Genomic DNA, 230,686 nt, shown 5'->3' on the forward strand with positions numbered 1-230,686 from the left:
TACCACGGTGATACTTTCGGGGCCATGGCCACCTGTGATCCAGTCACCGGAATGCATCATTTGTTTGCTGAACATCTGAACCAGCACCAGTTTGCACCCGCTCCGCAAACACCCTTTGGCAGTACCTGTAGTGACAATGATATCGCTGAACTGTGTCAGCAAGTGGAAGAGAACCGCGATCAGCTGGCCGCGATTATTTTAGAGCCCATCGTCCAGGGCGCTGGCGGCATGCGTTTTTATTCTGCCGATTATTTGCGCCGGGTGCGCGAACTCTGCGACGAGAATAACGTACTGCTTATCGCCGATGAAATCGCCACCGGCTTTGGCCGCAGCGGTAAAATGTTTGCCTGTGAGTACGCCGATATCACCCCCGACATTCTCACCCTGGGCAAAGCCCTCACCGGCGGCACTATGACCCTCGCCGCCGCCCTCTGTACCGATAAAGTAGCCGAAGGTATTTGCCAGGGAGAAGCCGGTGTATTTATGCACGGCCCCACTTTTATGGGTAACCCCCTGGCTTGTTCCGTCGCTAACGCCAGCATCCAATTGTTACTCAACAGCCCTTGGCAGGAGCGAGTAACTGCGATCGAACAGCAGCTGACCGAACAGCTAGCCCCATTAAAATCTGCACCGGGTGTCGCTGATGTTCGAGCCCTTGGAGCGATTGGCGTGGTGGAAATGCGCGAGCCGGTAAATACGGCCAAAGTGCAGGAAGCCCTAATCGAACGCGGAGTTTGGCTGCGCCCCTTCGGCAAACTGGTCTACGCCATGCCGCCCTATGTGATTACTAAAGAAGACCTCAGGAAATTAACCTCAGCGATGGTTGATGTACTGGGAGAGATTTCCTAGCTTCCGTACCAAGTAATTTGTGAAGCCGGTCTCAATAATACCGGGTTAACCGGCTCCTCCTATAAGTAACCTTCTCTTTGCTACCGCGAAGAGAGGGTTAATAGATCAAATTCCATAACTCGGGGGCGCCACTTCCGGGCTAAAAACCTCCGCTGCCCCCTTCCCTGCGCATTCTTTCCAGATTCAATTTTCTTATTCCTTACAAATTTCGATCAGCTTGATCGCAATTTTTGCCACAAATGTTTTGAGCACCTAAAAATTCCTGTATCATGAATGTTAATGATAGTTATCCTCATTTACGATAGCGATCAAAGTGGCCAGAATGATCACTGAAAAATGTTAGGCATTCACTTCGCCCGATCAATGCCTTATCAACCCTTAGCGTTTGGGCGTTAGAGAGGAAAAATGAGAACTTTAATTGCGTTACTTTTTGCTGTTACTTTTGCTACCACTGCTCAAGCTAGCCCCGCATCAGACGAAAAGCCCATCCAGCATCTCAAAGTAGCGGACGTTACTTCTATGAAGGATGCCAAGAAGATTTTCATTGAGAAAACAGCAGAAATTAAAAGCAAGCAAAAGCTGAATCCTGCTGAACTTCACCAGATTCATGTCATCACCTACACCCTCGAAAAAAGTGTTGAGTACTTCGCTGAGAACCTGAAAGGTGAAAGACAGAAGCTGGCAAAAGACATCGCCGTTGTTGTGGAGAACATCCACATTAACTCCGAAAACAACCGCCCAGAAAAAACCCGCAAGGATCTGAATCACTACTTTAAATTAGCAGAAAAGTTTGAAGCTGGATTTAAGCATAAACATCACTAATACAGATCACTTCCGAGCTTAACCTGTCTCTATCCGCAGCGAAAGGCTCAACTGAAAGCGCTAACTAACAGTAGTTAGCGCTTTCATAGCAACACCACCCCGATACAATCTCCATCAACTTCTCAACGATTCCCACTGACCAGATTTCCTTCCTGTCTGATCCGCACATAAATCTCCTCGCGGTGTACTGGCAGGGATTTTGGAGCAATTATTCCTATCTTTACCTGATTGCCCTTAACTTCTAATACTGTGATTGAGACATTCGCTCCAATCCATAAGTTTTCGCCTGTACGGCGCTTTAAAATCAACATATTGGTTTCCTACTGATACTCAAACCATGGATAGACCTTCCACAAAAGGAAAGCTTGAATAGAAATGTTTTGAGTAAATGCGAGGTGGTGCGCGAGAACGGTAGGCATAGAAAAAGAAAAGGCAGACGCAACGCCCCCAGGGCTTGAAGAATCTCTCCAAGCCGCTGATTGTGCTCCACTTTATTGAAGACGAGCGGGTTTCTAGCGTACTATGCATATAGCCATCTTGATAGGTGATTTATCAATTTGGTTAGCTGGCCCCAGGTGTTCCAGCACCTTGGGTCAGCGCCTTTTACTTATTCTTACTTCACGCTACCGTTCTCCTTTGAGGGGTTGGTTTTTAGAAGATTCTTGGGTTCTTGATTCTCTCGGCTCTTCGAACCGAGCTGCTTTGATTATTGCCTTTAGATCGCTTCTTAATCGCGGCCAAACTACCAATAAATATCTATCGATTTTACGTGGCTTTGACATTAAAACAATCCTAATAAAATCTAATAAGATTATTTTTGTGCCTATATTTTTTGTTGCTCACGCATTAAAAATTTCGATTGCATATAAAAATGGCCGATTAGCTTAATATACCCACCGCTCCCACGCTGGAGTTCAGACAACAATAAATCATCAATGCTTTGATTTAATACGTACTCCACATATCTACAGAAAAGATCTCTCCATAGACCAAAGTAACTTGCAGACTTTTAGGATATTACTGCGAGATTTAGGAGCCTCTGAATAACCCAGTGATGCCTCGACTTACAGAGTGGTTTAAATAAGAGCGCAGCTTCACAGGAATGACTAGACCTTAGAGGAAGTCTCAACACGGTGCATGAATCGTTATGGAAGCCCTCAGGCCAATCCTTGAAGGCCACATCTGCTGCATTGCAACGCTTGCAAAGGGCTACGTCCATTCGCGGCGAACTGCGCCTAACATCTTTAGCCTTCAAGATCCGCAGAGATATTACAGAGTGATTCAGAGGCACCCTGGATACCTTAATCACTCCCCAACTAATACCAGCCTGTAAAAGTTGGCAAGTGCTAGCTTAGGGATTTACGATCACATTGACCGTGATATTGGAGAACAAGAAGATAAACCCAAAAACAATCATGAAATCAATGGGTTACGGGATAGCGTAAAAAATTGGGATAGTAGTCAAAGTGATCGTTTTTCCAGTTTGTACGGACGTATCAGAATGCTTTAAGTCTATGGTTTTAAATAAAAATTTAGGCCTTGGCGCAGAAATTGATTCTGAAATAACAATCAGGATAATAGTGGTCAGAATGACTGCTAAATAGCTGTTAGCTGCTTCATCGAACGATTTCAAAATTTAGGAGTTTATATGGATAGTAAGATCAAAATAAAGATGGGACCCATCGAAATTGAGTATGAGGGGAGTGAAGCATTTTTGAAAGAAGAGCTGCCAGCCTTGCTTTCGGCGGTTTCAGATCTTTATAAGGAAAGCGGGGTAACTGAAACGACCGTTAACGCTGATCCAGCTCCGGCCCCCTCTCCAGCAAGTTCAGGGGGTACTGTAACTGAAAAAACAACAAGCTCTTTGCAAGCCACTACAGGCACTGTTGCAGCACGATTAGGGGTAAAATCTGGGCCAGAGCTTGTTTTGGCTGCAGCTGCAAGACTGACTTTATCGCTTGGAGTAGAGTCCTTTAGTCGAGCGCAATTGCAAGAAGAAATGAAATCTGCTTCTCCATATTACAAGCAGACCTATGCTAAAAACCTCACAGGCACATTAACTAGGTTGCTTAAAGATGGAAAGTTATTTGAGACAGCAAAGAATACTTATTCATTAAGTGCTTCTCAAAGATCAAGCATGGAGGCGAGGCTTGCTCAGTAATGAATCCGTAAAACAACATATATCTAACCCAGATATAAATCAAAAAGACAAAGTTCTTTTGTGCCTTGCCGTTGATGTTTCAACGCCAAAGCCCGTCAAGAATTTAACTCAAATTGGCATTCTTTGCGGATATCCAGCAATAAAGAAACTCAATGTTTCATCTATATTGTCTCGCCAAAAAGGGCTAGTTATTCGTAGCCCAGATGGATGGGAACTTACTGCCAAGGGAAAAGTACATGTAAAAAGCTTGATCGGTGGCCCTGTAGCCGTTTTATCAAGCTCACTTAGAGGCAGTTTAGCTAGCATAACGAATTGTGAAACTAAGGCTTTTGTCGAAGAGGCTGTACAGTGTTTTGAAACACACTTATACCGAGCTGCTGTAGTCTTATCTTGGGTTGGTGCGGTTTCTGTTTTATACAACCATGTGCTAACCAACCACAAGCAAGACTTTAATTCTGCAGCCGCCAAGAAAAATCCAAAGTGGAAAGCTGCCAATACAACAGATGACCTTACAAGAATGAAAGAGGCAGATTTCCTTGAGGTTTGTGAGTCAGCATCTGTTATAGGGAAAAGTGTAAAGCAAGAGCTTCAAACGGCACTCACGTTTCGAAACGGATGCGGCCATCCAAATAGCCTCAAGCTAGGTGAGCACCGCGTGTCTGCACATATCGAAAGTCTTATTCTAAATGTGTATTCTCAATTCTAGGCAGCTAACAAGTGGCTGTTGTCGGACGTGCCTACGCTCCGCTTCGGCACGCCGCAAAGCCAGGCGTTGGCATTGTAAGGTTGTATATGGATATTTCAGATTCACTTAAATACGCAGAAAATTCACTCAGGGATTTATTGAATTTCATTCTATCAAAACAGTTCGGAGCAGACTGGTTTTACTCGTGTGGAGTATCTGATAAACGCATAGAGCAGTGGGAAGAACGAAAAAATATTGATGAAAAAAAGTTTGGCTATAGTGATCCCCGTATCATCTATTATGCTGACTTTTATGATTTAAAGACAATTCTTAAAAAATGCTGGGATAAAGGGTTTTCAGATGTATTTGGGAAATGGAAAGAGATAGAAGTTCTACTCAATATATTGGAAGAGCTACGAAATCCAGATGCACACAGAAGAGATTTACTTCCTTACCAAAAGCACCTTGCTATTGGGATTAGTGGTAAAATTCGGGCAGAAATTACGGAGTACTTTAGCAACATGGAAACTGGTGAGTCATATTACCCTAGAATTGAAAGTGTTCAAGATAGCCTGGGAAACACATGGGCTATTGGTGAGCGAAATCCACATGATACTAGCTGTATTTTACGCCCTGGTGATCAGATTCAATTTAATGTGGCTGGCACTGATCCAAAAGGAGACTCGTTAGAATACACCGTACTGCCTAATGCTCTTCCTTATGAATTCGAATGGAAAAATAATGGCAACTTTGATTTAACTATACAAAACAAACATGTAGGTAAGAAGCTTTGGGTCGCAATAGCTATTAAAAGCCCTAGAGATTTTCATGCGACTTCTGTAGTCGGCCTTGGGAAGGTGGATGATGTTGTAAAATTTGGTTTCGAAGTTCTACCGCCAAGATAAAATGCTAACAAAACACTGCAAGGGACGCTACAAAGCTGCGCTCGTTCCTCGCTTCACTTTTTCACACCTATGAGTGCAGCGCTAGCCTTACAAGGAAGAATAATGGATAAAAAGGAAACACTCCTAATTGAATTTGAAAGGATAGAGATGAATGCAGCAACTTGTAAGTTTGCGCATTTTAAATCATCCAGCTCCAAACAAAATCTGACGCTAATTCTTGGAGTTCCGGTTGTTATAATAAATGTATTTATTGGCTCAACCTTGATTAAGTCTTTAGGCGATTATTCGGGCACAATAATCTCTGTGTTATCACTTCTGGCAGCAACTCTTGCAGGAGTTCAAACATACTTAAGCTACCAGAAAAAATCTATGCTACATATTGAAGTCGGTAATTTGTACTCTGATATTGAGAGAGAGTCCAGGATATCGAAAGGAAAAATCAAAGCAGATGTAATGAGCATAGAAGAAGGTTGGGTATCAGTTTCCACGTTAGAATCAAAATATAGCGAAGCAAATAAAAAGGCACAGGAATGCCCAATATCTGACTCAGCTTTGAGTGGCGCTAGAAATAAGTTTCACTCGCTAAAAAAGGCTAACAAGTCAAGCAAGCGGGACGCTGTAACCGGCGCCCCTTCTTGAGGCGTTAGGCAACAAGGGATAGTCGTAATTTATGAATTTAAATCAAGTCAGTTTGCCTGTAAGGGATATGAAAAGAGCAGTTGATTTTTATCTTACATTGGGGTTTTTACAAATTGTTGATACTCCACATTATGTTAGATTTCAATGCCCCGAAGGGAGTTCAACATTTTCTTTAGTGCTTGAAGAAAATGAGTGCTCAAATACTTCTGTTATATATTTTGAGCATGAACAACTTGATCAATTGGTTGATAGCCTTATTAAAAAAGGCATAATTTTTGAGCAGATGCCAACAGATCAGGGTTATCTTTGGCGTGAGGCAATTGTAAAAGATCCATCGGGTAATAAAATTAAATTGTATTGGGCTGGAGAGAATCGTTTAAATCCGCCTTGGAGAGTAAATATTCATGCCTAACAAACGCATCTTGTCGCCCTACGGGCTGAGACTGCTTGCGCTGCGCTTTAGCAGCCCCAAATGCGGGCATTAGGCTGTACCCATGAAGCAAGCGCTACTTCTATTAACAGTATTTTTCAGTCAACTGGTTGGGGCTGAAGAGGACGTATATTTAATTACAAGAGAAAGTGATTTCTGTGCGGGAAAAGCCTTAAATCCCGATCATTGCCAAGACAATGGAATGTGTTATCACTTCAAAAAAACGCCAATATATCCTTTGGATGCACTAAAGAAAGGAGTTGAGGGGTTTGCTAAAGTAAAATTTGATACAGACCCAAAAGGTTGCACTATTAATCACAAGGTTTATGCCTCTAGTCCTGCGGGTGTATTTGATCAAGCGGCAATTGATGCTATAAAAAATTACCAATATTCTGGCGGGGCCAAGGGTATTGTTGAAACAGTTACATTCAGTATTCAAAAATAAGCCTAACAAGGTGGTGTTGCCGCCTTCGACTGGGACCTTCGTTCCGCTGGCGCTCCACTCCGGCCCCAAACCACGGAGCAACACTAGGACACCCATAGATTGAAAGATAACATCGGAAATAGTATAGGCCTTCCACTTTGACGGCCATTTATCCTAGCCTGATGTAGGGCAAGGTGAAATACTGAAAAATTATGCTTGAGGTTTGAAAATTTCGTGTTTTTAGCCAAACCGGAAGGAATAGTATCGAAAGGTTGGGAAGGAATTAATGGGGCGTTGCAGAAAGGAAACGTTGGCAATCGCCTGTGCCATGTACCTAACGTTTATTGAGCTGAATACAGGCTTGCCGTACAGCCTCTGCTGATCCCACCAGGCCTTTAAAGCGGCTTTCGAAGTTCCGATTGAGATAGAGCCAGTGTTTTGCTGAGATGCCCAGCCGCTCAAGGATAGGGGGAGTATTTTGAGAAATGACACTGCGTTTTTTCGGGTCTAAATGCCGGCCACTCCAGTCTACTAACGCCAAATAGTGATCCAATTGAAAGGGCAACCCCTTCGGCATATTAAGGCGCTCGCCGCCCACAAACGGTAGTAGCTCTTTAGGCTGCTCATCTGAGATCACAGCGCGAACACGCTGCTGAATGGACGTGTGATCGGAGTCCTCCGGGGTTTTTGCAATATCGGCACGGATAGGATTGAGATCGACATAGGCCATGCAGGCAGCCAAGGCTCTTTCATCCAATAGCGCCTGAGACTTGAAACGGCCCTCCCAGAAGCGGCCTGCACAGCGGTCTTCTGCATTGGCCTGACGAGCAATAGATTCGTTTAGGCAGCGCATAAACCAGCTAATATCCATTAATCGCTCTCGCCACAGATCGATCAGCTCTTTAAGCTTGTTCTTTTCACTGCAATCCAGAGAGGCACCCTGAAGAAAGCGCTGAGCCAAATTAGAAGCTTTAAATAGCTCCTGCCAGCGGAAAATGACCTCAGTATCAGACCAAGTTCTGGCCGTTTTAGCATCAATATAGAGCACCACATGGTAGTGATTACTCATTACCGCATAGGCAGCGATATCCAGCGAAAAGATAGCAGCTAGCTTGTGCATCCCAGTCTCAATCCACTGGCGCCGGTGCTCATAATCCCTCCCCAATTGACCATCTCTTCCACAAAGAAACGCCCTGCGTACACAGCGGGAGACGCAGTGATAGTACGGAGTCGCATCAAGTGAGATCTGTGAGCGACGAGGCTGGGTCATAGGGTATGGATTTAACTGTTTTAATATCCAGTACTTTTATTGTGATTTCCGTATTGTGTCAATAGCTGTGACGCCTTAAGCTCTACCTTTGATGGGTGTCCAGAAACGGCCTTCTGGAAACAAAAACCTGTAAACTGAATTTGACCTGGCAGAGCACTCTCTGAAAACCTGGTGACTGTCAGATCAAGCCTGAACTACTAGAGCTTAACTTAGTGCCATCCTGATCTAACTGCATTTATTAATTAAATGCCAGCGAAGATCTGCTTCTATTGTTCTACATCGCAATTTTCCGAGGAAAAATTTTAAAGTGAAAATAAATGGTATCAAATTCAGAATCGCTAAACTTTTCTTACAACAATTTTTAGCATTGTCTTTTTTTCTCTGTCAACTATCTCACGGCAACGATTACATTGAATTCAGCGCTAAAAATGGTACAGGAACTCTGCTTCCAACCTTTGATACTTATATACGCGGTGGAGATTATGCTAGTGACACCTACTTCTCGGAACCTATTCTGATGGCAAAGTGGGCGCCATCTGATGGATTCAAAAGAGAAATATATTTAAAATTTAATTTTTCAGAGATTAATCACCCAGTAGAAAAAGCCGAACTTAAAGTATATGTTTCTAATTCAGGAACCGGCACTGAAAAATACATTGAACTCTACAAAAGCAACTTCGACAACCTAGACAAAACTTCAAACTGGGACAACCTGGAAAGAGAAAACTCCTATTTTCGCAACAGATTACATGTAGATAAAACAAAGAAGTGGTACTCATTTAATGTAACCGAAATAATAAATTGGCAAGTTGAAAACACCAAAACAAAAGAGGTTGTTCTTAAGCTGAAGTTAAACGAAATTAGTGGATCTACCGCGAACCACTGGCTGCATTTAGCCTCACTGGAAGCAGAAACGAGTGAACTAAAGCCTAAACTTGATATCAAATTAGGTGAAAACAATATAATTCATGAATTAGTGACCCGCGACCAATCCAACTTAAACTTTAAAGATGATTTAATTATACAAGACTTCTCATATTCCGGATATAAACAGGGATTAAATATCCCCAAAAGAAAAGTGGAAGATCTAGACTCAAACATTCTCAATGTCAACGACTATCATGGCATCGGCGATGAGCAAGACGATACAATAGCCATTCAAAAAGCGATTGATCATGCAATTATTCTAGCGCGTGCTACGGGTTATCCGCATTATGTCTACCTTCCTAGCAAGAGTAACGGAGAACCATATCAAGTAAGTCTTAAAGAGGCTCAAAAATACTTTGAAAATGCCAGGCACTTTTGGAATGAAAATACAGTTACTAACGATCCCTTCTGGGTAAGTCACTATGAAAATTCAGAAGGAGTGTCTTTAAATCAAGTGATTTGGATATGGGGCGATGACATTGTATTAAAAGGAGATGGGGTTAATAAAACTTACCTTTTGGGAACTCAATCAACTATTGGTAACCTAGAAGAAAAATACTCCATGAGAAAGAAAAGCATAATTGGAGTAAAGCCCAAAAATGGAGATCAGGACTGGGCAAAGCTTACAAGGACTAATCAACAGTTAGATGAAGAGGGGAATAGGTATTATGAGATAGTCGATACAAGGCCGATTCCACTAGCTTCGAGTGTTTATGGAGTAAAAAACACAATCGAACTTGAAGGTACATATAATTCAGGTGATGGCTCTCTAAATTATAATGGGAACTCCTTAAAAACTGGTGACTATATCGTTATTAGATCTTTTGCAACACGAAACTTTATTGACTCACATGCAGCTGCCTCTTGGTGGAGATTTTGGGGAGAGGAAGACGGCGTGGACTACACAAATTATCGCGCCATAATTAGTTTAAACCCACAAAGATCATACGAATATCATTATGGAGTTCAGGGTGTCGGGTTTTTAAGACGTATAGAAGGCATAAATGGAAACTCTATAACACTAGACAGCCCTATCCGTTATTCATTAGCTGTAAGTTCTGGCGCGATTGCATATAAAGCCAACACCCATATTAATAATATTGGAATTGAGGATCTATCAATTAGTAACATGCCATTACAAAACGATCATGGAGTCAGCTATATTTACCAACAAAATGAAGGGTTTAAAAATAGCGATTACAATACGAAGGGGAGTCCTGCTTATTATGTTCATAATTCAAGCTTAATTAACTTAAATTATTTGGTTGACGGCTGGATCAAGTCAGTAAGTACATTTGATCCAGTACACGACGGAGAGTCATTTAATTTTCTCTCAAATGGAATAGTCATCTCAAACTCTAAAAACATAACTATTGAGGATGTAAAAGTAAATAATTCTCAATATTTAGGGGAAGGTGGAAATGGCTATGCTTTCACTTTAATAAATGCTAATGACTGCTTGCTGAGTAGCGTAGAAGCTAAAAACCATCGACATGGTTATAGTATCTTGAAGAGTTTTAGTTCAGGCAATGTTATTTACAATAGCAACTTCGGAGCAGTAGCTAGCGGGAGTTATTATAGAAATGGGCTTGAGATGCACGATTTCCAATTGGGTAATGATTACCATATGTGGTTTAGCCAGTCCAATTTGATAGACTCTGTAAGTTTAACAAATGACTTTCTAATTTCGACCGCACGCTCTGCTTCGGGAGGAGCTGGTCGTGAAGCTGGAAGAACCTCCATACAATCAATCTTTTGGAATATTGAAGGTAAACAGTACAAACAGGCTGCTTTCTGGGCCCGTGAGACAAGTGAAGATCCATACCAAACACGCTGGACAAACTCACCTTGGATCGTACTTTCAGATTCTCTAAACGGTTTGGGTGCAATTGTAGGGACAAGAGGGGAGGGAGACATTGGCCGGTATAATAGTGAGATATATTTCGGTGATCACGAAATTAAAGACCTGATTCTCATGGAGAACATGGGAGATAAATTAGCAATAGATTCCTTGTACCAGTTTCAGCTTGAGAGAAGGCTTCACGATAATTAAAAAGCTTAGATGTGATTTATAACTCTAATTAACCTAGGGAGCCTCTGGCAAATTCGCCTTTGGCTCTGAGAAATCTGTCACATAGCGAATAAGGCTATATTTTAATCAAGTACTAAGAATTTATTCTCTTTCGATCAAGCTGCGTGTTACCGGTTCTATGGCTGTATATGCAGTTACAGCAACAATAGGACACCCATAGATTGAAAGATGACTCTGGAAATAGTACAGGCCTTCCACCTTGACGGCCATTTCTCCTGATCAGGTATATGGCAAAGTGAAATACTGAAAAATTATGCTTTAGGTTTGAAAATTGCGTGATTTTGACCAAACCGGAAGGGATAGTATCGAAAGATTGGGAGAGAATTGGTGGGGCTTTACAAAAAGGAAACGTTGGCAGTCGCCTATACCATGTGCCCAACGTTTATTGAGCCGAATACAGGCTTGCCGTACGGCCTCTGCTGATCCCACCAGGCCTTTAAAGCGGCTTTCAAAGTTCCGATTAAGATAGAGCCAGTGTTTTACTGAGGTGCCCAGCCGCTCAAGGATAGGGGGCGCGTTTTGAGAAATGGTACCGATCGGCTTGAGATCTACATAGGCTATAAAGTAGGCCTCCTGAATCGAGGCTAGCGGGTTGGGCCTAATTATGACTTAGCGGCCACGCAGACAGCAGCTAGCTAAACAGATCTCTCCAGATAAGAACGTGATCTTGCAATGCACGACTACATCATTAGCCCGGCCCACTAGCCACATAGCTGCAGTCTCCTTGGCCACCTCGCCTCCAGGCTAAGCCTTACAGGATGTTTCTGTTCGTCAGCTCCCAGTTTTGCTAACGACTTCCTCCCCACAAGACCTCGCGGTGTTGCAGTTGCCATTCACTAGTAGTTAGCATTTAATGGAACCCATTAAATGGTGATCTTCCTACAGGGGACTTTCACCCCATTAGTTCACGCCCATGCTGGGCGTACCAAGTTTGTCAACGATCGCCCTTCGGGCTGGACAGCTTTAAACGTGGCTTTGCTACAAAGCTGCCCATTACAAAGGCGTTATATTTTTACTGAACTATGGAGTAGTAAATGAAAAGACCTACATGGGCGACAATAATTGGAGTGTTGGCAATTATCTTCGGGATATTTGGGGTTCTTGGTGGCGCTCAGGAAATAGCCATGCCCTCGATGCTCGAAATGCAGAAAGAAATGATGACTGAATTCAGTAAAGGGAAGACTCCTGATGGAAAGGATATACCCCAATTGACACTAGAAATTGAAGAGGAAGGTGAACCCAAACGAATTGAGTTTTCTCAAATGATGGAGTCTATGCAAGAACAGTTTAAGGTCCCAGAGTGGTATGAATCTTGGTCAATTGTTTTTGGTATAGTATCTATGGTCGTAGCAGGTCTGTATCTTATATCTGGAATATTTCTAATGATGACCAAAGATTTCGCAATAAAAATTTTCTATATAGCTATCGCTGCGTCTGTTATTTGGGCCATTGTTCAAACAGTAATTAGCTCGCAGTCAGATAGTGGGTTCTTGATGGCTAAAATACCTGGCTCAATCACTAGTATTGTCATCGATATAATACTTCTTATTGTGGTTCTCGTTGGCAGTAAAGAGGCTTTTGTTCCTCAACAAGAAGAAATATAAATCGGGTGGCCGGTAGTTTCTAACTACCGGCCACCACACCACCCATCATGCGGGTCATGAATGCTAACCGGTTGGACCTACTTACCAGCCAATAGCCACGCTGGCAGAATCACTGAAAAAAAATTGCACAGATTTCCCAATATAAGAGTATAAAATTTCACAAATCAGCTGCATCATTAACCCTATCCACTAGATCACGTGGCTTCGGCACCCTTGGCCTCCAGACTAAGCCATATAGGATGTTTCTGTTCGCTAACTCATAGTTTTACTCGCGGCTTCCTCCCCACAAAACCTTATGGTATAGCTATTCGCTGGCAGTTAGAGGTCATTAAACGGTGATCTTCCTACTGGGGGTTTTCATATGTCAAGTGCGATTCTTATTGCCCCCATCCTTTACGCAGGCATTATAGGGCCCCATAATCGCTCTTTATCCATAAGCAAGATTAGATTTCTTGCCTCAAATACACATGGAAATATGTCAATAGCATATATGATTAATTGCCGAACACTCGAAGCTGGTATCTAGTGAAAACTCCCAAACGTCTACAGCCTCTCATCGATGATGGCTTAATCGATGAAGTTATCAGCCGCCTAATGAGCGGCAAAGAAGCCGATATATTTATTGTCCGTTGTCGTGACGAAATTCGTTGCGCCAAAGTCTATAAAGACGCAACTAAGCGTAGTTTTAAAAAGGCCGCACAATACCAAGAAGGGCGTAAAGTTCGCAGTGGTCGTCAAGCACGTGCCATGCAAAAACGGTCGAATTATGGCCGCCAACAGCAAGAAGAAATTTGGCAAAATGCCGAAGTTGATGCTTTATCCCGTTTAGCACGCGCTCATGTACGAGTTCCCAAGACTTTTGGTTGTGTTGACGGTGTATTATTGATGGAGTTAATCACTGACGAAGCAGGCAATGTCGCACCACGGCTTGGCGATGTGACAATGTCAGAAGAGCAAGCAATTCAAGATCATGCATTAATGATTCATTACATCATGCTCATGCTTTACGAGGGAATTGTACATGGTGATTTATCCGAATTTAACGTCCTAGTGGATGATTCCGGCCCCGTGATTATCGATTTGCCTCAAGCTGTTAATGCCGCTGCCAATAACAGTGCACAAGAAATGTTCACTCGCGATGTCGACAATATGCGTCGTTATTATGGCAGATTTGCCCCCTCTTTATTACAGACTCAATACGCCAAGGAAATGTGGGCACTGTTTGAAGAGGGTAACTTAACGACTAGCTCAACGCTCAGCGGCAAGTTTGATGATGACGATGACAGCGCCGATGTCGACGCCGTGCTAGAAGAAATCAAAGCGGTGATGCAAGAGGAACTGGAACGAAAAGAGCGCATACGTGAATCTTCAGAAGATGCATAAATTTAGATGAATGTACCCGGTTTAGTAACCTTATTGGTTGCTGCGGGTATTGCTTATTACCCTATTGCACAAATTAGTGCACACACACATTAGGACAGCCAAAGGCTGGAGGATGATGTGAACTGTAGAGCAAGCTCTCTTTCTGGGGGCGCTTACCCTTTGATTTATGGGTAAGAGAGATTAAGTTCTGGAAATTGATATGCAGATTTTTGGAAATGCTATTTTGGATAAAAGAGTGGTAATCGTGTTATAGAGTATTTGGGTAGAAGTAGATTAGCAGGGTGTGGCTGAGAGGAAACGCCGGCAATCCCTATTCCGTGTACCCAGCGTTTATCGAGTTGGATGCAAGCTTGCTTTACAGTCTCCACTGATCCCACCAAACCTTTAAAGCGGCTTTCAAAATTCCAACCGAGATAGAGCCTGTGTTTTGCCGAGATGCCCAGCCGCTCAAGGATAAAGGGTGCCTTTTGAGAAACGGCACCGCGCTTTTTGGGGGCTAAAGCCGGCCACTCCAGTCTACTAACGCCAAATAGTGATCCAGCTGAAAGGGCAACCCCTTCAGCATATTAAGGCCACTTTTCCACTAAGCCCCTCATTGAGCAATATCTTGTAAAAACACACCGGAGAATTGAAGTGTAAAGCCCTCGACTAAATAACGGCTGTCCTAGTAAGAACTCGGTCGCTAAGTAACTAACCCCAAAATACTAAGCGGCTAAATACTACCCTTAAACTTAACTAAAAATTAATGGTCTAGTAACTCCGCATTAGTCGGGTACTTTTCAAGGAGTTCAATAAGCTTTTTAGTGCCATCTACAGGCTTTAGGCTAGCAAGCGTTCTTCGTAAAGCTCTTATCGTTGCAATATCTTTCGAGTTAAACAGGATTTCTTCACGGCGAGTACTGCTTTTAGCAATATCCAAGGCAGGAAAAATTCGCTGTCTCGCAACTTCCTTTGACAATACTACCTCCATATTTCCCGTACCCTTAAACTCCTCAAATATCACCTGGTCCATTCGGCTTCCGGTATCCACGAGTATCGTTGCCAGAATCGTAAGTGAGCCACCACCTTCAATCTTCCTCGCAGCGCCAAACAGCTTTCTGGGTATCTCCATAGCCCTGGCATCTATCCCGCCAGACATTGTACGTCCCCTACCACTCTGCCGCGCATTATGTACCCGTGAAAGCCTTGTCAACGAGTCAACCACGATCATTACATCCTGGCCTTCACCGGCTTCCTTACAGGCCCTATCATGGAGTTCATTAGCTACTCTCACATGCTCTTCATAGCTATGATCAGAAGAGGACGCATAAACTTCGGCCGGTACACTTCGCTTAAAGTCAGTAACCTCCTCTGGCCTTTCATCAATAAGCAAAGCGTACAGCTTTATTTCGGGGTAAGCCTCCCCCACTGCTTGGCAGATATGTTTCAGAATAGTGGTTTTACCACAACCTGGTGGAGCCACAATCAAGCCACGCTGCCCCTTACCAATTGGCGTAATCAAATCCATCGCCCTTACCGTAAGTTGCTGAGAACCAGACTCAAGGCGAATAGGCTCAGATGGATTAATAGCTACTCCATTTAAGAACCGTTTCTTTGGATCAGTAGTGTCCTCTTGCTTTTTATCAGCCTTCTTAGGCTCCGTGTTTCTCTTTACCTTTAAGGATAATATTTTTCTGGACATAATATGCTCTTTATAAATCAATCGAGATCGGGGAGATTATTAATGATTGTCGATGGCTGGACAAAAGATTAGTACTCCCCCAAATTGGATACTATAGCCAGAACTTGCGACTAAGCGATTACCCTATCGAACCCAAGGCAGACAAATAGCCCTATTAAAACCCGAGAACACCGATTAACGTCAGCCGTAACCATCGAAACACCAATTAGAAGGTTGAAAAAAACGAAGAACCGCTACTGATTGAAGGTGCACACTAGGACACCCACAGATTGAAAGATGACAATGGAAATGATACAGGCTTTCCACGTTAACGGCCATTTCTCCTGGTCTGGCTCGGACGAAGTGAAATGCTGAAAAAATATACTTTAGGTTGGAAAATTGCGTGAATTAGCCAACCTAAAGGAATAGCATCGAAAAGCCGGGAGGAAATAGTGGCGTGTCACCAAAAGGAAGCATTGGTAGTCGCCTATGCCATGCACCCAGCGTTTATTGAACTGAATACAGGCTTGCCGTACAGCCTCTTCTGATCACAGCAGGCTTTAAAAGCGGCTTTCAAAGTTCAGATTGAGATAGAGTCAATGCCTGGGCGAAATGCCAAGCCGATCTAGGACAGTGGGCGTTTTTGTGCAATATAACCTCGTTTTCCGATGTCTAAATGTCGGCTACTCCAGTCCACTAGCTCCAAGTAGTGATCCAGCTGAAAAGGTAGCCCTTTCGGCATATTCAAATGTTCAGCGCCGACAACCGGGAGTAGATTTTGGGGCCGCTCATTTGAGGCTGCCGCACGGATACGCTGTCGAATTGAAGTGTAATCAGACTCTCAGGTGTCTTGGCGATATTGGCACGGATCGAGGAGGTCTACATAAGCCATAGAAGCAGCCTGGGCTCTTTCATCCAGTAAGGCTTGGGACTGAAACGGCCTTCCCGAAATCAGCCTGTACAAGTGTCTTCAGCATTAGCTTGGCGAGCGACAGATTCATTTAAATATCGCATAAACCAGCTGATATCCGTTAGGCGCTCCCGACATAGAGAGAGGATTTCTTTATTTCATCACTTCGCATCGGCGCCACTTAGTTAAGGAACAATTATTGGATCAAGTCAGACTAACTAAAGCGCCGCTGTAAATTATCGACTGCAATTGAAATTCGCCCACCCAAATTTAATTTCATCTCTTTTATTACATCAGAGTTAGAATCGAGAATGTCACTTCGAGAAAAGTACTTCAGGTTGAACCTGGTTGACTTCGGTGTTTCAGCATTAAACTCCATTAGCATGGCGGGTAATAGAGGGAGAAGATCACCCTCAGTGTAGAAATCTTGATTCAATCGGCTTTTCTTAACTTCTATAACAAGGGTTGCTTCTCCTTCAGGCATGACGATCACTTCTTGATATGTTTTTCCGGTCATGCCATGGGGAAGTTCGTTGTGAGAGGCAATAGAGGTTACTCCAGGGAACCATTCTCCGTAATTTTCCATGTTGGTGACGTACTCAAAGAACGTGTTAATCGGACGTTTAACCGTGATCGCGACTTCCGCTAATAAAATCATTATTTACTCCGGGTTCGTTATTTACGAGTCCACTATATTGTTCTTTTTGAATGACAAAAAGTGAACTATAATGCGATCGGAGTTTCCATTTTGGAAAGTGATATGTCGAAGTTTACCCAGTATGAGTCTTTTGTGGCTGTTGTTGACTCTGGTAGTATTCGGCTTGCTGCTGACAGTCTAAACAAGACGCCATCAGCGCTGAGTAAGCAGATTACAAACCTAGAGTATGATCTTGGTGTGCAGCTATTTGATCGCTCCAATAAGCAAATGGTACTTACAGAGCATGGCGCAAGCTTTTACAAAAGCAGTGCTGCAATACTAAGGCAAATCAGTGAATCAGAAAGGCGCATTCAGTATGATAACGAACGCGTCGAAGGGGACCTCAAAATAACGTTATCCCGGTCTTTGGTTGACTCAAGCTTGTCTTCTTGGTTAAGTGAGTTTTCTGAGCGTTATCCAAATGTTAGATATCGGCTGGAGTATTCCGAATCCATTATTAACTTTAGTGATTCTGATCTTGATTTTGCTTTTAGAATTGGTGAGATTGCGGACAGTACACGTTTAATCTCCCGCGAGCTATGTGAGGTTCGACCCACATTTTTTGCAACGACAGAATATCTCGCGACCCATGGTACACCTACTCAAATCTCTGAACTTACTTCCCATCGCGTTGCCATGCCACCTCTCGAGGACCTTTCACCAGAAGTAAGAAAGTGGTTAAAGAACAACAAGTTTAATAATCAGACGTATGCTCACCATAGAATAAATGATGTTCACGCCATTCAAACCATGGCGCTAAAGAATATCTGTATTGGGTTCCAGTTGCATCAGAGTATTATTAAGTTAATTGAATCGGGACTGGTAATACCTCTTTTCCAAAACAACAAGTTACCACCTAAGAAACTCAGCCTTGTATATCGTCAATCTCAATACAAAGCTAAGCAGATCGAAGTTTTTAAACGATTTATTTTCGAGAAATATAATAAAGAATAAGATGGCGGAGGGGCTAAATGATATTTCCTCTGCTCTAAATTCACACGATAATCGACATATACCAGCCCACAATGGGGCAACCAAAGACTGGGGGATGTTGCCAACAGTGTCTTATATTATGCTTCCATTCGTCAGATTGTAGCTTTGCTAGCGGCCCCTCCCCTCATGGATGGCTTTATCCTAGAGAGAGGCGTTGTGCAATTTTTTCTGGGTTCGATCAACTTTAGATGTATAACAAACACTGGTAGCTTTATTCGACCCCCTCAGGTCTCCGAAGGAGACCCAATATTATGCATGTTTATGTGGCTCCCTGTGGTCTCAGTTTCGTAAAAAAAGGGACAGGTAATATTTGGTTGCTCTGCCTCAGTGGCCATCAATCAAAACGCAGAAAATCTCTATTCTAGTTATTAATAAAAGATTTTTTAAACTTAAGTATTTTAATAAATCTTAAATTGTTAAGTGTAAGCTTGATTGATTTAAATGGGAATCTACCCACTATTACCTTAAAGCAATTATTATTCGATATCGCATAACGTTCTTCATCACCTTCCATACGCAAAAAAACACCATTGATACCCTTCAGTCTGCCTTAGGTTATGAGCCCTTGCTATTTTCATTAGCAAGCTTAGTAAGGATCTTAATTGCTTGATTAAGTAAAACTACAGAATATACTTCATGGGGTGGTTAATTTATGGAAAGGGGCTATAAAAATAATTTTTTAAACACAGCTAATAAGGCACTTATAAAGTGCTTCATTCTCACGTGTATGTGTTTGGCTCTAGGCTGCGATAATAGTGGTTCTGACAGCAATGACACACCCAAGGATACCACAACAGCAAGTGAATCGTTGCTGGCACAATTTGGCGATGCTCAGGGCCGCTTTAGCAAAGAAACAATGCAGGCGCTATTAGAATATGAGGATACGTCGAACACATTGGCTCTTGTGCAGCTTATCGCCGTGAGTGATACCTATGGATTTAGCAACTACGAGAGCTCGATTGAATCAGTATGGTCTAACGTAGGTGGAGGCACTGCTTTTGCGAGTACAGTAGCGGCAACTATGTTCGCTGAACGGGAATTTAGTGCGATTCGTATCGCCGAATTTCCGAACATTGATGCACTACTAGAAGCTATTAATTCAGACGATTTTACAACCGCTATAAATACGCTGTATGGAGCTTCAACTGATCAAACTTGGATATTAGGAATACCTGGGAATCTTCCGTTTGAACCTTCCGGTTCCTTCTCTGACCCAAGCCTGGATAATCTTGATGAAGACGAAGCCATTGAACTACTTCTCAATACAGGCGTATTGGATGATAGCGGCGATGCGGTATCGCTTTACACAAATATCGATGTCATGATCGATATGATTGTCAGCGACTCACCCTCCCCATTTTTTATGATGAACCTCATCGACTTTTATGAAACAGCACAATATTCTGACGGCCGAGAAACAGAATTAACCGGCGAAGAAGCTAATAGCATCTATGGTGAAACCATTGGGCTAATACTCTTTTCTTACAACAGCGGCCCTACCTATTCAATGGATGTTGATATTGTTTTGACTGAAGATACTATCGACTGGGAAAAGATTATGATTGTGCGCTACGCCAGTCGTGATGCCTTTTTAAATGCTTTCTTAAACCCTGCCGCACAGGAGGCTTTAGAACATAAAGAAGCTGGATTAGAGAATACTTTTGTTTACGTAACAGAGCTAGCTGAAACCGGCACGGAAAATTAGCTATCCTTTTCAAGGCAGTTAAAACCACAACAGGACAAGCTACTGGATACTTCGTAACAATACTTCCGGTGGGAAGCCTTCCTCCATTCAGTAGACGCCTACCATTTGAGCAGGCTACACACTGGGACACCCATTTATTGAAAGGTGACAGCGGAAACAGTACAGCGCTTCTGTCTTAACGACTATTTCTCCCAGCCTGGTGTAGGGCAAGGTAGAGTGCTGAAAAATTGTACTTTAGGTTTGAAAATTACTTAACTTTGGCCAAATAGGCCTTTGGATTGCTCACCTGAGGTGGCAGCACGAATACGCTGCTGAATGGAAATGTGATCAGAGTCCAGCGAGGTTTTTTCAATATCAGCTCGGATAGGATTGAGATCGACATAGCCTATGCAGGCGGCCAAGGCTCTTTCATCCAGTAACGCCTTAGACTTGAGCCAGGAGAAGCCTGTACAGTGATCTTCTATGTTGGCTTGGTGGACAATAGATTCGTTTAGGCAGTGCATGAACCAGCTGATATCCATTAATCACTTTCGCCATAGCTCAATCAACTCTTTAAGTTTGCTCTCTTCACAAGGGTCCAGAGAGGCACCATGAATGAAGCGCTGAGCCAAGTTAGATGCTTTAAATGGTTCCTGCCAGCGGGGAATGACCTCAGTATCAGACCAAGTATTGGCCGTTATAGCATCAATATAGAACACCACATGATAGTGATTGCTCATTACCGCATAGGCAGCGATATCTCCCGCAAAGATAACAGCCAGCCTTTGCATTTCAATCTCAATCCACTGACGTCGGTGCTCATAATCCCTCCCCCACCTCCATAAAGGAATGCTCTGCTTACACAGCGGGAGACTCAGTGACAGTTTGGAGTCGTATCAAGAGAGATCTGTGAGCGGCGAGGCTGGGTGATGGGGTATGGGCTTAACTCTTGATTTTCGTATTGTGTCAATGGTTGTGAAGCCTTAAGCTCTACCTTTGATAGGTGTAAAGAAACGGCCTTCTAAGATAACATAAACCGGCTCATTTCTGTGGCGGCTGAGTGAAACGTTACGTGAAATCGATATGAACAAAATAGAGCTTGCTCGAAAATATATGGACATATTCTATGAAACAAAGGACTTTGATTCATTAGACCTAATACTATATGAAAAGCTGGATTTTGAAGGGCCATTGTTTAAGTGTAAATCGGCCAAAGAATATATAGAATCTCTGAAAGCTTCGCCTCCAGTTGATGTATCGTATGAGATGGTAGAAGAGTTTCACAATCCGAATTCAACATGTTACATATATAAATTCACTAAAAATTGTAGAAGTACATTAATGGCTCAAACGTTTCATTATAAGGTGGGTTGTATTAGCAAAATTCGTCTTGTTTTTAATCCAGAGGAAATCTCATAAACCAGGTCGATAGTTTCTAGATAGCAGCCCCACATCATCCATCGGTTGGGCGGGTCCGCAATAGGCAGCTCCCTATCCGTAATGAATATCTTCCCATTGGATCACATAGCTCCGATGCCCCTGCCATCTCACCTCCGAGCTAAGCGTTATAAGAAGTTTCTGCTCATCAGCTCACAGTTTTTTGCTGGCGGCTTCTTCTCCACAAGACCTCTCGATGTTGCAGTTGCCATTCGCTAGTAGTTAGCATTTAATGGAGCCCATTAAACGGTGATCTCCCTACAGGGGACTTTCACCCCCTTAGTCCACGTCCATACTGGGCGTACCAAATAAAGGAATCTAATCGGCATAGAAACCACCGCTTTGGTTTTCAACTGGACCCTTCAAGCGCAATATCACAAATTGTTAATATTGAGGAAAAAAAATGGATTTAAGTTCTCTACCTTTATTTGTTGTCGCTTGCTTAGCAATCAATATGATACCTGGCCCAGACGTAATCTACATCGTATCGAATACAATGAAAGGTCAAATGGCAAGCGGTATAAAAGCTGCTATTGGGCTAGGTGTTGGATATTTTGTCCACACACTAGCAGCTTGTTTGGGTTTATCGGCAATAATCCTAAGTTCTGCCATGGCTTTTAGCATAGTGAAGTGGTTGGGTGCAGCCTACTTGGTATACTTGGGTGCCCAGTCTTTACTTTCCATGTGGCGAGGAAGTAATAAAATTGTTGTTGAAGAAAGTACTGATACAAATAAAAACATATTTATTCAAGGTCTCATTGTTAGCGTTTTGAACCCGAAAGTAGCATTGTTTTTTCTCTCATTCTTACCTCAGTTCATCGATACTTCGACCGATTTAGTATCGTTACAAATATTGATACTGGGTTTACTCTTTAGTACTTTAGCTACAGTATGTAATGTTCTATATGCTTCAGCTGGAACTTGGTTGTTTAGCAAATCAAATTCTAAGCAATTCTCTCGAGCACTCGAAGGCGTATCTGGAGCTCTACTCATCGGGCTGGCTGGAAAAATTGCCTTCACTGAACGTTAGTAGTATCAACTGGGTAACCGGTAGTTTCTAGCTACCAGCCCCTCCCACATAGTGCGGATCGGCATAGGACAGTTCAGCAGCTGTAGTAAATTTTTCACAACGTTAGTGTCAAACGGCTCATTTATTTGAATTGAATGACATGGCAGAAAACTACCTCAAATTAATAGCAGTATGCTAAACAGATCCCCCCAGATAAGGACCTAAACAATCACTACTCATTTACTCTATTTGTTAAATCATATCGTTCCGGTGCCCTTGAATGCCTACACACCAAAATAAACCTTACGTGATGATTCTGCGGTTTCTTCACCAAAAGAATACTGTGTTATAGTCACCATTCGCTAGTAGTTAGTATTTTATGGATCTCATTGATTGGTGAGCTTCCTACAGAGGGCTTTTACCCCATTCAGACAATACTCATACTGGATGTACCAAGTACCAGCAATCCGACATTTATCCTAACACTTGTTTTCTGTTCGCTGCACCTATAAGCCTCTTCCCTAGATGCTGTTGCGGTAAGAGTTAGAGAGCCCACGAATTTTAGACTAGGCTTAATATGATAATAAAACTTGACAATTTTAGCGAAGATATGGCAGGTCAGATTTTCACAATATTTCAACGCTCCTATAAGGTTGAAGCTCAATTGATAGGCGCCGCTGACTTTCCTCCACTATCGCGAAGTGCGCAAGATATAGAGAAATCCAAATCGCAATTTTATGGATTTATTGACAATAAATGTCTAGCCGCAACTATCGAGATTGCTATAGAAGATAGGCGATTAGAAATTAATAGTTTAACTGTTGACCCAGATTATTTTAGGAAAGGAATAGCAGGTAAATTGCTAAGCTACATTCTAGATGAATTTGAATTTATAGAAGCAATTGTAGAAACAGCTGCTGTAAATGAGCCCGCAATTAATTTATATAAAAAGTATGGTTTTGTTGAGTTTAAACAATGGATTCCGCCTCATGGCATTAAAAAGGTGGCATTGTCATTAAAAAATGCGCTCTAAAACGAGTAGCCGGTAGTTTCTAGTTACCGGCTACCCACACCATCCATCAAATATGGCAGAGTTGAGCTTGGTGTGTTTAAAGCTTCGTGCTGGCGCTGCAACATCCTTAGTGGGTACTCTCGGCACAGCAGCGAGAGGCGACCTTATACCCTTGATGGAGGCACTATGCGACGCTCCAGACTAAAGATTTCAGTCCAGTAAGCGCTTCCATCTAGTATCCTTCTTTCAAGGACAGCTGGTTGGTACGGATTCCCATGATCTTCCTGCCCTAGATATTTGAAAGTTGACCAGCCTACAGTGACCAGCTGCCGGTCTTTACTTTTGCCAAGTGTGTCGGTTTTTGTGCACTTTCTGTTTAAAAGTTTGGTGCCGCCAGCTCAAAATCATTTAAAAGTCATAAGTACTTCAGGTGTTTTCATGTCGAACTGATTAAATTGCCCGCAGTTCATTTATTCGTTGATGTAAAAACAAGGACAAACTGTGAAGCATTTTTGTAGTTCTATCATACTCCTGATCTCTCTTCTTGCGGTGAGTAGCCACGGTTGTAGCCAAGAAGCACTTCCCCTGCTGGAAGGCCCCTACCTTGGGCAAACACCACCGGGACTAACACCCAAAATATTCGCGCCGGGCTATGTCGCAACCCGGCATCGTGACTATAGCGGCTCTTTCACACCAGATATGACCGAGTTTTACTTTAGCCGAATGGATGTCGACACTGAAAAGTGGTTGCTCATTCGTTTCAAGCAGATAGGTAACCAGTGGCACGAATCCGTTGTTGGCCCAAGGGTCGGCCGCCCTCTACTTGCCCCAGATGGCAAAACCATGCACTTGGGGAAGAAGTACATGGTGCGTACCGAATCAGGCTGGTCAGATATTAAAAGTATGGGGACGATGTTCGACCGCAAAGATTGGGGCATCATGCGTCTGACATCATCAGCTGATGGCACCATAGTGTTTGACGACTACAAGAGCAATGACGTGCTACGTATATCAACCGTTAGCAACGGCAAGCGGCAACCACCTGTATTATTGGGGCCGCATATCAACTCTGGTAAGTGGACAGCCCATCCCTTCATTGCCGCCGATGGCTCTTACCTCATCTGGGACAGCGAAAAAGACGACGGTTACGGTGACAAAGATCTCTACATCAGTTTCCGCCAACAAGATGGTTCCTGGGGTAAGGCAATAAACCTAGGAGATACCATAAACACCGCCGGTAATGAGGCCAGCGCGTATGTGTCACCAGACGGTAAGTATCTGTTCTTCAATCACAACCCCATTAAGGGAAAAGACGGTGTCGATCCTGAGGGCGATATCTATTGGGTAGATGCGCAAATCATCGAAAAACACAGACCCAAATTCTAATCCGCGCAATACAAAGATACAGCCAGCCTAAATCGGGTAGCCGATAGTTTCAAACTACCGGCTCCAACACTACTCTCTTATGAGTCAGCGGCCACACTGATAGCTTTATAGTAGCTCGCTATATAAGAATATGAACTTTCATAATACAACCTCCGCATTCACGATCATGTAGTTTTGGTGTCCCTGACGACCTCACCTACAAGTCAAGCCTTATATCGTTTTCTGTTCGTCAGCTCGTAACTTTTCCAGGGTGTATTTCCCTCAGAATCTCGCTGTCTTGTAGTTGCCATTCGTTAGTAGTTGGCATTTAATGGAAGCCATAAACGGCGATCTTGCTATAGGGGCTTTCATTCCAGTAATCCAAGCTCAGCCAGGGGAAATTCCACTTCTATGCGGCCACTGCTGGCGGGTATTATTCCGTTCTGTGGAGTATCCGATTTTGAAGAGAAGATATTGCTTACTAGTTACCGCTGTATTGCTGATTATTGGTGTTAGATAGGCTTCTTTGGGGTGATGCCGAATGTGATGATCAAGAACCAAAGTGGAATATAGGTAGACTCGGCAGTTGTTCAGCTTCCAAGCAATAGACTTAGGTTTGGTGCTGTAGCACCAGATGAGTCCCGGACAATTTACCGGTCATTGAGCAAAATAATGGAAGCTACAAATACACAATTGCTTTGAACTCTGGTGTGGATTTGTCTGGGGAATATGGTTACTTCACTGCGAGTGAGTTTTTCACCAACTTCGTAATTGTTGTTGGGGAGGCAAACGATGTGTCCTGTTCAAGCTGAGCGGCATTACAATCAAATGAACCAGGCATTCGTTGCTACGGTCCTTACGGTGGCAGGTGCGATAAAGCTCTGGAGCCGCTGCACTTGCCCATTATATAGACATTATGCTTCATCATAATTGGAACTAATTTTTATGCTCTTTAAGGGATCGTGTAAATGTCACCGTTGGCATATTGAAGTTCAGTTAGCAAAGCCGCTCGAAGCTTTGAATCCGCGCATTTGCGATTGCAGTTATTGCCAAGCCAATCCTTACCCAATTATAAGTGACCCAACTATGTCTACGGTTTTCATTGGCGATGGAATTTCAACTAATCAAAATGGAGATCAGCTAGCAGTTTTCTACCATTGCAAAGGTTGTAATCAACTGCTAGCCGTAGGCTGCAATATAAATAACCAGCTTCGTGGAGCAGTAAATCTCAACTTATTGAAAGGTGTAGATCAACTTGGCGACCCTATTCAAGTTCAGCCGAGGCTATTGAGCGCTGATCAAAAGCTAGAACGCTGGGGTAAGTTGTGGGGTTTCCTTAGTGGGCTATAAAAACATAACACGTCTAAGTTTTCAGACACTTCGTCCCGCAGCTCAAGACGTTAAGTGCTAAGGTGATCACTTGCTAGTAACCGTTGCTAGATTCTCATTTCCATATGAAGCGCAGATTGCAAAAGCACGACTTGAGTCTGAAGGAATACACGCTTTCATTGCAGATGAGCACACAGTCAATATGCAGTGGCTATATTCCAATGCTATGGGTGGAGTCAGGCTTCAAGTGTCGGAAAGCGACCTAGATGAAGCCAATGAAATATTGAATCAAGACCGTTCCAATCTTGTAGACCAAGAATTAGGGCATGATGAAGAAAGGGTCTGCGAGTCCTGCTCATCACGAAATGTCGAGCCATTTACCAAGGGGAAAAAGCCCGCATTATTAGTTTTCCTACTTTTGGGGATGCCTTTATTTTTCTATCAACATGGAGTTAAGTGCAAGGATTGCGGTCACTTTCAAAAGCTTGACAAACAGAGGTCATAAAATATTGCCCCTTAAATATTGAATACGACGCCAATACCTCCACCCATACTCTTTGTTAAAAGCCTATTGATTTGAATATGTGTTTTAGACTAAACAAATAAGGTATATCCATTCACCCAAGCTGCTGGATTAAACCTTGGCTGCCTCATTTACAATCACCGCGAACAAGACAACGTCATTTTAAACACCCCAATCATTCTTATATGGCCAATCATCTGGAAAAATAGGGGGTCAAATGGATGTGATAGCCAGCCCTATCCGCAATATCCAAAATGAGTCATAAAGTATGGCAAGGATACCGAGGGCTATGGAATTGAAAACCTATGACTGTCAGTTCTCGTTTACGATAGATAGGCTTATTCGTGACATGCACATCTGAAATCTAAGATGTCTTGAGCAAAAGGCTATTACTCTGGTATCAACGACTTAATAGCCCTCTCTGATAAATGTGTTCATCGTAAATGACCGGTGAGTATCGCTAGGATTAATACCCCCAATGTATTTAATTTAACGGACGTATTAAGACTCTTAAGCGTAAAAGCCAATCCCACACCCAAGAGACAAAACTGAGACCCACTTTGATTAATGAAATAGATAATGCAACCACCACAGTAACATTACACTGACTTGTTTAACCCTCTCGGCATAGATTTCACTTATGTAGGTATCGGCCTACATAAGTAAACTCAATATAGCCTTATTAGGCTTTTCAGCTTAACTCATTATATGAATTGAAAACGTTGAAGTAGACTTAGTCATCACAGACTAATTCATAAGCTTAGTACAAATTAGCAAAGTCAACTTATTTTCTAGGTTATAGATATTGTTATGTTGCATATCAAATTATATGGCTTTGGCTTAAGTTAGAATATCTAACATATAGAGAAAATCATTATGTGTTTTTCAGCCACGGCATCGTTCGGATCAGCAGCTCTGCTTATTGTCGGTGGTGCTTTGTGTACAACACATGCTATAAAAAATGATAAAACCTATTTATTACTCGCAGTTACCCCTCTCTTGTTTGCGTTACAGCAAGCAAGTGAAGGGATGGTTTGGATTGGGTACAACGAAAATTTGATTTCACTAACGACAAAAGCTTCTATTTTGTATCTGTTTTTTGCTTTCTTTTTCTGGCTTACTTGGATACCTCTTGTAGCCTATATGCTTGAAACAAAAAAATGGAAAAGAAATTTTTATATCATATTAATAATTATAGGATTTATTTTTGGCTTATATCTCTGGGTGCCTATTCTATTGGAAACAGGACCAAGACACATAATAAAAACAAGTGTATGTGGACATAGTTTATGTTATGAGTTATCCGAAGGTGGTTTACTACCCGTCACAGTTCGAGAAAGCATTTATGCTTTACTAGGTGTTTTATTCTTGTTATCGAGCAATCATCTATTTAGAAAATTTTGGGCACTTGTCATGCTACTCGGTGTTATCACTTACTTTACTCAGAGTGAAACATGGGTATCAACCTGGTGTTTCTTTGCTGCGATATCAACGTTATGGATTTATTTCCTATTAATAAATGATTTTAAAGCAAAGATGAAAAAACAAGCTTCATGATCGCAGTATATTAGTATGTATAGATTGGCACTCTAAAGATGAGCTATAGAAAATTCGTAAAAACAGACAACAAATAATTTCCGGTCGAAGAAGCATTAGCGCTACTAATAGAATTGGGGGTATTTAATACTCAAATAAACATGCAAAAATCGGATTGTAGTCGTGACACGTCCAGCAATCCTGTTACGTCCTAGTCATTGGAGATCCCCGTTTAGTTAGTTCAACATGAATGACCGGAGAGTACCGACTAGAATAAATCCCCCAATTTAGTGGAAGCATCATCACTCTAGCATTCAACCAGTAACCCTTAACCCAAGGCTTATATAGGTGACCAATTTTGATAAGTGGAATAAAGAAAAGCAACTATCCAATTAGTATTACACTGGGCTTGTTACGCCCTATCAAAATAGGCTTTACTTCTGTAAGCATCAATATCCAAAGGCAAACTAAATGTATCTTTGCGAATTTTATAGACTTAACTCATAAGGTGAATTGAAAACGTTAAAGTAGACCTAGTCATCACAGACTAATTCATAAGCTTAGTACAAAATATCAAAATCAACTGATTTTCTACGCTAAGGATATTGTTATGTTGCATATCAAATTATATGGCTTTGGCTTAAGTTAGAATATCTTACATATAGAGAAAATCATTATGTGTTTTTCAGCCACGGCATCGTTCGGATCAGCGGCTCTGCTTATTGTCGGTGGTGCCTTGTGTACAACACATGCTATGAAAAATGATAAAACCTATTTATTACTCGCAGTTACCCCCCTCCTTTTTGCGTTACAGCAAGCAAGTGAAGGGCTAGTATGGATTGGATACAATGAAAATTTAGTGTCACTGACGGCAGCGTCTTCTATTTTTTACTTATTTTTTGCTCTATTTTTTTGGCTTGTCTGGATACCAATCGTTGCCTTTAGTCTTGAGACAAAAAAATGGAAAAGAATTTTCTTTATTATATTAACAATCATAGGTTTTATTTTTGGTTTATATCTTTGGATACCCATCCTACTAGAAACAGGACCAAGACACTTAATAAAAACGAGCGTGTGCGGCCATAGCTTATGCTATATCACATCCGATTACAGCTTATTCGCCATTACAACTGGACATATCATCTATTCTTTACTTGGATTTTTATTTTTATTATCGAGCAATCGAATTTTTATAAAATTTTGGGCACTTGTCATGACACTAGGTGTTATCGTTTATTTCACTCAGCGCGAAACATGGGTATCAACCTGGTGTTTCTTTGCTGCGATCTCGACGCTATGGATTTATTTTCTACTAATAAACCATCATAAAGCAAAGATAACAACATAACTCCCATGTTTGTAGTGGCAAAGTTAACTAGGCCACCCTGACAAGGGTGAGATTAATCACACAAATTTAGGAACTCTATAGATTAGGGCTTAAAAATCAGCTTAAGTTTTTGGTGCTGAGACCTCTTTGATAACACTCTTTGTCCAAAATAAAAAACAGCAGCAATTCGACCAAACATGCATCACATACCAATTTTCAGCTTACCGACCGAAGCTAATCTCTACAATCCTTAACTGCCTCACAGAGGTTGGCAAGGTCCGGTCTAATGGATTTTCAACCATTCTGGTCATTATTTTTTGTTAAGTCCGAGCTGGCAAAAATCTATGGTATTACAATTAGGTAGGGAGACTGTATAAAATTGGAATAATACTCAAAGTGACAACTTTAATATTTCTCGGCTTTAAGTATCAAATGGAATCCTTTTATACCGCAGGGAGATCATCTTACAGACCCAAAAATAACTTATCCGGTGGTCTTCCACCTCGACTAACTCTTGGTCTACTACTCAGGCAATCCATTACAAGTTTAATTTGCTCGTCTGTCACTTTATTAAAGTCAGCATCCTTTGGGAAATACTTTCGAATGCAACCATTATCATTTAAATTAGCCTCTCTCACAGGATGAATATAGATGTGCAAAAAATATCAGCCTCTAAACCTTCTTCAATCGTTTCATGATCAGCGAATTCAAGACCTTTATCGAATGGCAGTTTTTTTGATTTCTTCGTTAAAACTAAATATGTGACGAACCGCTGCTTGAGCCAATAGGGCTGATCATCTACCCATCAATCTGACGATGATGTTAAATCACGCCTTGCATTAAACCCTGGCCAGATAATTCCGCTGCGCCGATCATACTTACCGTAGCGTTTACGGCGGGGCTTTGATGCATCCCTAAAGTGCTTGTATAAGCCTCCACCATTTGCCTAATCCAAATAAATAATTGGTAGATCGTATGATCATGGAGTGATACACACTTATATTTTTTCAAATAGCTGACAGTCTTCTAAGAACTTAATTCTTCCCTAATTTAGATGTCTATTTATTGCTACACACCATCGGTCACTTCCGCACTTTATAAGCTTACTGGCGTCTTAGCTCCCAGAGCTTATGCGCTTAGATATTCTCGCACACCTGTATTCTGTCGCAGCTCTCGGCTAAACGTTAGGGGATGTATCCCTAAGAGTTTTACTATCGCTTTTTGAGAGTGTCCTGATTTTCTCAGGCTGTAAATCTAATATCGCTCGTTCTCGCTCAGCCAGTAATAGCTCATCAGTGCCTTTCTCTTGGTTGAGAGAAGCTCCTACTCTACCAACTTAGCCCTTATCAATTGTGCTTAATATCCGAAACCAAGATTTTAATCCCACCCATAGTTTGTTAATATGCACCACAATACATACTATTCTCAAGGCGTAACGATGAAATAGCTTAAGTTAAGCGTCTAGATTTAACAGGTATTAACATGGTTTCCACAAGTTAGCCTAAAACTCTATTTTGGATAAAAACAGTAAAGCCGGGAAAATCTTCAAGTATTGGGAAGCATGGTGAGTACATTACATAGAGACCAAAAAACTGTAAAATTATACTTATTCCAGACCTTATTTTGGTTCACCACTTTCACAATTAAATTTAAGTTCTACAAATATCGTTGCAGGGGCATTAAGCCCATATCAATATTAACTTAACAGCCAAGAGAAACACATGAAGAAACTGATACTCTTACCTGTACTTATTCTATTATCAACTTTTGCTCGAGCTGAGGAGGAAAAGCTAGTAAGTGGCATTGATATGTTTTCAATGATTCAGATAGAGCAAACAAAACCAATATTTGACTACTGCAAAGAAAACGTTCCAGATAAGAAGGTTGAGATTGAATCTTCTTTTTCGCACTTCTCTCAAATTTCCAGGGAAGCGATATTACTACTCATGGAAGAAGAACATTTTAATTCTGATGAGCTAAAAAAACCTAGCATCCCCGAAAGCCAAGCCTTACAAACCAGGGAAATGATATCTAAACTTGGCGAGAATATGCTGGTTCAAATTAAGGATAAGAATCCCGAGGTATTTTGCAGCAACATAGTGAAAATGATGCAAGGCCATACCGTAGAATCATACAAACTCAAGCTTCAGCCACAATTGAAGCAATATTTACATAGAATAGAGTTAAGTAAGACTGAAAATCCTATGGGAGTTCAGCATAAGGATTAATCATTGTAAATTTACAGTGAGTATTGAAGGAGACCCTGAACAACTCCGCAATGGCACTGCGAACCCTGAAGGCGGCAACGCAGCAGTTTTGCCCTTCGGGGTTTGCAGAGTTATTCAGAGGTTCCTTAGCTATATCTTCCCCTCTGGCACTGTTAAAATTAGCTTCTGATAACTCAAATTAGGTATTATCTGGTTACTGATTCCATCTTTAGCTCTGAAGATTATTTGAAGTGTCGAAAAAGCAAACTACCGGAAATCCCGTGCACCCCATACTCTCTATAGAAAATCTACAGTGCCGCTACGGTGAGCAGGTAGTTATCGAATCGGTCTCCTTTGCCTTAAAGGCGGGGGAAATTGCCTGTTTGTTGGGCCCTAGCGGCTGCGGTAAGACAACTCTGCTACATGCCATTGCCGGCTTCCAGCCAATCGCTGAGGGGAATATTCAGCTATCTGGAGAAGTAATCTCTTCTCCTGAATTACAGATTCCCGCAGAACAACGGAATATTGGGGTGGTATTTCAGGACTACGCCCTCTTCCCACACCTTACCGTTGAACAGAATATTGCCTTCGGTATCCAGTCAATGCCGAAAAGCAAGCGGCAATCCCGCACCCAGTCTTTGCTAAAGTTAGTGCGCTTGGAAGGTTTCGGGCAACAGTACCCACACCAGCTCTCTGGGGGTCAGCAGCAGCGTGTCGCTCTGGCTCGGGCACTGGCACCGCGCCCCAAGCTGTTACTCCTGGATGAACCCTTCTCCAACCTGGATACCGAGTTGCGCCGCAGTCTCGCCGCCGAAGTCCGCCATATACTGCGCGAAGAGAAGATCCCTGCAATTATTGTTACCCACGACCGCCATGAGGCTTTTATTGCCGGAGATAAGCTGGGAGTACTCAGCCAAGGCCAATTACAGCAGTGGGACAGCCCTCAAGACACTTATCAAACACCTAGAAACTTGGCAGTTGCAAGGATTGTTAGTGAAGGGAATATCATTTCCGGTACTGTTGTGGGCAATGGCCTGATCAGTACCCCTCTAGGGGAAGTGAAGGTGCCGACAGCCGCATACGAAAGTGGAGATCAGCTCGAACTGTTTGTGCGCAGTGAGGATATTGCCGCAGGCGAACATCCCGGTGCTGTGATGGCTCAGGTTGTGGAAAAGAATTTTCTCGGCAACCAGGTGAGCTATCGCTTTCAGCTAGCCGCAGGGGAAACTGTCGAGGCCGCTTTGAATGCAGATGTTCAAGCGGCTCCCGGTGATAAACTTCCCCTGCACCTTTCCTCTGCTCTGGTGTTTGACCAGGCCCGATAAAAGCTATCAGGACAGGGCGGGCGCTTCTGAGTCCGCCACGGCTGTGCGCTCCTCACCTCTGCGCCAACCAATGGAACGGCTTAGTAAAATCACCGGTATCAACCCCACCAGGACAATCAATAAAGCCCCCAGGGCCGAGCGTTCCAGCATCTCATCGGAAGCGAACTGGTAAACATAAGTCGCCAGGGTGTCAAAGCCGAAGGGGCGCAGTAGCAAAGTCGCCGGCAGTTCTTTCATACAATCCACAAAGACCACCAAGCCCCCCGTTAGTAGGCCTGTACGCACCAAAGGTAGATGTACAGCCCACAGGGTTTGCCAGCTATTGCGCCCCAGGGAGCGGGCAGCGCGATCCATTGAAGGGGTTACTTTCTCCAGGCTGGATTCTATGGCCCCTGTGGACACTGCCAGGAAGCGCACTGTGTAGGCAAAAATAATGGCGAAAATACTGCCGCTTAACAGCAGCCCTATGGAGATATCAAAGTGTTCACGTAAAAAACCATCCACCGCATTATCAAAAGCGGCCAGGGGAATCAGGACACCAATCGCCAGTACTGCCCCGGGCATTGCATAACCCAGCTTGGAAAAGCCGACCAAGACCCGTACGGATCTTTTGGGTTGCAGTCGCTTACCGTAAGCCAACAGCAGGCCCAGCAGTACAGAGACCAGTGCCGCTGCGATTGACAGTAACAAGCTATTGCTGGCGATCTGTATAAAATCTTCGCTCCAATAACTGGAGAAGTTGCTGAGTGCGTAACCTCCCAGAACCAGCAGGGGAATAATAAAACCGGCCACCAACAGTAACCCGCAGAACAATAGGGCTACACCGGATCGCCAGCCGCGCAAATCATAGCGTTCACGCTGGGAATTTGGCGATTGTACAAAGTGCTTCTGTCTCGCCCGCCCCATTCGCTCCAGCGTAATTAACAGAACAACAAAAATCAGAGTGCTACAGGCAATTTGCGCCGCGCCTCCTAAATTGCCGTGGCTCAACCAGGTATCGTAAATTCCGACACTCAAGGTGCGTACGGCAAAGAAGTCCACTGTGCCGAAATCATTCAGGGTTTCCATCAATACCAGTGATAAACCCACCGCAATTGCCGGGCGTGCCATTGGCAGGGATACGCGCAAGAAGCTCTGCCAGGGCGTACAGCCCAATGACCAGCTCGCGGCACGTATACTGCCGCACTGCTCGATAAAGGCTGCTCGCGCGAGCATATAGACATAAGGGAAGAGCACCAGTGACAGCATGGCAATCGCCCCACCCATGCTACGGATCTCCGGGAACCAGTAATCCCTGGCTGTCTGCCAACCAAACCAGGCGCGCAGGGACTTTTGCACAGGGCCCGCATATTCCAGCAAGTCCGTGTAAACGTAGGCAATCACATAGGCGGGAACAGCAAACGGCAATAACAGCCCCCACTCAAACAAACGACGCCCGGGGAACTGGCACATGCTCACCAGCCAGGCACTGCCCACGCCTGTTATCAGTGTTACCAAACCGACACCGCCCGCCAGAATCAATGTGGAGGACACATAGTGAAACAACACCGTGTCCACGAGGTGCGGCCAGATATTTTCTTCAGGGAAAAATGCCAACCAAAAAATGGATAGCACTGGCAGAGCTACCAGAAGGGAGATAGTAGCTACCAATAGCAGCCAGCGGGAAGCTGATAAGTTGGCTCGGTTTAGCATGGATTAAGGAATCAAAAGCTCATTATAAAAGAACGGCCCTGGTCTCTCGACAGGGCCGTTCGAATAAGGCTGAGATAGTGCTGTCAATTTACTCGGCAGCAATTCCCATTCAGTTAACCATTCTAAAAGTCAAAGCGTACTTCATCAACCATGCGGGAAGCCGCTGGAACGTAGGAGCCGATCTCCGTGAGACTCAGATCGTCTTCTTTAAACTCACCCATATACTCCTTAATCAATTCAGAGCGGGCAGTGCCAGGGCGTACCGGGAACTCAAAGTTTTTCTCAGCGTAAGAGTATTGAGCATCGGCGCCGCTGAGGAATTCCAGCAGCTTAACGGCATTTTCACGGTTGGGGGCGTGCTTGGTCAGCGCCGCACCGGAAATAAACATATGGGTACCGCGATCTTTCTGGTTAGGGAAGACCAGGTTTACAGACTTGGCCCAATCCACCTGCTCCGGCTGCTCCTTATTGGTAATCATTTTACCGAAGTAGTAGCTGTTACCCAGGGAAAGGTCGCAGACACCTTCGCTAATCGCTTTAACCTGAGCGCGGTCATTGCCCTGGGGCTTACGTGCCAGATTCGCTTTCACACCTTGCAGCCACTCTTTGGTTTCTGCTTCACCGTGATGGGCGATCATGGAGGCGATCAGGGACAGGGTGTAGGGATGCTTGCCGCTACGAGTACAGATTCGGCCCTTCCACTTAGGGTCTACCAACTCTTCGTAGCGAGTAATTTCACCGGGCTTAACGCGGTCTTTGGAGGCGTAGATCAAACGCGCCCGGGTGGTCAGGCCGAACCAGTTGCCGGCCTTGTCGCGAAATTGTGATGGGATATTGTCTTCCAGGATTTCACTGCTTACCGGTTGGGTCAGCTGCTTATTAAGCAGATCCATCAGGCTGCTGGTATTGGAAGTCAGGACCAGGTCAGCGGGGCTATTGCGCCCTTCCCTTTGCAAACGCTCGTTCAAGCCTTTGCTGGCGTAGACCACTTTGGCCTCAATACCGGTTTTTTCGGTGAACTCCTTTAAGATCGGCTCTATAAGGAAAGGCTGTCGGTAGGAGTAGATATTTACCTGCTCGGCCGCACTGGCACCCACAGCACCCAACAAGCCGGCTACAGCCAGCACTTTTTGAAATAGAGCTCTGGTAGACATTATCGTAGATCACCCTTGGATTAAACGAGAAACATTCTCATTTGATTTAATGGCAATGTCAATAAAAATACATATGACCTAAGGCGATAAGGCAAAGTCGTCAATTTCCTCCTATGCTTAGGCTTGATACCGCCACCCATAGAGGTCCTATGTACCGCTTTGGCCCTTTAATAGCACTGATCTTTGTCCTCTGCAGCTGTGGGGGCCCGAAGGACTCCAAGTCACCTGCAACCCCTCCTGCAGATGAGTCGGCTACCAGCGCCATGAAGGAGCCCATTGCTCCATCGGGCAATGGAGCGGAAGCGGAAAAGAAAGCTGCAGCTATATGCACCCCGGAATGGTTTGCCTGGGTTCAACAGCGAGTGCTTGCCCAGCAAAATGGCGATATGGCGAAACTATACCCATCCGGTATGCCAACTACCGGTAGTGAGGAGTGGTTCACAGCCATCACCCAGCTCAGCGGAGCCAATACCAACGGTCTCAAACCCGGAGGCATGGAGTGGTGCGAGGCTATCCAGAAGCATCTTACCGAGGGCAGTCCACAAAACCCGTTGTAAGTGCCTGAAGACCAAACGCAGACGCATCAATTTTTATTTTACAGTTTGGAAATACCGATCGCTCGGTTAAGGGAAGATTTGATTCATAGGATACTGCGATTTAGCAAATAGACAGCGAGGTAATAGCACCATGCAGCTTATCAGCAAGTTGTTGCTGGCCTTTATCGCCGCAACAGCACTACCCTATGCACTCGCCAAAGAAAAGCCCCCACCCGGCGCTATGGCCCTTTCCACCGTATTGACCAAATTGGAACAGCAGGGCTACACCCCAATTGTTGAGGTCGATCTGGACAAGGGTAAGTGGAAGATTGAGGCCTACAAGGGTGACCAGAAGTACGACTTGCACGTAGACCCCAACTCTGCGGAAGTTTTGTCGGAAAAACCGGACAACGATTAAGGATTACTGTCCTCATTCCGAGCTATCCTGCCAGGGCCGGCTGCCAAAGCCGGCCCTAACCTATTCTGCTTGAACATAGTGATGCAATCCGCGCCATAAATTGCGATGGCAAAACAAACTTGGCCATACCCCGGATAAAATTTGTTATCCGATCATCAAAGGAATTTACCGGATTGGTCAATCACTCCGCTTCAATTTCGTTTAGTCTTTCTGAGATCAACGCCACAGGATAATAAAATGACAACACAAACCCTGACCCGGCAGGATGCAGACAAAGCGGTACTGCAAAACTATCTGGACAAACAGCGCAGTGCCTACCTGGCCAACCCGGCTCCCAGCTATCAGCAACGTGTGCAGGATCTTAGAACCCTTGCCCAGCTCCTGCGTGAACAGCAGGAACCCATTATCCAGGCGATCAGTAACGACTACGGCAATCGAGCCCGGGAAGAGATACTGCTCTACGATATCTACCCAGCGCTCTCCGGCATTAAAGAGACTATCAAGCGCTTAAAGAAGTGGATGAAGCCCAGAGGGCGCCATACAGATTTTAAATCCTATCCCCTCTCTAAAAATCGTGTGGTCCCACAACCTCTGGGGGTAATTGGCGTCATAGTGCCGTGGAACTTCCCAATAAACTTGAGCTTTTCACCACTGACCAATATTTTCGCCGCAGGCAATCAGGCGATGGTCAAGATGTCCACCAATTCCAAGCATCTTGCAGAATTACTCAGTAAAGTCTGTGAACAATACTTCCCGGAAGAAAAGCTGGTTTTTATTCCCGATGCCGATGAAATAGGCCCGGTGTTTTCCAGCCTTAAATTCGATCACTTAATCTTTACTGGCTCCAGTAATACCGGTCGTGCAGTAATGCGCTCCGCCGCAGAAAACCTGACTCCAGTCACATTGGAGCTTGGAGGTAAATCACCGGCAATTGTTGGCCCGGATTACCCGGTTAAGAAAGCCGCCGAGCAACTAATTTACTGGAAGCTGGTAAACGCCGGGCAGATCTGTGTCAACGTGGATTATCTTTTCTTGCCGGAGGAGCATCTCGAAGAGTTTATCGAGCACGCAAAACATTATGTTCAGAAGCGCTACCCCGACTTAGATGGCCAGGATTACACTTCTATTATCGACGACACATCTTACCAGCGAATCTGGGCAACCCTGGATGACGCCAAGGCTAAGGGTGCTAATGCCATAGATTTAAGTGCTGGCAAATTGGATAGGGACAATAAACTGCGAAAATTTCCCCCACATATCCTGACCAACGTAGACGGCGAGATGCTGGCAATGCAGCGTGAGATTTTTGGCCCGCTATTGCCGATTATCACTTATTCCAAGCCAGAGGAAGTTATTGATTATATTAATGCTCGCCCCAGACCCCTGGCGATTTACCCTTACACTCACGACAAAACCTTACAAGATTTATATATCAACAAGGTAATGTCTGGAGGCGTGTCGGTAAATAATTGTGTACTGCACGTTGGTCAGCACGATATTCCATTTGGCGGCGTTGGTGAAAGCGGTATGGGCCACTACCATGGCTACGAGGGGTTTTTAACCTTCTCTAAACTTCGCCCCATCTTCTATCAGGGCCCAATCGATCTATTAAAATTACTGCGGCCTCCCTATGGCAAACTCTCAACTCGTGTTATCGATTTTATGCTAAAGCTTACACGCTAGGCTCCCTAGGTCCGGCAATATCTGTTGCCGGGCCATTCACTGCTATAATCGCACTCAGGTAAGACCGAAATCACTACAGCCCGCTGGCACTGCGATAATCCCTAGTCCAAACTAATACTATGGCTTGTTAGCAGTATGGAGCCGTAGATGATTTTTCTTACCGCCATAGCTTTGGTTGGCAATCTCACTAACCCAATCCCCCCCGGCCTCGATCCCAATAAACCCGCCCCCATCTACGACAGCCCCGACCTTTACGGAGCAGAACCTTCGGTCATTGCCTTGGACTTATCCACTATTAAAGCGAAACTGCATGGTCTAGGGTTCAACCCCATCACGCATATCGAATTTGTGGGCGGAAGATGGAAAATCCAGGCGGTCTACGGAGGAGAATTGAGGGCTCTGGAAGTGAATCCGGACAACGGAATAATTATTGCTGACCGACCAGCCAATTAATCGCTGTTTAAATGTTAAAACTAAGGAGCCTCTGAGTAACTCCGTAATGCACTGCGGGTCTTGAAGGCTGCAGATGTTAGGCGCAGCTCGCCGCGAATGGCCGTAGCCCTTTGCAAGAGCTGCAACGCAGCAGATGCGGCCTTCAAGGCCCGCCCTTCGGGGCTTGCAGAGCGATTCACACTCCGCGTTGCGACTTCTTGAAAGGTCTAGACATTCCTGCGAAGCCGCGCCTTGATTGTGAACCGCTCTGCATGCCATAGGTATCATGGAGTTATTCAGAGGCTCCCTAAACCTCTAGGTCCAAACGGGTCACAAAAATTTACAGTGATATGCAAACATTGGTATTTAACTAAGGGATCTATTCAGTGAATAGAGTCCCGGTATTGCAATGGTGTCATTCCTTTCCAGCCCCGGTAGGCCCGAATAAATGAATTGGGTTCTTTAAATCCCAGCATAAAAGAAATCTCACCCAAATGAAGGCTGGACTTGGCGAGGTAGTGATCAGCCAAACTTGATCTAACTCCCTGCAATACTGTCTGGAAGGATTGATTTTCCTCCCCCAGTTTCCGCTGCAAAGTCCTTTTACTGATAGCCAAGCGTTCAGACACCGCTTCGACAGAACTCTCACCGGCCGGTAGTAACTCCATCAATACTGAACCTACCCGCTCTCCCATTGTGGCTTCGCTATCCAGATCCTTGAGCTGTTGACTCAATTTACCTTCAAAGAAATCCCACATAGGGGCATTGGCAGTCAGAAATGGCTTTTGTGCATCTTGCGCTGAGAAACAAATTCTCACCCGGTCTGACTGCTTAATTGAACAACCAAAAAACTCCCGATAAGGCGTTTGATCTTCAGGCAGCTGCGGTAGTGCCAATTCCAATGGTTGAATTTCCTCCCGGGTTCCCAACCGAGCAAGGCGGATATAGAAAATTAATTCGCTCAGGCCCAAAGCTTCAGGGATATTTCCATCACTTCCATAGCACTCTAAATTGAGCTTGGTGTACTCATCAGTAATATCCAAGTGCAATTCCATGGGACCGATCAGTGGTTTGTATTGCTGTATCCGCAGTAGAGCTTGATTCAGATTTGCACTGCACAGGCTCGCAAATATGGGAGGGTCAAACGACTCAGCCGAAAGGTGCTCCGCCAGTAAAAGTGGTAATGGCCGATCCTTAGAGGCCCGATCAATACCACACCAAAAACGGAAATATTCCACCGGAGAGAGTGTCACAGCCTCCCGCTGTAACAGATCCGCAGGTAACCCGGCATAGGCAAGAGCCAGCGCTGTATCGATATTCATATCGTGTAATATCAACTTCCAGCTGGGAGGTACCAGGAATTTCGCTGCACGTTTGATCATTACCGGACCTGCCTGTAATTAAGACTTTTCCATCGTCTGACGGGAAAACTTCAGTACCATTTTACGGGGCAGTAAAGGCATTATCCAATTCAGAAACAACTTGAGCCGTGTCTCATTAAAAGCAACCAGATCTCCCCGCTCCATTGCCTGATAGCCACATCTGGCAACAGACTCAGCCGAACGGGCATTTTTCCAAATATCGACACCCTGAAGATCACCAGCGGCCACAAACCCTGTTGCAACAGCACCGGGGCACAAAGCCGTTACTGTTACACCTGTGCCTTTCAACTCTTCCGCCAGTGCCTGGCTAAATGAAGTTACATAGGCTTTAGTTGCGTAGTAAACCGCCTGTAAAGGGCCGGGAATAAAAGAGGCTGTAGATGAAACATTAAGAATATGTCCACTATTGCGGCCAACCATCCCCTTTAAATACAGGTGGGTGAGATTGGTAAGGGAAACCATATTCACCTGCATCATACCCTGCTCAGCTTCCAAATCCCTCTGATGGAAAAGACCATGACCACCAAAACCCGCATTGTTAATTAGAGTGCCAATCTCCACACCCTCACTTTGGGTTCGCTCAAAAATTCTCTGCGCGGACATGGGGTCAGAAAGGTCCTCGGCAATAACCATTGCCTGGATACCAAACTCCTTCTCTAGCTGCTGTTTGAGTGCTGAAAGCTTCCCTTCAGACCGGGCAACCAGAACCAAGTTGCCACCCTTAGATGCATGTATCCTGGCCAGTTCAAGGCCGATGCCACCAGAGGCCCCAGTAATAAGTGCCGTTTCCATCTATCTGTCTCCCAAGCGTTAATCTTGAAATCAGTATATGATCAGAAGGCGCCAACTAAGAATCCGATGATGCCAAGTGACTATCCAAGTATGCCAAAAACCATATTGGTAGTTCTTACATCAAGTGGGAAATTAATCAGTCCGCTTTGAGCCCATAAACGGGCTGGATAAAGTCAGCTCTGTTCCACACCAGTAACAATTGGCCCTTTGCTTTCTCACCTTATGGCCACAAGAAGGGCACTCTTTCAGGTTACCAGTGGATATTTTTCCATCGCGCTTACCATCTCGCAGATCAATCTGCCCCATTTTTTCAATAAGTTCGGCCTCGGTCACCCCTAATTTTTCTGATAAAAGCTCCCACATAGCCTGATTCGCCAACACTAATGTATCTATACGTCCCTGAATATCACCGACTTCCAGTTCCAGGTTAGCGGCCATCTGCTTTGCATTTTGAGCTCGATATCTCGCATCATCGATTTCTCGCTGCTGAAAATAATCCCAAATAGTGTCTAACATTTATTTTATTTCACTTCACTTAACAAATCAGAATAAAAAATGGATCAATTCTGCATTTACGATTTTCATTTAATCAAAATTATTAACAGATATATCAAACCAAATAGTGTCCCAAACGGAAAAGAGCCAATCCAAATCAGTGAGAGTATTAAAGAATACCAGAACAACCACTTAGCTCGAAAAGACGATAAAAACAAAGCAGTACAGGAAATCAACAAGCCTGGAGCAGATAATAGACCTCCTATAACAAAATTAGAGAGGGATTGGCTCATCATGCCTGCCATTACTTCAGGGGATGTATCAAGTGATTGGGCGATCTGAGAAGTTTCCCAAAAACTCAACATCCCCAAATAAAAGAACACAATAATCGGGGTTTGAAGAGCAGCACCCAATATAGAAAGAACGCTCCCCAACCTAACCCGCTTATTTCCCTCCGGGCAAAGCTCACTTTCCGGGGAGCTATATATGCCTTGTTCAAAACTCATTTTTACCTCAGAAAACATCACATCCTTCATCAAGGATTTATAAATTTTGTCCCTTTATTAAAGCGGTAGCGGTTGCCCTAGCAATTAGTTTCCCCTCTTGAAGAAGCTCTCCTTCCAGAAAGCAGACAGTTCCACCTCTAGATACAACTCTGCCAATACCCTCAACTGGCCCCACTTTAGCTGGGCGAACAAATTGAGTCTTTAGCTCTAATGTCGGAGCAAACTGACCAATATTCAGTGAAAATACAAGTGCAGGACCCATTACGTCGTCGAGCATTGCACATAGAAACCCACCCTGTATTGTTCCCGCAGGGTTTAAGAATGACTCACTGGCAAAAAATCGGGCTTTGATCTCCATTTTTTCACGTGAATAGCTTATTAACTCAAATCCCAGAGTTTTCGCACACTCAGGTACTGTCAGATCTCCTGACTCGACCATTTCGTAGATATCCATATCCCCTCACAAAGTCTATTCTACGTTTGCTATTTTAAATCCAATCAAGTTCACCACCGACTGCCAGTCTTGCTCTACTTGATCTCGACAACTTAGCCGCTTGTAAAGTAAATCTAATTAGCGAACCTCAAAAATATATAATTTCTTAGGCTCCCCATCTATTGGGGTCCAGGTCTCTTTAACCCCTTTTAAGTCCAATATTAAGTTAGCCTCAGCGATGAAATTCATGTCGAATACGATACAGCCACCTCTCCAACCACTTTCTTCAGAATAAGTGTATGGAGGCATTTCATTTAGAGAAGAAACAGCTGGTACGTTTATCTCTGGTTTACTAAAACCCAGATCGTACCCCTCAAATCCAGCATTTGAATAAACGATATTTTCATCAAGAGTGATCGAAGGTACCCGCTCTACCCTAGAAAACTCTTGCCCCACACAACTCCCCAAAACTAGCGACATCAGTATCACTATATACTTCATTTCAATATCCTCACGAAACTACAATCGAGTTAAGTGGCAACATCTCAAGTAGTCTACTCAAGCCATCAGAACTTCTTACCTAAATCCACCCCTGTAAACCCTGTTCCAGCAGCTAAGTGTCCTCAACCACACCACTAGCTCCCTGGAGAAAGCTATATGCCAACTCAAAGCTGCCTCTAGTAAACCACTTTTCACAAGGCAAAAAAAAGCCCCGCAATTGCGGGGCTTTTTAGATAGGCTTAAGGCCGACTTACATCATGCCGCCCATACCGCCCATGCCACCCATACCGCTCATGTCAGGAGCAGCCGGCTTGTCTTCCGGAATTTCTGCAACCATGGCTTCGGTGGTGATCATCAGGCCAGCGATAGAAGCTGCCGCTTGCAGAGCAGAGCGGGTTACTTTAGCTGGGTCCAGGATACCCATTTCCAGCATATCGCCGTACTCACCAGTAGCAGCGTTGTAACCGAAGTTGCCTTCGCCTTGCTTGATCTTGTCAACAACTACGGAAGCTTCGTCACCAGCGTTGGAAACGATTTGACGCAGAGGCATTTCCATAGCGCGCAGGGCTGCAGCGATGCCGTGGTTCTGGTCTTCGTTGTCGCCAGTTACAGAGATAACCTGGGTAGCGCGAACCAGTGCGGTACCACCGCCAGGTACTACGCCTTCCTCTACTGCGGCGCGGGTAGCGTGCAGCGCGTCTTCAACGCGGGCTTTCTTCTCTTTCATTTCCACTTCAGTAGCGGCGCCTACTTTGATTACCGCAACACCGCCAGCCAGCTTGGCTACGCGCTCTTGCAGCTTCTCTTTGTCGTAGTCGGAAGAGGACTCTTCGATCTGTGCACGGATCTGGCTAACGCGAGCTTCGATGTCTTTAACATTGCCAGCGCCGTCAACGATTACAGTGTTTTCTTTGGACAGGGTTACGCGCTTAGCAGTACCCAGGTGCTCCAGAGTGGTACCTTCCAGCTCCAGGCCAACTTCTTCAGAAATCACGGTACCGCCAGTCAGGATAGCGATGTCCTGCAGCATGGCTTTACGACGGTCGCCGAAACCAGGTGCTTTAACAGCAGCAACTTTAACGATGCCGCGCATGCTGTTTACAACCAGAGTTGCCAGTGCTTCGCCTTCTACGTCTTCAGCGATGATCAGCAGCGGCTTGGAAGCTTTAGCTACTTGCTCCAGCAGGGGCAGCAGGTCGCGGATGTTGGAGATTTTCTTGTCTACCAGCAGGATGAACGGATTGTCCAGCTCGGCAGTCATGTTCTCTTGGTTGGTGATGAAGTAAGGAGACAGGTAGCCGCGGTCGAACTGCATACCTTCTACTACGTCCAGCTCGTTTTCCAGGCCGGAACCTTCTTCAACAGTGATAACGCCTTCTTTGCCAACTTTTTCCATGGCTTCAGCGATGATGGTACCAACGCTCTCGTCGCTGTTAGCGGAGATAGTACCTACCTGAGCAATAGACTTGGTATCAGCACAAGGAGTGGACAGGCCAGCAATGTGGTCAACAGCTGCGGTTACCGCTTTGTCGATACCGCGCTTCAGGTCCATTGGGTTGAAGCCAGCGGCTACGGATTTCAGGCCTTCAGTTACGATAGCCTGGGCCAGAACGGTAGCGGTGGTGGTGCCGTCACCAGCGGTGTCAGAAGCTTTGGAAGCAACTTCTTTAACCATCTGTGCGCCCATGTTTTCGAACTTGTCGCTCAGCTCGATTTCTTTCGCTACGGAAACACCGTCTTTGGTTACGGTAGGAGCGCCGAAGGACTTGTCCAGAACTACGTTGCGGCCTTTAGGACCCAGGGTAGTTTTTACAGCGTCTGCCAGGATGTTTACGCCTTTCAGCATTTTCTGACGAGCGTCGTCACCAAAAATTACGTCTTTAGCTGCCATGATTCTTATTCCTCAAATTCTTTTTGCGAGTAAAGTTAAAGGCTGGCCTTAGCCTTCCAACACGCCGTAGATGTCACCTTCGCTCATGATGATCAGCTCTTCGCCTTCCACCTTGAGGGTATTGCTGTCGGCATAGCGACCGAAAACAACAGTGTCACCTACCTTCACAGACAGTGCGCGAACGTCGCCATTGTCCAGCTGCTTGCCCTCACCCACGGCTACCACTTCACCTTGGTTCGGCTTTTCTTTGGCAGCGCCTGGCAGCACGATACCGCCAGCTGACATCGCTTCTTCTTCCTTACGGCGTACTACGACGCGGTCGTGTAAAGGACGAATTTTCATGGATAAGTTCTCCATTGAGTCGTTTTAATGGTTTCCAACATGGGCGGCACTGGCCCTTTGGGCCGGTAACCTCACCCCTCTCTGATCCCCAGAGGCGGGGCTTAATTCTCAGTTGAACCCTATCTATGGGCGGGAATAAGGATTTCAACACCATCAGGTGAAAAAACTGCAAAGCAAATTCTCATCACTGACATTTTGTATATTTTTTAACCCAATCAGGACTTGGGGCGCTTATCTTCAACGGAGTGTTGATTCTCTCCGGGGCGCTTCTCATCTTTTGAATACTCCCCCTCGATAATGTCGTCACCACGCTTGTGATTTGGCGACTGGTTAAAATTCTGCGGGGGAACCACCTTGACGTGGCGAAGGATAAAACCGAGCAACAGGTTCCTGAGCCCCGGAATCAGGCAGATAAAGCCGAAGAAATCAGTGATAAAGCCCGGGGTGAGCAACAGCACACCACCTACCGCGAGGAATATCCCTTCAACCATCTCTTTGGCGGGAATATTTCCAGCCTGCATCTTCTCCTGGGCCCGCATCAGGGTAGAGATCCCCTGGCGGCGAAGCAGTGTCACTCCTACCACTGCGGTCAAAATGACCAGGCCGATCGTTGGCAGGGCGCCAATTTCACTCCCTACGGCAATCAACACCCACATTTCGAGTACAGGTAGGGCTATAAATAGAAGTAATAATGGGCGCATTGCGGAAATTCCTAGTTAACCAGCTTCGCTGAGAGCCGGGACGATCACGGTTTTTTCAATATGCTGTAGTAAATGGAGTGGGGAGGCAAATTATTCAAGGGCGCCTTATTCCACCCCAAAGTAACTGGAGAGAGGAAGGATTGAATGGCAAGCGAGCAACAGGATGCTATAGAAGTGCCAGCCATCGGACGCAGTCGCCACTTAGTGGACGATATATTGGCGAAAGCGGACATTCAAATTAACGGGGAAAGACCCTGGGACCTGCAACTCCACCGGGAAGCAGCCCTTGATGAGGTCATCGCCCGTCACAGCTTAGGCCTGGGTGAGACCTATATGCGCGGCGATTGGGATGTCCAAGACCTGGATCAGTTCTTCCACCGGCTACTCAGTGCTGAGATTCATCACAGTATCAAGAACTGGCGCTACTTTTGGCGCGCCACACGCAGCTATCTGGTGAATCTACAAAGCAAAAACCGCTCGTTTAATGTGGGAGAGCAACACTACGACCTGGGCAACGAATTCTATAGTGCCATGCTCGACAATCGGCTTACGTACAGCTGCGGCTATTGGAAAGAGGCTGAAACCCTCGACCAAGCCCAGGAAGCCAAGCTGGACCTGATTTGCCGCAAGCTGGAATTGAAACCCGGGATGCGCTTGCTGGATATTGGCTGTGGCTGGGGCAGTCTGGTTAGCTATGCCGCGCAAAAGTATCAAGTGGAGTGTGTTGGAATTACGATTTCCCGAGAGCAAAAAGCCTATGTGACAGAGCGCTATGGTGAACTGCCAATTACTGTCCGCCTTCAGGACTATCGAGAACTCAAAGAACCTTTTGACCGCATTGCCAGCGTAGGGATGTTTGAGCATGTCGGCCGCAAGAACTACCGAACATTTATGGAAACAGCAGCGCGCTGTCTGAACAAAGATGGGTTGATGATGTTACATACGATCGGTAACAACCAGCGCACCGCATCTACGGACTTGTGGACAGAAAAATATATATTCCCAGGTGGTGAGCTACCTTCCGTAGGACAGCTGGGCGACGCGACCGATCGCTTGCTAGTGTGCGAAGACCTGCACAACTTTGGATACTACTACGATAAAACCCTGATGGCCTGGCATGAGAACTTTGAGAAAAACTGGCCGCGCTTTGCCGATCGCTACGGCCAGCGCTTCTACAGGATGTGGCGCTACTATCTACTATCTTACGCCGGTGCATTCCGGGGGCGCACACTTCAGCTATGGCAGCTAATGTATTCGAAGTTCCGCGCCGATGGTGTTACGCGTTTGAGTTAAAGCACTATTCGCTGTAGATCCAGAAACTAATTACAGAATCAAAAAAGGGTGAACTCAGCTCACCCTTTTTTATGCTGGGGAAGAGGGAAGCTTACAAGCGCGCTCCGCCATCAATATCTATCACTCGACCGGTGACGTAGTCGTTCTCCAGGATAAACGCTACTGTCGAGGCGATCTCATCCTGCTCACCCAACCTGCGCAGGGGCACTTGCTTTACCAGACTCTCAAGAATCTCAGGGCGCATTTGCGCAACCATATCGGTGCCGATAAAACCCGGGGCAATCCCGGCAACACGCACGCCGTAGCGCGCCAGTTCGCGTGCCCAGGATACCGTCATCGCTGCAACACCCGCTTTACTGGCGGAGTAGTTGGTCTGTCCCATATTGCCCGCACGGGACAAACTGGAGATATTGACCATCACCCCACCCTTACCGCTCTCCGCCATAATGCCCGCTGCAGCACGGCCACAAAGGAATACACCGGTAAGGTTCACATCGATCACAGACTGCCACTGTGCCAGGGACATGCGATCTGTCACTTTGCCGTCTTTACACTTGAGCAACATGCCATCGCGCATAATGCCGGCGTTATTAACCAGAACCTGGAGTCCGCCAAAGTCTGCTGCGATTTTCGCAAAACCGGAGTCCACCGCTTCCTCATCGGCAACATTGATCAAGTAGCTGCGAGCCTCTGCACCGAGCTTTTCACAAGCTGCAACGCTGTCTTTCAGGCCTTCCTCATTAACATCGATCAGGGCCAGGCGGGCGCCTCGCGCAGCCAGATACTCGGCCATGGCTCGGCCCAACCCCTGGCCCGCACCGGTAATCGCAACAATACTGTCAGCGATTTGCATATTGAACTCCTCGTCGTCGCTCGTTTTTTAGATTTATCGTTTATGACTGCCTTCGAACCTGCCCTATGCAGGTTCGAGGGGGAATTACCATTCGTAACCGACACCAACGGTCACTTTGGTATCTTCTTTTTCACTTTCCAGGGAGGGCGTATTGTCGTACTGCCACTCGTAACCGATCTCCATCAGCACGCCTTCAACCAGCGGTGTGCGCACCCCCAGCTTGGCGTTAGCTTCGTAGTCGTTACTGTGATCAAAGGATTGTAAGGTTTCCTGGTCGAAATAAATTTCCGGCCCAAGGGAAAACTTGTAGCGGTAGTTAAGTGCAATTCGGCCGGCGACATAGCGCTCATCCTGGTCTTCACTCAACTCTTCGTCGATAAAACTCTCGTGCAGGCTACTCACACCACCTTCGAGGGAAAAAGTGGTTTTACTGGTGTCGTAAAACAGATAACCCATACCGAGACCGAGCGTAGTTCCCAGGTCTAAGTTCTGAGCCTCTTCCCTTTCCAACTCACTGTTAGCCGCGGCAAACCATTTCTCAGCAAAGATCCAGCGGAGATCATAGTTGAGCTGGTATTTTTCCAGGTCACCGTCTTCTTCACTTTCCTGGTTCTGGTAAACCGCCCCCATCAGGTGGTTAAAATCTCCATGGCGGATATCCAAGTTAATATTGGCATCGAGGTCTTCACGCTCACGGTTACCGCTCTCGAATACGCCCCCGGCGGTAACATTACCGCTGAATAACACCGGACTGGTGGTAAATGTGCTGTAGGGTTCTGCCCGCTCAATACCGGGGAAGTCGATCAGCCAACCGCGCCCTTCAGCACAGTACACTTCCCAACGCTCCTGGCGGTGGCCAGCCAAGGTACAGGGTTCATCCCTGCCGGCAATTTTGATATCGGTATCGACATCCATCGACACAACTTTGGATTTGTCGACTTTAACTTCACCAAAAGTCTCTGACTTCCAAGTGACCTGATCCTTCTCTACCAGCACCAACTCGCCCTGAATACGATCGCCATTTTCCAGGGTCAGCACACCGGCATGGGCCTGGAATGGCACAAGAAACAAGAGAGTTCGAGCAAAGAGCTTGGGAAGTCGTGTCGATAAAACCACTAAGAAACCTTGGACTTTTTAGGTGTATGAACGGTGCAAACAGCCTCAACAATCGCACCATGATGCCATAACTAGAATCATGTGGCACGCCGTCACAGCGGAGGCTTTCGCGCCCTGGGGACTGTGACCTTGCGAGCTGGTAAAGTATCCATAAATGGCGAATAAAAATCTCATTTTCAGGAGATTACAAAGTAAAAAATTGCGCCCAGTTGGCGTAATTCGCCGATATTTAGAGCTTTTTATGGAAAAACAGAACTCCCTGGAAAGAATATGTCAGGCCTTGGCGGCGATCCCCAAAGGGCGGGTTGTCACCTACGGGGACCTGGCTGAGATGGCCGGCTACCCACGCGCTGCGAGACTTGCAGGTCAGACCCTGCGTAAATTACCCCGGGGTACCAAGCTACCCTGGCACCGGGTGATCAACGCCCAGGGGCGCATCTCCCTGCCGGAACCCGGCGCCAGCCGCCAGCGTGAAAGACTGGAAAGAGAGGGGGTCATACTGCTGAAAGGGCGAGTGGATATGGGCAAATACCGCTGGAAACCTTAGCCCCAATCGCATATAGAAAACTACGCTACCTCATCAGCCCCCCAGGGCGCGACCCAAAATAACAGGATCATTCCAGGCACCGCCAGAACGGCACACAGGAGAAAGAAATGTGTCCACCCCATTCCCTCCACCAAATAGCCGGTGGAGGCATTGGCGAAGGTGCGCGGGAGCGAAGTCAACGCTGTAAACAAGGCAAATTGAGTCGCGGTGTGCAACTTGCTGGTAGTTCGGGCGATAAATGCAATAAACACCGCTGTCCCCAACCCCACCCCGAGATACTCAAAGGCAATTACTATCGCCAATAGCCAGAGGCTCGGATTGAAATCTGGAGTACCCACCAGCTCGCCATTCACTTCAGACAAAATCATAAATCCGAAAATTGAAACCAGCTGTACCACCCCGAAAATCCATAGGCACTTATTAATCCCGATTTTTACAATTAATAAGCCGCCAAAGAAACCGCCAATTACCGCAGGCCACAAACCGGCATTCTTTGCCACTATGCCGATATCCGTATTGGAATATCCCATATCCAGGTAATAGGGCGTCGCCAGTGCCGTAGCCATGCTATCGCCAAGCTTGTACAAAAACATAAAGGCCAGTACGAGCACCGCCTGTTTTACGCCATTGCGATTAAAGAATTCGACGAAGGGTAAAACAATGGCCTCGCGCAAAGATTTAGGACGACCTGCTGGATGGTCTGGCTCAGCGACCATCAAGGTCATAAAGACGGCGATCAACATAAAGGCCGCAGTAATCATAAACACCTGGTCCCAGGCCAGGTGATCCGACAGGATCAAGCTGAGGGATCCCGGAATCAAGCCGGAAATACGATAGGCGTTGGCGTGAAAGGAATTGCCCAGACCCAACTCCTGGTCCGGCAGAATCTCGCGTCGGAAAGCATCCAGGACTATATCCTGGCTGGCGCTGAAAAAAGCCACGGCAAAGCAAATTGCGGCAATTGACCAGATATCAAACTGGGGACTGAACATCCCCAGGACGCCAATGGAAACAATCAGTAACAGCTGCATTACCAGCATCCAGCCCCGCCGACGGCCGAGCATCGGGAATGCGTAGCGCTCCATCAACGGAGACCAGATAAATTTCCACGTATAGGGCAATCCGAGCAATGCAAAAATACCGATAGTGGCCAGATCCACGCCTTCGGTACGCAGCCAAGCGGGCACCAACTGTATCAATACAAAAAGAGGCATCCCCGAAGAGAAACCGGTGCCAATACAAATCAGCATACGCCGATTAAACACCGCCTCCCGGATGGTTTCGTGGGCCATAGTTTGTCGCTTTTATTCGCTGAGCATCGTCTACCAGTGATACCCAACCCGACAGGCAACAGACACACAATCAAACATAAGGGCGAGTCTATGGAGGGGTGGGTTTCACCTTTACAACCACCATAGACACAAGCCGGGCAGAATGCCCGGCGAAGAGTTTTGATATGACATAGGGATTTAGAAAAGAGCTGAATTCGGGGTGTACTCTTAGAGAGGAAATAGCATCCCTGTAAACCTTAGGTAGTGCCCGCCCCCGGCTGCACTTCTTCTCCCGGCCAGTCGCGCTGCTCGCGGCGCCAAAAATAAATGGACAGCAGAATGGCTGGAATTCCCATAAGCGCTGCATAAATAAAGAAGTAGGCATATCCCTGAGCATCCACCACTATGCCGGAAAAACCACTGATAAATTTCCCCGGCAAGGTCATCAGGGAGCTGAACAAAGCATATTGAGTGGCGGTATAAGCTTTATTAGCAAGACTGGAGAGAAACGCGATCAGTATCGCATTGGCAATTCCTCCACTGATGTTGTCCGCACTAATTACCAGCGCCAACCAGGCTTTATCGGGACCGATCACAGCGAGCTGGGCAAATAACAGGTTGGTACAGGCGACCATAACCGAACCCAGTATCAGCGGACGCACAACACCGTATCGCACCACTAACAGCCCACCTAGAAAGGAACCGATAATGGTACAGAAGAAGCCAAACAGCTTACTGATTTCAGCGATTTCCGTTTTGGTAAAGCCCAGATCCAAATAGAAGGGATTGGCCATCACCCCCATCGCAATATCACTTAAACGGAAGATACCGATAAATAGCAACAGAATGATTGCAAAGCGGCCATTGCGCTGAAAAAACTCGATAAAGGGGCAGGCCACGGCGCGAATAAACCACTGCTTCAGGCGACCATGCTCCCCCTTGCCCAACAGGCGCTGGGCCCACTCGCTTTGCAGCTCATCGGCTTCTTTGTTTACCTTGCTGTGATCGGGCTCGGCAATAATCAAGGTGGTAATCAGGCCCACGCCCATCAATCCAGCCATCGCAAGATAAGCACCAGACCAGCTAAAGATATCCGCAATAAACAGGGCGCCCGCTCCAGCTATCAGCATTGCCACCCGATAGCCAAATACATAATTGGCAGCCATAGCGCCCTGATAGTCATCGTCCATCGCCTCAATTCGATAGGCATCAATCGCCACATCTTGAGAGGCTGAACAGAAAGCGACCCACAGGGCCAGTAGGGCTACGTGCATCAGGGAGAGCTGGGGATTTACACTGGCCATACCTATCAGGCCAATCGCTATCCCGATTTGGGATACCAGCATCCAGCCCCGACGCTTGCCCAATTTATCCGTGAAAAAAGGCAGACGCAGCTGATCGACAATAGGGGCCCAGAGAACCTTGATCGAAAAGGTGATCCCCACCCAGGCAAAAAACCCGATGGCGGTACGGCTGACACCGTAGTCCCGCAGCCAGGCAGTCAAAGTAGAGAAAACCAGCAGTAATGGGAGGCCGGCGGAAAAGCCGAGGAAAAACATGGTGAGTACACGGGGCTTCAAATAAGCGGCCAGCGCTTGCCCCCATGTCATTTGTTTTTGTAAGTTGGTCAAGCGCGGGCCTCCAGAGCCTCAGCCGCTGCAACAGGTGTTCCTGCACAGCGGAGTATTAAATTAGTTTATTTACTCAGTGGCCCCACAAAACTTCCAGCTCCGCTTCGGCCAACTTATTGGCATTGATATTGAAGCCAACTTTAGCAGGAGAAGTGTTTTCATCCAGCGGCAGGGATTCCACTTTCAAGGCATAGACACGAAAACGATAGCGATGATCCCCATGCCCTTTGGGCGGGCAGGCACCACCGTAACCGGAATTACCATAATCATTGCGCCCCTGCACTGCTTCTGGAATCAGGCCGTTTTTCAGATCACCGGCCCCTTCCGGAAGATTGGTAGTATCCACTGGGATATTAAATACCACCCAGTGCCACCAACCACTGCCGGTGGGCGCGTCGGGATCGTAAGCGGTAATAGCAAAACTCTTTGTGCCCTCCGGTGCCCCACTCCAGCTCAATTGGGGAGACAGGTTCTCACCGCCGCAGCTGCCATAAACATGAGCCATGGGCATTTTCTTTCCAGCTTGTAGGGAGCTGGATGACAGTGTCAGCTTCTCAGCAATCGCGTTGGTTCCAGTCAGTGACAGCGCAGCAGCACAAAGTAGCCCGGCCAGACCCCGGCCGCCCTTTTTCAATAAATGGCTCATATCCCAGTTCCCCTTTTAGTTTTCTTCACTGGACAGCAGTGGGCCCACTTTGTCCAGATCCATATTTCCGCCGGTCAGAACAACCACGACATTCTTATTGCGAAAGCGCGCGCTGTGCTCAATGATCGCAGCGAGACCCACCGCAGCCGACGGTTCTACCAGCTGCTTGGTTCGCGTCCACAATAGCCGCATCGCATTGACGATACCAGCTTCGCTGACTGTCACAATATCCCGCACCGTGCGCTCAATAACGGCGTAATTTTTGCCGCCCAATGTTGTGCGCAGACCATCGGCGATCGTATCGGGTTGTTGTGTGGTGATATGAACGCCACCGCGCAGTGAACGCTGGGCATCATCCGCTCCGGCGGGTTCCGCACCAATCACCAGGATATCGGGGGCAAGCGCAGCCATAGCCAATCCCACGCCGGACAAAAGTCCACCGCCTCCCACTGGCGCCACAATAACGTCTGGAGCAAAGCCCTGTTCGCGGCTCTGCTTGAGCACCTCCATGGCTACGGTGCCCTGCCCAGCAATAATGCGCTTATCGTCATAGGGCGGGACTTCGTGCGCACCGGTTTCCTCAAGTACCTTTGCCAAAGTGGATTCGCGATCAGCCAGGCTGGGGCCCGAAGTCACCACTTTGGCACCGTACCCCTCAACCGCCATGCGTTTTGTCTTGGGAGCCGTTTCTGGCATCACCACCGTGCAGGCCAATCCCCGCTGGGCTGCTGCCCAGGCGAGCGCCGCACCGTGATTACCGGACGAATGGGTGGCAACTTCCTCGACCCCGACTGGGAGCAGCGAAAGCGCATTAGCCGCGCCCCGCGCTTTAAAGGCACCCACTTTCTGCAAGTGCTCACACTTAAACCACAAATTGGCGCCCGTCAGCTCGTTCAGCTGCCGAGAGCTGAGCAGAGGGGTCTCGTGTACCATGCCTGCAATATTTTGTGCGGCACTAAATACATCCTCACTGGCAGGTATCTCGTTGCGATCCAGGGGCATAACACTGTGTATCCTTTTCGACTACATGGGAATAATCCAGCTTATCCACCGCCGATAACATCCAGTGTTCTACGGAGCAGGCACAGTGGAAAACCATGCCTGTCGATAAGGAATTATTTGCTGAGCATACGCAGGAATTTCATTTTCCTGTCGTTGAAGGGTGCATATCGTATATCGATATCGAGGATATTTCTGCGCCGCATTACGGCCTTGTAATGACTGAAAGTGCGGAAGCCATGCTCTCCATGGTAGGACCCCATACCGCTGGCACCGACGCCTCCAAAAGGCAGGTCCTGGGCCAGCATAAACATCATGCAGTCATTCACGCAGGCGTTGCCGGAGCTGCAACGGGATAGAATCCGATCCGCCAATGCTTCATCCTGGGTAAATACATACAGGGCCAGGGGCTTCTCTCGCTCATTGACAAACTCCTCCGCTTTGGAGAAATCATCCAGTTCAATAATGGGGAGTATCGGGCCAAAGATCTCCTCCTGCATAACTCCCGCAGAGAGATTGACGTTGCGCATTATGGTGGGCGCCATATAGCAGTCATCCACATCGACTTCACCGCCAAATACCACCTCTCCATCCCCCAGGTAATCCGACAGGCGAAGGGTGTGCTGGCTGTTAATAATGCGCCCATAGTCGGCAGATTCTCGCGGATGCTCCCCATACATTTCCCAGAGCACCCGCTGCAACATGGGGGTGAGCCGATCGGCTGTCCGCCGACTACAGAGAACATAATCCGGGGCGATACAAGTCTGCCCCGCATTGGTAAATTTACCCCAGGCAATTCGCCGTGCAGCCACTTCCAGGTTGGCATCATCGGCAACAATACAAGGGCTTTTTCCGCCGAGTTCCAGGGTTACCGGAGTCAGGTATTTAGCCGCCGCACTCATTATGATTTTGCCGACCCGGCCACCGCCGGTGTACATAATATGATCCCAGCGCTGCTCCAGCAGCGCCGTGGTTTCCGCCACACCACCTTCGACACACGCAAAGGCATCGTTGTCGAGATAACGCGGTAATAATTCTGCGATTAACCGGGAGGTTGCGGGCGATAATTCAGAGGGCTTTACCACCGCGCAATTGCCGGCGGCAATCGCCGGTACCAGCGGCGATAACAATAATTGCAGCGGATAATTCCAGGCACCGATAATCAGCACTACACCCAGCGGCTCCGGTTGCACATAGCTCTTGGCCGGCTGGGTCATCATCGGAGATTGGACCTTGCGCGGGCGCACCCATTTCTTCAGGGACTTCAGGGTGTGATCGATATCGTTGTAGAGAAATGAAATTTCAGTGAGGTAGCTTTCCTGGGGAGCTTTGCGCAAATCATCGTGAAGGGCTTGGACAAAATGTGCCTCGTTCTCGGAGATCATCTTGCGTAGCTGAGACAGTTGCTTGCGCCGCCAACTCAATTCAGTGGTGCTGCCGCTGCGAAAATAGGTTCGCAAGCCCGCCACCAATGTGGCTGCGTTCCAATCGTTTGCCCTAGCCAGATCTGACAACATTTGCGGTTCCAATACCGAAACTTCCAAACCCTACTTCCTCCAATGAGTATAAGCCGTCGCAGGCAATGACTAGCTTCGCTTTATTGATATGGCAAAGCGCCGAAGTCCGGCCGCTGGGGCGCGCAATTTCGTAGGAAGGGGGGGATAAGTCAAGATAGGAAGGAAAGAAAATTTTGAAAATGGCGACAAATTCACCAATCGCCCCAGCAGACAAAAGTAGCTCTGGGGCGATGGTACAGGCATTGTGGGCTTATTCAGAGGCTCCTTAGATAAACAGAACCAGAAGGGCCAAACCAGTGATCCACAGAAGCAAGGTTCTGGATAGCAGCGCTTGCAGCCCCTCAATCTCCGCACCACTTTGGCGCTGCATCTGAGACAGATCGGAACCACCACTGCACTCACTGGCGTCAATACCGCCGAGAGCCCCCTCCAGGTAAGCTTCGAGAACCTGATCGGTATGGCTCTCACGACACATCAACACCCGGCGCCAGGCGCGGTAACAGCCGGCAAAGTTACCCACAATGGCAAAGCTCAGCCCCATCACACGGACCGGCAGCCATTCCAGCAACCACAACCAACGCGCCGCCGTCGCCTCTTCGGAGGAGCCCCGGGTATTTTCTGCGTACAAAGCACTCAAGCGGAAGAGTACTGCCCCGGGAATACCCAGCAAAATAAACCAGAACAGCACCGCGAAGAGTCTCTCAAAGGCGCAGTAGGCAGCGCCGCGAAATACCTGCTCATGCAGACAAGTGTCATCGGAGGGCGCTTCGTGTAACTCGCGCAAAATGGGCGCCGCCGCTTTGGTAGCACCTTCCAGGTCTCCGCTATACCAGTGGCGCAGGTAATTTGCGACGATATCGTTGAAGTTGCCGCGACCGAGACAATAGAGCAGCAGTGGCACCCCCAACAGCAAGTAGCCCAGACCGCCCGCTGCGCCCTCTGCCAGCGTCATCGCAATCGCAGAGATCAATACTGGAACCAGGATAGTGACACCAAGCAGCAGACCACTATTGCCATTAATGCTGGGCAACGCCTGTAAATACTCGCCCCAGCGACTGAACCAACCATCGCGATGTAACGGAGCCCCTGAGCCCCAGATTTGCACTAGGGCAACGGTGATCAGAACAATTAACAGAGTCATAAATAATCCGAGACTGTTTCAGTTATCAAAATCGTGCTACGGCTCCTGATACAGAAACCCTTCCCGCTTTTAAGGACCGCTACTGGATATCAGACGATTTCTTTCAGCTTGTTGAGGTAGCGCTCCCAGTCAAACCCCGGACCCGGGTCCAATTTCCTTCCGGGAGCAATATCCGAATGACTGGCAATTCTATCGATATCAATAGCGGGATAAGCTTGCATAATCGCAGCGCTCACCTCGGCAAGTGCGTGATATTGGGAGTCGGTGTAAATATCGGTATCCAAACCTTCCAGCTCAATACCAATGGAAAAATCATTGCAGTTAGTGCGACCTTTAAATTCGGACTTGCCCGCGTGCCAGGCACGACGATCAAGGGGCACGTATTGAGTTACCAGGCCATCGCGGTCGATCAAAATATGCGCAGACACCTGTAACGCAGCAATATCGGCAAAATAGGGGTGCGCGTCGATATCCAACTGCCCCAGGAAAAAGGCATCAATGTAGGGGCCGCCATATTGTCCGGGCGGCAAGCTGATACTGTGAATCACCAATAGATCCACCGCACAGCCTTCCGGGCGGCTATTGCAATGAGGACTCGGAACCCGGCGCGCGCCCGCCAACCAGCCAGACTCCACTTGATATTTCAATCTGCGATCTCCGCTGCAACCTATTGATAGCCCCGGTATCGCCCGAAGCTTCAGCAGTTACCATTCTATGGAAGCGTTGATCGATATGCCAATCTGATCGGAGCAGTATCGCGACATAACTTGCGGAAAACCACTGGCCACTGAGTATCCCTGCTAAATACTCAACGTCCGCTCGTTAAATTCCTGAAAATTAGCGCTGCTCACTGCGCTTCTTGCGCACATTGCCAATTACGGACTGCAGCGCCCGCTCAAACAACATGCCGTCATCCAGCGGCAGCAGTTGTGCCGAACGCAGCGCATGGGCCAGCTCTAGTCGGGCGAATTCAGCGACTTTGGCGCCATTGCGATTAACGAAGATAAACTGGTCGATATCGCGAATTACCGCCGCCAGACGACAACGGAACTGCTCGTCCTCAGAGCGCTTCAGCTCGAACCAACTACCCTGTGCCAGGCGGAAGGTCATCTGCCAGTGGGGATCATCTTCGTCAAGGGGGGCCAGTCCATCCTGCTCCGGTGCAGCCACCTCTGCTTCAGCAACTGCCTGCTCGAGCTCTTCCATCTGCGGCACGGCCACTTCCTGGGGCTCGGCTTGGACAGCTTCAACAGTAACTTCAGCTGGCTCATCTGGAAGTTGATCTTCGGCAGTGTCTGAAATCACTTCCCGGGTAACCACAGCTTCAGCGATTACCGCTTCAGTCACTGCAATTTCATCAACCGTAGCTTCAGTAACATCAGCGGGTCCGGCATCAGCAGCAGTTTCCTGCTCCACGACAGGGGCAACAGGCTTGTCAGCAACATTATCAGCAACAACAGGCGCAGGCTCAGCAGATTTCGCTGCGCGCACTTCGCGGGCAACCTGCTCTGCCACTTCACGTTCACGCTGCTCCGCCAATTGCTGGGCCAGGGCAAAGCGCTCGCGATAAACTTCTTTGAGGCCGGTGAAAAGGGTACGCGCTTCGAAAGCGTTATAGGAAAGCGCCTCAATTCCCTCGCGCAATCTCTCCTGCAAAACAGGCAGTAAGCTCAATAACTGTTTGCGGGAATCCGGCATTGGGGCCTGCACACTCCACACGAGATCTCTCGCTGTGCGCACGTCGCGGTTCCAGGCGTCGCTCTCTGTCCCCTCTTTGACACAGGTCAGGAACAGCACGTTGTTCCAAACTTTGTTCAACCAATCCTGCACCACCTGTGGCAGATCCCGCTCTGCAACCAAGGCATCCATTACTGCGGCAACCCGTGCGCGGGCAGCTTGGGTTTTAGCCCGACCATCCGCCTCATCGACAACGCGGCGCTCCAACATCTCGGCACGCTTGCGCTCGCGGACGATAAATTCGCGCAGGGATTCCAGCAAAACGGCAAAGATATTGATATCCCGATCAAACTCATTAAGCACGCGCTCAACAATTTCGGATATCTCTTTGTACAGGGGATCGGATTCGTAGTTATCCCCCGCCTGCCATCCGGTAGCGGCATCGGCCAACTCGTTCAGCAATTTGCGCGCAGGATGGCCGCCTTTACTGAAAAATGACTTGTCTGCAATGGCTACTTTCAACAGCGGCAGTTGCAGGCGGCCCAGAAGTGATTTGATTTGGGTGGCAAGGCTGCGGTCCTCCAGAATAAAGGAAAACAACATCTCTACCAGCTTGATCACATCGCTATCGACTTTTGCCAGCGAGGCGGCCTGATTGGAATCCACCAAGCGCTGCTGTAGCAATTCGCCCACATTCAAAAGCTGTACCGCACTTCCACCTTGATAGTGGCTGCCACTTTGCAGTGCACCCAAGTGGGAAAGCAGATCCCCTGCAGGCATTGGAGTAACACCTGCGGCTGCGGGCACTAACCCTGGGGGGAAGTGCCCTGTCGCTGCGACTCCACCTTGTACTGGCTGGCTGCCAGCCTCTACACCACCGGCACTACCAGTGGGGGCACTGGCGGCGTGGGGAGCACCGTTGTAGGCCGAGCGCTGCCTGGCTACTCGCTGCTGCTCACGCAGAGATGGCAGTACGCCCTGCTCTACAAGTAATTGGTTACAGAATTCATAGAAGTCCCGCAGCTGCAGCATGACCACCTGCTCGAACTTTTTCAGCAGGGTGAGGCGAGCGCGGATAAATAGGTCCAGATCCTGAATCGCCTCTACAAAGGCGTCACAGATTACGTCTGGCCCCAGAGGGTTGTTCTTGTCGTACACCTTGACGGAGTAGAGCGTATCGAGCCTCATGCACAGCTCGGTAAGGGGCTCGGCGAAATCGCGCTTGGCATTGGCCACCATGGTATCGGCAGCGACCAACTGCTCCAGGTCATCATTGTGAACCAGCGACAGGTTATCTGAGGCGAAACTGCTTTCCGTCTTTTCTTCCTGGCGGACCTGAAAAGCGCGCGAGACGTTCTGGATAAAGTGCTCGGCAATATTGCGGCGCTCAACGCGCAGCAGGCGCAGTGCCTGGAAAAGCCCATCCTGCTCCTCCTGGCCATGAGCTCGCTCGGCCATTGCAAACAGGGAATCATCCACCTTGCCAAACAGCGCTTTAATCCGCTCCAGCAGCTGTGCCGTCGCTTTGTCCTTCAGCATTGTTACTGCGGCGGGCAGAACAGGGGGCTTACCTGATGCAGAAATATTTCGCGCTCCACTTTTCTCTGAGAGGGAAACTACCTTTCTGGATTCACTCATTTCCAAGAGGTCCTTCGAATGCCGTCCGACTTGTAGCGCTGAGGCCAAAAGCAAAAATTAGTGAATGGAAAAGTGGTCTCCCTAGCGGAAACGGGGGCTTTCTGTTCCCCGTTAACCACATTCCCAAACTGTTGAAATCCCGCCGCGATCATGCGCGAAAAATCTGCCGAAGTTCTTGATTTCACTCAAGTTTTGACCGCGAGAGAACAGCGTTTACCGGCCCTGCTCTGAAACAATTCAGGCTGCGATCAAGCCTAACTCTTCGGTCATTCTACTCGCGTTATAGGACTGTTTTACACAGTTCTGCGACATATTTGAGACACTTGTCACAGCTATTCGTAGAGCCAACTGCTACTTGCCAGAGACTGAGTTGAGCAGTCAAAACCCCGAGTGTTTTGGTAAACTGCGCCGGCGTTAATTTCGAGGTTTCCCAATGCGACCACAAGACACGGCTATTCCCAATATCACTACCGACCTGCAACGCTCAGTTCAGGTGGCCCTGGAAGAAGATATTGGTAGTGGCGATATCACCGCCCAGCTGATCCCAGAGGACCGCAATGCGCGGGCCCGGGTAATCACCCGCGAAGATTGCACTCTGAGTGGTCGCGCCTGGGTAGAGGCTGTATTCCACGCCCTGGACCCGGAGCTCGTCCTCACCTGGCACTTCGAGGACGGCGACCGTATCAGCGCCAATGCCGTTATTTTTGAGCTGGAAGGCAATGCCCGCGCCATCCTCACCGGCGAGCGGGCCGCACTGAATTTCCTGCAAACCTTATCCGGTACTGCCACAACCGCTGCGGAGTTCGCCGCGCGAGCTGAAGGCACTGAGGTGAAGATTCTCGATACCCGCAAGACCATTCCCGGTCTGCGCAGCGCACAGAAGTACGCCGTACTTTGCGGTGGCTGCCACAATCACCGCATCGGTCTTTACGACGCCTTCCTGATCAAAGAGAACCATATCTTCGCCGCCGGTGGCATTGAACACGCCGTCGCCCAAGCGCGAGTGATCAAGCCTGAAGCCTTGATTGAAGTCGAAGTGGAAAATATTGAAGAGCTGGAGCAGGCGCTCGCCGTCGGTGTGGACGTTATTATGCTCGACGAATTCAATGATGAAGACACTAGAACGGCCCTGAAACTGGCCAAAGGCAAAGCCAAAATTGAGCTTTCCGGCAGTGTCGACCGGGATCGCATCGCTCAGTTAGCTGAACTGGAAGTGGACTATATCTCTTCCGGTAGCCTGACCAAGCACCTGCGCGCTATCGACCTATCCCTGCGGATCGATCTCTAGCGCCCACAAGACCCATCATCACTGCGCTTAGTGATGGTGATGATGGTGCCCCTGCTCTTCTTTGTCTTCGGCGGGGGCTTCCATCCCGCTCATCTGCCCGTGGTTGGCGTGGTCTCCGTGTCCACCGTGGCCCATAGCCCCCCAAATGGTCCAGATACCAAACAGCAAAATCGCTGCGGCGAAACCATAGCGAACCCCCGGCTTTTGCACTATGCCGCGCACCTGCGCCGCCGCAGCACCAGTAGCCAGCATGGCGGGCACGGTGCCCAAACCAAAAGCAAACATCGCCAAGGCAGACCGCTCGGCACTGCCCTGGGCCAGGGCGAACGTCAGCGCGCTATAAACCAAACCACAGGGCAACCAGCCCCACAGGGAGCCCAGTGCCAATGCCTGCCCCGCAGAGCGCACCGGTAATAATTTGGCCGATAGTGGCTGCACATAGCGCCAAAGGTAACGGCCCCCTTTTTCAATCCAAGCCAATCCCTGCCAGATACCGCCGATGTACAGCGCCATCAGGATCAACATGATCCCGGCAGCAAATCGCAGCGGAGTTAGTGCCGGCAGTATCGCCGCACCGAGGGCACCGGCGAGCGCTCCCATCAGCGCATAGCTACCCAGGCGACCCAATTGGTAAGAGCCCAGCTGCACCCAAGCAGTCTTTTTGCCCGGTACCGCCATACCCAGCGCTCCGGAGATTCCCCCACACATACCGATGCAGTGACTGCTACCCAAAAAACCGATAGCCAGAGCCGCCGCTAAAAAACCCCAGTCCCCCACTTACTTCTCCTGCTTCCTTTCCGCGTCAGATTTGTCCTGCTGAACATCATCGTCATCAAACAAAATGCGACGACCTTCCGTTTCCAGGTCATCGTACTGTCCGTTATTCACGGCCCAGAAAAAGAGCTTCACCGCAAAGCCAACCAAAATCACCGCAATGGGAATCAGGAAATACAGACTTTCCATCAGTTACACCTCCTCTCTTTCTGTGAGCACGGGATTAAGCCGCGGCGCCCACAGGGTTTTCGTCGACTTCCTGTCCACGGGACAGACGCAACGCATTTAGCACTACGATCAGAGAACTCAGGGACATACCGATTGCCGCAGCCCAGGGCGGCACCAGACCGCAAAATGCCAGCGGCAGGGCAATCACGTTGTAGCCCAGAGCCCATGCCAGGTTTTGCCGCACAATTCGGCGGCACTTGTGCGCCAGCTCTATAGCTTTGGGCAGCACTTCGAGATCTCCGTTCAGCAAAATGGCATCGGCGCGGGACTGGGCCAGATCCGCCGCAGACATCATCGCCACAGAGGCATCGGCACCAGAGAGCACTGGCACATCATTGATGCCATCCCCTACCATTAACACCTTCTCACCATCGCTTTGCAGCTGCTTCATATGGCTGAGCTTGTCCTCTGGCGAGGCACCGGCGCGGTAGTTGTCGATACCCGCTCGCCCTGCCAGCCGTTCAACTTCCGCAGACTGGTCACCACTGAGCAGTTCCACTGAAAGACCTTGCTCAGTCAAACCCTCAACAGCGGTGGTTGCCGAGTCCCGTAACTTATCCCCCAACGCAATCCAGGCAATAGGGCCCAGGGAGTCGCCGAGCAGTAGCCACTGCCCCTCCCCTTCAGGCGTGGAAACTTCCTCACTGGAGACAAAGCTCGCCTTACCCAACCGGTAACTGTCCCCCTCGATCTGCCCTTCCAGGCCGGCTCCGGTATGGACTTTCAGTTCATTAGCGGTGAGATTGCCACGCCAGGCGCGGAAGGCCCTGGCCAGAGGGTGATTGGTCTGGGATTCCAGGGCGGCAGCAACGTCCTTAACCCGCTGCTCAGTCCAGTTGGCCCGCAGCAAATCAATATGCAGGATTCTCGGCTCACCGCGTGTCAGGGTACCGGTCTTGTCGAACAGCACCCGGCCGATACGCGGCAGCGTTTCCAGTAGGCTGCCTCCAGCCACAAGAAGCCCCAACTGCTGTAAACGCAGGGTGGCGGAAGCCAGGGCAGCAGGGGTTGCCAGCGACAGTGCGCAGGGGCAAGTCACCACCAAAACAGATAGGGACACCCAAAAAGCGCGACTGGGATCGATTTGCCACCAGACAACAAACGCCGCCAGTGCCGCGAATAGAACAACACCGACAAAAATACCCGCAACCCGATCTGCCAGGGCCACTTGGTTGGGTTTATCTAATTGCGCCCGCTCTACCAAGCGCTCAATGGCGGACAGGCGAGTCGACTGCCCCGCTGCCGTAATTCGAATAGTCAGGGTGGAATCGCCGTTGACACTACCGGCATAAACCGGGCTGCCTGCAGACTTCTGTTGCAGTGCCGATTCACCGCTGAGCAGGGATTCATCCACACCACTTACGCCCTCCAGCACCTCCCCATCGGCGGGGATAGTGTCTCCCGGGCGCAACAAAACTTTATCCCCAGCGACCAATGCGGCCACCGGTACATGGACAATATCGTCCCCTTGGTATTTGGCCGCCGTCATCGGCAGCAACTGAGCCAGACCACCGCTGGCTAAGCCCGCCCGGTGGCGGGCGCGCATTTCCACCGTCCGTCCCAACAACAGGAAGAAGGTGAACATGGAGATAGATTCGAAGTACACCTCACCGGTGCCAAATACCGTGGCGTAAAAGCTGGCGACATAGGCCATACCAATCGCCAGGGACACCGGCACATCCATACTCAGGTGTCGAGCGCGCAGACTGCGCAAAGCGGCACTGAAAAATGGACGCGCCGCATAGAAAACCACTGGCGTTGCCACCAGCAGAGAAACCCAGCGGAAGTAGCGCTCAAACTCGCCGACGCCCTCTTCCGCTGCAGCACCAAAATACAGGGCGATGGCAAACATCATCACCTGCATGGTGCCGAGTCCAGCGACACCCAGGCGGCGCAGGGCGGCGCGGTGCTCGCTCTGGATCACACTTTCCTGGTTGGCCGCAGTAGCCGGGGCCGGCCGGTAGCCAATCCGTTCCAGTTCGCCAAACAGCTCACTGGGTTTGATCTTGTCGGGATTAAAACCGATCTGGGCACGCTGGGTACTGGCGTTGACAGAGACCTTCTCAATCCCGTCCAACTGCCCCAGGTGCTTTTCTATCAGCCACACACAGGCTGCACAGGTAATACCGCTAATCAACAGCGAGGCAATCTTGTTGCCGTTATCCCAATCGTGGACAAACTGCTGCTGCACTTCCGGCAAATCGTATGCCGCCCAGCGGTCCTGGGGTTGAGCTTCCTCCGGCCTGTCGCTCTCCTTCTCCCGGAAGCGATAAAAGCCATCCAGACCACCGGAAACGATAGCGCTGGCTACCGCCTCACAACCTGGACAACACATATCCCGGGCGGCCCCGTCGATCACCACCGAGTGGTTGCTGCCGGGAGGGACTGGGAGTCCGCAGTGATAACAGGAGGAGGAAGACGAAGTCATTGAGTTACTGCGTTCAGTGGCGCGGCATTGCCGAGATCGAAGTTGATTTCACCTTTCAGGCGCCAGTTGGCGTCCTGATGCGCATCGGGATCGAGTTCCGGCATCAAGCGCAGATACCAGCGATTCCCAACGCCTTCAGGCAAAGTGCCCTGGTAGCGGCCCACGGAGAGCTGGGAGAGCTCGATATGCTTATCCAGGTCAGACTCCACTGGGTGGCTCAATGTGAGCAGTAGGGCCTTGGGGTAGTCGAGGTCGCCATTCAGCTCCACGACAACCGATTTTTCAGACGGCTGAAACTGGACCAAAGCGGCCAAACCCAGCTCTTTCGCACGCAAGTCCTGCTCGGCGCTGAAGTGATACATGCGGCTGTCTTTGTAGTAAGTATCACTGACTTTATCGTCAGCAAAGCGCACCGCTATCGAGACTGTAATTGTGGAGACAACCACCACTGTAATCAGTGGGGCCAGTACCATCCACGCCCAAGGTTCCCGGTACCAGGGTTTTGGGGTTGATTCATTCATCGCGTTACCAAAAAGTTACCGTTTGTGCACAAAAGTCGAGCCCGCCTGGGCGGGCCCGTACTTTGCAACGGGATTGGCGTCCCGTCTACTGCTTTGGACCAATAAACACCGTTCGGTGCTTATCAACCAGCTCAGGATTGTCGACTGCTTGGACAACAATCTCGATATCGTGCTTGGTATCCTTCAGCTGGTCTCTGGGAACGCTTACCCGAATGGGAACGGAGAACATCTCTCCAGGCACCAGGTAAATCGTCTTCGGCTTGCGAATGGAGTAATCGTATTCAGGCTTACCTTCCACCTTTATGGTGAATTCGTGGGGAGCCTGATCCATATTGTTGATTTTTACCGTGTAGACATTTTGCACCTGTCCCTGGGACTCACGGAACATACGAGCACCGCGGTCGCGAGTGATTTCTGCCTCGATTGGGCTTCGAGTCATCACTTGCTGTGCAAACAGGCCGGTCATCGCAACCAGTATCAACGCGTAGCCAAATAGGCGCGGGCGCAGGAAGCGGGTCTTTCCACCCTGCAATTCGTCCTCAGAGGTGAAGCGAATCAAGCCCTGCTCATAGCCCATCTTGTCCATCACGCTATTACACGCATCGACACAGAGGCCACAGTTGATACATTCGTACTGCATGCCGTCGCGGATATCGATATCCACCGGACACACCTGAACACACCAGTAGCAGTCGATACAGTCGCCCATACCTTCCGCCTTGTAATCCACGTTCTTTTTGCGCGGACCACGGGTCTCACCCCGCTTGGCATCGTAGTAAACCGCCAGCGTATCCTCATCGTACATCACCGACTGGAAACGGGCATAGGGGCACATGTATTTACACACCTGCTCACGCAGGAAGCCGGCGTTCATATAGGTGGCAAAAGTGAAGAAAGCGACCCAGAAAACACCCTGCGGGTGCGCGTTAAACGTCGCCAGATCCACCACCAGCTCGCGCACACCGTAGAAATAACCCACAAATGCCAGTGCAGTTGCCAGCGAGATCAACAGCCAAATGGTGTGTGTGCCACCCTTGCGCAGAACCTTTTCCAGGTTCCAGGGGGCCTTATCGAGCTTCATTCGCTTGTTGCGATCGCCTTCACAAACCCTTTCTGCCCAGATAAACATCATGGTCCAGACGGTCTGCGGACAGGTGAAGCCACACCACACCCTGCCCAGCAAAGTGGTGACCGCAAACAGCGCGAAGGCGGCAATGATCAGCAGCCAACCTAGAAGGAAGCCGTCTTGGGGGCCGAAAGTAGTCCAGAAAATATGGAATTGGCGGGTGGGGAGATCAAAGAAGACCGACTGGCGCCCGTCGATATTGATCCAAGGTAGGAAGAAGAAAGCCAGCAGCAAAGGCAGGCCGGTATATTTGCGAACACGGGTGAAAACACCCTTGATATGTCGGATGTAGACTTTGTCTTCCGACTCATACAGCATGCGATAGCGAACTTCGCCATCACCTTCCTGTTCCTCACGGGTTGGAATTAAATCACTCACACAAACCTCACTCTCGCACGGGCACATCTTGTACGTGGGCCAGGTAGCCCCTTATGTTGAGGCTTTTTTCTCCGTCCCTGCAGCGCCCGGAGTCCCTTGATAAAACAAGGCCCAGCAAATGCCGGGCCTCAATAGTTAATTACTGCTTTTCTTCTTCCTGCTGCGACAGGCTGTAGACATAGGCCGCTACGAGGCGGATTTTGTCTTCACGCAGTTTATCTTTTTGCGCGGGCATCATATTTGTACGACCACCGCGAATAGTGTGTTGGATCTGTTCGCGATTGCTACCGTACAGCCAGATGTCGTCGGTCAGGTTCGGCGCACCCAGCATTTGGTTGCCTTTGGCATCCATACCGTGACAAGCCATACACACGGTGTTGAATACCTTCTGACCTTCGGCTGCCATGGCGGTGTCGTGCTCCAGGCCGTTCAGGGAGAGAACATACTCTGTCGCATTTCTAACACCTTCTTCACCGATCACCGGACCCTGAGGAGGCATCATGCCCTGACGACCGTTGTACAGGGTTTCCAGGATTTTCTCCGGGGTGCCGCCGTACAGCCAGGCGTTATCGGTCAGGTTCGGGAAGCCAAAGTTACCGCCGGCATCTGCACCGTGACATACCGCACAGTTGTTAGCGAAGATCCGGGAACCCATCTTGAGGGCTTCGGGGCTCTGCGCAATCTGCTCGATCGGCATATTTTCGTACTTACCGAAGGTCTCGTGGAATCGCTCCTGAGCCTTGGCCTGGGAAGCTTCCAATGCACCGACAGAAGTCCAGTTGCCGACACCTTTGAAGTTACCCAGACCCGGGTAAACCACCAGATATCCCGCAGAGAACACCAGGGTGGCAATGAACAACATGAACCACCACTTGGGCAGCGGGTTGTCGTATTCCTCGATGCCATCGTAAACGTGGCCCGTGGTTTTGTTTTCCGGTTCAGCCTGGTCATCCACTGCCACCTTTCGGTTGGCGAACAGCACCCAGGTAATCAACGCCAGATTGGCGAGGGTGAGCACAATTACCCACACACTCCAGAATGTACTCATTACTTATCCTGCCCCTGTTTTCGATTGGCTCCGGGTTTATCCCCGGAATTGGATTCGTCCTGCTGAGCGGCCGACTTGTCCTTGTCGGCTTGTCGCTCTTCATCGGCAAATGGCAAATTGGCATCTTCTTCGAAGCGCTTCTTGCGCTTCGGAGAGAAGGCCCACCAGCAGATAGCCAGAAAAGCCACAGAGCCCAGAACCAGACCGATTTCCCGCAAAGTTTCAATAGTCACGAGTTTCCTTCCTCGCTATTAGCGTTTTTGGGTAACCAGGGTACCCAGCTGTTGCAAGTAAGCGACCAGCGCGTCAATTTCCTTGACCTTGCCACCTTTGAAGGGCTCAGCGGCGTTGGCGATGTCGTCATCGGTGTAGGGCACACCGACGAAGCGCAGCGCTTCCATCTTACGTGCGGTGTATTCGCCAGTTACCACATTGTCGAACAACCAGGGGTAAGCAGGCATGATTGACTCAGGCACAACGCTACGCGGGTTGTACAAGTGCGCGCGCTGCCATTCATCAGAGTAGCGTCCACCTACGCGCGCCAGGTCTGGACCGGTACGCTTGGAGCCCCACAGGAAGGGGTGCTCGTAAATGGATTCCTGAGCCATGGAGTAGTGGCCGTAACGCTCAACTTCCGCACGCAGAGGACGAATCATCTGAGTGTGGCAAACGTGGCAGCCTTCGCGAATGTAGATATCGCGACCTTCCAGCTCCATTGCTGTCAGCGGCTTCTGCCCCGGCAGCGGCGTGTAGTTATCCTTGGTAAAGAACTGCGGAACGATCTCAACCAGGGCGCCGAAACTGATGGCGATAATGGTGAAAAAGATCATCCAGCCGATGTTTTTTTCTACGAGGTCATGATTCTTCACGATCTAAACTCCTATGCCGCAGGCACTGCTCGAACGGTGTTATCGGCTTCGGCATCGTTTACCTTCTCGGTAATCGTGCGGTAAACGTTGTAAGCCATCAGCAGCATACCCACCAGGAACATGGCGCCGCCCAACCAGCGAACTACATAGCCCGGATGGCTGGCTACAACACTCTCTACGAAGCTGTAAGTCAGGGTGCCGTCGGCGTTAAATGCACGCCACATCAGGCCCTGGGTAATACCGTTAACCCACATAGCGGCGATGTACAGAACAGTACCTACAGTGGCCAGCCAGAAGTGCGCGTTGATCAGCTTGGAGCTGTACATTTCGCGGCGTTTCCACAGAACCGGAACTAGGTGATACAGAGCACCGATAGAGATCATTGCAACCCAGCCCAAAGCGCCGGAGTGTACGTGGCCAACGGTCCAGTCAGTGTTGTGAGACAGAGCGTTTACAGTCTTGATGGACATCATCGGACCTTCGAAGGTAGACATACCGTAGAAGGACAGGGATACCACCAGGAAGCGCAGGGTCGGGTCGGTGCGCAGCTTATGCCATGCGCCGGACAGGGTCATGATGCCGTTGATCATACCGCCCCAGGAAGGTGCCAGCAGAATCAGGGACATAACCATCGCCAGGCTCTGAGCCCAGTCGGGCAGCGCTGAGTAGTGCAGGTGGTGACCACCAGCCCATACGTACAGGGAGATCAGTGCCCAGAAGTGAACGATAGACAGCTGGTAGGAATAAACCGGACGACCAGCTTGCTTAGGTACGAAGTAGTACATGATGCCGAGGAAGGCTGCAGTCAGGAAGAACCCTACTGCGTTGTGGCCATACCACCACTGGATCATTGCGTCCTTAGTGCCCGAATAGATAGAGTAGGACTTGAACGGGCCAACAGGAATCTCCAGGTTATTAACGATATGGAGAACAGCAATAGTTACGATGTAAGCACCGAAGAACCAGTTCGCCACGTAGATGTGAGAAGTCTTACGCTTCATGATGGTGCCGAAGAACACCAGCGCGTAAGCAACCCAAACCAGGGCAATCAGGATATCGATAGGCCACTCGAGCTCAGCGTATTCCTTGGTGGAAGTGAAGCCCATCGGCAGAGTAATTGCCGCGGCGACGATAACGGCCTGCCATCCCCAGAAGGTGAAGGGGATCAGCCAGCCACCCCAAAGGCGGACCTGACAGGTACGCTGTACCACATAGTAAGAAGTGGCAAAGAGAACACTACCACCAAAGGCGAAAATTACCGCGTTGGTGTGCAGGGGCCTCAAGCGCCCGAAGTGCGAGAAGGGCTGCCAAAAGTCGTTGAGTTCAGGCCAGGCTAGCTGGGCTGCGATCAATACGCCCATGCCCATACCAAAAATGCCCCAGACCACGGACATGATGGTGAACTGGCGCACGATATTGTAGTCATAGTCCGGCACAGGGCCGGTCTTTGCCACCGTTGTCGTCATGTTTTTACTTCCGTTGCTTTTAAGATTCGGTTCCACTGTGCGGGACTGGCCCACCACAGAAGGTGTGTAACCACAATGTGTGAGGCACTGTGGTTACTATTGGCCGGATAAGGATTTAAGCGCATCCTTGCCCGGTGATTGCTGATCTAAATCAACTAAATCAATTTTCTTCCTTTACCTGCGGCAATGCGCAGACGCAGGGCGTTGAGCTTGATAAAGCCCTCCGCATCCTTCTGGTCGTAAGCGCCAGCATCGTCTTCGAAGGTAGCGATACGCTCATCGAAGAGGCTGTCCGCAGAGCGACGGCCCACAGCACTCACGCTGCCTTTGTACAGTTTCAGGCGAACTTCGCCATTAACCACATCCTGGGACTCATCGATCGCAGCCTGCAGCATGCTGCGCTCCGGGGACCACCAGTAACCGTTGTAAACCAGCTCGGCGTAGCGCGGCATCAGGGAATCCTTCATGTGCGCAACTTCGCGATCCAGGGTAATGGACTCAATGGCGCGGTGCGCCTTCATCAAAATGGTGCCGCCCGGTGTTTCGTAGCAGCCGCGGGACTTCATTCCCACGTAGCGGTTTTCCACGATATCCAGACGACCGATACCGTTGGCTCCGCCCAACTTGTTCAGCTTCTCAAGCAAAGTAGCAGGGCTTAAGCGCTCGCCGTCGATAGAAACGGGATCGCCCTTCTCAAAACCCAAAGTAATGTAGGTGGGTTCTTCCGGAGCCGCCTCGGGGCTCACACTCCAGCGCCACATATCCTCTTCGGCTTCCGCCCAGGGATCTTCGAGGTTGCCGCCCTCGTAAGAGATGTGCAGCAGGTTGGCATCCATCGAGTAAGGGGATTTCTTCTTGCTGGAAGAGAAGTCCACCGGAATATTGTGCTGCTCGCAGTACTGCATCAGCTTTTCGCGGGAGTTCAGGTCCCACTCGCGCCAGGGAGCGATTACCTGGATGCCCGGCTTCAGCGCGTAGGCGCCCAGCTCGAAGCGCACCTGGTCATTACCTTTACCGGTAGCACCGTGGGAAATGGCATCGGCGCCAGTCTCGTTGGCAATCTCAATCAGGCGCTTGGCAATTAGCGGGCGCGCAATAGAGGTACCCAGCAGGTACTCCCCTTCATAAATCGCATTGGCGCGGAACATCGGGAAAACGAAATCGCGCACATACTCTTCGCGCAGATCGTCGATATAAATCTCTTTAACCCCGAGGGCCTCGGCCTTGGCACGGGCCGGTTCCACCTCTTCACCCTGGCCGATATCAGCGGTGAAAGTCACCACTTCACAACCGTAAGTCTCCTGCAACCATCGCACGATTACTGACGTATCCAATCCACCGGAGTATGCCAGTACCACCTTTTCGATTTTGCTCATTGCTGTCCTCTGCTGCCGGAAATACGCCGCCACGACTAAACCGCGGAGACGGGGAATGCCACTACGCGAAACTAGTGTCGGTCTGGGGGAGTTATTCTTGGAGATATGCCCAGGATCGGTAAATTGCGGGCACAACAATACCCACACTCTTTGTCGGGGCGCGATTGTAGCGCCTAAGCTCGCGATCGACTAGCGCCAAGGCGCGAGTAAGCACAATTGATTGATTTTTAACCTTTTCGTGCATCGCAATTTTGTACAGCTTCGGGTAGCATTCGCGCCGCACAACGACTCACTACGCTAAGAAGCTTTACGGAGTACCATGACGGAGCAAATTACCCTTCGCGCCCCCGACGACTGGCACATTCACCTGCGCGACGGCGCCGCTCTCGGGCGCACCGTGCCCGATGCCGCAAAACAATTCCGCCGCGTGATTGTAATGCCCAACCTGGTACCCCCTGTGACCGATGCCGAAAGTGCAGTGGCTTATAAGGAACGTATTGACGCTAATGTTCCCGCCGACACCCCTTTCGAACCCTTGATGGTGATCTACCTCACCGACAAGACCGACGCTGCCGTTATTCGCAAGGCTCATGAAGCCGGTGTTATCGCCGCCAAACTGTACCCAGCGGGCGCGACCACCAACTCCGATTCCGGCGTTACCGATATCGCCAACATCTACCCGGCCCTGGAAGAGATGCAGGCCTGCGGTATGAAGCTGCTGGTACACGGTGAAGTGACCACCAGCGATATCGATATCTTCGACCGCGAGCAGGCTTTTATCGAGAAAACCCTGTCCCGCCTGGTAGATGATTTCCCCACGCTGAAAGTGGTGTTTGAACATATCACCACCGCCCAAGCAGTAGAGTTTGTACAAGGCGCCCGCGAAGGCGTTGCCGCAACCATCACCGCGCACCACCTACTGTACAACCGCAACCATATGCTGGTTGGTGGTATCCAGCCGCACTTTTACTGCCTGCCGATCCTCAAGCGCGGCTACCATCAAAATGCATTGATCGAAGCGGCCACCAGCGGTAACCCGAAGTTTTTCCTCGGCACCGACTCAGCCCCCCACGCCCACCACAAGAAAGAACACTCCTGTGGTTGCGCCGGCTGCTATACCGCCTACTCCGCTATTGAGCTATACGCCGAAGTATTCGAGCGCGCGGGCAAACTGGACAAGCTGGAAGGCTTTGCCAGTGAGTTCGGCCCCGACTTCTACGAGCTGCCGCGCAACGAGGGCACCATCACCCTGGTCAAGAGCCCCTGGACCCTGCCGGAAAAACTGGATATGGGTGGTGAAAATCTGATTCCCCTCGCAGCCGGTGAAACCTTAAACTGGCAACTTGCGTAATCGGCGAGTGCCCTGATTACAGCGCCTGCAGGGAGAACACTCCCGGCAGGCGCCGCAATTCGAATACAATACCCTGCCCCACCAGCGCCAAATGCTGCTGGCCTGAAGACAAGATTTACAAGGAACCACCGTGACACCCGCCGAAGAACCCACAGGACCAAAAAGCTCTCTCGCCCAGCGATTCCGAGGCTTTCTGCCCGTGGTCATCGACCTTGAAACCGGCGGCTTTAACGCCCGTACCGATGCACTGCTGGAAATTTCTGCGGTTATCCTCGACATGGATGACTCCGGCAACCTCTTCCCGCTGGAGACCCACAGTTTCCACCTGGAGCCTTTTGAGGGCGCCAATGTTGAGCAATCCGCTCTCGACTTTATTGGCATCGACCTGGAATCCCCGGACCGCGACGCCTGGCCGGAAGAAATCGCCATCCCCGAGCTGTTCCGCAAGATTCGCAGCGCGGTGAAAAAGCACAGCTGCACCCGCGCCATCGTGGTTGCCCACAATGCCCACTTCGACCTGGGCTTCGTCAATGCAGCCGTCGAGCGCACCGGCATCAAGCGCAACCCATTCCACCCGTTCTCCTGCTTCGACACCGCTAGCCTCGCCGGCCTCGCCTACGGCCAGACCGTATTAGCCAAAGCTTGCCAGGTTGCTGGAATCGAGTTTGATAACAACTGCGCCCACTCCGCCGAGTACGACGCAGAAAAAACCGCAACCCTGTTTTGCGGCATCGTGAACAAGTGGAAAGAGATGGGCGGTTGGCCGCTGGAAACTGAAGAGACCACAGAAGAAGCCGAATAACGCACTATCTTCCGGGCTGCCTCAAAGCGGCCCGATTTATCCAAAAACGACAAAATTATTCGAAAGCTGTCGACAAAACACCCGCTATGTGCAGAGTCTGGCCACTTGGGTGATTTTTTGTGCAAGCCGTGCTAATATGGCCCGCTTACACATAAAAACCGGATAGCGCCGTGGCCAAGAAACCTTCCTCTTCCTCCAATCGCAAACAAGCCGCTCCCCTCGAGACCAGCGAAAGCATCGAGGAGCAGGTAAAGGCGTTCCTCGCCGGTGGCGGTGAGATCGAGCAGGTGCCCAAAGGGGTAAGCGGCCAGACCAACACTTCCGGCCCCAAGCACATCACCCTCGGCAAAAAGCCCAGAGCCTAACCTCCGCGCAATAAAAAACCCCGACGGCGCTCCGCTGACCAGCAGCAAAGCGCGGCCGGGGCCGCTCGAATATGGCCGCGTCAACGCAGCCACTTCTCATTCACATCAGGGCATTTCTTCCAGTTCCGCACCCTCTTTCACCGGCGGCATCAGATCTTCTTTGTTGATATTCAAAGCCATCAGCACGTTGGCAGCTACGTAAACAGAGGAGTAAGTACCCACAACCACACCCACGATCAAGGCCAGGGAGAAGTTGTGGATCAATTCGCCACCGAAGAACTGCAGCGCCCACAGCACCAGCAAGGTGGTGAAGGACGTCATAAAGGTACGACCCAGGGTCTGGCTGATAGAGATATTGATAATTTCCTCAGATTCAGCCTTTCGCACCTTGCGGAAGTTCTCACGGATACGGTCCGATACCACGATGGTATCGTTCAGGGAGTAACCGATCACCGCCAGTACTGCCGCCAGTACGGTTAAATCGAAGTCCAATCCCATCACCGCAAAGAAGCCCAGCACGATAATCACATCATGGCCCAGAGCCGCTACAGCGCCGAAAGAGAACTTGTACTGGAAGCGCAGGGCAACGTAGATCATCACCATGAACAGGGCCAGCATCATGCCCAGGCCGCCGTCGTCACGCAGCTCGGCACCTACCTGTGGGCCCACCATCTCGACACGGCGCAGCTCAACATCACCCTCACTGCCCTCTCGCAGGAGAGCCACAACCTTGTCACCGATCGGTGTCGTTGTTTCCTGATCGGTAGCGCTGATCTGGATTTCTTCCTCGGTCACCACAGGGGGCAACTTGATCAACAGGTCCTTCTCAGAACCAAAATTCACTACCGTGGCACCGTCGTAACCCGCTGCTTCCAGCTGATCGCGCACGTCGCTAATAAAAGGCGTTACCTCGTAGCCCACTTCAACCTGGGTACCACCGGTAAAGTCCAGGCCGAACTTCAGGCCGTTCATTGCCAGTGCGGCGATGGAGGAAAGTACCAGCACCACCGAGACAATCCCGGCGATCTTGCGCCAGCGCATAAAGTCGTAGACGCGCTTGCCCATGTACTCGGTAATTTTGCCGTTATCCACTTTGGTCTCACTCATGACTGACTCCCTTAAATCCAGAGCTTCTGCACACGGCGACCGCCGTAGAACAAGTTAACAATTGCTCGCGTACCCATGATGGCACTGAACATGGAGGTGAGAATACCGATAGACAGGGTTACCGCGAAGCCCTGTACCGGACCGGAACCGATGGCATACAGGATCACCGCCACAATCAGGGTGGTGATATTCGCATCCACAATGGTGCTGTAAGCATTGTCAAAACCGGCACTGATCGCTGTCTGGGGAGGCATCCCATTCCTGAGTTCCTCCCGTATTCGCGAGAAGATAAGCACGTTGGCATCCACCGCCATACCTACTGTCAATACGATACCGGCAATACCGGGCAGCGTGAGGGTTGCACCCAACAGCGACATAACCGCCACCAGCAGGATCATATTTACCGCCAGGGCCAGGTTTGCGGCCAAGCCAAATACGCGGTAGGAAATCAGCATACAGATAATCACAGCCAGCAGACCGATCTGTACGGACTGCACACCCACCTTGATGTTATCGGCACCCAGGGATGGGCCGATCACACGCTCTTCCACAAAGTACATGGGCGCAGCCAGGGCACCGGCACGCAGCAGCAGGGCCAATTCCTGGGCTTCAGCCGGGCTGTCCAGACCGGTGGTGCGGAACTGCTTGCCCAGGGCACTCTGTACCGTGGCCAGATTAATAATCTTCTTCTCTTCGGTGCGCTTCTGCACGGTAACTTCGTTACCGTTTTCGTCGATCTCGGTTACCGGCTCAAAGCGAGTCTCGATAAACAGGGTACCCATACGGCGACCGACATTCTTCCAGGTTGCGCGGTGCATCATCTCGCCGCCACGGGCGTCGAGGGTGATATTTACCTGCGGGAAACCGCTCTCGTCGTAACCGACGCGGGCATTGGTAACGCTGTCACCCTTGATAATGATCTGGCGCTCCAACCAGGCACCACCGTACATCTGCGCCTGGCGATCATCGCGGTACTCGAAGTATTCCTTGTTGGAAACCAGCTCATCCGGGCGAGCTTCCATACGGTATTCGAGGTTGGCAGTTTTACCGATAATACGCTTGGCCTCTGCGGTGTCCTGTACACCGGGCAGCTCCACAACGATACGGTTGCGGCCCTGGCGCTGTACGATCGGCTCGGCAACACCCAGCTCGTTCACCCGGTTGCGCAGGGTGGTGAGGTTCTGGGTTACGGCGTAATCTTCCAGCTGCTTGATTTCCTGATCGGTCAGGGTTGCGCGGATCTCCAGGTTTTCGCCGCTGCCGGACTCGCGCAGTTGAAGCTGCGGAAATTCCTTGCGCATAGTGGACATCGCCAAGCTGCGCAGCTCATCGTTGCGGAAGCGGGCAATAATCTCGCGATCATCCACCAGCTCCACATTGCGGTAACGGGCCTTGGCTTCGCGCAGTTTGCTTTTCACTTCCTGCTCGTAGCTTTCCATGTTGTTCTTGACGATGGTGTTGGTGTCGACTTCCATCAGGAAGTGCACACCACCCGCCAGGTCCAGACCGAGCTTCATCGGGCTAGCGCCGATATCTTTCATCCACTGGGGCGTAGTGGAAGCCAGGTTCAGGGCGACAACATAGTTGGTGGTACCAAGCGCTTTTTGAATCGCCTCTTTAGCCGGCAACTGCTCCTCCATGGAGTTCAAGCGGATCAGTACTGACTTGTCCCCAACTTCGCCGCCGAAGTGAGCAATACCCGCTTCATCCAGGGCTTTTTGTGCATTCGCAAGGACATCGGGGCCGATGGTGAGTGCACTGGATTGCCCGGAAATCTGCACGGCAGGGTCCGGCTTATAGAGATTGGGCGCGGCGTACATCAGGCCAAAGGCCACAACCGCGAGAATCAGAAAGTACTTCCAGATCGGGTAGCGATTCATGCTGTTCTCATTGTTCTAGTGTGACCCCGAGGGCCGGTAAATCTTGGCAATCTGCCTAAGCAATTTGCCTGGATATGCGGGCAGTATACGCAGAATGCAAGGTACACCGCCCCCAATAAAAGTGGGGGCTGATTATACGGGGATCGTGGGAACGGACAAATTACAGGGGTGCCGCAATGAGACGGGCAGCACCCCAGGCAGGGTAAAAGCGACGCCTGATCAGGCCTCCAGCGCTGGAACCTCGCGGCCCAGACCACGGTAGAACTCGGCGACATAAGCCTCCAACTCATTGGCGGCAATGGCATCGCGTAGCTTTTGCATCAGGCGCTGGTAGTGGCGCAAATTGTGAATCGTATTCAGCTGCGCACCGAGAATTTCACCGCAGCGATCCAGGTGGTGCAGGTAAGCGCGGGAGAAATTCTCACAGGTGTAACAATCGCACTCTTCCTCCAAGGGACCCGTATCGTGACGGTGCCTGGCGTTGCGGATTTTCACCACGCCTTCGAAGGTAAACAGGTGGCCGTTGCGCGCATTGCGAGTAGGCATAACGCAGTCGAACATATCCACACCGCGACGCACCGCCTCGACAATATCCTCCGGCTTGCCCACGCCCATCAGGTAGCGCGGCTTATCTTCCGGCATCTTGTGAGCCAGGTGATCCAAGACCTTGATCATCTCATCTTTAGGCTCACCCACAGACAGGCCACCAATGGCATAGCCATCGAAACCAATCTCAGTCAGGCCGCGCAGTGACACATCGCGCAACTCCGGGAACATACCGCCCTGCACAATTCCGAACAGCGCCGACGGGCTATCGCCATGAGCTTTCTTGGAGCGCTCAGCCCAACGCAGGGACAACTCCATAGATTTGCGCGCTTCATCGGTAGTGGCCGGATAAGGGGTGCACTCATCAAAGATCATGACGATATCGGAACCCAGGTCCCGCTGAACGCGCATGGACTCTTCTGGGTCCAGGAATACCGGGCTGCCATCGATAGGCGAGCGGAAAGAAACCCCCTCTTCCGTAATCTTGCGCAGCTCACCCAGGCTAAACACCTGGAAACCGCCGGAGTCGGTAAGGATCGGGCCAGACCACTGGGTGAAATCGTGCAGATCGCCGTGGGCCTTAACCACTTCGGTACCCGGGCGCAGCATCAGGTGGAAGGTATTGCCCAGAATAATCTGTGCACCAATCCCTTCGATATCCCTCGGCAACATACCTTTCACGGTGCCGTAAGTGCCCACCGGCATAAACGCCGGGGTTTCCACTACACCGCGAGGGAAACGCAAGCGGCCGCGACGGGCCTTGCCATCAGTGGTATCCACTTCAAACTGCATAAAACATTCGCGGCTCACTGGGTATCTCCTTTCGCTGGTGCTACTTCTTCTTTTTTGGCATTGGGATCGCGGGTAATAAACATGGCATCGCCGTAACTAAAGAAGCGATAGCGCTCCTCAACTGCGGCCTTATAAGCGGCCATCGTATGCTGGTACCCCGCGAAGGCACTCACCAGCATCAATAAGGTGGACTCCGGCAGATGGAAGTTGGTGATCAACTTATCCACAACCTGGAATTCATAACCGGGGTAAATAAAGATATCTGTCTCCCCCACCGTGGCCTGTAACTGGCCACTGCGCGCCGCACTTTCCAGCGCGCGCACACTGGTGGTACCCACCGCAATCACGCTGCCATTGCGAGCGCGGCAAGCAGTTACCGCATCCACCACATCCTGGGAGACGTCCAGCACTTCGCTGTGCATCTGGTGCTCATAAATATTGTCCACGCGCACCGGCTGGAAAGTACCGGCGCCCACATGCAGGGTAACGAAGACAACCTCGACACCTTTATCCCGCAATGCACCGATCATCTCATCATCAAAGTGCAGCCCCGCCGTCGGCGCCGCCACAGCACCGGCATTGCGGCCGTATACGGTTTGGTAGCGCTCGCGATCGCTGGCATCGTCTTCACGATCAATATAAGGAGGCAGCGGCATATGGCCGAGGCGATCCAGAATCGCCAGCACACCTTCTTCTTTAGGGAAGGACAATTCAAACAGTGCATCCTTGCGGCCGGTCACCTCTATACGGGTACCGTCTTCAAGGACGATGGTAGAGCCGGGCTTAGGCGACTTGCTGGAGCGCACATGGGCCCAGATATCCGTCTCGTTAAGCACCCGCTCCACCAGGATTTCCAACTTACCGCCGGTCTCCTTCTGCGCGAACAAACGCGCCGGGATCACCCGGGTATCGTTAAAGACTATCAGGTCACCAGCTTGGACCTGATCGAGAATATCTGGGAACTGCCGATGTGCAATGGCCCCGCTGGGCCCATCCAGACACAAAAGACGGCTGCCACGGCGCTCCTCAGTGGGCGCGCGGGCAATCAGCTCATCGGGCAGATGAAAGTCAAAGTCCTGACGCTGCATGGAATCCTGGAAATCTAGAAACTATGGAGAGGTCGCGAAGGTTATAGGAAATTTTAGGAGCTGTTAAGGAGCCTCTGAAAAACTCCGTGATACCTCTGGCATGCAGAGCAGTTCACAATCAAGGCGCGGCTTTGCAGGAATGTCTAGACCTTGCAAGAAGCCGCAACGCCGAGTGTGAATTGCTCTGCAAGCCCCAAAGGGTGGGCCTTGAGGGCTACAGCTGCCACGTTGCAGCTCTTGCAAAGGACTGTGCCATTCGCGGCGAGCTGCGCCTAACATCTGCAGCCCTCAAGACCCACAGAGGCATTACAGAGTTTCTCAGAGGCTCCTCAACTCGGACGACAGAAAATGCGCTAAGTTATTGAAATCACTGGTTGACCCAAGCGAAAGCATTGCTATAATCACGCCCTCTTCGCACCGACCCCAAGGTCGAGCAGCGAAAGTGCCAGAGTGGTGAAATTGGTAGACACAGGGGATTCAAAATCCCCCGCCCTTAAAAGCGTGCCGGTTCGAGTCCGGCCTCTGGTACCAAATCAAGATCCGAAGAAGTTCGGAATCGTTCAGAAAGCCCCGTAAATCGGGGCTTTCTGCTATCTGGAATGTACAAAGCCCTCCGCTCTCGTTCATTGTCATCCGGTGCTATCTGGTGCTACATTTGGTGCTACCTAGTTCAATTTAGAAACTGGTAGCACCAATGGCCCTTACAGATACCCAAATCAAACAGGCCAAACCAAGCGACAAGGATCAGTGGCTTACAGATGGGCAGGGATTACGCCTGCTAATCAAACCCACCGGCTCCAAGTATTGGCGGCTTAAGTACAGGTTCCAAGGACGGCAGAAAACGCTAGCCTTGGGAGTTTACCCTTCTGTTAGTCTCAAACAGGCACGAAATAAAGTAATTGAAGCAAAGCAATTACTAGAGAACGGGCAAGACCCTTCCATACAAAGAAAAATTGAAAAACATCAGCTTCGAGAAAACATAGACCGCAGCTTTGCTACTGTGGCTGAAGACTGGTGGAAACATCAGAAAGGAACCTGGACTGAAAATCACGCCCAGCGTGTATGGTCTAGGCTACGCGATAACGCCTTCCCCCGAATTGGGCAAAAACCTATTGCCGATATTCATCCCCAAGATGTAATTGCCATTGTTCGCGATGTTGAAGATCGGGATGCAATGGATGTTGCTCAGCGGGTTCTACAAGATATTCGCCGGGTTTGTCGTTATGCAGTGCAAATGGGCAAACTCACTCACAACCCCGCCAGTGAATTAACTGGCATTCTACGCGGCCGTAAAAGTAGTCATAGGGCCTCCCTTCCCCGCGAAGAATTACCCAGTTTCTTAAAAGAACTGGACTTTTATCAGGAACGCGGGCGGGCACTAACCAAGCTAGCTATACAGCTATTAATCCTTACCTTTGTTCGACCTGGCGAATTGCGTTGTGCGCGCTGGGAAGAATTCGACTTCGAGTCTGCTCTATGGCGTATCCCTGGCGAGCGTATGAAGATGGGAACGGATCATATAGTACCGCTATCTACTCAAGCCTGTGCTGTCTTGGAGGAATTAAAGCCCATCAGTGGCCAATATCCTCTGCTTTTCCCATCTGAGCGCGAAAGGGCCCGGCCCATGTCCGATAACACTATGCGTAAGGCAATTTTTAAAATGGGCTGGGATGGCTCCCAAGAAGGAAAAAGTAAAGCAAATCCCCATGGTTTCCGCGCTACAGCTTCCTCAATCCTGAATGAGACCGGCTTTAATCCTGACGCCATTGAAAGGCAGCTTTCCCACATGGAGAGGAATGGGGTAAGGGCTGCATATACCCATCATGCTCGTTATATGGATGAGCGAAAAGAGATGATGCAGTGGTGGGCAAATTACCTAGATGAGATGCGGGGAAGTGGAAAAGTAGTTTCGATATTTGCACAGAAAAATTAGAACTTTCCTTCGAAGGCTGAATATTAGGTTGAGGCAATTTTTAACGTAGCTCGCTCATTGTGGGTTCAGTAGGTATACAGTTATGGATGATTCACTACGAATTATTGAGACCGATAAGCTTGTAATGAGTATTGATGCAGCCCTGAAGCGGTTTGAAGGAAATACTCGGGCACCGGAAGAAAACTTGAAAGATTTCCTTGCCCAGCTTAGGAGTCAGATTTTCTCCTCTCTTCAAAGTGAGGGCTTAATTGCCAATGAGGAGAATATAAGCACTTTAGCCCCAAATTCATTTTTCGAGCTTGTTGATCAAGTCAAAAAGGACAATGCAGCGAACGAGATAGACTCGCCTCTTCGGGTGCTACATATACTTGCTACTGGGGCGTGTTTTGAAGCGGCCTTTAAGAATCGTGACTATGAGGAAGCAATACTCTATGCAATGGAGCTTGGGGCGAGTCTTACTCATAGGGCTCCTACTCACTCAAATCCAAAGTTAGGGCGGACTGATTTCGATCCTTTAGCCGGCCCATGGCCCAGATTAGAAGATATGTCCCCATCCTCAAAAGCAGGCCGGCTCGCTTCAATAATTCAGCAAGGAAGAAAAATCTGGGGGCAGACGGATAGCATCGAAGAGTGGAAAAAGGTACAGGCCCGTCAATTAAAACATTGTAGAGATGCTGTATTTCAACAGGCAGAACGCCTTGGAAATGAGTGGAAACCCGCTGCTTTTGCTACTGACGAAAGCCCTATGAACCTCTTAGAAAGCCAAATAGACCCGAAGTTTGTCTTACCTTTTGCTCGAAAGATTAGCCGGCCTTTCCCAATGCTGGATAAGCGGGTTACAGATGCTGAGATATATTCCCTCTATGCGATCATATGGGCTCACAAGGGCCTTGATTTGCTTGATGCTCTTGAATATGAGGCTCAGCCAATAATGCGAGAAGACAGGAAATGGATAGACCATTGTTTAGCCGAGGCTGAAGGTTTTATTCGCCAGGCCGTAGAATTTCAAGGTGAGCATAAAGCCGGACAGGTACTCAGCAATGATCAGCGGAGCCGAAGAGAAAAGCGCGATCGATGGACATTAAGTATTCGAAAGTGGCTATTTGATATTCGTGCAAAGCTTAATCATAGCTATGGAAGTGCGAGTAAACTTGCATATAAATACCTTCAAGAGGCTAAAGAGAGACGAACATCGGCTGATGGCTCTCTGTGGAAGGATGATGATGCCGCTAAGAAGTTTCTAGAGCAGGAAATCGGGAGAATCCGAAACAACAAGGAACCGTACTGCAACTGGTAATGCTTTCTACTTTATCTTTCTACCGGTAAAAAGATTCTTTGAACCGGTAGAAAGAGTCTTTAACCGGTAGAAAGAATCTTTAACCGGTAAGCGGATATCCTAACCTTCATTTCATTGATTCAATCTCCTCACCGCCACAGACGTTCACTGTGGTTTGTTAAAGGAGACAGAATATGCCCCTCTCAAATACTCATCCCCAAGTACCGGATGTTTTACCTAACCCGCCGAGCGACCCTATTTTGCGCCTACCAGAGGTAGAGCGTCAGACTGGGCTCAAGAAGACTTATATCTATGCCTTGGTAAAAAAGGGCGAATTCCCCACCCCTATCAAACTTGGTGAGCGCGCCAGTGGTTGGCTCTCTTCTGAGGTCTGCCAGTGGGTGCAAGATCGAGTTGCTATTTCTCGTGCGGGAGGCAAGTAATGACTTTTCGTGCTTCCTCTCCCTACACACACCAGCAAGTAGCTGAATTTGCTCGAAGCTATCGGAAAACAGAAAGCGCTGAGTTTGAGCAGAAAATACTTCTTTCGAATTCAAACCTGAGCCCTAAAGATCAGAAACTCTTCCTCAGCTCTGCCATGGAGACATTTGATAGAGGCTGTTCTATCCCTGGTTATGAGTTGCTTTTATTTCTATGGCCAACGGGTGAGGCAGCATTTCTTGCTGTAGGTTCTGACTCATTTAACCCTATTGTTGATCAGCAACATGGCCGTGCCCATTGGTATCTCTCCTCCCCTAATACAACAGTACTAGGCCTTCCTGATACTGAGGTGGTGAACCTTTACCGCCTTAGAGCAGGTCTCTCTCTGGGAGGTTGGTTAGTTTGGAATGGTATCCAACTCGAATACCACCCATCAGAAGAAGCTGATGCCCTAGCGCTTCGCAATGGAGGGCTTAGAAATGTCAGCTAATATACGTGCCCTCGCCATGCCATATTGCCTAGATTTGCAGCCATGCGGCCGCTACGCACTACTCAATCGAAACTACAAGCCAGTTGGTTTTAGCAGTAGATCATTTGTCTACTATGAAGAGTACCCTGTGCTTTTCAATGTCAGGATTACACCCAAAAGAGCAGCAGCAATCTCCCTGAAAGGAGATCCTGATCCGAGGCGAATTATTCTTTATAACGATGGTTGTATCCCTACCGCTGACTCGGAAACCTGGCTTTTTTATCAGGCTAAATTAGCGATCTTGGCAGGATTACATCATTACAGTGATGATGAATATCACGAACAGGACAAAGCAAAACGTATCCGTCTGGCCAACTTACGCGATGCAAAACGGTTTACGGAACCTAAGGGCGTAGCGGTTTCCCTACCGCCAAATTTATCACCACGGTAAATAAGACTATTGCCTCTATTCGGGGCGATCTTACCCCCTCTTTAAAAAAGGTGTTACAGGTGTACAGGTGTTACAGCATGGCTGAAAGCCCCGTATTCACTGGCTTTCCGCCGTCACACCTTTCTGTTACCCCAAAAAATGTTGCAGCAAAAAGGTGTAACAGGAGTGAGGCCCGCAGTTCTGCTGAAAGCCTTATGGGGCGGGGGTTAAAGCTAAATATAAGGAAAGCTAATGGCACGCTTTGATATTAAACGAGTGGCAGACCTCGCCATTGATCGGGCTGATGAAGTCTTGGCGCACTGGGCTCCAGATGGCTCATATCAGGGAGCTGAATATATTGCTCTTAACCCAACTCGATCTGATAGCAGCAAGGGGTCCTTCTCAGTAAATCGCAATACCGGTGCATGGGCGGATTTTGCAGCGGATGAAAAAGGTGGGGACCTCGTATCGCTGGTTGCCTATCTTGAGGGGGTAAACAATGGAGAGGCAGCACAAAGGCTTGCTGCATTTTTGGGGCTCTCAGAAGGGGAGTCTATACCACCTAGCTCAACCAATAAGTCGAAACCCAAAAAGCCAGCCGGTAACTCCTGGGAAGCCGTATTGCCGGTACCTTTAGAAGCAAAGCAGTCTTGCCCAACAACCCATCCCCATAACGGTAAACCCTCTAAAGTTTGGGAATACCGTGGGCAGTGCGGCTCACTGTTAATGAAGGTGATGCGTTTTGACATCCAGAAAGATGGTGCAAGATCAAAAGACTATCGGCCCTTAACCTATTGCCGGGATTCGAATGGTCGCAATTTTTGGAGATGGAAGCAGCCGGTAAAAAATCGGCCACTCTATAAGCTGGATCTATTGGCAAAACGCTCTAAAGCTCCGGTATTGCTAACCGAAGGTGAAAAGGCTGCGGATGCAGCTGCTAGCCTGCTGCCGGGTTATGTTTCCATGACCTGGCCCGGTGGCAGTAAAGCGCTGGGCAAAGCAGATTTTAAGCCCCTACATGAAAGGGAAGTACTTCTCTGGCCCGACAATGATGCAGCAGGTAAAGACTGTATGCTCAAGCTGGCTGCGATGCTGCACACTATGGAGTGTAAGGTTTCTATGGTGTGTTTAGAGTCCTTAGGGCCTAAGTGGCCAACAAAAGGCGATGCGGCTGATGCGGAAGCTGTCGGTATTACAAGAGAGCAGCTTGCAGCTTTGATTACAGAAGGAAAGTTTTTAACGCCCTATCAGCCTGTGGCAACGGAACATCAAGACCAAAATAAGGGAGTAAGTACTAAAGGGGCCGAGTCTGGGCAATTTGTAGTAAATGATCGTGGGGTTTTCTTCCCGGTTCAGGGGGCAGATGATGAGCCTTCACTAATGAGAATCTGTGATCGCCTGGATGTGCTTGCTTTAACTCGTGACCCCCAAGGAAGAAACTGGGGAACGTTGGTTCGCTTCCTTGACCCTGATGGCATTGTTAAAGAGTGGAATATACCTAGTGAGTACCTAGCGACTGAGGGCGGTGCGGAAGTACTCAAGCAGCTGTATAGCATGGGCCTTCGCGCTGAGGCGGGGCAGCAACCAAGACGCAGAATCATTCAGTACTTACAAACGGCAAAAAGCCCCAGTCGCTATGTCTTGGTGAATAAACTTGGCTGGCATGGCAATGCCTACTTACTACCGAATGAAACCCTGGGAACCCCTGTAGAGCCTCTGTATTTTTACTCCATCAGCCCGGACCTCAACAAGATAAAGTTTAGTGGTGAGCTTCAGCAATGGCGTGAGCATGTAGCGAGCTATTGTAAGAACAATACCCGGTTGTTATTTGCGGTTTCAGCAGCGTTTGCAGGGCCCCTACTAAATCTCATTGGCATGGAAACGACCGGCTTTCACTTCTTTGGTGATAGCTCCCAGGGAAAAACGACGTTACTTAAAGTGGCTGCCTCTGTTTATGGCGGGCCTGATTTTGTTCGTACCTGGCGTAGTACTGACAACGCGCTAGAAAGTATTGCTGCCTCCCACTCAGACGGCCTTTTAATTCTTGATGAGATCAGCCAATGCGATCCCCGTATTGTCGGAGATATTGCCTATATGCTGGGAAATGGCACTGGCAAGGCAAGGGCTAATGATCGTGGAGGTGTACGCGGGAATGCGTTTGAATGGAGGCTTGTTTTCCTATCAACAGGAGAGCGCACGCTTGATCAGCAGATGGCTGAAGCGGGCAAGAAAGCAAAAGCCGGGCAAGAGGTGCGGCTATTGGCTATTCCCTCAGATACAGGTAGTGGTGCCGGTATCTTTGATGAATTGCATGGGTTTGCCGGGGGTGCTGCGTTATCCCGCTATATGGTTGAGAAAGCATCCTTATTCCATGGAGTGGCCCTTTATACGTTTATCAGAGAGCTTTGCGCTAGCAACTTGGAAAAGCTGACAACCCAGATTCGCCGAGAGCTGGTGAACTTTGCTGCAGAGCTGTCTGATGATGTGAGTGGCCAAGTACGCAGGGCAGCAGAGAAGTTTGCCCTAGTTGGTTTTGCCGGGGAGCTGGCCTCCACTGCGGGAATTACAGATTGGCCAAAAGGCATGGCGATGGAAGCGGCTAAATCCTGCTTTAGCGCTTGGGTATCAGCCCGTGGCGGTATTGGAAACCTGGAGGACCGGCAGACCTTGTCAGCGCTGAGACTATTCTTTGACCTCTACGGAGAGTCCCACTTTACCCGTTGGGATCGAGAGGACTTCACGGCTGATGATCACACTGTTCGCACCCTGAAGCGCTGTGGCTACCGGAAAACGCTACAGGACAGTAATACCCTTGAAGGACAGGCTTGCTCTGAGACTGTTTACTACGTTTACCCGGCCACTTTCAAAGCAGAGGTTTGCAAAGGGCTTAGTGATCGAAAGGCAAAGCAACTACTGGCCGCCTGTGGTGCTTTGGAGCGTGATGGCAACGGGAAATTCTCGATACCAACGCGTTTACCGAACAGTGGGCGTAACCCTGAGCGGGTGCTAATCATTCGACCTCATTTGATTCCTGTTGAAGATGATGAAGAAAAGAGACTACTTAAGAAAAAGGCCGCGTAGTCCATACTGTATACTTTATCCAAACTAGCAGCCAGCCATATGGTAAACAGCTAGTTTGTAAGGGGAGAACTCAGAGCTTGCTTGTAGCTTAAATTGGTCAATTTCCACCATTCTCTATTTTCAGCTTTGCAGACCAGGCTATGTGCAATATTGTGGCCCGGTCTTTATTACCTTGCCCACATCGTACGAACACTTTGTTACCGCCAAAATAGATATCATTAACACCATGATTATCGTTCTGTACACCTGAACCCCATGTCATACATTATTTCGACTTGAAGGCAGTAGACAAGTTCATCTTTGAGCCGATGACTCACTATCTCTGGTTGCTATTCGAGTGAAATCTATTACCTAATATAATCAAAGGATTTTTTAGATAGCTTGAAGGGGCTACTTCAGAAATAGTAACCAAGTGGATAGTAAGCCGCACGCTGTTTAACAAGTCAGCTAGTTAATTGGTGGGGAAAGTATGGTATTTTCTCCTGCAAAACTATCGGACAGTAGTCAGCCAAAGTGTGGTGGGCAAAATACGAGTAGCCGCTTCCGAGTTCGCCAGTCATAACCACGCAGTGCAGCCGTTGGACAACTTTACTCACATTTTGCGAGGTCTATGTGCTCCCATTATTTCGCAAAACCTGGGCAAAGTCAGCGGTTTCTGATTGCGGCATTAGCGAGTCGAGATTATAAAAAGGATTGTTTTTTCGTGATATCTTCAAAAATTCAGCCATCACAACTACCACGCGTTGGATACACATACCAAGACTTTATGTGTATTCGCATGCTGATAGATTGGTTTCATGATCCAGAGAAATACCAATGGATGAGTATAGAGGGCAATCAAAGGCTTGATCACGTTAAAAGCCTTGATGATATCATCTGTTTTACAGCCAGTGGAGAATATGAACTCTACCAAGTCAAATTTACAATTGATTCTGAACGCGATGACTTGCGTTTAGATTTCGATTGGCTGCTCAAGAAAAAGAACAACGGCACATCTCTAATCGAAAAATGGTCATCTGATATTGATAAGTTCGGCTCTTCCGGCGAGATATCTATTGCCAAACTAATTACAAATAGAAAACCGGACAGTGTTTTATCAAATTGTCTAAAAGGCAACAAAATTGAATACGCACTCATTCCAACAGATATCAAGTCAAAGATACTTACTCAGCTTAGAAGCGAAGAAAAGGCTATAAATTTCTTCGATAATCTTATTTTTGAACATAGTCAAAGGGAAATTGACGATTTAGAGCTTCATTTACGTGATTCACTTGTACCAGACCATGCGAACAACGAAAACTGGCTACAGTTATTAAAGAGTGTTGAGCGCTGGGCTTCGCGAAAAAGTGAACCGGCACCAGATGGCAGAATTCACCTAAAACTCATACACGAAATTTTATCGCTCGGCTCTAAGAGAACTATTTCTCAGTTCTTTGAAATACCTGACGGCTACAAACCACCAACAGAGGAGTTCCAAAATGAAATCCTTAACATAACCTCCAAGCCTGGCTATCATGTTATCTCTGGATTGCCGGGAATGGGGAAAAGCACCTTTCTATCTTTTTTAACCGACCAGTTAATAGAAACAGAAACGCCTGTTATACGACATCATTATTATTTATCCCCTCAATTTATTGGTGATAGAATTGCTTTTAATAATGCGGCTCAGTCATTACAAAGTCAGATCAAAACCCTTTATCCCAATGACTTCCATAACGACAAACTTGATCCTCAATATCTAGATACGTGGATAAGCAAAGCGGCAGGCAAGGCCGAGGAAAATAACAAAACACTAGTTATCATAATTGATGGATTAGATCATGTTTATCGTGAAAGATCAGATATAAGCCAACTTGAACACTTAGTTAATCGGATTACTCCCTTAAAAAACAAGGTTTGTTTGCTGTTTGGAACGCAGCCCATAAGTGACGAGCATCTTCCCAATTCTCTGTTACGCTCAGCGCCAAGAGAACGTTCCTGGATCGATATCCCCCCTATGGATCTTGATGCCATCAAATCGAGACTAGACTTCATAGTATCGAGTGAAGAAATCAAAGTAGTGGGCAACGTTGACCACCAGCGTAGTGAAATAGTAGAAATCTCTCAGGCTCTACTCGATATTTCACATGGATATCCTCTTCATATCATTTACTCCCTAAATTATTTGCAGTTCGCTGATAATAATATCAGCAAATATGATGTGGAGAGACTCCCTATATGTCCAGATGGCGATATTCACGAATATTACGAGAATTTATGGGTATCACTATCTGAAGGAGCAAAAGAAATTCTTCTTCTTATAGCGAATGCGGATTTTTCATGGCCGGACAAAACGCATATAAGCTATTGTTTCAATGACAGCCTCACCTTCCAAAAAAGCTTTTCAGAAATCCAACACCTAATAGAGCAAAGGCTAAGCGGGATATCCCCATTTCATAGCAGTCTATTCGTATACATAAGACGCAAGGACATCTTCGTTCAGTCAAGAGATAAGCTAAATAGGATATCTAAAACTTGGATTAACACATATGCTCCGGAGTATTGGAAGTGGGGCTGGGAATGGATTATTGAAGCCAATCTTGGAAACACCAACCCTCTATTTCAAGGCATCAATAGGGGGTGGCTCGTTCAATCTCTCTGCAATGGTTATCCATTAGAGCATGTAGAACACATCTTCAACGTTGCCGAACATATAGCGTTTGACCAAAACCGGTATTCTGAGTTATTAAGACTACGAACTTTGAAAACAAGACTACTAAATGGTCCAGAGTTTCAAATACAGAATTTCAGCGATTTTCTAGACTGCTCATTGAGTATCTCACATGATAATTTTGGCCTTCTTTGGCGAGCGGATAATCTGAGAATTATCCCAGACAATGAAATTGTTATTATTGCAATACATTTTCAAGGAAGAGACGAAAAAATTGTCGACGCATGTGCCAGTGAGATCTATCGTAGAATTAGCTTTTATGCGCGATTAGAGGACTCTAATCACTCCGAAACATTAAGCCGTCTTATAGATGGCTATCTTCATACACTCGTTAGCTATAGCAATCCCGATTTAGACCTTATAAATGACTTCTATGGAAGACTTCGAGACAAAGCCTCGTATTTCACAAAAATCGTTAGACTGCTCATCCAATATGGTCATAGACATTTGCTATTTGATCTGTCCCGATTCGATATTCCAGATGACATTATTTCGGAAGTCTGCGACGAGGTTGTTTTGGCCGCAAGCATCGAAGATGTAGTACTCGAAGGGGAGAACCCCATATTTAGTAGCACTGATTCAAGTATTTATCTGCTTTATCAGCTTTTAGCCGGAAATGACATTGAGATAGAGCAACTTAAGGATATTGAGTGTCCCGTTGAGTATAAACACACATACCATCTTCCTTTTTATGAATATTTCTTTAGAACACTTATATCAAGCTTTAAAATATCAGATAAAATTGACAATCCACAACTAGCCGACCCCAAAGATATTCAGGAGTTTCTTAAGAATGTCTGGTTAACGTTCCATTTTGCCTCCTCAAAAATTGCAAAAGCACTTAAGGAAGGTGGTAAATTCGAGATGTCAGATTTGTATGACTCCTTTGCCATTCTCGAACAACCTGATAAGTACTTGATGGGTTATCAAATTGATACTATTTTATTCAACATTCGAGAATCTTTAGCTAAAATCGCTGTTCATCTAAATATCTTATGCAACTCAATTGATGTATTTTCAAATCTTGATAAAGATCATTTTGACACTCTTTCAAAGAGTACTTGGTGGGACTCCAGAGTATTTTTTGATATTGCCTCTCAAAATGCAATTTTTAACCTTCCTAAAGAGTCTATTGCTCAAGAATTCACTAAACTTTTTGACGCTGAAATACTACGGAGATATGATACAGCAACGCTAGCAAACGACAGCCTTGACTTAGCAAAGTTAGCAACCAATCTTGGCCTTCATTCCGAAGCCAGGAATTTTCTTGAGCGTACAACACTCAACATGGTCGGATATGGCCACAGAAAGGACATTACTTTACATGAGGTTTTTGAAGCCATTCAAGAATGCTCTGACTTCAACTGCCCTCAAGTGTCAGACTGGCTAGAACGAGTAGCAACTTTCACGACCGATGTCTTTGATTTTTCTGAGAGAGAAATTAGACATATTCCTGAGTGGTTCACAAAATTATTGTCAAAGCACAACCCAGAGCGCCTCGTAGATGAATTTGACTATCATCTATCGGAAGAAAATTGGGATAGAACACGCCGGATCCTCGAAAATTTCGTAAAGTCATTTCCACTTTCTACGAAGTCAGAACATTCTTTTCTGAGATGCATGACGACATTTGATGCGATGAGCGCATTAGATGAAAGAAGCAAAGACTGTGACACCCTGAAAGGTATTTACGAAGATCAGTGTAAAGTTATTGGAGGTATGCCCTCACCACCGAGAGAGTACTCCTCTACCGATGGAGATCTCAATACAGATTATCCTGATGTATCCACTCTGAATCCCAAAAATCTTACAAACCTTACTGAAGCTTTAGAATCAATTTCGTATGAGATTTATGAAAAATTTATTTCAGACTGGATTTCCTATTGGGTTGATCAAGGGCAAGCGAGAACCATCCTCACTTCATTCAGTGAGCACTACAACCAAGAAAAATCGGACTATGAACTGAATAAATGCTTGCATAACATTTTTTTGTTAAGCAAAAAAATCGAAGGAAAAAAAGCAGCTTATAAATGGGCTGTTAGAAATATAAAGCTAAATAATTGCTGGAATCCATATTTTTCCTCTGGATCAAAAGAGGCCTTGAGGGAGTACGGTGATACTTACAGAAAACACTGGGAAAACCTTCTCCGCGACACCATGGCTCCTGGCTCTTCCAGCCTACAGAAGGATGAGAATATAGTTGTTCCTTCTACTCAGCTTATAATTTATTTGGCATCGGCCGGACAGGTCGCCCTAGCGACCGAGATTACTGAAGTTATGATCACCAACCTCGAGGGTGATATAGCGCACCTTCCTTTGACCGAGCCATACTGGTATGACGATCCTATTTCATTCCAAAACATCCCGTTGCATCTAATTCTTCTACATTTCAAGTGGCCCGATAGGTACGCCAGACTCCTTACTGCAAAACAGATAGCAACCCTCTTACAGGACGACTCCAATATCGAATTTCGTTCTCTATATTTAGATTTTTTGGCAATGCAACCTTATGAGGTTGATATCATAGATTTTCTATCTGTGTTATCGCTTGTCGAAGCTTCCCCCTTTACCGAAGAAGACATTACTAAAAGAATTCACTTCTCTTCGCTTATTTCCGATGCACTTCTACTCTCGTTGGGTTTAGCAAGTGAAGAGCGACAGGACTTATCAACACTATATTCTGAATTTTCTGATGACTTAGTACCGAATAAGGCTAAATATAATAAGTATGCCAACGGTCTTGCATTGAGGTTTATAAGTGTTATCAAGGAGCTAGAAGAAGAGTATCAAATCCAACTGGTGAGACACTTTCTTCTTGAATGGGAGGGAATCCATGAAAGACATTCTTGTTATATTTTTAGACCTCACAGCTTTTCTAATGACCAGTTTTATCCTCAAGACAAGATTTGCTGTAGTTTTTCATGGCGAGCCGAAGTATCTATCTTATCTGCCTATGTCAGAGCATTAGCTTATGCCATGCACAGGCACTCCGTTCCCGCAGAGGTTTGCTTATCACATGCTCAAGAAGTATTACCATTCGTTTCTACTGCTGTAAATCTAACTCCTTCTGATCCGCCATACGGTTGGCCCAAATTGGATGATCTTAACAAAGATGATCCTTTACCTGGTCAGAAAGAGCTTGAGAAATATTTAGCAAATTTATCAGCTTGTACTGATAAGACATTGCTACATGCCAACGGACCTATTTTAAGAAATCATACTGGCGTATGCCTTGATCTAAATGTCATCCTAGTTGCTCTTCAGAACCCTGGAATCGACGACCCAAAAATGATATTTGATTCAGTAAATCATGTAGTTGGTTCTGAGCACGGCATATTCCCCTTAACCAGGCGGGCAGAGTTTTCCCCCTTTGGAAGGTGGGAGATTGACTGGTTGTCAAGAGGCTATTTTCAACCTACTTACTCCGTTGGAGATTCACCAATTAACTCCATAAGTCAAAGCGACTCTAGTGTAGAGTATTTCGGTGGTAGTATAAGTAATGGTGCCTGGAGATATTGGATCAACCAATGGTACCCTGTACATCACGGAGACATAGGCAACTCTCTAGGAACCTATTTTACAACTTCCATAGATTTTTTTGAAAAATTCAAAAAACACACGGGCAAAAAATTTTATCTTGTCGCTGAAATGACTTGTATTGATAGGCGTGATTTCATACATGATGTGAAGCCAACTAAAACATTTGCTATTTTGCCAGTTTAGATTAATGTATTTTGTTCGTATAACTTTTTCTCTAAAGCTGGCTCTCAACGTATGTCAAGCCAAAGACTAGCGCTAACAAAGCCAAGCAAGGCGACAGCTTTTTCATTGCAGCTGCGCCTTCACTACAATGCTGGGCATGTTGGAGGCGTTAAGTTTTCGGAAATACTATGGGTTTAAGCTGGAGCCTACCTCCTGAGTATCGAGACTCCTCTTTTAATGCGATCCATGACAACTTGGAAGGTTTTCGAATACCCTTAGAGCCCAACTGTGACAGATTCTCCAATAAGCAGGTATCCGTATAAGGTTTCCCCTGGCTGCCCCAATGTACTCTCACTGAGCAGCTAACAGCTTTTTATTATCACCTGAAAGTACGATAGGCAATCCAGACGCTAAATTTCAGCGAACAAAAGCAGTAGATTTAATTGAGCGATTTCAAATGTTTATCAGCAACATTTATTGAGAAGGTTCTATTGTTCATTATTGTATTTACACTGATAATTAGTGTATTGAGGTTCTATCTGTAGTTGAACCCATCTGTGAAAATTTGTAACACCAGAAAACTTAACGACTAGGCGGCGTCTGCTGGTGATTCAATTTTGATAATTGGCTCGTTTTCTTGTTAGATGTTTCCTATTGCCTTCCTGTACACATCTTCCACTTAGCATTGAGTCAGGGGGATTCACTTTCCTGTAGAGAGAGTTTAAGTGGAAAGAGTAGCCCTGGGAGGATGGCCTTTTCCTCCTGGATGATAGCCTTAAGGGCTGCTTCACGAGGTCCAGGTTGGGACCACTCCATGACTAACTCTCGGGCAAGGCAGAGTGCCTCCAACTCTTGTAATTGAGATAGAAACACTTGAGTGGGTACTTTTGAATAATTCGCTAGAAGGTTTCCCATATCTCCCCCTGAATTCACCTAAAGTAATAATTTTTGTTAACTTTATAATAGTATTGGTTGCATTTATTGTATTGTCAACAAAAATTATTAACTTGTTAACTTTTATTGTTACTATCTTGGAATCATGAGACAGGTGAATAAACAAGTGATTACGGGAATACAGGTACGGATGGCTAGAAGTGGCCTGAAATGGAGCGCCCAAGATCTGGCAGAGAAAAGTGGAGTGGGCCTTTCGACAGTTAACAAGATTGATCGAGAGGATGGAATCCCTTCTGTGCGTATTCAGAATCTTGTAGCTATTGAGCAGGCTCTACTTGCTACTGGTCGTGTTCGCTTTGAAGGGGAAACTGGTGTGTTTGTTAAGCCTTTTGAAGGCTGACATCTATTAGGAGGAGTAGTACTTTTCCTGCCAATACGGGCTTGCCGAATACATGAAATCACAAGATGACTCACTACCCAGCGTAAAGACCCGCTGAGTTGTATGGCAAGCTTGTGGTATGGTGGAAAAAAGGATTAACAGCTTCAAGGAGTGAGGTAACACAATGTCACTACCCTCAAGGATCGAGGCAGAGCAGCGCTATGAAAAGCTGCGCGCACTCGCTTTGGAAGTTACACAGAATTCACTAACGGGTAATTTGAAACTAACTCAAATTACCCCTCGGGCCCTAGAGGCTACCCAAATCTGGGGATCCTCAAGGCTTCGGCAGTACAACTGGGACTGGCCGCAAAACTACAGCTACTACAAGAAAAGCTACCCCAAGCGTTTTGAAATCGCCGTGTGGGAAAACAACATACTTACGGCTATCTCTTTAGGCCGTCCTACCTATCATGCTACAGGGTTGCGCTTGGATGTGGTGGAAGCCATGCCGCGTGACCTGGGTGAACGCTCCAATGTATTCGATACGATTATCCTAGCGTATGAAATCTATGCGCGGATGATCAATGCCAATCATATTAGGATTATGAATCCGGTTAATGAAACGGTGAAAGCCTTCTATGAGAGATACGGATATCAGTACATCGCCAAGGGCGACTACCTGACAAGAGATATATTGTGATGACTGATAAAGACAAAGTGAAACGCCTGGCTGAGCCCAGACAAAAGAAAGGCTGGACGCAAAACGAAATCGAAGAATTTGCCAAGCGCCGCAGCCGTGAACTAAAGAAAATTTCCGAGGATATTGAGGAGCCTGATCACCTCGCCTCTGGTACCCAAAAATCTATCGAGGAGATATGCAAGGATGACGACAAAGACGAATAAGCCACCGTCAGATAAGGAAAAACAGTTTGAACCGCAAAAGGGGGAGGTTCACCCAGTAGAGGCTAGAGTAAAGGCCACTATTTTTGCTGCTCAGATTAAGGCTCGAATGAAAAGTAAAGGTGCTCAGCTGAAATAACAAGTTTTCTAATCTTTTTGGTAGAATGGTTTTCCTTACATAAAGATTTGAAATGGGTTTTATATGGCTGAAGCTGAAATCAGCTATTAGAGCACCCTGGCGCTTGCTTTTTGCAGCGGCCCTCAATAAGAGTTTTCTTTGTCGCTCAATTATATAGGTGATTTATATTGTTAATTTAAAAAATTATTTTTCACATAAATTGTGATGACAAATGAATATAAGACCTCAAGTCTTTATATTTTTCAGAGAGTGTATATATTGGGTAAGCTTGCGGTTGGTTTATCGGAACGATGAATCCTGATCTTTGAAGACCGCAAACAATTGCTATAGCTCCTCCTTGAGATATTTTTAATGTTTCAGATATTTTTTCATAGAGTTCTCCGCATTTTTTTATAATAAGTCTTCCATCTTCTTCAGAACTATAAGTTAGAATTTCCCCGCACAAGGATAAAGTGAGCAGTTCACGCTCGGATAATGCAGATACAGAAATAATAACTTCATGAAAGATATCTGAATTATTTTTGATTGCTTGAGACTTTACACCGTTTACAAATATTTCAATCAAAATATCGATCTTTAGCCTTCCCGATGACTTCTGTATTGCGTCGCTAGCATTTATTAAGGCACTTACAAAATTGTCATCTTGAACGGCCTCATCATTAATAGATATTCCCCCTGATTTTAGAGCTTCTAGAAGTTTCTCTATCCTATTCCATCGAAAGCGCTCCAAGGCTTGGCTTATAAATGTTTTAATTCCTCCAGATGAGATAGTGGTGATTTCCATGCTTCCCCCTTAATTACTTGATTGACATTTCATAAATGGTTATTTCGTATTCGCTATGTTTTTCGATCTGTTAACGTTATTATTTTTCCTACTAATATAGCCATAAAAATATAACCTAAGAGCACCTCTACCATTGCCCATGGCATAGAATCTTCTGTTGGGGTTAGATCTCCATAACCAAGTGTCGTCCAAGTTACAATGCTAAAGTAAAGGGCTTGTGAAAAACTGGGCTTTTGACCCGCTGGTATAGCATCCCCATTCAGGCCAAAGATCATATAAATTAGGCTGAAATAAATTAGGGTAAATGCAAGCATTCCAATATACGCAATTAGTCCGTAAATACTTCTGTCTGAAGCATAGAACCTTTTTGCAAAATAAAATGCACATATTGATGTGATTGTGAATGAAACCCAGATTAAGTTTATCCCGGCTTTAGCTGAGATAACTAAAAAAATATAGGAGACTAGCATCCCCAATAGTGAGATATTTAACCGATCTTTAAGTCCCTTTGATAGATCATCATATAACTTACCCTTGGCCCGCTGCCATCGTTTTGAGATCGATTTTTGAAACTTCGACCTCGCTTTAACTTCCGAACTGGCATCCTCCATAAAGACTCCTTGCTTAAGACTGAATTCTAGATCGGCGGGATATCTATAAGCATATGTAGCCGACCTTTCCTTAAAGTATTTTGCTTCTTTTGGTTACGTTATTAAACCCTCTATCTAGCTATACAACTAATACGCTTGTTCCAATTGTGGGGCTGAACTGTTACACCTTTCTGCTGTGCCACTTTAGGGGTTACAAAAGGGTGTGACAGAGCAAAGCCAATAACCATGGGGCTTACAGCCATTCTGTAACACCTGTACACCTGTAACACCTTTATTCGAGAGGGGGAGAGGTTCGCCGTCCCCTTACCCCTTTGGCTGGGCTAAGACTGCGGAGTGGGGAAGCTATCAACTTGTGAGATTTGGGAACAATATATCTCAGCAGAATATTGAGAGGGCATTACTAAATAGTTTCATAGGCTCCATTCGAAGCTGTTTGGCTATGCTTACTTCTTGCACAGGGTACGCAGATTTTGCGTACCTCTGGCGGTAGGGGAGCGAATTTAATTTACTTTCATCTGTGGTAACTCCGGCTGTGAATATCTACCTGACGTAACGGCGTAGCTCCAATTTAAGGCTGAGTCTTTGGCGGGCCAGAGAATTCGATATCTCTACTTCTGGGGAAATGTGGAGATTAACTGCCAACTAGTTGGCTTCATGGCTATGGTTAAACGCTAAGCCAAGCTTAGGATTCAACGGGTCCTCCTAAGGGGGCCAGCACACGAGTGATTCGGGCGCGTGTTTTTAACAGATATCTGATTTTTCCTAGGGGGGTTATACCCTCCTCAGAGACAGTTAGGGGCAAACCCCTAATTCGGGGTTTGGTGTTCTGACCAGCTGAACCTACGGGGGTAGGTTGGATATCTGGCAGCCTTGTATCCGGTACGGCCGTCCTAGCTTAGATTTCACAATGGTTTAATTCAGGTAGGCGGGAGTAATAATTAGGTAGTTGTTCTGGGCGTTTCAAACCGACAAAGTGTCGGTTTTGGTCTGGCAGTGAAAACCGGTGATTTGCCGGTTTTGGTTTAACTCTCAAAACCGCCAATCCTGCGGTTTTGGAGGAGGTGAAGCATAGGCCACCTGGATATTGAAGTGATGTCGTACTTCGCTACTCCATCTCATGTGCTCTACTAGCCGCTCATGCTCAAGCCGGTCCCCTGTCGATTGCATGCCAAACCGCCAGATTAGCGGTTTGAGGTATATGTAAACAGGCTAAAGCTAAGGTCAAACTCAGGTGGTACGGCAAGATGTGTATAGAGGCTCTTTTTAGTGGTATGCCCTGTTGTTGAATGCCTTCAATTGAGGAGCAGGAATTCAAAGTGGTGCTACATTTGGTGCTACTTTTTCCGGGGTTCCACCCAGAGGTCCTGGAATCACTAGCTTTCCAGTCGTTTTTCGAGTCCGGCCTCTGACCATCTCTCAAACCCGCGTCAGCCCTAGCTCTCGCGGGTTTTTCATTTCTGCACAGGCAACTTTGTAAACGACTCTTTTGTTGGTTTTAACGCCAAAGTGTCAACAAAGTGTCAACGCAAAATCACGTTGACACTTTGCTACCCCGTAAGCCATCCGGCTGTGCAATATCCTTTCACTTCTCTTCGCAACTCTTCAAAGTGTGAAATCCAATTCTTACCCAAACCCCGCACCAGCTCAGGCCAGGGCCGCTAGTCTCATTTCATCAACCAAAACAGCGCCCAAAATCGGCAGGCGTGGGGAGGAGTGACCGACGCCCCTTTTTGCTGCACAATTATTGATCACAAATAATCAGAGGGAGCTGGTAATGCGAATTTTTACGGGGTTTTTAAGGGCTGGGGTGTGCTTGATAGCTTTGACTGGCTGCCAGGACGCAATGAAGGAAAATGAAATCCATCCAACGGCAGACAACCTGATAGAAGTTGATCCAAGCCGGCTAAAAATTGTAGAAATCAAGGAAGGCGATAATGGCATCCTGGTTGTTGTTGGTGAATCAACAAGCCGCCTTTGCGACATTAGAGTAAGTGAAGCAACGCTGAATCAACTCGTCGCCACCAACTCCATTGAAGAAAGAAGAATAAAAGCTAAATGTCTTTGGGATGGAGCCACTTACAGTCTCTACCCTTCACCTTTTTCTACAGCCGTATTACGCATTGACGAATCAACGGTCACGATTGACCTTCAACTGCTAGACCCTAAAAATAAAAAATATCTAGCATTTACAAAAATTGATAAAAATATTCACAAGTGAGGTAAGAGCTATGCTCGCTGAAATTATAACCTGGGTGCCATTACTACTAACTGCAATCTGCAGTGGTATCTCTGCTTATTGTGGGGCCTATCTTAAAGCGGCTGGAAAAATGCGTAAACTTAATGAGTCACTAGATGAAACCACTAAACAAATTAGATCGCACACCCAAGCAGCTGAAGAAGTAAGAAGCAAACTATCCAAAGAAATGTGGGTTGAACAACAAAAATGGGAGTTCAAAAGAGATTTATACCTTCCCATACTAGACATACTTGTTGAACTTCATGAAAAATGCCTCAAGGCGAACAAAATCATGAATGTGATTGGAAATCTTGATGATGAAGACTGGGATCGATATCAATCAGATAGAAATAGCATTATGAACGATACGAAGGAGTACATTTCAAGAGAGGTTGAACCTCTAGAAGAAAAACTATGGACACTTACCTTAAAAAAAGGCAACTTATTTTTAGATGATGAAATAACCCAGCACATCGAAAACCTTCGCAATGCAGAAAATATTCGTAGTCGAGAATCATTTAAACAATATCAAAATGATGTGAAAAACGGTCGAACTTCCTTTGATGATATTAATTCATATCATAGCGAAGAGATTTCAATATCGCACAAAGCTGAAGCCGTAAAAAAAGCCTACAGATTATTATTAGATTCAGCAAGGCGAGATCTTGCGTTAAACGCAAATCCCATCAACCCCACAGATAAAAAAAGTGAAACTTTAAGACCATCAGAAACACATACTGAAAGCTGCCCCGCGTAAACATTGGATCAACATGGTTATGTCTCCCTACCTAAAAGAAATAGATCTTGATAAATATATATACAGAATAATCTCTCTAGAAAGACTTCTGGAACTTTTTGCAACGAATGAAAACACACTTGTAAAACCTGAACTTTGGGATGACACATTCGAAAACTTCATACTAAAGAGAAAAGTTAAGCAAGAAACAGGCGAGATAAAAGAGTTTGATCTTCACAATTATATATTCGGGCAATGCTGGACTCTTGCTAGTTCATCTGACGCCATGTGGAGAATTTACTCCCCCAACAAGGACGGCATAAGAATTAGGGTGAAAGTTCGCGACTTAATAAGCAGCCTGCATGATGCACAGAGTAGTAAATGGCCAAAAGATATGACATGCTGCATTGGAAAAGTTGAATATTTAAGCGAAGATAAATTAATGGAAAGAGCAAACTCTACATTTTCCGGTAATGGAATAGAGGTCGGAAAAATATTTGGAAGTTTGCTCTTAAAGCGAAAAGCTTTCGAACACGAAAATGAAGTTAGACTTTTATACCAAAACTGGGAAACTGAAAAACCGGGGGAAATTTACAGGTACAAAATAAACCCTCACAATTTAATAAGCCAGATAATGATTGATCCCCGAAGAAAAGAGAGAGAGTTCAGCACCTTGAAAAAGATTATCATCAAAGCAACTGGATATAAGGGAGATATTAAAAGATCCTTACTATATAGGCTTCCAGAAGATACAATTCTTGATTACATGAAAGATCAAGCATAGTAATCGCACCAACTCATTGACGCCATTAAAATGTAGTGGTCTAATCCTTCCGGACACTTCGCTAAGATGGTAAAACTACCAAGCGAGGTGAAGTATGACAACAAAAGGTACACGTCGGCATTTCAAGCCGGAATTTAAGAAAGACGCCGTAGCGCTAGTCTCTGAGCAAGGGTATTCAATTTCTAAAGCAGCAGAGGCTGTAGGAACAACAGCCAATAACCTGCGACGCTGGATAAAGGAACAGAAGCAGGAAGAAGACGGTGTGAGGTTGGATGTAGGCGAGCGCGCAGAATTAGAGCGATTACGACGTGAAAATAAGCAGTTGCGGATGGAGAAAGAAATCCTAAAAAAGGCCAGCGCCTTCTTTGCGAAAGAAATGAAATAAAGTACAGCTTTATTGAAAAACAGCAAGGCAGCTTTCCTGTTAGGGTGCTCTGCCGGGTAATGCAGGTAAGTAAGACTAGTTATTACGATTGGTGTTGCCGTGGTAATAGCTCAATAGATGCTCAAACATGGCAACTATGCCATCGTTTGAAGGCCCTATTTGCAGAATCTAGACAGAGTCTCGGAAGTCGTCGGTTAATGAAGCTGTTACGTAAAGAAGGCTTTGAAGTCGGGCGCTATCGAGTCCGCAAGCTCATGAAAAAGCTAGGCTTGGCAGTAAAGCGCAAGAAGCGATTTACACTGACGACAGACAGTAAACATCACCTGCCTGTCGCAGAGAACCTTCTGAATAGGGAGTTCTCACCGAGTGCTAAAAATCAAGTTTGGACGACTGATATTACATATATTTGGACTTCGCAGGGCTGGCTGTACTTGGCGGTAGTGATTGATCTCTATTCGCGCCGGATTGTTGGTTGGCATCTAGATCGCAAGATGGAAACGGCCCTGGTAACTCGTGCGTTGATGATGGCTGTCAATTTGCGTACGCCCCCAAAAGGTCTCCTGCATCACTCTGATCGTGGCAGTCAGTATGCCAGCCATACCTACCAAATGTTATTGAGTCAGCAGGGGATGGTGTGTTCAATGAGCCGTAAGGGAAATTGTTGGGACAACGCACCGACTGAACGTTTCTTCAGCAGCCTGAAGCGGGAGTGGTTAACGGGAAACCTCTATCCGACAAGGGAGGATGCGGTAGCAGATGTAAGAGCCTATATTGCTTATTACAACTCACGCAGAATACATACAACACTGGGAGATCTAGCCCCTATCGAATTTGAGGAATGTGCTTAAAGAAGTGTCCGGCTGGAGTTGACCACAACAAAAATCACATAAAAATTTAGCAGAAGAAAGCTTTTATACTCCTAAGTTCAGCATAGAAATCCAGCGTAGACTGGATTTCTATCACGTCCATACTTATTCGCTGAGCGTGGCATCTTATTACTAGCACGTACGTTCTCTTTCCACCAATACCCCGCCCCTCTCAATCGAATACTCTGTAAACTTCCCTGTCACAATATCCAGAATTTGCAGCCAAGAATAAAACAGCGCTTTTTCAGATTTAGCAATTTTCTCTGCCAGCTCTTTTGCCACCTCTTGAGTTGGCGCAGAGTCTCTAAAGCTCTTAGCTCCGCCATTCATCAAGTGAACCCGCTCCGCGAAAATGGCGTACCTGTTTACTCTATTATTCATAACTTCTCTCCTTTTAAGTGTATAACCAGCTTAAGCCCGCACCGCGCTAAGCTGAGATTTCAAAGTATCCGCACTGCTTTTGTGCCCACTAATTGCCGCCTCTTGGGTTGGCTTTTGCCCACTCCCTGGGTGCGAGTGAGTCGCCAGGGTGGCGGCCAGTGCAGACACTACGCCTATTAAATCCTCTAGCACTTTCAGCACATTTAAAGATTCACTACCTAACCAAACCTTGCCACCATCTTTTACTTTGATGGTTTGGCGAACCTTGGCCACTGATTCGCGAATATTTCCGATTTGTTCCTTTAAGTCGCGGCCCGCTGAAATATTAATATCACTGGCTGTTGTAATATTTAGATTATCCAGCGCGGATAAGTTCAGGCCGCCAGCAGATAAGAAACGTAAAGCTCCAAGTGCTTCAATAATTTTTACGCCAGCAATTTCCTCTATCGAATGCTCTTTAACTTGTCGGTACTCGTTGTCACAGCTGCTTTGCAATTCCGCAGCCTGAATAGTCCTACATAGTGAATTTTCCCGAATATCCCCGTGAGTTTCCCGGCTCCACTCTGCGTGTGCGTCCACTCTCTGCCGTACTGAGTCACTTTGCTGCCATGCTAAATCCTCACGGTCGAGCGCTGGGAGTCCTACCCTGTGCGATAACACCGTGCAAATAAATGGCTTATACGCCATTGCCTGCATAGTGCAACGGTAACAGTATGAAAAATGGCAAGCGATCAAGTAACAAACCACTACCATCTCGTAACTTATATCGACAAAGAACTGATAAATAACTAGCCAAGCTATCAATATTTATGTTTACATCACTTAATTAGACTAGCATTTATAATTTAAACAAAAAATCTTATAGATGATAAAAAGGCATTCTTAATTTAGATTCTTATTTTTAAGTGAACATTTGCTTCTACAGGCCATTATATGAATAGCAAGAATAAAATCACTTCCGGTGGCTGCTTGTGTGGAGCTGTGCGATATGAGGTTAAAGGGCCACTACGCAACGTAGTTAACTGTCATTGTAGTATGTGTCAAAAACTACATGGAAGTTTCGGCCCGCATACCAAAGCTCGCAAGGTCAACATTAAAATAACAAAAGATGACGGGCTGGCGTGGTATAAAACATCAGAAGTAGCCCGCAGAGGCTTCTGCCAGCAATGTGGTTCAAGCCTATTCTGGGAACCATTTAATCTCGATGCAACTGGAATTATTGCAGGATCACTGGATGGCCCAACCGGGTTGAAAACTATGGGGCATATTTTCACCGGCGAAAAGTGTGATTTTTACGAAATCGATGACGAACACCCTCAATTCAAGGAGTCATCTGATGGGCAACTAGTCAATGACTACAAATAGGTTATTTTTTTGAGCCAGAGTGATAGGGGCATGTTTTCGGTAATGCGGCCTCGTTTTCAAGAGCTTAAATACCGCCTGCTCCAGCCCACCAGTTCCAAATAGTGATTCAGCTGGAAAAGCACCCCTTTCGGTATGTTCAAATACTCACCACCGTCAAATGGAACAGATTTTGGGATTATTACCTAAGACTACCGGACTGAATCGAAGTGTGGACAGGCTCCTCATGCGTCTTGACGATACTGCCACAGATTGAGCTGAGATCTGCATAAGCCATACAGGCACATCAAGTAAAGCTTAGGGCTTAAAACGCCCCCCCTCCAAAACGCCAGCACAGTAGTCTTAAGCATTAGCTTGGCGAGTGATAGATTCGTTTGAACAGCTCATAAACCAGCTGATATCTATTAAACGCTCCCGCCATAGGGAGATGACTTCTTGTAGCACTTTTACTTCACAGTGATCAAGGGTATTGCCTCGAGGCTAACACTGGGAAAAACTGGAAGCTTTAAATAGATTTTACCAGGAGTAATTACCCCTGAAGGAGATTGCCTATTTGCAGATTTGGTGTTCACATAAAGCGCTATATGGTAGTGACTACTCATTAAACTGCAGACACCTAAGTCCATTTGTTATCGGACTGGTTTACCTAATGAACCTCTAAGATTCTACCCGGATAGTTGAAACATTATCATATTAGAAAAATATTGATTTCCAGAAATTCATATGAAAGTGAATGTTATTGAATTATTTATAACATCACTAGATAATTCCAGCACCATTTGGTTTTTTAATTCCAAACCAGTAACATCAAGAGGGATGTATATGTCTATTTTCTGGGTGGTTGATACTAAAGTAAGAGTTTTACCACAAAGCTCGCTACCTCAAGATGGTAGTACCTTCTACTTTGGAAGATCTATAGTTCCAGACGAATCTAAAGAAAGTGCTGTAGCTAGATTAACCGCCGCACTTGAAGAGGACTTCATGCTAGTTGAGGAGGTTTCCAACGTGACTACATATGATAGTCAGCAGTGGGAAACCGAAGCCGATGAAGACTTTGAGACCAAGGAATCTTATGAGGAAGCCCTCCAAACGGGAGAGATCGCATTCGGTTGTTTTTCGTCAGAGCTATCAATGGAGGATTAATTGTGACAAAGGGAGCCATGACAATAGCCGAAGGAAGTCAGGACAAAAAATTTAAAACCGATGCAACACTTATTTTAAACGGAGTACAAGAACATCAATATGTTCTTCGTACTGCTTTTGATTCACTGTCAGTTTGGAAAACCAAATATGCAGTCAGTGTATCGCCATTCTATCCCCGCCTAAAGACCAGCATTAAAGAGGCAGCTTTAATTGACAATGAAATCTGGGTTTTTGGTATAGATGGCACTAATTCAAACCATATAATTGACGCAGTAACAGTAGCCTCCCAATTCTATATGATTGAGCCTAGGGATATTCTTAGTAATATATATGTGAAAAATCTGAATGCCGAAGGAGAAGCCGGTCTTGAACTCAACTTCTTGGTCCAGCTGAATAAAGATTTATATAGAGCAACAACTGAGGCTATCATGGAGGCCTGCAGGCACTTTGGTATAAATAGTGAAGTAAATCTCCATGTATATAGCTCCAATATAAACCCAAAAATTCCTCAGAAAGATTTACATCAAGCAATGAAAGATGGAGGAGCCTCTTCAGTTGTTACAGACCCTAGAAATATGAAGTATAAGTCAGGAAACAACCTTGGTAGTAAGGGCGCCAATATTAGAACCAATATGCATGTAGCAAAATTAGAGTTTTAACTATATCGACATAAAATATAAAGCCTGATCGATCTAGTTAGTAAATTATTTACAGCTAGTATATAAATTGGGTTACCAGGAACAATTTATGACCCCATAATTTGGAGTATGATCCAACTTAGGGAACTAGCTCCCCATCTGGTAACTCATTCTATTTGATTTACAAGTAAATGCTCTGAATTTATATTCATATCCTGAATAAAAGAGCGAGATTCAAACTACCGAAAGGAGTAGATCAGCCAGGCGCGGATTATAGGAAATATCGAACACCATGTACCCAGTATTTATTGAGCGGAGAATTAGCTCCGCTCTGCAGCCTCCACTTACCCCACTAATCTATAAAAAGAAACCTTTAAAATTTCAGTTGAAAAACATCCAGTTCATAGATGAGATGCCCAGCAATTCTATGGAGGTTTTAGATCTCTATTAGCAGATCAATTACGCCCACATAAAGGGATAAAACCCCCTTGTAAATAACAAGCACTGAATATTTCTTAGTGTTAAAAACACTGGGCTTTAAGATACTCTAGTATATTTGAATTCAAAGTCTCCCCCACCAAATACAACCAGTAGAATTCCGGCCCCAAGTATTGGTAAATGCCCTATCAATTCATGAATACCGAGAATCGATGCAGTTAATAGAAAGAAACTTAATACCGTAAGAGTTGCTAACCGCGTTGACCAGCCCAACAAGATAACCAACCCAAAGCAGAACTCAGCCATTCCAGCAGAAAAAACGAAGGTCAAATCGGAGAAAGAATGCCACCCCAGATTAGACATAAAGTTCCAATGATAGTGCTGCAGAAATTCAAGACCCAAGTGAGGGTTTAGCCACTTATTGTGAACTGCCAGAGTCATAAGCTGAAGGCCTAGCCCGCAGCGTAAAGCAAGCAGTCCAAGATCTGGCTTTTGGTACAATATAAATGCTAGTGAAAGCCCTAAAAATTCAAAGCCATAATCAATCCAGATTGAGAATGGATAAGTAGCCATTATTGAGAGCAAGAGCGCGAAGATTAGATACCCGGAGCTTCTCAGGCTGACATCTACAATTAGCGCTATACCAATTACTAATTGAAACTCATTAACAAGACTTTGCTCTGGAGAGAACTCCAGGTTAGGGGCCAGTAATACCCCCAAAAAATAATTAAAAACAAAGGTTAACCCAATCAGTGCAGACGTGATATGCCAAATTTTGTGACGACCAATGTCGGACCAGAGGTAGGGAAATTTATTAGATGCTCTGTGAACAGCTACTGTTTCAAGCGGCTGTAAGGATCTATTCACCATACAGTATAGAAAGCCCCCCAAAAGAACTAACGCATATATCCAACTCCACTCAAACTCAACTGAATTACTACCGTTTTCTACAAACCAGCGTACATGAGACCACGCAGGAGGCGAAGCAAAGTAGCCCATAAAAGCTAGCACTAATAGGCAACTGTAGGACTTCCCCTGTGTACACATAATTCTTACCTCATTGAATACTGCTTATAGCCCGCAGTGAACTCATGCAGGCAAATCTTGCACGAGATCATATATAGTTCACGTAATTAGAGTAAATGGGGTAACTTTCACATTGCTAGGTAATTAACAAATGTGAAAAAAATAGTATTTTTAGGGGATTCTTTGTCAACCAAAAAATTTCTTGAAGCAAGTTCACAAAGTGTGAAATCATTGCTCATTGGTAATGATCACCAATAGATCTTAGCTATCTTGCGCGCGTCTAGAATGAGCATATTATCCGTCAGACAAATTGGGGAGCAACTACATAAGTCTATTTTTTATTAATAGTTTTACTAAAACCAAAAAAGTGCTGGTTATTTATGATTGAATTTAAAAGATATGCTCACATTGAAGACTTAAGGAAGGGGTAAATAGCACTAGTGAAGCAGAAGAGTTTTCTCTCTTTATTTGGCGGGTTGTTGATTCTATTCATGATGACCAGGAAAACGAAATAGAGATAATGAGCAGCGCAGGCAATCTTGAAATGTTACCTGATCTCGAATATGAAATATCAGATTATATGCAATCAGTAGGCTTCTACGATGTATGGTGTAGAGTGAGTAAACAGGCTTAATAGTACCAATACTCATTATTTAAGAATTGAAAATAGAAGCTCTACAAACCAGCTTAGTGTTGAGCTGACTAGTACTACTACCATCTCAAGCCTTTATCCCAACAATTCTGGGCACCCACAAAAGTAGCAGCTTCAAAGACAATCCATATTGATACCGCATAAAACGCTGAATCAAACTCTGCATAAATGGCCAGCCAAATAGGGGGTAACCAATGCCTATTCCACGCAGCGCGCAAATCTCATGAGTGGCCACTGCACTTACTTGAGTACATAAAGATGGCAAAAATATGGGGCCGGGTAAAAGATATGGACATCGTCTCAATTGGGGCGGCAAAAGCCAGCTGGCAGATTTCTCAAGATGCAGCAACTTATACCACAACAAGCAATTACAAGCCTGCCGTCCTTTATCTCAATAAAAAGACCGCTTTGAGCTGTCCTCCATAGTCAAGGCTAGCCCTGACAAGCCAGGAGCAGACACCACAACTCACTTCAATGCCACACCACTCACAGGCTTAAACTGTTCGTTCGTCTACGAATATGTCGATTCGTCACTTTTTTAAACACCGAGATTACTGTCGCTATAAGCTAGGTCAAAACTCAATAGGAAAAAAACTCTTATGAAAGTTACAGCCATTGCCTCCTGTTTACTATTAGCCTCAAGTAATAGCTTCGCCCTCGAAACCAAAAAGAGTGACTACGATTTGAGAATCGACAATGTACAAATATTAACCAGCGGTGCGGAAGGTTTTAGCGAGAAAAGCCGTATTTACATTCAAGATGACCGCATAGCCAGAATCACTCCAATGACCAGGACAGCCCTACCTGCCGAGAATACCCACGACGCACAGGGTAAATATGCGATACCGGGTTTGATCGATTTACATGTGCACTTAAGTGCATCCGGGTCAACTTATAAGAATTATCAGCATCTGCCGCTAGAAACCAACTTAAACAATCAACTCTATTATGGCGTTACCGCTGTCACTGACCTTCTGATGTCGAGCGAGATGATGCAATCTATATCCCAGTTGAACGATTTGGCTCCACTAGTATTTGCCTCCGGACCCGCCTTCACCAACCCTAGAGGTCACGGTACCCAATTCGGAGTGAAAGTTCATGAGATTGACAGTATCGAGCAAATCAGTGCGAGCTGGGATGCACACTTAAGTTACCAGCCAAAATTGACCAAAGCCATCATAGAGACGAAGAATGGTACTGCCGTCCCGCTCTCAGATGATGTACTCAATGAGATTGGAAAACGCTCCCAAAGCGCCGACTTACCGTTTTTTGTTCATGTCACTACCCTGGAAGATGGGAAACGAGCAATCAAGGCCGGGGCTACTGCTTTAGCCCACGGTATTAATTTTGAACCAGTGGACAATGAATTTATAAAGCTCATGCTACAAAACGAGGTTACTTATATACCCACTCTATCGGTGCTTCATAATCAGGCTGACGAACATGAAAATCAATCTATCACTCAATTAGACTTGGCGCCTATACATCCGAAAATGAAAGCCTGCCTGTTTAATGAAGTCCAGGCACCAATCGGCAGCAGAAAACTAGCGTGGCAGAAAAAAGCTATCGCATATAATAATGTGGTCGAGCTTGCTAAAGCTGGCATTAAAATTGGCACCGGCTCTGATTCTGGGGTCCCTTACTCGCCCCACGGACTGGGTTTAATAAGCGAGATATTAGCCTTGCAAAAAGCGGGCCTATCCAACCAGCAAATCTTACTCGCCACAACACAGGTTGCTGCAAAAGCTTTGAATGCAAGTGACGATATAGGGTCAATATCCCCGGGAAAACGTGCTGATTTTATTCTGCTAAACAAAAATCCTATTGAGAACATACAAGCAATTACAAACCCAGAAAAGATCTATCTTGCAGGTGTGGCGGTAGAGAGAAAACAGCTTATCGAGAAGAGTTACGCCACTCCCCCTATCGGTTCCAGTTGTGAATCTTCTTCGGAGAAGAAAGACCATAGAATATAAAAAGACCTCACAGTGTCAGCACTCATTTAAATTGTAATTTATGGGTGCTGATACTCACCTTTAGATAATAAGAAAACATATCAAGCTGGGTTGAATTAAAACTATCTTATCTTATTTAATCCCAATATAATTGGCCAATCCTGAATAAGCTATGATAGCTAGTGCTCATCAATATTTTATGTCAATACTAAAAGATCTTAAGCATCCTTTCTTTGCGAAATCATTTGTCGTCGTTCTATTACTAGATATAGCTTGCGTATTTGTTTTTTTTGAATCAGGAGATATAAGCTCGGTTAGCAGTGCTCTCACTGGTGCTCCGATATGGTTTGTTTTCTTTTATTGGCTACCCACCTGGTCCACAGCTCTCATTGTATTGCGCCTTAGGCGCAGAGGGTATCATTCATTGTTAATCGAGTGGATGATCCTGGTAGTCCATATGACTATTGGCAATCAGTGCGTTAGCTGGTTTATAGAGTACGCCTTTAATGTCGAAGGCGGTTTGAATATGGGACTGGGCATTATCTTTAATGGGCTAATGTGGGCTACCTGTTTATACTGTTCTTACGCCATGCTGGAATACCGCCATAAAGCCTCTGAGCAAAAGCTCGCCATGCAGAAAGCAAAATTACAAACATTACGTTATCAGCTAAATCCACACTTTATGTTTAACAGTCTTAATACTATCTCCTCCTATATTCATAGCGATCCAAACCTTGCTGATGAAGTTTTACATAAACTGGCAGATATTTTGAGACATTCTCTCGACACTGGCGATCTAGAAGAAACTACAATCAAAGAAGAAATCGAACTGATTAATAAGTATTTAGAGATAGAAAAAGTACGTTTTGGTGATAATTTGAAAGTAGAGATTACGGTAGACCCAAGAGCCAGTGATATCTCTATCCCTCCCCTATTATTACAGCCAATTTTTGAGAATTGCTTCAAACATTGTCGTACAATAGAAAACTTACATATTCAATGTCGTATCTACTTAAAGAATGACAAGGTAATTATTGAAGTCGCAGATAACGGATATGGATTTCAGGAAAGCGTTCTTAGTTTTATCCACTCACAGGGAACTGGAATTCATAATTTGCGCCAGCGCATTGAGCTACGACCAAATGGAAAACTTACTCTAAGCAATAAAAGCGGTGCCCACGTTAAAGTTGAGATGCCTGTATGAATTTAAGGGTCATTATTGCCGAAGATGAAGCACCGGCAAGGAAGAAATTAAAAGCTCAGCTGGCAACTATTAACTCTATTGAATTGGTTGCAGAAGCAAAATCTGGACTGGAAGCATTAACATTGATTGAGGAGCATCAACCACAACTACTACTGATGGACATTGAAATGCCTCATCTTAGTGGATTGGATGTACTAGATGCCCTAACTTACCAACCCTATATTATTTTCACAACTGCGTATTCTAAATTTGCCATTGATGCTTTTAACCACGATACAATCGATTACTTGCTTAAACCCTTCCCATTGCAACGCTTAAAAGCTGCCATTGAAAAAGCGGAGAAGCGAATCAAACTTATTCATAACAGTACTCGGGTAGGGGGTGAATCGATAGCACTAAAGCGCCTCGTAAGTAAGTGCGATGATCGCATGACCTTTATTGATCTGAACGATATTTCTTATATTAAGTCTGAACAAGGTTCAATTATTGCTCATACAGTGAAAGGCATCAAACCCTTACAAATGGGCCTAGATCAACTGGAGCAAAAGCTTAACCCAGATCAATTTCTACGCCTACACCGTAGCTATCTGATTAACCTGGACAGAATTTCGGAAATTCAGCGTTATTTAAACGGAAAATTGGCGGTGATTATTGATGATGAACAGAAAACCACTTTAATATCTAGCCGATCCGGAGCCGATAGATTGAAAATGATATTCGAGCAGGGAAGCTAGAAATCGCCATTTATTTCTTTATTCTTACACGATTAGACTGTGTTTACACCTTAAATGGAAATCAGGCTGAGTTTTATATGGAATACTGGAAAGTACGTTTTTGATACCATCTCATAAGCATTATCAAGTAATCATCCCAACATCATAAATCATAAACCATATCGACAAAAATAAAGTGCTGAACCAATTCAATACATTGGGAAAGACACAGAAGCCTCTAAAACTAGCCCAGCATTTCTTTAAGTGGAAATAAGAGTTTCGACATTCAATTATTCAAGAGACTCTTCAAATTCCTTTTTGCTCTCTAAATCGTAATAAAGGATATCACTCCAATACAAACCCACTGGAGGCTCACTCTCAACGTTGTCAAATTTATCATTGAACTGGAGCCCATAAAATGGACTTAAAACAGATTCTGAATTGTTTTCTGCCGCACTCTTTACAATATCAGCCGACACCTCTGGGTCTTCAGGAAGTGCATCAATAGCTGCTCCAGCTTCACGGCAAGCGATAATTTCGGATTCAACGTAGCCACGCAGAACTGACTCTTCAGAGTCATCCATACAGTCCAGCTCGATAGTCTCAAGCAGTAGATGCCTATCCTTATGCTCTTGAAGGAATTCTAACGTTTCATTTAGCATTGAATCCGGCAGATCCGTAATGTCTTTGCTAATAACTCGCAGAACTTCAACAAATTTCTTTAACCGCTCAAATCCTGCCTCAAACTCACTACTAATAGCATAAAGTTGAGTTTTATCATCAGGTGAATCGTCCTCAAAGCCATCCGAGACCAATGACGCGCAAAGATTGGGATTCCCGGACATTAGTACACGGTAGGTGAAGGGAATACTATATGGCCATTCAGATAAGCCTGAGATAGTCTCGGGGCGGTCTGAATAGGATTTAGGTTGATTACTAAGGCTATAAAGATAAGAACGATTTGCCATTTTGAGGCTCCCTATAAATACTGCCAACGGCACAACTTTATCGCTGTCATGCCTTTTCTGCTTAAGAAAACTATTGGATTGAAACTTCCTGGGCTAAGAAAGTCGAGAGTGGAGTTAACTATGTGTGCTTACCATCCAGTTAGTTGCTAATAACCATCGGTTCATTCGTAAATTGAGTAGATGGATAAGTTAGGTACTGACCGCCAGCGTTCTATTTCTGTTAGAACTAGACTCTACCACTACTGAGCCTGATTATGTACAAAGGGGCTTTATTTTAATGATATTTTTCAGAAATTGATTTTAATCAATTTCAGATTGGAGTTTTTCTAACTGTGCCGTAGCCAGAGCCATTCAACTTTACCCCTGTAAATAGCTCTGGTCACTCGGTAGATTATCAAACCACAACCTGCCTTAACCTGAACTTTAAATCACTCACGCTATACATGTAACTATTACTTACTTTTTCCACCCTCTGTCTTCGTTCATTAAGTCTACCTTAGTTACCAGGCTCCTATTATTCGGGGCACTCCCTTTCTTCCAATACCCCACCCCTCTTGATTGAGTATTCTGTATAACTTCCGGTCATTATATCGAAAATTTGTAACCAGGAATAAAACAGCGCTTTTTCAGATTTAGCAATTTCTTCTGCCAGTTCCTTTGCGGATTCCTCTGTGGGTGCAGAATCCCTAAAGCTTTTTGCACCACCATTCATTAAATGAACCCGCTCTGCAAAAATTGCGAACCGATTGATTTTTCTTCCCATAATTTGCTCCTTATCCATAAAAACAGCTTAAGTCCTTACATTCCTAAGCTGATACTTCCATCCAATTTATACTTCGCTCAACTCCTCGCATTTGCGCCAGGGTCAGCTCTAACTCCTCGCGTAGATTCATCTCTACTGATACCGAAAAGCTGCGTACGTATTTTGTATAGTTAAGGATACAGATAGCGTACATTGGCCGGTTGTTATAACCCGATCGGTAACGGCAGATCCGGATCGGCTCCCCGTCAATAGTGATACTTCTGGCTCCCATTGCTACCTCCACTCAAGATACTGTACATGCATACAGTATACGGTAAGAGGTTCAGGAACTGTCAAGTCACTATTGCCGCCAGTCCAGAGCCCACTCCGCCCATATCGCCCTTCTGCACGCGAAATTACCAGTGTTATCAAGGAGTTTGGTACGAGGGTAATCACCGTTTACGCCATAGCCGCAGATATACACTTCCTGTGTATTGGCAACCCAGTCGTATAAGTGCTGGGACAAGCCAAAGACTGTATAAGAAACGATCAGCGATCTATTTTTTGATTAAAAAATGATTAACAAGGCTTAAGGTGAGGGAACACCGGTGAGTAGTACATAGGCTACACCGCTCAACTCAATGCAAGGGAGAAGCAGAGGGGTTGTCGTAGAACAATGTGTATCCTGCTAGCTACCAGGAGTATTTGGGGAATGCTTGGGTAGTCAGCCTTTAGGAGGGTTTTGCGGTACCTCTAAGCTCTCTAGGCTTTTAGCCAGCCAGTCTTCATACCAGTTAAGATAGCTACTAGACCAAGGCTGTGGCTCACGGTAACTCTGAGTAACCCATACCTCTCCCCTATGAGCACCGTTAATAACTAACATAAATTCAATACCACAGCCTATTTCTGCAATATCAATGGTGCCTGCTGACATCGGATATTCATCTTCGTCATCCTGGTAATAGTGCGGAAGACCCTCTACGTTAGCACCATAAGAATGCCCAGCCCCAAAACCAATCTCAAGAAGAAAGGCCCGAAACTCCTGCGGTAAAGAAATGTTGTATTTCTTCTCGATACCGTTAACTTCTTCCTCCGAAAACCGACGGAAGTTATAGTTCCAGCGCTCTGCACCAAAGAGAGAACAATCCTTATCCAAACCACTCAGCCGCTTAAGTTGTTGTTTGATGCCCAGAAGTCGACTTTCTATATCTTGCGTACTCATACCGTCTATATTTTAAATATTGATAAGTTTCAATTCTGTCTAGATTATAACTTTTAACTCAACAGCTGAAGTACCCACTCCACATCCTGCTGCACTGTAACCTAACGAAGAGTGAGATTACTTCACTTTGTGCCATTTCGTAAATCTAAATTCGCAGCCATAATTACTGCGATAAGAGCCCCGCAAATAAAATAGAAAAATACAAACCACCCTTGAACTAAGGCACCTACTTACTTACAAGAATCAAAAGAGATATTTGCGATGTATACCAGTAATTTAATTTAGCCAATTTAATCTAGATCAACTATGGGCCCAACAATATCAAACTCCAACAGCAGGTAGCATATTTTTAAAACCTTAAATACAGCTGAAAAGATAGGCGCCGAAATGATCTTATTAGAATTTATTCAGATTGTTTTCAGTAACAAAACTGCGTAAGGTAAGTGAATATTTCTCGATATTTTGATCGCTGCTGAGCAGCGCTATTTATGAGCAAGTCGAATTCAAAATACTGAAGAACTTTATAAAAAGCCTATTCCCTCAAAGGAGAACGGTAGCGTGACATAAAAGTAAGTAAAAGTCGCTGACCCAAGGTGCTACCAACACCAGGGGCCAGCTAACCAAATTGATAAGCAACCTATCAAGATGGCTGTATGGATGATACGCTAGAAACCCGCTCGTCTTCAATAAAGTGGAGCACATTCAGTAACTTGAGGCACTTTCTCAAGTTCTGGCAGCGTTGTGTCCGTCTTTTCTACTTTTATGCTTACCGTTCCCGTGCCCCACCCCGCATTCACTCTTCAACTTTCTTTCACAGCTTTCCCATTGCGGAAAGGCTACCCATGGTTTGAGTATCATTAGGGAATAATATATGTTGATTTTGACTCGCCGAATTGGCCAAAACCTCAGAATTGGGGCTAATGTCTCAATCACTGTATTGAACGTTAAAGGCAATCAAGTACAAGTAGGAATAAAGGCCCCCAAATCTTTAGCCGTCCACCGCGAAGAAATTTATAACCGTATCCAGAGAGAACAGAAGATAGGCAAGTAAAATCTGTAAGCGGAAAACCTGGACCAATTATTGGGGGCAGAGCCGAGTAAGCTAAGGAGTTACACTGCCACCAATTATTGGCCTTTCGCGGGAGCAATCATACTTACCGTCAAGAACCCAATCATTTTGAAACTTTGGAATTATCACGAATTGGAGATACGCCATCTTCGAAGACTATATGTCGTCTTCGAAACTTCTTATCCTGAAGGTATTCCGGCTGGCTAATTCGATCCATTCGAAAATGGCGAAAGTCATTGCGAGCAGGGTCCCAAGCTACCAGATACCATAAGGGTGGCAAGATCAACATAGCTTGCGGTTCAACAACACGGCTAGTTACTGCCCCTTTTGCATCACGATATTGGAAGCTCAGGTATAGTCGCTGAAGAAAAGCCGTTTCAAATGTAGGCAGTAGTAAGGGCGACATCTCTCCGACATTAGATACGTCTACCTCCGGCGAAAGCTTACCGATGTACAGGCAATCCATAAACCTGCGTAAATCACGCACCTTATCAACGGGTAAAGCCTTCTCTATTTTTGCCAGCCCGGCATCCGCAAGATCTGAAAAGGGCAAACTCCCTGCTGCACGCACGGATGCAACGCTAATAAGCAACGCAAAAATCTCAGCGACCGAGAGTCGAGCTGTAGTTTGAACCGATTGCGGATCAAGTTGCAGGCCGCCCCCAGGGCCAGGTTCAGAACGGATAACAAAACCCTCATCCCGCAACGAGCTGATATCACGCAGCACGGTGCGCCTGGATGCGCCAACTTCAGCGGCTAAATCGGCAATCGTCAAAGTGCCCTTTCGCCGAAGGCTTCGCACTATGGCGTCTTGTCGGAGACGTACATTCATTTTACACAGACATTAATAAATGGTGACAGTTTTTGGCACCATTAGATTCTAGCCTAAGCACTCACGATCCAGCAAAAGGATGTTGAAGTTGGAACAACCCTTAAGGATAGAAAGCGGAGCCTGCTGGTAAACAGCAGCTCTCAAGACCTCCCCAAAAAAGAGGAAGTAAATTGTCTAGAATACCCGATTTCCCCACACCTACTTTTATGTCAGTGAATGGCATAGAGCTGGAGGTCTTTGAAGCGGGCCAACAGAACACAGGAAACCCCGTTGTGCTTTGTCACGGATGGCCGGAACATGCCTTTTCCTGGCGCCACCAAATACCCGCTCTCGCCGCAGCGGGCTACCACATTATCGTTCCCAATCAGCGAGGCTATGGCAACTCATCCTGCCCAACGGAAGTAACCAGCTATGACATCGAACAATTAACCGGCGATCTAGCTGCACTTCTGGATCACTACGGATACCAAGATGCCACCTTCATCGGTCATGATTGGGGTGCAATGGTCGTTTGGGGAATAGCGCTATTACACCCAAATCGTGTTAATAAAATTATAAACCTCGCACTGCCCTATCAAGCCCGAACAGAAAAACCTTGGATCGAGTTTATGGAGGAACTCCTTGGGAGCGATTATTATTTTGTGCACTTCAACAGGCAGCCAGGTGTTGCGGACGCAGTGTTGGACAAGAACGCTTCCCAGTTCCTTCGTAATTTGCTCCGCAAAGACGCACCTCCTACACCGCCGGAGCCTGGTATGGTAATGATCAATCTCGCAAGAGCAGTATCACCGCTTGGTGCCCCCTTGCTGAATGATAATGAACTGGCTGTATTCGTTTCCGCATTTGAAAAAACGGGTTTTACAAGTAGCATAAATTGGTATAGAAACCTGGATCGCAATTGGCATATCTTGGCAGATGTAGACCCAGTTATCCAAAAGCCGACCCTTATGATTTACGGCGATCATGATTTGATACCTAGGTCTCCAGATATCAGAGATTTCGTCCCCAATGTAGATGAGGTGAACCTTAATTGCGGCCATTGGATTCAACAGGAAAGACCGGAAGAAACCAATCAAGTGATTTTAAACTGGCTGGAACAACAATCCGCTACTTAGTATCCATTTCTCTAGAAAATTCCCTTTCTGATTATCCACACAGAATCTCGCAAAGAAGGCGTTCACGGTAGGATACTCACTATAAAGTGGCCATCTGAGGACAGCATGTGCATATAAGCGAGACATGCTACTTCATAAGGCCACTGCCCAACACTATATATCTCGATACAACTCATCAACTACTGATAAATTGGCTTTGTTGCCGAGATGTTCCTCACCTCTAAATTTGGCTGACAATCATCGCTTAAGTATGTAAAACTAGTGGCTTAATGCATCCACCCTGGTGCATGCAGATCATAACTTCACTGTCAATTTCAGAATTTTATAATAACTGGATTCCCAAATGGAAAAGGTTGCCATATTTGTTGATGTGCAAAATGTTTATTACACATGTCGACAAATCTATAAACGAAACTTTGACTACAACAAGTTTTGGCGGGAGGTGACAGGGGGTAAAAAAGTTGTTAAAGCCATAGCTTACGCAATCGACCGTGGTGATAGAAAACAGTATGAATTTCAAAACATCTTAAGGTCGATTGGTTTTGAAGTGAAGTTAAAGCCCTTCACCCAAAGATCCGACGGCTCAGCCAAGGGCGACTGGGATGTGGGCATCACTATTGATGCTATGGAATATTCAAACTCGGTAGATACAGTGATTTTAGTGTCAGGAGATGGCGACTTTGACATTCTTGCCCATAAGCTCAGGTTAGATAGAGGCAAGAAAGTTGAAGTATATGGTGTTCCGGAATTGACGGCTGGAGCATTAATTAATGCGGCGAGCAAATTCACTCCAATTGAAGATAGGTTATTGCTGTAATAACTACCAAGGCGACTAACTGGTGTTCAGTGGCCTTAAAGAAATTTCGCTCAAAATAACCATCTAGTCACTTATGTGATTTTAGAACAAATACCTATGCTATTAGTCAACAGACAAGTCTATTATTGGCTTTTATACTATCTAATAACACCTTAGTAAGGCTCAAGGCGTCAACAAATGAAGAACTCATTAGTTATAATTTTGACCCTATTCTCTATGGCTTCTATAGCAAGAGGGGATGTAAATAATTGCCCTAAATTAAATCTCAACATTCCTGAATCTAAAGCCAACCCAGTAATAAAGGTCGCACCACTGCGTCCACTAGGCACTAACAGGAACTTACCCGTATGCGTAGTCGTGTCCTTTAGACTGGTGGAGAAAACGACGTCTGAAGGAGGAGGTCTTGTTCCTGGGGAAATAAAGATCGAAGGTTCATCTGATAAAGCATGGGATACCCCCGTTAAAGTCGCCGTATCAAGATGGCTTTACCTTTCAGAAGGTATCGACTATCGTGGGCGTCAGTATGTGATCTATAAGATTCCCTCACAATCCCCATAGTCAAAAACTAGAAAAGCTAAATGGTACCGTTTAGAGATTTTATGCGTATATTGGTACTCTTGATTACACTTATCCCCGCAGCAGTTTTTGCAGGAGGTATAAATTGTACTAGCGACGGAGACTCAGATCGCTATAAAAATCAGCTCAAAAAATTCAATGCTCAGCTACTATGCGGCCTAAGTCCTGAGTATGTTGCAGGATTTCGTATTGTTTTTGCTCCATCATTCGGACAAGCCAAGATAACAACGGTTTACCAACGCCATGACGGGACACTAGATGTAAATGGTAAATATCCTCTATCGTTATCCCAGTACAAGGACATGGTTTCCCAATTTAAGGATCTCAACCTCTTTGAATTAGAAAGTTATGATAGATTAATTGATTTGTACTGTGCCAAGCCTCCAAAATTATCAACGAAAATAGATTCCTCCGAACCTAATAAATGCCCTTTGGGGTTCGATGGGGAGACCGTTTATATTGAGGCTGCCTATGGAGGCCAAAAAAGGACCGTTCAGCGCTGGAATGGACTAAGTGTTGCTCCCGATGTGGAAAGGGACTTTAGTAAAACTGCAAATTTTCTCCTAAATATACTTGACTCTGAAATTAAGGACTAATTAATTTTTATATATACTCAATGAGAACACTTAAGATTCTATTATTTTACTTTAGGGAGTGGAAAGGATTTAGCCTAATAGTTCTCCTTCTATTACTGGTGTTACTTCATGTTATTAACCTTGCCAGTAACACCGAGAAGGTTGTAAAGCAAAATGGTACAATCAAATCAAAGTTTTATATCGGTCGCTCCAATGCTGCTCACATACCAAAATACCAATATCAAGTAGAGCTGAAGAATCGCAAGGTGATTGATGTGGGCAGCGATATGAACCTACACCCAGGTGATACGGTTTGTATTACAAGCATCACTTATAAAAATAGCTTGAGAGTCGCCCAATATACCATAGAGACTTCAAACGGCTGCACCGGTGCACAGTAATCGGCGTTGCGTAAGAATCTACTTTTGTATTCCTACTAATTTCACGACATTCTAGCCATTAAACTTTAGGCGTCAGCTCAGAGACCTACTAATTTCCATATCTATCAATCCTTATATAAGTTTCTTTACCCTAACCATATTAATAAACTCAGCATGGTGATAGATGCGCCTAACTTATTGATATTACGCGTTTTTTTGATGGTATCCAAGGTATATGAAGTATTACCCCTGTTACCAAATGCTATGTTTCTAGGGTCGCGTACAATCTACGGAACCAGAGGGCATCGGCGATGGCTATCAGAATCCTTTCTATCGATGGTGGAGGAATCCGGGGAATCTTGCCTGGCCAGATACTGGTGTCCCTTGAGCACAAGCTAAAGGTGAAATCAGGCAATCCTGACGCCAGGATAGGCGAGTACTTCGACCTGGTGGCCGGAACAAGTACCGGTGCAATATTAGGTGCCGCCTACATCTGTCCTAACAAGCAAGGAAAACCAAAATTTTCTGCCCAGGATGCTGTCAGCCTCTACCTTAAGGAAGGCGAGAAGGTATTTGGCTCAGGCTCATGGCCTTTTCTAGAAAAGTTAAAGTTATTGAAGGAGGAAAAGTACTGTTCCATGGAGTTGGACAGGGTTTTATCGCAATTCTTTGGAAAAATGAAACTTAGTAATCTATTAAAGCCCTGCTGCTTTGTTTCCTATGATATCAAAAAGCGGGAACAAATCATTTTTAGGCAACATTGTGCCATAGTAAAGAATGAAGACTTTCTGGTTAAAGACCTTCTACTGGGAAGCACCGCGGTACCAACCTACTTTGAGCCAGCACGCATCTTTTCACTACCTCCATCCAACAATAAATATGTCTTAATTGATGGCGGCATGGTAGCTAGTGATCCTGCTTTATGCGCCTACTCCGAAGCCATCAAATTCAGCGGGGTCTCTGGGATGAAGGATATGGTTATTGTATCTCTGGGTACTGGCAGGCAACTTTCAGGATACAAATACAAGGAGGTTAAAGATTGGGGGATACTCAATTGGGCAAGGCCCGCCATTGATATCGCCGTAAATGGAAGCGCGCAAATGGTTCATTACTATATGAAGCAAATTTCTTCTACCGTAGAGAATTCAAATTACTACCGGATACAACCGAAGCTTTACACTGCTGATTCAGCTATGGACAATTCGACACCAGAAAACCTGAAGAAGTTAAAAAAAGCGGGAGAGAGGAATGCAGAGTATTTTGATAAAGAGCTGGAAGAAATAGCTACTATATTAGTCAACAACCAAGGGAGCCATAGGTATCAGTAATGCTACTGATCGGGACCAGCGCTGACTTTATCAAATTTCAGCTATAGAAATTCATACTACTTATCAGAGCTTAGGTATTTTTCTCGAACCTGGTTAATCATACCTCCTGCTTCCAGCACTTCAATTTCGTCCTTAGCCAAATCACTCCGCAAGTTAATACATTCTCCAGATGATTTAATTATCAATTTAATTGAACTGCTAGACTTTATCTGTGCAATTGGGTTGTCAATTTCAAGAGCTACACCCTGCTCAAGCCGATCGTAATCATCAAATTCTTCAAATAGTAATGGCAGTACACCAAAGTTAATAAGATTACGCCGGTGTATACGGGCCATACTTTTTGCAATTATGCACCTTACCCCAAGAAAACGTGAAGATACTGCCGCATGCTCACGGCTAGAGCCTTGTCCATAATTCTCACCACCGACAACAAAACAGTCTCCATTGAGCTTCACTGCCCGATCATAAAACGATTCATCGATTCGTGAGAATGTATAACGGCTGATGGCAGGGATATTTGAGCGCAGCGGTAAGATTTCTGCTCCAGCAGGTAATATTTCATCAGTGGAAACATTATCCCCTGCTTTCAGCAATAATGGGCCAGTTAAAACTTCCGGTAGCTTTTCGAAATCAGGGAGGGGCTTGATATTTGGCCCTTTGATCAACTCAACTGCTACTGGGATTTCTTGAGGCGGCTGCAGTAACGGACGTATATCAGGAAGATACTCCGGCTCATGGAAGCTGGGGTAGTCCATATTTAGGTCTCGAGGGTCAGTGATCACTCCTCTTAACGCACTGGCAGTGGCCACTTCGGGGCTGCATAAATAGACTTGATCGTCTGCGGTGCCTGAGCGGCCTCGGAAGTTACGTGGGACCGTGCGCAAGCTTATACCACCACTGGCAGGGGCCTGCCCCATGCCGATACAACCACCACATCCGGTTTGATGCAAACGAGCTCCCGCTTGTAGCAATTTTGTCAGATCTCCACTCCGACTGAGCTCTTCGAGTAACTGACGTGAGGTTGGATTGATGTCAAAGGAAACGTCATCAGCTATTCGGCGACCTGAGACCATGCGTGCAGGTATCGCAAAGTCTCTCAACCCTGGGTTGGCAGAAGAGCCAATATAGCTCTGATAGATAGGACGGCCCTCCACTTCACGGACCGTCACAACTTTGTCTGGGCTTGATGGGCAAGCAATTAGCGGCTCGAGATTTGATAAATCAATAGTATCTTCTTCGTCATAACCCGCGCCTTCATCGGCCTTCATTTCGACAAAGTCGTTTTCACGATGCTGCTGCTTTAGGAAAGCCCTTACTGCTTCATCGGCAGGAAAAACGCTGGTGGTAGCGCCCATTTCCTGCCCCATATTGGCGATCACATGGCGATCCATCGCTGTCAATTTGGCCAGGCCGGGTCCGTAATACTCAACAATCTTGTTAACACAGCCCTTAACAGACTGCCTACGCAACATTTCCAGAATGATGTTCTTAGCGCTAATCCATGGCTGCAGCTCACCTTCGAGCTTCACACCGAGTATTTTGGGCATTTTCAGTGCAAAAGGGACGCCTGCGATGGCCATTGCTACCTGTAAGCCACCGGCTCCAATCGCCAGCATCCCCATAGAACCCGCTGCACAAGTATGGCTATCGGCGCCAAGTAATGTCTTACCAGGCACATCGAAACAAGCCATCTGTACTGGATGGCTGACACCATTACCGGGCCGCGAAAACCAAATTCCAAATTTACGACAGGCACTTTGTAAGAATATATGATCGTCGGCGTTTTTAAAATCCGTCTGTAACAGGTTATGGTCTACATATTGTGCTGAAAGCTCAGTCTTGATTTGAGACAAACCAAGTGCCTCAAGCTCCAACATAATAAGTGTTCCCGTCCCATCCTGAGCTAGCGTCTGATCGATCTTTATCTCTATTGGGCTGCCAGGCTCCATTGATCCACTCACGAGGTGGCTTTGGATAAGTTTCTGCGCAAGATTCATAGGCATAAAGGGATACCCGGTGAGTGAGCTGGAGCTTTCTAGTATTGATGTAACTAGATCTTGATCATTGTAGCTCTAGCTTCCTCGGCTGAAGCACCGTTGTAGTTGCAGGACTATGTAAGCGCCAAGGCTATACCCCCGGACTCTTAGTAGCTCTAACATACGCTAGAGCTACCTGAACCGCTTGCCTCCGTATTTCTGATTCTCTGACAAATGAATGAGTATATGCTGCTACATATACTCAATATGGGGGTAATTACTATTAGATAGGGGTTTAATTCAATCCAGAACTTCTATTTAATCAGTCAAAATAAAAAGCGTTCTTGGGAAAGACACAATTTTCAAAGATTGGCAATTGCTTATGGATTCAGCTCACACACAATTATATTAATTTTCTTCTCCACAAGCTGCCCTGTATTACTTTCTCCATACTCACTATGCTTCCCGCGGGATACAACTTTAAATCCAGCGTCAGACAATTGGGCACAAATATCACCTTCATCAAACAACCTGAATCCATATTGAGTGAATGGTAGATTTTGCATAAAAGATTTATCGCCAAAAGCCAGGCATAACTTTCCTTTAGTCGCTAGTACTCTGGAGATCTCTGCTAGATGAGTTTTGAGGGTGTCCCAAAAGTATATTGTGTGTACGGCTAGAACCTTATCGAACTGTTTATCGGCAAACGGCAGGCTTTCTGAGCTACCAACTAAAAAGTCCATTTGCCCCAACTCTATATATTCAAAATTTAGGCCTTTTGCGGTTGCAACCATATCGCTCGACCAATCAATACCGGTATAGTGGACACAAGATCCCTTACGAATTACGTCGACTGCAAATTTGCCATTGCCCGGACCAATTTCTAGAACAGAATCACCATCTACCACATTGAGAGCTGTTAAAGCGGCAAGATTTGTTGCTTCATTCGCTTTGTTCATTTGTTGCGCGGTTTCTGAGGCCAATGTACCAGATGGTTTTCTAAGCTGCTCAGCGACAAGCTTTGGATCTTTTGACATTACTATTCCTTCAGCGTCAAAAATAAAGTACTAACCAGATAATTTATTCTTTAAATTAACCAATCACTTCCTAGTTAACCGTTTTGTTTTGAATACAGATGTAAAATACAACTTATTCTACCTACTATATTGCCCAATATCTATATTGATTATGTTAGGCAAAAAATAGGTACAGGCAGAATACCTATTAAGATATTCTGCCTGCGTATCTCAGCATTTCCTGCAATACAAATTACTTCAATATAAAAATTTGTTTTTTAAGTATCCCTCTCCAAAATAGATTGCAAATTAAGCAAACTAGAACTTGTTATCTTTAATTTGGTTAGATTGTACTTAAAACGATATTTAAACATCCACAGTATGTGCCATGAGCTTGCAAGCAATTATCATAATGACAGCAGCCACAATTGTTGGGACCACTGTAGGGATAAATTCTGGATAAGATCCATCAATAAAATAGCCTACTAATCGGCCAACCAGAACCAACATCAATGCAATAAATCCAACCATAATATGGTCCACGTTAGATCTTATCGCTCCAAGAAGAACCATTGCCCAAATTGCGATTGTTGTCCCACCCCAAAGAGAGCGAATGCTCGATAGCCCACTCACAGAATCAATAGGTTCGATAAATGTGTGGGTCAGCATGACAGATGGACTGATCATAAGAACCAATCCAGTCCCCATAAAAAATAGCGCTAAGATACCTAAAATACACCGTCCAATAGTTGCCTTCGCCATATACCCAAAACCTCCAATCAATTTGTAATCATTCAATATCATCGAACGAGGTATAGGATATGGATAAATATGACACTTTATGGCATATTTTGATAACTATGCGCACATCTACCCTCTCACGAATAGATAGACTTGAAGTTATCACCGCCCGATTAAAGTCGGACGAACCCATCACGATTGGTGAAATTGCCAAGGAAGTGGGCGTTAGCATTCGGACGCTAAATCGAGATATAGAGGTGTTGAGAAGCCGAGGCTTGCCGATTGAAACGGATGTGGGGCGCGGTGGTGGAATCCGTTTGGATCAGCGCTGGGGCGTTGGTCGTGTCAACTTAAACTATACAGAGGCTGTTGACCTGATGATCAGTTTGGCTATTGCTAAACAGATGAAGTCCCCCCTCTTTATGGCACACCTAAGTAGCATCCGCCACAAGGTAATGGCTTCCTTTTCATCGTCCATGAAAAGTAAAGTGAATGGTATAAAGGCACGTATCATCATCGGAAAATCAGCTTCCGAGGTTGTGCTCTCAAATTTCTTAACTCCAAAGCGTAAAACTGTCGAGAAACTCCACCAGGCTTTCTTAATGCTTCAACGCATAAAGATCACCTATTGTGACGAAAGCGGAAAAGAAACGCTACGTACTATTGAACCCCACTACCTCTTTCTTAGTTATCCCGTATGGTACATCCTCGCCTGGGATAAGCTCCGTGAGGATATGCGGGTATTTCGTTGTGACAGAATTAGGAAAATTCAGGCTCTGAATGAAGACTTCAAGCTAATTCCACTAATTGAATTTAAAAATAAGAGAGATAAAATACCTCCATCTTAAGGTCATTTTGTTTAAACTTCATCGAAAACTACCTTAGAGCAGTATAAGTAATAAGCCTTATATTTAGCCAAGGGCAATAACAAATAAATTGTATACGTTACTATATGTACTGACGATACAAGTCCAAGAAACCCACAGAGTTGACCTATTAATTTGACTTGTAGCGAGATACATATTTGCATAGCTCTATAAGTATGGCTAGGATGGCTGCCAACCATTAACTCCATCGCCTAAAACAAAGAAGCCTCTTAATTTAGGTATAGGTACATGAGGATAGCCATTTGAATCCTAGGTCACTTTTCTTTTGGTTCTGCGGCTTATCGGCAATCATTATTCTTGGATTCACACCAAGTTATGTTATGGCTTACCGAAACCTATCCAAAATGCATCATATCCACGGAATAGTTTCCCTTCTATGGATTGGAATCATGTGCTTACAATCTTATTTAATGCTCAAAGGGAGCACATCTCTTCATAAATATCTAGGTTGGCTGTCAGTTGTCGTTGCCACAATATTTATAGGCACTTCATACTGGGCATTTTTCAGCACTATTGAATCAACCTTAGAGAAGAGTGAAATATTTAAACTTGTATATTGGGTTGACTTATTCTTATTACCGCTTTTTGTATTCTTTCTGTTATCTGGGTTCCAGTACCGAAAGTCTCCCCAAAAGCATATGCTCTGCATGATGCTGAGCTTGGTAGCTATACTACCGCCGGGACTAGGAAGGCTTATCTACGGTTTATTCCTATTTCCCTTCAATGCTCCTATTAGGTATTTTTACGAGCCTATGATGCTAACCACCATAGGAATACTAATATATTTAGGAATTCGTGAGCAATGGAGATTTGGTCAAATAAAGGTGGCTCTTGGGGTAACGACATGCTCATTTATCACTTCCTATTGGGTAGTCAATATGGGATTTTTTGAGAGTGGAGTAAGATGGATTTTGAGCACTTAATGTTGACTCCATTTTGTTCCACTAATTATTTATCTCATTAAATATTGGGTTATTAATGGCGGCATGCTACTTCTTAATTAGACGGATAATTAGCACGCTATTTCCAAAACTCCATCCTTTCGTATAGCAATAGAAAAGAACAAACCAAAAGAGCAATTACAAAGTTAGTAAAAATAGTCTTGGAACTATTAGGATGGTGATTTACTCTACCTATAAGACCTTTGGCCCAAAACTATTTTATACGCACTCAACAAGGAAGCAGAGATGCCAGGCAGTTATCCAAGTAAAATTAAGGAATTACCTCTCTACGATGGTCGCTTTGATGCTTACAAGCTTAAGGCAGAAAACAGTGATGTTCTTTTCGCATCATATCCAGCTGGAACGTCCATTCCACCCCATACACATGACACAGATAATCATGGCGTTATCACAAAGGGGGAACTAATACTCACCATGAATGGTGCCACCCAACGGATTGGCATTGGACAGTGGTACCATGTACCAGCACATGTAGAACACTCTGCGACATTTGATGTCGAAACCGATGAGATCGAATTTTGGTTTAAAGATAAATAGGATTAAATTTCTACTACAGATCAATTTACATGTATAAAACTATAAATCTTGAAAATTAAGCTATTAAACGGTAGATATAGTTTAATAGCTTAAAATATCGTTTTGGATAAAGATGTTACTTGGAGACGCGATGATGATCCTAGTACTATAGCCACCGGGGATCTTTATCCCGTCAACAGCCCTGAATCATTAGATAAGGGAATAATTTAAAATAACCTGTTAATTTATAGGCAATTACACTAAACAGCCTAGAAATATATGTGGAAATTCATACTTGATTTTATAAATGGTGCTCTTGGTATAAGTTCCATTGAAAGCGGCGTAAGAATATCCCCAGAGGAAGAGCGCTTTCCAACAGACGGAATTGTACGCGCACCCTCTTTTGATTCGATTCCACACAAACAAGAACCTTTGACGGGCTCAGTCCGCCCAAAAGAGCTTGGTGAGGTGGTAGAAGTCATGGTTGGTGTTGATTATCCAATTCGCGGCGGGCAAACGATACTCGTTGCCGATTTTGGAACTTACACAATTGAGCTACCCAGCCCTTGCAGCGGAATAATCGAAGAGATTCTTATTAAGCCCGGTAGCTTGATAGGTAGCGAAACGCCTCTATTTAGAATACGTAGACCAATATAAATTTTAAACAGATATAACAATAAAATTAAAAGCTTCCTAAAACCTAAAGGTCCTACCTAAAAAATTAACCACATTCAGATAGTTAATGAGTCATTTATCGTTCGAGTAGATATTACTCCACCAACCGGCTAGCAGAGATACGAATCATTTCTCTTTAGAGATACTGATAGCTATCCCCTAAACCCTACACTTCCTCGCCATCTCAGAAATTGCCCTGCAATTTTCAAAGGCAAATAGCAAGACTTCAATCTCGCCAAATCCAGTTCACTCAATGTATAGGCCAAGTTCTGAATAGTATTTGAAAAAATATTTTGTGACCAATTCTGGATATTCTAAAACTCCACAGCTTTTTTTGTTAATTCATGGTATCAGCTGAACGAGCTTCCCTATATAGTGGCGCCGCCTAACTTTGATTAAAGATAGGTTAGTTGTCATTGTTTTTTGAGATGTGGGAGAGATACCAAAGTGATTAAGGAAATTTTTTCGAAAAAAGATCTCAAGCTTCCAATCATTGGCGGCTTGATAGCGGCAGCAAGCTTGCTAACAACAACTGTATCGGCAACGGCCGAAGTTGATATAAATCAATTACGTCAACAATCAAAAATTATGTTCGGCACTCTCTCAGAAACTATGCCAGGCAGTGAGAATGACACCCCTGCGATGGTTGAGCTTGGAAGAACACTGTTCATGGACGAACGGCTTTCAGTCAATGATAGCCAGTCCTGTAACAGCTGCCATCAAGTAGGGAACTACAACGGCTCGGGTGTCGACAATGAAGCGACATCACCGGGAGCTTTACCTGGCACCAAGGGTGATCGAAACTCTCCAACGGTCTGGAATTCCGGATTTCAAGTGGCTCAATTTTGGGATGGTCGCGCAGAGGACCTGAAGGAACAGGCCAAAGGTCCAATTCTAAACCCTGTAGAGATGGGAATGCCTTCAGAAGAGGCTGTTGAGGCAAAGATTTCAAAAATTGCCGAATATCAAGAAAGTTTCAAACACGCCTTTGGTAAAGAGAATGCTATCTCTTACGACAATATTGCTGAGGCCATAGCTGCGTTTGAGCGCACACTGATTACAAATGATCGTTTTGATGATTTTATAAATGGTGATGATCAGGCTATGACAAAAAGTGAGTTAAAGGGCCTGCAAACCTTTATCAACACTGGTTGTTCAGCATGCCACAATGGTACAACCTTGGGTGGAAACATGTACCAGAAGATGGGGCTGGTCAACCAATATCCACACCAAGAAGATTTAGGTCGTTATAAAGTTACAGGCCTTGAGAATGATAAAATGATGTTTAAAGTTCCAATGTTACGCGACGTAAGCAGAAGCGCTCCTTACTTCCACGACGGGCGTGTAGAAACCATTGAGCAGGCAATTTACGATATGGCTTGGTACCAATTGGGACAGAAATTGAGCACACAACAGGTAAATGATATTGCAACTTTCCTAAACGCTCTAGAACATCAAGCTCATTAAGCTATTTCCCCACCCTTCGGGGTGGGCCCCTTTCGCTCTAATCAATTTTGGCTATGCTCGCGGGTTTCCAATCACTAGCTCATTGATAACTTGTAACCATTCACCCCTGCGGTTACTTTGTGTATAAGACACAGCAGTCAGTAGACTAAACGGTTTCCTGGTTACCGACCAACTTATGATGTCTAGCGCTCCACCAATACTTATATCAAGCCCGTAGAATAAAATTCGAAGGGAAATGTGCAGTCTTCAGCCGCCGACTTGAGAGAGTTCCATTAAATTACTGTTCAATACCTGGGCATTCAGTCATCAGATTACTTTATGTGCTTTTCGCTTTATAGATAGTGAAATTTTCCATAAGGAACTAATAGAATAGAAATTACGATTTTTTTCTCATTTGAATAAGAACCCCCAATAGCGCTTAATTTCTTATCACAATCCCAAAGCAAGATAAGAAAACAGCCTTAAGTAACTTTTAAATAACCCAAAGCAATAAAACTAATCTGATTTGCCACACTCACTGTATTAAGAGTTTAGCGTTCAGGAAGATCAATGAAAATTCGGCTAGCGTTAGCCCTCACCATGCTAGTTATCATAGCGTTTTTAGGCTTGGTGTACGTCTACAATTATCGACTGACCCAAAGTATTCAGTATGACGCCCACCCTGTTACTGAAGAGTTCATTAAGAGTAATGCTTCCCTTAAAGACAAAGATACTATCAACATCCTTATCATAGATGGCGGTGGAATACGTGGTTTAATACCACTCTATGTTATTCAACATATTGAAGAGCAGACTGGCAAACCTATTGATGAATTGTTTGATGTTTTTAGTGGAGTATCCACTGGCGCCATCATCGCTACTGGCCTCAATGTGACTCAAGAATCATTTGACGATAATCATCCAGGGATTGAAAACCTTAAATCCCAAAGTGATAAAATTATTGATATTTATAAACAAGATAGCCGATACGTATTCTCCGTACCCTGGTATCACAAATTGCTAACCTTTAATGGTTTTATCTCCCCTCGCTTTAGCGGTGAACGCTTAAGCGAAACCATGGAAAAGCATTACACTGACAAATTGAAGTTTACGAGCCTGAAGAACTACGTCATCATCCCCTCTCTCAATATTCATATGGGCCAGCTTCAACTATTCAAAAACCGTGGTGAAGCAGTCAGTAAACTGCCCACAGACACACTGTATCAACTTGTAACAGCGGCAGCTAGTGCGGAGACTCTATACCCACCTGTCGAGTTCGTAACTACTGGACGGGACATTCATCAGCGCTATTATGCCGACGCTGGTATATACGCAAATAATCCGGCTAGTATTGTTTTACGCGAAATTATTAGAGAGTTTCCTGAAAAAAACTACTATGTGCTAATTCTCGGGGCCGGAACGTCTCCACTGAGTACAATGGAAGCCAACTACAGAAACTTAAAAAACTGGGGAAGAATTAATTGGGTGAAAGACCTTATATCTAATGTACAGAGGTCCATGGATGACCAACAAGTATACACTTTGGAAATCGCACAATCCCTTAGCCCTAAAGGGCGAATAAAATATAACTACTTAAATGTAGAGCTTGTTAATCCATATGTTGACCCATTTGACTATAAAGCAAGTAAGAAGCTGAAAGTTCTAGCAGATAGGCTTCTTGAGGAAAATAAAACGGAGGTTGATCAGGTAGTAAACACCCTCACGGACAAAGGCTAACTATAACGCTGGAGAATACTTCACCTATTCAGTTGAGCTTGCCATTCAGCGTTGCCTTGGATGAGAAGCCATCAATGGATTGGCATGCATGAAAGCCCGAAGATTTGAGTTGAATCACACAGAATACAGATAGTGTGTTCAACTTAGGCAAGGTAAGATCATGCCCATACCTTCTTGGATTGACCATGGATATAGGTCGTTAGCAATGAACACACGCCTTCTTAATCTCGATGTACTACGGGGGCTGGCTGCAACTTTGGTTGTCTGGCAACACAGTAGTGAAGTATTTATCCGCACCCCATCCATCGCCCAGCACGGCTCGGCACTGGCTGAATTTATCAGTCAACTGGATTTTGGCAGGATAGGTGTACTTTGCTTTTTCCTAATATCCGGCTTTGTCATTCCCCACAGTCTTCTTGCATCTAATCATACTCTTAAGAGCTTTGCTATCCGCCGCTTCTTCCGCTTGTATCCTGCTTACTGGTTATCTCTGACTGCAATTATCGGACTTACATGGTTGCTCGCTGACCGAACATTCTCTGCATCTACCATTCTTGCCAATACCACAATGCTGCAAGGGCTTATGGGGTTTGAAAGTGTTCAGATTCTATATTGGACTCTCACTGCAGAGCTGCTTTTTTACTGTCTCTGCGCACTGATGTTCACTCTTCGACTACTAGGGAATCCCAGATATCTACTATTAGTGTGCTGGGGGGCACTATCGGTATTTGTCAGCATGCAACTTTTAGAGCAATCATCCACTCCAATTTCCCAGCTTCCCGCCACCACTACTTACCTCCCCTTTGCTATCGCAGTTATGTTCTGCGGAACCCTACTCAGGTATTGCTACGAAACAAGGCGCGGTTATCGTTATATGCTTTGGGGCCTGGTTTCGACTTTCTCGATACCACTACTCGTTTTGGCCATGCACTTATTAGGTAGGTCGATCAGCGAAACTCCCCTCCGCTTTGTATCATCTCATTTCATCGCTTTAGCTATCTTCCTCGTTTTTGTATTACTTCCACCTAAGCCAATACGACATTTAGCCGCTCTGGGGACTATCAGCTATTCCACTTACCTGTTTCATTTAATCGTTGTCTTTCTCGGCAGCTGGGCGATAAGCCAACCTTGGGGACAAGGGCTTACAAGTATTTCTCTATCCACGTTGCTTGTGGCAGTAACACTACTTAGCTTTGTTCTAGCTGCGGCCATTTATTGGTTGGTGGAGAGGCCTTGTATGCAATTTGGGCGCTATTTGAGTGATCGAAATAGTGGGCTAAACAGATCGGGGAAAATGGTCGGGGAGAGTTAGTGTAGAAAGCTATTGGGATAAGCATGGGGCAAGACTTGAAAATAGCTGCAGACTTATCAGTCTACAGCTATTTTTAGCAGCTGTTATCGGGCGTCTACTGCGCCCACAACAAGCTGATAGCAATAGTCCACATCATAATGCCCACCAGTACATCGAGTACCTGCCAGGTTCTGGGGTTCTTAAATAGCGGCTGCATCATACTGCCACCCACTGAAAGAAGGGTGAACCATAGCAGGGATGCACTACATGCCCCCAGCACAAAAAACCAGGTTCCATTGCCAGCATACTGCGCCCCTACTGAGCCAATCAGTACAACCGTGTCCACATACGCGTGTGGATTAAGCAGGGTTAAGGCTACCGCGGTAATCAATGCAGAGCGGCGGGATTTCATCCACTCTTTTTGCTCTCCAAGACCTTTATTAGTGAAGGCCGAACGGAAAGCCATAGCACCGTAGGAGAACAGGAAAGCAGCACCGAGCCAGGTCAACCAGATCATCCAGTCGCCACCCGCTTGTGCGAGGTTTGCAACCAGGAACACGCCCCCTGTGATCAAGGCAATATCCATCAGTACGCATAAAGCCGCGATACTAAAGTGATATTGTCGACGGATACTCTGCGTCAGCAGAAACGCATTCTGCGCTCCGATCGCCATAATCAAACTGATGGTAGTCAAAAAACCTTTTGCGAGCGGCGCCAGCAACAACCCTGAGAACACGATGCCTCCTGTGTTTCATTCTCTAATTTGGAAGTGCCCGCAGGGCTGCGGGCCTTAATAGTGGCGCGAGATTAAGAGTCAAACTAGAATAAGTAAACTTAATTATACTGATCCCTCATAAGAAATTCTTATGCTAGACCTAAAGCAACTCCAGGCCTTTGCCTTTGTCATAGAGGAGCGCAGTTTTGACAAGGCTGCCGCCCTACTCCATGTCAGCCAGTCTGCGATTTCCCAACGAATCAAAGCCTTAGAAAGCCAGGTTGGCCAAGCCCTATTGATACGCTCCAACCCTTTGCGACCCACTGAAGCTGGCCTCAAAGTGTTGGGGTACTACCAGCAAATGCACTTGTTACAGCAAGAGCTTCTCACTGATATCGATCCAGAGGGGGGCAAGAGTCGCTATAGCAACCAGAATAAGGTTCGGATCGCACTGAATGCAGATAGCTTGGATACCTGGTTCCTGGCTGCCATCACACCATTGATTCGATCCCAGCAGTTGCTCGTGGATCTAAAGGTTGACGATCAGGACGCTACCCATGAACTGCTGAAGAATGGTGAAGTCATTGGCTGTATCAGTTCAACAACCAGTAACCTCCAGGGCTGCCAATCAGTACTGCTCGGTCATATGGCCTATTACCCAGTATGCACTAAGGCCTTCAAAAAGAAGTTTTTTTCAGACCCGATTAAGGTTGAAGAGCTCCACTACGCTCCCACAGTGGAGTTCAACTATAAGGATCAATTGCAGAGTCGTTACCTTAAACAGTTTTGGGGAGTGGAGACTGGCCAGTACCCATCTCATGAAATCCCCTCTTCAAAGAGCTTCCTCAGTTTCTTAACTCTGGGGCTGGGTTGGGGAATGGCGCCAGATATTCAGATCGCCAGCCTGCTAAAAAGTGGAAAGTTGGTGAAACTCGCTGAAGACCAGTATTTGAAAATTCCTCTTTACTGGCATGTTTGGAACTTAAAATCGAAATTGATTAAAGAGATCACTATCAACCTCACAGAGCATGCTCGAAAAGCTCTAAACCAATAGTCGAATAGTTAGTGATGGTGCGACTGCCAGGATGGACAGTAACCCAACTGCAGTTCACCATTTTCCAGCTGTTTTAGGGTTGAAAGTGCTTGGCGATATATATACCGATTTTCCTTATGCCTAATATCCAGATTCTTGAAGTTCCGAAAAGCTTCCTGATAAATTTCTTTAGCATCGCCACTCAATAGGAAGCTAACAATATAGTCTCCATGTAGTAATTCATAATTAAAGTAAGCCCCATCCAGCTTCTCTTTCTGTAAAAGCTTCGATGGTTCTGAAGTTATACGGCGAGTGTAATAATTTCCCGGTTTATCTACGATACACTGAGAATGCTCATAGCCACAATTTTTGTCAAAACTTTGCTTAAGTCGTTCAATACTTTGACCATAGTCTGGATCAGTTTGCCCGTATACAACACCTGAAACGCCCAAAAAAATCATCATTCCGCTACACATCATACAGGGCTCTAAAGATGTGTAGATCGTAACATTGGCTTTGGTCAAATATTGACTTTTTTCTCCGAGACATTTCTCTGATAGACACTGCTGCATTAAACGCACTTCAGCGTGTTGAGTTTTGTCATCGCAACGCAAAACTGAATTTAGTTGGGCCCCGACTATTTTCTTGGCATCATTATCAAATAAAACCGCACCAATATTATGGCCTCTTTTATTTTTATCAGTAGGTCTGACCCAGTCCTGTAATACTATAGAGTAAGCCAACAACATCAGTATCTTATCTTGCTCATCTTTAACACTCTCGGCTTTAGCTATTCCCACAAGAGAAAATTGTGATAAAGCCAAAAATAACAGGAGGCGAAACAACCCGGTATTTTTACCAAAAATTTTCAGCTTTTTGATACTTAGGAGCCCGATTAAAGCCATTTCTCCATTTCACCAATAATAAACCTGACTCTGGCGGGTACAAGTTGAGTGCGCCTAAGCGCCAAATATAGTGTCTCACTAACAGGATTTTCAAGGCTATGTGCCTTAATCAATTTCGGCTTTCGAAATGCACTTACCGCATAGGCAGGTAAAACTGTGAAACCCAATCCCATACTAACGGGCTCCTGTATTAAACTGATCTGATTGGAAAACCCTTTTTGTTGAAAAGCTTCAAGACTTCTAAATTGCGGGAAGTTTGCTCCCAATAATAGACTCGCATGGTGTATACCGTCCGGGTGGCCTATGTAGCCCAGCGCTAAAAGCTTCTCCCAGTCAGGAGTTTTTACTTCAGCCGGCGTCACTAGCAACAACCTTTCACTGGCGATCGGCCGACTATCAAGCTCCTCTGCTTGTGGCGGGCTAGTCATTAATCCAATATCAGCGCCGTTTTCCGCAATGGCCTTCTCTACATCCAGGTTGGGAGCGAAACGGCAGCTCATCGATAAACCCTGATGGATTTTCTGCAGGGACAATAACTTGGGGTAGAGCTTCAGCCCCACGCTCCCGGGGCACATTACTCGTACATCCCCATGATGGGGAGGATCTTCACCAACAATTTGCCCCAGACTGGAAAGCTTCTGAATAATCCCCTGCCCTTCCCGGTAGAGCCGATCACCAGCATCCGTGAGCGTGAAGTGTTTACCCTGTCTAACTAACAGAGCGACACCTAAGTGCTCCTCTAACTTGCGTATATGCTGGCTGACCCCAGACTGAGTCATATGCAAGCGATCCGCCGTACGAGTGAAGTGCCCCTCTTCAGCTAAAGTACAGAAGCTTCTTAACCACACTGGATTTATCATTACGAATACTACTTAAAAATATTACAAATGATAATTATACGTAATGAATCAGAGGCTGTAACTTAACCGCATTCAACAAAGGAGACAGCTATGAGTAACGCATACCCGAGAACCTTTTCTCATATCGGTATTTCAGTGCCAAACCTTGAAGAAGCTGTGAAGTTTTACACCGAGGTACTTGGTTGGTACCTGATTATGAAGCCCACAGATATCACAGAGGACAAAAGCGCTATCGGTGAAATGTGCACCGACGTATTTGGCCCAAACTGGGGTAGTTTCCGCATTGCTCACTTATCGACAGGGGACCGGATTGGCGTAGAACTATTCCAGTTTAGCAATCAGGAAAACCCAGAAGATAATTTTGAATACTGGAAAACCGGGATCTTTCACTTCTGCGTACAAGACCCCAACCTGGAAGAACTGGCGGATAAGATTGTGGCGGCCGGTGGTAAAAAACGTATGCCGGAGCCCCGTTATTACTATCCCGGTGAAAAGCCTTATCGCATGATTTATATGGAAGATCCTTTTGGCAACATTCTGGAAATTTACAGCCACAGCTATGAGCTGATCTACAGTGCTGGTGCCTACTGATCTTAAGCACTCCAGAATTCACTCAGTATCACTCGAACGATGCTGAGTGAAATGCCAGCACAGAGTTATTCAGAGGCTCCCTAATTTATTTTGGTATTACTCAATCGCTCTGGTCTGCTGTGATGCTGACAACATTACGCAAAACCAACCAAGAAACCACAAAGGCCAAAATTCCACACACCGCAATTACCCCAGCAAGCGATTCTGGTGTTCCATTAAAAACCAAACTGGTTATCAGGATAGCTACAGCCCCGATTGACAACTGCATAGTACCAGCCAGGGCAGAAGCCGTTCCCGCTATAGGGCCATGTCTTTCCATGGAAAGAATAAATGCCGTTGGAAGAACCAAACCGAGAAACATATTACATACGATAAGCATGCATATCAGTAGTACGAGATGATCAAAACCGGCCTCTATCACTAAATACATAGTCACCGAGCTTATTACAAATCCAACTACCCCCCACTTCACCAGCTTCACCATCCCTAAACGGGCACCGAAATTTGCCGAAAATTGACTCGACAAGAAAAAACTAAGCGCATTTAGAGTAAAGGCGAGACTAAATTCGGTTGGGGTCAATCCGTAGTAATTCGTATATAAGAATGAAGCTGCCGCAAAAAAAGCAAGTACACTAGCGAAGCCAAACCCTCCTATACAAGTAAGCCCTATATAGATCGGGTCACGTAGTAATATCGAATAAGACTCAAGCAGCGCACCTATTTTAAATGGTATGCGCTTATTCACTGGTAAGGTTTCATGAAGGCTTGTAATAGCAAGTATCAGACTTAAAAAAGTAGCAATGGATATCCCCCAAAATATGCTGCGCCAACCAAACGAAATTAATAGCAGACTACCAATTAATGGCGCCAACATAGGAGAAATTGAAAGGACAAGAATTGCTGTGGTAAGAAGGCGAGTTGCTTGAGTACCCGTATAAGAATCTCGAATTATTGCCCGGGGAATCGACATTACCGAGGCGGCACCCACCCCTTGTAGGAAGCGAAAGGCAATCAACCACTCGATAGTGGTTGCCAGGGCACAACAAATAGATGCGAAAGTAAAAACCAGCAAACCAAAATAGAGCGGCGGTTTGCGGCCAAACATATCGGAAGCGGGGCCATAAAAAATCTGACACACCCCGAACGCAATAAAATAAGCCATCAGCGTATAAGACGCGACCTGGGTTGAGGTGTCGAGGGCCTTTGTCATCGCAGGTAATGCAGGCAGATACATATCAATGGCCATAGGACCAACAGAGCTCAAAAGCCCCAGGATCAACGCCATTTTTATAAAGCCTGAGTTCATCCACAGTCCCTATTGAACCAACTCCACCTTGGCACCTCTACAAGACACCTCTCACAATTACTAAAAAGGGAGAAGGAAAGAATACACCGCGCTTGGGACCCTTTGAGGCATGGATGCCGATTAGGAGCTTGCAGGGATGTATTCACAGCGTGTCTCGAGTGCGGTGTATTCTTTCCTTCCACCCCAGTAGTAAGTTTCCTCATCCTTTTCGGACTGGCAGGTCAAACCTTAACCTTCAATCGTAGCAACTTGACTTAGGACCATAAGATCAGGGGAGTTAATGGCCCATGACGCTTCTATACCGTCTGCAGACGGTATAAATAAAGGTATTCCAACCCTGACCTCCAAGCGTCCAGGGGGCTCCTGTGGTGCCCGGCACTTCATCAGCGCCCCCTGGTGGAAAAGCCCTGTCATTCTAGCAACTGTGGTAGCTCAGGAATTTTTGCCTGGCCTGCTGACTGCTACCAGCCACAAGCCCAAGCGGAACCCGCTTTCCCCACCAACAAGACAACGTCGCCGCCTCCCTTTAAGCTCCAGACGCCCAATTACCCCGCGCGGCCGCCGTCAGCGACCCTATATCGCCAATACCCCCTGTTGGATTATCACTCTGCAACCAAACAGTGATGACGTTGATCTATTACTCAGCGCCGGGAAAATGCAGCGACTGCATATCAACACGATTGAGGGGATTGATGGACGCTCAGGCATTCCGGAACTGGAAGATGATGAGCATATCGCGAGTAACGTCACCCGGTGGCGCCACTTGTGCGAACTCAAAAGCTCCGAAATTGGGTGCTATCTCGCCCACTTGAGAGCAATTCGCCGGGCATACCGCTCCGGCTTGGACCGGGTCTGTATTCTGGAAGATGATGTACAGCTAGAACCCTCATTTAGCCGCGTCTTAGCGGAATTAGAGCAACTCCCTGAAAATATCGAGATGATTCGACTGATGGGACTTAAGGTCCGCAAGAGAAAAGTCGTGCAAACCTTAAATGATGGTGTTCACCAGTTAGTGCGACCAGAGCGGGGATGGTGTGGAGCACAGGGATATTTGATTAACCGGCGCGGTATGGAGAAAGTCTTAAAATATGCCAGCCGTATTTTCGAACCTATCGACAAGGTATTCGATCACTTCTGGCAATTTGACCTAAAACTATATGGCGTTGAGCCCCACCTTTTGTGGGAAAACGAACACATCTCCAACATTGTTAAATCCAATATCCACCGCACGAAAGTCGCCCGGTGGCTCTATTGGCTGCACCCTTTCGGAAAACTTTGGCGCAGTGTGGGCAGGCACTTTTATTTAAGGATCCACTCAAAAGAGTTCTATCCAGCAGAAAAACCCACACAGCGCACAGGGCGTACGGCGCGGATTAAACCTTAAGAACCCTATGATCAATTCTCCCAATAACGCTGCATTTTTAAAAACATAAAAGAAGCGGTCCAGGTAATCATCACCAGTCCCGTAAGGGCTTCAAGGCCAGCAGTAAAACGCAGATGCCCCAGGGGCTCGATATCGCCGAAACCCAGTGAGGTATAAGTGGTGAATGAGAAATAGGCGCAGTCCAACAGGCTGCCATTAAAGTTGCCCACCAAAGTACCAAAATAAGGCGAATTCACCATAAAGTAGTAGCAGTAGGCAAACAGCCATATTTCAGCCACGTGGGCGATCAGAGCGCCAAACACCCCCAAGACAATCGCCAGGTTATGCTTGATCGGAATCCAGCGGCCAATCCGGGCAAGGGCACTCAATACTTCGTGGTGAATCAGGACGACGGTGGCGACAACTATCGAATTCACCACAAAAGCAAATGCCAGATCAGCGTCGATCATGAAAGAACTCGCGCACTAAATTGCTTGCCTCTTCCGCCATGACTCCCGACTCCACCGTAATCTTGTGATTGAAAAAGTTGGCTTGTGCCAATTCCAGCTGGCTCTCAACAACACCGGCCCGGGGTTCGGTAGCGCCGTATACCAGCCGCCCTACCCGCGCATGTACCATTGCGCCAAAGCACATAGTACAGGGCTCAATCGTCACATATAAAGTGGTGTTTGGCAGGCGGTAGTTCTGTTGTTTATCTGCCGCTTGCCGCAGGGCTACGATTTCCGCATGGGCACTGGGGTCACAATTCCCAATCGGGCGATTACTGCCCTCCCCTATGATTTTTCCATCCTGGACCAAAACCGCACCCACCGGTACTTCACCGCGCTCAGCAGCGAGTTGTGCAAGCTCCAGGGCTCGCCGCATAAATCCAAAGTCTCTGGGAGTCGCCATAAAGCTGCTCTATTACCTCTACCTTCTATCAAATGCCTGTTATTTATGTTTAATAAAACGACGAATAACAAAGTCCGCCTCCAGCTCCAGGCTGTCGCGCTCTTCGAGTTTCTGCCGTTCTTCACGGTTGCCCTTCCAGGCAAAAGGTGTCATAGCGAGAAAATCGGAAATGGCCTGCTTGCCCTTCAATACAAAAGGAAAACAGCAGCGCATATCGACTTCCGGGGTCAACTTCTCTATCACTTTTGGTGCGGGATGTTTACGCGGCTCTTTATAGAGGTACTTCTTTAGTGACCACAAGTGATCGGGGCCAGGGGATACATCTACCAAATGGCCACCGGTTTTGATTACCCGCTCCATTTCATGATCGGGGGCTGGGGCAAAGATCTTCAGCAGGTTATCCACCGACTCCGAGACCACCGGCAAATTTACATTGCTGGCAACCACAAACTGAGCGCCACTGTCGCGCTTGGCCGCCATTCGCACGCCGGATTTTGAAATGTCGATACCGGAAAGGCCGTGGCCATGCCAGCCAGCGGACTCAAGCTCCCGCAGGTAATACCCCTCACCGCAACCGATATCCAGTAAACGTCGGCCGGGCTTGTAGGGCAAGAGCGCCGAAATACTATCAACCAAAGGCCGATAGTAACCGGCGTGAAGAAAGCGCCGCCGCGCGTGAAGCATCTCCGAAGAGTCACCGGGATCTTTACGGCGCTTGCGATAAACGGGCAACAAATTGACGTAGCCCTCACGCGCGCGATCAAAACTATGTCGATTGGTACAGTGCCAAGTATCTTTTCCTAAAGTTAAGGGGGCAGCACAAAGCGGGCATTGCCAAATCATTCAACTTCCTGAGTGTGTCTATTCTCTTTTACAAACGAGCGCGAAGACCGCTGCATAATCAAATCTGCCGCCTTCTCCGCAATAGCGATCACAGGCGCATTGGTATTGCCACTGATCAGGGTGGGCATTATGGAGGCGTCCACAACCCTCAGTCCATCCACACCGTGTACTTTTAGCTCGCTGTCCACTACAGCCAATTCATCACTCCCCATTCGACAGGTACCTATCGGATGGTAGATGGATTCTGCATGCTGGCGAATATAGTGGATGATTGACTCTCTATCACTCAACTTCTGCTCTGGACGCAAGGACTTTTTCTTGTAGCGACTCAGTTCCTCCTGGGCGAGGATATCCTGTGCCATTTCAAATGCCTCCACCATTACCTGCAGATCCTCGGGCTCACTCAGGTAGTTGGGTTCAATTCTGGGCAGTTTGCGTGGATCGGTGGAGTCCAGAGTGATCTCACCGCGACTCTTAGGCCTCAGGGCACAGGCGTGAAGGGAGTAACCGTAGCAGGTGCGCTTATTAAACCCATGTTGGAAAGTCGGAACTGCCGTCATGTGGAACTGAATATCCGGATTGCCACCCGCCAGACTGGAACTGGCAAAGCCCCCCGCCTCGGCCACATTGCTGGTTAAGGGTCCTTTATTTAAAAAGATCAGTTCTGGCAGGCGCATTGCGGTAAGGAGCTTCGGCCATAGTGCCTCGGAAAAGCTAACCGCTTCAGAGGCTTCCACTACTTGTATGATATCCAGGTGGTCCTGTAGGTTTTTTCCAACACCGGGAAGATGCGCTTGCGAAGTCACTCCAGATTTACGCAATTGGTCCTGATCCCCAATACCAGACAGCATTAATAGCTGTGGCGACTGGATAGCACCGGCACTTAAAATCACTTCCTTGTTCGCCAGGATTTTAGTGCCATCAAGCAATTCGACGCCGGTCGCTTTCTCTCCCCTGAGAATAATCCTCGCCACCTGGCTGTTGGTACGAACATGTAGGTTAGAGCGGCTGGAAACTGGGTGCAGATAAGCTGTAGCCGCAGAGCAGCGGCGTCCGCGCCGTTGGGTTACTTGGTAAAAACCCACGCCATTTTGCTGGCTGCCATTGAAATCATTATTCGGCCGGTGTCCCAGGGACTCAGCTGCGCGTAAAAAAGCATGCCCCGATCGGGTTTTCCACTTTAAATCCGAGACCGACAGAGGGCCGTAGCCACTGTGGTGCGCATCAGTACCCCGTTCATTGCCTTCCGACATTAAGAAGTAAGGCAACAAACCTTTCCAGCCCCAACCGGGATTACCCTCTGCTTCCCAGGCATCGTAGTCGTCGCTATTGCCACGGATATAAACCATGGCATTTATAGAGCTACTACCCCCGAGGGTCCTACCCCTCGGCCAAAACAGTTTCCTGTCATTCAGGTGCTTTTGTGGCGTGGTATGGTGGTGTAGGTTATAGCGAGTACCCGGCAGTAACTCGCCAATACCCACAGGGATGGAGATCAAGGGGCTCCGATCTTTAGGACCCGCCTCCAGAAGACAAACTCGATTCTGCTCTTCGGCACTGAGCCGATTTGCTAAAACACAACCGGCGGAGCCGGCACCTACGATCACATAATCAAAAATCATTTGAGTGGACATGGGACCTCAGCACCTTTGTAGCTGGATGGTCCACTGACGGTACACTCAAGCTGTGAATAATGACAGGCTGGAGGTCACCCAAGCATGCCCAATTCCGAATTCAGTGATGATCAGGTACTCACCTGCTGGCATAAGAATGCTCATGAGTGGACTAAAGTAGTAGACAATGCCGCCATTCCCAGCCGCCGACTAGTTACTGATGCTGCCATTGTCAGCACAATCATGGCGTACCAACCTGCGAGCATTTTAGATATCGGTTGCGGTGAAGGCTGGCTCAGTAGAAAACTGGCGGAGCAAGGTATTCGAGTCTGTGGTGTCGATGGCGTTAAGGATTTAGTGGATATTGCCAGCGCTCGAGCAGGCGCCAATGAATCCTACCGGCGATTGCAGTACGAAGAAATTTGCGCCGAAAAACTGGAACAGCAGTTTGAACTTATCGTGTGCAACTTCTCCCTTATCGGAAAGGAATCTGTCGAGCAACTATTCAGCCATGCACGCGAGTTAATACTGCCCGGTGGGTATTTTGTCATCCAAACTCTTCACCCCCATCAAGCCTGCGGTAATGAGCCCTATCGAGATGGATGGCGCCCGGGATCTTGGGAAGGTATTGAGGGAGATTTTGAAGAGGCCGCTCCCTGGTATTTCCGCACCCTGGAAAGTTGGGTCCAGCTATTTCGTGACAACAGCTTTGCCATAGAAGCGATTCACGAACCCAGAGCCGATAGCCAACCAACCCCATCCTCACTGATTATTTGTGGGAGAATTTTGCGGTAGCGCATTTTGGAACTCTTTCCTGGCACCTAAGCCCCGATCCGGTGGAAAGAGGAGCTATTCAAGACAATTTTTTCATCAGCATTGGCACAGAAATACCAAAACAATAATAAAAAAACATTGGCGGGCTCCTGCTCACGCTCGCGACCACTTAGACAAAAATGAAAAAGTATCCATTTCATGCGGCCTCCAAGGAAAGAGATGACTTTTTCGGACTGTCCAGTAAGTGGAGTTGCATCAGCCGCCTAATTAATTCGAAAAAATGCTTTGTTAAGGGTGACCCATAATAAATTCAACGACCGCTTGCGGCCATCGAAATGAGAAGTTGACACCCAGGGGTAAACAGAATGCTACTCTGCAGTTTCCGATTCAGCGCCAATCAACTAGTGCCAAAAACCGTTGGCCTATTTCTTCTGCCCGCGTGCTGCGTCTGTTCTGCCGATGAGTTATTTATCCCGGATTCCCATGAAACCCTAAATATGGAATCCGGCAGTCTGTTTTTCTCCGACAGTGCATTTGCTATGGATAACGAAGCCCTGGTCCAGGCCGCCGAGTACTTGCGCACCAATAGCATGAGCAACGTACAGCGACGCCTGAATTACCAGTGGCTGCAGATGCACACCAATCCAGATAAGTTTAAGCCCCTGAAAGGTGGCAAGGCATTATCCAAAATCCTGCGAATGGGTCTAGAAACGTACAAAGCACAAAACTCCCGTGCCGCACGTACAGGCTTGCTCAGGTACACCAACAACGAGGGCAAGATTGGCAGCTCGGTGGACTACGGCATCTCTCTGTCCGACGACAAATTCAAGTTCTCTTTTGAGCTGGAGTTTTAGGGAGCCCCTGAACTCAGGCGCGCTACCTCTCCTTCCCCGTTTACAGGTTTGTTAGAATCTCCGCCACTTAAAACCGGCGGAGATAACCGTGAGTAGCTCGAACACCCCCAAATCCTTTCCTGAACTCCCTGTTGCCGGGGTGGGTCCACGCCTGGCCGCACTGCTCTACGACCTGCTGATACTGATGGGCCTACTGGTGGTTTACGGCTTTATCGCGCTGATGGTTGCCTCTACCGTGGTGGGCCTCAACTGCCAGCCCGAGGCAAATGACTACAACCCCTGTGTCAGCGGACCATTCTTCCAGCTAGGCGCTCTAGCGGTTATCGTAGGGTATTACTTCTGGTCCTGGAGGGCTGCGGGTCAAACTGTGGGGATGCGCGCCTGGCGGCTGCTGCTGGCAAGCCCAAACGGAGCCCAGCTCACTTGGCGCCAGTGCATCCTTCGCGCCATCGTAGCGCCGCTGTCTATTGCTTGTTTGGGACTCGGTTACTTCTCTGCCTGGGCCAGATCCGACAAGGCCACGTGGCATGACCTTATCTCCGAATCCGAGGTGCGCGTACTTCCCAAGAAGTCTAAAAAGTAGAAGGCTAGGGGCCCTAACGGGCCCGCTGCAGTAGATACCATCCCGCGCCAAAGCACAGCAATATCGGTAGTAACACCGCGAGGAAAGGCGGGAAACCAAATACCAGGGAAGATGGCCCCAGCATATCCTGGACAAACTGGAACACCAGGCCAACCACCAATCCGGTAAACACACGCAGTCCGGTGGTTACTTCCCGCAGAGGGCCAAAAATAAAGGAAATTGCTACCATCACCAGACTGGCAATAGTGAGAGGCTGCAATACCTTTTTCCAGAACTGCAACCAGTAGCGACTGGAGTCCTCGCCCTTGCGATCGAGGAATTTGCCGTAAGCCCACAGGTTGCGCGGTGACAGATCCGCTGGCAAAGGCACCACCAAGGCGAATAACTCTGGCGAAATCTCCGCCTTCCACTCGGTCGTAGGCAGCGCCTCACTCTCGGTATGCTCACCGGTGAAGATGGTCGTGCGGCTATTCTCCAACTCCCAGCGCTTGCCATCAAAATGGCCGCGCTCAGCAAACTCAACCTGCTCCAGCTCTCGATCGGCACCGAAGTGATAGCGGGTAACACCGTAAAGTTCACCATCCGGCAGTGCCGCGTTGAAGTGAACAAACTCGCCACTGTCTTTCAGCCACAGGCCACTTTCCAGACCGCTCGCCTCCAGCTCACCCAATGCCCGGGCTTTGTCACTCTCGGCAATCACATTGGTCTTGGGAATAACAAATTCCGCCAGGCCCAAGCCCAGTAAAATCAGCAGCATAATGGGCTTCATCACCGCCCAGGTAATCCGACCGATTGAGACGCCGGCAGACCGCATAACGGTCAGCTCACTGGTACCTGCCAATGAACCCAGCCCCACCAGACATCCAACCAGGGCAGAAAAGCCCAGCTGTTCATAGATACGCGCTGGCAATGTCCAACCCACATACTTCAGGGCATCGACAAAGCCGTAATCCTTCTTCAGCTCCCCCAACTGGTCCACTAATGCAAAGACCACAGTGAGGCCAAGAATAATCATCAGCGCGCCACCCACAGCAACAATAACGGTGCGGGCGATATATAAATCGAGCTTACTCACCTGGCGACTCCTTCACATCCTCGGGCAAACGCTTGGGCGGCGCCTTGCGCCAATTTCTTCCCGCTAACAGCAGCAAGCCGAGCAGTAAGAACGGCGGATGAACCAGCCAGATCATTGCCGGATTGGAAATCTTGCCGTCCTCAATCGCCCCCCTGACACCCTGCAGGATTACCAGGTAGGTGATATACAGCAGAATGGCCGGGATCATCTTCGCAAAACGCCCCTGGCGAGGGTTGGTACGGGATAATGGCACTGCGAGTACTGCAACCACCAATACCAATATCGGAAGGCTGAAGCGCCAGTAGAGGTAGGCCCTCTGTTGCGGATCATCGCCTTTAAGAAGATCCAGGGTTGATGCCGATTCCATCTGGTCCTGCAAGCGGCTGCGCTCGCGAGGCACCTCCAGAATCACGGCGTAACTGTCAAATTTCATCTGGCGGTATTCCCGCTCACCGGGAACACCCTCATAGCGATAACCGTCGCGCAGGACCAAATAGCGCAGGCCCGTCTCAGGATCTATCTCCTGTACACCTTCACGAGCCCGGGTTACAACCTGCAGATCCGCCTCAGTTTCCTCTTCCGCACCGCCCAACTCAGCCAGGAATACCCCCAACATGGTGGACTTGTCTTCGCTCAGCGCATCGGCGTAATAAACCGCGCGGCCGCCCTGGGAGGACACAAATCTTTTTGGTACCAGGTGATCAAATTCGTTGCGCGCCTTTTCTGCATTTAACAGGCTGGTGGAACGCTCCATACCTGCCGGAGAGAAATACAGGCTCATGGACGCCACCACCAGCGCCAGCATCAGTGCTGGAATCATGGTATAGCCCAGCAAACGCCAATCGCTAAAGCCACAGGCGTGCAGAACCGTCATTTCACTTTCTATATAAAGGCGGCCATAGGAGAGGAGAATCCCCACAAACAGGCCCAGCGGTAATACCAGTTCCAGGAATCCCGGCAAACGGAATCCCATCAGGGAGAACAGGATATTCGCCGAAATATCACCGGCGGCAGCTTCCGCCAGGTATTTCACGAATCGGCCGCTCATCACAATTAACAGCAAAATTGCGCTAACCGCTAGCGTGGCAAACAGCAGCTCGCGGCAGAGATAGCGAAAAATAATCACAGGGCGAACAAATTCCTTGGTGACAGCGGTGTGATGGTGTCTGAATCAAAAACGAGCAAGTTTCCCTCTAGGTACAGCAATCCATAGGCAGGCGGGTTAAACTTGTGCGACGCATTATCACTAAAAATTCTTGCTATGTCTCGGCCTAGAGACATGCAATCTATTGTCAGATTTTAAGGAAAGCGAAAAATGCAGTTCTCCGCCAAGGTTGCAGATATCAGTAAACAACGCAGTGCCTGCTCTATTATTTCAGCAGATGCCAAAAATAACCTCAGCGAAAGTGGAAAAAGCCTGGATAAATTGACCGGGGGAATGATTGCAAAAATCCTCAAGCGCGGGGACTTGGGGGCCAAATCCGGCAGCACCCAGCTGATCAATCTTATCGACGTTCCCAGCGAGCGCGTTCTGGTCGTACGCACCGGTAAAGGCACCATCAGCCAGGCGGAATTCCGCAAGCTGGCAGCCAGCAGTGCCAATGGGGTAAAGAACTTTAAAGAGGCCGCGAGCTACCTCTGCGAAGTAGAGGTTGAAGGTGCCGATAATCGCTGGAAAGCACAGCAAATCGCCATGGCCGCCGGCCTGGCAAGCTATCGCTACACCCTGTCCCGCACCGATGCAAAGCCCCTGCCCCTGGCGAAATTTACCATCCACGCTCCAGAGAAAAAGCAGCTGAAAGCTATTCAAGGCGGCATGGAAGTGGGTGCCGCTCAAGCACTGGGCAGCAATGTCGCCCGTGATTTGGGGGATCTCCCAGGCAATATTTGTACCCCCAACTACCTGGTTGCCCAGGCGAAGGCGCTGGCTAAAAAACATGCAAAGCTCACCACCAGCGTGCTGGACGAAAAGAAAATGAAAGCCCTGGGCATGGGTGCTTTCCTCAGCGTCTCCAAAGGCAGCGACGAGCCCCCCGCGCTGATTGCCATGAACTACAAAGGTGGCAAGGCCAGCGAAAAACCTGTGGTATTGGTCGGTAAAGGCATCACCTTCGATAGCGGCGGCATCAGCATCAAGCCGGGCCAGGCTATGGACGAAATGAAATACGACATGGGCGGTGCCGCCAGTGTCTTCGGCGTAATGAACGCCCTGGTTGAACTGCAGCCTTCTATCAACGTAGTAGGCCTGGTTGCCGCTGCTGAAAATATGCCCAGCGGCCGCGCCAGCAAGCCCGGTGATGTTGTGACTTCCATGTCCGGCAAAACCATCGAAATCCTCAACACCGATGCCGAAGGCCGCCTGGTTCTGTGCGATACGATCACCTACGCAGCCAAGTTCAAGCCCAGCGCAGTGATTGATATCGCCACCCTCACCGGTGCCTGTGTTATCGCCCTGGGCCATCACGCCACCGGTCTCTACGCCAATAACGAAGAACTGGCCAAGAGCCTTCTCCAGGCCGGCGAAACTACTGGCGACCGCGCATGGCAAATGCCGCTGTGGGACGAGTACCAGTCCTCCCTGGATTCCAATTTTGCCGATATCCAAAATATCGGTGGGCGCGAAGCCGGTTCAGTAACCGCTGCCTGCTTCCTGGCGCGTTTTGCCAAAGACTACAAGTGGGCACATATGGATATTGCCGGTAGTGCTTGGAAGTCCGGCGCACAGAAAGGTGCAACCGGCCGTCCGGTTCCCCTACTGGTTGAATATCTACTGGGCAAATAAGTAGCCAAAGCGCACAATAGCCGCCGGCACCATCGGTGCCCGGCGCGCCGGGCGGTCCATTGATTAATGGGCCGCTTTTGTTTTTGGCAGCGTATCAATATGGCCGGGATTATTTGACCAGTATCTGTAATGACTCGCATTGATTTCTATATTCTCTCTTCCGACCAACCGGAACACGCCGATGTTTTTGCCTGCCGCCTGGCTGAAAAAGCCTTCCGCGCGGGTATGCGGGTATTAATCGCGGTGGACGACTCGCAACGGGCGGAGCAGATGGATCAACTGCTGTGGACATTTCGCGAGGACAGTTTTCTGCCCCACGCCCCGCAAACTGAAAACCAACAGGCGCAAATAGAAATTAACAGTGGCGAAGACCCCGCAGATCACCACGGCTTACTGATCAACCTCTGCTCCAAAGTACCCAAGTGGTTTAGCCGCTTTGAACGCTTGGCAGAAGTTGTTATCCAACAACCGGAACCATTAAAACGGTCCCGATTGCGATTTGGTCACTTCCGCGATCGCGGATATCCGTTACAATCCCATAAGATCAATTAGAGCCTCTAACTACGTCCGAGAGTCATGTCCGGCAAAAAAAACAAACACAAGCACCGCGGACAGCAGCGCAAGCAGCCCAGTGAATTTCTGGATGAACTTAATTCACTGCACAACTTGCTTGTCACCGACGAGAACAATGAAGAAATCCCCGTGCTCAGCCAGGTGGCCAAGCAGGGTAATCCTGTAACCCCTGAGCCCCCCACACTTCCCACTATTACCGACATACCGAAACCCAGTGGGACACCGGCTACCAGTGAGTTTGAAGATATCGACACCTCACTGGAAGATATCGACTTGCCTATTTTATTTTCACCGGTTGAAGAAGAGATGCTGGCCCAACAATCCCTGTCGCTGGCAGAGTCTGACCTGGCTCTTTTGCGCCCGCTTCAAGATCTGGCTATAGAGGATGAGGAACCACAAGCTTCCGCAGAAACCGGGCAAATCGAAGAAAAGCCCGTTGAAGATAAACCGGTTGAAACACCGTTAGAGCAGATTTCCCGGGAAACCAAAGTTGAAGATTTCCCAGAGGCCGAACTGGAGAGAGAGCCCGAACCGCAGCCGGAGCCCCGGGCGGAAAACCCATTTCTGCCAAATCATATTCGCTCCCGCCTCACCGGTGGACGGCCCCTACCAGTTGAAGAAAATACCCAAGTAACCGAAACCCCAGTGCTCCCGGAAGTAGAAGCCCCAGCAACAGTGGCACCAGCCCCTGAAGTAAAGGAAGAAGCTGAACTTCCAAGCACTGAGGCCCAAGCCGCCGAAGAAGATCCGGCCGCAGACCCTGAGCCCTCCGCCAAAGAGCGCCAGCGCCAGGAATTGATCGAACAACTCGTCGCCCAACAGCTGCCCAAACTGGAGCGCCGCCTGCGCGCCCAAATAGAACACGTGGTCGACGAGCTCGGCGTTTGGGATTAAGAGACGGCCTAAGGGAGCCTCTGAATAACTCCCTAAGCTCAAATACCGCCTTTTGCCCACCAGACCCCAGCGGTATAATTCCCCCTTTTTCCGCGCAGCCCGAGCAAGCACCAGACTATCCTGAGCCAAAACGCTGTGCACGCAGTCAGTTAAACACAAGGTTTCCCGCCCGCATGGACAAAACATACCAGCCCAACGCCATCGAACAGCAGTGGTACAAAACCTGGGAGGAGAACGGCTACTTCAAGCCTTCCGGGGATACTGAGGCCAAGCCCTACAGCATTATGATCCCGCCGCCGAACGTCACCGGCAGCCTGCATATGGGCCACGGTTTCCAGGAGTCCATCATGGACGCCCTGATTCGCTACCACCGCATGCAGGGAGACAACACCCTGTGGCAAGTGGGCACCGACCATGCCGGTATCGCCACCCAGATGGTGGTAGAGCGCCTGCTCGGCGCCGAAGGCGTATCCCGCCACGACCTGGGCCGCGAAAAGTTCATCGAGAAAGTCTGGGAGTGGAAGGAAGAGTCCGGCGGCACCATTACCCGCCAGCTGCGCCGCCTGGGCGCCAGCCCCGACTGGTCTCGCGAACGCTTCACCATGGACGACGGCTTCTACAAAGCGGTGCAGGAAGTCTTTATCAAACTGTATGAAGACGGCCTGATTTATCGCGGCAAGCGCCTGGTGAACTGGGACCCGAAATTCCACACTGCGATCTCCGATCTGGAAGTATTAAACGAAGAGAAGCAGGGTCACCTGTGGCACTTCCGCTACCCACTCTCCGACGGCTCCGGTCACCTGGTAGTTGCCACTACCCGCCCGGAAACCATGCTCGGCGATACCGCCGTAGCCGTACACCCGGAAGACGAGCGCTACCAGCACCTGATTGGCAAGACCATCAAGTTGCCCCTGGCGGATCGCGAAATTCCGATTATTGCCGACGAATACGTCGACCGTGAATTCGGCACCGGCTGTGTAAAAATCACCCCGGCCCACGACTTCAACGACTACGAAATGGGCCAGCGCCACAACCTCGAGATGATCAACATCCTCGATGCCGATGCCCACCTGAACGACGCAGTGCCGGAAAAATACCGGGGCATGGAGCGCTTTGCCGCGCGCACCCAGATTGTCGACGACCTGGACGCCCTCGGCCTGCTGGAAAAAGTAGAGCCCCACACCCTCAAGGTACCTCACGGGGACCGCTCCGGCGCCGTGATTGAGCCCTGGCTCACCGATCAGTGGTACGTAAAAACCCAACCCCTGGCCGATGAAGCCATCGCCGCCGTTGAAGATGGCCGCGTTGAGTTCGTGCCGAAAAACTACGAAAACATGTACTTCTCCTGGATGCGCGATATCCAGGACTGGTGTATTTCCCGCCAGCTGTGGTGGGGCCACCGCATCCCCGCCTGGTACGACAACGAAGGCAATGTCTATGTTGGCCGCAGCGAAGAGGTAGTGCGCGAGAAGCACAACCTGGGCGCCGACATCAGCCTGCGCCAGGACGACGACGTACTCGACACCTGGTTCTCCTCTGGCCTATGGACCTTCGGCACCCTGGGCTGGCCAGAAGATACCGAAGAACTAAAAGCCTTCCACCCCAGCTCCGTACTGGTCACCGGCTTCGATATTATTTTCTTCTGGGTCGCGCGCATGATGATGCTGACCCTCTACTTCAAGAAGGAAGTGCCGTTTAACACCGTGTACGTGCACGGCCTCGTGCGCGACAACCACGGCCAGAAGATGTCCAAATCCAAGGGCAACGTAATCGATCCCATCGATTTGATCGACGGTATCGACCTGGAGACCCTGGTAGAGAAGCGTACCTCTGGTCTGATGCAACCGCACCTGCGCGAAAAGATCGAGAAGCAAACCCGCAAGGACTTCCCCGAAGGTTTCTCTGCTTTTGGTACCGATGCCCTGCGCTACACCTACTACTCACTGGCATCCACCGGCCGTGACATCAAGTTTGATGTGGGCCGTATCGAAGGCTTCCGCAATTTCTGTAACAAGATCTGGAACGCCTCCCGCTACGTGCTGCAAAACTGCGAAGGGCAGGACTGTGGCCAGGACAACAGCAGCGACTATGAACTGACCATTGCCGACCGCTGGATTATTTCCCAGCTGCAGCGCACCGAAATTACCGTACGCGAAGCGATGGATACCTACCGCTTCGACCTCGCCTCCCAGGCCCTGTACGACTTTGTCTGGAGCGAGTACTGCAGCTGGTACTTGGAACTGTCCAAGCCGGTCCTGTGGGACGACAACGCCTCCGACGCAGTAAAAAAAGGTACCCGCCGCACCCTGATCCGCGTACTGGAAACCATTTTGCGTCTGGCACACCCACTGATGCCGTTTATCACCGAAGAAATCTGGCAGCGTGTAAAAACCCTCGCCGGTTCCAACGGTGACACCATTATGCTGCAGCAGTACCCAGAGGCCGATAACAGCAAGATCGACGAAGAAGCGGAAGCGGCTGTTGCCTGGTTGAAGCAGGTTATTGAAGGCGTGCGTAATATTCGTGGCGAAATGAATATTTCCCCAGCGAAGAAAATCCCACTGATCCTGCGCGGCGGTTCCAGCCGTGACAAAGAACTGCTGGAGCAAGCCCACAGCCTGCTGATCAAACTGGCGAGCCTCGAAGAAATTACCTGGCTGGAAAGTGGAGAAGCTGCCCCCGCCTCTGCCACAGCCCTGGTAAGCGATATGGAATTGCTGGTACCCATGGCCGGCCTGATCGACGTTAAAGCCGAAAGCGCGCGTCTGCAAAAAGAGATTGATAAGCTTTCCAAAGAACTCGCACGAGTTGAAGGCAAACTCAACAATCCCAAGTTTGTGGACAAAGCCCCCGAAGCCGTTGTTGCCAAGGAAAAGGACAAGCTCGCGGAAATGAAAGGTGCTCACGAGCGTCTGCAACAGCAGCTTGAAGAAATCAGCAACCTGTAAGGGTTCTGGTAATCCGCTCCGATAAAAAACGGATCTGACTTAAAAAAGGGGGCTCTGCCCCCTTTTCTTTTTTTTGATATAAATCAAGCAACCCCTTCTTGAACTAGTGCCTTTCGATTTTCTATCAACTTCAGAACCCGAGTATGTGCTCAATGTACTTACATCATCTAAGGGTTTATCAGCTCCAAAACCAGCTTTACCAGAGTGGTATACGACCTAAAGCGAGGTGAAACGCTTCAGGCACCGCCCAATTTTTCAAACCTTCTAAGTACCTGATAAGAAATCAACATGATTTCCGATTGGTTCGACTGCTATTTTTTATAAAGATCCTGATAGATTGAAAGGTCTAGGGAGTTAGAGAAAGTCTATTCCGTGGGGATAGTGGGCAAAGTGATCTTTTTTACACTTGGGACAAGAGTTCAAGCTTGTGTGTGATTTATTAATTTCTCAAGATTTTACGCATTTCTTCGCTAGATTGATTCCAGGATGATAATCATGATAATAGTGGTCAGATTGATTACTATATAAATATTATGTGAAGGAAAAAGTATGAGCTTCCTTGAAGACTCCTGGAAAGAACGAGAAGAAACAATATACAGGGGAATATTTGGTGATCTAGGGCCCGGAATTTATACTTTATCAAACGAAACTTTTGATCGCATGAATGCTAAGGCTGTTGATCCTCGCTGGTTAACGCATGGAGTTTTCAAGAGTCAGCCATCCGAAACAAGGAATACCTGGGCTTATGTTACATCTGGTATGTCCAACCCTTGGGAGACTGAGGAACCAGAAGAGTTTTCTGGATTGGGCGTAGAGTTTGTCATGGAAACAGACGAAGAGGCGGATTGGGCAATTGGAGTTTTACAAACCTTAATGGCTTATAATTTACTTCTCATTTCTGGTCAGATGGGCAATTTTCCTCCCCTTTATTATGGGCACCGTGTTCCCCTTGCACTTTCTACTTCCATAAAAACGATGATGTTTACTCACCCTGTGAATTTCCCAGAAAACTTTGCCATTAAATCTGGAGCAGTCGATCTTATTCAGGTTGTGGGTATCACACCATCAGAATTAGAGGCTGCAAAAGAAACATCATCTGATGAGATAAGGCAAAAAATAATTAGTAACGCAGGTGGTTTGGTCACAAATAAGGAACGAGAAAGTGTGGCATAAATCATATAACGAGCTCAGCCATAAACGCCCATCCAGCTAGACTCGTCGCCGCGCTCCTCGCTTATGCTGAGGGCATTAACTACACAAGGAGAAGTAATGAGCATTCGAGGAGTATTAACCCGGTTCACTTTAACTTATATAACACTGATTTTCATCGTAGGATTTATACTTAACTATTTTGGCCTTAGCAGTAGTAGCGGCGTAAATATCGGAATATTATTGGGCACGATATTTTGGGTATGTTCTTCTTTTGCGAATAAGAATCGTCGCTATTTCACTAAAACTGAAAAAACCAGGGTAGTGATTGGCCTAATCGCAATTAACATGCTTATTCAAGCTATTTTCGGAGCTATCGCACTTTCCGAATCTGGTCATGAAGTAAGCGGTTCAGTTCTTTTGTTCTCAGTTGCGATTAACGGAGCTATTCATGCAGTCGCTATCTATTTCTTCGTAGGGTTTGCGAAAAAAACACTAATTAAGCAGAGCATCATAGAGAGTTAAGAAGACCAGCCAGAGGGACGCCAAAACCGCCGCCTCGCTTTGGTTTTTCCTCCCTGCTGGCAACGTTAGCTGACTAAAGTATGGAATATATAACATATCGAATTATAGATCCTAGAGATGGTGTACCTGTATATGTAGGCCAGACTGAAGACTTTAAAAAGAGGAAAAAGCAACATATACGTAGAGCTAAAAGGTCTTTACCCAAAACTAAAACATTCGATATTAAAGTTTATTTAGTTCTTCTATATTCTGAAGGCTGTGATCCTGAATTCGAGATTGTGGATATTAAGCCTACAGAGGATGAATCACTCGAATCTGAGGAAAGCTGGGTGAGAAAAACTGTAGAGTCGGGTTTTCCTGTACTTAATCGGTGGAAAGCGCACAGGTCAATAGTCAAAGAGCGGTTCACAAGCAATGAATTCAAGCAATACTTCTGTGCAAGGTTTCCAGCTAACAAGGTTATCAATTATGCGCCTTCGGCGCCGGGCGCAGTAAATCTGCGCCGTTTATAACGGCGTTAACGCTCTTATTAACACGCCTCGTGGACTGGACGCGCCAACGCGCGCCCCTGCTCAGGGCGCTCCGTAATCTCAACCAACGCCACCCCCCAACACCCTCCCCTTTTGCAAACGTCTATAGATTTCCTCACGGTGAACGGGTAGAGATTTGGGAGCACGTATGCCTATCTTTACCTGATTACCCTTAACTTCCAATACCGTAATTGAGACGTTCGATCCAATCCGTAAGTTTTCACCCGTCCGGCGCTTTAAGATCAACATATTTGCTTCCTATTAACACTCAAACCATGCGTAGACCTCCCTTAATGGAAGGATTTGAAAGTAACTGTTAAGGAAGTATCAGGTGGGGCGCGAGAACGGTAGGCATAGAGGTAGAAAAGGCAGGCGCAACGCTTCCAGAGCCAAGGGACATGCCCCAAACTGCTGACTGGACTCCACTTTATTGAAGACGAGCGGGTTTCTAGCGTATGATCCATATAGCCATTTTGATAGTGATGATATCAATTTGGTTAGCTGGCCCCAGGTGTTAGCGCACCTTGGGTCAGCGCCTTTTACTTACTCTTACGTCACGCTACCGTTCTCCTTTGAGGGAATGGTTTTTAGAAAATACTTGATTCTCTCGAATCGCTTTGATCATCGATCTTTAGTAGGCTTTTCAGTGATGTCCCAAATATCGATAAATATCTACTGATTTTACGCAGCTTTGACACTAAAACAAACTTAATAAAATCCAATAAGATTATTTTTGTGCCTATATTTTGGTTGCTAGCGCTTTGGTAATCGCCCCTCCCGGGCTTGGACTGCCTTTTCGCTGCTTCGCAGCTCCAAAGCCGGGCGTTAGAGTAATACAATGGAATTCAGTGGTTGAAAAATGACGGATGTATTTGAGAACACAACTCTAGATTTTCTTCGTTCGCTTGACGACTCACCAACTATGCGTGCAATTCGAACGATGGAGGAGTCACCAACGATGCGCATGATACGGGAAATAAACGATTCGCCGACGCTTCGATTGATACGGGAGATTGAAGACTCGCCCTCAATGCGATTGATTCGACAGATAGAAGAATCTCCAGCGATGCGAATTATGCGCGATCTGGAAAATTCTCCCGCCTTGCGGGTTGTCAAAGATCTCGAAAGTTCGGCCGCATTTCGAGCGATTCGATATTTACAGGATGCACCTGCATTAAGAGCAATAAAGGCACTTGAGGCCAGTCCTTCACTTTCAGCATTCTCTAGAATATCTGAGCAAGTTAATAAAAGTGTTGGTTCTTTAACATTCTCTGAAGCTTACAAAGTTCTAGTAGATGAGATTGCAGAAGCAGAAGACGACTGTTCTTTAATTGAAGAATTAAAAACTAGATCCAGCCGGGCACCTCTTAGCCGACTAAGCGCAGAGTTCTATTTAAGCCTAATTTTTGCACTTTTTCTCTACTATCTTTCGCAAATGTCGGCAATGGAGTCGGAAGAAAAATTGCTCGAAAGAATGGAAACGTTGGAGCAGACTATTTCAACTCAACTGCAAGCGCTTGAAAGAAACGAAAATGAGAGCGTTTTCTTAGTAATAGATCGAGAACTCAATTTTCGAGAGGAGCCAAGTATGGATGGCAAGGTTCTCCAAGTGCTCCCAAGAAACAAGAAGGTTATTGAGCTAGCGAGGCAAAGAGAATGGATTCAAGTCGAGCACTTTGATTACGTAAACAACTTAAACAAAGTCGGTTGGATTCATAGCGGCTACGTAATCTCGGTAAATCCCAACGAAACATGATGAAAAGCCCTGACAGTCGCAAGCATGCGGACAAATTTCCGTTACGCATTTTGGCATGGCTTTGCCATTTTATGCCAAAATGCTCCACTACAATTAGCCAGTGTTGCGGGCTTTATGTGCCACAAATGGAGAGATTGTGCGAAAGTTAGACATTCCAACTATTTTTAAAAGTGAGGCAGAAGACCTCGTAAAAGCCCGAGATGGTGCTATCCGTATTCATGGCACCGGTGATATTAAAGCCGCGGGTAATGAAATTGAAATACATGTGCGGGAGTTTTTTAAAAGAATGCTCCCTAAAAATCTATATGTAACACATGGTCACCTTATAGATGCAGATGGAGTTGTTAGTCCACAACTAGACATAATCATTGCTGACACCTCAAACCTTCCCTCTTTAATGACAACAAAAGACGGCTCTGAGTACATACCGATAGATTCTGTTTATGCTTGTGGCGAGATTAAATCAACTTATTATAAAAACTCTAAATATATTCCAGCCTTCTCTGAGGTTCTATCAAAAATAAAGAATGAAATGGCTCACGAAGATATTCCTAATACGGCGTATCTGGGTAAAACTGATGGCTCATCTTTAATAAGAGACATATTTTTAGGTAAAGAGAATAAAACTCTAAATAAAATCTACTCATTTATGTTGTTCGTTAATTCCGGAGATTTTGAGTTCTCAGATGTCAAAGCTACATTTAAAGATACAGATTTTAGCCATCTCCCTAATACAAGCGTAATCTTAAATTCGGGGGCCATTTTCTTCGGAAAGCTTGATGATCATGGGTTTTCATATGAACGCTACCCTGATGAAATAGAAGATAAAGACTACAAGTGGTTTTTTTCGCCATTTATACCCACTGATGATCATGGCTCTCTAGAAGGGAATAATCTAGGGTATCTCTACTATTCAATCCTTCAACATATATCGTCTTCTTACCTTGAGCCTCCAAATTTATCATCATATTTGGCAACCATGATGGTTGGAAGAAAGTCTTTACTTCAGAGTACTAACGATGAATGACATAACAATACGCTCAAGCGGAAAAAAGCATTGCCGCTCTGTCCCATAGCTTAGCGTTATATTTTTTGAGCTTGTAGATATATTGGAGAGGAAGATAGCTAATGGCAATAGAAGGATACGATAGCCATTTATTTGGGAAGAAGCTTGCTCAGTTGGTTTTTCCTGCACAGCCGATTCATAGTGTGGAACACCTATTTGGTCGAGAGTCTGAGCTTCGAAGAATAGAAGAGTCGCTATACGCATCTGGTCGTCATGTCTTTATCTATGGAGATAGAGGTGTAGGCAAGTCGTCACTGGCAGCAACAGCTGCTAACCAATATCAAAGTTCAGATTCAGAATACATTGATGTTTCGTGTTCTCCAGATGCAACATTTTCCGATGTAATTGTAAATATTGCATATCAAGCAATTAGCGCGAGTAGGCTTAGTAAAAAAACAATAAAAGAGAAGGCGGGGGTCAAATTCAAATTTCTAAGTCTTGAGCACGCTCAGGATATAACTCTTAAAGACCTTCATGGTGAAATCAAATCACTCCTAGATGCTGTCGAAATACTAAGAGAGGTATCTCTAATACACTCAGAATACCCCGTAGTGGTAATCGATGAATTTGACAGAATGGAATCAGATGAAGAACGTTCGTTATTTGCTGACCTATTAAAACATCTGGGTGACAAACGAGTCGCAATTAAATTTATATTTACCGGGGTAGCATCAACAATCGATGCACTGCTTGGAGCTCATCAATCTGCAATAAGACAACTAGAAACAATCGAGTTACCAAAGCTCAGCTGGGATGCTCGGTGGGGAATCGTAACAGATGCAGCAAATGCATTTAACATTGAGATAGCAGGGGATATTCTGGTGAGAATAGCAGCTGTTTCAGATGGATACCCATACTATGTCCATTTAATAACAGAGAAGCTAATGTGGCATATCTTCTGGACGAAAGATAATGTTAATACTGTCACTAAAGAGCATTATCATGCAGCTATAAAAGATTCTATACAAAGCATTTCAGCCGAACTAAAAAGGCCATACGAGAAGGCCATATCACAGAGAACAGGTGATTACGAGGAAGTACTCTGGTCTACGGCAGACTCAGAATGGCTACATCGTTACGTAAAAGATATGTATTCTTCGTATGAGTACATTATGAAGCAATTTTCCGACAAGGAAGCTATGTCATCCACGAAATATGGAACCCGTATTAGAAAGCTTAAAAATGAATGCTGCGGTGAAATCTTAGTTCCTGACCCAAAGAAAAAAGGAATGTACTCTTATAGAGAAAAAATGCTGAGAGGCTATGTTCGCATGCAGGCTGAGGCACATGGTATTGAATTAATCGGAGAACAGGTGGAGACGAAGTCTATTCAACATGTTACCGTCCGCGCAAGTAGTGGATACCATCAGCCTAGCGTCCCAAGAGGAGTGTATTTTGACCGAGAAAGGAAGAGTGAAGCAGCTAACGAAGATGAAATTTAACAATCGCAAGCACTCGAAAACAACAGCTACGCTTCACTAAACTTTTATTCCCGGTATTGCGGGCGTCAAGCACAGTGCAATTATCGAAAATTGGTAGAACAGGAAGGATAATGAAGGATTTGGATGACCATAAAAAAATTGCAGTCTTGATTGATGCAGATAACGCTCAATGCTTAAAAGTAAAGTCCATTCTTGATGAAATCTCGGCTCACGGTCATCTCGTTATAAAAAGAGCCTATGGGGATTGGTCAAGTGAGTACCTTAAGAATTGGAAGCAATCGTTAAATGAGCTTGCGATCCAGCCAATTCAACAATTTGCATACACCAGTGGTAAAAACTCTACCGATGCATCCATGATAATTGATGCAATGGATTTATTGTATTCAGGGAAGTTTGACGCATTTGCCCTGGTATCAAGCGATAGTGACTTCACAAAGCTTGCATCACGGCTTAGAGAGTCAGAGATATTTGTTTTTGGTGTGGGACAAAAGAAAACGCCTATATCATTTCGAAATGCCTGCGATGACTTTATTTATACCGAGAATCTTGAATTGAAAGACAATTCAGATATTGAGAAAGTTGAGAGGTATAGTAATGATGACCCCATAACAAAGTTAGTTCCGGTTCTATCTAAGGCTTGGGAGCAATATCAAGATGATGATGGGTGGGCAAATGTTGCTCCAGCTGGCAGTTTTGTAAAAAGAGCTATGCCAGACTTTGACCCAAGATCTTATGGCGCAACGAAGCTTCCTGAAATAATTGTTGATTTGGCGTCTGATTTTGATATCAAAAAGTATAGAAAAGGCAATACAAATATAGTTGCTTTCAAATTAAAAAAGGGTGCATAAAAAGCGCCTGCAATCTGACCTTCGGCAGTCGAGGCGGGCCTCATAGCCACGAATAGAATCTTTTAAGTATTAGATATCTTGCAGAAACTACAGACCACAAAGAATATTCCATATTCGAGTCTGTATATTTGAAAAATAAGTCTGCTTGTAAAAGTCTAATCGAGTATGAAGAAGAGGATCAATGTACAGCTTGCCTCTACGGCGATCCAGATTCAGCTGTAGTATCATGCGATGGAAGTTTCATTGTGAAGATCTAGGACAGCCAAAGACTGAGGGGTGGTTCCTGTAATAGAGCTAGCTACCTCTCTGGCGGCTCTTTCTCTTTGGTTTACAGGTAAAGGAGATTAAATACTTGGAATTGGTCTTCAGGCTATTGGGATCGCTGTTTTTCGATAAAAGGGCGGTAATCGTGCTGTTGAGTACTTGAGGCCGGGGTAGATTAGCAGGGCGTAGCTGAGAGGAGGCGCCGACAGTCGCTTATACCGTGTACCCAGCGCTTATCGAGTTGAGCACAAACTTTTTGTACAACCTCTACCGATCCCACCAAGCCTTTAAAGCGGCTTTCAAAGTTCCGGCTGAGATAGAGCCAGTGCTTGTGTGAAATACCGAGCCGCTCAAGAATAGGAGGTATGTTTTCGGCAATACAACCCCGTTTTCTGGGGTCTAAATGCCAGCCGCTCCAGTCCACTAGCTCCAAATAGTGATCCAGCTGGAAAGGAAGCCCTTTCGGCATATTCAAACGCTCACCGCCGACAAACGGAAGTAGATTTTTGGGCTGCTTACCTGAGACTGCCGCACGAATACGCTGTTGAATCGAAGTGTAATCAGACTCTTCAGGTGTCTTGGCAATATTGGCACGGATGGGGTTAAGGTCTACATAGGCCATACAGGCGGCGAGTGCTCTTTCATCCAGTAAAGCCTGAGATTTGAACCGGCCCTCCCAAAAGCGGCCTGTACAGTTGTCTTCAGCATTGGCCTGGCGGGCGATGGATTCATTTAAACAGCGCATAAACCAGCTGATATCCATTAGACGCTCCCGCCATAGGGAAACGACCTCTTTTAGCCTGTATTCCTCAGCGTGATCGAGAGTATCGCCCTGAAGATAGCGCTGGGCCAAGCTAGAGGCTTTGAAGAGTTTTTTCCAGCGAGTAATTACCTCTGTAAGAGACCATTTGTTAGCCGATTTTGTGTCGATATAGAGCACTATATGGTAGTGATTACTCAATACTGCATAGGCGGTAATATCTAGCGCAAACACCTCGGCTAACTTATGCATACGGCTTTCAATCCATTCGCGCCGATGCTCGTAATCTTTTCCGGACTCAGTATCTCTGCCACAAAGAAATGCACGCCGTACACAGCGGGAGACACAGTGAAAAGCTAAACCGATCTCCCCAGATAAGAACGCGAACTTTCACCACACAACTGCATCATTGACTCTATCCGTTAGATCACATGGCTTCGGTGCCCCTGGCCACCTCACCTCCAGGCTAAGCTTTATAGGATATTTCGGTCCGTCAGCTCGTAGCATTACTAGCGGACTCCTTCCCACAAATCCTCACGGTATTGCAGTTGCCATTCACTAGTAGTTAGCATCTAATGGAACCCATTAAATGGTGATCTTCCCACAGGGGACTTTCACCCCATTAGTCCACGACCATGTTGGGCGTACCAAGACCATCGGAAATCGGCCACTTTGTGGCCTGGACTCGCAACAAGTTGCTCGCCTTTTATGGCAGCGTTAAATGCCAAAGGATGAATGTGAGTAAGAATCAAAAAAATCCATATACTGAAAACGATAACCGGCTCGCAGATGTAATAGCCGCAATCCAAGTTATGGGAACTTATAAATTCTACAAATTAGATTTTTCTGGTTGGGCCGATCGTATTGAAGGCAAGGAAGATCTAGGGAATTATTGGAAAGCTATCTTTGAAGAGCACCCCGAGTTCTTTCGACTTGATAGTAAACAGGAAAGAGCATCCTTGGTATGGCGAAGAAACTATCAAAAATTATACGATGTAGACGAAGAGAGAAAGATATCCAGGGAAGCCTACAAGGGTCTAACAGATGACCAAAAGAAAAGAATTTCCAGAACTCCATTAACCAACTCAGATATCTCTACTCTTATAAATACTGCGATTAATCTTCATGGCGGCGAGCTGGACCACAAGAAAGATTCAAGATGGTGGATAAGTGGTGCAATTGGTTTAGCAGGCGTTATTCTCGGTGCAGCAATTAAAGCCTATGCTGCATAAGCTCTTAAATAAGGTAGCCGGTAGTTTCTAGCTACCGGCCCCCACACCACCCATCATGCAGGTCCACAATGGGTGGCTCCCTATCCGTAATAAATCCCTAGTCAACGAAAGTGTCGAGCAGGTTTTAAGTTGGGTGTTACGGCAGTGCGCAACCTCAATTTTAACCCTGGCTGGAAACCTATCGGTAGGTTAGCCCTGCCCATTAAATCGTCGAGTTTGGGCTCAGTCCTTCACCCTACCCAAGGTATTAATCTTGACATTAGGCTACTATGCCGTCGGCTGACTTCTGCTTAATCACCCTGATCATTACTGACCGAGGCGCTGCTGTGTTCCACCACCTTTTTCTGTCTCCGCGATGGTGGCTAGCGGGCTAAGCCTACATATGAGTCAACGGCCACGCCAGCAGCTTCACAGCAGCAAGCTAAACAGATCTCCCCAGATAAGAACATGAACTTTCACTACGTAACTGTATCATCTACCCTACCCATTAGATCACATGGCTTCGGTGTCCTTAGCCACCTCGTCTCCAGGCTAAGCCTTATAGGATTTTTCTGTTCGCCAGCTCGTAGTCTTACTAGCGGCTTCCTCCCCCCAGACCTCGCGGTATTGCAGTTGCCATTCGCTGGTAGTTAGCATTTAATGGCGCCCATTAAACGGTGATCCTCCTACATGGGACTTTCACCCCAATTAGTCCACGCCCGTGCTGGACGCATCATGCGTAGGCACACCGACAAAATTGGAGCTGCGCTTCAATTTTCTTCGCTACGGGCGTTAAAGGTACGTCAATGATTAGAGCCATTTTCGTAATAGTTTCCCTAAGTATGATATCTGGTTGTGTTGGTTTAGCTGTTGGCACTTACGGGAAAAAAGAATGGGTGAGAACAAAATTCAGCTTAGGAAAAGAGAGAAATCAATTCGCTTTCGAGAAGAGAGATTCGCCTTACTCAGAGACTGAAATTATCGAGCATTGGGGCAATCCAGATACTGTAGATCAATTTGAGGAATGCAAAGTACTCATTTTCAAAGATGGAACCTCATGGGCGGGCGCTGGTGCATTTGTTGGTGTAGTGCCGGTTCCTATTGCGGTACCAACTGGGACGTATAAGAATCGTTTTTACCTTCGTAACAATTCAGCTGTTGGCTTAATTCAAGAGTATGGAGAAGTAGATCGTGCTCTTGGCTATACGTGTGGCAGTAATGAGTGCGCAGCTAGCTCTGGAGAAAAGGTTAATGAGTCTGAGTTTGATGCTAAAGTGGCAGTAGCACAATGGTGTGCCAAGTCCCTTTAACAAACGCAGGTAGTATACTCCGAGCCTTCGCGGGACGTTAAATTTCTAAAGTAGTATTAAGATGGATGAGAGAGATCAAAAGGCACTTGATGATATTGAAGAATATGGATGCCATGTTCTTAATGTGATGGAAGGAGATGGTGAGCCTTCATTTACATATTCTATCGGCATAAATAAGCAGCAAAATAAGCCTGATGTTCTAATTATGGGGCTAAAGTCTGAGCTAGCTCATTCTATGGCGAATAACTATAAAAATCGACTTCTTGAGGGCGAAGTCTTTGAACCAGGGAAGTATTATTCAGGCTTTCTTGGTGACTTTGATGTGTGTTTTATAAAAGTAACAAAAAGACACTTTGAAGAGTACTTTGGGTGGGGGCTGTGGCTGCATGATGGAGACGATTTTGAAGTACTTCAGATGATATGGCCTACCACCGATGGCGTTTGGCCTTGGAATGAAAATAAGTCAGATTATTACAAGTGGGCGCAACCAATCCTAAACGATGATGGGTTGCTTAAAGAAATTTAAATCGGATAGCCGGTAGCTTCTAGCTACCGGCCCCCACACCAACCATCGTACGGGTCCGCAATGGGCGGTTCTCTATCCGTAATGAATCTCGACCCAACGAAAGTCTTGAGCAGATCTTCATTTGAGTTGAGTATCATGGCAGTGCTACTTCTGAGTCAGCAGCAACGCCGACAACTTCACAGCAGAAAGCTAAACAGATCTCCCCAGATAAGAACGTGATCTTCCACTCCACAACTGCGTCATTGACTCTAACCGTTAGATCACCCGGCTTCGGTGCCCTTGGCCACCTCGCCTCCAGGCTAACTCTTATGAGATGTTTCTGTTCGCCAGCTCGTAGTCTTACTAGCGGCTTCCTCCCCACAAGACCTCACGGTATTTCAGTTGCCATTCGCTAGTAGTTAGCATTTAATGGCGCCCATTAAACGGTGATTTTCCTACTGGGGACTTTCACCCATTAGTCCGCGTCCATTGGGCGTACCAAGTCAATATTGTTCGCCACTGCGTGGCTGGACTTGCTGATGCTTGCCGCAAATTGAGTCGGTAGCAAAGATCGAGAAAAATTAATGAAATCTATAAGTTACGAAAACCTAAATAGCCTCTATCAATGGATGGATTTCATCGTAAATGAAAAGGACGTTTCTTTAGATAATGTAGATTGCAATTTAAAAATATTCGGCGAAGGAGATGATGCCTATTTGGTAATCAATATATATGAAGGCGAATCCAATTCGACTGAATATTATTTCAAACCGGATGATCCTGAGAATGGTCTATTACCACTTATCTCAACTTTAGCTGAATTTAATTTCTCAGCTAAGGAAATGTTAGAAAAACTTCCATCTCAAAAATACACAGAGGATGATATCGGCTGTTATTCGATCTTCAAGGGCATGAAAATATTCAAAGAAATCGTTGCATCCAATTAAGGCCTATTGCATGAAAAAGAATACTCAAATTAACGTGAAATATTCCGTTAAACATACAACTCAAAAGCCCATCTCTGAATCATCGCTAATTATATCGTCTAAAAATACCGATAAGGCCTTGGAAAAAAGGAAGAAAGAAAAGAGTAATACTGAGGAATTTACCGAATGGAAGTAAAGGTTTTTACCTCTTCTCTAATACGGGATACGATGCCAGAGTCGGAATTGGCTAGTCTTGTATCGAAGTTCAGAACGTATAAAAAATCCGGAAATGCTCCGCTACTCTTTGGTCGAGATGCCTCATACAATCGTCCAGATGCTGTACTCAAAGCAGATATGCATCATATCCATCTGAAAGGCAATGAAAAATGGAGCTTAAATATTGTCCAGTTTCGAAGGTTGAGCAATCTACATCTTTTATATTGTCGCGGTTTTATGAATCCGAATGCATACTTGCTAATCGCAGTTATAGATAGAGCGCATGAGAGGGCTAGAAATATCAATTTCATGCTGGATATGGCAGAAATTGCTGAGGGTTTTAGATCTAAAGTCTAATGCTAAATCCGGTAGCCGGTAGCCGGTAGCCGGTAGCCGGTAGCCGGTAGCATCTAACTACCGGCCCCCACATCCCCCATCGTGCGGGTCCGCAATGGATGGTTGCCTATCCATAATGAGTTTCTACCCAGCGATAGTGTCGAGCAGCTCTTCATTTGAGTCGAGTGTCATGGTAGCGCGTCACCTCAACATACAACGCTATCTAGGACAGCCAATGACTAGAGAGTGGTGCCGGCAATAGAGCTAGCCCCCTCTCTGGCGGCTCTTTCTCTTTGGTTTACAGGTAAAGGAGATGAAATGCTGGGAATTGCCCTTCAGGCTATTGGGATCGCTGTTTTTCGATAAAAGGGCGGTAATCGTGCTGTTGAGTACTTGAGGCCGGGGTAGATTAGCAGGGTGTAGCTGAGAGGAGGCGCCGACAGTCGCTTATACCGTGTACCCAGCGCTTATCGAGTTGAGCACAAACTTTTTGTACAACTTCTACCGATCCCACCAAGCCTTTAAAGCGGCTTTCAAAGTTCCGGCTGAGATAGAGCCAGTGCTTAGGTGAAATGCCGAGTCGCTCCAAAATAGGAGGTATGTTTTCGGCAATACAACCCCGTTTTCTGGGGTCTAAATGCCGGCCGCTCCAGTCCACTAGCTCCAAATAGTGATCCAACTGGAAAGGTAGCCCTTTCGGCATATTCAAACACTCACCGCCGACAAACGGAAGTAGATTTTTGGGCTGCTTACCTGAGACTGCCGCACGAATACGCTGTTGAATCGAAGTGTAATCAGACTCTTCAGGTGTCTTGGCAATATTGGCACGGATGGGGTTAAGGTCTACATAGGCCATACAGGCGGCGAGTGCTCTTTCATCCAGTAAAGCCTGAGATTTGAACCGGCCCTCCCAAAAGCGGCCTGTACAGTTGTCTTCAGCATTGGCCTGGCGGGCGATGGATTCATTTAAACAGCGCATAAACCAGCTGATATCCATTAGACGCTCCCGCCATAGGGAAACGATTTCTTTTAGCCTGTCTTCCTCAGCGTGATTGAGAGTATCGCCCTGAAGATAGCGCTGGGCCAAGCTAGAGGCTTTGAAGAGTTTTTTCCAGCGAGTAATTACCTCTGTAAGAGACCATTTGTTAGCCGATTTTGTGTCGATATAGAGCACTATATGGTAGTGATTACTCATTACTGCATAGGCGGCAATATCTAGCGCAAACACCTCGGCTAACTTATGCATACGGCTTTCAATCCATTCGCGCCGATGCTCGTAATCTTTTCCGGATTCTGTATCTCTGCCACAGAAAAATGCACGCCGTACACAGCGGGAGACACAGTGATAGTACGGTGTTGCATCAAGAGATATCTGGGTGCTTCGCGGTAGAGTCATCGGCTGCACGCGCACTTATCTGTATAAACATACAAAATTTTGTGGGGTTTCAATCTTTTATCAATAGGGATGGCGGTTTTACTTTCTATTTGGTGGGTGTCCAGGATCACGCTAACACGCAGTTTTGCTAGCGGCTTCCTCCCCACAAGACCTCTCGGTATTGCAGTTGCCATTCGCTAGTAATTAGCATTTAATGGCGGCCATTAAATGGTGATTTTCCTAAAGGGGACTTTCACTCATTAGTCCGCGTCCATGCTGGGCGTACCAAGCCGAACCAAGCACTTCCCTTGGTCGCTGGTACAGCCAAAACGCTGCGCTTATCTGCCTGCCCTTGTGTAGGGCGTGATATCTCAGGAGAATGAAAAGTTGTGATTATTAGGAATGTGGTGTTAGTAATATCCTTTCTGGGGCTAGCTGGGTGTGCTTCAACCGAGTTGAAAAAATCATTTATGCCAGTAAAAAATACATATGAAAGTATACAATTCAATCCTGTATTTGGCGAGGTGACTAGTAAACATCCAGAATATTTAAAAGCCCAGAAGGAGTGTGAAAATACTGTTTACGCTGACGGGGTCAAAATTAATGATATATTTGTACATGATCGATCAAAGCTAAACGGAATATCCACCAAACACATGTCTGAATATATTAAAAATAGATTATCTCTAGGTTTAGGCATTAATGGATCATTTAATTTGGCCAGTGCGGCTTTATCTATCCCAATTGAAAGTGATACCCCCTCTTATCAGTCTAAGGGTAGCCCCAAAACATATGAAGATTATTCGAAAGAATATATGACTCTGGAGAAGCCGACTGAGATTAAGACTATTAATAGGCTTCAGGAGAAATATATTGAATGTATGCGAGAAGAGAAAAAATTTGAGCCCATAAAATTTATTATAAAGAATTCGGAAACAGGTGAGATAATAAGGGAACACAAAGTTAAGAAATAAGACATATCGAGTAGTTGGCAGCTTTAAGCTGCCAACCATTTTGCGAGTCCGCAATGGGCGGTTCCCTATCCGTAATGAGTCTCTAGCCAGCGATAGTGTCGAGCAGCACTTCACTTAAGTTGAGTGCCATGGCAGTGCGCTACCTCAACTTTATCCGACTGGAAACATATCGGTAGGCTAGCCCTGTCTTTTAACTTATGGAGTTTAGGTTCAGGCCTTCACTCTGACCAAGGTATTCATCTTGGCATTAGGCTACCATGCCGTCGGCTAACCTCTGTTTAATCACCTTGCTCATTACTGACCTAGACCCTGCTGTGTCTCATCTCTTTCAACTATCCCCGCGATGGTGGCTAGCGGGTTGGGCCTTATGGGACGCCGGCCACTCTGACAGCTTCACAGTAGCAAGCTAAACAGATCTCCCCTAAGAAAAGCCTGAACTTCCACTACGCAACTGCATCATTAACTCTACCCGCTAAATCACACGGCTTCGGTGCCCTTGGCCACCTCGCCTCCAGGTAAGCCTTATAGGATGTTTCTGTTTGCCAGCGCGTAGTTTTGTAAGCAGCTTCCTCCCCACAAGACCTCACGGTATTGCAGTTGCCATTCGCTAGTAGTTAGCATTTAATGGAACCCATTAAATGATGATCTTCCTACACTGGATTTTCACCCCATTAGTCCACGACCATGTTGGACGTACCAAGTCCATCGGAAATCAGCCACTTTGTGGCCTGGACTCGCAACAAGTTGCTCGCCTTTTATGGCAGCATTAAATGCTAAAGGATGAATGTGAGTAAGAATCAAAAAAATCCATATACTGAAAACGATAACCGGCTCGCAGATGTAATAGCCGCAATCCAAGTTATGGGAACTTATAAATTCTACAAATTAGATTTTTCTGGTTGGGCCGATCGTATTGAGGGCAAGGAAGATCTAGGGAATTATTGGAAAGCTATCTTTGAACAGCACCCCGAGTTCTTTCGACTTGATAGTAAACAGGAAAGAGCATCCTTGGTATGGCGCAGAAACTATCAAAAATTATACGATGTAGACGAAGAGACAAAGATATCCAGGGAAGCCTACAAGGGTCTAACAGATGACCAAAAGGAAAGAATTTCCAGAACTCCATTAACCAACTCAGATATCTCTACTCTTATAAATACTGCGATTAATCTTCATGGCGGCGAGCTGGACCACAAGAAAGATTCAAGGTGGTGGATAAGTGGTGCAATTGGTTTAGCAGGCGTTATTCTCGGTGCAGCAATTAAAGCCTATGCTGCATAAGCATTTAAATAAGGTAGCCAGTAGTTTCTAGCTACCGGCCCCCACACCACCCATCGCGCAGGTCCGCAATGGGCGGCTCCCGATCCATAATGAATCTCTACCCAACGATAGTGTCGAGCAGGTTTTAATCTGAGCTGAGTGCCATGGTAGTGCGCCACCTCAACTTTATACAACTTAAAACACATCGGTAGGCTAGCTCTGCCTTTTAACCCGTGGATTTTAGGTTCAGGCCTTCACCATATCCAAGGTATTAATCTACGCATTTAGCTACTATGCCGTCGGCTGACTTCAGCTTAATCACCTCAGCCATTACTGGCCGAGGCGCCGCTATGTCCCATCACGTTTTTCTATCCCCGCGATGGTGGCTAGCGGGTTAGGCCTACTTATCGTTGACAGCTTCACAGCAGCAAGCTAAACAGATCTCCTCAGATAAGAACGTGAACTTTCACTACACAACTACATAACTGACTCTACCCGCTAGATCACCCGGCTTCAGTGCCCCTGGCCACCTCGCCCCCAGGCTAAGCCATATAAGATGCTCCTGTTCGCCAGCTTGTAGCCTTGCTAGCGACTTCCTCCCCACAAGACTACACGGCGTTGCAGTTGCCATTCGCTAGTAGTTAGCATTTAATGGAACCCATTAAACGGTGATTTTCCTACTGGGAACTTTCACCCCATTAGTCCACGCCCATACTGGGCGTACCAAGGAGGCTTCGGTCACAAAGCCAGCCGGTGTTAGCATTGCACCGAGCAGCAGCTCGATAAAAGTCCGAATTGATCTTGCGGGTATGCTTTGCGTCACAATCAAATAGTTCACGGGGGATGTTGCAACGTCCTTTCGTGTCCATTACGACCTCCAGTTGTGTATTCAACACTTTTCTGGAGGCCGCGCCCTTTTCTTCGCCTCTCTGTCAAGCTATTTTTTTCCGTTTTTTGACCCGTGAAACTCTAAACCCTAAACTCTAGTCATTTAAGGAGCCTAAAATAAATATTAAACCGGGCCAATATTAGCCCACCTATTCAGATAACTATACGTCGCTCTAAGGTTAGTCATAGGCAACATGTCTTTGGTTTCCTTGGCATGCCGTTAACTCATGTGACTCAAATTCAAACTCATATTCCGATTTTTTCGACTCCCGAAATGTGTTGAGTTTCTGATAGCAAACACTACATGCTCGCTTACAACCTGCGACCCATACATTCTGAACGAAGAATCTATTCTCTATTTGCTCTAAAGCTGCAACTAGCTTTTGCTCTGCATGAATCACTCCACTTACAGTTTTTAGATTCCCATCATTACCTGTGACCAAAATTGTTCTACAACTGCCGTCCTTAATGGCTGACCTCATTGAGCCAGACATACCTATATTTAGCTTCAGGTGCCCAATATTTGGGCTGAATTTTTTATGCTTAAGGCGCTCATTTATTCTATTACCAAAAGCCTCTTTAATTTTATTAAAAATTTTTTTGCTTAGATCCTTCATCTGGACTTAGATAGCTTTTTCGCCCCTTAGACTGGTCAAGTAAAACACTTCCTGTACAGCGTAAAAATGACTTTTCTGTCCAATTATCAGTAATATTATCGTTGTTGTTTGCAACAAGAAGTAAAGCGCAATCCGACGTCAATATTAACATGCATTGAGTTTCTTCATTGCGTGGATCTTCCTGATTAAGCTCATGCGCTAGCAGACTCAAAGCAAGTAATGTTTCACTCATTATTTTTCCCTAAATTAAGTTTAGATATGGAGCGCCTAATTTTATCGAAATGTAACAGCCATCCTCCTTATATAAAGTCAGCCTTATAACTTACATGTTATATACACCAAAACAGAACAGATAGGCAATCAACTTTATTATTAGCTTTTAAATGGTTTCTGCAGAAACCAAATGATAAACTATTGCCATGATGAAGCTGATTGAAGCTTAACCATCACATGCTCCACTAATAAATAGAGCCCTCCAAGTACATCTTGACCAAGATCATTAACACCCGTACTGGAAACATACTGCACCAAAGCTAGTGTAGCGATTAAATAGACTGCTGATTCAAAAGTGCTTGGCGTGCACGTTCTACTTTCACTAAAATTTCTTCGGCAGATTTCTTCCATACAAAAGGTTTCTTGGCCTCATTTTTTATATCAGTAAGCTATTCAATACACAACACTAGCAGGTTAGGCCTACTTATGAGTTATCGGCTACACTGACAGCTTCACAGCAGCAAGCTAAACAGATCTCCCCAGATAAGAACGTGAACTTTCACTACACAGCTGCATCATTGACTCTACCCGTTAGATCACACGGCTTCGCTGTCCTTGGCTACCTCGCCTCTAGGCTAAGCCTTATAGGATGTTTCTATTCGTCAGCTCGTAGTTTTTCTAGCAGCTTCATCTCCACAAGACCTCACAGTATTGCAGTTGCCATTCGCTAGTAGTTAGCATTTAATGGAACCCATTAAACGGTGATCTTCCTACAGGGGACTTTCACCCCATTAGTCCACGCCCATGCTGGGTGTACCAAGCACATTTTGTTCGCTGCTATCGCGGCCAGACGGCTTACGCTACACTTCACCTGCTGCAAATAAGAACGTTAAATGATATGAGTGAGTCGACTTATAATGAATTCTTAGAGTTCCTATTCAACAGGAATGAATCTCTTGGTGAGTGGAGATGGGATATTGATTTGGATGAACCTGACATCTCCGGAGAGTCATTGGTTTCTTATATTATTCGCATGTTTGATAATTATGACAGTGATTTAGCACAGTACAGCGACTGGCAGTTAGCGTTAGGATTAGAGTACATTTTTAACAATACCTTCTCCGATCTATCTTTCTATTTAAGAGATGGTCCATCTTCTTTAGAAAAGCGACTACAAGCTATACACTCGTTAAAGCACTTGTATTCAAAGTGTTTAAATTTTCGGTGCCGAGATTCTCTCGGACACCTTTCTGAGGTAGGAAATCCACTCAATAATTTTTGCTATATGCTTTGGGATACAACCCCCCTTAGCTATTGTGAGGAACTTCCTGATTCAGATGCTCTATATTCAGCTGTTGCTGAGGTCCTGGAATATGCTTTATCGCTAGATAACCTTGCATGTATCGAAAGTGGTCTTCATGGATTGGGTCATCTAGAGCTTTACTACAAAGATGCCCCCAAAATAGTGAAAAAATTTATAAAGGATGCAAGAGTTAAAAATAGTAGACTGCTCGAATATGCAATAAATGCGGAAAGTGGTTGTATTCAGTAAAACATTTAAATCCGGGGGCCGGTAGTATCTAACTACCGGCCCCCACATCACACTCCATACGAGTCCGTAATGGGCGGTTCCCTATCCGTAATAAATCTCTATCCAACGATAGTGTCGAGCAGTTCTTCATTTGAGCTGAGTGTCATGGCGGTATGCTACTTCTGAGTCAGCGGCCACCCTGACAGCTTCACAGTAGCATGCTAAACAGATCTCCCCAGATAAGAACGAGAACTTTCACTACACAACTGCACCATTGACTCTATCCGGATGATCACCCGACTTCGATGCCCTTGGCCACCTCGCCTCTAGGCCAAATCATATAAGACATATCTGTTCGTCTTTGCTAGCGGCCTCCTCCTCACAAGACCTCGCGGTATTGCAGTTGCCATTCACTACTACTTAGCATTTAATGGCGCCCATTAAATGGTGATCTTCCTACGCGGGACTTTCACTCCATTAGTCCACGCCCATGCTGGGTGTGCCAAATTTAAGAAAGCGGACAAATTACTAGGCCTTCGATTCCGTAATTTGCCGTTGCTAAAGGTGTTATGTAGGGCTAAGTCGAGAGCTTATTGATAGAGGTGGCGTAATTGACATTAGCTTAAAGAATCACCCTGGCACTCACTGTAGCGCTACGACAAATTTACCAGACACAATAAGTTGTTTTTATGCAGCCTTTTAATACTCAATTTACCTTATCTAGAGATTACCTTGCCGAATGCTATGATCAGTCTCTACCCTATGGGAAAAATGTCAAGCCCAATTATCTTCTTCCTACATTATTATTATCTTCTGGTGCGGGATTACTGTTATTTACTGAGCAACCTAAGATCGCAAGTTGCACGTTAATTGCATTAGGCGCGCTGGAACTGATTCACATTCGATATCGACGAGCTTGGTGGTTAGCACGGCAGATGCTTGGGAAAAGTGCCGGTAGTGAAGTGAAATTAACCATAGATAATGACGGAATCCAGACACAGAATCCTTATACGATAACAGTTCTGTCGTGGGCAGATATCGAGCGTATTATTGAAACTGAATTAGGTCTTATTTTGGTGGCTAAATCTGGGGGGCAGCAGTACTTATCTAAATCGTTATTACCAGCTGAAATAATTAATGAGATAGTTACCAAGGTTAAGGGTGAACATTAATTTCAATAAAAATTGAAGTCGCTCCTACAATACTGCTAATACAATACATAAATCGGGTAGCCGGTAGTTTCTAACTACCGGCTACCCACTCCACCCATCATGCAGGTCCGCAATGGGCGGTTCCGTATCCGTAGTGAATATCTACCCAGCGATCACGTAACGATATCAACCAAGCACACTGAGGGTTAACTATAGTAGGTTAAACAGATCCCCCCTGATAGGACCGTGAACTTTCACTACACAACTACATCATTGACTCTATCAATAGATCACTCGGCTGGGTGTCCTTGGCCACCTCAATCCCAAGCTGAGCCTAATAGGATGTTTCTGTTCGTCTGGTCGATGTTTTGCTATCGGCCTCCTCCCCACAAAACCTCGTAGTGTTGCAGTTGCCAATCGCTAGTAGTTAGCATTTAATAGAACCCACTAAATGGTGAGCTTCCTACAAGGGACTTTCACCCCGCTAAACCACGCCCATGCTGGGCGGCAGAACGACGCTAAAGAGCCTGCGCGTCTGCTTTGGGCGTTAAGCACCAGATCAAGTTATGAGTATCGAAAAGGAAGCTAAAGAGTTCAAAGTAAAAACAGGGATAGAACTCCCTGTATCTTTAATTGAACTCTACAAAGAAAAAGGAAATGGAGGTTTCGGCCCAGAATATGGCATGCTCGGAATTATTACTGGCCACAAAAACGACTTAGATGATTCGATCTTGAGCCTATATCAGAGTTTTTGTTCTGGAGACCCTGATGACCCCAACTGGATTTGGCCAACGGAACTAGTTCCATTTATTCATGTTGGGTGTGCAATCCACTACTGTATGGATTCTACTTGCCAAAATAATAAAGTCATTGAATTCGATCCGACAGGCTATGATCCAGAGGTGGGCCCTAAAGGCCATTTCAAAGAGATTTGTCCGTCTTTTAAGGAATGGATAGCAAGCAATGTGTAAATACTTAACAAGCCGATCAACTTCGCGCCTATGTGACCAGACAGCTAAAAACGTGGCTTCGCCACATTGCTATCGCTATTGAGGCGTTAAGCGAAAAAGATATGAGTACAAAAGAGGCAATGGAAAGGCTAGGGTATACGCAGGAATGGATCGATAGAGGTGTCATCTCTGAGGAATTTCTAGCCTTGCAGTACCACGAGATAAATAATAGTGAAGACCAAAATGCAGAGCATTATAGGTGGGGTGGATTTCTCAACTATATTCGTGGAAAAAGCAAACTATCAGATGATGAGGTAGAAAATATATTTGCGCTTGAAGATCGTGGTCCTGACGATATCGATCTACATATTAATAGAGTAATTGAGCTGATTCAATCAGGCCTGTTAACCAATGAACAGTTTGTAAACATTGCGAACCATAATGAGATTTTAGAAAAACCGATACAGAAGATATATCAAAGGTTTGCATTGTGTCGAAAAATTCGTTCAATTGGTATTGAGCTAGCGTTTGATGAAGTAAAATCGTCAACAGATACTGCAGTGCATGAGTATGTACTGGATCTTCCTGATATTAAATTAGAGCATGTCAGATGGTTGGCGGAAAATGGCGCCAATAAGCGAGTACGTAATATTGCAGGCCAAATGGCCAATAGTCGGAGATTCAGGGGTGACGCTTAAATCGGGTAGCCGGTAGTTTCTAGCTACCGGCCCCCACACCACCCATCATGCAGGTCCACAATAGGTGGCTCCCTACCCTTTATACATATCTACCCAACGATAGTGTCGAACAGCTCTCCATTTGAGTTGAGTTCATGGCGTTGCGCTACGTTAATTTTATATCCGACTGGCATTATATCCGTAGGCTAGCCCTGTCTTTTAACTCATAGAGTTTGGATTCAGGTCTTCAACGTACCCAAGATATTAATCTCGGTATTTGGCTACTATGCCGTCGGCTGACTTCTGTTTAATCACCTTGCCCATTACTGACCGAGACGCTGCTGTTTTCCGCCACTTTTGCCTATCCCCACAATGATGGTTAGCGGGTTGCACCTATTTATGAGTCAGCGACCATCTTGACAGCTACACATCAGCAAGCAAAACAGATCTCCCCAGATAAGAACCTGAACTTTCACTATACATCGACATCATTGACTCTACCCCCAAGATCACACGGCTTCCATGTCCTTGGCCACTTCACCTACAGACTAAGCCTTACAGGATCTTTCTGTTCCTCAGCTCGTAGTTTGGCTAGCAGCTTCCTGCCCACAAGACTTCGCTGTGTTGCAGTTGCCATTCGCTAGTAGTTAGCATTTAATGGAACCATTAAATGGTGATCTCCCTACAGGGGACTTTCACTCCATTAGTCCACTCCCGTCCTGGGCGTACCAAGTCAATTAGCTACGCGCCTTCGGCGCCCGACAGCTTATACTCCGCTTCGCAACGTTTCAGCTGCGGGTGATTGAGGCGTTAAAACTCAAAAAGGAATCGTGCATGAAATTTATTGTTTTGGCTTTAACACTTGCTATGTCATTGACAGTTACTGCAAATCCAGTACCTAACTTTCCGTTCGTTATTGTCACGGAGAAACTTGAGCAAAAGGTAAAGCCCGATGTAGCAAAAGTACGCTTTAGTATATTGGCTTATGAACAATCCTCTAATAGAGCTATGGAGAAATTAACAAAATCCTCAGCACTGATGTTGGAGGCGCTTAAAAAGCATGGAGTACTCATTTCAAGTTTAGAGTCAACCCAAATTGATAAAAACACAAAGCGAGCTAGAAAAGACGGAGCTTATAATTTGGAAGTTTTGGGTTATGAGGTACAGCAAGGATTCAATTTGAGATTAACGAACCTCGATAAATACCCCAGCCTTATGAATGAACTGATCCGGCTAGATGGTGTTCAAAATATAAATGCATTCTTTGAGACGTCTAAAGAAGAAGAGTACAAAGAGAAAATGATAACTGAGCTTAGTGCAAAAGCTCGGAAAAAAGCTAATGCTCTTGCCCAAGCTCAATCTAGAAAGGTGAAAAGTGTATATGGCATAACTACGGAGGAAAACTTTGGTCAGGCGTACGCTATATTTTCCTTAGAGTACAACCCCCAAGAATATGCACTGGCTATGGCCGCAGATTCTTACGGTATGGACTTAGTTATGGCGGTACCGGAATATATTAAAGTGGGACAAAGAATTACCGCAATATATGAACTTAACTAGCTTAAGTGATAAAAAGTGTAAATCGGGTAGCCGGTAGTTTCTAGCTACCAGCCCCACCCCACCCATCGTGCGGGTCCGCAATGGGCGGTTCCCTATTCGTAATGAATCTCTATCCAACAAAAGTGTCGAGCAGATCTTCATTTGAACTGAGTGTCATGGCGGCACTTCACCTCAACTTTAACCGGCTGGAAACATATCGGTAGGCTAGCTCTGTCTTTTAACTCATAGATTTAGGTTCAGGCCTTCACCGTGTCCGAGACATTAATCTGGACATTTGGCTACTATTCCGTCAGCTGACTTCTGCTTAATCATCTTGGCCATTACTGTCCGAGGCGCTACTATATCTCAACGCTTTTTCTTACCCCCGTCTTGGAGGTGGGCCTATTTGTGAGCCAGCGGCCACGCTGACGGCTTCACAGCAGCAAGCTAAACCGATCTCCCCAGATAAGAACGTGACCTTTCACTACACAGCTGCATCTTTGACTCGACCCGTTACACCACATGGCTTCGGCGTCCTCGACCACCTCGCCTCCAGGCTAAGCCCTAAAGGATGTTTCTATTCGTCAGCTCGTAGTTTTACTAGTATCTCCCTCCCTACAAGACCTTGCAGTATTGCAGTTGCCATTCGCTAGTAGTTAGCATTTAATGGAATCCAATAAATGGTGATCTTCTACAGGGAACTTTCACCCCATTAGTCCGCGCCCATGCAGGGCGTACCGAGTCAATGCAGCCGACCGCTTACGCGTCGACTGATTGAGGCTTTATACTTCATTATGATTTGTCCTAAATGTGAATATCAAAGAAACTCCTATGACAGGTCACCGGAGTGGCAATGTCCCTCATGTGGTGTCGTTTATCAAAAATATGAAAGTATCAAAGAAGAAATGATTGCTCAAAGAGAGCGATGGAAGCAAGAGGATCAAGACGTAGAGCAAAGAATTGCAAGCTTTCGCCCATTTGCAAATTTATGTTTCATTCTATGTTTTAGTTATCCCATATATTTTTTGCTCGCAAGTAAAAGTAGCTTGGGGGTTATTTGGCCAATAATTTTGGGCGTATCTTTAATTTTTCTGTGTAAAAATATGATTGCTACTGGAATCTTTATTCGTAGAGGATTTATTTTTACTCCCAGAGAGAAATACCCTACATATTTTAAAATCGAATTGATTACTGTAGTTTCAGGAGGTCTGTGGTTGCTTTATGCTGGTTTTTCCAACTTTTTCAGGGCTACCTGGTAAATGTATCAATCGGGTAGCAGATACTTTCTAGCTACCGGCCCCACACCGCCCATTGTGCAGGTCCGCAATGTTCGGTTCCCTATCCGTAATGCATCTCTACCCAACGATAGTGTCGAACAGCTCTTCATTTGAATTAAATATTTTGTCAGCTGGCTACTTTGTAGCCAGCTGACTTCTGTTTGATCAACTTGATCATTGCTAACCGAAGCGCTGCTATGTTCTACCACTTTTGTATCCCTGTGAAGGTGGACAGCTTCACAATATCATGTTAAACAAATCTTTCCATATAAGAACGTAAAATTTCAACTACATCATTTGCCATCCGCTAGTAGTTAGCATTTAATAGAATCCATTATACGGTGATCTTCCTACAGGGGACTTCCACCCCATTAGCCCACACACATGCTAGGCGTACCAAATATATGCACTCGACATCAAAACCCCTGCTTTGGTTTGATGTCGAGTGCTCTAAGCGTTATGCACCCAGAGAGTTGTGATGAAACCAATCATCATTAGTTACGATTGTACTGATCATGACCCGATAGATGAGTGGGTGCCAGAGGATGCTTACGATGTGGATTTTTGGATGAATTTTACAATTGGCCTAGACATCAAGGGGGGCGACAACTTCCTGGTTCGAGTCGTTACCCCAAACAATCTTCATGGAAAGAACTCAGCAAAACATGCAATTGTTCTTAACGAATACACTTGGGCAATTGTATTAGCTGAAGTTGACGCCATACTTGAGCACTGCCAAGGCATCAGTTGGACTGGTATTAGCGCGCAGTTATCTCAGTATTTTCAATGGGAGTATGACAATTACAAACGTTGAAAATAGGCTTTTTGGTGCAGCGTATAACAACACTCCAGCTACAAACGGCCTCTACCTGATGTATATCACATTGTGCACCGGTTAACTTAGCGTTAAGTACACATACTGATGGATAGAATATTTCAAGACTACGAAGGCGATGTACCCGAGCTGGAAGGCTCCAAATTTACTATCGTGAAGTCGTTAATTGACGATGTTGACAAAGATATTTACCTTCTTTGGCTTTATGATGAGTTATCTGGTTCGTGGTATCGAATATTTATTGATGGACTATATTGCGGAATTGATAGATATCCTCACGATCAATCTTGTAATGATGAGGATGACGATATCTCTTGGGCAGATCATTCCGGTTGGTTTAGAGGCAAGACCCTTTTATCTGCAACTGTAAGCTTCGATGGAAGAACTAATGGTGAAATTACCCTCAGAATGAAGTTTGACAAGGGTAGTTTTAAACTAATATGCAAGTTTGAAGCTGGAAATTCTCGCCTCGAGTTTGCTTAAATCGGGTAGTCGGTAGTTTCTAGCTACCGCTCCCCACACCACCCATCATGCAGGTCCCCAATAGGCGGTTCCCTATCCGTAATGAATTTCTACCTAGCGATCACGTAACGTAATCAACGTCGAGCAGATTTTCATTTGAGCTGAGTGTCATGGCAGCACGCCACCTCAACTTTAACCGACTGGAAACATATCGGTAGACTAGCTCTGTCTTTTAACTCATAGATTTAGGTTCAGGCCTTCACCGTGTCCAAGGTATTAATCTGCACATTTGGCTACTATTCCAGTAGCTGATTTCTGTTTAATCACCTTAGCCATTACTGGCCGAGGCGCTACTATGCCCCACCAATTTTTTCTGCCCCCGTCTTAGAAGAGGGCCTACTTGTGAGTCAGCGGCCACGCTGACAGCTTCACAGCAGTGAGCTAAACAGATCTCCCCAGATAATTTCACTACACAACTGCATCATTTAGTCTACCCGTTAGATCAACCTGCTTCGGTGTCCTTTACTATCTCACCTCCAAGCTAAGCTTTGTATGATGATTCTGTAGGTCAGTTCATAGCTTTACAAGCTGCTTCGTCTCCACAAGGCCTCGCTGTATTGCAGTTGCCATTCGTTAGTAGTTAGCATTTAATAGAGCCCATTAAACGGTGACCTTTCCACAGAGGACTTTCACCCCATTAGTTCACGCCTATGCTGGGTGCACTAAGTCAGTTAACTTCGCACTCTAAGCGGCCAAATGCTTACAATCCGCTTCGCTACGTTTCAGCTGCGGGTTATTGACGTACTATGGATAAGTTGGTAATCGAGTAAGAGATGACAATAGAAAAATATCAAGAAGAAAAAGAGATATTACGAAACTTGAATAAACGAGAAAGCCTGTGGGGCATGTTGATAGCCACACTGATTGGAATTTTTCCAACATTAGCTGTCTTTTATGCTACGCCGGAGTTATTTGTTTCTGTTTTAGGGTGGGTTATTCCAGGAGTAGTCCTCGGAGGTTTTGTTAAACTGGCAATTAGCGCCCATAGTATTAAGCTTAGACTTATCCCTGCTGGGTTAATATTTCTACTTGGACCGTTGTTACTACTTGAAACAGGAAATCCATTTACTTTTTTCATCGGTCTAATGAACATGTTTATAGTTATAACAATTACAAGGCCAAGATTATCAAAAGATCAGGAGCGGGCACTCTGGCTTCAACGACAGGGTAAGCTCCAGCTATAACATGCAGCTGCAATCTAACCCCCGAAAGTGGAACAGGGTGCAAAATCTAAGGAGAAAAAAATGAGATGTATTTTAATAGCACTGTCACTGGTATTTTTTCTAGCTGGTTGCGCAGCTTCTATCCCAAAGGAAGATCTTGAGAAATCAGCATTTATTAGGGCAGGCTCAACCAATATTTGGTCAATAACAAGCGGCGGCTCAACGGTTTCTTTGACTGCGATTGATGGCCTACCTGTAAATACAAAAAATGGCCCTGTAGCAGTCAGCCCAGGCAAACATACAATTACTATGTCGTGCGCTGGCAATGAAAATGATTTTGAGCTAACCGTCAAAGCAGGTGAAATATACGAGTATACCTATGGTGTTGGTGGGCCAAAGGGGTGTTTTGGTGGGCTCATCAAGGTTAATTGATCTAAATCCGGTAGTTTCTAGTTACCGGCCCCCACACCACCCATCGTTCTGGTCCGCAATGGGCGGCTCCCTATCTGTACGGGCGAACGATAGTCTCAAACAGCTCTTCAATTGAGTTGAGTATCATGGCAGTGCGATACCTCAACTTTATCCAACTGGAAACATATCGGTACGCTAGCCCTGCCTTTTAGCGCGTGGATTTAGGGTTCAGGCTTGCACCATATCCAAGGTATTAATCTTGGCACTTAGCTACTATGCCGTCGGTTGATTTCTGTTTAATTACCTTGATCATTACTGACCGAGGCGCAGCTGTGTTCCGCCACTTATTTTCTATCCCCGCGATGTCAGCTAACGGGTTGGGCTGACAGCTTCGCAGTAGCAAGTGAAACAGATCCCCCCAGATAGGAGCGTGATCTTTCACTCCACAACGGCATCATTAATTCTACCTGTTAGATCACCCGGCTTCGGTATCCTTGGCCACCTCGCCTCCAAGCTAAGCCTTTTAGGATGTTTCTATTTGTCAGCTGGTAGTTTTGCTAGTGACCTCTTCCCCATAAGACCTCGCGGTGTTGCAGTTGCCATTCGCTAGTAGTTAGCATTTAATGGAATCCACTAAATGGTGATCCTCCTACATGGGACTTTCACCCCAATTAGTCCACGCTCATGCTGGGCGTACCAGGTGGCTGCACGGGATAAATTTTAGCTGTCACTTTTTAAGCGAAATTACACACAAATCGCCATCAAAATTTGCTCGGTGATCGGGCGTTATAATTATAAGGGAGATACTCATTGATAAAATTTCTAAAATATTTTGCCAGCTTTGTTGTCCTTGGTGGGATCGCATTTATAGTCGCCTACAACCATAATCTATATGTTTGGGAGCAACCAAGTAGAAGCATGTGGATTAGCAATGGTAGCTTATTTGATGGTACTGGTACGTTGCCCATTGAGAACCCTGGAATTTTTGTAGAGGATGGTAAAATTTCCTGTCTGGGGAATACTTGTGAAGTACCAATAGATGCTATTCAAATTGATGCAGCAGGTAAATCAATTGTACCTGGCCTCATAGAGCTTCACGGTCATTTTTTCAGTGGTAAAGCTGATTCTAGCGAGAGCAGCTTACCTGTAATGATTTGGAATTCGATCCGATTGCAACCAGATGTTAGGCGGAAGCTGATCGAATCAGGTATTACAAGTTATCGTTCCGTCGGCGATCCCAGCTCGGGAATTTATAAGCTAAAAAAATCACTTGACGACCAGGAGGTCGCTGGGCCACATATGTTTATTGCGGGGCCTATATTTACTGCTCCTGGTGGACATCCGGTTCAAAGAATACCAAGTCGGATGATCGAGCAAATGGTCGTGCAATCCGATGATCCAAAATATGTAAAGGAGAAAATCGCTGCTCTGGTTGAGCAAGGCATTGACGGTATTAAAGCCGTCTATCAGGGCCATACAAATGAACAAGGCGAAATCACGTTACCACGCATCTCAAAGGAAACCTTGAAGGCTATTACAACGGAAGCTCGCAAGCATGGTCTTTGGGTTGCAGTACACACAGGCTCTCCACAAGAAACTAATGAAGCTATTAAAGCTGGAATAACTACCATTGAGCATGGTGTGCGACATGGCAATCTCATTAGCCCAGAAACAATGCAATTAATTGTCAAGCACAATATAGTTTATGTGCCAACTTTAGGTCGAGAACCCAAAGGACACCTGAATATACCGGCCCTACACGAGGCTGGAGTTCAATTTGGTGTTGGCACTGATACACAAGGCAAAATGATTGCTGGTGACAGCTACCACAATGAATTGTCACGCATGGTTGATGCTGGACTACCTGATGCGAAAGCGCTTATAGCCGCCACTAGAAATGGTGCCGAAGCTTTAGGGTTAATTGATCAACTGGGGACTATTGAAGTTGGTAAATCTGCTGATCTACTACTTGTCGATGGTCAACCTTGGAGTGATATTCGTGACCTTAAAAATATCAAGATGGTCGTTCTATCAGGACGAATTGCGTTGGATAAACGTGAACTGACATCGATTTAAATACCCTGATCCCCCGTTAACGATTTATAAATCGGGTAACCGGTAGTTTTTATCTACCGGTCTCCACACCACCCATCGTGCGGGCCCCAATGGGCGGCTCGCTATCGGTAATGAGTATCTACCCAGCGATCACGCAACGATATCATTTACTCTACCCGTTAGATCATATGGCTTCGGTATCCCTGTCCACCTCACCTCCAAGCTAAGCCTTCTAGGATATTTCGGTCCGTCAGCTCGTAGTCTTACCAGCGGTTCTTCCCCACGATACCTTACGGTATTGCAATTGCCATTCGCTAGTAGTTAGCATTTAATGGATCCCATTCAGCAGTGATATTCCTACAGGGGATTGGTCCACGCCCATACTGGGAATACCAAGGCCAAGTAGCATCCCCCCTTCGGGAGCTGGACCTCGCTACGCTCGGCCGCTGTTGGCGGCGTTAGATTTTCTGCTCATCGGAGATAGGGAATGTCAACGAGAGAAATCTCCAAATATTATGACTCAACAGAACACAGTGATACTCGAGAAGATTTAATTTTTGCTCTTAGCGAAGTAAAAGGAAGAAAGGTTGCTATTGATTGTGGCTGTGGAGCAGGATCAGATATCGCTTATTTGCGCGGTAAAGATTTCACAGTTCATGCCTTTGATATCGAAAATGAATCTATATCTAGATGTCGTAAACGATTCAAAGATGATGAGCAGGTTATTCTATCAAAGGATAGTTTTAATACTTTTAACTATCCTGAGTCCTCGCTGGTAGTTGCTGATGCCAGTCTTTTCTTTTGCCCTGAAAAAGATTTTGAGTCAGTTTGGTTGAAAATAAATGACTCTTTGACAGAGGGTGGAATCTTTTGTGGTTCATTCCTAGGGCCGAAAGACACAATGGCTGGGCCTGAGTATGATAAGGAAGCATTTTGGAGTGATACTCTAGTTATGAATGAATCGAAGATAAGAAAATACCTCAGTAACTTTGAGCTATTAAAGTGGACTGAACATGACCTTTCAGGAGAAACTACAGATGGTACACCGCATCATTGGCATATATTCTCCATCGTAGCGAAAAAAAAACCTAAATCGGGTAGCCGGTAGTTTCTAGCCCCCCATGCCACCCATCGTGCGGCTCCGCAATTGGCGGTTCCCTATCCGTAATGAATCTCCGTTTTACTAGCGGCTTCCTCTCCATAAGATCTCACAGTGCTGCAGTTGCCATTCGCTAGTAGTTAGCATTTAATGGAATCCATTGAACGGCAATCTTCCTACAGTGGGCTATAACTCCATTAGTCCATGCCCATGCTAGGTGTTGCTGGACTCAGCATTGTGTGCTTCCTCGTCGCGCCAGGTGTTAAACACACGCAAGATTAGGAGCCCTCTCCGTTTTATCGCGGCTGCTGAACCCGATAATTGATAGAGGAAAGAATAATGGATGATTTAAGAAGCAGGGCTGCGAGAAGATCCAAGACCAAAGCTAAGCCCCATAAGAATAGTGCTAGAACTGAAAAGCCGTGGATTTCGGAGAAAAACTGGAAGTTGATCTATACACGTTCTGAAAAGCTTCGTAGAGCTCAGCAATTAGGGATTGAGTACCCCAAGCGAACTATGCTTCAAATCCTAAATACTGAGCTTCCTGAGAAAGATTAAGATATGCGAAATCTCCTATTCATATGCAGCCGGAATCAGTGGCGTAGTCCTACAGCTGAAGCCATTTGGAGAAAACACCCTGATTTCAGCGCTAAATCTGCGGGTACCAGCCCGCGAGCTAAAAAAACAGTCAGCTCAGCGGATGTTCGCTGGGCTGACGTGATACTCGTCATGGAACAAAAGCATAAAAATAGGCTAATAGCAGATTCTCTAGAATCCTGGATCATAAGCCAGTTCATGTCTTAGATATCCCAGATGAATACAAGTACATGGACTCAGAGTTAGTTCAAGAATTAGAATCGGTTGTTGGGGCATACTTGGAGAGTTAGTGCCGAGGTTCAGTCCTTAACAAATTTAGGTAAGCTGAAAAATAACTACACCTGCGGTTCCGCAGTTTCCCTCTGCTAAAAACGGTAGGTGCGTAATATCGACAACCTCGTTGAGACATAATAATGAAGAAGCTCAAAAACGAAAAAGAGTTAGTGAAAAAGGCTATAGCACTCGGTACTGCATATGGCACCAAGCGAGGAGTTGTCGAGTTCGAAGCTACCGATTCAGCTCACGAGAAACTCGAATATATTTACCGTCTTTTAGTTCACGATAAAGTAATTCAACCGCTTCCAGAAGACAAGATATCACAGAAGGCAATCATGCATAGGTTGGCAATTTGGGCTTCAAAGTACTGAGCGCTCTAATAGGATTTTCAACTAAATCAAGTAGTCACTAGTGTCTAGCGAACCGCCCGATTCATACCGCCATCAGACAAGATACTTTGTCCATTGATGTATCGGGCTTCATGTGAAGCAAGAAAGACACAGGTCTGCCCGATTTCTTCGAACGTGGCAGTGCGCTGTGCGGGTATGGATCTGCGGGCAAACTCCGACAGGTTTACGTTTTCACAGAAGCCCGGCATTAAATTATTCATGCGAATATTGTATCTTGCATAACGATCACCATAGAGCTTGGCAAAACTGTGTAAAGCGCCACGCAGCATGCTCATCGGATAAGGCGCTCTCGGCTCAACCGTATTCATTGAAGAAATATTGACGAATGCCCCTCCCCCCTGCTCGATATAAATCGGCGTGACGATACGGGCAAGCTTGACGACATTGAGCACGTACATATCGAGGCTCTCATGCCAGAGATCATCACTTAGCTCGAGCAGGGGGCCGTTGAAATCAGGATCGAACCCTACTGTTTTAATTTCTTCCGGCACCCCGCCACCATGGCCCATATTGCTAACGACGGCGTCGATACGGCCATAGGTTTGCATCGTGTCGTCGACCATTGCCTGCAGATCTGCGGTTTCGAGAACCGAACCCTGCCGCCCTATACCACCTAATTCCTTGGCCAGTTCAACACTGCGGTTGGAAGGGGACATCAACGAGACTTTGTAACCCGCCTTAGCCATTTCGCGGGCGCAGCCGGCACCAATTCCCTGACCAGTTCCAGTCATAATAGCAACTCTTGTTTCGGACATTACGCTATCCTCTAGTGCAAATAATTCATGGGTGGAGATCAATATACGATCTTTAAAAGTGGCAGCAAAAGGATATAATTACATGTACTTATGAGTTTAATTCATACCAAAACACGATCTTTACCATCTTTGGCCGGCTTGCGTGGGTTTGAGGCTGCGGCAAGGCATATGAGTTTTACCGATGCTGCGAAGGAGTTGAACGTTACGCAAACGGCGATCAGTCACCAAGTGAGAAATTTGGAGTCGAGACTGGGTGTAAAACTGTTCCATCGTGCGGGAAAGTCGATTTCATTGACCGATGCTGGGAAAAAGCTGTTATCCGAAGCCAGTGAATGTTTTGATCGACTCGAAAATACGCTCCACCTCATCAAAGCCGAGAGTCAATCTCCGGTGGTAACCGTGAGCGTAACCCCCAGTTTTGCCAGCAAATGGTTAATACAGCGGTTAGGTAACTTCTGGAGAGCCTACCCTGATATACAGTTGAATGTTCACCATACCCTGGCTCTCGCCAATTTCACTAACGATGGTGTCGATATTTCCATTCGAGCTGGTGACGGAAACTGGCAAGGTTCAGTGACCAGGCTTTCGTTGCCGCTCGATTTAAGCCCGATTTGCCACCCTTCGCTGCTTAACGGCAAAAATCCTTTGAAAGTGCCTTCCGATCTCAAATACCAAACCTTGCTGCATGAAGATAATTTTGACGATTGGGCATCGTGGCTCAAAGCAGCCGGGGTCGACGATGTCGATCCGCGATCAGGTAGCGTCATGAATGATAGTAACTCTCTCGCAATTGCAGTCGAAAACTGCCAAGGAGTTGCGCTGGGCCGAATATCGCTAATCGAGGATGACTTAAAATCTGGAAGAATCGTAAAACCATTCGATGTAAGTATTGATTCCAACTTTTCTTATTATCTTGTCTGCCCATACGAAAAACTTGATACTCCTGGAGTACAGGCTTTTCGTAATTTTATACTCAGCGAGATAAGTCAAACTGTTTAACGCAAGTTAGGAGAGAGATAAGGTATCGCCTAACAGCAATCAATCAGCCGGACATGGCAAAGCTTTACCGATAACCCCAAGCATTAATAGCCTTATGGAAATAATCCAGCTACAAGTAAAATGTTTTCAGGCAATATTGATTCAGCGGTCTTATAGCTAATTGAAGCAAGAAGTTCCGAAAATAATAATGTTTAAAATCCGCAAAAGCAAAAAGTCATGGTCACGTAACTTGATTAGGCACCAGACTCAGCACTAGATGTTTTGCTAGGTGCTAACAATGCTAAATATGTTGTGGTCAACTCCAGCCGGACACTTCTTTAAGCACATTCCTCAAATTCGATAGGGGCTAGATCTCCCAGTGTTGTATGTATTCTGCGTGAGTTGTAATAAGCAATATAGGCTCTTACATCTGCTACCGCATCCTCCCTTGTCGGATAGAGGTTTCCCGTTAACCACTCCCGCTTCAGGCTGCTGAAGAAACGTTCAGTCGGTGCGTTGTCCCAACAATTTCCCTTACGGCTCATTGAACACACCATCCCCTGCTGACTCAATAACATTTGGTAGGTATGGCTGGCATACTGACTGCCACGATCAGAGTGATGCAGGAGACCTTTTGGGGGCGTACGCAAATTGACAGCCATCATCAACGCACGAGTTACCAGGGCCGTTTCCATCTTGCGATCTAGATGCCAACCAACAATCCGGCGCGAATAGAGATCAATCACTACCGCCAAGTACAGCCAGCCCTGCGAAGTCCAAATATATGTAATATCAGTCGTCCAAACTTGATTTTTAGCACTCGGTGAGAACTCCCTATTCAGAAGGTTCTCTGCGACAGGCAGGTGATGTTTACTGTCTGTCGTCAGTGTAAATCGCTTCTTGCGCTTTACTGCCAAGCCTAGCTTTTTCATGAGCTTGCGGACTCGATAGCGCCCGACTTCAAAGCCTTCTTTACGTAACAGCTTCATTAACCGACGACTTCCGAGACTCTGTCTAGATTCTGCAAATAGGGCCTTCAAACGATGGCATAGTTGCCATGTTTGAGCATCTATTGAGCTATTACCACGGCAACACCAATCGTAATAACTAGTCTTACTTACCTGCATTACCCGGCAGAGCACCCTAACAGGAAAGCTGCCTTGCTGTTTTTCAATAAAGCTGTACTTTATTTCATTTCTTTCGCAAAGAAGGCGCTGGCCTTTTTTAGGATTTCTTTCTCCATCCGCAACTGCTTATTTTCACGTCGTAATCGCTCTAATTCTGCGCGCTCGCCTACATCCAACCTCACACCGTCTTCTTCCTGCTTCTGTTCCTTTATCCAGCGTCGCAGGTTATTGGCTGTTGTTCCTACAGCCTCTGCTGCTTTAGAAATTGAATACCCTTGCTCAGAGACTAGCGCTACGGCGTCTTTCTTAAATTCCGGCTTGAAATGCCGACGTGTACCTTTTGTTGTCATACTTCACCTCGCTTGGTAGTTTTACCATCTTAGCGAAGTGTCCGGAAGGATTAGACCACTACAATACACACATTATATACACAAGTGTAAAATGCCGAACGGAAAACACATGAATAAAGCAAGGGATACATGTGATATTGAAGGTAGAAAATTTAGCAAATCAGAAATCAAAAAATTGAAAATAGAGCTCTAACAATACCCCACCCTAAAGATATCAACAAAGCGATCTTTCGCAATCTAAATATATTGATAATTACTTACCAAAAAAAATACTAAAATTAAAAATAGAGCACCCCAAGCTTTAACACTTATTATTACTTAGCTTTGATTTAATAACTACATCATCAGTATTTAGAGAGTCACATATGAGCTCATGATAACCACGGGGCAGTAATGTTTAGATAAGATATTATTGCGATTATACCGTCTACAACACTAACCTATGCCCAACCTTATTGGCAACCCAGGACAACACCGTTAAAACAGGAAAACAAATAAATCATCAGCCTTGGAAGGGTAACAAGAGAAGGAGAAGTATGAAGTGGCTTAAGATAAGCCACTTCTATTACAAAAGGCTAATATCTACTAAAGCGGTAGCGGCATAGGTTTTTCATTCACCTTAAGCTCACTGTCTTTCAAGCTGACATTTGAGATGTAGCCGTCATTGGTAGACACTAACAAACCTTGCTGTTCAAGGGACGCTAATATGGTCGGCACTTGTTGAGCAACGATTTGCTCCAGCTGCTCTTCACTCATACCTTGAGTTTGAGGGTTATTTTTCAATTGAGCTTTCATCACTTGTACGGCAATAAACTCAATCACAGCTTTATCGCCACTTAGCTCTCCATCAACTAAGGTATGTGACAGCCAAAAAGCCGGATCTAGCGGTTGCTCCGGTAACGCACTGATGCCAACTAAGCTAGTATGAAGGTTACTATTAAAGCTGCCTTGTGGGAAAGTACCGCGTAAGCTGGTAATGTTCAGTTGAGGCTCGCCAGCCACTAAAGATAGCAAGTTTTCGCTCATAAACTCCATTGTCTTAGCGGTTGCTTCTTCCGTAGGTAGTTTATTGAGTGAGACGGCAAAGTCCTGATAAGACTTCAAAAATTCCTGGCTTATATTGGTGACCTCAAGCTCAAGGGCCAGGTCTTCACCATGGAATTCAGCTATATCAACCTTTTTAGTTCCATAGGCAACTTGCATATTCCCCAGCTGATTTTCTGGGTTGAGTTCAGTACTGGCCTTTATATATAAATCAGCAATGTCAATATTTTCGTTTTGCTCTCTATCATTAAACTTTACGGCACCAAAGTTAATTGTTGTATCAGAATCATAAAAAACACTTTCAAACATTGCTTCAAGGGAGGAAGGCATGGTCATATCCATAGTCAACCTTTCAACCTTAAAATCCCTTAGCTCGGAAGTAACAGTAAGGCTATCGGCACTCCCCTGGTAAGCTAGTTGCTCATCCTGATATTGCCCTTTTCCTTGAAAACCGCTAAAAGTTAACTGAGCTTTTTGATTCTCAACATCAGTAGTAAATGGCGCAATGCTATCGTTATAGTAATAACCACCTAAGGCATTCATATTACCATGAACCTGGTAAAAAGGAGCTTCCTCAGCCCAAACCAAATGTTCACGCAATTGATCACCGGCAACTTCTAGCGACCAGCCGAGCCAACCAAAACCAGCATGCTCGCCGAAACGGAAGGGGCCATGGGAAGCACTAAAGTCTACTTCTACAGAAAAAGGATCAATTTCAGGGGCACCTGATACATCCGAGAAAGCACTGACATCCAAGCTGACCAAAAAGGTGGCCTGGGTTGAAAACCAGGATGAATCCATGCTTTTTACTTCAACCGTGTATGCCGAATTTTCATTCGCGGCAGTGACTATTTCATCAATGGATGACTCGAGTTGAGTACCTACTATTTTAGGCCCCACAATACCGGTAAGCACTGCTGCCGGAAGCAATACACTTAATACTTTTTTCATTAAGATAAATCCAAACTACAAATGTGATGGGAAATAAGTCTATTACTGCTATTATCTCACACTTACAGTTAGCTGTAAGTCAATATGTAAAATATTTATTCTTTTCGCTCTAAACTACAAAACGGACGTCCCACAACAACAATATGTAAAGCGGGCTCTATGAAACCCACCACATTAACTATCTTGACTGGCGCCCGTGATGGCAAAAGGGGAGGCCTCCCTCGCCAACAATGCGGACTCTGTGCTCAATTGTAATTGGTACAAATTCTTATATTTTTTAAGGGATCGTGTAAATGTAACCATTGGCGAGTTGAAGTTCAGTTTGCTGGGCCACTCGAAGGTTTAAATCCACGCGTGCACGATTGTAATTATTGCCAAGCCAACCCATCACGCATTATTAGTGATCCAAATATATTAGTAGTTTTTATTGGCGATGGAATTTCAACTAGATAAAATGGGGATCAGCTCACCAATTTCTATCGTTGTGAAAGTTGTAATCAACTATTAGCCGTAGGCTGCGATATAAACAGTCAGCTTTTCGGAGCGGTAAATCTCAACATATTGAACGACATGAGTGTAATTGGCAAACCTGCTCAAGTGTAGCCAAGACTATTAAGCGCTGAAGAAAAACTAGAAAACTGGGGCAAGTTGTAGGGCTCCCTCAGTGGGCTTTAAAGGCATAATGAGATGCAGTAAGAGGTCCTGTTGATCACAGAGGTAGCCAAAATATCGCCTCAACCGAAGTGATCTTGAACTTTCAAGATGTTAACACTAATACCGCCTAACCCAACTTTGTTCGTCCGATTAAATAACCATAACGCGTAATAGAAGGTTTACCACCCTTGGTTTTCAATGAGCGGTGTTGGTCAAGCAATTCAACTTGCTCAGCCTGAATCGCTTGCGCCTTCTTTAGCGTTATCCTGAATCAAGACAGGTGAGATCGTTTTCTACAGTGACACGACGCTACCATCATTCATGGAAAAGCATTCCTCTTGATTGTTAATTGGGCCGGATCAATCAGTGCACCGCATCACAGTCTTTCTATCTCAAACACCAGAAAAGTCACATCTAATTAGCTTATGAAATTTCTCTTTGAGATTGAGAGACATTGTTGAGGTCTTCTCCTATAGAAAGGTTAAGGCGAGTCAGTTTTGCATTCAGAGTTACCACAACCGCTAAAACGACCAATAGGACAGTAGCTGGTAAAGCAGTGCTGAGCGCTTGCCCAGCCAACAGGTGCGATCCCGCAGCTCCGATCAAAGCGATGGAGAAACCTGCATATCCCCACTGTTTAAGTGTTTCAAACTTTGGTTGAAGGATTACAATCGCGCCGATCAAATAGGCGGTACCTAAGATTTTCAACAAATATAGGGGGTAGCCTAGTTCATTCGCTGCCTGAACGAGGTCCTCTTGCCCAGATAGTTTGGACATGCCCGATGCCGCCATAAGCACTGCGAACAAAGAAGAGATCACATAAAAGATGACCGCCTGTTTTCTCATGAAGGGAATCCTGTTTCGTTAAATGACGAGCACAGACTAGGTGTTCTCTTATTGCAGTTATATAGACAAAAAGGCAAACTTCTATTGCATGAATGCAACGTCAGGGTAATGTCATGGATTGGAACGACTTGAAGGTCGTTATCGCGCTTGCAGAGAAAGGAACCTTAAAGGCGACTTCTAGGCAGTTGAATGTTAATTCAACCACTGTTTGGAGGCGGATCCAGCAGCTTGAAAGCGAGCTTTCAACGCAGCTATTTATTGTTAGTCGTCGCGGCTACCAACTGACTGAGGCGGGGCGAACTATTTTGGATAGTGCCAAGCGAATGGAGTCATTGGCCGATGGCATCCTCATTCAAAGTTCTCTGCAACATGACAAAGTTCAAGGTTTAATTCGTGTTACCGCACCCTCAACAATGGCAACGACCACTTTGCCCGAGTGGGTTAGTGAATTCCGGATGTCATTCCCCGACGTTGAATTTGAGATCCTTGAAAGTGAGCAGGCTCTGGATATCGAGCATCGCGATGCGGACATTGCCATTAGGGCAAGTCATACAGCACCGGAAAACCTTATTGCACGTAAAATGAGAGATGTAAATTTAAGCATCTATGCCTCTGAAGACTTTTTGAAGGCTAGTGGGTATAACGCTCCTTTCAAGTTGTCCGAAATTGAACGCCTAACAGCTATTGACTACGTGCACTTAGATAACCCAGCAGTGCATTGGTATCAGAAACGAATTAAACACAATGCTAAATCCATATATTGTAATTCTATCACTACAGCACTGAACGCTGCGTTTAATGATCAAGGAATAGCTTTGCTACCAACTGATGATTCGTATGATCTTGTCGAACTCTATCGATTGGATGCTAAGTACAACTCATCTTTGTGGATTCTAGCTAATAAGGATCTGAGAAACACAGCACGTATCAAGGCTTTTTGGGACTTCTTAATTACTAAAATGGAAAATTATAAAGTTCAATGATTTGCATATTCCTATGCATGGAACTATCAGGGGGAGATAAAATCCTATGTATGACGATATGTTACAACACCAAAGGTTCCTCTATCTCTTCTTCATTCTCTTGTCATCTTATTTTTCCGCCTCAAGTCCAAACCTGACTATGCAATTTACGCTTAATAGGTTTCTGATAATTCCCTGTTTATACGGGCTTTGATAGACTGGCTATCAAACAATATGATACAAATCAAGGGCTTCGGTTACCATTGAATATGGGCTTTCATTTCCCGCTAACAAAAAGGAATTCAGTATAAGAATCAGGCAAGAACAACCATACAAAGCCAAGCACGATCGCAAGAACAAGTATTTGTTGGACCAACACCATTTTGCAGCCATGCTCCATATTGATTGGCGCTTGCTGTACAAGTAAAAATTTGGAATTTTCAAGCAATGTCAGGAATTATAGAATTAGAGCGTCTTTTGAGCGAAATGAATCCCGAACTTATTGAAGATGAATTTGTATTTTGCACTGTTTCAGGCTCATTAGCTCAATATATTGAATGGAACCCACTTGCGAGCTTCAACGAAAAAGAAGGATTAACACTTATCTTAACAAAAGATATCGCAAGCCGTGAGGGGTTGCAGTTTAAAAATACTTATAAACAAATAACTTTAACCGTACATTCTAGTTTAGAGGCTGTTGGATTAACAGCCGCTGTTTCAAACAAATTGGCTTCTAAGGGTATTAGCGCAAATGTAATTGCAGCATACTTCCATGACCATATTTTTGTACAATCAGAAAAAGCAAGGGAAGCGTTAATTGCATTGAAGGAAGTCGGCAAGAACGGCTTATAAGTGCTCCAACAAGGGCATATACTGGCTGACTACTACGCTGCGTGTCAGATTTTGACCACCTCGTATATGCCTATTAAGCAAGTGTTAATATTTTAGAGTTGAGAAACTATGGCAAAGGAAATTGAGCGGAAGTTCTTAGTAGATAAAAAGGCTATTGCTTCTTTTACAGGTGGAAAGAGAATCAAACAAGCCTATATAAGTACGGAGTCCAAAGCTGTAGTCAGAGTTCGCATAATCGGAGATCATGCATATCTAACATTGAAAGGTGAAAGTAAAGGAATTACACGGACTGAGTTTGAGTATCCAATACCCTTTGAAGACGCAAATGAAATGATTGCGGAGCTATGTGATGGTCCCATCATAGATAAAACGAGATTCATAGTAGAGCACGAAAAACACACCTGGGAAATAGATATCTTTCATGGAGACAATGACGGCTTGATTGTTGCTGAGGTCGAGACGCAAAGTGAATCTGAAAGTGTGGAGTTGCCGGAGTGGATTGATAAAGAGGTTACTGGAGATCCAAGATATTACAACTCCAATTTATTAGATTTTCCATTTAAAGATTGGGACAAATCATAACTAGAACCTGCACAATATTGATACATACTTCGCTGAGCTAATCACAAAATAAATTCTGTATGTCCTCGGCTCAGCGAGGCATCATGAGTAAATCACTATGAACCCAGCCATAGAAGAATTAAAAAGATATTTAATCGAGCTAGAATCGGTGAATGACTTTGAATCGATAGAACTTAAAGCAGAGCATATTGGCATTTTAATTCAGGTAAAGTCGGCGATAGGACAGCTTGAACTATGCGAAAAGTATGGTATCAGCGCAGGTTCACTAGTAAGTAGTTTACCCAAAACTGAAAATCCAAATTTTTGCTACTTAGTGGTACATGAAAACGAGTCGTCGAACCCTGATAACTGGGAGGAAGTTATCTTCGAAGGACAGAAAATTCAGTTTAGTGGTGGTGACCTTGTAATTCGCAAGTAATCAACACACAGTAAATCATTGTCGCCAATCAACAAACTGCTTGTATATTACAAGTCTTATAGAAGTTAAGCACTATAGACCCACGCCGAAAGCATGCCTAAAAAGAGACTAAAAGGTACTCAGACGCAAGTAATGACTACTATGACAATAAGAGCAATTTGCTTATTAATTTTGGTTTTAGGAATGACAATCCTCTTTAACATTATAAAAATCCACAACCCCGATGTAAGCTTTGAAAGCTCAGATGGCCATTGGGGAGACTCTGAAGTTCAATTTAAGGGGCGGGATTATTCCGTAATAGAAGAAGGGTTCCGTAGGTACAAACTTCAATGTAACGCAAGCGATGTGTACCTTGTTAGAAATACTGAGAAGAATTGGATAAATGTACTTGCTTGGCCAAACTACCTCTCTCATGAGAAATGGAAAGTCCCATACAGAAACGCAAGTGGAGTACGCTATGATGGCATTATTAGGTGCCAAACAAATCAATAACATCACATTCTAATTCCAGTACAGCGTATCCCTAAAATACCGATCTGCTTTTAATCAGAGGAATAGTTTAATAGCAATAGGACCCTCCTTCATCTTCTGAAAACTGGCGCACATTTTCATTTATTCAGCTGTCGCAAGACATTACATAACCCTACCGAATAAAAAGTATACACATAAGAATTAAACGTTCCTTCGCACCACTGGCGCTATCTCCCGCAACGATTTATAAATCAGACAAGCGAATAGGATTACCGACAACTAAAAAATTTCTCAGAAAAGCAATAATCGTTTTTCAAATTATCTCTTCTTGCGTGAGAGCACCCTCAAAATCAGAATTCTTGATTTGCCCTTTTACTGCAAGACCAGTGATTGATACGGGCTTCGCCCGCAGAAACATGGGAGAGCGAAGTTGAATTACCCGGATCAGTTCACTCCTCAGATTTGGCCATTGATTGTTTATTGTCTGGCCGTATTTGCCCTAATTACCTTAATGCTCAGCCTTTCCTATTTTCTCGGTCAAAAACGCAGAGATCCGGCTACCGATGAGCCCTATGAGTCGGGTATTGTTTCCCAGGGCAATGCGCGTCTGCGCCTCTCTGTCGCCTATTACCTTGTTGCCATCCTGTTTATCGTCTTCGACCTGGAGGCGATTTACCTGTTTAGCTGGTCCATCGCATTTTATGAAACTGGCCTGCTCGGGTTTATCGAGGCCACCGTATTTATCGTGATACTGCTGGTGGGGCTTATTTATCTGTGGCGCCTGGGTGCACTTGACTGGGGCGGATACCAGAAGAGTTTGGAGAAACGCCAAAAACCCCAATAACAACAATGAGAATTCATAATGCGCTGGAAGCTGAGCAAAGCCGACGACCTGATTGCCACTGAACGCGGTAATCCTTCTGAAGAAATAAGCACTCAAGATTTAGAAAAAAATATTCTCCTTACCAAACTCGAAGAGCTGGTTTCCTGGGGTCGTTCAAATTCCCTATGGCCATTTAACTTCGGGTTGTCCTGTTGCTATGTAGAAATGGCCACCGCCTTCACCAGCCGCCACGACATCTCCCGCTTTGGCGCTGAGGTCATCCGTGCAACCCCGCGACAAGCGGATTTAATTGTAATTTCAGGGACAGTTTTCCTGAAAATGGCACCAGTGGTACAGCGACTCTACGAGCAAATGATCGAACCCCGTTGGGTCATCTCCATGGGTTCCTGCGCAAATTCCGGCGGTATGTACGATATCTACAGTGTGGTTCAGGGAGTCGATAAGTTTCTCCCGGTCGATGTTTATGTGCCCGGCTGTCCACCACGCCCAGAGGCTCTACTGCAGGGATTGACCTTGCTGCAAAAGTCGGTGGCTGCGGAGAGACGAGCCTTCAGCTGGGTTGTGGATGATCAAGGAACTCACAAGGTTCCAAAGCCCAGTCAGCGTGATCTCCATAGGGAGGAACGTATGAAAGCTGACATGCTACGTGCGCCCGACAGTGTTTAGGCTTCATGGAATAAGAAAAAAACAACGGAATAGCCAATGACTGGCGTAATTGCGAAAACTGTCCACACAGCAACTCCCTACAGGAAAGCAGCAGAGGCATTTATTCGGGACCTCGACACCGGATATAAGCTTCACTCGTTCTGGTGGCAGCCACACTGTGATGATATGCCCACACTGTGGATCGAGAAACATGCCTTGATCCCTCTTTTACTCTTTCTCAAGCGGGATATCACCCAGCCATTTGAAATGCTGTATGACCTGAGTGCTATCGACGAACGGCTGCGGGTCAACCGTGGGGAGGGAACTGAAAAACAGCCTTCCAGCGATTTCACTCTGGTATATCAACTACTTTCATTTACCCGCAATTTATTTATCCGTATCAAGGTGGCTCTTCCCGAGAGTGATCTGAGCGCACCGACTATTACTGCCGTTTGGGAGAATGCCAACTGGTATGAACGGGAAGTGTGGGATCTATTTGGTATCGAATTTCCCGGTCATCCCCATTTACAGAGAATCATGATGCCGCTGACCTGGAAGGGGCATCCACTGCGCAAGGATCACCACGCCCGAGCTACCGAAGTCGACCCATTTAGTCTGTCAGAAGAGAAGGAGCGCAAAGAACAAGACGCCCTGCTGTTCCGGCCGGAAGACTGGGGCATGGCCAGGAGTAATGAAGACTCAGAGTTTATGTTCCTCAATCTGGGCCCGAATCACCCCAGCGTGCACGGGGTATTCCGTGTAGCCCTTCAGCTGGATGGTGAACAGATTATCGATGCAGTGCCAGATATCGGTTACCACCATCGCGGTGCAGAGAAGATGGCCGAGCGCCAGGCCTGGCATACCTATGTGCCCTACACCGACCGTATCGATTACCTCGGCGGTGTCATGAACAACCTGCCCTATGTGATGGCACTGGAGCAACTCGCCGGTATTAAGGTCCCTGAACGCGCACAGATGATACGGGTGATGATGTGCGAGTTCTTCCGCATATCCAGCCACCTGGTATTTTTTGGCACCTTTGCGCAGGACGTGGGGCAGATGTCTCCCGTGTTCTATATGTTTATCGATAGGGAAAAACTGTTTGGAATAGTTGAGGCCATTACCGGCGGCAGAATGCACCCGGCATGGTTCCGTATCGGCGGAGTAGCGCAGGACTTACCCCAAGGTTGGGACAAGATAGTGCGAGAATTTCTTGACTATATGCCCGCACGCTTAGCCGATTACGACGGCATGGTAATTAAAAACAAACTCCTGCAACGCCGCACCCGTGGCATTGGTGTCTACGATACGGCGGAGGCGTTTGAGTGGGGGGTTACCGGGCCAGGCCTTCGTGCCACGGGCCTGGATTGGGATCTGCGTAAAAAGCGCCCTTACAGCGGCTATGATCAGTTCGAGTTCGAGATTCCCAGCTACGATGGTGGGGACTGTTTCGACCGCTGCCGGGTCCGGGTGGACGAGATATGGCAGAGCCTGCGGATTATCCGCCAGTGCCTGGAAAATATGCCGGCAGGCCCTTATAAGTCGGACCATCCTTTGACCACCCCTCCGCGAAAGGGGCGCACTATGGAGGATATCGAGACTTTAATTCAGCACTTTGTGAATAACAGCTGGGGACCGGTAATGCCAGCCGGCGAAGTGTGTTATCCCATTGAGGCCACTAAAGGTATCAACAGCTACCAAATCGTTAGTGATGGGGGGACCACCTCATACAGGACCCGAATTCGCACCCCTTCATTCCCACACCTGCAAATGATTCCGTTGATGTCCAACGGACTGTTGATTGCTGACCTTATTGCCATTATCGCCAGCATCGACTTCGTCATGGCGGATGTGGACAGATAACAATAAAAAACTACGGCACGCACAGGGCCGTACAGCAGCGGAGTAGAAAAGTGCACGGAAATACACCCAGCGTTTCAGTCATCGCACACACAGATGGCAGCAGCGCCTCAACGAAACCTCCGCAAGTTCTATCTCGGGGGCGACTATGTCCAGCTTACTAGAACCGGAATTGATTGAAGTAATGGAGCAAGGCAATAGCAACTCAGCAGACAACCAGGTGACCTTAACAGTACAAGAAAAAGAGGAAATTGATCAGGAAGCCACCCACTACCACGAAAAAACTTCAGTGGGGCTCGAGGCGTTGCGGATTGTACAGAAACATCGCGGCTGGATTTCCGATGAGAGCCTCCAGGCAATTTCCAATTATCTGGATATTCCCGTTGCAGAACTTGAGAGTGTCGCCACCTACTTCCAGTTGATTTTCCGCCAACCAGTAGGCAAGGAAGTGATCTACCTGTGCAAAAGCTCCAGCTGCTGGATTATGGGTTGCGATAATTTGCAGAAAAAAATATCTGAGCGCTTAAATATCCAGCCTGGAGAGACCTCCGAAGATGGGATTTTCACCCTACTGGAAACGCCCTGCCTGGGAGATTGTGACAAAGCCCCAGTCCTTATGCTCGGCGAGGAGATGCACCGCCATTTGGATGAGAAAGGTATTGATGAATTAATCGATAAGAAGAAAAAATACCATGCTGACAAATCCGCTGACTAAAAATATTTCCTGTGAAAATATTGCCGCCACTATAGAGCAATATGTGGAAAACGACGGCTACCAGGGCTGGCGCAAAGCCATCACCATGGTACCGGACGACATTATTAACGAAGTAAAAGATGCCGGCCTGCGCGGACGCGGTGGAGCAGGGTTTAACACTGGACTGAAGTGGAGTTTTGTACCTAGGGGTGAGGATTCGCCCAAGCAGAAGTACGTTGTCTGTAACGCCGATGAAATGGAACCCGGCGCCTTCAAAGACCGATTGCTAATGGAGCGAGACCCCCACCTCCTTCTTGAGGGAATGGCTATAGCCGCCTATGCCATTGGCGCCTCTCACGCCTATATTTTTATTCGTGGTGAATACCACCTGGCTGCAAACCGGCTCGAACAGGCAATCGATGAAGCCAAGCAGCAGGGCATGATTGGAGAAAATATTTTCGACAGTGGCTTTAATCTGGAGATCTGTCTGCACCGCAGCGCCGGTAACTATATCTGTGGTGAAGAAACCGCACTGCTAAACGCCCTTGAAGGCAAGCGGGCCATTCCCCGTGCCAAGCCCCCCTTTCCACAGGTCAGCGGGCTTTGGGGCAAACCCACCGTCGTTAACAATGTAGAGACCTTGTGCAACCTTCCCCATTTAATTAGCCACGGCGTGGAGTGGTACAAAAACCTTAGCCGGGGTGACGATGCGGGAAGCAAAATATTTGGTGTTAGCGGCAAGGTTAATAATCCAGGGGCTTGGGAACTCCCAATGGGGACGCCCATTCGCGAAATTATTGAACAACATGCCGGTGGCATGAAAGATGGCCTGCAACTGAAGGGCATTCTTCCCGGTGGAGGATCGACCGACTTCCTCGGCCCGGACCACCTCGATCTTCCCATGGATTACGACGTTATCGGCAAGGCCGGCAGCCGTATGGGGACCGGCACGATTACCGTGCTCGACGATAAAACCTGCCCTGTAGGCCTGGTACTGAACCTGACCCAGTTCTTCGCGCGGGAATCATGTGGCTGGTGCACCCCCTGCCGGGACGGCTTGCCCTGGGCCGTCAAAATTCTGGAGAGAATAGAGTCTGGCCAGGGGACTAAAGAAGACTTGGAACTCCTCAGGGAACAGTGCGAGCGTATTGGCCCCGGCAATACCTTTTGCGCCCTGGCTCCCGGCGCTGCAGAGCCTATACAAAGCGCGTTAAAACTCTTTGAGCAGGATTTTATCGACCATATTGAAGGCGGTTGTTGCCCCTATAAATAAATTATCGCGACTAAATTAGTACAACAACCCTGCCCCTGAAAGCATTAATAAAAAGAAAATGGATTTCAAATGCCAACCATCACAATAGACGGTAATAAATACCAGGTTGATGGAGATCAAAACCTGCTCACTGCCTGCCTGTCCCTGGGTTTGAATGTCCCCTATTTTTGCTGGCACCCCGCCATGGGTTCTGTTGGCGCCTGCCGCCAATGTGCGGTTATCGAGCATAAGGACAGCGAAGATCAACGAGGCCGGTTGATTATGAGCTGTATGACCCCGATAAAAGACGGCGGTATTTACAGTGTCAGTTCGGAAGCTGCGAAAGATTTTCGCGGTTCTGTGATAGAAGACTTGATGACCAACCACCCTCACGATTGCCCGGTTTGTGAGGAGGGCGGCGAGTGCCACTTACAGGATATGACTGAAATGTCCGGTCATACCATGCGCCGCTATCAGGGTACCAAGCGCACCCACCGAAACCAGTATCTCGGCCCCTTTATCAATCACGAAATGAATCGCTGTATTACCTGCTACCGGTGTGTCAGGTTCTATCACGACTATGCCGGTGGCGAGGATTTACAAGCACTGGGTCGCAATCACCAAGTCTTTTTTGGCCGCAATACCGAGGGCATGCTGGAAAATGGTTTTAGTGGGAACCTTGTCGAAGTGTGCCCCACCGGAGTATTTACCGATAAGACTTTCAGCCAGCACTTTGTCCGAAAATGGGATTTGCAAACAGCCGCCTCAGTCTGTGAACACTGTGCCGTGGGTTGCAACACCGCGCCTGGAGCGAGGGAATCCGGCAACAACCAAGACCCGATGTTGCGTCGTGTGGTCAACTTATATCACCACGATATCAACGGCTATTTTCTCTGTGATCGGGGGCGCTTTGGATACGAATATGTCAACAGTAAGAGCCGGATAACCCAGGTACTTTCTGCGCGCAAAGATGCCGTGATCAGCTCTACAGCAGAAACTGATGAACGTCTGCACAAAGAGGTTTCTCCCAAGGACGCGGTGTTCTCACTTTCAGAAAAACTCGCATCAGCTCAGAGAGGTGAGCACCGCTTAATCGGCATTGGCTCACCCAGGGCATCGCTGGAAAATAACTTCGCCCTATTAAAGTTTGTAGGATGGGATAACTTCTTCTCTGGCCTCAACCAGCGGGATATGCAGCTACTACACCTTGTAGACAGAATTCAGAGCGATGCCAATATCCACAGCCCGACTATCCCTGAGATAGAAAATTCAGATGTTATATTGATACTCGGGGAAGATATCTACAACACAGCCCCCAGGGTTGCCCTGGCAGTTCGCCAAGCAGCACGGAGCCGCCAAAAAGAACAGGCTGAATCATTAAGAATACCCTTGTGGCAGGATGCTTCTGTTCGACAATTAGAGGGTGAACCCAGCCCAATTATTTTTATCGGCACCGAACTCAATCAGATCTCAGATATTACCTGTAAAGCGATCTATACCCTGCCGGAACAGGCCGCCCAAATCGGCCAGGCAATTGCCAATAATATTCTGAAGGTTAAAAGCAACAAAACTTCACTGAGTGCAGAGAATCTGGAGGAAGCTGAAAGAATCTCAGCAATATTAACTGCGGCTAAGAACCCAGTGATCATCTCTGGAACCAGCAGCAAAAATATCCACCTTACCCACAGCGCAGCCAAAATCGCCAGTGCACTGGCAGAAAAAAATGGCAAACCTACTTCTCTATACTTGTGTTGTGAAGAGGCTAATAGCTTGGGAGTTATTCAACTGTTTGAGCCCGAAACCGGTTCCCTTGAGCATCTGATCACTGAACTCAAGAATGACAAAACCAATATCGATAAAACCCTAGTGATTCTGGAGAATGACCTCTCCTTAAGAATCGCAAGTGAAGAGTTAAACAGTCTGTTTGCCAGCGTCGACCATATTATTCTGCTGGACACCCTGCTCAATGAAACCGCCAAACATGCCGACTTAATCTTTCCTGTATCCGCAACGGCCGAATCCCAAGGGACATTTGTTAACAATACTGGTTTGGCACAGCGATTTTATGCGGTCTATGAAGGCACTGGGTATATCCAGGAGAGCTGGCGCTGGCTGGTAGATGCCGCTGGTTTTTGCACAGAACACTCCGAGAGTATCGACACTATTATCAATTGGAATCATTGCCCGGATATCACCGATTCCCTGGCAGAAAGTGTTGCTTCACTCAAGGTCATCAAAGATTTAGGGCCGGATGAAAATTTCCGGATTGAAGGGCTGAAGGTTGCTCGACAGACCGCTCGCTACAGCGGGCGCACGGCTATTCACGCAGAGGAACATGTCTCAGAGGAGCCCCCACACCAAGACCCCGATGCTCCTATGAGCTTTAGCATGGAAGGTGTACACAATCCAAACCGATCACCGCTGCAAGCCAATATCTGGTCTCCCGGATGGAACTCCAATCAATCGATTTTCAAGTTTCAGCAAGAAGTAGGTGGCGAACGTCGTGGTGGTGCCTCGGGCAAATATATCCAGCGGCGAGAGCAAGCACTATCAGAGTGGTCCTTGTCCACAGCCTTCGATGGCGATACAGATAGCGATAACCACAGTCTAACGACACTGCCGATTTACCGAATGTTTGGTTCGGAAGAGCTCAGCAACCGTGCAATGGCCATCGCTACAGTGATCGATAAGCCATTCTTTACTTTAAATCGCGGTGATGCCGAAAGTGCCAACCTCAACCAGGGAGACACAGTGGCATTAGACACCAATAGCGGTGTTTTCCGGGGCAGTGTGGTTATCTCCGATAGCCAACCTTCGGGCAGCCTGGGTGTGCCCTATGGTCTTCCAGGGCTTGAAACTCTTGCCCCCGTATTACCGGGTGGTGCCAATCTGTTGCCAGTGGAAGAAAGCTCCGCAATCGGGCAAGAGGACTAATTATGAGCACAAATATCTGGATCATATTGCTCAATATTTTCGGCGTATTGATAGTTACCGTGCTGCTAGCAGCCATTTTAACTTGGGGCGAACGCCGCCTATTGGGCTTTTGGCAAGATCGTCCAGGCCCTAACCGAGTAGGGAAATTTGGCACCCTGCAAGTTATTGCAGATATGATCAAGCTGTTCTTCAAGGAAGACTTCACTCCGAAATTTGCAGATATTCCCGTATTTGTACTGGCACCCACTGTAGTTATGGCAACCATGTTGATTGCCTTTGCCGTAGTGCCCATATCGCCCAATATTGGGGTCACCGACCTGAATATCGGTTTACTGTTTGTGCTGGCTATGAGTTCTATTGCGGTCTATAGCGTAATTCTTGGGGGATATGCATCAAATAATAAATATGCTCTGCTCGGTGGGCTAAGGGCTGCCGCTCAAACCGTGTCCTATGAAGTATTTATGGGTTTGAGCCTGATGGGCGTTGTTATGCTCTCAGGCAGTTTCAATCTGCGCGAGATTGTTAATGCCCAGGCAGATGGTTGGTTTATCATCCCTCAATTCCTGGGTTTTATTGTTTTCTTTATTGCCGGTATTGCCGAGAGCCGCAGAACTCCATTTGATCTTCCGGAAGCTGAGCACGAACTGACAGCGGGATTCCATACCGAATACTCCGGTATGAAGTTCGGCATGTTCTTTGTGGGTGAATACCTGGCAGTGATTCTAATTTCAGCGCTAATCACCACCCTGTTTCTCGGTGGATGGCACGGCCCCCTACTGCCCCCATTTATCTGGTTTTGCCTGAAGACTGCCATTCTGGTTGGTGTTTTTATTCTTTTAAGGGCGGCGATTCCACGCCCCCGCTACGACCAATTAATGAAATTCGGCTGGAAGGTCATGCTACCTCTGGCCCTTATCAATCTACTGGCTACCGCAGCGGTACTTTTGTGGACTGCCTAGAAAATTAAAATAAGCGTGCGAGGCCAAAGAAATGATTTCAAGCCAAATTCGCAGCATGTGGTTGGTATTTAAACACCTGTTCCGGAAGAACGTTACCGTACAATACCCCGACCAAAAGCCCTACCTGGCACCCAGATATCGTGGCAGGATCGTGCTCACCCGAGATCCCAACGGTGACGAGCGCTGCGTTGCCTGTAATCTCTGCGCCGTTGCCTGCCCTCCTGATTGTATTTCACTGCAAAAAACAGAAGATCCAGACGGCCGCTGGCGCCCCGAATATTTTCGTATCAATTTTTCCCGCTGCATTATGTGTGGGCTTTGTGAAGATGCCTGCCCAACCTATGCCATTCAGCTAACGCCTGACTTTGAGATGTGCGAGTACGATCGGCAAAACATGGTGTACGAAAAGGAAGATCTTCTAATCAGTGGCCCCGGTAAGTATCACGACTACAGCTTTTATCAAATTGCAGGAAAGGCCATCTCAGGAAAGGACAAGGGCGAAGCTCAAAATGAGGCCGAGCCCATTAATGTAAAAAGCCTAAATCTCTGATTTCAATAAGGCTAATAACTAAAAAGAGGTTTTCCCAGTGAATTACATTTTCTACTTAACCGCTGCGGTTGCCATTGTCTCAACCGCCATGGTTATCTTTCACAAGAACGCGGTCCACGCGCTACTATATCTTGTCACTTCACTTTTATCGGTTGCCGTTATTTTCTACCAGTTTGGCGCTCCCCTGGCAGCAGCTTTGGAAGTTATTATTTATGCCGGCGCCATCATGGTATTGATTATTTTTGTCATCATGATGCTCAATCAGGGAGACGCTTCAGTTGCACAGGAGCAAGCCTGGTTACAACCCCACACCTGGATTGGCCCAGCCCTTCTATCAGCCATTTTGTTAATCCAGTTACTTCTGCTGGTTAGTAGTGGGCAAATTCCTTCAGAGCAAACCTATCACTATATCGGGCCCAAACAGGTCGGTATCGCACTTTTTAGCCATTACGTTCTCGCTGTCGAACTCGCTTCAATGCTGCTTTTAGCAGGGCTTGTTGGAGCTTTTCACCTCGCCCGACACAGAAGAACAGTCAAACCGGAGTGAAGCTATGCCTATCGAATCTGCACCTGGTTTGGAGGCTGGCGTGCTGTTGGCCTCCATTCTGTTTTGCTTGGGATTAGCCGGATTACTCATCCGAAGAAATATTATTTTCATGCTGATGTGTATTGAAATCTGCACCAATGCCGCAGCATTAATGTTTGTTGTCGCCGGTGCACACTGGGGCAATGCTGATGGACAGGTGATGTTTGTTTTTGTTGTCACCCTGGCCGCTGCCGAAGTAGCCATTGCACTGGCACTGGTCTTGCAATTCTATTATCGCAAACACACGGTCGATATTGACCAGCTCAATGGATTGAGGGGTTAATATGAACGGATCACTAGCCTGGATAGCATTACTTCCCTTTCTTGGTTTCCTGACCCTCATCAGTATTCCACTGTTTACACAAAAGGAACCCTCACAAAAGTTAGTGAGCCTGATTGGTGTGGGCAGTGTGGGAATCGCAGCGATTCTGGTTTTTAATCTCGCACTCTCCACCTTTCTGGGCAACCCGGAATCGGTCGTTACACTGTCAGTTTGGCAGTGGATGCGGGTATCAGACCTCCAGCTAGGCTTCACCTTTCATGTGGACTGGCTAACCCTGGTAATGCTGATGATCATTACCGGAGTGGGCTTCCTTATCCACTTATACTCAGCCGGATATATGCGTGAAGATCCGGATTTCCGCCGCTACTTTTCCTACCTGAATCTATTTGTCTCTGCCATGTTAATTCTCGTAATGGCGGACAACCTGGTACTTCTCTATCTGGGATGGGAAGGTGTTGGTCTTTGTTCCTACTTACTCATTGGCTTTTGGTATAAGGACCCTGCAAACGGCGCGGCAGCACAAAAGGCATTTATCGTCACCCGCGTCGGCGATACCGCCATGGCGATCGGCTTGTTCCTGTTGTTCTTTGAGTTCTCAACACTAAATATACCGGAGCTCATCACAGCGGCAGGGAATCCCGGGGTCAACAGTCAAATTGTCACTATCGCTATGCTGCTGTTACTGGGTGGCGCTGTGGGTAAGTCAGCACAGATTCCACTCCAGACCTGGCTCCCCGATGCGATGGCAGGCCCCACTCCCGTCAGCGCCCTTATCCACGCTGCCACCATGGTGACGGCCGGGGTCTACTTGATCGCCCGCATGCACCCGCTTTATCAGCTGTCTGGAACCGCCATGACAGCTGTAGCCATTGTCGGCGCTCTGACTCTATTAATCTCCGGATTCAGTGCTATCGCACAAAGTGATATCAAACGGGTCCTGGCCTATTCAACCATCTCCCAGATTGGATATATGTTCCTGGCCCTGGGTGTCGGTGCCTGGTCAGGAGCCATCTTCCATTTGATGACCCACGCCTTCTTCAAGGCTCTGCTCTTTCTCTCCGCAGGGTCAGTAATCCTGAGCGTACATCACGAGCAGAATATCTTTGCCATGGGCGGCCTCTATCGCAAAATCCCCTTTACCTTTATCTGCTTTACCATCGGTTGCGCCTGCCTGGCAGCACTCCCATTTACATCCGGTTTCTACAGCAAAGATCATATTTTGCTCAGTGCTTATGAATATCATCAAGGAGTAAACCTGCTTTGGCTTGCCGGTCTATTGGGAGCGCTGGTCACAGGGATTTATAGCTTCCGGGTTCTGTTTCTTGCATTTCTGGGCAGTGAGGGCAGCGCCTCCTCACACTGTAAAGACGCCAATAACACGGTGATGATGCTTCCCTTGGGCCTCCTCGCTGTACTTGCCCTATTTGGTGGAATTCTCGCTCCACCTCTCCAGGGAGTCTTTGGCACCCCAACCGACGAACACCACTCCTGGGTCATTGAAGCCATTGCCATTGCCATGCCGCTGATCGGCCTATTTATCGCCTGGAAAATGTTCCTGTTCGAGAAGAAGGTTGGGGAGCAGCGCTCTCCACTAATGCAGTTTTGGTTTAAGGGATGGGGTTTTGACTGGGTCTATGACCGGGTCTTTGTAAGACCTTTTAAATTTATCACCGCCCTTAACCACAAAGATATTATCGACAGCATCTACAAGGGTACCGCTTCGCTGAGTGCACATCTAAATAACGCCCTCAGCTCTTCACAAAATGGCCAAATACGTTGGTACCTGGCCACCTTTGTAGCCGGATCAATTTTATTCCTAGCCCTGTTGGTGGCTCTATGACATTACTGGCAATAATTATAATTTTATTTGTTGGGGGAATATTAGCCTGGCTGGCAGAGAGACATCTCTATGAGGGTGGACGCTTAATCAGCCTGGTTTCCCTGATAATCGCATCCCTGCTCTTGATCAGCTATTTCCCCCAGGCAGAGTCCACAGCTGTTACAGGTGACAGTCAGTGGTGGGATAGCCTTTTGATATCGTGGATACCCAGGTTTGGGATCAGCTTCCATCTGGCGATTGATGGACTCAGCTTTCTTATGCTGCTACTGACAATGGGGATGGGAATCTTTGGGTTAGTAATGACCTGGAATGATGTCACCTTCCGGCGCGGCTTCTTTTATTTTAACTACCTGTGGACACTGGCCGGTATTGTCGGTGTGTTTACCGCTATCGACCTGTTTTTATTCTTTTTCTTCTGGGAAGTCATGCTGATTCCCATGCTGCTGTTGATTGCAGTTTGGGGCTATGAGGGCAGAGTCTACGCTGCGATAAAGTTCTTTATTTTCACCCAGGCAAGCAGCTTGTTAATGCTGATTGCCATCGTTGCCTTGGCATTTATCCACTATCGGAATAGCGGACAACTGACCTTTAACTATATGGATTTGTTGGGTGCTCAACTGTCTGCAACAGCAGCTTATTGGTTAATGCTCGGATTTTTTATTGCCTTTATCGTCAAGTTGCCAGCGCTGCCCTTCCATACCTGGTTACCTGACGCTCATACCCAGGCCCCTACTGCCGGCAGTATTCTGCTGGCAGCGATTCTATTGAAAACAGGAGCCTATGGTTTATTACGTTTTACACTGCCCTTATTCCCGGAGAGTTCACAAGCTTTTGCACCGGTTGCAATGACCATTGGAGCCATCAGTGTGGTCTACGGCGCATCGCTGGCATTCGCTCAGAAGGATATGAAAAGACTTGTGGCCTATTCCAGTGTGAGCCATATGGGATTTGTTCTATTGGGGCTCTACGCGCTGAATACTATCGCCCTGCAGGGCGCAGTGATGCAAATGATCGCCCACGGATTGAGTACCGCTGCTCTCTTCGCATTAGTAGGCGCACTACAGCATCGTCTCCATACTCGGGATATGAGCCAGCTCGGCGGTGTCTGGCCTCTTCTGCCAAAGCTATCCGCCGTTGCACTCTTCTTTGCCATTGCCTCGCTGGGACTGCCTGGGCTGGGTAATTTTGTTGCCGAATTCCTGGTGCTTGTTGGTAGCTTTAAAGCTAATCACTGGTTAACGGTTATTGCAGCAATTGGGCTTATTGGAGCAGCACTCTATGCACTATTGATGATGCAGCGTGTCTTCTTTGGCAAGTTTAATGACAAATTGAAACCCGCTACAGAGGGGAAAACTGTCAGTGATCTAAGCCTCAGGGAGATCTCTGCGCTTCTTTCACTGGCGGTGCTTCTCGTGATCTTCGGGCTCCGCCCCCAGCCTATCTTTGATATCGCCGAGCCTACGATTGCTAAATCAATGCAAAAATTTCAGGCCCCTGAAAATGAAGAAGTCGTCATAGAAAAGACAGGGCCGGAAACTTCAGCAAGCTTATCCTCTCCTACTGCTAAAAGCGCTAATACAGGTACATCTCTATGAGTGCCCAAGAACTATTTTCTATCCTACCGCTTTTACTGATTAGTGCCGGTATTGTAATTTTGCTGCTCCAAGTATCCTTCTGGAGAAATCATGCGGGCGCTCTGGTTACAACTCTTATCACTTTGGTAGCCGCTATCATTGCCTGTTTCTGGGTTGGAGCCACCCTATCGGGCAATAACGGGTCCATTCAAGTGACTGCCCTACTCTCGATTGACTACAACTCATTGTTCTTCTGTCTGCTGATATTAGTTACCGCCATAGCCGTCAGCGTTATGGGATACAACTACTTAAAACTTCGGTGTGACCTGAATAGAAACCCGGATAGCTATCCAGAAGAGTTTTATATACTACTTTTACTTGCCATTTTGGGAGCAAGCACCCTGGTATTTGCCAGCCACTTTGCCACCTTTTTCCTCGGTATAGAATTAATTAGCCTCGCACTTTATCCACTGTTGGGATTTGCGGTTACTGGCAATTTATCCTCAAGCAAAGATCAAGTAAATTCCCTGGAATCTGCCTTTAAATACTTAATCCTTTCAGCACTTTCTACCGCTCTCGGGCTATTCGGTATCGCATTAATTTATGCGGCGTCTGGGGCACTGGACTTTGGCAGTATCGCTACACGTATACAGGATCTTTCACAGACTTCTGCTCTTTTTGCAACCGGCTCCACTCTGCTGATCATTTCTGTTGCTTTCAAGTTATCACTGGTTCCATTTCATATCTGGACACCCGATGTATTCCAGGGCGCACCTACGCCTACGACGGCGTTGATTGCCACAGTGGGAAAAACAGCCGTAATTGCCTTTCTGTTGCGATTCTTTAATACCTTAAATCTCTACCAGAGCCCTATTCTTATTGACTTACTGACAATCGCTGCCATAGCCAGCATGCTAATAGGAAATTTATTGGCCCTGATGCAAAACAATATCAAAAGGCTGCTGGCCTACTCCTCAATCGGCCATATCGGCTACTTAATTGTGGCGTTTATCATCGGCAATAGTGCGTTTGGTACAGAGGCGGTTATTTATTATATGGTCGCCTATGTCATTACTACACTCGGAGCCTTTGCAATCGTTGGCCTGATAGCTGATTCAGTGGAGGCCGCCCAACTAACCCATGGAACAAATGTCAGTGACGTGACCAACAGTGCAGATGATCCTTATCACAGGGACTTTTACCGGGGATTACTCTGGCGTAGTCCATGGCTGGCGAGCTGTCTTGCTCTAATGCTGTTATCTCTGGCTGGAATTCCCTTAACTATTGGATTTATTGGGAAGTTTTACGTCTTTACCGCAGGTGTTGAAGGAAAAATGTGGGCTCTTCTCGCTGGGGTGGTTATTGGTAGTGCATTGGGCCTCTTCTATTACCTTCGTCTTCTACTTACGATGGTACAAAGAGATGCCATTGACACTAGCAGTAACAGCGAAACGTTACAAATTACCACTTCAGGGCAATTTTTAATTGCAACTCTCGCTGCCGTACTGGTTTTTTTCGGAATATTTCCACAGATCCTTATTAACTGGATAAATGCTATATAAAGTAGAGAGCGAGTGCTGATGTAAAAATATTTTAAAGCCCAGGCAATAGCCTGGTCATCAGAGGGTACTTACTATGAAGACTTTCAAACAAGCATTTGAAGTCATCAAGGATGCTGAGAGATTTCACCTGGAAATGGCAGCTGTTTACGAGACCTTACTGGATAAATCAGAGGACTACCGAACCCAATTGCTATTAAAACACATGCTTGAGCATGAGCAGAGAATGGCGAAAAACCTGCAGAACTATAATGATGTAGCGCAAAATAAGGTGATGAAGACATGGCTGCAATACACCCATGAAGAAAGTGCCAATGACTTTATTCGCCGCCTCAACCTGAGTGATCCACCGACAATTCGTGAAATTAATAATATGGGACGAGAGGTAGATCGCTATTTCTCAGAACTCTATCAAGCGGTGTATGGTGCAATTGAGTCGATGGAGGTGAAAGAGGTGTTTGAAGACCTAAAGCAAATACAAGATAAGGAAAGAATTACCTTATCTATGGCCACAAATTCACTGTGGGATATGTAAAAATCCCGCTACTTACAGCGGGATCTAATCGTCACATAATTCTGCAGTCGGCTAACCCGGTATTAAGAAACACCAGGTTAGCCAGCTACAAAATGCCAGCTACAGCTGGGATTACTTAGAACTCATACTGCGCTCTTACGTAGTACAGAGCTCCATTGAATCCCATAGGTGCCGTTTCCGGATATTCCGCTCCAGCAACACCGGACCAGGGGTTTTTATCCGGGTAGTTGTTGAATACGTTTTCCGCACCGGCAATCAAGGTCATGGAATCATTGAAGTCATAAGCAGCCTCAATATCCACAGTCCATTCATCACCGGCATCAATGGGCAAGCTGTAATCGTCCAAATGTGCTTCCCAGTAGCTACCGTAGTAGTTGAGTCGCACTAAGCCGCGCCAGCTGTCACCACTATGGGTGACAGATGCATTACCGCGCACCTCTGGTAAGCCATCCTCCAGCTGCCTGATACGCATTTCATCCATGGTATCCGTACTGAAATCGGTAACTTCCGTTTCCGTCCAGTTGAAAGCCAGGTTGAAATCTGTCGCATCACCGAGTGGGTAAGTCGCCACCAGGTCAACACCCTGGGTTTGGGTATCGAAGTCATTGGTGTAGAAACGGAAATATTCAAGGGAATCAGCACCACTGATGCCATCCTGAACCAACTGATCTCGCTCTTCATCAGTCAGTTCCTGGTTAGCAGATTGAGTGATTCGATCTGTAACCTCGATGAGGAAGTAATCCAGGGTAATATCCCAATCACCTGCGGCAATAATTGTACCGAAAGTAAAGCTCTGAGACTCCTCTGGCTGCAGCTGCTTACCGCCTTTCAATACAGCAATGGGGTTGGTTGCCGGAATAGTTCCCCGGTTAGCCAATGCGCCATTGGTATAAGCCGTAGTGACATTGGTAATGTTGGACTGACCTGGTGTTGGAGCACGGAAACCGGTGCTCAGTGTAGAGCGCAGGGCAATCACATCGTTGATTGTATAGTGGGCTGACAATTTGAAATTGGAAGTATCTCCGAAATCAGAGAAATCTTCCCAACGCAGTGCCGCACCTAATCGAAGAGCTTCGACGACTTCGAGTTCGAAGTCGGTGTAAAGTGCAATATTATCCCGGTCAAATGTGCCTACAACCTCAGGACCAAAACCAGAGAACCCATTCGAACCAATCAGGAAACCCTGCTCTGCCAGATCACCAACTTGCCAGGAGGCAGTATCACCCTGTTTGACCTCAAACTCTTCTTCACGCCATTCAAAGCCCGTGGCCATGAACAGAGGCATTCCGGCAAGTTCAATGCTCTTAGTCAAATCGATATTGAAGTTGTTTTCTTCCTGTATATAACCACCAGGGCTAAATCTGGTCGGGCTGTCAGGTCCGAGCGTGGCGTTGACGGTGTTGTAGATTAAAAAATCTACTTCGTTGTGACCGGTACTGGCACTTACGTCGTAGCCAATGCCATTTGCCAACTCACCACGAACACCAAATACTGCTGAGTAGTCCTCTAGCTCACCGCCAAAGCGCGGAGTAAATCCGCCTGGGAACATTTCGGTGTATGAGAAGCACTCATCACTAGACTGTGCTTCCTCATGGGTCATGCCAATACAATCATAGATACCATTGCTAGCATCCAGATCACCAATTAAGGGCTCATCATCAAGCGCATAAACGCCGGGACGAGTTTCCGGGTTCCGGAAGTAAAAGCCCCCATCTGTTTCGCGGCTGGCATAGTTACCAAAGGCATACAGCTCAGCAGTATCATTTATCTCTATGGCACTGTTAACAAAGAACTTGGTGTCGTCATTAACTTCTGGCTGGCCCCAGATCTGCGCAGGATTGGCAACATAGGTATTGCCATCTGCGATCAACTGGGCTGCATCGTCTCGCTGCACACTGCGGCTGGTAGAGTCCTGCTCACGGTACTCGAGGCTGACATTCACAAAACCAGAATCCGTCAGAGGCAGACCGAAATTCGCCGCTATCGTACTCTGATCACCATCGCCTTCAGCGGTAGTTGCATACTTGGCTTCAACCGTGCCGCCCTCCGCTGCATCCTTTAACTGAAAGTTGATAACGCCGGCAATCGCATCGGAGCCATATTGGGCCGCGGCACCGTCACGGAGGACTTCAACCTGTTTCAGAGCAATCGCCGGAATTGCGGAGATATCTGGCCCCTGGGCACCATCTGAAACACCACTTCCGAGGAAGGAAATGACGGCAGCGCGATGGCGACGCTTGCCATTCACCAGAACCAGTGTGCTATCGGGTGGCAGTCCACGCAGGTTTGCAGGGCGAACGATTGAGGCAGCATCAGAAATTGGCTTTGCATTAACGTTGTAGGATGGAACAACGTTTCTAAGCAGGTTACTGAGATCTCCATCACCCTGGTTTACAAATTCTTCTCCGGTCACGATATCGATGGGAGCGGAGGAATCTGTAGCGGAACGCCCTTCAACACGGGTACCGATTGTTATCACTTCCTCAAGGAGTGCATCTTCAGCAAAAGTGGGACTGCTTAGTGCAGCAATCGAAGCTGCCAGCAGAGAGGGAGCGCCAAAGGCTGTAAGCCAGCGCTTCTTTTTTTCATTCATAGGAGAAATACCCTGTTTTAGTTATCTCTTATTTTCTTCCGAGCCAAATCAACCAGCTTTCACTTAAACCAACTTGTGCGTTAAAGCAAAATAAATTGGCTAATTAAGGTAGTGCTCCAGGAGATCAATAATAATTTTATACGCACTTGAAAGCTCGCTTATGCAGAGGGCGGTTACCACCAATACATTCACTGCAAGAAGTGTGACAACCAGAGAAAATGCCAGAAAAACTACAATTTGCAAGAGCAAAAAAGGCAATTTAAAAATTAAGAACGACTAAAAATGTAGATACTGACAAAACTGCCAAAAATAAAATAAATCTAATTAGATGATTAAATTAAATTTTAGTACAAGGGGAAGCCAAATAGAGCGCTCATGAACAAGCAGGGTATATCCCAAATAATAACTTCTACAGAGGACAAATGAAACTTATTTGATGATTTGGGGTAAAAAAATAACCTTAACCTACTGCAATAAACATGATAAATATCATTTCCACAAACAAATACTGTGAAGATATTTTATCTTGTCAGCTCTAACTCACAGACAAACATCCACAGAAAACCCACTTAACAAAAGAGATTAATACTAAAAAACTAATGAATATGAGACAAGCAAGCCTAACAAGAGTGGATTTGTGTTATAAAAAAACCACCCACTGGCACACTTCGAAGCTAGTAGAGTGGCTTTAATAAACGTCACAGTGGAGCGTCAGTCTAACTTTTGGTTGACAAAGATATCTCTAAGTAAACCTAGCAACACTATTCAACAATCAAGTGCGAACTTTACTGCGGCTTGAGCGTGAATCTCTGTGGAGTTCATCAGGGGAGTAGAGGTATCATCTTGCGAAAGTAACATGCAAATCTCTGTACACCCTAGGATCACACCTTCGGCACCTTGATTGGATAGCAAATCCACAATACGAATAAATTCCATTTTTGAACTGTTAAGGACTCTCCCCTTACAAAGCTCTTCGTAAATAACCCGGTGGACTATCTCCCTATCGCTGGGCTCCGGAATCAAAACCTCAATCCCATACTTTTCCTGTATGTAGCCACGATAGAAATCTTGCTCCATAGTAAAAGCTGTCGCCAACAAACCGACTGTCTTTATCCCTTTGTTCTTAAGTGCTTCAGCTGTAGCATCACCGATATGTAAAAAAGGTACATCAATAGTCTCGATAATATCTCCAGCTACTTTATGCATAGTATTAGTGCACAATAAAATGCCCTCAGCACCAGCTTTTTCCAGGCATATTGCCGCCTCAACCAATAGCTTACTTGCCTGAGCCCAATCACCCTTCATTTGTAACCGTGCAATTTTTTCAAAATCGACGCTATAAAGTAGAATTTCAGCCGAGTGCAGCCCTCCTAACCTTTGAGCAATTCCTTCATTAATCAGGCGATAATAAATTGCTGTACTCTCCCAACTCATTCCACCTAAAAGGCCAATCTTCTTCATCTTTGAGCTCATCTAATATCCCTTAATACATGTTGCAAATACTAACATGAGAGAGTCGAAAGACTGATTGTAAATTGAGGGCATTCAGGAATAGCGACAACTTAATTAAAAGTACCAATTTATATAAAATCGGTACTCACTTATAAATTACATACGGACGAGATTTAATACTTTTCTTATTCTTAGTGAAAGATCAATAATCAGACACTTCTGTAGGATCAACCCGCATACAGGAAGCTATTAAGTTTCTCTTACTGAAGTTGTAACCGGACACGACACTCATCAAGTTTTCCCTTCCCAATAGCCGGTGGGTAATCTCACCAAGAGGCAATCCTTGCCGGTCCAATTCCCGTGCTTCAGTTGCAAGATTTAACAAATAATCATACTTGGCTTGTAAGCGGATTTTTCCTTTTTCTACAATCCCTCTATGAGGACAAAATATAATATCAAAATCATAGGTGAGCACTTTTTTGATACTGTGCATTAAAGTTGGAATACTTTCATCTTTACGCAATAGCTTTAACTTACTAGCTACATACAGATCAGCAGTGAATATCCACCCTCGATCCTGAACCAGATAACAGGTCATGTCTTTGGCATGCCCTGGTGCGGGGATAACAACTACCTTTTCGCCGGAGAACCTTAAATCTTCCGGTAGTGGCGCAGCTTCCGCACGCCCGGCCCTCCCCCAAATCAGCATCTGTATTGGCGGTATCCGAAAACCTCTCTTTAATATCTCTACTGTCGCCTTAGGGGCTCTTGGCTGTATACCAGTAAGCTTATAAATTGCGCCGGCGTTACCACTATGATCTTCGTGGTGATGGGTGAGGACTAATTGCCGAAAAGGTTTATTTTTTACAAACCACTTGACGTATTTCCACTGGTTACTGGGGCCGGCATCGATAATAGTGTCACCCAACCGATATACAATAAACGTTGTATTGATACCAAAGTCGAAACGGCCGACCCTTTGCGCATCCAGATCTTGATAGTCAAAAGAATCAATAACCGACACGCCACTCTCCAGCGCAAGAGACAGACCTTTAAGGAATTATAGAAGCATATCTATAAGGGCAGCCCTCCCCGGCAATTAGGAAATTTTAACTCCAACCATCCTAGGCTCAGGGAAAGAGAGTTTGATATAAGCTTAAATACGACGCAGTGACCTTAATAGTGACAGACTACTTTGTCATCTTTAAGCGCAGCTGCAGACCCAACTTGGATGTGGCGCCAGTGGTGACCCAGGCAACACGCCCGTCAGTATCGACAATCAGCAAGGTTGGCGTCACTTTCACGCCCCATTGGGCGCTTAAAACGCCATGTGGATCATTTAGAGAAGGAAAAGCAAGTTCGTGATTCCGCATGTATTCGGTAACCACCTCTTCTGTTCCAGACTGCATCGCAACACCAACAACCTGGTAATCCCGAGACAGGTCAGTCACAGCGGGGGAAACTATCCGGCAATAGGGGCACCAGGTTGCCCAAAAGTAAATTAATACTGGCCCTTTGGGGTACATTTGCTTTAGGTCAATAAGATTTCCCTGCAGCGATTGCCCCTCTAACTGAGGGGCCTGGTTCTCAGGGATATCTCTTTGGTGGAAATAACCCACGGCAGTAACCATTAGTACCGCCAAGGTGATAAATATCAACGCCTGAACCAGGAAGCTATAACGAGCTTTTTCCACCCCAAATAAACTCCTTTAGTACTTCACACTACACCCATAAGCCCGCGACGAAGACTTGGGCACAGCCAGTCCCTTCAGTGAAGCATCCAGTGCAGCAGAAACATAATTGTGTGAACTGCCTATAACCGCAGGATTGGCTGAGTCATTATCATCAATGGCTCCAGCATATACGACTTCCCCCTGAGGATTAATGATAAACATATGCGGAGTAGTTTTAGCTCCATAAGCACGCCCCATAACTCCAGAGGTATCCAGCAAAAAGGGTACGCTTGCGCCGAGGTTATGACTCTGTGCAACTGCCATAGCCTGCTCTGGCTCCAAATAGCCCTGCTTTCCTTTAGCGGAAGAAATAACCGTGAGCCAATTTACTTTCTGTGCTGTATACCTTTTTTGAAGGGACTGCATATTACCACTGCCATAGTGTTTCCTGACATAGGGGCAATCTTTATTAAACCATTCAATAACCAACCATTGGCCTGTGTAATCGGAGAGATTGTGAGTTCTTCCAGCAGCATCCACTACTGAAAATTCTGGCGCTTTTTGTCCAGGAACGGCTGCTGCCAACACAACACTCGGCAACATCAGGAATAAAAGCAAAACTCCTCTAAGTATCGAATTATTCACGTTGAAAAATAATTTCATAATTAACCATCCTCACTATTAACAGTTAAGTGCTTACTAAACAGTGCTGCAATTAAAGACTCTTGCAGCAGTGGTGGAAGTAACTCTGGTTTTTTCTCTCCTGCAGGATACCATGCATATACAGGTACAGAGTTCCTCCCTAAATCCTGCAAAGCTTGGGTAATTTCAGGGTTATAACGCGTCCAGTCGGCCCGAATTAGAAGCACGTTATTCTTTTTAAATAATGCTTGTACACTTGGGGTATCAAGCACCAGCTTTTTATTTACCTGGCAGGTAATACACCAGGCTGCGGTATAGTCGATAAATACAGGGCGCCCATTATCCAAGGCTTCCGTCAAAAGTGCCTTGTCATAACGATGCCAGTCATACGCCATTTCTGCAGGTTGCTCACCACCCTCCATACGGATTGCCGGTAGAGATATTAGCAAAATAGCAGCGACACAAATCAGACCCACTGCTCCCCCCTTTTTGGAAAAATTTTTTACTAGCCAGATTGCAAGAGTAACAACGAGCAACAGGCTTAAACCGGCCAACCAACCAGAGTCCCCAGCTAGACGCCCTAAAATCCATAGTAGCCATATCACCGTTGCGTAAAGCGGAAATGCAAGAAACTGACGCAACTTCTCCATCCATGGACCTGGAGCTGGCAGATGCCTCAGTATTACAGGACTTGCACACATCAAAATAAATGGCGCAGCGAGCCCTAAAGCGAGGCATAAGAAGATGAGTAGAGCCTGAAGTGGAGGAATCACCACCGCTGCTCCCAGAGCTGCTCCCATAAAAGGACCGGTACAGGGGGCGGCAACAAAGACAGCTAAAACACCAGTGGTAAAGGAGCCACGGCTATTGGAGCTAGCAAGCCCCATTAATCGGTGCCCAAACTCAAAAAAGCCGCTAAAGGATAGGGCCATCAGCCAGAAGAGCATAATTAAACCAATTACCACAACCGGTGACTGAAGTTGAAAACCCCAGCCAACGGCCAACCCTCCCCAGCGTAGCGTCAATAAAGCAAGCCCCAGAGCAAGAAAAGTCACCATAATGCCGGCGCTATATAGGAAAGATTCACGCAAACGTTCGGCTGGACGATTACCACCGTTAATCAGTCCAAATAGCTTTATGGACAGTACGGGGAAAACACAGGGCATCAGATTCAATAGGATACCGGCAATAAATGCTGACAGAAGTAAAAGCCATATAGAGGTCGCGCTCGTCTCAATTCCCTCTTGGGATAAGAGGGGGGCAGAGACTTTCCAGGCCCGGCTCGAGTCTGTAATCACAAAATCGCTGCTTTCACTAACCTCAGAACCTGGCAGACGCTTGAACTTGTAGAGGAGAGTTTCATCTTCGCGCTGAACTTCTGGCTCAGACGCAGAGTACAAGTCACCATTTACGGGGAAAATACTAGGTATTTCATCGCTACGATTCCCACTGAGCTGCAAAGTAATATGCTCACTACCTCGCGCTGAAATGGATACTGGTTGCCACGGGCTCTCACTTTGTCCCCCTGGAAGCCTGTTGGCAAAGTAATTCCTTAACGCCAGATCTGTAGCTGGCCAAGCCGCCTGCTCTGCAACTGGCCGTACAAGGCTCATAGTGGCAAAGCCCGGTATGCAATCCACTTTACAAACCAACCACTCCAGGTCCGCATGCAGGGTCACCTCTTGCGTGCCCTTATCTGGGAGGAGCTGGAACAGGTAGGCAACATTCCCGGAGTACCCCAGGTTAGTAAGATGCTCTACCCGCAGGCGCGTTGGGAATGGCCATTCGATCGGCCCCAATGAAGCGCCCTGAGCCTCCATATCAAACCGTGGAGCCGCCCCTGAATCTCCAGCATTACGCCAATACACATGCCATCCAGGATCTACCTCAAAGTAGAATCCAACCGTCTCTCTCATTCCTTGGCGAAATGTATCAGGTGCCAGCCAACGCACCTTGACGTGATCACCAGATGCCGTCTCCTGTGCTACAGGGAGACCCACAACCAACAGTAACGTTAAACAGCAGATGTTGATCAGCGTGGTCTTTATTTTCAATGTGATTCTCCTTCTCGCCTAATCAACTGGTACTCCCCCTTTGGGTCAGATACAAGTTACAACATTGGCCTCACCCATCACAAAACAAAGTCTCACTATACTCCGATCATACCTAACCTAAAGAAGCGCCCAGAATGCCTGCCTTGCAGATAAGTGACGGCCGTATCCTTACTTATGATGACTATGGTGATCCAAATGGCTGGCCTGTGCTTTTCAATCATGGTTTCTCAGATTCGCGACTAATTCGCAATCCTGATAAGGACCTTACCGCATCTCTTGGCGTAAGAATCATCTCTGTGGATCAACCTGGTGTGGGGGGATCATCTCCCCATAGAGGCCGGCGAATGGTTGATTGGGGGGCGGATATTGAAGAACTGGTTAATCGTCTAAATATCGAGACATTTTCGGTAGTCGGCCATTCAGGTGGTGCCCCTCATGCACTTTCTATCGCTAACAAACTTCCCCACAGAGTCTCTAAAATTGCCCTTGCAGCCCCTGTTGCGCCACTGGACTACCCAGGAATGACTGACCTGCTAAAAAACCCGGATATCAGACTTATCGCAAAGATCCATCGTTGGCAATTTCTTACTCGTTGTCTGTGCCGATTAAGTGCATACCAAGCCAATAGCAATATACAAGATTATATTCAGCTCTTTGCAAAGAAAGACGCCTCTGATGCCGCACTGTTTATTCGAGACCCGGCACTTAAGAAAATGTTTGAAGAATCATTCTCTGCTGGAGCAACGCAGCATGGGGAGGGTTTTTTTGAAATGATAATGGCGCTTTGGGATTGGGGGTTTGATCCTCGTGAAATCACTACTTCCACCAAAATATTTTATGGTGATGCCGACGATATAATTGATATTAAAATGCCAGAATACCTCTCAAGTATAATGCCAAATAGCTCAACTCAAAGCTGGCACCAGCTGGGACACTATGCCTTTGTTAACAAGTACTGCTGGATTGAGTTGCTCAAGTCAGCTCGTAAGTAAGCCTTGCGAACTTTACGAGCAACGCTTTTATCTAGCCATCAACAGGCAAAGCCTCTACTGCACTTACCGGAACCAGGCTTGAAATAAAATCCTCAGTGGCCACATCCCAGGAATAGGTCCTGGCATGAGTAACACAGTCCGATCGGTCCAATAATAGTGCCTTTTCTATGGCCACTTGCAGATTGCTATCCAACGCTCCAACGGGGGCATCACCAATGATATCTTTCGGACCTGTCACAGGGTAGGCGGCAACGGGCAAACCACAGGCTAAAGACTCAAGATTAACCAGACCAAAAGTATCAGTTACCGAAGGAAATACAAAAACATCCGCAGCGCTGTAACATTCAGTTAAGTCCTTACCCTCTTTAATTCCCAGATATACCGCCTGTGGAAACTTCCTCTTTAATTCATTGAGCTGAGGACCATCCCCTACGATAACTTTTGTTCCCGGTAGCTCAAGCGATAAAAACTTATCCAGTGATTTTTCCACTGCAACACGCCCTACATTGAGCATGATAGGTCGAGTTAGGCCCTCAAAAAGTTTTGTCTCAACCGGATGGAATTTTTCTAACTCTACGCCTCTACGCCAGCGGGTGACACGGGCAATCCCCAAGGCTCGAGCTTCCGCTGCCATACCATCTGTAGTCACCATTGTTTGTGCTGCGGAATTATGAAAGCGACGCAGGAGACCGTGTAACCACTTCAGTGGAACTTTATAGCGAATCGATACATATTCAGAGAGACGGGATAGCCAAGATGTCGTAAAACGCAAATTATTCCGTTTGCAGTAGCCACGAACAGCCCACCCCACTGGACCTTCACTCATGATGTGAATAGCGTCCGGTGAAAAATCCTCAATAATTCGGGCAGCTTTCCCACCGGGAAATACTGCAATTTTCACCTCTTTATAGCCCGGCCAGGGGAAATTAGTAAAATCATTAGCAGAAACAATTTTTACTTGGTGTCCCCTTGCTATGAGTTCTTTCTCAGTTTTTTCCAGTACTCTGGAAACACCATTTAGTTGCTCCGGATAAGTATCCGTAGCAATCAAAATCTTCATATTTTGCACTCTTCAGCTATAGACATTAAACCTCACCTTCCACAGGCAGCCTTGATTTCATATAAAACCAGGACCATTGAAGTATAAAAAAATCACCACTTCGACACACAAGGGATTTTAGTTTGGTCACATCGATGTGAATATTTTTTGGCAATACCCTCAACTTCAGTGAGAAGATTATCATTCAGGGTTATAGGCTTGAGCCCCATCTCGATAAGCTGATCATTATTTACCAACAAATCATTTTCTGCTGATTCTTTTCTGGGGTTGTCCAAGTAGGCGATTCCTACCCCTGTCTTGCTGGAGATTATATTTGCTAGATCACTGATACGATGCGTCTCTGTCATTTGATTCAGAATTTTGACTCTATCGCCTATCTCTGGAGGATTTTCAATAGCTAACTGAATACATTGACAGGTATCCTGAATATGAATAAATGCCCGCTTCTGGCCACCAGTGCCATGAACGGTAAGTGGGTAATTAATCGCCGCTTGCATCAGGAATCGATTGAGGACTGTTCCATAATCACCATCATAATCAAATCGATTAATCAGAGATTCATCCCTCTGTGTTTGTCGGGTCTGGGTACCCCAAACGATCCCTTGGTGTAAATCAGTGACACGTACCTGATCGTTCTTGTTATAGAAGGCAAATAACAATTGATCCTGTGCCTTTGTCATATGATAGATAGAACCTGGATTACTAGGGTAAAGAATCTCCTGTTCACTCAAATACCCTTCAGTCTCTACCTGGATTTTTAAATATCCTTCGGGAATAGTGAGACCAGCTGTTCCATACCCGTAGACACCCATAGTACCCAAGTGAATCAAATGTATATCCAATCCGCTTTCCACTATAGCCGCTATGACATCATTGGTAGCATTCAAGTTATTATCAAGTGTATAACGTCTATGCCGGACAGATTTCATCGAATAGGGTGCGGCACGCTGTTCAGCAAAATGTACAATCGCGTCTGGTTTTTCCTCTTTTAAGAGAGTGAGCAATCGATCAAAATCCTGTCCGAGGTTAATATAAACATGCCTGATGGACATACCGGAAACTTCACGCCATACACGAAGCCGCTCGGACAGGTGCCTGATTGGTGTCAATGAATCAACTTCAAGCTCAATATCAATTTTTCGCCGTGATAAGTTATCAACAATAATAACTTCATAACCCGCCTCTGAAAGGTGGAGAGATGTAGGCCAACCACAAAATCCATCACCTCCCAAAATCAATATTTTCCTCACCCTACCCCCTAAAAACTCTTAGGAATTTATACAATTCGAATACACTAATATTTTTATCAGCTTCGAATTAACCTACCTCATTCAAAAGTACCAACTGCCGTGAAACGAGGCCATACAGACAAATTTATTCGATTTTTTGTGACATTGTCGTGACAATCCATATCACTATCCATGTTCCTTGTACGCCACAATGAGAAAAAATGAACCACTCGTTTAAAATATCTCTCAGCAGCTTTGTAGTTGATAGTAAGTTGGGGGCTTCCTCGCCTACAGGCGCAATAATAGAACTATCTCATTGTTTCTATATTGAAATATATGGCGACAAAGATCTTTATCGCGCCATTCAAATGAATAGTGCGCCAATTTTACTTTAAGCCTAAATACATTGAGCACTCGAACGGAAACACTATTGTTTTAGACCGATCACTCTATCCCTCTATTAGAAAGGAAAATACGCCAATAATGTTTTCAATCAAGCTAAACTTTTTTGACAATCATACGGTTCAAATTAGTCGCCCCCCCCAAAGCACCTTTCTGTAAGTAAGACAGCGATCAAATACCCTTCATCTCTGTGTCTACGCTCACAAGTACATGCTGAATTTTGATCTGGTATAGCGAACTGGCCACTCACCGAAGATAAGAAGCGTTTCCATAAACCCTATCAACAAAGGTGAAATTAAATTCCACAAACAGATGAGTTATTAGCCTACAAACCATGTGTCACCTGAAGACAATACGAATCCACAATTGGGGAATTCACTCTTAATCGAAAATAATTATAAGTTTTTCAAAATATCCATTGCCTTCAGTAACGTTAATAACCAGCACTTTTTCCTAAATCTAATGTCACAACCACCAGGAATAGGGACTTTCCGTGAAGCAGGAAAGCCTGTCACCGAAAGGCAAATATGCAAATACCTACCCTTTCAAAGGAACTTATTTATCACAAACGGCAACTAAAAAAGCCGAAAAACAAAAACATAGCCGCGTACTAGCGCGGTAGGTTATGGGCAAAATCGACACAATCGGGATCGCATTTTAGATCTTTAGGCCAGTTAATCTGAGCTTTAAAATCTGCTATCGCAATACTGTATCTCCCGTGGTCTTGACGCCTGCCATAAGTGGCAGAACAGGCACAGTTCTACCTATAAGAAGCTTGCAAGGATGCTGTTAAACCTTTACTGGATGCACTTTGCGAGATAAAAATGTTATTACCAAAATCTCTATCAATTTTTCCTTGTAGCACAACTGATAATCAGTTTTTTGGGGAATCGTGCTTAAAAGAAAAGTGGTCGAGTGTCTCCGCATCGAGTGCATTTTCGTAGAAGAACTCACCTTACGTCCGCTCAATATCAGTACCCGGAGATATAGCTGATGATACTTAAAAAACACCTATTGCCTGTCACTATGGCAATATCGGCTTTAACATTTAATGCCACTCCAGCGCTTGCCGACTTTGGTTCCAAGCACGATAAAAACCGAGTTCCCAAGCACGCAAGAAAAAACCAAAGACAGCAAAGAACCACTCCCTTCGACTTCAGTGAAGTCTTCGATACCGTACAGATATTGCATGCTGGAGCAATTGAAATTCACCTGGGTGGGCATTTGGAGCAATCTGATCTCGAATCCATGGAAACCCTGGAAGCCTATGTTCATGCTTTTGAGGAAGGCGATGAATTATTCGAGATGAATTACAACGCTCTCGACGGGGTCGGGGTCAATGTGGGCAACGGCAAAAGATTTACCAGCTTCCCAAGGCCCGACCTGAAAGGACCTAATGCATGGGCGAATGTCCTGCCCCATCGTGCGACAGGCCCCAACGGTGATTCCTGCATCAGCTGTCACAACGTACCGGTAGCCGATGGCGGTGGTGGCGTGAACGATAATGTGATTCGTATGGACCCTGAACGTAAGCAAAAAGGCTTTATCGAGCGCCAGTCGCCCCACCTGTTCGGTATGGGGGCTGTACAGTTGGTAGCGGAAGAAATGACTACCGAGCTGCACACTTTGCGGGATGAGGCTATCAGTGAGAGCTGCTCATCCGGCACAGATACGACTGTCGCACTAACCGCAAAAGGCGTTAGCTTTGGTGAGATCTCCGTCTCCTGTGATGAGGTCAACTACGATAATGTTGAGGGCCTCGACACTGACCTGGTAGTCAGACCCTTTGAGTGGAAAGGCTTAACCGGATTTGTACGCGCATTCGTTCGCGGCGCGGCACACCAGGAGCTGGGCATGCAGGCCACTGAACTGGTCGGTGATGCAGACAGCGACTTTGATTCGATCACTAACGAGCTCAGCGTTGGTGACATTACCGCGTTAACTATCTACAACGCAGCACAGCCCCGCCCGGTGACAAAAATCGAGCTTAACAGCGTGATCGATTCCCTAACCGAGGAAGAGCAGGAGACTTACGGCTTACCACTAAGCGACGGAGAAATCGCCAGTATCGAAAATGGCGAAGAGCTATTTAGCTCTATTGGCTGCGCCTCTTGCCACTCCCCTGAGATGGAAGTTGCATCACCAGTCTTCTATGAACCCTCTCAGCACGCCAACTACCGCGATGAGACTTATCCCGCAGGCGATATAGCCGGCCTACCTAGCAGATCCCTGCAATTTAACTTGCTCACAGAGATCATGGATAACCCCCAGGAGCTTCCATCCGGACAAACGCTGGGACAGTTTGAGGAATCGGAAAATGGCGGAGCAATAGTCCGCTTGTATGGCGACCTTAAGCGTCACGATATGGGCACAGCCATGGCCGAGGAAATTGATGAGGGCAATGTGGGAGCCTCTGTATTCCTCACCGAAAACCTCTGGGGCGTTGGCTCAACACCACCTTATCTACACGATGGACGCGCTACCACTATGACCGAGGCGATTGTCTATCACGGTGGTGAAGCTGAATCCAGTAAAGAACAGTTTAATGCGCTGAGTGACACTGAAAAGGCAGACCTGGTCAACTTCCTGGATAATCTGGTGCTCTATCTCGCGGAAGAGTAAACACTAGGTCACCGCTATAGACCTGAAGCGGGGCGGCCTCAGGCTCGCCCCGCCTCTCTTTATCCCTCCCTAATCGGGAACATTTCGCTGGTGCCATTCAGCCAGGGACTCTTCAGGGTAGCTTCCAAACATTTCGTCCCCTTCCCGTATATCTGGCTGCACCCAACCCGGAGCAGAATCCAGCATCATATGGCTACGAACCGGCGGTACCGGCAACTCAGAGTCAATCGCAGAAGCGAAGGGGTGTACCAGTTCTGGCCAACGCGGGTCCCAAAGCCATAACGCACTGCCACATCTTGAACAAAAATGTCGCCGTGCCGGACTTTTCCCGCCATTTTCCTGACCCGTTATCCCAATTACAGCCTGATAGATACTTAAATATTCTTCGCCCTCCACTTTCAGGGTTTGGAAATCTGCCCCCAGGTTAATGGCAAAGCCCCCTCCTCCAGCTGTCTTTCTGCATATTGAGCAATAACAGCGATTGAAGGGATAAGGTTGCCCGGCGTTCAGGCTGAACTTAACCGATTGGCAGTGGCAAGATCCTTTGAGTTTCACAGTAGGTTCCCAGACTTTTACCTTTCGTTCGACAGGTGGTCAGAATGGCGGTTTTACGAACTGCACAGTTTCTTGTGCCATATTTATCGATGACTGAGATTGCTACACAGATCATAAGTGTATCCGGGCTAAACTGTTTCACCCATCCCCAATGAGACTCAGGGCGTCACACCAATGAATGAACCTATCAGGCATGATAAGTGGCAGGCTCTAGAGTACGTAAACGCCTCTGACATGCAGTGGCGCCACGCTATGGAAGCCATACATCGCTGCGATTATCGCCAAGCTGGCACTATTCTTGATGTGGGTTGTGGCGATGGCAAGGTAACCCGCTATTTAGCTGAGCGTATGACAAATGGCAGGATTATCGGTATTGATCTAACCGAGGATATGATTTGTTATGCTAATAAAAATTACGCCAATATACCCAACCTATCCTTCGAGCAAATGAGCGCAGACGAAATCCAGTTCGACTGCAAATTCGACATTATTTTTTCTTTTAGTTGTTTACACTGGGTAGCGGACCAAGCTCAAGTCTGGAATAGTTTTTATAAATATTTAAAAGTTAACGGTAAAGTAGTTTGTGGTTTTCAGGTTGATCATGAAAATTTCTGGGAGACTGTATACGAGGAACAAGAAACAGCTACATGGAAACCCTATTTTGAAAGTTTTCACGATCCTTATAATCACTATACGCTAGAGGAAATGCGGAACTATGCCGAAGAAGCTGGCTTCTACTTACCCCGATTCGATGAAATCTACCATGTGGAAAACTTTCAAACCTGGGAAAAGCTCACTACCTTCTTTCTATCATGGGTTCCCCAGTTCCGCCATCTAGGCCACCCAGAAAGAGAGCAGTTTGCCGACCAGGTAATGAACAAATACTATAAGAAAATCCACCCGGAAATGAGAAAGGATGCTGGGGTAAGAATCAAACGATTTATTATTGAGGCAGAGAAATAGATTCTCTTCAAGCTTTCCTCATAGCACCAACACTCTCACCTGCTACCACAGAGGGTTCTGATATATTTTTATAAATAATAGTTGCACCAATTATTAACATAATTAACTCAATCAAGTAGTGAGTGCCACTTAAAGTTAAATACACAATAGATTCTTCAGGGAATAGTGGATAAATTGATACACCTAGATAAGCTACCACCAGACTAACACACAACCAACGCTTTAGCCGCCCCGTTATCATCCGAGTCAATATAAAGAAGGCATAGGCAAAAGCAATAGATATCAATGTAAAATAGGGATAGATAATATCTATCAAACTAGGTGCAAGCCCCTCAGAAGATTCATCATAATTTAGTGCTATCAGGAAAGGTTTTAAAAAACTCAATATATTGCTTAGTAATGGCCAGGCAAGCAACCCAAAAATAAATACCCTTAGCGATTCCCTGATCACAAAACACCCTTCTTCTGCAACTCTTAATCCAGAAGCAACGATCATCTTAACAAATAACTTTGCATCGAAATTGGCTACTGGCTAGTACGTAATGAAAACCTAGAGTCTAGGCATCTCATCCAAGTTAACCTGTAAGCATGAAGCAATCAAATTTTTCTTGCAGAAGTTATAACCAGTCAAAGCGCTGAACAATCCTTCTTTACCTAATAAACGCAAAGTAGTCTCTTCTAAGGGCAGTCCCTGCTGCGTCAACTCCTGCGCCTCTCCAGATAGATTAAGCAGGTACTCATATTTTTTATTCAACTGCTGCCAACCATCCTCTACCACACCTCTATGAGGGCAAAGGATAACGTCAAATGAATGATCCAGGACTCCCTTTATACTTTTCATTAATGTAGGGACATCTTCATCAATACGCAGGAACTTTAAGTAGTTGGCAATAAATAAATCAGCACTAAACAGCCAGCCACGCTCAGGTAACAAATAGCAGGTCATATCCTTTGCATGCCCGGGACTAAATACTGGTAATACTTCTTCTTCACCAATGTAGACCTCCGCTGGGAGAGGTGCTACCTCCGCTTTTCCCGCAGTTCCCCAGAAAAACTTCTGCATCGGGGGAATTCGGAAGCCTTTTTTTAATATACCAATAGTCAGATCCGGGGCCACCGCCTGCACACCGGTAAGTTTCTGGATAGCGCCGGCATTGCCACTATGGTCTTCATGGTGATGAGTCAGCAATAACTGCTTTAGCGGTGCGCTTTGTATAAACGGCTTGACATACTTCCACTGATTGCTGGGACCCGTATCAATTACGGTTCCATTGAGGCGATAAACAACAAAGGTTGTATTAACACCCATATTGACTCGGCCGACGCGAATAGCATCTAAGCCTTGATAATTAAAGGTTTCACGTACTGGCATAGCTGTGCCCTTAGATAGCTAGGCGTTATTTTTAGGCGAATGCCGTATCTTGGGGAATTGTATTTCCCATGAAAATGAATGACATATCCGTTCCGAACCCTAGACAGTTATGGAGGAGACACATCCTGACTTACTGCAGAATACTGAAACTAGCTGGTCGAGGGTTATTCTAGTGCCACCACTTCTATTCCGGCATCGGTATAACGCCAACGCAAATTGAATTCACACAATTGCATGCCATAAGTGCGCTGTGGATCGGTCTTTTGGTATGCCGGTCTTGGATCCTGGGATAACACCTGTTCAATTAAACGGGGGAGATCTGTACCCCAGTCATCGCGGTAGGCTTTGGCTTTATTCAGAACTGACTCGGGGATAGTAACGGGAATTTGCACTGGAGCTGCGTCAGCAAATTCACTTTGCGCATGCGTTAACGCATCCGCATAGGGAACATAGGGTTTAATATCCAATACTGGCGTACCATCGACCAAATCTGCCCCGGCAACTATCAACTCCACTTTAGGAGAGGTGCGTACCTCCAGAAGACGAACTACTGACAGCCCGATATTATTGGGACGAAAAGGCGAGCGAGTGGCGAGTACACCCAGTTTCTTATTGCCGCC

215 protein-coding genes and 1 tRNA gene (2 of these 216 running past the window's edge) are annotated in these 230,686 nt (G+C 46.4%); 129 read left to right on the forward strand and 87 right to left on the reverse strand.

Annotated elements, in window-relative coordinates:
• Together bioA and ACJJIR_RS15975 are read left to right on the forward strand one after the other, a co-directional pair.
• Positions 1-849 carry the 3' portion of an adenosylmethionine--8-amino-7-oxononanoate transaminase gene (gene bioA / locus ACJJIR_RS15970; protein ID WP_444906094.1) on the forward strand. Its footprint begins 423 nt before the window's first position, so only the last 849 of its 1,272 coding nucleotides appear in the window; the start codon falls outside the window, past its left edge; it ends in the stop codon at positions 847-849.
• A 405-nt stretch (positions 850-1,254) separates the two neighbouring features.
• Positions 1,255-1,671: a DUF6746 family protein gene (locus ACJJIR_RS15975; protein WP_413664776.1), complete on the forward strand. Its 417-nt coding sequence runs from the start codon at positions 1,255-1,257 to the stop codon at positions 1,669-1,671.
• A 122-nt stretch (positions 1,672-1,793) separates the two neighbouring features.
• Here the strand turns inward: ACJJIR_RS15975 and csrA (ACJJIR_RS15980) are convergent, their stop codons facing one another.
• Positions 1,794-1,982 (reverse strand): carbon storage regulator CsrA, encoded by a 189-nt coding sequence (csrA, locus tag ACJJIR_RS15980; RefSeq protein WP_444894824.1) that lies wholly within the window; start codon positions 1,980-1,982, stop codon positions 1,794-1,796.
• 211 nt (positions 1,983-2,193) lie between these two features.
• On the opposite strand from csrA (ACJJIR_RS15980), the gene ACJJIR_RS15985 reads away from it, so the two are divergent.
• From ACJJIR_RS15985 to ACJJIR_RS16015, 7 genes are all read left to right on the forward strand, one after another.
• Positions 2,194-2,559, forward strand: a complete 366-nt coding sequence (locus ACJJIR_RS15985) for a hypothetical protein (protein WP_444906095.1) — start codon at positions 2,194-2,196, stop codon at positions 2,557-2,559.
• Positions 2,560-3,319: 760 nt separating this feature from the next.
• The gene (locus ACJJIR_RS15990; protein ID WP_444906096.1) at positions 3,320-3,832 is read left to right on the forward strand and encodes a hypothetical protein; all 513 of its coding nucleotides are present in this window, start codon (positions 3,320-3,322) and stop codon (positions 3,830-3,832) included.
• Positions 3,822-4,538, forward strand: a complete 717-nt coding sequence (locus ACJJIR_RS15995) for a hypothetical protein (RefSeq protein WP_444906097.1) — start codon at positions 3,822-3,824, stop codon at positions 4,536-4,538. Before ACJJIR_RS15990 ends, ACJJIR_RS15995 begins: the two co-directional genes overlap by 11 nt.
• A gap of 86 nt (positions 4,539-4,624) precedes the next feature.
• Complete coding sequence (locus ACJJIR_RS16000; protein ID WP_444906098.1) at positions 4,625-5,422, forward strand: hypothetical protein; 798 nt, start codon at positions 4,625-4,627, stop codon at positions 5,420-5,422.
• Positions 5,423-5,524: 102 nt separating this feature from the next.
• On the forward strand, positions 5,525-6,061 hold the full coding sequence (locus ACJJIR_RS16005) for an SLATT domain-containing protein (RefSeq protein ID WP_444906099.1): 537 nt from the start codon (positions 5,525-5,527) through the stop codon (positions 6,059-6,061).
• A gap of 31 nt (positions 6,062-6,092) precedes the next feature.
• Entirely contained in the window at positions 6,093-6,473 is a 381-nt protein-coding gene (locus ACJJIR_RS16010) for a VOC family protein (RefSeq protein ID WP_444906100.1), read from the forward strand.
• Positions 6,474-6,555: 82 nt separating this feature from the next.
• Positions 6,556-6,936 (forward strand): energy transducer TonB, encoded by a 381-nt coding sequence (locus tag ACJJIR_RS16015; RefSeq protein WP_444906101.1) that lies wholly within the window; start codon positions 6,556-6,558, stop codon positions 6,934-6,936.
• A gap of 313 nt (positions 6,937-7,249) precedes the next feature.
• Here ACJJIR_RS16015 and ACJJIR_RS16020 read toward each other — a convergent pair whose 3' ends face one another.
• Positions 7,250-8,185, reverse strand: coding sequence for a transposase (locus ACJJIR_RS16020; RefSeq protein ID WP_444906102.1), 936 nt, complete (start codon positions 8,183-8,185; stop codon positions 7,250-7,252).
• Between the two features lie 307 nt (positions 8,186-8,492).
• Here ACJJIR_RS16020 and ACJJIR_RS16025 point away from each other — a divergent pair, with 307 nt between their 5' ends.
• The 3 genes from ACJJIR_RS16025 to ACJJIR_RS16035 all read left to right on the forward strand — a co-directional run bounded on the left by ACJJIR_RS16025 (position 8,493) and on the right by ACJJIR_RS16035 (position 14,191).
• Positions 8,493-11,165, forward strand: a complete 2,673-nt coding sequence (locus tag ACJJIR_RS16025; RefSeq protein ID WP_444906103.1) for a CBM96 family carbohydrate-binding protein — start codon at positions 8,493-8,495, stop codon at positions 11,163-11,165.
• Between the two features lie 1,073 nt (positions 11,166-12,238).
• On the forward strand, positions 12,239-12,808 hold the full coding sequence (locus ACJJIR_RS16030) for a hypothetical protein (RefSeq protein ID WP_444906104.1): 570 nt from the start codon (positions 12,239-12,241) through the stop codon (positions 12,806-12,808).
• Positions 12,809-13,333: 525 nt separating this feature from the next.
• Entirely contained in the window at positions 13,334-14,191 is an 858-nt protein-coding gene (locus tag ACJJIR_RS16035; protein WP_444906105.1) for a PA4780 family RIO1-like protein kinase, read from the forward strand.
• A gap of 742 nt (positions 14,192-14,933) precedes the next feature.
• On the opposite strand, the gene rho is transcribed toward ACJJIR_RS16035, so the two are convergent.
• Entirely contained in the window at positions 14,934-15,872 is a 939-nt protein-coding gene (gene rho, locus ACJJIR_RS16040; RefSeq protein WP_444906106.1) for a transcription termination factor Rho, read from the reverse strand.
• Positions 15,873-16,975: 1,103 nt separating this feature from the next.
• A complete protein-coding gene (locus ACJJIR_RS16045; protein ID WP_444906107.1) occupies positions 16,976-17,419 on the reverse strand; it encodes an SRPBCC family protein in 444 nt (147 codons plus the stop codon).
• A gap of 102 nt (positions 17,420-17,521) precedes the next feature.
• On the opposite strand from ACJJIR_RS16045, the gene ACJJIR_RS16050 reads away from it, so the two are divergent.
• Entirely contained in the window at positions 17,522-18,412 is an 891-nt protein-coding gene (locus ACJJIR_RS16050; protein WP_413664753.1) for a LysR family transcriptional regulator, read from the forward strand.
• Between the two features lie 691 nt (positions 18,413-19,103).
• Positions 19,104-20,156, forward strand: a complete 1,053-nt coding sequence (locus ACJJIR_RS16055) for a hypothetical protein (protein ID WP_444906108.1) — start codon at positions 19,104-19,106, stop codon at positions 20,154-20,156.
• Between the two features lie 251 nt (positions 20,157-20,407).
• On the opposite strand, the gene ACJJIR_RS16060 is transcribed toward ACJJIR_RS16055, so the two are convergent.
• Both ACJJIR_RS16060 and ACJJIR_RS16065 read right to left on the reverse strand, forming a co-directional pair.
• A complete protein-coding gene (locus tag ACJJIR_RS16060; RefSeq protein ID WP_444906109.1) occupies positions 20,408-20,677 on the reverse strand; it encodes a hypothetical protein in 270 nt (89 codons plus the stop codon).
• A 3-nt stretch (positions 20,678-20,680) separates the two neighbouring features.
• Entirely contained in the window at positions 20,681-20,926 is a 246-nt protein-coding gene (locus ACJJIR_RS16065; protein ID WP_444906110.1) for a hypothetical protein, read from the reverse strand.
• Positions 20,927-21,975: 1,049 nt separating this feature from the next.
• On the opposite strand from ACJJIR_RS16065, the gene ACJJIR_RS16070 reads away from it, so the two are divergent.
• The 9 genes from ACJJIR_RS16070 (at position 21,976) to ACJJIR_RS16110 (ending at position 33,205) form a co-directional block, all read left to right on the forward strand.
• Positions 21,976-22,602, forward strand: a complete 627-nt coding sequence (locus ACJJIR_RS16070) for a LysE family translocator (RefSeq protein ID WP_444906111.1) — start codon at positions 21,976-21,978, stop codon at positions 22,600-22,602.
• Between the two features lie 556 nt (positions 22,603-23,158).
• Positions 23,159-23,614: a GNAT family N-acetyltransferase gene (locus ACJJIR_RS16075; protein ID WP_444906112.1), complete on the forward strand. Its 456-nt coding sequence runs from the start codon at positions 23,159-23,161 to the stop codon at positions 23,612-23,614.
• A gap of 480 nt (positions 23,615-24,094) precedes the next feature.
• Complete coding sequence (locus ACJJIR_RS16080) at positions 24,095-24,979, forward strand: TolB-like translocation protein (protein WP_444906113.1); 885 nt, start codon at positions 24,095-24,097, stop codon at positions 24,977-24,979.
• Between the two features lie 1,065 nt (positions 24,980-26,044).
• Positions 26,045-26,308, forward strand: coding sequence for a hypothetical protein (locus tag ACJJIR_RS16085; protein ID WP_444906114.1), 264 nt, complete (start codon positions 26,045-26,047; stop codon positions 26,306-26,308).
• A gap of 70 nt (positions 26,309-26,378) precedes the next feature.
• On the forward strand, positions 26,379-26,792 hold the full coding sequence (locus ACJJIR_RS16090; RefSeq protein WP_444906115.1) for a putative signal transducing protein: 414 nt from the start codon (positions 26,379-26,381) through the stop codon (positions 26,790-26,792).
• 894 nt (positions 26,793-27,686) lie between these two features.
• Positions 27,687-28,367, forward strand: a complete 681-nt coding sequence (locus ACJJIR_RS16095; protein ID WP_444906116.1) for a DUF6629 family protein — start codon at positions 27,687-27,689, stop codon at positions 28,365-28,367.
• A gap of 655 nt (positions 28,368-29,022) precedes the next feature.
• Positions 29,023-29,694, forward strand: a complete 672-nt coding sequence (locus tag ACJJIR_RS16100) for a DUF6629 family protein (protein ID WP_444906117.1) — start codon at positions 29,023-29,025, stop codon at positions 29,692-29,694.
• Between the two features lie 1,700 nt (positions 29,695-31,394).
• Entirely contained in the window at positions 31,395-31,901 is a 507-nt protein-coding gene (locus ACJJIR_RS16105; protein ID WP_444906118.1) for a hypothetical protein, read from the forward strand.
• 230 nt (positions 31,902-32,131) lie between these two features.
• Complete coding sequence (locus ACJJIR_RS16110) at positions 32,132-33,205, forward strand: ABC transporter ATP-binding protein (protein ID WP_444906119.1); 1,074 nt, start codon at positions 32,132-32,134, stop codon at positions 33,203-33,205.
• Between the two features lie 6 nt (positions 33,206-33,211).
• Here ACJJIR_RS16110 and ACJJIR_RS16115 read toward each other — a convergent pair whose 3' ends face one another.
• Together ACJJIR_RS16115 and ACJJIR_RS16120 are read right to left on the reverse strand one after the other, a co-directional pair.
• Positions 33,212-34,897, reverse strand: coding sequence for an ABC transporter permease (locus ACJJIR_RS16115; protein WP_444906120.1), 1,686 nt, complete (start codon positions 34,895-34,897; stop codon positions 33,212-33,214).
• Between the two features lie 122 nt (positions 34,898-35,019).
• Complete coding sequence (locus tag ACJJIR_RS16120) at positions 35,020-36,051, reverse strand: Fe(3+) ABC transporter substrate-binding protein (protein ID WP_282931603.1); 1,032 nt, start codon at positions 36,049-36,051, stop codon at positions 35,020-35,022.
• A gap of 149 nt (positions 36,052-36,200) precedes the next feature.
• Between ACJJIR_RS16120 and ACJJIR_RS16125 the strand changes: the two genes are divergently transcribed.
• The 4 genes from ACJJIR_RS16125 (at position 36,201) to ACJJIR_RS16140 (ending at position 39,141) form a co-directional block, all read left to right on the forward strand.
• A complete protein-coding gene (locus ACJJIR_RS16125) occupies positions 36,201-36,608 on the forward strand; it encodes a hypothetical protein (protein ID WP_444906121.1) in 408 nt (135 codons plus the stop codon).
• A 130-nt stretch (positions 36,609-36,738) separates the two neighbouring features.
• On the forward strand, positions 36,739-37,005 hold the full coding sequence (locus ACJJIR_RS16130; RefSeq protein WP_444894868.1) for a PepSY domain-containing protein: 267 nt from the start codon (positions 36,739-36,741) through the stop codon (positions 37,003-37,005).
• Between the two features lie 237 nt (positions 37,006-37,242).
• The gene (locus tag ACJJIR_RS16135; protein ID WP_444894869.1) at positions 37,243-38,688 is read left to right on the forward strand and encodes a coniferyl aldehyde dehydrogenase; all 1,446 of its coding nucleotides are present in this window, start codon (positions 37,243-37,245) and stop codon (positions 38,686-38,688) included.
• Positions 38,689-38,835: 147 nt separating this feature from the next.
• Complete coding sequence (locus ACJJIR_RS16140) at positions 38,836-39,141, forward strand: hypothetical protein (RefSeq protein ID WP_413664728.1); 306 nt, start codon at positions 38,836-38,838, stop codon at positions 39,139-39,141.
• A gap of 362 nt (positions 39,142-39,503) precedes the next feature.
• Here the strand turns inward: ACJJIR_RS16140 and ACJJIR_RS16145 are convergent, their stop codons facing one another.
• From ACJJIR_RS16145 to ACJJIR_RS16185, 9 genes are all read right to left on the reverse strand, one after another.
• Positions 39,504-40,502 (reverse strand): AraC family transcriptional regulator, encoded by a 999-nt coding sequence (locus ACJJIR_RS16145; protein ID WP_444906122.1) that lies wholly within the window; start codon positions 40,500-40,502, stop codon positions 39,504-39,506.
• A gap of 18 nt (positions 40,503-40,520) precedes the next feature.
• Positions 40,521-41,294 carry an SDR family NAD(P)-dependent oxidoreductase gene (locus tag ACJJIR_RS16150; protein WP_444894871.1) on the reverse strand — a complete coding sequence of 258 codons (774 nt, stop codon included), beginning with the start codon at positions 41,292-41,294 and terminating at the stop codon, positions 40,521-40,523.
• A 132-nt stretch (positions 41,295-41,426) separates the two neighbouring features.
• Positions 41,427-41,810: a zinc ribbon domain-containing protein gene (locus tag ACJJIR_RS16155; RefSeq protein ID WP_444906123.1), complete on the reverse strand. Its 384-nt coding sequence runs from the start codon at positions 41,808-41,810 to the stop codon at positions 41,427-41,429.
• Between the two features lie 65 nt (positions 41,811-41,875).
• Complete coding sequence (locus tag ACJJIR_RS16160) at positions 41,876-42,313, reverse strand: hypothetical protein (RefSeq protein WP_444906124.1); 438 nt, start codon at positions 42,311-42,313, stop codon at positions 41,876-41,878.
• Positions 42,314-42,332: 19 nt separating this feature from the next.
• The gene (locus tag ACJJIR_RS16165) at positions 42,333-42,749 is read right to left on the reverse strand and encodes a PaaI family thioesterase (protein WP_444906125.1); all 417 of its coding nucleotides are present in this window, start codon (positions 42,747-42,749) and stop codon (positions 42,333-42,335) included.
• Positions 42,750-42,866: 117 nt separating this feature from the next.
• Positions 42,867-43,229, reverse strand: a complete 363-nt coding sequence (locus tag ACJJIR_RS16170) for a hypothetical protein (protein ID WP_444894875.1) — start codon at positions 43,227-43,229, stop codon at positions 42,867-42,869.
• Positions 43,230-43,479: 250 nt separating this feature from the next.
• A complete protein-coding gene (groL, locus tag ACJJIR_RS16175; RefSeq protein ID WP_108732154.1) occupies positions 43,480-45,120 on the reverse strand; it encodes a chaperonin GroEL in 1,641 nt (546 codons plus the stop codon).
• A gap of 48 nt (positions 45,121-45,168) precedes the next feature.
• Positions 45,169-45,462, reverse strand: a complete 294-nt coding sequence (locus tag ACJJIR_RS16180; protein WP_020412315.1) for a co-chaperone GroES — start codon at positions 45,460-45,462, stop codon at positions 45,169-45,171.
• Between the two features lie 215 nt (positions 45,463-45,677).
• Positions 45,678-46,163, reverse strand: coding sequence for an FxsA family protein (locus ACJJIR_RS16185; RefSeq protein ID WP_444906126.1), 486 nt, complete (start codon positions 46,161-46,163; stop codon positions 45,678-45,680).
• A 144-nt stretch (positions 46,164-46,307) separates the two neighbouring features.
• Here ACJJIR_RS16185 and cfa point away from each other — a divergent pair, with 144 nt between their 5' ends.
• The gene (cfa, locus tag ACJJIR_RS16190) at positions 46,308-47,456 is read left to right on the forward strand and encodes a cyclopropane fatty acyl phospholipid synthase (RefSeq protein WP_444906127.1); all 1,149 of its coding nucleotides are present in this window, start codon (positions 46,308-46,310) and stop codon (positions 47,454-47,456) included.
• Between the two features lie 91 nt (positions 47,457-47,547).
• On the opposite strand, the gene ACJJIR_RS16195 is transcribed toward cfa, so the two are convergent.
• Both ACJJIR_RS16195 and ACJJIR_RS16200 read right to left on the reverse strand, forming a co-directional pair.
• Positions 47,548-48,309 carry an SDR family oxidoreductase gene (locus ACJJIR_RS16195; protein WP_413664719.1) on the reverse strand — a complete coding sequence of 254 codons (762 nt, stop codon included), beginning with the start codon at positions 48,307-48,309 and terminating at the stop codon, positions 47,548-47,550.
• 84 nt (positions 48,310-48,393) lie between these two features.
• On the reverse strand, positions 48,394-49,425 hold the full coding sequence (locus ACJJIR_RS16200; RefSeq protein WP_444906128.1) for a DUF481 domain-containing protein: 1,032 nt from the start codon (positions 49,423-49,425) through the stop codon (positions 48,394-48,396).
• 241 nt (positions 49,426-49,666) lie between these two features.
• Here ACJJIR_RS16200 and ACJJIR_RS16205 point away from each other — a divergent pair, with 241 nt between their 5' ends.
• Positions 49,667-49,972, forward strand: a complete 306-nt coding sequence (locus tag ACJJIR_RS16205) for an MGMT family protein (RefSeq protein WP_413664717.1) — start codon at positions 49,667-49,669, stop codon at positions 49,970-49,972.
• A 20-nt stretch (positions 49,973-49,992) separates the two neighbouring features.
• Here the strand turns inward: ACJJIR_RS16205 and ACJJIR_RS16210 are convergent, their stop codons facing one another.
• The 8 genes from ACJJIR_RS16210 to ACJJIR_RS16245 all read right to left on the reverse strand — a co-directional run bounded on the left by ACJJIR_RS16210 (position 49,993) and on the right by ACJJIR_RS16245 (position 60,492).
• On the reverse strand, positions 49,993-51,264 hold the full coding sequence (locus tag ACJJIR_RS16210) for an AmpG family muropeptide MFS transporter (RefSeq protein ID WP_413664716.1): 1,272 nt from the start codon (positions 51,262-51,264) through the stop codon (positions 49,993-49,995).
• Between the two features lie 236 nt (positions 51,265-51,500).
• Complete coding sequence (locus ACJJIR_RS16215; protein ID WP_444906129.1) at positions 51,501-52,874, reverse strand: AmpG family muropeptide MFS transporter; 1,374 nt, start codon at positions 52,872-52,874, stop codon at positions 51,501-51,503.
• A gap of 73 nt (positions 52,875-52,947) precedes the next feature.
• Complete coding sequence (locus tag ACJJIR_RS16220) at positions 52,948-53,520, reverse strand: YbhB/YbcL family Raf kinase inhibitor-like protein (RefSeq protein WP_413664714.1); 573 nt, start codon at positions 53,518-53,520, stop codon at positions 52,948-52,950.
• A 15-nt stretch (positions 53,521-53,535) separates the two neighbouring features.
• Complete coding sequence (locus ACJJIR_RS16225) at positions 53,536-54,522, reverse strand: threonine ammonia-lyase (RefSeq protein WP_444906130.1); 987 nt, start codon at positions 54,520-54,522, stop codon at positions 53,536-53,538.
• Between the two features lie 113 nt (positions 54,523-54,635).
• Complete coding sequence (locus tag ACJJIR_RS16230) at positions 54,636-56,063, reverse strand: aldehyde dehydrogenase family protein (RefSeq protein ID WP_444906131.1); 1,428 nt, start codon at positions 56,061-56,063, stop codon at positions 54,636-54,638.
• 238 nt (positions 56,064-56,301) lie between these two features.
• A complete protein-coding gene (gene ampE, locus ACJJIR_RS16235) occupies positions 56,302-57,177 on the reverse strand; it encodes a regulatory signaling modulator protein AmpE (RefSeq protein WP_444906132.1) in 876 nt (291 codons plus the stop codon).
• Positions 57,178-57,266: 89 nt separating this feature from the next.
• On the reverse strand, positions 57,267-57,824 hold the full coding sequence (gene ampD, locus ACJJIR_RS16240; RefSeq protein ID WP_444906133.1) for a 1,6-anhydro-N-acetylmuramyl-L-alanine amidase AmpD: 558 nt from the start codon (positions 57,822-57,824) through the stop codon (positions 57,267-57,269).
• A 190-nt stretch (positions 57,825-58,014) separates the two neighbouring features.
• A complete protein-coding gene (locus ACJJIR_RS16245; protein WP_444906134.1) occupies positions 58,015-60,492 on the reverse strand; it encodes a DUF1631 domain-containing protein in 2,478 nt (825 codons plus the stop codon).
• 433 nt (positions 60,493-60,925) lie between these two features.
• On the opposite strand from ACJJIR_RS16245, the gene nadC reads away from it, so the two are divergent.
• Positions 60,926-61,780 carry a carboxylating nicotinate-nucleotide diphosphorylase gene (gene nadC, locus ACJJIR_RS16250; protein WP_444906135.1) on the forward strand — a complete coding sequence of 285 codons (855 nt, stop codon included), beginning with the start codon at positions 60,926-60,928 and terminating at the stop codon, positions 61,778-61,780.
• Positions 61,781-61,807: 27 nt separating this feature from the next.
• Here the strand turns inward: nadC and ACJJIR_RS16255 are convergent, their stop codons facing one another.
• From ACJJIR_RS16255 to ACJJIR_RS16300, 10 genes are all read right to left on the reverse strand, one after another.
• Entirely contained in the window at positions 61,808-62,557 is a 750-nt protein-coding gene (locus ACJJIR_RS16255; protein WP_444894730.1) for a sulfite exporter TauE/SafE family protein, read from the reverse strand.
• Positions 62,558-62,743: a cbb3-type cytochrome oxidase assembly protein CcoS gene (gene ccoS, locus ACJJIR_RS16260; protein WP_108732140.1), complete on the reverse strand. Its 186-nt coding sequence runs from the start codon at positions 62,741-62,743 to the stop codon at positions 62,558-62,560.
• 34 nt (positions 62,744-62,777) lie between these two features.
• Positions 62,778-65,210: a heavy metal translocating P-type ATPase gene (locus ACJJIR_RS16265; protein WP_444906136.1), complete on the reverse strand. Its 2,433-nt coding sequence runs from the start codon at positions 65,208-65,210 to the stop codon at positions 62,778-62,780.
• Positions 65,207-65,731: a FixH family protein gene (locus ACJJIR_RS16270; protein WP_413664705.1), complete on the reverse strand. Its 525-nt coding sequence runs from the start codon at positions 65,729-65,731 to the stop codon at positions 65,207-65,209. Before ACJJIR_RS16270 ends, ACJJIR_RS16265 begins: the two co-directional genes overlap by 4 nt.
• Positions 65,732-65,816: 85 nt before the next feature.
• The gene (ccoG, locus tag ACJJIR_RS16275; RefSeq protein WP_413664704.1) at positions 65,817-67,235 is read right to left on the reverse strand and encodes a cytochrome c oxidase accessory protein CcoG; all 1,419 of its coding nucleotides are present in this window, start codon (positions 67,233-67,235) and stop codon (positions 65,817-65,819) included.
• A 139-nt stretch (positions 67,236-67,374) separates the two neighbouring features.
• Entirely contained in the window at positions 67,375-68,283 is a 909-nt protein-coding gene (ccoP, locus tag ACJJIR_RS16280) for a cytochrome-c oxidase, cbb3-type subunit III (RefSeq protein ID WP_444906137.1), read from the reverse strand.
• The gene (locus ACJJIR_RS16285) at positions 68,283-68,516 is read right to left on the reverse strand and encodes a cbb3-type cytochrome oxidase subunit 3 (protein WP_413664702.1); all 234 of its coding nucleotides are present in this window, start codon (positions 68,514-68,516) and stop codon (positions 68,283-68,285) included. The genes ccoP and ACJJIR_RS16285 overlap by 1 nt, the downstream gene beginning before the upstream one ends.
• A gap of 18 nt (positions 68,517-68,534) precedes the next feature.
• A complete protein-coding gene (gene ccoO, locus ACJJIR_RS16290; protein WP_413664701.1) occupies positions 68,535-69,152 on the reverse strand; it encodes a cytochrome-c oxidase, cbb3-type subunit II in 618 nt (205 codons plus the stop codon).
• Positions 69,153-69,163: 11 nt separating this feature from the next.
• Positions 69,164-70,618, reverse strand: a complete 1,455-nt coding sequence (gene ccoN / locus ACJJIR_RS16295; RefSeq protein ID WP_413664700.1) for a cytochrome-c oxidase, cbb3-type subunit I — start codon at positions 70,616-70,618, stop codon at positions 69,164-69,166.
• A gap of 155 nt (positions 70,619-70,773) precedes the next feature.
• Positions 70,774-71,994: an argininosuccinate synthase gene (locus tag ACJJIR_RS16300; RefSeq protein WP_413664699.1), complete on the reverse strand. Its 1,221-nt coding sequence runs from the start codon at positions 71,992-71,994 to the stop codon at positions 70,774-70,776.
• Positions 71,995-72,313: 319 nt separating this feature from the next.
• On the opposite strand from ACJJIR_RS16300, the gene pyrC reads away from it, so the two are divergent.
• The 3 genes from pyrC to ACJJIR_RS16315 all read left to right on the forward strand — a co-directional run bounded on the left by pyrC (position 72,314) and on the right by ACJJIR_RS16315 (position 74,512).
• Complete coding sequence (gene pyrC / locus ACJJIR_RS16305; protein WP_444891808.1) at positions 72,314-73,345, forward strand: dihydroorotase; 1,032 nt, start codon at positions 72,314-72,316, stop codon at positions 73,343-73,345.
• Positions 73,346-73,475: 130 nt separating this feature from the next.
• A complete protein-coding gene (gene rnt, locus ACJJIR_RS16310) occupies positions 73,476-74,147 on the forward strand; it encodes a ribonuclease T (RefSeq protein WP_282931564.1) in 672 nt (223 codons plus the stop codon).
• A 170-nt stretch (positions 74,148-74,317) separates the two neighbouring features.
• Entirely contained in the window at positions 74,318-74,512 is a 195-nt protein-coding gene (locus ACJJIR_RS16315; RefSeq protein ID WP_413664697.1) for a PFL_1563 family small protein, read from the forward strand.
• Positions 74,513-74,617: 105 nt separating this feature from the next.
• On the opposite strand, the gene secF is transcribed toward ACJJIR_RS16315, so the two are convergent.
• The 4 genes from secF to queA form a co-directional block, all read right to left on the reverse strand.
• Entirely contained in the window at positions 74,618-75,619 is a 1,002-nt protein-coding gene (secF, locus tag ACJJIR_RS16320) for a protein translocase subunit SecF (protein WP_413664696.1), read from the reverse strand.
• Between the two features lie 11 nt (positions 75,620-75,630).
• Positions 75,631-77,499: a protein translocase subunit SecD gene (secD, locus tag ACJJIR_RS16325; protein WP_444906138.1), complete on the reverse strand. Its 1,869-nt coding sequence runs from the start codon at positions 77,497-77,499 to the stop codon at positions 75,631-75,633.
• Positions 77,500-77,718: 219 nt separating this feature from the next.
• Positions 77,719-78,837, reverse strand: coding sequence for a tRNA guanosine(34) transglycosylase Tgt (gene tgt / locus ACJJIR_RS16330; protein ID WP_444898252.1), 1,119 nt, complete (start codon positions 78,835-78,837; stop codon positions 77,719-77,721).
• A gap of 14 nt (positions 78,838-78,851) precedes the next feature.
• Positions 78,852-79,925, reverse strand: coding sequence for a tRNA preQ1(34) S-adenosylmethionine ribosyltransferase-isomerase QueA (gene queA, locus ACJJIR_RS16335; protein WP_444906139.1), 1,074 nt, complete (start codon positions 79,923-79,925; stop codon positions 78,852-78,854).
• A 444-nt stretch (positions 79,926-80,369) separates the two neighbouring features.
• On the opposite strand from queA, the gene ACJJIR_RS16340 reads away from it, so the two are divergent.
• From ACJJIR_RS16340 to ACJJIR_RS16375, 8 genes are all read left to right on the forward strand, one after another.
• Positions 80,370-80,456, forward strand: a tRNA-Leu gene (locus tag ACJJIR_RS16340).
• Positions 80,457-80,619: 163 nt separating this feature from the next.
• Positions 80,620-81,858, forward strand: coding sequence for a tyrosine-type recombinase/integrase (locus tag ACJJIR_RS16345; RefSeq protein ID WP_444906140.1), 1,239 nt, complete (start codon positions 80,620-80,622; stop codon positions 81,856-81,858).
• Positions 81,859-81,940: 82 nt separating this feature from the next.
• The gene (locus ACJJIR_RS16350) at positions 81,941-83,155 is read left to right on the forward strand and encodes a hypothetical protein (protein ID WP_444906141.1); all 1,215 of its coding nucleotides are present in this window, start codon (positions 81,941-81,943) and stop codon (positions 83,153-83,155) included.
• 173 nt (positions 83,156-83,328) lie between these two features.
• The gene (locus ACJJIR_RS16355) at positions 83,329-83,577 is read left to right on the forward strand and encodes a helix-turn-helix transcriptional regulator (protein WP_371838609.1); all 249 of its coding nucleotides are present in this window, start codon (positions 83,329-83,331) and stop codon (positions 83,575-83,577) included.
• Positions 83,577-84,065: a hypothetical protein gene (locus tag ACJJIR_RS16360; RefSeq protein WP_444906142.1), complete on the forward strand. Its 489-nt coding sequence runs from the start codon at positions 83,577-83,579 to the stop codon at positions 84,063-84,065. Before ACJJIR_RS16355 ends, ACJJIR_RS16360 begins: the two co-directional genes overlap by 1 nt.
• A complete protein-coding gene (locus ACJJIR_RS16365) occupies positions 84,055-84,495 on the forward strand; it encodes a hypothetical protein (protein WP_444906143.1) in 441 nt (146 codons plus the stop codon). The genes ACJJIR_RS16360 and ACJJIR_RS16365 overlap by 11 nt, the downstream gene beginning before the upstream one ends.
• Before the next feature lie 231 nt (positions 84,496-84,726).
• Positions 84,727-87,555 (forward strand): DUF927 domain-containing protein, encoded by a 2,829-nt coding sequence (locus tag ACJJIR_RS16370; RefSeq protein ID WP_444906144.1) that lies wholly within the window; start codon positions 84,727-84,729, stop codon positions 87,553-87,555.
• Between the two features lie 703 nt (positions 87,556-88,258).
• On the forward strand, positions 88,259-93,988 hold the full coding sequence (locus ACJJIR_RS16375) for a P-loop domain-containing protein (protein ID WP_444906145.1): 5,730 nt from the start codon (positions 88,259-88,261) through the stop codon (positions 93,986-93,988).
• Between the two features lie 669 nt (positions 93,989-94,657).
• Here the strand turns inward: ACJJIR_RS16375 and ACJJIR_RS16380 are convergent.
• Positions 94,658-94,882 carry a hypothetical protein gene (locus tag ACJJIR_RS16380; RefSeq protein WP_444906146.1) on the reverse strand — a complete coding sequence of 75 codons (225 nt, stop codon included), beginning with the start codon at positions 94,880-94,882 and terminating at the stop codon, positions 94,658-94,660.
• Between the two features lie 133 nt (positions 94,883-95,015).
• Here ACJJIR_RS16380 and ACJJIR_RS16385 point away from each other — a divergent pair, with 133 nt between their 5' ends.
• The 3 genes from ACJJIR_RS16385 to ACJJIR_RS16395 all read left to right on the forward strand — a co-directional run bounded on the left by ACJJIR_RS16385 (position 95,016) and on the right by ACJJIR_RS16395 (position 96,143).
• Positions 95,016-95,261, forward strand: a complete 246-nt coding sequence (locus tag ACJJIR_RS16385; RefSeq protein WP_444906147.1) for a helix-turn-helix domain-containing protein — start codon at positions 95,016-95,018, stop codon at positions 95,259-95,261.
• Between the two features lie 163 nt (positions 95,262-95,424).
• On the forward strand, positions 95,425-95,940 hold the full coding sequence (locus tag ACJJIR_RS16390) for a hypothetical protein (protein ID WP_444906148.1): 516 nt from the start codon (positions 95,425-95,427) through the stop codon (positions 95,938-95,940).
• On the forward strand, positions 95,940-96,143 hold the full coding sequence (locus ACJJIR_RS16395) for a hypothetical protein (protein WP_444906149.1): 204 nt from the start codon (positions 95,940-95,942) through the stop codon (positions 96,141-96,143). Before ACJJIR_RS16390 ends, ACJJIR_RS16395 begins: the two co-directional genes overlap by 1 nt.
• 326 nt (positions 96,144-96,469) lie before the next feature.
• On the opposite strand, the gene ACJJIR_RS16400 is transcribed toward ACJJIR_RS16395, so the two are convergent.
• Both ACJJIR_RS16400 and ACJJIR_RS16405 read right to left on the reverse strand, forming a co-directional pair.
• Positions 96,470-97,063, reverse strand: a complete 594-nt coding sequence (locus ACJJIR_RS16400) for a hypothetical protein (RefSeq protein WP_444906150.1) — start codon at positions 97,061-97,063, stop codon at positions 96,470-96,472.
• Positions 97,064-97,116: 53 nt separating this feature from the next.
• Positions 97,117-97,674 carry a potassium channel family protein gene (locus ACJJIR_RS16405; RefSeq protein ID WP_444906151.1) on the reverse strand — a complete coding sequence of 186 codons (558 nt, stop codon included), beginning with the start codon at positions 97,672-97,674 and terminating at the stop codon, positions 97,117-97,119.
• A gap of 1,774 nt (positions 97,675-99,448) precedes the next feature.
• Between ACJJIR_RS16405 and ACJJIR_RS16410 the strand changes: the two genes are divergently transcribed.
• The 4 genes from ACJJIR_RS16410 to ACJJIR_RS16425 all read left to right on the forward strand — a co-directional run bounded on the left by ACJJIR_RS16410 (position 99,449) and on the right by ACJJIR_RS16425 (position 102,663).
• Positions 99,449-99,892, forward strand: coding sequence for a hypothetical protein (locus ACJJIR_RS16410; RefSeq protein ID WP_444894940.1), 444 nt, complete (start codon positions 99,449-99,451; stop codon positions 99,890-99,892).
• 10 nt (positions 99,893-99,902) lie between these two features.
• The gene (locus tag ACJJIR_RS16415; RefSeq protein ID WP_444894941.1) at positions 99,903-100,667 is read left to right on the forward strand and encodes a hypothetical protein; all 765 of its coding nucleotides are present in this window, start codon (positions 99,903-99,905) and stop codon (positions 100,665-100,667) included.
• A 19-nt stretch (positions 100,668-100,686) separates the two neighbouring features.
• Complete coding sequence (locus tag ACJJIR_RS16420) at positions 100,687-101,430, forward strand: DUF2971 domain-containing protein (protein ID WP_444894942.1); 744 nt, start codon at positions 100,687-100,689, stop codon at positions 101,428-101,430.
• A gap of 94 nt (positions 101,431-101,524) precedes the next feature.
• Positions 101,525-102,663 (forward strand): IS3 family transposase gene (locus tag ACJJIR_RS16425; protein ID WP_444905442.1). Its coding sequence is split into 2 segments (ribosomal slippage): positions 101,525-101,774 and positions 101,774-102,663, totalling 1,140 coding nucleotides; the frame shifts between segments, so codons are not numbered across the junction.
• Between the two features lie 150 nt (positions 102,664-102,813).
• Here the strand turns inward: ACJJIR_RS16425 and ACJJIR_RS16430 are convergent.
• Both ACJJIR_RS16430 and ACJJIR_RS16435 read right to left on the reverse strand, forming a co-directional pair.
• Positions 102,814-103,062, reverse strand: a complete 249-nt coding sequence (locus ACJJIR_RS16430) for a hypothetical protein (RefSeq protein WP_444894943.1) — start codon at positions 103,060-103,062, stop codon at positions 102,814-102,816.
• A gap of 30 nt (positions 103,063-103,092) precedes the next feature.
• The gene (locus ACJJIR_RS16435; protein ID WP_444894944.1) at positions 103,093-103,641 is read right to left on the reverse strand and encodes a hypothetical protein; all 549 of its coding nucleotides are present in this window, start codon (positions 103,639-103,641) and stop codon (positions 103,093-103,095) included.
• Between the two features lie 354 nt (positions 103,642-103,995).
• On the opposite strand from ACJJIR_RS16435, the gene ACJJIR_RS16440 reads away from it, so the two are divergent.
• The 3 genes from ACJJIR_RS16440 (at position 103,996) to ACJJIR_RS16450 (ending at position 106,226) form a co-directional block, all read left to right on the forward strand.
• Entirely contained in the window at positions 103,996-104,427 is a 432-nt protein-coding gene (locus ACJJIR_RS16440; protein WP_444894945.1) for a GFA family protein, read from the forward strand.
• A gap of 720 nt (positions 104,428-105,147) precedes the next feature.
• Positions 105,148-105,567, forward strand: coding sequence for a hypothetical protein (locus ACJJIR_RS16445; protein ID WP_444894946.1), 420 nt, complete (start codon positions 105,148-105,150; stop codon positions 105,565-105,567).
• 2 nt (positions 105,568-105,569) lie between these two features.
• Positions 105,570-106,226 carry a hypothetical protein gene (locus tag ACJJIR_RS16450; protein WP_444894947.1) on the forward strand — a complete coding sequence of 219 codons (657 nt, stop codon included), beginning with the start codon at positions 105,570-105,572 and terminating at the stop codon, positions 106,224-106,226.
• A 516-nt stretch (positions 106,227-106,742) separates the two neighbouring features.
• Here ACJJIR_RS16450 and ACJJIR_RS16455 read toward each other — a convergent pair.
• Entirely contained in the window at positions 106,743-107,642 is a 900-nt protein-coding gene (locus tag ACJJIR_RS16455) for a hypothetical protein (RefSeq protein WP_444894948.1), read from the reverse strand.
• Between the two features lie 937 nt (positions 107,643-108,579).
• Here ACJJIR_RS16455 and ACJJIR_RS16460 point away from each other — a divergent pair.
• The 4 genes from ACJJIR_RS16460 to ACJJIR_RS16475 all read left to right on the forward strand — a co-directional run bounded on the left by ACJJIR_RS16460 (position 108,580) and on the right by ACJJIR_RS16475 (position 112,214).
• Positions 108,580-108,747, forward strand: a complete 168-nt coding sequence (locus ACJJIR_RS16460) for a hypothetical protein (protein ID WP_444894949.1) — start codon at positions 108,580-108,582, stop codon at positions 108,745-108,747.
• A gap of 173 nt (positions 108,748-108,920) precedes the next feature.
• Positions 108,921-110,297, forward strand: a complete 1,377-nt coding sequence (locus ACJJIR_RS16465; RefSeq protein WP_444906152.1) for an amidohydrolase family protein — start codon at positions 108,921-108,923, stop codon at positions 110,295-110,297.
• Between the two features lie 151 nt (positions 110,298-110,448).
• Positions 110,449-111,480 (forward strand): sensor histidine kinase, encoded by a 1,032-nt coding sequence (locus ACJJIR_RS16470; RefSeq protein WP_444906153.1) that lies wholly within the window; start codon positions 110,449-110,451, stop codon positions 111,478-111,480.
• On the forward strand, positions 111,477-112,214 hold the full coding sequence (locus ACJJIR_RS16475; protein WP_444906154.1) for a LytR/AlgR family response regulator transcription factor: 738 nt from the start codon (positions 111,477-111,479) through the stop codon (positions 112,212-112,214). The genes ACJJIR_RS16470 and ACJJIR_RS16475 overlap by 4 nt, the downstream gene beginning before the upstream one ends.
• A gap of 269 nt (positions 112,215-112,483) precedes the next feature.
• Here the strand turns inward: ACJJIR_RS16475 and ACJJIR_RS16480 are convergent, their stop codons facing one another.
• The 4 genes from ACJJIR_RS16480 to ACJJIR_RS16495 all read right to left on the reverse strand — a co-directional run bounded on the left by ACJJIR_RS16480 (position 112,484) and on the right by ACJJIR_RS16495 (position 115,125).
• The gene (locus ACJJIR_RS16480) at positions 112,484-113,161 is read right to left on the reverse strand and encodes a DUF7822 domain-containing protein (protein WP_444906155.1); all 678 of its coding nucleotides are present in this window, start codon (positions 113,159-113,161) and stop codon (positions 112,484-112,486) included.
• A 514-nt stretch (positions 113,162-113,675) separates the two neighbouring features.
• A complete protein-coding gene (locus ACJJIR_RS16485) occupies positions 113,676-113,942 on the reverse strand; it encodes a hypothetical protein (protein WP_444906156.1) in 267 nt (88 codons plus the stop codon).
• 25 nt (positions 113,943-113,967) lie between these two features.
• Positions 113,968-114,195 (reverse strand): hypothetical protein, encoded by a 228-nt coding sequence (locus tag ACJJIR_RS16490; protein WP_413664682.1) that lies wholly within the window; start codon positions 114,193-114,195, stop codon positions 113,968-113,970.
• Between the two features lie 432 nt (positions 114,196-114,627).
• Positions 114,628-115,125 carry an SMI1/KNR4 family protein gene (locus ACJJIR_RS16495; RefSeq protein WP_444906157.1) on the reverse strand — a complete coding sequence of 166 codons (498 nt, stop codon included), beginning with the start codon at positions 115,123-115,125 and terminating at the stop codon, positions 114,628-114,630.
• A gap of 871 nt (positions 115,126-115,996) precedes the next feature.
• Here ACJJIR_RS16495 and csrA (ACJJIR_RS16500) point away from each other — a divergent pair.
• Positions 115,997-116,176: a carbon storage regulator CsrA gene (gene csrA / locus ACJJIR_RS16500; RefSeq protein ID WP_299588813.1), complete on the forward strand. Its 180-nt coding sequence runs from the start codon at positions 115,997-115,999 to the stop codon at positions 116,174-116,176.
• Between the two features lie 121 nt (positions 116,177-116,297).
• On the opposite strand, the gene ACJJIR_RS16505 is transcribed toward csrA (ACJJIR_RS16500), so the two are convergent.
• Positions 116,298-116,996 (reverse strand): helix-turn-helix transcriptional regulator, encoded by a 699-nt coding sequence (locus ACJJIR_RS16505; protein ID WP_444906158.1) that lies wholly within the window; start codon positions 116,994-116,996, stop codon positions 116,298-116,300.
• Positions 116,997-117,196: 200 nt separating this feature from the next.
• Here ACJJIR_RS16505 and ACJJIR_RS16510 point away from each other — a divergent pair, with 200 nt between their 5' ends.
• The 6 genes from ACJJIR_RS16510 (at position 117,197) to ACJJIR_RS16535 (ending at position 121,817) form a co-directional block, all read left to right on the forward strand.
• Positions 117,197-118,141: an alpha/beta fold hydrolase gene (locus ACJJIR_RS16510; RefSeq protein WP_444906159.1), complete on the forward strand. Its 945-nt coding sequence runs from the start codon at positions 117,197-117,199 to the stop codon at positions 118,139-118,141.
• A 343-nt stretch (positions 118,142-118,484) separates the two neighbouring features.
• On the forward strand, positions 118,485-118,958 hold the full coding sequence (locus tag ACJJIR_RS16515; protein WP_444906160.1) for a LabA-like NYN domain-containing protein: 474 nt from the start codon (positions 118,485-118,487) through the stop codon (positions 118,956-118,958).
• A 177-nt stretch (positions 118,959-119,135) separates the two neighbouring features.
• Positions 119,136-119,516 carry a hypothetical protein gene (locus ACJJIR_RS16520; RefSeq protein WP_444906161.1) on the forward strand — a complete coding sequence of 127 codons (381 nt, stop codon included), beginning with the start codon at positions 119,136-119,138 and terminating at the stop codon, positions 119,514-119,516.
• 41 nt (positions 119,517-119,557) lie between these two features.
• Positions 119,558-120,130 carry a hypothetical protein gene (locus tag ACJJIR_RS16525; RefSeq protein WP_444906162.1) on the forward strand — a complete coding sequence of 191 codons (573 nt, stop codon included), beginning with the start codon at positions 119,558-119,560 and terminating at the stop codon, positions 120,128-120,130.
• Positions 120,131-120,150: 20 nt separating this feature from the next.
• Complete coding sequence (locus tag ACJJIR_RS16530) at positions 120,151-120,510, forward strand: hypothetical protein (RefSeq protein ID WP_444906163.1); 360 nt, start codon at positions 120,151-120,153, stop codon at positions 120,508-120,510.
• A 290-nt stretch (positions 120,511-120,800) separates the two neighbouring features.
• Positions 120,801-121,817 carry a patatin-like phospholipase family protein gene (locus ACJJIR_RS16535; RefSeq protein ID WP_444906164.1) on the forward strand — a complete coding sequence of 339 codons (1,017 nt, stop codon included), beginning with the start codon at positions 120,801-120,803 and terminating at the stop codon, positions 121,815-121,817.
• Positions 121,818-121,873: 56 nt separating this feature from the next.
• Here the strand turns inward: ACJJIR_RS16535 and ACJJIR_RS16540 are convergent, their stop codons facing one another.
• The 3 genes from ACJJIR_RS16540 to ACJJIR_RS16550 all read right to left on the reverse strand — a co-directional run bounded on the left by ACJJIR_RS16540 (position 121,874) and on the right by ACJJIR_RS16550 (position 125,571).
• Positions 121,874-123,820 carry an aconitate hydratase gene (locus ACJJIR_RS16540; protein WP_444906165.1) on the reverse strand — a complete coding sequence of 649 codons (1,947 nt, stop codon included), beginning with the start codon at positions 123,818-123,820 and terminating at the stop codon, positions 121,874-121,876.
• Positions 123,821-124,173: 353 nt separating this feature from the next.
• Positions 124,174-124,830 (reverse strand): class I SAM-dependent methyltransferase, encoded by a 657-nt coding sequence (locus ACJJIR_RS16545; protein ID WP_444906166.1) that lies wholly within the window; start codon positions 124,828-124,830, stop codon positions 124,174-124,176.
• A 345-nt stretch (positions 124,831-125,175) separates the two neighbouring features.
• Entirely contained in the window at positions 125,176-125,571 is a 396-nt protein-coding gene (locus tag ACJJIR_RS16550) for a DUF4345 family protein (protein WP_444906167.1), read from the reverse strand.
• Positions 125,572-125,630: 59 nt separating this feature from the next.
• Here ACJJIR_RS16550 and ACJJIR_RS16555 point away from each other — a divergent pair, with 59 nt between their 5' ends.
• The 6 genes from ACJJIR_RS16555 to ACJJIR_RS16580 all read left to right on the forward strand — a co-directional run bounded on the left by ACJJIR_RS16555 (position 125,631) and on the right by ACJJIR_RS16580 (position 133,085).
• The gene (locus ACJJIR_RS16555) at positions 125,631-126,398 is read left to right on the forward strand and encodes a helix-turn-helix transcriptional regulator (protein WP_444906168.1); all 768 of its coding nucleotides are present in this window, start codon (positions 125,631-125,633) and stop codon (positions 126,396-126,398) included.
• 1,226 nt (positions 126,399-127,624) lie between these two features.
• Entirely contained in the window at positions 127,625-127,936 is a 312-nt protein-coding gene (locus ACJJIR_RS16560; RefSeq protein WP_444906169.1) for a cupin domain-containing protein, read from the forward strand.
• Positions 127,937-128,194: 258 nt separating this feature from the next.
• Positions 128,195-128,572, forward strand: a complete 378-nt coding sequence (locus ACJJIR_RS16565; protein WP_444906170.1) for a biotin/lipoyl-containing protein — start codon at positions 128,195-128,197, stop codon at positions 128,570-128,572.
• A gap of 465 nt (positions 128,573-129,037) precedes the next feature.
• A complete protein-coding gene (locus ACJJIR_RS16570; protein ID WP_444906171.1) occupies positions 129,038-130,057 on the forward strand; it encodes a cytochrome-c peroxidase in 1,020 nt (339 codons plus the stop codon).
• 549 nt (positions 130,058-130,606) lie between these two features.
• Complete coding sequence (locus ACJJIR_RS16575; protein ID WP_444906172.1) at positions 130,607-131,773, forward strand: patatin-like phospholipase family protein; 1,167 nt, start codon at positions 130,607-130,609, stop codon at positions 131,771-131,773.
• Positions 131,774-131,978: 205 nt separating this feature from the next.
• Entirely contained in the window at positions 131,979-133,085 is a 1,107-nt protein-coding gene (locus ACJJIR_RS16580; protein ID WP_444906173.1) for an acyltransferase family protein, read from the forward strand.
• A 94-nt stretch (positions 133,086-133,179) separates the two neighbouring features.
• On the opposite strand, the gene ACJJIR_RS16585 is transcribed toward ACJJIR_RS16580, so the two are convergent.
• On the reverse strand, positions 133,180-133,800 hold the full coding sequence (locus tag ACJJIR_RS16585) for a LysE/ArgO family amino acid transporter (protein ID WP_282933969.1): 621 nt from the start codon (positions 133,798-133,800) through the stop codon (positions 133,180-133,182).
• Positions 133,801-133,930: 130 nt separating this feature from the next.
• Here ACJJIR_RS16585 and ACJJIR_RS16590 point away from each other — a divergent pair, with 130 nt between their 5' ends.
• Positions 133,931-134,833, forward strand: coding sequence for a LysR family transcriptional regulator ArgP (locus ACJJIR_RS16590; RefSeq protein ID WP_444906174.1), 903 nt, complete (start codon positions 133,931-133,933; stop codon positions 134,831-134,833).
• Positions 134,834-134,841: 8 nt separating this feature from the next.
• On the opposite strand, the gene ACJJIR_RS16595 is transcribed toward ACJJIR_RS16590, so the two are convergent.
• Entirely contained in the window at positions 134,842-135,717 is an 876-nt protein-coding gene (locus tag ACJJIR_RS16595) for a nucleoside deaminase (protein WP_444906175.1), read from the reverse strand.
• Entirely contained in the window at positions 135,708-136,577 is an 870-nt protein-coding gene (locus ACJJIR_RS16600) for a LysR family transcriptional regulator (protein ID WP_444906176.1), read from the reverse strand. The genes ACJJIR_RS16595 and ACJJIR_RS16600 overlap by 10 nt, the downstream gene beginning before the upstream one ends.
• A gap of 90 nt (positions 136,578-136,667) precedes the next feature.
• Here ACJJIR_RS16600 and ACJJIR_RS16605 point away from each other — a divergent pair, with 90 nt between their 5' ends.
• Entirely contained in the window at positions 136,668-137,168 is a 501-nt protein-coding gene (locus ACJJIR_RS16605; RefSeq protein ID WP_282933974.1) for a lactoylglutathione lyase family protein, read from the forward strand.
• A 100-nt stretch (positions 137,169-137,268) separates the two neighbouring features.
• Here ACJJIR_RS16605 and ACJJIR_RS16610 read toward each other — a convergent pair whose 3' ends face one another.
• Positions 137,269-138,474, reverse strand: coding sequence for a multidrug effflux MFS transporter (locus tag ACJJIR_RS16610; protein WP_444906177.1), 1,206 nt, complete (start codon positions 138,472-138,474; stop codon positions 137,269-137,271).
• Positions 138,475-138,754: 280 nt separating this feature from the next.
• Between ACJJIR_RS16610 and ACJJIR_RS16615 the strand changes: the two genes are divergently transcribed.
• The gene (locus ACJJIR_RS16615; protein ID WP_444906178.1) at positions 138,755-139,858 is read left to right on the forward strand and encodes a glycosyltransferase family 25 protein; all 1,104 of its coding nucleotides are present in this window, start codon (positions 138,755-138,757) and stop codon (positions 139,856-139,858) included.
• 11 nt (positions 139,859-139,869) lie between these two features.
• On the opposite strand, the gene ACJJIR_RS16620 is transcribed toward ACJJIR_RS16615, so the two are convergent.
• From ACJJIR_RS16620 to ACJJIR_RS16635, 4 genes are read right to left on the reverse strand one after another with little or no spacing between them, the layout of a single operon-like run.
• On the reverse strand, positions 139,870-140,307 hold the full coding sequence (locus ACJJIR_RS16620; RefSeq protein WP_192879377.1) for an ion channel: 438 nt from the start codon (positions 140,305-140,307) through the stop codon (positions 139,870-139,872).
• Entirely contained in the window at positions 140,294-140,749 is a 456-nt protein-coding gene (tadA, locus tag ACJJIR_RS16625; RefSeq protein WP_413664653.1) for a tRNA adenosine(34) deaminase TadA, read from the reverse strand. Before tadA ends, ACJJIR_RS16620 begins: the two co-directional genes overlap by 14 nt.
• 39 nt (positions 140,750-140,788) lie before the next feature.
• Complete coding sequence (locus ACJJIR_RS16630) at positions 140,789-141,592, reverse strand: putative RNA methyltransferase (protein WP_444906179.1); 804 nt, start codon at positions 141,590-141,592, stop codon at positions 140,789-140,791.
• Positions 141,589-143,226, reverse strand: coding sequence for a GMC family oxidoreductase (locus tag ACJJIR_RS16635; RefSeq protein WP_282933980.1), 1,638 nt, complete (start codon positions 143,224-143,226; stop codon positions 141,589-141,591). The genes ACJJIR_RS16630 and ACJJIR_RS16635 overlap by 4 nt, the downstream gene beginning before the upstream one ends.
• Before the next feature lie 84 nt (positions 143,227-143,310).
• On the opposite strand from ACJJIR_RS16635, the gene ACJJIR_RS16640 reads away from it, so the two are divergent.
• Positions 143,311-144,000, forward strand: a complete 690-nt coding sequence (locus tag ACJJIR_RS16640; protein WP_444906180.1) for a class I SAM-dependent methyltransferase — start codon at positions 143,311-143,313, stop codon at positions 143,998-144,000.
• A 26-nt stretch (positions 144,001-144,026) separates the two neighbouring features.
• Here the strand turns inward: ACJJIR_RS16640 and ACJJIR_RS16645 are convergent, their stop codons facing one another.
• On the reverse strand, positions 144,027-144,179 hold the full coding sequence (locus tag ACJJIR_RS16645) for a hypothetical protein (RefSeq protein WP_413664650.1): 153 nt from the start codon (positions 144,177-144,179) through the stop codon (positions 144,027-144,029).
• A 165-nt stretch (positions 144,180-144,344) separates the two neighbouring features.
• Between ACJJIR_RS16645 and ACJJIR_RS16650 the strand changes: the two genes are divergently transcribed.
• Positions 144,345-144,833: a hypothetical protein gene (locus ACJJIR_RS16650; RefSeq protein ID WP_282933982.1), complete on the forward strand. Its 489-nt coding sequence runs from the start codon at positions 144,345-144,347 to the stop codon at positions 144,831-144,833.
• Positions 144,834-144,921: 88 nt separating this feature from the next.
• On the forward strand, positions 144,922-145,416 hold the full coding sequence (locus ACJJIR_RS16655; RefSeq protein ID WP_444906181.1) for an RDD family protein: 495 nt from the start codon (positions 144,922-144,924) through the stop codon (positions 145,414-145,416).
• Between the two features lie 13 nt (positions 145,417-145,429).
• Here the strand turns inward: ACJJIR_RS16655 and lptG are convergent, their stop codons facing one another.
• Entirely contained in the window at positions 145,430-146,491 is a 1,062-nt protein-coding gene (gene lptG, locus ACJJIR_RS16660; protein WP_444906182.1) for an LPS export ABC transporter permease LptG, read from the reverse strand.
• Positions 146,484-147,617, reverse strand: a complete 1,134-nt coding sequence (lptF, locus tag ACJJIR_RS16665) for an LPS export ABC transporter permease LptF (protein WP_444906183.1) — start codon at positions 147,615-147,617, stop codon at positions 146,484-146,486. The genes lptG and lptF overlap by 8 nt, the downstream gene beginning before the upstream one ends.
• Positions 147,618-147,806: 189 nt before the next feature.
• Here lptF and ACJJIR_RS16670 point away from each other — a divergent pair, with 189 nt between their 5' ends.
• The 7 genes from ACJJIR_RS16670 to ACJJIR_RS16700 all read left to right on the forward strand — a co-directional run bounded on the left by ACJJIR_RS16670 (position 147,807) and on the right by ACJJIR_RS16700 (position 155,874).
• Positions 147,807-149,273, forward strand: a complete 1,467-nt coding sequence (locus ACJJIR_RS16670) for a leucyl aminopeptidase (protein WP_444894984.1) — start codon at positions 147,807-147,809, stop codon at positions 149,271-149,273.
• 129 nt (positions 149,274-149,402) lie between these two features.
• Positions 149,403-149,825: a DNA polymerase III subunit chi gene (locus ACJJIR_RS16675; RefSeq protein ID WP_108732077.1), complete on the forward strand. Its 423-nt coding sequence runs from the start codon at positions 149,403-149,405 to the stop codon at positions 149,823-149,825.
• A 24-nt stretch (positions 149,826-149,849) separates the two neighbouring features.
• Entirely contained in the window at positions 149,850-150,740 is an 891-nt protein-coding gene (locus tag ACJJIR_RS16680) for a hypothetical protein (protein ID WP_444906184.1), read from the forward strand.
• Positions 150,741-150,913: 173 nt separating this feature from the next.
• Entirely contained in the window at positions 150,914-153,688 is a 2,775-nt protein-coding gene (locus tag ACJJIR_RS16685) for a valine--tRNA ligase (protein WP_444906185.1), read from the forward strand.
• A gap of 549 nt (positions 153,689-154,237) precedes the next feature.
• Positions 154,238-154,861: a suppressor of fused domain protein gene (locus ACJJIR_RS16690; RefSeq protein WP_444906186.1), complete on the forward strand. Its 624-nt coding sequence runs from the start codon at positions 154,238-154,240 to the stop codon at positions 154,859-154,861.
• A 96-nt stretch (positions 154,862-154,957) separates the two neighbouring features.
• Positions 154,958-155,362, forward strand: a complete 405-nt coding sequence (locus ACJJIR_RS16695; protein WP_444906187.1) for an ABZJ_00895 family protein — start codon at positions 154,958-154,960, stop codon at positions 155,360-155,362.
• Positions 155,363-155,442: 80 nt separating this feature from the next.
• Positions 155,443-155,874, forward strand: a complete 432-nt coding sequence (locus tag ACJJIR_RS16700; protein WP_371840950.1) for a GIY-YIG nuclease family protein — start codon at positions 155,443-155,445, stop codon at positions 155,872-155,874.
• Positions 155,875-155,952: 78 nt separating this feature from the next.
• Here the strand turns inward: ACJJIR_RS16700 and csrA (ACJJIR_RS16705) are convergent, their stop codons facing one another.
• A complete protein-coding gene (gene csrA / locus ACJJIR_RS16705) occupies positions 155,953-156,141 on the reverse strand; it encodes a carbon storage regulator CsrA (RefSeq protein ID WP_444906188.1) in 189 nt (62 codons plus the stop codon).
• A gap of 610 nt (positions 156,142-156,751) precedes the next feature.
• Here csrA (ACJJIR_RS16705) and ACJJIR_RS16710 point away from each other — a divergent pair.
• From ACJJIR_RS16710 to ACJJIR_RS16725, 4 genes are all read left to right on the forward strand, one after another.
• Positions 156,752-157,648, forward strand: coding sequence for an SH3 domain-containing protein (locus ACJJIR_RS16710; RefSeq protein WP_444906189.1), 897 nt, complete (start codon positions 156,752-156,754; stop codon positions 157,646-157,648).
• Between the two features lie 136 nt (positions 157,649-157,784).
• Positions 157,785-158,675, forward strand: coding sequence for a DUF6602 domain-containing protein (locus tag ACJJIR_RS16715; protein WP_444906190.1), 891 nt, complete (start codon positions 157,785-157,787; stop codon positions 158,673-158,675).
• A gap of 101 nt (positions 158,676-158,776) precedes the next feature.
• Positions 158,777-160,156, forward strand: coding sequence for an ATP-binding protein (locus ACJJIR_RS16720; protein ID WP_444906191.1), 1,380 nt, complete (start codon positions 158,777-158,779; stop codon positions 160,154-160,156).
• Positions 160,157-160,266: 110 nt separating this feature from the next.
• Positions 160,267-161,004, forward strand: a complete 738-nt coding sequence (locus ACJJIR_RS16725; protein ID WP_444906192.1) for an NYN domain-containing protein — start codon at positions 160,267-160,269, stop codon at positions 161,002-161,004.
• Positions 161,005-161,443: 439 nt separating this feature from the next.
• Here ACJJIR_RS16725 and ACJJIR_RS16730 read toward each other — a convergent pair whose 3' ends face one another.
• On the reverse strand, positions 161,444-162,280 hold the full coding sequence (locus ACJJIR_RS16730; protein ID WP_444906193.1) for a transposase: 837 nt from the start codon (positions 162,278-162,280) through the stop codon (positions 161,444-161,446).
• A 485-nt stretch (positions 162,281-162,765) separates the two neighbouring features.
• On the opposite strand from ACJJIR_RS16730, the gene ACJJIR_RS16735 reads away from it, so the two are divergent.
• From ACJJIR_RS16735 to ACJJIR_RS16755, 5 genes are all read left to right on the forward strand, one after another.
• Complete coding sequence (locus tag ACJJIR_RS16735) at positions 162,766-163,260, forward strand: hypothetical protein (RefSeq protein WP_444906194.1); 495 nt, start codon at positions 162,766-162,768, stop codon at positions 163,258-163,260.
• A 785-nt stretch (positions 163,261-164,045) separates the two neighbouring features.
• On the forward strand, positions 164,046-164,549 hold the full coding sequence (locus ACJJIR_RS16740) for a hypothetical protein (RefSeq protein ID WP_444906195.1): 504 nt from the start codon (positions 164,046-164,048) through the stop codon (positions 164,547-164,549).
• 61 nt (positions 164,550-164,610) lie between these two features.
• A complete protein-coding gene (locus ACJJIR_RS16745; protein WP_444906196.1) occupies positions 164,611-165,075 on the forward strand; it encodes a DUF4262 domain-containing protein in 465 nt (154 codons plus the stop codon).
• A gap of 563 nt (positions 165,076-165,638) precedes the next feature.
• Positions 165,639-166,001, forward strand: coding sequence for a hypothetical protein (locus ACJJIR_RS16750; protein WP_444906197.1), 363 nt, complete (start codon positions 165,639-165,641; stop codon positions 165,999-166,001).
• A gap of 165 nt (positions 166,002-166,166) precedes the next feature.
• Positions 166,167-166,553, forward strand: coding sequence for a type II toxin-antitoxin system YafO family toxin (locus tag ACJJIR_RS16755; protein ID WP_444906198.1), 387 nt, complete (start codon positions 166,167-166,169; stop codon positions 166,551-166,553).
• A gap of 388 nt (positions 166,554-166,941) precedes the next feature.
• Here ACJJIR_RS16755 and ACJJIR_RS16760 read toward each other — a convergent pair whose 3' ends face one another.
• Entirely contained in the window at positions 166,942-167,928 is a 987-nt protein-coding gene (locus ACJJIR_RS16760; protein WP_444908429.1) for a transposase, read from the reverse strand.
• Between the two features lie 368 nt (positions 167,929-168,296).
• Here ACJJIR_RS16760 and ACJJIR_RS16765 point away from each other — a divergent pair, with 368 nt between their 5' ends.
• Together ACJJIR_RS16765 and ACJJIR_RS16770 are read left to right on the forward strand one after the other, a co-directional pair.
• Entirely contained in the window at positions 168,297-168,881 is a 585-nt protein-coding gene (locus ACJJIR_RS16765) for a hypothetical protein (RefSeq protein WP_444906199.1), read from the forward strand.
• 786 nt (positions 168,882-169,667) lie between these two features.
• The gene (locus tag ACJJIR_RS16770; RefSeq protein WP_444906200.1) at positions 169,668-170,162 is read left to right on the forward strand and encodes a hypothetical protein; all 495 of its coding nucleotides are present in this window, start codon (positions 169,668-169,670) and stop codon (positions 170,160-170,162) included.
• 1,046 nt (positions 170,163-171,208) lie between these two features.
• Here the strand turns inward: ACJJIR_RS16770 and ACJJIR_RS16775 are convergent.
• Complete coding sequence (locus ACJJIR_RS16775; protein WP_444906201.1) at positions 171,209-171,646, reverse strand: hypothetical protein; 438 nt, start codon at positions 171,644-171,646, stop codon at positions 171,209-171,211.
• Entirely contained in the window at positions 171,618-171,878 is a 261-nt protein-coding gene (locus tag ACJJIR_RS16780; protein WP_444906202.1) for a hypothetical protein, read from the reverse strand. Before ACJJIR_RS16780 ends, ACJJIR_RS16775 begins: the two co-directional genes overlap by 29 nt.
• An 879-nt stretch (positions 171,879-172,757) precedes the next feature.
• On the opposite strand from ACJJIR_RS16780, the gene ACJJIR_RS16785 reads away from it, so the two are divergent.
• From ACJJIR_RS16785 to ACJJIR_RS16850, 14 genes are all read left to right on the forward strand, one after another.
• Entirely contained in the window at positions 172,758-173,411 is a 654-nt protein-coding gene (locus ACJJIR_RS16785; RefSeq protein ID WP_444906203.1) for a hypothetical protein, read from the forward strand.
• Positions 173,412-174,079: 668 nt separating this feature from the next.
• Positions 174,080-174,562, forward strand: coding sequence for a YcxB family protein (locus tag ACJJIR_RS16790; RefSeq protein WP_444906204.1), 483 nt, complete (start codon positions 174,080-174,082; stop codon positions 174,560-174,562).
• Positions 174,563-175,107: 545 nt separating this feature from the next.
• Positions 175,108-175,512, forward strand: a complete 405-nt coding sequence (locus tag ACJJIR_RS16795; RefSeq protein WP_444906205.1) for an SMI1/KNR4 family protein — start codon at positions 175,108-175,110, stop codon at positions 175,510-175,512.
• 32 nt (positions 175,513-175,544) lie between these two features.
• The gene (locus ACJJIR_RS16800; RefSeq protein WP_444906206.1) at positions 175,545-176,189 is read left to right on the forward strand and encodes a hypothetical protein; all 645 of its coding nucleotides are present in this window, start codon (positions 175,545-175,547) and stop codon (positions 176,187-176,189) included.
• Between the two features lie 813 nt (positions 176,190-177,002).
• Positions 177,003-177,728: an SIMPL domain-containing protein gene (locus tag ACJJIR_RS16805; RefSeq protein ID WP_444906207.1), complete on the forward strand. Its 726-nt coding sequence runs from the start codon at positions 177,003-177,005 to the stop codon at positions 177,726-177,728.
• A 773-nt stretch (positions 177,729-178,501) separates the two neighbouring features.
• Positions 178,502-178,966, forward strand: a complete 465-nt coding sequence (locus tag ACJJIR_RS16810) for a hypothetical protein (RefSeq protein WP_444906208.1) — start codon at positions 178,502-178,504, stop codon at positions 178,964-178,966.
• 496 nt (positions 178,967-179,462) lie between these two features.
• On the forward strand, positions 179,463-179,798 hold the full coding sequence (locus ACJJIR_RS16815) for an Imm8 family immunity protein (RefSeq protein WP_444906209.1): 336 nt from the start codon (positions 179,463-179,465) through the stop codon (positions 179,796-179,798).
• Positions 179,799-179,906: 108 nt separating this feature from the next.
• Positions 179,907-180,302: a hypothetical protein gene (locus ACJJIR_RS16820; protein ID WP_444906210.1), complete on the forward strand. Its 396-nt coding sequence runs from the start codon at positions 179,907-179,909 to the stop codon at positions 180,300-180,302.
• Between the two features lie 812 nt (positions 180,303-181,114).
• Positions 181,115-181,525 (forward strand): hypothetical protein, encoded by a 411-nt coding sequence (locus ACJJIR_RS16825; RefSeq protein ID WP_444906211.1) that lies wholly within the window; start codon positions 181,115-181,117, stop codon positions 181,523-181,525.
• A gap of 60 nt (positions 181,526-181,585) precedes the next feature.
• A complete protein-coding gene (locus tag ACJJIR_RS16830) occupies positions 181,586-181,936 on the forward strand; it encodes a hypothetical protein (RefSeq protein ID WP_444906212.1) in 351 nt (116 codons plus the stop codon).
• A 789-nt stretch (positions 181,937-182,725) separates the two neighbouring features.
• Positions 182,726-183,991: an amidohydrolase family protein gene (locus ACJJIR_RS16835; RefSeq protein WP_444906213.1), complete on the forward strand. Its 1,266-nt coding sequence runs from the start codon at positions 182,726-182,728 to the stop codon at positions 183,989-183,991.
• A 466-nt stretch (positions 183,992-184,457) separates the two neighbouring features.
• Positions 184,458-185,078, forward strand: a complete 621-nt coding sequence (locus ACJJIR_RS16840; RefSeq protein ID WP_444906214.1) for a class I SAM-dependent methyltransferase — start codon at positions 184,458-184,460, stop codon at positions 185,076-185,078.
• A gap of 330 nt (positions 185,079-185,408) precedes the next feature.
• Positions 185,409-185,627 (forward strand): hypothetical protein, encoded by a 219-nt coding sequence (locus ACJJIR_RS16845; RefSeq protein WP_444906215.1) that lies wholly within the window; start codon positions 185,409-185,411, stop codon positions 185,625-185,627.
• Between the two features lie 452 nt (positions 185,628-186,079).
• Positions 186,080-186,313, forward strand: coding sequence for a DUF5062 family protein (locus ACJJIR_RS16850; protein WP_413664607.1), 234 nt, complete (start codon positions 186,080-186,082; stop codon positions 186,311-186,313).
• A 44-nt stretch (positions 186,314-186,357) separates the two neighbouring features.
• Here ACJJIR_RS16850 and ACJJIR_RS16855 read toward each other — a convergent pair whose 3' ends face one another.
• Positions 186,358-187,107: an SDR family oxidoreductase gene (locus ACJJIR_RS16855; RefSeq protein ID WP_444895008.1), complete on the reverse strand. Its 750-nt coding sequence runs from the start codon at positions 187,105-187,107 to the stop codon at positions 186,358-186,360.
• 90 nt (positions 187,108-187,197) lie between these two features.
• Here ACJJIR_RS16855 and gcvA point away from each other — a divergent pair, with 90 nt between their 5' ends.
• Complete coding sequence (gene gcvA / locus ACJJIR_RS16860; protein WP_444906216.1) at positions 187,198-188,106, forward strand: transcriptional regulator GcvA; 909 nt, start codon at positions 187,198-187,200, stop codon at positions 188,104-188,106.
• 317 nt (positions 188,107-188,423) lie between these two features.
• Here gcvA and ACJJIR_RS16865 read toward each other — a convergent pair.
• From ACJJIR_RS16865 to ACJJIR_RS16875, 3 genes are all read right to left on the reverse strand, one after another.
• A protein-coding gene (locus tag ACJJIR_RS16865; protein WP_444905442.1) for an IS3 family transposase occupies positions 188,424-189,562 on the reverse strand; the annotation gives its coding sequence in 2 pieces (ribosomal slippage) (positions 188,424-189,313 and positions 189,313-189,562; 1,140 coding nt in all).
• Positions 189,563-190,147: 585 nt separating this feature from the next.
• Positions 190,148-191,557, reverse strand: coding sequence for a YdgA family protein (locus ACJJIR_RS16870; RefSeq protein ID WP_444906217.1), 1,410 nt, complete (start codon positions 191,555-191,557; stop codon positions 190,148-190,150).
• 1,077 nt (positions 191,558-192,634) lie between these two features.
• A complete protein-coding gene (locus tag ACJJIR_RS16875) occupies positions 192,635-193,057 on the reverse strand; it encodes a DoxX family protein (protein WP_444906218.1) in 423 nt (140 codons plus the stop codon).
• Between the two features lie 113 nt (positions 193,058-193,170).
• Between ACJJIR_RS16875 and ACJJIR_RS16880 the strand changes: the two genes are divergently transcribed.
• The 18 genes from ACJJIR_RS16880 to ACJJIR_RS16965 all read left to right on the forward strand — a co-directional run bounded on the left by ACJJIR_RS16880 (position 193,171) and on the right by ACJJIR_RS16965 (position 212,457).
• Complete coding sequence (locus ACJJIR_RS16880) at positions 193,171-194,040, forward strand: LysR family transcriptional regulator (protein ID WP_444906219.1); 870 nt, start codon at positions 193,171-193,173, stop codon at positions 194,038-194,040.
• A 426-nt stretch (positions 194,041-194,466) separates the two neighbouring features.
• Positions 194,467-194,871: an ACT domain-containing protein gene (locus tag ACJJIR_RS16885; RefSeq protein WP_444906220.1), complete on the forward strand. Its 405-nt coding sequence runs from the start codon at positions 194,467-194,469 to the stop codon at positions 194,869-194,871.
• A gap of 108 nt (positions 194,872-194,979) precedes the next feature.
• Positions 194,980-195,453, forward strand: coding sequence for a CYTH domain-containing protein (locus ACJJIR_RS16890; protein WP_444906221.1), 474 nt, complete (start codon positions 194,980-194,982; stop codon positions 195,451-195,453).
• A gap of 97 nt (positions 195,454-195,550) precedes the next feature.
• A complete protein-coding gene (locus ACJJIR_RS16895) occupies positions 195,551-195,871 on the forward strand; it encodes a cobalamin biosynthesis protein (protein ID WP_444906222.1) in 321 nt (106 codons plus the stop codon).
• Between the two features lie 901 nt (positions 195,872-196,772).
• Positions 196,773-197,186, forward strand: coding sequence for an NADH-quinone oxidoreductase subunit A (gene ndhC, locus ACJJIR_RS16900; RefSeq protein ID WP_444906223.1), 414 nt, complete (start codon positions 196,773-196,775; stop codon positions 197,184-197,186).
• An 18-nt stretch (positions 197,187-197,204) separates the two neighbouring features.
• Positions 197,205-197,852 (forward strand): NADH-quinone oxidoreductase subunit B, encoded by a 648-nt coding sequence (locus ACJJIR_RS16905; protein WP_413664591.1) that lies wholly within the window; start codon positions 197,205-197,207, stop codon positions 197,850-197,852.
• A 36-nt stretch (positions 197,853-197,888) separates the two neighbouring features.
• Positions 197,889-199,694, forward strand: a complete 1,806-nt coding sequence (nuoC, locus tag ACJJIR_RS16910) for an NADH-quinone oxidoreductase subunit C/D (protein ID WP_444906224.1) — start codon at positions 197,889-197,891, stop codon at positions 199,692-199,694.
• Between the two features lie 145 nt (positions 199,695-199,839).
• Positions 199,840-200,406: an NADH-quinone oxidoreductase subunit NuoE gene (gene nuoE, locus ACJJIR_RS16915; RefSeq protein WP_444906225.1), complete on the forward strand. Its 567-nt coding sequence runs from the start codon at positions 199,840-199,842 to the stop codon at positions 200,404-200,406.
• Positions 200,384-201,658 (forward strand): NADH-quinone oxidoreductase subunit NuoF, encoded by a 1,275-nt coding sequence (gene nuoF / locus ACJJIR_RS16920; RefSeq protein WP_444906226.1) that lies wholly within the window; start codon positions 200,384-200,386, stop codon positions 201,656-201,658. The genes nuoE and nuoF overlap by 23 nt, the downstream gene beginning before the upstream one ends.
• A 69-nt stretch (positions 201,659-201,727) precedes the next feature.
• Positions 201,728-204,571 carry an NADH-quinone oxidoreductase subunit NuoG gene (nuoG, locus tag ACJJIR_RS16925; protein ID WP_444906227.1) on the forward strand — a complete coding sequence of 948 codons (2,844 nt, stop codon included), beginning with the start codon at positions 201,728-201,730 and terminating at the stop codon, positions 204,569-204,571.
• A 2-nt stretch (positions 204,572-204,573) separates the two neighbouring features.
• Positions 204,574-205,530, forward strand: coding sequence for an NADH-quinone oxidoreductase subunit NuoH (nuoH, locus tag ACJJIR_RS16930; protein WP_282934030.1), 957 nt, complete (start codon positions 204,574-204,576; stop codon positions 205,528-205,530).
• A gap of 31 nt (positions 205,531-205,561) precedes the next feature.
• Positions 205,562-206,080, forward strand: coding sequence for an NADH-quinone oxidoreductase subunit NuoI (gene nuoI / locus ACJJIR_RS16935; protein ID WP_282934031.1), 519 nt, complete (start codon positions 205,562-205,564; stop codon positions 206,078-206,080).
• Positions 206,081-206,117: 37 nt separating this feature from the next.
• A complete protein-coding gene (nuoJ, locus tag ACJJIR_RS16940) occupies positions 206,118-206,627 on the forward strand; it encodes an NADH-quinone oxidoreductase subunit J (protein ID WP_413664586.1) in 510 nt (169 codons plus the stop codon).
• 4 nt (positions 206,628-206,631) lie between these two features.
• The gene (gene nuoK / locus ACJJIR_RS16945) at positions 206,632-206,949 is read left to right on the forward strand and encodes an NADH-quinone oxidoreductase subunit NuoK (protein ID WP_444892930.1); all 318 of its coding nucleotides are present in this window, start codon (positions 206,632-206,634) and stop codon (positions 206,947-206,949) included.
• 1 nt (position 206,950) lies between these two features.
• Positions 206,951-208,789 carry an NADH-quinone oxidoreductase subunit L gene (nuoL, locus tag ACJJIR_RS16950; RefSeq protein ID WP_444906228.1) on the forward strand — a complete coding sequence of 613 codons (1,839 nt, stop codon included), beginning with the start codon at positions 206,951-206,953 and terminating at the stop codon, positions 208,787-208,789.
• Positions 208,786-210,384, forward strand: coding sequence for an NADH-quinone oxidoreductase subunit M (gene nuoM, locus ACJJIR_RS16955; protein WP_444906229.1), 1,599 nt, complete (start codon positions 208,786-208,788; stop codon positions 210,382-210,384). The genes nuoL and nuoM overlap by 4 nt, the downstream gene beginning before the upstream one ends.
• Positions 210,381-211,925, forward strand: a complete 1,545-nt coding sequence (locus ACJJIR_RS16960; RefSeq protein WP_444906230.1) for an NADH-quinone oxidoreductase subunit N — start codon at positions 210,381-210,383, stop codon at positions 211,923-211,925. The genes nuoM and ACJJIR_RS16960 overlap by 4 nt, the downstream gene beginning before the upstream one ends.
• 73 nt (positions 211,926-211,998) lie before the next feature.
• A complete protein-coding gene (locus tag ACJJIR_RS16965) occupies positions 211,999-212,457 on the forward strand; it encodes a hypothetical protein (protein WP_282934036.1) in 459 nt (152 codons plus the stop codon).
• 115 nt (positions 212,458-212,572) lie between these two features.
• Here ACJJIR_RS16965 and ACJJIR_RS16970 read toward each other — a convergent pair whose 3' ends face one another.
• The 6 genes from ACJJIR_RS16970 to ACJJIR_RS16995 form a co-directional block, all read right to left on the reverse strand.
• Positions 212,573-215,050 (reverse strand): TonB-dependent receptor plug domain-containing protein, encoded by a 2,478-nt coding sequence (locus tag ACJJIR_RS16970; protein ID WP_413664581.1) that lies wholly within the window; start codon positions 215,048-215,050, stop codon positions 212,573-212,575.
• A 765-nt stretch (positions 215,051-215,815) separates the two neighbouring features.
• The gene (locus tag ACJJIR_RS16975) at positions 215,816-216,511 is read right to left on the reverse strand and encodes an aspartate/glutamate racemase family protein (RefSeq protein WP_444906231.1); all 696 of its coding nucleotides are present in this window, start codon (positions 216,509-216,511) and stop codon (positions 215,816-215,818) included.
• 193 nt (positions 216,512-216,704) lie between these two features.
• Positions 216,705-217,526, reverse strand: a complete 822-nt coding sequence (locus ACJJIR_RS16980) for an MBL fold metallo-hydrolase (RefSeq protein WP_282934039.1) — start codon at positions 217,524-217,526, stop codon at positions 216,705-216,707.
• A 166-nt stretch (positions 217,527-217,692) separates the two neighbouring features.
• Complete coding sequence (locus ACJJIR_RS16985; RefSeq protein ID WP_444906232.1) at positions 217,693-218,196, reverse strand: protein disulfide oxidoreductase; 504 nt, start codon at positions 218,194-218,196, stop codon at positions 217,693-217,695.
• Positions 218,197-218,211: 15 nt separating this feature from the next.
• Positions 218,212-218,838, reverse strand: a complete 627-nt coding sequence (locus tag ACJJIR_RS16990; protein WP_444906233.1) for a thioredoxin family protein — start codon at positions 218,836-218,838, stop codon at positions 218,212-218,214.
• Between the two features lie 2 nt (positions 218,839-218,840).
• Entirely contained in the window at positions 218,841-220,871 is a 2,031-nt protein-coding gene (locus tag ACJJIR_RS16995; RefSeq protein ID WP_444906234.1) for a protein-disulfide reductase DsbD family protein, read from the reverse strand.
• 134 nt (positions 220,872-221,005) lie between these two features.
• Between ACJJIR_RS16995 and ACJJIR_RS17000 the strand changes: the two genes are divergently transcribed.
• Complete coding sequence (locus tag ACJJIR_RS17000) at positions 221,006-221,863, forward strand: alpha/beta hydrolase (protein WP_444906235.1); 858 nt, start codon at positions 221,006-221,008, stop codon at positions 221,861-221,863.
• A gap of 31 nt (positions 221,864-221,894) precedes the next feature.
• Here the strand turns inward: ACJJIR_RS17000 and ACJJIR_RS17005 are convergent, their stop codons facing one another.
• Both ACJJIR_RS17005 and ACJJIR_RS17010 read right to left on the reverse strand, forming a co-directional pair.
• The gene (locus ACJJIR_RS17005) at positions 221,895-222,923 is read right to left on the reverse strand and encodes a glycosyltransferase family 4 protein (RefSeq protein ID WP_444906236.1); all 1,029 of its coding nucleotides are present in this window, start codon (positions 222,921-222,923) and stop codon (positions 221,895-221,897) included.
• A 92-nt stretch (positions 222,924-223,015) separates the two neighbouring features.
• Entirely contained in the window at positions 223,016-224,173 is a 1,158-nt protein-coding gene (locus ACJJIR_RS17010; protein ID WP_444906237.1) for an NAD-dependent epimerase/dehydratase family protein, read from the reverse strand.
• Between the two features lie 874 nt (positions 224,174-225,047).
• Between ACJJIR_RS17010 and ACJJIR_RS17015 the strand changes: the two genes are divergently transcribed.
• Together ACJJIR_RS17015 and ACJJIR_RS17020 are read left to right on the forward strand one after the other, a co-directional pair.
• The gene (locus tag ACJJIR_RS17015) at positions 225,048-225,176 is read left to right on the forward strand and encodes a hypothetical protein (protein WP_444906238.1); all 129 of its coding nucleotides are present in this window, start codon (positions 225,048-225,050) and stop codon (positions 225,174-225,176) included.
• 371 nt (positions 225,177-225,547) lie between these two features.
• Positions 225,548-227,176: a di-heme oxidoredictase family protein gene (locus ACJJIR_RS17020; RefSeq protein ID WP_444906239.1), complete on the forward strand. Its 1,629-nt coding sequence runs from the start codon at positions 225,548-225,550 to the stop codon at positions 227,174-227,176.
• Between the two features lie 69 nt (positions 227,177-227,245).
• Here the strand turns inward: ACJJIR_RS17020 and ACJJIR_RS17025 are convergent, their stop codons facing one another.
• On the reverse strand, positions 227,246-227,731 hold the full coding sequence (locus ACJJIR_RS17025) for a GFA family protein (protein ID WP_444906240.1): 486 nt from the start codon (positions 227,729-227,731) through the stop codon (positions 227,246-227,248).
• 174 nt (positions 227,732-227,905) lie between these two features.
• On the opposite strand from ACJJIR_RS17025, the gene ACJJIR_RS17030 reads away from it, so the two are divergent.
• Positions 227,906-228,694 (forward strand): class I SAM-dependent methyltransferase, encoded by a 789-nt coding sequence (locus ACJJIR_RS17030; protein ID WP_444906241.1) that lies wholly within the window; start codon positions 227,906-227,908, stop codon positions 228,692-228,694.
• Positions 228,695-228,701: 7 nt separating this feature from the next.
• Here ACJJIR_RS17030 and ACJJIR_RS17035 read toward each other — a convergent pair whose 3' ends face one another.
• The 3 genes from ACJJIR_RS17035 to tsaA all read right to left on the reverse strand — a co-directional run.
• Positions 228,702-229,190 (reverse strand): hypothetical protein, encoded by a 489-nt coding sequence (locus tag ACJJIR_RS17035; protein WP_444906242.1) that lies wholly within the window; start codon positions 229,188-229,190, stop codon positions 228,702-228,704.
• Between the two features lie 54 nt (positions 229,191-229,244).
• Complete coding sequence (locus ACJJIR_RS17040; RefSeq protein ID WP_444906243.1) at positions 229,245-230,066, reverse strand: MBL fold metallo-hydrolase; 822 nt, start codon at positions 230,064-230,066, stop codon at positions 229,245-229,247.
• 164 nt (positions 230,067-230,230) lie between these two features.
• Positions 230,231-230,686 carry the 3' portion of a tRNA (N6-threonylcarbamoyladenosine(37)-N6)-methyltransferase TrmO gene (tsaA, locus tag ACJJIR_RS17045; RefSeq protein ID WP_413664568.1) on the reverse strand. Its footprint extends 228 nt past the window's final position, so the window shows 456 of its 684 coding nt (coding positions 229-684); its start codon lies beyond the right edge, outside the window; its stop codon occupies positions 230,231-230,233.

The sequence above is a fragment of the Microbulbifer maximicatervae (SeqCode) genome (assembly GCF_052467385.1).

Bases quoted from the DNA above. Each gene is read 5' to 3' on its own strand.
- ACJJIR_RS15975 (WP_413664776.1), top strand. From the start codon at position 1,255: ATGAGAACTTTAATTGCGTTACTTTTTGCTGTTACTTTTGCTACCACT.
- csrA (WP_444894824.1), bottom strand. From the start codon at position 1,982: ATGTTGATTTTAAAGCGCCGTACAGGCGAAAACTTATGGATTGGAGCG.
- ACJJIR_RS15985 (WP_444906095.1), top strand. From the start codon at position 2,194: ATGCATATAGCCATCTTGATAGGTGATTTATCAATTTGGTTAGCTGGC.
- ACJJIR_RS15990 (WP_444906096.1), top strand. From the start codon at position 3,320: ATGGATAGTAAGATCAAAATAAAGATGGGACCCATCGAAATTGAGTAT.
- ACJJIR_RS16000 (WP_444906098.1), top strand. From the start codon at position 4,625: ATGGATATTTCAGATTCACTTAAATACGCAGAAAATTCACTCAGGGAT.
- ACJJIR_RS16005 (WP_444906099.1), top strand. From the start codon at position 5,525: ATGGATAAAAAGGAAACACTCCTAATTGAATTTGAAAGGATAGAGATG.
- ACJJIR_RS16010 (WP_444906100.1), top strand. From the start codon at position 6,093: ATGAATTTAAATCAAGTCAGTTTGCCTGTAAGGGATATGAAAAGAGCA.
- ACJJIR_RS16015 (WP_444906101.1), top strand. From the start codon at position 6,556: ATGAAGCAAGCGCTACTTCTATTAACAGTATTTTTCAGTCAACTGGTT.
- ACJJIR_RS16020 (WP_444906102.1), bottom strand. From the start codon at position 8,185: ATGACCCAGCCTCGTCGCTCACAGATCTCACTTGATGCGACTCCGTAC.
- ACJJIR_RS16030 (WP_444906104.1), top strand. From the start codon at position 12,239: ATGAAAAGACCTACATGGGCGACAATAATTGGAGTGTTGGCAATTATC.
- rho (WP_444906106.1), bottom strand. From the start codon at position 15,872: ATGTCCAGAAAAATATTATCCTTAAAGGTAAAGAGAAACACGGAGCCT.
- ACJJIR_RS16045 (WP_444906107.1), bottom strand. From the start codon at position 17,419: ATGATTTTATTAGCGGAAGTCGCGATCACGGTTAAACGTCCGATTAAC.
- ACJJIR_RS16050 (WP_413664753.1), top strand. From the start codon at position 17,522: ATGTCGAAGTTTACCCAGTATGAGTCTTTTGTGGCTGTTGTTGACTCT.
- ACJJIR_RS16055 (WP_444906108.1), top strand. From the start codon at position 19,104: ATGGAAAGGGGCTATAAAAATAATTTTTTAAACACAGCTAATAAGGCA.
- ACJJIR_RS16060 (WP_444906109.1), bottom strand. From the start codon at position 20,677: ATGGATATCAGCTGGTTCATGCACTGCCTAAACGAATCTATTGTCCAC.
- ACJJIR_RS16065 (WP_444906110.1), bottom strand. From the start codon at position 20,926: ATGCAAAGGCTGGCTGTTATCTTTGCGGGAGATATCGCTGCCTATGCG.
- ACJJIR_RS16070 (WP_444906111.1), top strand. From the start codon at position 21,976: ATGGATTTAAGTTCTCTACCTTTATTTGTTGTCGCTTGCTTAGCAATC.
- ACJJIR_RS16075 (WP_444906112.1), top strand. From the start codon at position 23,159: ATGATAATAAAACTTGACAATTTTAGCGAAGATATGGCAGGTCAGATT.
- ACJJIR_RS16085 (WP_444906114.1), top strand. From the start codon at position 26,045: ATGTCTACGGTTTTCATTGGCGATGGAATTTCAACTAATCAAAATGGA.
- ACJJIR_RS16095 (WP_444906116.1), top strand. From the start codon at position 27,687: ATGTGTTTTTCAGCCACGGCATCGTTCGGATCAGCAGCTCTGCTTATT.
- ACJJIR_RS16100 (WP_444906117.1), top strand. From the start codon at position 29,023: ATGTGTTTTTCAGCCACGGCATCGTTCGGATCAGCGGCTCTGCTTATT.
- ACJJIR_RS16105 (WP_444906118.1), top strand. From the start codon at position 31,395: ATGAAGAAACTGATACTCTTACCTGTACTTATTCTATTATCAACTTTT.
- ACJJIR_RS16115 (WP_444906120.1), bottom strand. From the start codon at position 34,897: ATGCTAAACCGAGCCAACTTATCAGCTTCCCGCTGGCTGCTATTGGTA.
- ACJJIR_RS16120 (WP_282931603.1), bottom strand. From the start codon at position 36,051: ATGTCTACCAGAGCTCTATTTCAAAAAGTGCTGGCTGTAGCCGGCTTG.
- ACJJIR_RS16125 (WP_444906121.1), top strand. From the start codon at position 36,201: ATGTACCGCTTTGGCCCTTTAATAGCACTGATCTTTGTCCTCTGCAGC.
- ACJJIR_RS16130 (WP_444894868.1), top strand. From the start codon at position 36,739: ATGCAGCTTATCAGCAAGTTGTTGCTGGCCTTTATCGCCGCAACAGCA.
- ACJJIR_RS16135 (WP_444894869.1), top strand. From the start codon at position 37,243: ATGACAACACAAACCCTGACCCGGCAGGATGCAGACAAAGCGGTACTG.
- ACJJIR_RS16140 (WP_413664728.1), top strand. From the start codon at position 38,836: ATGATTTTTCTTACCGCCATAGCTTTGGTTGGCAATCTCACTAACCCA.
- ACJJIR_RS16145 (WP_444906122.1), bottom strand. From the start codon at position 40,502: ATGATCAAACGTGCAGCGAAATTCCTGGTACCTCCCAGCTGGAAGTTG.
- ACJJIR_RS16150 (WP_444894871.1), bottom strand. From the start codon at position 41,294: ATGGAAACGGCACTTATTACTGGGGCCTCTGGTGGCATCGGCCTTGAA.
- ACJJIR_RS16155 (WP_444906123.1), bottom strand. From the start codon at position 41,810: ATGTTAGACACTATTTGGGATTATTTTCAGCAGCGAGAAATCGATGAT.
- ACJJIR_RS16160 (WP_444906124.1), bottom strand. From the start codon at position 42,313: ATGTTTTCTGAGGTAAAAATGAGTTTTGAACAAGGCATATATAGCTCC.
- ACJJIR_RS16165 (WP_444906125.1), bottom strand. From the start codon at position 42,749: ATGGATATCTACGAAATGGTCGAGTCAGGAGATCTGACAGTACCTGAG.
- ACJJIR_RS16170 (WP_444894875.1), bottom strand. From the start codon at position 43,229: ATGAAGTATATAGTGATACTGATGTCGCTAGTTTTGGGGAGTTGTGTG.
- groL (WP_108732154.1), bottom strand. From the start codon at position 45,120: ATGGCAGCTAAAGACGTAATTTTTGGTGACGACGCTCGTCAGAAAATG.
- ACJJIR_RS16180 (WP_020412315.1), bottom strand. From the start codon at position 45,462: ATGAAAATTCGTCCTTTACACGACCGCGTCGTAGTACGCCGTAAGGAA.
- ACJJIR_RS16185 (WP_444906126.1), bottom strand. From the start codon at position 46,163: ATGCGCCCATTATTACTTCTATTTATAGCCCTACCTGTACTCGAAATG.
- cfa (WP_444906127.1), top strand. From the start codon at position 46,308: ATGGCAAGCGAGCAACAGGATGCTATAGAAGTGCCAGCCATCGGACGC.
- ACJJIR_RS16195 (WP_413664719.1), bottom strand. From the start codon at position 48,309: ATGCAAATCGCTGACAGTATTGTTGCGATTACCGGTGCGGGCCAGGGG.
- ACJJIR_RS16205 (WP_413664717.1), top strand. From the start codon at position 49,667: ATGGAAAAACAGAACTCCCTGGAAAGAATATGTCAGGCCTTGGCGGCG.
- ACJJIR_RS16210 (WP_413664716.1), bottom strand. From the start codon at position 51,264: ATGGCCCACGAAACCATCCGGGAGGCGGTGTTTAATCGGCGTATGCTG.
- ACJJIR_RS16220 (WP_413664714.1), bottom strand. From the start codon at position 53,520: ATGAGCCATTTATTGAAAAAGGGCGGCCGGGGTCTGGCCGGGCTACTT.
- ACJJIR_RS16225 (WP_444906130.1), bottom strand. From the start codon at position 54,522: ATGCCCCTGGATCGCAACGAGATACCTGCCAGTGAGGATGTATTTAGT.
- ampE (WP_444906132.1), bottom strand. From the start codon at position 57,177: ATGACTCTGTTAATTGTTCTGATCACCGTTGCCCTAGTGCAAATCTGG.
- ACJJIR_RS16245 (WP_444906134.1), bottom strand. From the start codon at position 60,492: ATGAGTGAATCCAGAAAGGTAGTTTCCCTCTCAGAGAAAAGTGGAGCG.
- nadC (WP_444906135.1), top strand. From the start codon at position 60,926: ATGCGACCACAAGACACGGCTATTCCCAATATCACTACCGACCTGCAA.
- ccoS (WP_108732140.1), bottom strand. From the start codon at position 62,743: ATGGAAAGTCTGTATTTCCTGATTCCCATTGCGGTGATTTTGGTTGGC.
- ACJJIR_RS16265 (WP_444906136.1), bottom strand. From the start codon at position 65,210: ATGACTTCGTCTTCCTCCTCCTGTTATCACTGCGGACTCCCAGTCCCT.
- ACJJIR_RS16270 (WP_413664705.1), bottom strand. From the start codon at position 65,731: ATGAATGAATCAACCCCAAAACCCTGGTACCGGGAACCTTGGGCGTGG.
- ccoP (WP_444906137.1), bottom strand. From the start codon at position 68,283: ATGAGTACATTCTGGAGTGTGTGGGTAATTGTGCTCACCCTCGCCAAT.
- ccoN (WP_413664700.1), bottom strand. From the start codon at position 70,618: ATGACGACAACGGTGGCAAAGACCGGCCCTGTGCCGGACTATGACTAC.
- ACJJIR_RS16300 (WP_413664699.1), bottom strand. From the start codon at position 71,994: ATGAGCAAAATCGAAAAGGTGGTACTGGCATACTCCGGTGGATTGGAT.
- pyrC (WP_444891808.1), top strand. From the start codon at position 72,314: ATGACGGAGCAAATTACCCTTCGCGCCCCCGACGACTGGCACATTCAC.
- secF (WP_413664696.1), bottom strand. From the start codon at position 75,619: ATGAGTGAGACCAAAGTGGATAACGGCAAAATTACCGAGTACATGGGC.
- secD (WP_444906138.1), bottom strand. From the start codon at position 77,499: ATGAATCGCTACCCGATCTGGAAGTACTTTCTGATTCTCGCGGTTGTG.
- tgt (WP_444898252.1), bottom strand. From the start codon at position 78,837: ATGCAGTTTGAAGTGGATACCACTGATGGCAAGGCCCGTCGCGGCCGC.
- queA (WP_444906139.1), bottom strand. From the start codon at position 79,925: ATGCAGCGTCAGGACTTTGACTTTCATCTGCCCGATGAGCTGATTGCC.
- ACJJIR_RS16345 (WP_444906140.1), top strand. From the start codon at position 80,620: ATGGCCCTTACAGATACCCAAATCAAACAGGCCAAACCAAGCGACAAG.
- ACJJIR_RS16350 (WP_444906141.1), top strand. From the start codon at position 81,941: ATGGATGATTCACTACGAATTATTGAGACCGATAAGCTTGTAATGAGT.
- ACJJIR_RS16355 (WP_371838609.1), top strand. From the start codon at position 83,329: ATGCCCCTCTCAAATACTCATCCCCAAGTACCGGATGTTTTACCTAAC.
- ACJJIR_RS16360 (WP_444906142.1), top strand. From the start codon at position 83,577: ATGACTTTTCGTGCTTCCTCTCCCTACACACACCAGCAAGTAGCTGAA.
- ACJJIR_RS16365 (WP_444906143.1), top strand. From the start codon at position 84,055: ATGTCAGCTAATATACGTGCCCTCGCCATGCCATATTGCCTAGATTTG.
- ACJJIR_RS16370 (WP_444906144.1), top strand. From the start codon at position 84,727: ATGGCACGCTTTGATATTAAACGAGTGGCAGACCTCGCCATTGATCGG.
- ACJJIR_RS16380 (WP_444906146.1), bottom strand. From the start codon at position 94,882: ATGGGAAACCTTCTAGCGAATTATTCAAAAGTACCCACTCAAGTGTTT.
- ACJJIR_RS16390 (WP_444906148.1), top strand. From the start codon at position 95,425: ATGTCACTACCCTCAAGGATCGAGGCAGAGCAGCGCTATGAAAAGCTG.
- ACJJIR_RS16395 (WP_444906149.1), top strand. From the start codon at position 95,940: ATGACTGATAAAGACAAAGTGAAACGCCTGGCTGAGCCCAGACAAAAG.
- ACJJIR_RS16400 (WP_444906150.1), bottom strand. From the start codon at position 97,063: ATGGAAATCACCACTATCTCATCTGGAGGAATTAAAACATTTATAAGC.
- ACJJIR_RS16405 (WP_444906151.1), bottom strand. From the start codon at position 97,674: ATGGAGGATGCCAGTTCGGAAGTTAAAGCGAGGTCGAAGTTTCAAAAA.
- ACJJIR_RS16410 (WP_444894940.1), top strand. From the start codon at position 99,449: ATGCGAATTTTTACGGGGTTTTTAAGGGCTGGGGTGTGCTTGATAGCT.
- ACJJIR_RS16415 (WP_444894941.1), top strand. From the start codon at position 99,903: ATGCTCGCTGAAATTATAACCTGGGTGCCATTACTACTAACTGCAATC.
- ACJJIR_RS16420 (WP_444894942.1), top strand. From the start codon at position 100,687: ATGTCTCCCTACCTAAAAGAAATAGATCTTGATAAATATATATACAGA.
- ACJJIR_RS16430 (WP_444894943.1), bottom strand. From the start codon at position 103,062: ATGAATAATAGAGTAAACAGGTACGCCATTTTCGCGGAGCGGGTTCAC.
- ACJJIR_RS16440 (WP_444894945.1), top strand. From the start codon at position 103,996: ATGAATAGCAAGAATAAAATCACTTCCGGTGGCTGCTTGTGTGGAGCT.
- ACJJIR_RS16445 (WP_444894946.1), top strand. From the start codon at position 105,148: ATGAAAGTGAATGTTATTGAATTATTTATAACATCACTAGATAATTCC.
- ACJJIR_RS16455 (WP_444894948.1), bottom strand. From the start codon at position 107,642: ATGGGCTACTTTGCTTCGCCTCCTGCGTGGTCTCATGTACGCTGGTTT.
- ACJJIR_RS16460 (WP_444894949.1), top strand. From the start codon at position 108,580: ATGGCAAAAATATGGGGCCGGGTAAAAGATATGGACATCGTCTCAATT.
- ACJJIR_RS16465 (WP_444906152.1), top strand. From the start codon at position 108,921: ATGAAAGTTACAGCCATTGCCTCCTGTTTACTATTAGCCTCAAGTAAT.
- ACJJIR_RS16470 (WP_444906153.1), top strand. From the start codon at position 110,449: ATGATAGCTAGTGCTCATCAATATTTTATGTCAATACTAAAAGATCTT.
- ACJJIR_RS16475 (WP_444906154.1), top strand. From the start codon at position 111,477: ATGAATTTAAGGGTCATTATTGCCGAAGATGAAGCACCGGCAAGGAAG.
- ACJJIR_RS16480 (WP_444906155.1), bottom strand. From the start codon at position 113,161: ATGGCAAATCGTTCTTATCTTTATAGCCTTAGTAATCAACCTAAATCC.
- ACJJIR_RS16485 (WP_444906156.1), bottom strand. From the start codon at position 113,942: ATGGATAAGGAGCAAATTATGGGAAGAAAAATCAATCGGTTCGCAATT.
- ACJJIR_RS16490 (WP_413664682.1), bottom strand. From the start codon at position 114,195: ATGGGAGCCAGAAGTATCACTATTGACGGGGAGCCGATCCGGATCTGC.
- ACJJIR_RS16495 (WP_444906157.1), bottom strand. From the start codon at position 115,125: ATGAGTACGCAAGATATAGAAAGTCGACTTCTGGGCATCAAACAACAA.
- csrA (WP_299588813.1), top strand. From the start codon at position 115,997: ATGTTGATTTTGACTCGCCGAATTGGCCAAAACCTCAGAATTGGGGCT.
- ACJJIR_RS16515 (WP_444906160.1), top strand. From the start codon at position 118,485: ATGGAAAAGGTTGCCATATTTGTTGATGTGCAAAATGTTTATTACACA.
- ACJJIR_RS16520 (WP_444906161.1), top strand. From the start codon at position 119,136: ATGAAGAACTCATTAGTTATAATTTTGACCCTATTCTCTATGGCTTCT.
- ACJJIR_RS16525 (WP_444906162.1), top strand. From the start codon at position 119,558: ATGCGTATATTGGTACTCTTGATTACACTTATCCCCGCAGCAGTTTTT.
- ACJJIR_RS16530 (WP_444906163.1), top strand. From the start codon at position 120,151: ATGAGAACACTTAAGATTCTATTATTTTACTTTAGGGAGTGGAAAGGA.
- ACJJIR_RS16535 (WP_444906164.1), top strand. From the start codon at position 120,801: ATGGCTATCAGAATCCTTTCTATCGATGGTGGAGGAATCCGGGGAATC.
- ACJJIR_RS16540 (WP_444906165.1), bottom strand. From the start codon at position 123,820: ATGCCTATGAATCTTGCGCAGAAACTTATCCAAAGCCACCTCGTGAGT.
- ACJJIR_RS16545 (WP_444906166.1), bottom strand. From the start codon at position 124,830: ATGTCAAAAGATCCAAAGCTTGTCGCTGAGCAGCTTAGAAAACCATCT.
- ACJJIR_RS16550 (WP_444906167.1), bottom strand. From the start codon at position 125,571: ATGGCGAAGGCAACTATTGGACGGTGTATTTTAGGTATCTTAGCGCTA.
- ACJJIR_RS16555 (WP_444906168.1), top strand. From the start codon at position 125,631: ATGGATAAATATGACACTTTATGGCATATTTTGATAACTATGCGCACA.
- ACJJIR_RS16560 (WP_444906169.1), top strand. From the start codon at position 127,625: ATGCCAGGCAGTTATCCAAGTAAAATTAAGGAATTACCTCTCTACGAT.
- ACJJIR_RS16565 (WP_444906170.1), top strand. From the start codon at position 128,195: ATGTGGAAATTCATACTTGATTTTATAAATGGTGCTCTTGGTATAAGT.
- ACJJIR_RS16575 (WP_444906172.1), top strand. From the start codon at position 130,607: ATGAAAATTCGGCTAGCGTTAGCCCTCACCATGCTAGTTATCATAGCG.
- ACJJIR_RS16580 (WP_444906173.1), top strand. From the start codon at position 131,979: ATGAACACACGCCTTCTTAATCTCGATGTACTACGGGGGCTGGCTGCA.
- ACJJIR_RS16590 (WP_444906174.1), top strand. From the start codon at position 133,931: ATGCTAGACCTAAAGCAACTCCAGGCCTTTGCCTTTGTCATAGAGGAG.
- ACJJIR_RS16595 (WP_444906175.1), bottom strand. From the start codon at position 135,717: ATGGCTTTAATCGGGCTCCTAAGTATCAAAAAGCTGAAAATTTTTGGT.
- ACJJIR_RS16600 (WP_444906176.1), bottom strand. From the start codon at position 136,577: ATGATAAATCCAGTGTGGTTAAGAAGCTTCTGTACTTTAGCTGAAGAG.
- ACJJIR_RS16605 (WP_282933974.1), top strand. From the start codon at position 136,668: ATGAGTAACGCATACCCGAGAACCTTTTCTCATATCGGTATTTCAGTG.
- ACJJIR_RS16610 (WP_444906177.1), bottom strand. From the start codon at position 138,474: ATGAACTCAGGCTTTATAAAAATGGCGTTGATCCTGGGGCTTTTGAGC.
- ACJJIR_RS16615 (WP_444906178.1), top strand. From the start codon at position 138,755: ATGGCCCATGACGCTTCTATACCGTCTGCAGACGGTATAAATAAAGGT.
- ACJJIR_RS16620 (WP_192879377.1), bottom strand. From the start codon at position 140,307: ATGATCGACGCTGATCTGGCATTTGCTTTTGTGGTGAATTCGATAGTT.
- tadA (WP_413664653.1), bottom strand. From the start codon at position 140,749: ATGGCGACTCCCAGAGACTTTGGATTTATGCGGCGAGCCCTGGAGCTT.
- ACJJIR_RS16630 (WP_444906179.1), bottom strand. From the start codon at position 141,592: ATGATTTGGCAATGCCCGCTTTGTGCTGCCCCCTTAACTTTAGGAAAA.
- ACJJIR_RS16635 (WP_282933980.1), bottom strand. From the start codon at position 143,226: ATGTCCACTCAAATGATTTTTGATTATGTGATCGTAGGTGCCGGCTCC.
- ACJJIR_RS16640 (WP_444906180.1), top strand. From the start codon at position 143,311: ATGCCCAATTCCGAATTCAGTGATGATCAGGTACTCACCTGCTGGCAT.
- ACJJIR_RS16645 (WP_413664650.1), bottom strand. From the start codon at position 144,179: ATGAAATGGATACTTTTTCATTTTTGTCTAAGTGGTCGCGAGCGTGAG.
- ACJJIR_RS16650 (WP_282933982.1), top strand. From the start codon at position 144,345: ATGCTACTCTGCAGTTTCCGATTCAGCGCCAATCAACTAGTGCCAAAA.
- ACJJIR_RS16670 (WP_444894984.1), top strand. From the start codon at position 147,807: ATGCAGTTCTCCGCCAAGGTTGCAGATATCAGTAAACAACGCAGTGCC.
- ACJJIR_RS16675 (WP_108732077.1), top strand. From the start codon at position 149,403: ATGACTCGCATTGATTTCTATATTCTCTCTTCCGACCAACCGGAACAC.
- ACJJIR_RS16680 (WP_444906184.1), top strand. From the start codon at position 149,850: ATGTCCGGCAAAAAAAACAAACACAAGCACCGCGGACAGCAGCGCAAG.
- ACJJIR_RS16685 (WP_444906185.1), top strand. From the start codon at position 150,914: ATGGACAAAACATACCAGCCCAACGCCATCGAACAGCAGTGGTACAAA.
- ACJJIR_RS16690 (WP_444906186.1), top strand. From the start codon at position 154,238: ATGAGCTTCCTTGAAGACTCCTGGAAAGAACGAGAAGAAACAATATAC.
- ACJJIR_RS16695 (WP_444906187.1), top strand. From the start codon at position 154,958: ATGAGCATTCGAGGAGTATTAACCCGGTTCACTTTAACTTATATAACA.
- ACJJIR_RS16700 (WP_371840950.1), top strand. From the start codon at position 155,443: ATGGAATATATAACATATCGAATTATAGATCCTAGAGATGGTGTACCT.
- csrA (WP_444906188.1), bottom strand. From the start codon at position 156,141: ATGTTGATCTTAAAGCGCCGGACGGGTGAAAACTTACGGATTGGATCG.
- ACJJIR_RS16710 (WP_444906189.1), top strand. From the start codon at position 156,752: ATGACGGATGTATTTGAGAACACAACTCTAGATTTTCTTCGTTCGCTT.
- ACJJIR_RS16720 (WP_444906191.1), top strand. From the start codon at position 158,777: ATGGCAATAGAAGGATACGATAGCCATTTATTTGGGAAGAAGCTTGCT.
- ACJJIR_RS16725 (WP_444906192.1), top strand. From the start codon at position 160,267: ATGAAGGATTTGGATGACCATAAAAAAATTGCAGTCTTGATTGATGCA.
- ACJJIR_RS16730 (WP_444906193.1), bottom strand. From the start codon at position 162,280: ATGCATAAGTTAGCCGAGGTGTTTGCGCTAGATATTACCGCCTATGCA.
- ACJJIR_RS16740 (WP_444906195.1), top strand. From the start codon at position 164,046: ATGATTAGAGCCATTTTCGTAATAGTTTCCCTAAGTATGATATCTGGT.
- ACJJIR_RS16745 (WP_444906196.1), top strand. From the start codon at position 164,611: ATGGATGAGAGAGATCAAAAGGCACTTGATGATATTGAAGAATATGGA.
- ACJJIR_RS16750 (WP_444906197.1), top strand. From the start codon at position 165,639: ATGAAATCTATAAGTTACGAAAACCTAAATAGCCTCTATCAATGGATG.
- ACJJIR_RS16755 (WP_444906198.1), top strand. From the start codon at position 166,167: ATGGAAGTAAAGGTTTTTACCTCTTCTCTAATACGGGATACGATGCCA.
- ACJJIR_RS16760 (WP_444908429.1), bottom strand. From the start codon at position 167,928: ATGACTCTACCGCGAAGCACCCAGATATCTCTTGATGCAACACCGTAC.
- ACJJIR_RS16775 (WP_444906201.1), bottom strand. From the start codon at position 171,646: ATGAAGGATCTAAGCAAAAAAATTTTTAATAAAATTAAAGAGGCTTTT.
- ACJJIR_RS16780 (WP_444906202.1), bottom strand. From the start codon at position 171,878: ATGAGTGAAACATTACTTGCTTTGAGTCTGCTAGCGCATGAGCTTAAT.
- ACJJIR_RS16785 (WP_444906203.1), top strand. From the start codon at position 172,758: ATGAGTGAGTCGACTTATAATGAATTCTTAGAGTTCCTATTCAACAGG.
- ACJJIR_RS16790 (WP_444906204.1), top strand. From the start codon at position 174,080: ATGCAGCCTTTTAATACTCAATTTACCTTATCTAGAGATTACCTTGCC.
- ACJJIR_RS16795 (WP_444906205.1), top strand. From the start codon at position 175,108: ATGAGTATCGAAAAGGAAGCTAAAGAGTTCAAAGTAAAAACAGGGATA.
- ACJJIR_RS16805 (WP_444906207.1), top strand. From the start codon at position 177,003: ATGAAATTTATTGTTTTGGCTTTAACACTTGCTATGTCATTGACAGTT.
- ACJJIR_RS16810 (WP_444906208.1), top strand. From the start codon at position 178,502: ATGATTTGTCCTAAATGTGAATATCAAAGAAACTCCTATGACAGGTCA.
- ACJJIR_RS16815 (WP_444906209.1), top strand. From the start codon at position 179,463: ATGAAACCAATCATCATTAGTTACGATTGTACTGATCATGACCCGATA.
- ACJJIR_RS16820 (WP_444906210.1), top strand. From the start codon at position 179,907: ATGGATAGAATATTTCAAGACTACGAAGGCGATGTACCCGAGCTGGAA.
- ACJJIR_RS16825 (WP_444906211.1), top strand. From the start codon at position 181,115: ATGACAATAGAAAAATATCAAGAAGAAAAAGAGATATTACGAAACTTG.
- ACJJIR_RS16830 (WP_444906212.1), top strand. From the start codon at position 181,586: ATGAGATGTATTTTAATAGCACTGTCACTGGTATTTTTTCTAGCTGGT.
- ACJJIR_RS16840 (WP_444906214.1), top strand. From the start codon at position 184,458: ATGTCAACGAGAGAAATCTCCAAATATTATGACTCAACAGAACACAGT.
- ACJJIR_RS16845 (WP_444906215.1), top strand. From the start codon at position 185,409: ATGGATGATTTAAGAAGCAGGGCTGCGAGAAGATCCAAGACCAAAGCT.
- ACJJIR_RS16850 (WP_413664607.1), top strand. From the start codon at position 186,080: ATGAAGAAGCTCAAAAACGAAAAAGAGTTAGTGAAAAAGGCTATAGCA.
- ACJJIR_RS16855 (WP_444895008.1), bottom strand. From the start codon at position 187,107: ATGTCCGAAACAAGAGTTGCTATTATGACTGGAACTGGTCAGGGAATT.
- gcvA (WP_444906216.1), top strand. From the start codon at position 187,198: ATGAGTTTAATTCATACCAAAACACGATCTTTACCATCTTTGGCCGGC.
- ACJJIR_RS16870 (WP_444906217.1), bottom strand. From the start codon at position 191,557: ATGAAAAAAGTATTAAGTGTATTGCTTCCGGCAGCAGTGCTTACCGGT.
- ACJJIR_RS16875 (WP_444906218.1), bottom strand. From the start codon at position 193,057: ATGAGAAAACAGGCGGTCATCTTTTATGTGATCTCTTCTTTGTTCGCA.
- ACJJIR_RS16880 (WP_444906219.1), top strand. From the start codon at position 193,171: ATGGATTGGAACGACTTGAAGGTCGTTATCGCGCTTGCAGAGAAAGGA.
- ACJJIR_RS16885 (WP_444906220.1), top strand. From the start codon at position 194,467: ATGTCAGGAATTATAGAATTAGAGCGTCTTTTGAGCGAAATGAATCCC.
- ACJJIR_RS16890 (WP_444906221.1), top strand. From the start codon at position 194,980: ATGGCAAAGGAAATTGAGCGGAAGTTCTTAGTAGATAAAAAGGCTATT.
- ACJJIR_RS16895 (WP_444906222.1), top strand. From the start codon at position 195,551: ATGAACCCAGCCATAGAAGAATTAAAAAGATATTTAATCGAGCTAGAA.
- ACJJIR_RS16905 (WP_413664591.1), top strand. From the start codon at position 197,205: ATGCGCTGGAAGCTGAGCAAAGCCGACGACCTGATTGCCACTGAACGC.
- nuoC (WP_444906224.1), top strand. From the start codon at position 197,889: ATGACTGGCGTAATTGCGAAAACTGTCCACACAGCAACTCCCTACAGG.
- nuoE (WP_444906225.1), top strand. From the start codon at position 199,840: ATGTCCAGCTTACTAGAACCGGAATTGATTGAAGTAATGGAGCAAGGC.
- nuoF (WP_444906226.1), top strand. From the start codon at position 200,384: ATGCTGACAAATCCGCTGACTAAAAATATTTCCTGTGAAAATATTGCC.
- nuoG (WP_444906227.1), top strand. From the start codon at position 201,728: ATGCCAACCATCACAATAGACGGTAATAAATACCAGGTTGATGGAGAT.
- nuoH (WP_282934030.1), top strand. From the start codon at position 204,574: ATGAGCACAAATATCTGGATCATATTGCTCAATATTTTCGGCGTATTG.
- nuoI (WP_282934031.1), top strand. From the start codon at position 205,562: ATGATTTCAAGCCAAATTCGCAGCATGTGGTTGGTATTTAAACACCTG.
- nuoK (WP_444892930.1), top strand. From the start codon at position 206,632: ATGCCTATCGAATCTGCACCTGGTTTGGAGGCTGGCGTGCTGTTGGCC.
- nuoL (WP_444906228.1), top strand. From the start codon at position 206,951: ATGAACGGATCACTAGCCTGGATAGCATTACTTCCCTTTCTTGGTTTC.
- nuoM (WP_444906229.1), top strand. From the start codon at position 208,786: ATGACATTACTGGCAATAATTATAATTTTATTTGTTGGGGGAATATTA.
- ACJJIR_RS16960 (WP_444906230.1), top strand. From the start codon at position 210,381: ATGAGTGCCCAAGAACTATTTTCTATCCTACCGCTTTTACTGATTAGT.
- ACJJIR_RS16965 (WP_282934036.1), top strand. From the start codon at position 211,999: ATGAAGACTTTCAAACAAGCATTTGAAGTCATCAAGGATGCTGAGAGA.
- ACJJIR_RS16970 (WP_413664581.1), bottom strand. From the start codon at position 215,050: ATGAATGAAAAAAAGAAGCGCTGGCTTACAGCCTTTGGCGCTCCCTCT.
- ACJJIR_RS16975 (WP_444906231.1), bottom strand. From the start codon at position 216,511: ATGAAGAAGATTGGCCTTTTAGGTGGAATGAGTTGGGAGAGTACAGCA.
- ACJJIR_RS16990 (WP_444906233.1), bottom strand. From the start codon at position 218,838: ATGAAATTATTTTTCAACGTGAATAATTCGATACTTAGAGGAGTTTTG.
- ACJJIR_RS17000 (WP_444906235.1), top strand. From the start codon at position 221,006: ATGCCTGCCTTGCAGATAAGTGACGGCCGTATCCTTACTTATGATGAC.
- ACJJIR_RS17005 (WP_444906236.1), bottom strand. From the start codon at position 222,923: ATGAAGATTTTGATTGCTACGGATACTTATCCGGAGCAACTAAATGGT.
- ACJJIR_RS17020 (WP_444906239.1), top strand. From the start codon at position 225,548: ATGATACTTAAAAAACACCTATTGCCTGTCACTATGGCAATATCGGCT.
- ACJJIR_RS17030 (WP_444906241.1), top strand. From the start codon at position 227,906: ATGAATGAACCTATCAGGCATGATAAGTGGCAGGCTCTAGAGTACGTA.
- ACJJIR_RS17035 (WP_444906242.1), bottom strand. From the start codon at position 229,190: ATGATCGTTGCTTCTGGATTAAGAGTTGCAGAAGAAGGGTGTTTTGTG.
- ACJJIR_RS17040 (WP_444906243.1), bottom strand. From the start codon at position 230,066: ATGCCAGTACGTGAAACCTTTAATTATCAAGGCTTAGATGCTATTCGC.